The organism is Pseudomonas sp. BYT-1 (assembly GCF_023611805.1).
Taxonomy (GTDB): Bacteria; Pseudomonadota; Gammaproteobacteria; order Pseudomonadales; family Pseudomonadaceae; genus Aquipseudomonas; species Aquipseudomonas guariconensis.
Genome location: NZ_CP072559.1, coordinates 3,994,616 through 4,214,642, shown reverse-complemented (window position 1 = coordinate 4,214,642; position 220,027 = coordinate 3,994,616). Strand labels below are relative to the sequence as shown.

At 60.9% G+C, this 220,027-nt stretch carries 230 protein-coding genes, 6 tRNA genes and 7 pseudogenes (2 of these 243 cut by a window edge); 165 read left to right on the top strand and 78 right to left on the bottom strand.

Going from position 1 to position 220,027, the window contains the following annotated elements; translation table 11 throughout:
- The 4 genes from J5X93_RS19750 to J5X93_RS19735 all read right to left on the bottom strand — a co-directional run.
- Positions 1–707: the 5' portion of an ABC transporter permease gene (locus J5X93_RS19750; RefSeq protein ID WP_043206658.1), read on the bottom strand. Its footprint begins 85 nt before the window's first position; 707 of the gene's 792 nt are visible here — the first part of the coding sequence; its start codon is at positions 705–707; its stop codon lies beyond the left edge, outside the window.
- Complete coding sequence (locus J5X93_RS19745; RefSeq protein WP_043206657.1) at positions 697–1,536, bottom strand: ABC transporter permease; 840 nt, start codon at positions 1,534–1,536, stop codon at positions 697–699. Before J5X93_RS19745 ends, J5X93_RS19750 begins: the two co-directional genes overlap by 11 nt.
- Complete coding sequence (locus tag J5X93_RS19740; RefSeq protein ID WP_043206656.1) at positions 1,533–2,339, bottom strand: alkaline phosphatase family protein; 807 nt, start codon at positions 2,337–2,339, stop codon at positions 1,533–1,535. Before J5X93_RS19740 ends, J5X93_RS19745 begins: the two co-directional genes overlap by 4 nt.
- Positions 2,340–2,447: 108 nt before the next feature.
- Positions 2,448–3,512: an ABC transporter substrate-binding protein gene (locus J5X93_RS19735; protein ID WP_090343631.1), complete on the bottom strand. Its 1,065-nt coding sequence runs from the start codon at positions 3,510–3,512 to the stop codon at positions 2,448–2,450.
- Between the two features lie 323 nt (positions 3,513–3,835).
- Here J5X93_RS19735 and phnR point away from each other — a divergent pair, with 323 nt between their 5' ends.
- Complete coding sequence (gene phnR / locus J5X93_RS19730) at positions 3,836–4,549, top strand: phosphonate utilization transcriptional regulator PhnR (RefSeq protein WP_102082282.1); 714 nt, start codon at positions 3,836–3,838, stop codon at positions 4,547–4,549.
- A gap of 66 nt (positions 4,550–4,615) precedes the next feature.
- Here the strand turns inward: phnR and J5X93_RS19725 are convergent, their stop codons facing one another.
- From J5X93_RS19725 to minC, 8 genes are all read right to left on the bottom strand, one after another.
- On the bottom strand, positions 4,616–7,558 hold the full coding sequence (locus tag J5X93_RS19725; protein WP_250033935.1) for an RHS repeat-associated core domain-containing protein: 2,943 nt from the start codon (positions 7,556–7,558) through the stop codon (positions 4,616–4,618).
- Positions 7,559–7,719: 161 nt separating this feature from the next.
- A complete protein-coding gene (locus J5X93_RS19720; RefSeq protein WP_043206653.1) occupies positions 7,720–9,858 on the bottom strand; it encodes a mechanosensitive ion channel family protein in 2,139 nt (712 codons plus the stop codon).
- A 44-nt stretch (positions 9,859–9,902) separates the two neighbouring features.
- Positions 9,903–10,067 carry a hypothetical protein gene (locus J5X93_RS19715; protein WP_167358066.1) on the bottom strand — a complete coding sequence of 55 codons (165 nt, stop codon included), beginning with the start codon at positions 10,065–10,067 and terminating at the stop codon, positions 9,903–9,905.
- A 156-nt stretch (positions 10,068–10,223) separates the two neighbouring features.
- A complete protein-coding gene (locus J5X93_RS19710) occupies positions 10,224–11,513 on the bottom strand; it encodes a M18 family aminopeptidase (protein ID WP_043206652.1) in 1,290 nt (429 codons plus the stop codon).
- A 123-nt stretch (positions 11,514–11,636) separates the two neighbouring features.
- Positions 11,637–12,272, bottom strand: a complete 636-nt coding sequence (locus J5X93_RS19705; protein WP_043206651.1) for an RluA family pseudouridine synthase — start codon at positions 12,270–12,272, stop codon at positions 11,637–11,639.
- 115 nt (positions 12,273–12,387) lie between these two features.
- On the bottom strand, positions 12,388–12,642 hold the full coding sequence (gene minE, locus J5X93_RS19700; RefSeq protein ID WP_043206650.1) for a cell division topological specificity factor MinE: 255 nt from the start codon (positions 12,640–12,642) through the stop codon (positions 12,388–12,390).
- A 3-nt stretch (positions 12,643–12,645) separates the two neighbouring features.
- On the bottom strand, positions 12,646–13,458 hold the full coding sequence (gene minD / locus J5X93_RS19695; protein ID WP_043206649.1) for a septum site-determining protein MinD: 813 nt from the start codon (positions 13,456–13,458) through the stop codon (positions 12,646–12,648).
- Between the two features lie 96 nt (positions 13,459–13,554).
- The gene (gene minC, locus J5X93_RS19690; RefSeq protein ID WP_043206647.1) at positions 13,555–14,316 is read right to left on the bottom strand and encodes a septum site-determining protein MinC; all 762 of its coding nucleotides are present in this window, start codon (positions 14,314–14,316) and stop codon (positions 13,555–13,557) included.
- 110 nt (positions 14,317–14,426) lie between these two features.
- On the opposite strand from minC, the gene J5X93_RS19685 reads away from it, so the two are divergent.
- Positions 14,427–15,362, top strand: a complete 936-nt coding sequence (locus tag J5X93_RS19685; RefSeq protein ID WP_043206646.1) for a lipid A biosynthesis lauroyl acyltransferase — start codon at positions 14,427–14,429, stop codon at positions 15,360–15,362.
- Between the two features lie 15 nt (positions 15,363–15,377).
- Positions 15,378–16,535 (top strand): patatin-like phospholipase family protein, encoded by a 1,158-nt coding sequence (locus J5X93_RS19680; protein WP_043206644.1) that lies wholly within the window; start codon positions 15,378–15,380, stop codon positions 16,533–16,535.
- A gap of 70 nt (positions 16,536–16,605) precedes the next feature.
- On the opposite strand, the gene J5X93_RS19675 is transcribed toward J5X93_RS19680, so the two are convergent.
- Positions 16,606–17,421 (bottom strand): MlaA family lipoprotein, encoded by an 816-nt coding sequence (locus tag J5X93_RS19675; protein ID WP_090343639.1) that lies wholly within the window; start codon positions 17,419–17,421, stop codon positions 16,606–16,608.
- Complete coding sequence (gene mlaY / locus J5X93_RS19670; protein ID WP_043206642.1) at positions 17,414–18,712, bottom strand: lipid asymmetry maintenance lipase MlaY; 1,299 nt, start codon at positions 18,710–18,712, stop codon at positions 17,414–17,416. Before mlaY ends, J5X93_RS19675 begins: the two co-directional genes overlap by 8 nt.
- Before the next feature lie 224 nt (positions 18,713–18,936).
- Between mlaY and J5X93_RS19665 the strand changes: the two genes are divergently transcribed.
- Positions 18,937–19,302, top strand: coding sequence for a hypothetical protein (locus tag J5X93_RS19665; protein WP_043206640.1), 366 nt, complete (start codon positions 18,937–18,939; stop codon positions 19,300–19,302).
- 67 nt (positions 19,303–19,369) lie between these two features.
- Here J5X93_RS19665 and J5X93_RS19660 read toward each other — a convergent pair whose 3' ends face one another.
- Positions 19,370–20,932: a glycoside hydrolase family 17 protein gene (locus J5X93_RS19660; RefSeq protein WP_102082281.1), complete on the bottom strand. Its 1,563-nt coding sequence runs from the start codon at positions 20,930–20,932 to the stop codon at positions 19,370–19,372.
- Between the two features lie 217 nt (positions 20,933–21,149).
- On the opposite strand from J5X93_RS19660, the gene J5X93_RS19655 reads away from it, so the two are divergent.
- The 13 genes from J5X93_RS19655 to J5X93_RS19595 all read left to right on the top strand — a co-directional run bounded on the left by J5X93_RS19655 (position 21,150) and on the right by J5X93_RS19595 (position 31,878).
- Positions 21,150–22,010 carry a glycine betaine ABC transporter substrate-binding protein gene (locus J5X93_RS19655; protein WP_043206638.1) on the top strand — a complete coding sequence of 287 codons (861 nt, stop codon included), beginning with the start codon at positions 21,150–21,152 and terminating at the stop codon, positions 22,008–22,010.
- Between the two features lie 212 nt (positions 22,011–22,222).
- Positions 22,223–22,534, top strand: a complete 312-nt coding sequence (locus tag J5X93_RS19650; protein WP_043206637.1) for a DUF485 domain-containing protein — start codon at positions 22,223–22,225, stop codon at positions 22,532–22,534.
- Positions 22,531–24,195, top strand: coding sequence for a cation acetate symporter (locus J5X93_RS19645; protein ID WP_043206636.1), 1,665 nt, complete (start codon positions 22,531–22,533; stop codon positions 24,193–24,195). The genes J5X93_RS19650 and J5X93_RS19645 overlap by 4 nt, the downstream gene beginning before the upstream one ends.
- A 280-nt stretch (positions 24,196–24,475) precedes the next feature.
- The gene (locus tag J5X93_RS19640; RefSeq protein WP_180962736.1) at positions 24,476–25,519 is read left to right on the top strand and encodes an AAA family ATPase; all 1,044 of its coding nucleotides are present in this window, start codon (positions 24,476–24,478) and stop codon (positions 25,517–25,519) included.
- A 10-nt stretch (positions 25,520–25,529) separates the two neighbouring features.
- Entirely contained in the window at positions 25,530–26,264 is a 735-nt protein-coding gene (locus J5X93_RS19635; RefSeq protein WP_043206620.1) for a hypothetical protein, read from the top strand.
- A 90-nt stretch (positions 26,265–26,354) separates the two neighbouring features.
- A complete protein-coding gene (locus J5X93_RS19630) occupies positions 26,355–27,056 on the top strand; it encodes a hypothetical protein (protein WP_102082278.1) in 702 nt (233 codons plus the stop codon).
- Between the two features lie 83 nt (positions 27,057–27,139).
- Positions 27,140–27,835, top strand: a complete 696-nt coding sequence (locus tag J5X93_RS19625; RefSeq protein ID WP_102082277.1) for a hypothetical protein — start codon at positions 27,140–27,142, stop codon at positions 27,833–27,835.
- 34 nt (positions 27,836–27,869) lie between these two features.
- Positions 27,870–28,631: a hypothetical protein gene (locus J5X93_RS19620; protein WP_139205737.1), complete on the top strand. Its 762-nt coding sequence runs from the start codon at positions 27,870–27,872 to the stop codon at positions 28,629–28,631.
- 32 nt (positions 28,632–28,663) lie between these two features.
- On the top strand, positions 28,664–29,350 hold the full coding sequence (locus J5X93_RS19615; protein ID WP_145997245.1) for a hypothetical protein: 687 nt from the start codon (positions 28,664–28,666) through the stop codon (positions 29,348–29,350).
- Between the two features lie 124 nt (positions 29,351–29,474).
- Positions 29,475–30,239 (top strand): hypothetical protein, encoded by a 765-nt coding sequence (locus J5X93_RS19610; RefSeq protein ID WP_197853331.1) that lies wholly within the window; start codon positions 29,475–29,477, stop codon positions 30,237–30,239.
- A gap of 463 nt (positions 30,240–30,702) precedes the next feature.
- The gene (locus J5X93_RS19605; protein ID WP_043206616.1) at positions 30,703–31,113 is read left to right on the top strand and encodes a hypothetical protein; all 411 of its coding nucleotides are present in this window, start codon (positions 30,703–30,705) and stop codon (positions 31,111–31,113) included.
- Between the two features lie 103 nt (positions 31,114–31,216).
- The gene (locus tag J5X93_RS19600; RefSeq protein WP_090344022.1) at positions 31,217–31,549 is read left to right on the top strand and encodes a YnfA family protein; all 333 of its coding nucleotides are present in this window, start codon (positions 31,217–31,219) and stop codon (positions 31,547–31,549) included.
- 125 nt (positions 31,550–31,674) lie between these two features.
- Positions 31,675–31,878: a carbon storage regulator gene (locus J5X93_RS19595; RefSeq protein WP_043206614.1), complete on the top strand. Its 204-nt coding sequence runs from the start codon at positions 31,675–31,677 to the stop codon at positions 31,876–31,878.
- Here J5X93_RS19595 and J5X93_RS19590 read toward each other — a convergent pair.
- The 16 genes from J5X93_RS19590 to J5X93_RS19515 form a co-directional block, all read right to left on the bottom strand.
- Complete coding sequence (locus J5X93_RS19590; RefSeq protein ID WP_043206612.1) at positions 31,867–32,094, bottom strand: YheU family protein; 228 nt, start codon at positions 32,092–32,094, stop codon at positions 31,867–31,869. The genes J5X93_RS19595 and J5X93_RS19590 overlap by 12 nt on opposite strands.
- A gap of 87 nt (positions 32,095–32,181) precedes the next feature.
- Positions 32,182–33,366 (bottom strand): osmoprotectant NAGGN system M42 family peptidase, encoded by a 1,185-nt coding sequence (locus J5X93_RS19585; RefSeq protein WP_043206611.1) that lies wholly within the window; start codon positions 33,364–33,366, stop codon positions 32,182–32,184.
- A gap of 98 nt (positions 33,367–33,464) precedes the next feature.
- Entirely contained in the window at positions 33,465–35,207 is a 1,743-nt protein-coding gene (ngg, locus tag J5X93_RS19580; protein ID WP_043206610.1) for an N-acetylglutaminylglutamine synthetase, read from the bottom strand.
- Positions 35,208–35,210: 3 nt separating this feature from the next.
- On the bottom strand, positions 35,211–36,998 hold the full coding sequence (locus J5X93_RS19575; RefSeq protein WP_102082658.1) for an N-acetylglutaminylglutamine amidotransferase: 1,788 nt from the start codon (positions 36,996–36,998) through the stop codon (positions 35,211–35,213).
- 36 nt (positions 36,999–37,034) lie between these two features.
- Complete coding sequence (locus J5X93_RS19570) at positions 37,035–38,225, bottom strand: site-specific integrase (RefSeq protein ID WP_250033933.1); 1,191 nt, start codon at positions 38,223–38,225, stop codon at positions 37,035–37,037.
- Positions 38,226–38,412: 187 nt separating this feature from the next.
- On the bottom strand, positions 38,413–39,189 hold the full coding sequence (locus J5X93_RS19565) for a metallophosphoesterase (RefSeq protein WP_250033930.1): 777 nt from the start codon (positions 39,187–39,189) through the stop codon (positions 38,413–38,415).
- The gene (locus J5X93_RS19560) at positions 39,186–39,389 is read right to left on the bottom strand and encodes a hypothetical protein (RefSeq protein WP_250033927.1); all 204 of its coding nucleotides are present in this window, start codon (positions 39,387–39,389) and stop codon (positions 39,186–39,188) included. Before J5X93_RS19560 ends, J5X93_RS19565 begins: the two co-directional genes overlap by 4 nt.
- Positions 39,386–40,120 (bottom strand): Lcl C-terminal domain-containing protein, encoded by a 735-nt coding sequence (locus tag J5X93_RS19555; protein WP_250033926.1) that lies wholly within the window; start codon positions 40,118–40,120, stop codon positions 39,386–39,388. The genes J5X93_RS19560 and J5X93_RS19555 overlap by 4 nt, the downstream gene beginning before the upstream one ends.
- Positions 40,117–40,431 carry a hypothetical protein gene (locus tag J5X93_RS19550; protein ID WP_250033925.1) on the bottom strand — a complete coding sequence of 105 codons (315 nt, stop codon included), beginning with the start codon at positions 40,429–40,431 and terminating at the stop codon, positions 40,117–40,119. Before J5X93_RS19550 ends, J5X93_RS19555 begins: the two co-directional genes overlap by 4 nt.
- Positions 40,415–40,606 carry a hypothetical protein gene (locus J5X93_RS19545; RefSeq protein ID WP_196167496.1) on the bottom strand — a complete coding sequence of 64 codons (192 nt, stop codon included), beginning with the start codon at positions 40,604–40,606 and terminating at the stop codon, positions 40,415–40,417. Before J5X93_RS19545 ends, J5X93_RS19550 begins: the two co-directional genes overlap by 17 nt.
- Positions 40,603–40,986 carry a hypothetical protein gene (locus J5X93_RS19540; protein WP_250033924.1) on the bottom strand — a complete coding sequence of 128 codons (384 nt, stop codon included), beginning with the start codon at positions 40,984–40,986 and terminating at the stop codon, positions 40,603–40,605. The genes J5X93_RS19545 and J5X93_RS19540 overlap by 4 nt, the downstream gene beginning before the upstream one ends.
- The gene (locus J5X93_RS19535; protein WP_182817779.1) at positions 40,973–41,200 is read right to left on the bottom strand and encodes an Arc family DNA-binding protein; all 228 of its coding nucleotides are present in this window, start codon (positions 41,198–41,200) and stop codon (positions 40,973–40,975) included. The genes J5X93_RS19540 and J5X93_RS19535 overlap by 14 nt, the downstream gene beginning before the upstream one ends.
- Before the next feature lie 84 nt (positions 41,201–41,284).
- Complete coding sequence (locus tag J5X93_RS19530) at positions 41,285–41,764, bottom strand: hypothetical protein (RefSeq protein WP_250033923.1); 480 nt, start codon at positions 41,762–41,764, stop codon at positions 41,285–41,287.
- Complete coding sequence (locus J5X93_RS19525; RefSeq protein ID WP_250033922.1) at positions 41,764–42,330, bottom strand: hypothetical protein; 567 nt, start codon at positions 42,328–42,330, stop codon at positions 41,764–41,766. The genes J5X93_RS19530 and J5X93_RS19525 overlap by 1 nt, the downstream gene beginning before the upstream one ends.
- A 591-nt stretch (positions 42,331–42,921) precedes the next feature.
- Positions 42,922–43,311: a response regulator transcription factor gene (locus J5X93_RS19520; protein WP_250033921.1), complete on the bottom strand. Its 390-nt coding sequence runs from the start codon at positions 43,309–43,311 to the stop codon at positions 42,922–42,924.
- Between the two features lie 157 nt (positions 43,312–43,468).
- Entirely contained in the window at positions 43,469–44,248 is a 780-nt protein-coding gene (locus J5X93_RS19515) for an XRE family transcriptional regulator (RefSeq protein WP_250033920.1), read from the bottom strand.
- Between the two features lie 86 nt (positions 44,249–44,334).
- On the opposite strand from J5X93_RS19515, the gene J5X93_RS19510 reads away from it, so the two are divergent.
- The 15 genes from J5X93_RS19510 (at position 44,335) to J5X93_RS19440 (ending at position 52,209) form a co-directional block, all read left to right on the top strand.
- Positions 44,335–44,640 carry a transcriptional regulator gene (locus tag J5X93_RS19510; RefSeq protein ID WP_349666374.1) on the top strand — a complete coding sequence of 102 codons (306 nt, stop codon included), beginning with the start codon at positions 44,335–44,337 and terminating at the stop codon, positions 44,638–44,640.
- Between the two features lie 134 nt (positions 44,641–44,774).
- A complete protein-coding gene (locus tag J5X93_RS19505; RefSeq protein WP_250033919.1) occupies positions 44,775–45,092 on the top strand; it encodes a hypothetical protein in 318 nt (105 codons plus the stop codon).
- Positions 45,089–45,472 carry a hypothetical protein gene (locus J5X93_RS19500; RefSeq protein ID WP_250033916.1) on the top strand — a complete coding sequence of 128 codons (384 nt, stop codon included), beginning with the start codon at positions 45,089–45,091 and terminating at the stop codon, positions 45,470–45,472. Before J5X93_RS19505 ends, J5X93_RS19500 begins: the two co-directional genes overlap by 4 nt.
- Positions 45,466–45,762, top strand: coding sequence for a hypothetical protein (locus J5X93_RS19495; RefSeq protein WP_250033913.1), 297 nt, complete (start codon positions 45,466–45,468; stop codon positions 45,760–45,762). Before J5X93_RS19500 ends, J5X93_RS19495 begins: the two co-directional genes overlap by 7 nt.
- Entirely contained in the window at positions 45,759–45,983 is a 225-nt protein-coding gene (locus tag J5X93_RS19490) for a hypothetical protein (RefSeq protein ID WP_250033912.1), read from the top strand. Before J5X93_RS19495 ends, J5X93_RS19490 begins: the two co-directional genes overlap by 4 nt.
- Entirely contained in the window at positions 45,980–46,726 is a 747-nt protein-coding gene (locus tag J5X93_RS19485) for a phage antirepressor (RefSeq protein ID WP_250033909.1), read from the top strand. Before J5X93_RS19490 ends, J5X93_RS19485 begins: the two co-directional genes overlap by 4 nt.
- On the top strand, positions 46,723–47,121 hold the full coding sequence (locus tag J5X93_RS19480; protein WP_250033908.1) for a hypothetical protein: 399 nt from the start codon (positions 46,723–46,725) through the stop codon (positions 47,119–47,121). The genes J5X93_RS19485 and J5X93_RS19480 overlap by 4 nt, the downstream gene beginning before the upstream one ends.
- Complete coding sequence (locus J5X93_RS19475; protein WP_250033906.1) at positions 47,118–47,348, top strand: hypothetical protein; 231 nt, start codon at positions 47,118–47,120, stop codon at positions 47,346–47,348. The genes J5X93_RS19480 and J5X93_RS19475 overlap by 4 nt, the downstream gene beginning before the upstream one ends.
- Positions 47,345–48,142 (top strand): helix-turn-helix domain-containing protein, encoded by a 798-nt coding sequence (locus tag J5X93_RS19470; RefSeq protein ID WP_250033904.1) that lies wholly within the window; start codon positions 47,345–47,347, stop codon positions 48,140–48,142. The genes J5X93_RS19475 and J5X93_RS19470 overlap by 4 nt, the downstream gene beginning before the upstream one ends.
- Positions 48,123–48,923, top strand: coding sequence for an ATP-binding protein (locus J5X93_RS19465; protein ID WP_161551443.1), 801 nt, complete (start codon positions 48,123–48,125; stop codon positions 48,921–48,923). Before J5X93_RS19470 ends, J5X93_RS19465 begins: the two co-directional genes overlap by 20 nt.
- Positions 48,920–50,314, top strand: coding sequence for a replicative DNA helicase (locus J5X93_RS19460; RefSeq protein WP_250033902.1), 1,395 nt, complete (start codon positions 48,920–48,922; stop codon positions 50,312–50,314). Before J5X93_RS19465 ends, J5X93_RS19460 begins: the two co-directional genes overlap by 4 nt.
- Entirely contained in the window at positions 50,301–50,804 is a 504-nt protein-coding gene (locus tag J5X93_RS19455; RefSeq protein WP_250033900.1) for a hypothetical protein, read from the top strand. The genes J5X93_RS19460 and J5X93_RS19455 overlap by 14 nt, the downstream gene beginning before the upstream one ends.
- Positions 50,801–51,088 (top strand): hypothetical protein, encoded by a 288-nt coding sequence (locus J5X93_RS19450; RefSeq protein WP_250033897.1) that lies wholly within the window; start codon positions 50,801–50,803, stop codon positions 51,086–51,088. The genes J5X93_RS19455 and J5X93_RS19450 overlap by 4 nt, the downstream gene beginning before the upstream one ends.
- Complete coding sequence (locus J5X93_RS19445; RefSeq protein ID WP_054572660.1) at positions 51,085–51,474, top strand: antiterminator Q family protein; 390 nt, start codon at positions 51,085–51,087, stop codon at positions 51,472–51,474. The genes J5X93_RS19450 and J5X93_RS19445 overlap by 4 nt, the downstream gene beginning before the upstream one ends.
- 225 nt (positions 51,475–51,699) lie before the next feature.
- On the top strand, positions 51,700–52,209 hold the full coding sequence (locus tag J5X93_RS19440) for an acyloxyacyl hydrolase (RefSeq protein WP_016489223.1): 510 nt from the start codon (positions 51,700–51,702) through the stop codon (positions 52,207–52,209).
- A gap of 316 nt (positions 52,210–52,525) precedes the next feature.
- Here J5X93_RS19440 and J5X93_RS19435 read toward each other — a convergent pair whose 3' ends face one another.
- Positions 52,526–52,714: an ECs_2282 family putative zinc-binding protein gene (locus tag J5X93_RS19435; RefSeq protein ID WP_009685283.1), complete on the bottom strand. Its 189-nt coding sequence runs from the start codon at positions 52,712–52,714 to the stop codon at positions 52,526–52,528.
- 117 nt (positions 52,715–52,831) lie between these two features.
- Here J5X93_RS19435 and J5X93_RS19430 point away from each other — a divergent pair, with 117 nt between their 5' ends.
- The 17 genes from J5X93_RS19430 to J5X93_RS19350 all read left to right on the top strand — a co-directional run bounded on the left by J5X93_RS19430 (position 52,832) and on the right by J5X93_RS19350 (position 63,172).
- Entirely contained in the window at positions 52,832–53,653 is an 822-nt protein-coding gene (locus J5X93_RS19430) for a hypothetical protein (RefSeq protein WP_250033894.1), read from the top strand.
- 54 nt (positions 53,654–53,707) lie between these two features.
- Positions 53,708–54,082, top strand: a complete 375-nt coding sequence (locus tag J5X93_RS19425; protein ID WP_250033892.1) for a putative holin — start codon at positions 53,708–53,710, stop codon at positions 54,080–54,082.
- On the top strand, positions 54,083–54,364 hold the full coding sequence (locus J5X93_RS19420) for a phage holin family protein (RefSeq protein ID WP_196187950.1): 282 nt from the start codon (positions 54,083–54,085) through the stop codon (positions 54,362–54,364). It abuts the gene before it with no gap.
- Positions 54,364–54,582: a hypothetical protein gene (locus tag J5X93_RS19415; protein WP_250033890.1), complete on the top strand. Its 219-nt coding sequence runs from the start codon at positions 54,364–54,366 to the stop codon at positions 54,580–54,582. Before J5X93_RS19420 ends, J5X93_RS19415 begins: the two co-directional genes overlap by 1 nt.
- A 60-nt stretch (positions 54,583–54,642) precedes the next feature.
- Complete coding sequence (locus tag J5X93_RS28390) at positions 54,643–54,999, top strand: hypothetical protein (protein WP_349666373.1); 357 nt, start codon at positions 54,643–54,645, stop codon at positions 54,997–54,999.
- Positions 54,990–55,364 (top strand): HNH endonuclease, encoded by a 375-nt coding sequence (locus J5X93_RS19405; protein ID WP_250033885.1) that lies wholly within the window; start codon positions 54,990–54,992, stop codon positions 55,362–55,364. The genes J5X93_RS28390 and J5X93_RS19405 overlap by 10 nt, the downstream gene beginning before the upstream one ends.
- Before the next feature lie 152 nt (positions 55,365–55,516).
- Complete coding sequence (locus J5X93_RS19400) at positions 55,517–55,993, top strand: phage terminase small subunit P27 family (protein ID WP_043206542.1); 477 nt, start codon at positions 55,517–55,519, stop codon at positions 55,991–55,993.
- A 3-nt stretch (positions 55,994–55,996) separates the two neighbouring features.
- Positions 55,997–57,724 carry a terminase large subunit gene (locus tag J5X93_RS19395; RefSeq protein ID WP_250033881.1) on the top strand — a complete coding sequence of 576 codons (1,728 nt, stop codon included), beginning with the start codon at positions 55,997–55,999 and terminating at the stop codon, positions 57,722–57,724.
- A gap of 11 nt (positions 57,725–57,735) precedes the next feature.
- Positions 57,736–57,900: a hypothetical protein gene (locus J5X93_RS19390; RefSeq protein ID WP_178113773.1), complete on the top strand. Its 165-nt coding sequence runs from the start codon at positions 57,736–57,738 to the stop codon at positions 57,898–57,900.
- Positions 57,893–59,227 (top strand): phage portal protein, encoded by a 1,335-nt coding sequence (locus J5X93_RS19385; protein WP_250033663.1) that lies wholly within the window; start codon positions 57,893–57,895, stop codon positions 59,225–59,227. Before J5X93_RS19390 ends, J5X93_RS19385 begins: the two co-directional genes overlap by 8 nt.
- Positions 59,224–59,970: an HK97 family phage prohead protease gene (locus tag J5X93_RS19380; protein ID WP_250033877.1), complete on the top strand. Its 747-nt coding sequence runs from the start codon at positions 59,224–59,226 to the stop codon at positions 59,968–59,970. The genes J5X93_RS19385 and J5X93_RS19380 overlap by 4 nt, the downstream gene beginning before the upstream one ends.
- A 9-nt stretch (positions 59,971–59,979) precedes the next feature.
- Positions 59,980–61,236: a phage major capsid protein gene (locus J5X93_RS19375; RefSeq protein WP_250033874.1), complete on the top strand. Its 1,257-nt coding sequence runs from the start codon at positions 59,980–59,982 to the stop codon at positions 61,234–61,236.
- A gap of 41 nt (positions 61,237–61,277) precedes the next feature.
- Positions 61,278–61,499 (top strand): hypothetical protein, encoded by a 222-nt coding sequence (locus tag J5X93_RS19370; protein ID WP_023381836.1) that lies wholly within the window; start codon positions 61,278–61,280, stop codon positions 61,497–61,499.
- 3 nt (positions 61,500–61,502) lie between these two features.
- The gene (locus tag J5X93_RS19365; RefSeq protein ID WP_250033871.1) at positions 61,503–61,979 is read left to right on the top strand and encodes a head-tail connector protein; all 477 of its coding nucleotides are present in this window, start codon (positions 61,503–61,505) and stop codon (positions 61,977–61,979) included.
- Positions 61,979–62,320, top strand: coding sequence for a phage head closure protein (locus tag J5X93_RS19360; protein ID WP_250033868.1), 342 nt, complete (start codon positions 61,979–61,981; stop codon positions 62,318–62,320). Before J5X93_RS19365 ends, J5X93_RS19360 begins: the two co-directional genes overlap by 1 nt.
- Complete coding sequence (locus J5X93_RS19355; protein ID WP_250033865.1) at positions 62,313–62,807, top strand: HK97-gp10 family putative phage morphogenesis protein; 495 nt, start codon at positions 62,313–62,315, stop codon at positions 62,805–62,807. The genes J5X93_RS19360 and J5X93_RS19355 overlap by 8 nt, the downstream gene beginning before the upstream one ends.
- Complete coding sequence (locus tag J5X93_RS19350; protein WP_250033863.1) at positions 62,804–63,172, top strand: DUF3168 domain-containing protein; 369 nt, start codon at positions 62,804–62,806, stop codon at positions 63,170–63,172. The genes J5X93_RS19355 and J5X93_RS19350 overlap by 4 nt, the downstream gene beginning before the upstream one ends.
- 110 nt (positions 63,173–63,282) lie before the next feature.
- Here J5X93_RS19350 and J5X93_RS19345 read toward each other — a convergent pair whose 3' ends face one another.
- The gene (locus tag J5X93_RS19345; protein ID WP_250033862.1) at positions 63,283–63,531 is read right to left on the bottom strand and encodes a hypothetical protein; all 249 of its coding nucleotides are present in this window, start codon (positions 63,529–63,531) and stop codon (positions 63,283–63,285) included.
- Between the two features lie 189 nt (positions 63,532–63,720).
- On the opposite strand from J5X93_RS19345, the gene J5X93_RS19340 reads away from it, so the two are divergent.
- From J5X93_RS19340 to J5X93_RS19270, 15 genes are all read left to right on the top strand, one after another.
- Positions 63,721–64,236, top strand: coding sequence for a phage tail tube protein (locus J5X93_RS19340; RefSeq protein WP_250033860.1), 516 nt, complete (start codon positions 63,721–63,723; stop codon positions 64,234–64,236).
- A gap of 7 nt (positions 64,237–64,243) precedes the next feature.
- On the top strand, positions 64,244–64,711 hold the full coding sequence (locus J5X93_RS19335) for a phage tail assembly chaperone family protein, TAC (protein ID WP_250033858.1): 468 nt from the start codon (positions 64,244–64,246) through the stop codon (positions 64,709–64,711).
- Positions 64,687–64,932 (top strand): phage tail assembly protein T, encoded by a 246-nt coding sequence (locus J5X93_RS19330; protein WP_502942742.1) that lies wholly within the window; start codon positions 64,687–64,689, stop codon positions 64,930–64,932. Before J5X93_RS19335 ends, J5X93_RS19330 begins: the two co-directional genes overlap by 25 nt.
- Before the next feature lie 48 nt (positions 64,933–64,980).
- Entirely contained in the window at positions 64,981–65,310 is a 330-nt protein-coding gene (locus J5X93_RS19325; protein WP_250033854.1) for a superinfection immunity protein, read from the top strand.
- 49 nt (positions 65,311–65,359) lie between these two features.
- Positions 65,360–67,840: a phage tail tape measure protein gene (locus J5X93_RS19320; RefSeq protein ID WP_250033852.1), complete on the top strand. Its 2,481-nt coding sequence runs from the start codon at positions 65,360–65,362 to the stop codon at positions 67,838–67,840.
- Positions 67,841–67,861: 21 nt separating this feature from the next.
- Positions 67,862–68,446 (top strand): hypothetical protein, encoded by a 585-nt coding sequence (locus J5X93_RS19315; protein ID WP_250033850.1) that lies wholly within the window; start codon positions 67,862–67,864, stop codon positions 68,444–68,446.
- Entirely contained in the window at positions 68,446–69,048 is a 603-nt protein-coding gene (locus J5X93_RS19310; RefSeq protein ID WP_250342646.1) for a hypothetical protein, read from the top strand. Before J5X93_RS19315 ends, J5X93_RS19310 begins: the two co-directional genes overlap by 1 nt.
- A gap of 2 nt (positions 69,049–69,050) precedes the next feature.
- The gene (locus tag J5X93_RS19305) at positions 69,051–69,449 is read left to right on the top strand and encodes a DUF6950 family protein (RefSeq protein ID WP_250033631.1); all 399 of its coding nucleotides are present in this window, start codon (positions 69,051–69,053) and stop codon (positions 69,447–69,449) included.
- Entirely contained in the window at positions 69,446–72,496 is a 3,051-nt protein-coding gene (locus J5X93_RS19300; RefSeq protein WP_250033848.1) for a phage tail protein, read from the top strand. Before J5X93_RS19305 ends, J5X93_RS19300 begins: the two co-directional genes overlap by 4 nt.
- Positions 72,496–73,518 carry a hypothetical protein gene (locus J5X93_RS19295; RefSeq protein WP_250033845.1) on the top strand — a complete coding sequence of 341 codons (1,023 nt, stop codon included), beginning with the start codon at positions 72,496–72,498 and terminating at the stop codon, positions 73,516–73,518. Before J5X93_RS19300 ends, J5X93_RS19295 begins: the two co-directional genes overlap by 1 nt.
- A gap of 16 nt (positions 73,519–73,534) precedes the next feature.
- Positions 73,535–74,623, top strand: a complete 1,089-nt coding sequence (locus tag J5X93_RS19290; RefSeq protein ID WP_250033843.1) for a hypothetical protein — start codon at positions 73,535–73,537, stop codon at positions 74,621–74,623.
- Positions 74,624–75,220: a tail fiber assembly protein gene (locus tag J5X93_RS19285; RefSeq protein WP_250033841.1), complete on the top strand. Its 597-nt coding sequence runs from the start codon at positions 74,624–74,626 to the stop codon at positions 75,218–75,220.
- 70 nt (positions 75,221–75,290) lie between these two features.
- Entirely contained in the window at positions 75,291–75,734 is a 444-nt protein-coding gene (locus J5X93_RS19280) for a structural protein P5 (protein ID WP_102082346.1), read from the top strand.
- Positions 75,731–76,093: a hypothetical protein gene (locus J5X93_RS19275; RefSeq protein WP_102082347.1), complete on the top strand. Its 363-nt coding sequence runs from the start codon at positions 75,731–75,733 to the stop codon at positions 76,091–76,093. The genes J5X93_RS19280 and J5X93_RS19275 overlap by 4 nt, the downstream gene beginning before the upstream one ends.
- Positions 76,090–76,374, top strand: a complete 285-nt coding sequence (locus tag J5X93_RS19270; RefSeq protein WP_102082348.1) for a hypothetical protein — start codon at positions 76,090–76,092, stop codon at positions 76,372–76,374. Before J5X93_RS19275 ends, J5X93_RS19270 begins: the two co-directional genes overlap by 4 nt.
- Before the next feature lie 2 nt (positions 76,375–76,376).
- Here the strand turns inward: J5X93_RS19270 and J5X93_RS19265 are convergent, their stop codons facing one another.
- Together J5X93_RS19265 and mnmC are read right to left on the bottom strand one after the other, a co-directional pair.
- The gene (locus tag J5X93_RS19265) at positions 76,377–76,796 is read right to left on the bottom strand and encodes a hypothetical protein (RefSeq protein WP_250033840.1); all 420 of its coding nucleotides are present in this window, start codon (positions 76,794–76,796) and stop codon (positions 76,377–76,379) included.
- A 492-nt stretch (positions 76,797–77,288) separates the two neighbouring features.
- Positions 77,289–79,271 (bottom strand): bifunctional tRNA (5-methylaminomethyl-2-thiouridine)(34)-methyltransferase MnmC2/FAD-dependent 5-carboxymethylaminomethyl-2-thiouridine(34) oxidoreductase MnmC1, encoded by a 1,983-nt coding sequence (gene mnmC, locus J5X93_RS19260; protein WP_102082350.1) that lies wholly within the window; start codon positions 79,269–79,271, stop codon positions 77,289–77,291.
- A 156-nt stretch (positions 79,272–79,427) separates the two neighbouring features.
- On the opposite strand from mnmC, the gene pap reads away from it, so the two are divergent.
- Together pap and J5X93_RS19250 are read left to right on the top strand one after the other, a co-directional pair.
- Positions 79,428–80,921, top strand: coding sequence for a polyphosphate:AMP phosphotransferase (pap, locus tag J5X93_RS19255; RefSeq protein ID WP_043206607.1), 1,494 nt, complete (start codon positions 79,428–79,430; stop codon positions 80,919–80,921).
- Between the two features lie 231 nt (positions 80,922–81,152).
- Positions 81,153–82,115: a DMT family transporter gene (locus J5X93_RS19250; RefSeq protein ID WP_102082351.1), complete on the top strand. Its 963-nt coding sequence runs from the start codon at positions 81,153–81,155 to the stop codon at positions 82,113–82,115.
- A 65-nt stretch (positions 82,116–82,180) separates the two neighbouring features.
- Here the strand turns inward: J5X93_RS19250 and J5X93_RS19245 are convergent, their stop codons facing one another.
- The gene (locus tag J5X93_RS19245; RefSeq protein WP_070573107.1) at positions 82,181–83,575 is read right to left on the bottom strand and encodes a class II fumarate hydratase; all 1,395 of its coding nucleotides are present in this window, start codon (positions 83,573–83,575) and stop codon (positions 82,181–82,183) included.
- A gap of 157 nt (positions 83,576–83,732) precedes the next feature.
- On the opposite strand from J5X93_RS19245, the gene J5X93_RS19240 reads away from it, so the two are divergent.
- The 7 genes from J5X93_RS19240 (at position 83,733) to J5X93_RS19210 (ending at position 91,566) form a co-directional block, all read left to right on the top strand.
- On the top strand, positions 83,733–84,251 hold the full coding sequence (locus J5X93_RS19240) for a DUF2059 domain-containing protein (protein ID WP_043206604.1): 519 nt from the start codon (positions 83,733–83,735) through the stop codon (positions 84,249–84,251).
- 11 nt (positions 84,252–84,262) lie between these two features.
- Complete coding sequence (locus tag J5X93_RS19235; RefSeq protein ID WP_043206603.1) at positions 84,263–84,559, top strand: BolA family protein; 297 nt, start codon at positions 84,263–84,265, stop codon at positions 84,557–84,559.
- A gap of 116 nt (positions 84,560–84,675) precedes the next feature.
- Entirely contained in the window at positions 84,676–85,608 is a 933-nt protein-coding gene (trhO, locus tag J5X93_RS19230) for an oxygen-dependent tRNA uridine(34) hydroxylase TrhO (protein WP_043206602.1), read from the top strand.
- A gap of 3 nt (positions 85,609–85,611) precedes the next feature.
- A complete protein-coding gene (locus tag J5X93_RS19225) occupies positions 85,612–86,244 on the top strand; it encodes a DsbA family protein (protein ID WP_102082352.1) in 633 nt (210 codons plus the stop codon).
- The gene (locus J5X93_RS19220; RefSeq protein WP_043206600.1) at positions 86,237–88,069 is read left to right on the top strand and encodes an ABC transporter ATP-binding protein; all 1,833 of its coding nucleotides are present in this window, start codon (positions 86,237–86,239) and stop codon (positions 88,067–88,069) included. The genes J5X93_RS19225 and J5X93_RS19220 overlap by 8 nt, the downstream gene beginning before the upstream one ends.
- A gap of 211 nt (positions 88,070–88,280) precedes the next feature.
- Entirely contained in the window at positions 88,281–90,737 is a 2,457-nt protein-coding gene (locus J5X93_RS19215) for an EAL domain-containing protein (RefSeq protein ID WP_043206599.1), read from the top strand.
- A 43-nt stretch (positions 90,738–90,780) separates the two neighbouring features.
- On the top strand, positions 90,781–91,566 hold the full coding sequence (locus J5X93_RS19210) for an iron-containing redox enzyme family protein (protein ID WP_043206598.1): 786 nt from the start codon (positions 90,781–90,783) through the stop codon (positions 91,564–91,566).
- A 108-nt stretch (positions 91,567–91,674) separates the two neighbouring features.
- Here the strand turns inward: J5X93_RS19210 and J5X93_RS19205 are convergent, their stop codons facing one another.
- The 4 genes from J5X93_RS19205 to J5X93_RS19190 form a co-directional block, all read right to left on the bottom strand.
- Positions 91,675–92,415, bottom strand: a complete 741-nt coding sequence (locus J5X93_RS19205) for a YciK family oxidoreductase (protein WP_043206597.1) — start codon at positions 92,413–92,415, stop codon at positions 91,675–91,677.
- A gap of 71 nt (positions 92,416–92,486) precedes the next feature.
- Positions 92,487–93,158 (bottom strand): N-acetylmuramic acid 6-phosphate phosphatase MupP, encoded by a 672-nt coding sequence (gene mupP, locus J5X93_RS19200; RefSeq protein WP_043206596.1) that lies wholly within the window; start codon positions 93,156–93,158, stop codon positions 92,487–92,489.
- Positions 93,159–93,160: 2 nt separating this feature from the next.
- Positions 93,161–93,859 carry a bifunctional 2-polyprenyl-6-hydroxyphenol methylase/3-demethylubiquinol 3-O-methyltransferase UbiG gene (gene ubiG, locus J5X93_RS19195; RefSeq protein WP_043206595.1) on the bottom strand — a complete coding sequence of 233 codons (699 nt, stop codon included), beginning with the start codon at positions 93,857–93,859 and terminating at the stop codon, positions 93,161–93,163.
- A gap of 61 nt (positions 93,860–93,920) precedes the next feature.
- The gene (locus J5X93_RS19190) at positions 93,921–95,243 is read right to left on the bottom strand and encodes a TRZ/ATZ family hydrolase (RefSeq protein ID WP_102082354.1); all 1,323 of its coding nucleotides are present in this window, start codon (positions 95,241–95,243) and stop codon (positions 93,921–93,923) included.
- 109 nt (positions 95,244–95,352) lie between these two features.
- On the opposite strand from J5X93_RS19190, the gene mtnA reads away from it, so the two are divergent.
- From mtnA to J5X93_RS19040, 31 genes and pseudogenes are all read left to right on the top strand, one after another.
- Positions 95,353–96,429 carry an S-methyl-5-thioribose-1-phosphate isomerase gene (gene mtnA, locus J5X93_RS19185; protein WP_043206593.1) on the top strand — a complete coding sequence of 359 codons (1,077 nt, stop codon included), beginning with the start codon at positions 95,353–95,355 and terminating at the stop codon, positions 96,427–96,429.
- A 277-nt stretch (positions 96,430–96,706) separates the two neighbouring features.
- Positions 96,707–99,481 carry a DNA gyrase subunit A gene (gene gyrA, locus J5X93_RS19180; RefSeq protein WP_043206592.1) on the top strand — a complete coding sequence of 925 codons (2,775 nt, stop codon included), beginning with the start codon at positions 96,707–96,709 and terminating at the stop codon, positions 99,479–99,481.
- A 174-nt stretch (positions 99,482–99,655) separates the two neighbouring features.
- On the top strand, positions 99,656–100,741 hold the full coding sequence (gene serC, locus J5X93_RS19175; protein WP_180962739.1) for a 3-phosphoserine/phosphohydroxythreonine transaminase: 1,086 nt from the start codon (positions 99,656–99,658) through the stop codon (positions 100,739–100,741).
- Positions 100,741–101,835 carry a prephenate dehydratase gene (pheA, locus tag J5X93_RS19170; protein ID WP_023379266.1) on the top strand — a complete coding sequence of 365 codons (1,095 nt, stop codon included), beginning with the start codon at positions 100,741–100,743 and terminating at the stop codon, positions 101,833–101,835. Before serC ends, pheA begins: the two co-directional genes overlap by 1 nt.
- Before the next feature lie 151 nt (positions 101,836–101,986).
- A complete protein-coding gene (locus J5X93_RS19165) occupies positions 101,987–104,194 on the top strand; it encodes a bifunctional prephenate dehydrogenase/3-phosphoshikimate 1-carboxyvinyltransferase (RefSeq protein WP_241502469.1) in 2,208 nt (735 codons plus the stop codon).
- Complete coding sequence (gene cmk / locus J5X93_RS19160) at positions 104,191–104,877, top strand: (d)CMP kinase (protein WP_043206590.1); 687 nt, start codon at positions 104,191–104,193, stop codon at positions 104,875–104,877. The genes J5X93_RS19165 and cmk overlap by 4 nt, the downstream gene beginning before the upstream one ends.
- 124 nt (positions 104,878–105,001) lie before the next feature.
- Positions 105,002–106,681 carry a 30S ribosomal protein S1 gene (rpsA, locus tag J5X93_RS19155; protein WP_043206589.1) on the top strand — a complete coding sequence of 560 codons (1,680 nt, stop codon included), beginning with the start codon at positions 105,002–105,004 and terminating at the stop codon, positions 106,679–106,681.
- Positions 106,682–107,000: 319 nt separating this feature from the next.
- The gene (gene ihfB, locus J5X93_RS19150; protein WP_043206588.1) at positions 107,001–107,297 is read left to right on the top strand and encodes an integration host factor subunit beta; all 297 of its coding nucleotides are present in this window, start codon (positions 107,001–107,003) and stop codon (positions 107,295–107,297) included.
- 15 nt (positions 107,298–107,312) lie between these two features.
- A complete protein-coding gene (locus J5X93_RS19145) occupies positions 107,313–107,576 on the top strand; it encodes a LapA family protein (protein ID WP_043206587.1) in 264 nt (87 codons plus the stop codon).
- Positions 107,577–107,676: 100 nt separating this feature from the next.
- Positions 107,677–109,110 carry an MBL fold metallo-hydrolase RNA specificity domain-containing protein gene (locus J5X93_RS19140; protein ID WP_102082357.1) on the top strand — a complete coding sequence of 478 codons (1,434 nt, stop codon included), beginning with the start codon at positions 107,677–107,679 and terminating at the stop codon, positions 109,108–109,110.
- A 748-nt stretch (positions 109,111–109,858) separates the two neighbouring features.
- Positions 109,859–110,032, top strand: a pseudogene (locus J5X93_RS19135) (NAD(P)-binding domain-containing protein); the annotation flags it as partial.
- A 60-nt stretch (positions 110,033–110,092) separates the two neighbouring features.
- Positions 110,093–111,121 carry an IS30-like element ISPsp8 family transposase gene (locus J5X93_RS19130; RefSeq protein WP_050161940.1) on the top strand — a complete coding sequence of 343 codons (1,029 nt, stop codon included), beginning with the start codon at positions 110,093–110,095 and terminating at the stop codon, positions 111,119–111,121.
- Between the two features lie 30 nt (positions 111,122–111,151).
- Positions 111,152–112,285, top strand: a pseudogene (gene wbpA / locus J5X93_RS19125) (UDP-N-acetyl-D-glucosamine 6-dehydrogenase); the annotation flags it as partial.
- Positions 112,286–112,358: 73 nt separating this feature from the next.
- A pseudogene (locus J5X93_RS19120) lies at positions 112,359–112,529 on the top strand (oxidoreductase); the annotation flags it as partial.
- Between the two features lie 106 nt (positions 112,530–112,635).
- Complete coding sequence (locus tag J5X93_RS19115) at positions 112,636–113,937, top strand: ISL3-like element IS1411 family transposase (RefSeq protein ID WP_011920678.1); 1,302 nt, start codon at positions 112,636–112,638, stop codon at positions 113,935–113,937.
- A 4-nt stretch (positions 113,938–113,941) separates the two neighbouring features.
- Positions 113,942–114,736, top strand: a pseudogene (gene wbpB / locus J5X93_RS19110) (UDP-N-acetyl-2-amino-2-deoxy-D-glucuronate oxidase); the annotation flags it as partial.
- A gap of 68 nt (positions 114,737–114,804) precedes the next feature.
- Positions 114,805–116,697: an acyltransferase family protein gene (locus J5X93_RS19105; RefSeq protein WP_479559292.1), complete on the top strand. Its 1,893-nt coding sequence runs from the start codon at positions 114,805–114,807 to the stop codon at positions 116,695–116,697.
- The gene (gene wbpD, locus J5X93_RS19100; RefSeq protein WP_102082361.1) at positions 116,694–117,269 is read left to right on the top strand and encodes a UDP-2-acetamido-3-amino-2,3-dideoxy-D-glucuronate N-acetyltransferase; all 576 of its coding nucleotides are present in this window, start codon (positions 116,694–116,696) and stop codon (positions 117,267–117,269) included. Before J5X93_RS19105 ends, wbpD begins: the two co-directional genes overlap by 4 nt.
- A gap of 2 nt (positions 117,270–117,271) precedes the next feature.
- A complete protein-coding gene (locus J5X93_RS19095) occupies positions 117,272–118,360 on the top strand; it encodes a DegT/DnrJ/EryC1/StrS family aminotransferase (protein WP_102082362.1) in 1,089 nt (362 codons plus the stop codon).
- Positions 118,361–118,438: 78 nt separating this feature from the next.
- The gene (locus J5X93_RS19090) at positions 118,439–120,013 is read left to right on the top strand and encodes a glycosyltransferase (RefSeq protein ID WP_250033838.1); all 1,575 of its coding nucleotides are present in this window, start codon (positions 118,439–118,441) and stop codon (positions 120,011–120,013) included.
- A 17-nt stretch (positions 120,014–120,030) separates the two neighbouring features.
- On the top strand, positions 120,031–120,666 hold the full coding sequence (locus tag J5X93_RS19085) for a PIG-L deacetylase family protein (RefSeq protein WP_102082364.1): 636 nt from the start codon (positions 120,031–120,033) through the stop codon (positions 120,664–120,666).
- Between the two features lie 21 nt (positions 120,667–120,687).
- Positions 120,688–121,833: a WbqC family protein gene (locus J5X93_RS19080; protein WP_102082365.1), complete on the top strand. Its 1,146-nt coding sequence runs from the start codon at positions 120,688–120,690 to the stop codon at positions 121,831–121,833.
- A gap of 4 nt (positions 121,834–121,837) precedes the next feature.
- Positions 121,838–122,773, top strand: a complete 936-nt coding sequence (locus J5X93_RS19075) for a hypothetical protein (RefSeq protein ID WP_102082366.1) — start codon at positions 121,838–121,840, stop codon at positions 122,771–122,773.
- Positions 122,773–124,059 carry a glycosyltransferase family protein gene (locus J5X93_RS19070; protein WP_102082367.1) on the top strand — a complete coding sequence of 429 codons (1,287 nt, stop codon included), beginning with the start codon at positions 122,773–122,775 and terminating at the stop codon, positions 124,057–124,059. The genes J5X93_RS19075 and J5X93_RS19070 overlap by 1 nt, the downstream gene beginning before the upstream one ends.
- A gap of 171 nt (positions 124,060–124,230) precedes the next feature.
- Complete coding sequence (gene wecB, locus J5X93_RS19065; RefSeq protein WP_102082368.1) at positions 124,231–125,295, top strand: non-hydrolyzing UDP-N-acetylglucosamine 2-epimerase; 1,065 nt, start codon at positions 124,231–124,233, stop codon at positions 125,293–125,295.
- A gap of 35 nt (positions 125,296–125,330) precedes the next feature.
- On the top strand, positions 125,331–126,572 hold the full coding sequence (locus J5X93_RS19060) for a glycosyltransferase family 4 protein (RefSeq protein WP_102082369.1): 1,242 nt from the start codon (positions 125,331–125,333) through the stop codon (positions 126,570–126,572).
- Positions 126,569–127,540, top strand: a complete 972-nt coding sequence (locus J5X93_RS19055; protein ID WP_102082370.1) for an NAD-dependent epimerase/dehydratase family protein — start codon at positions 126,569–126,571, stop codon at positions 127,538–127,540. The genes J5X93_RS19060 and J5X93_RS19055 overlap by 4 nt, the downstream gene beginning before the upstream one ends.
- Before the next feature lie 24 nt (positions 127,541–127,564).
- The gene (locus tag J5X93_RS19050) at positions 127,565–128,584 is read left to right on the top strand and encodes an MraY family glycosyltransferase (protein WP_102082371.1); all 1,020 of its coding nucleotides are present in this window, start codon (positions 127,565–127,567) and stop codon (positions 128,582–128,584) included.
- A 95-nt stretch (positions 128,585–128,679) separates the two neighbouring features.
- Entirely contained in the window at positions 128,680–130,671 is a 1,992-nt protein-coding gene (locus J5X93_RS19045; protein WP_102082372.1) for a polysaccharide biosynthesis protein, read from the top strand.
- A gap of 318 nt (positions 130,672–130,989) precedes the next feature.
- Positions 130,990–131,124: a hypothetical protein gene (locus J5X93_RS28325; RefSeq protein WP_275094153.1), complete on the top strand. Its 135-nt coding sequence runs from the start codon at positions 130,990–130,992 to the stop codon at positions 131,122–131,124.
- A 251-nt stretch (positions 131,125–131,375) separates the two neighbouring features.
- Positions 131,376–131,723 (top strand): ComEA family DNA-binding protein, encoded by a 348-nt coding sequence (locus J5X93_RS19040; protein ID WP_102082373.1) that lies wholly within the window; start codon positions 131,376–131,378, stop codon positions 131,721–131,723.
- Positions 131,724–131,766: 43 nt separating this feature from the next.
- Here the strand turns inward: J5X93_RS19040 and J5X93_RS19035 are convergent, their stop codons facing one another.
- Complete coding sequence (locus tag J5X93_RS19035; RefSeq protein WP_070573170.1) at positions 131,767–131,934, bottom strand: DUF2897 family protein; 168 nt, start codon at positions 131,932–131,934, stop codon at positions 131,767–131,769.
- A 182-nt stretch (positions 131,935–132,116) separates the two neighbouring features.
- Here J5X93_RS19035 and pyrF point away from each other — a divergent pair, with 182 nt between their 5' ends.
- A complete protein-coding gene (pyrF, locus tag J5X93_RS19030; RefSeq protein ID WP_102082374.1) occupies positions 132,117–132,818 on the top strand; it encodes an orotidine-5'-phosphate decarboxylase in 702 nt (233 codons plus the stop codon).
- 128 nt (positions 132,819–132,946) lie between these two features.
- On the opposite strand, the gene J5X93_RS19025 is transcribed toward pyrF, so the two are convergent.
- Complete coding sequence (locus J5X93_RS19025; protein WP_102082375.1) at positions 132,947–133,948, bottom strand: NADP-dependent oxidoreductase; 1,002 nt, start codon at positions 133,946–133,948, stop codon at positions 132,947–132,949.
- Positions 133,949–134,145: 197 nt separating this feature from the next.
- Here J5X93_RS19025 and J5X93_RS19020 point away from each other — a divergent pair, with 197 nt between their 5' ends.
- Positions 134,146–134,907 (top strand): SDR family oxidoreductase, encoded by a 762-nt coding sequence (locus J5X93_RS19020; RefSeq protein WP_070573175.1) that lies wholly within the window; start codon positions 134,146–134,148, stop codon positions 134,905–134,907.
- A gap of 126 nt (positions 134,908–135,033) precedes the next feature.
- On the opposite strand, the gene J5X93_RS19015 is transcribed toward J5X93_RS19020, so the two are convergent.
- Positions 135,034–136,209 carry an MFS transporter gene (locus J5X93_RS19015; protein ID WP_102082376.1) on the bottom strand — a complete coding sequence of 392 codons (1,176 nt, stop codon included), beginning with the start codon at positions 136,207–136,209 and terminating at the stop codon, positions 135,034–135,036.
- 153 nt (positions 136,210–136,362) lie between these two features.
- Here J5X93_RS19015 and J5X93_RS19010 point away from each other — a divergent pair, with 153 nt between their 5' ends.
- From J5X93_RS19010 to J5X93_RS28625, 3 genes and pseudogenes are all read left to right on the top strand, one after another.
- Positions 136,363–137,760, top strand: a complete 1,398-nt coding sequence (locus J5X93_RS19010; protein ID WP_090343731.1) for an aminotransferase-like domain-containing protein — start codon at positions 136,363–136,365, stop codon at positions 137,758–137,760.
- Positions 137,761–137,874: 114 nt separating this feature from the next.
- Positions 137,875–138,930, top strand: a pseudogene (locus tag J5X93_RS28630) (methyl-accepting chemotaxis protein); the annotation flags it as partial.
- A gap of 36 nt (positions 138,931–138,966) precedes the next feature.
- Positions 138,967–139,839, top strand: coding sequence for a methyl-accepting chemotaxis protein (locus J5X93_RS28625; RefSeq protein WP_372240735.1), 873 nt, complete (start codon positions 138,967–138,969; stop codon positions 139,837–139,839).
- A 63-nt stretch (positions 139,840–139,902) separates the two neighbouring features.
- Here the strand turns inward: J5X93_RS28625 and J5X93_RS19000 are convergent, their stop codons facing one another.
- Positions 139,903–141,093: a benzoate/H(+) symporter BenE family transporter gene (locus tag J5X93_RS19000; protein WP_043209751.1), complete on the bottom strand. Its 1,191-nt coding sequence runs from the start codon at positions 141,091–141,093 to the stop codon at positions 139,903–139,905.
- A gap of 144 nt (positions 141,094–141,237) precedes the next feature.
- Between J5X93_RS19000 and J5X93_RS18995 the strand changes: the two genes are divergently transcribed.
- Positions 141,238–141,840 carry a glutathione S-transferase family protein gene (locus tag J5X93_RS18995; protein ID WP_182942574.1) on the top strand — a complete coding sequence of 201 codons (603 nt, stop codon included), beginning with the start codon at positions 141,238–141,240 and terminating at the stop codon, positions 141,838–141,840.
- Positions 141,841–141,953: 113 nt separating this feature from the next.
- Here J5X93_RS18995 and J5X93_RS18990 read toward each other — a convergent pair whose 3' ends face one another.
- The 5 genes from J5X93_RS18990 to J5X93_RS18970 all read right to left on the bottom strand — a co-directional run bounded on the left by J5X93_RS18990 (position 141,954) and on the right by J5X93_RS18970 (position 144,706).
- The gene (locus J5X93_RS18990; RefSeq protein WP_043209755.1) at positions 141,954–142,325 is read right to left on the bottom strand and encodes a glutaredoxin family protein; all 372 of its coding nucleotides are present in this window, start codon (positions 142,323–142,325) and stop codon (positions 141,954–141,956) included.
- A gap of 62 nt (positions 142,326–142,387) precedes the next feature.
- On the bottom strand, positions 142,388–142,933 hold the full coding sequence (folE, locus tag J5X93_RS18985) for a GTP cyclohydrolase I FolE (RefSeq protein ID WP_043209757.1): 546 nt from the start codon (positions 142,931–142,933) through the stop codon (positions 142,388–142,390).
- A 71-nt stretch (positions 142,934–143,004) separates the two neighbouring features.
- Positions 143,005–143,565 (bottom strand): Smr/MutS family protein, encoded by a 561-nt coding sequence (locus J5X93_RS18980; protein ID WP_043209758.1) that lies wholly within the window; start codon positions 143,563–143,565, stop codon positions 143,005–143,007.
- A 150-nt stretch (positions 143,566–143,715) separates the two neighbouring features.
- Positions 143,716–144,036, bottom strand: a complete 321-nt coding sequence (locus tag J5X93_RS18975) for a hypothetical protein (protein WP_043209760.1) — start codon at positions 144,034–144,036, stop codon at positions 143,716–143,718.
- 79 nt (positions 144,037–144,115) lie between these two features.
- Entirely contained in the window at positions 144,116–144,706 is a 591-nt protein-coding gene (locus tag J5X93_RS18970; protein WP_043209762.1) for a cysteine hydrolase family protein, read from the bottom strand.
- 178 nt (positions 144,707–144,884) lie between these two features.
- On the opposite strand from J5X93_RS18970, the gene prmB reads away from it, so the two are divergent.
- Positions 144,885–145,793 carry a 50S ribosomal protein L3 N(5)-glutamine methyltransferase gene (gene prmB / locus J5X93_RS18965; protein ID WP_090343736.1) on the top strand — a complete coding sequence of 303 codons (909 nt, stop codon included), beginning with the start codon at positions 144,885–144,887 and terminating at the stop codon, positions 145,791–145,793.
- Positions 145,794–145,857: 64 nt separating this feature from the next.
- Here the strand turns inward: prmB and J5X93_RS18960 are convergent, their stop codons facing one another.
- Positions 145,858–146,646, bottom strand: a complete 789-nt coding sequence (locus J5X93_RS18960) for a hypothetical protein (protein WP_043209769.1) — start codon at positions 146,644–146,646, stop codon at positions 145,858–145,860.
- Between the two features lie 198 nt (positions 146,647–146,844).
- Positions 146,845–147,807 carry an alpha/beta hydrolase gene (locus J5X93_RS18955; protein WP_250033836.1) on the bottom strand — a complete coding sequence of 321 codons (963 nt, stop codon included), beginning with the start codon at positions 147,805–147,807 and terminating at the stop codon, positions 146,845–146,847.
- Positions 147,808–147,996: 189 nt separating this feature from the next.
- On the opposite strand from J5X93_RS18955, the gene aroC reads away from it, so the two are divergent.
- The 3 genes from aroC to J5X93_RS18940 all read left to right on the top strand — a co-directional run bounded on the left by aroC (position 147,997) and on the right by J5X93_RS18940 (position 150,891).
- Entirely contained in the window at positions 147,997–149,088 is a 1,092-nt protein-coding gene (aroC, locus tag J5X93_RS18950) for a chorismate synthase (RefSeq protein WP_043209772.1), read from the top strand.
- A 112-nt stretch (positions 149,089–149,200) separates the two neighbouring features.
- Positions 149,201–150,355: an MFS transporter gene (locus tag J5X93_RS18945; protein ID WP_250033834.1), complete on the top strand. Its 1,155-nt coding sequence runs from the start codon at positions 149,201–149,203 to the stop codon at positions 150,353–150,355.
- Positions 150,355–150,891 carry an oxidase gene (locus J5X93_RS18940; RefSeq protein WP_102082380.1) on the top strand — a complete coding sequence of 179 codons (537 nt, stop codon included), beginning with the start codon at positions 150,355–150,357 and terminating at the stop codon, positions 150,889–150,891. Before J5X93_RS18945 ends, J5X93_RS18940 begins: the two co-directional genes overlap by 1 nt.
- A 101-nt stretch (positions 150,892–150,992) precedes the next feature.
- Here the strand turns inward: J5X93_RS18940 and J5X93_RS18935 are convergent, their stop codons facing one another.
- Positions 150,993–151,265, bottom strand: a complete 273-nt coding sequence (locus J5X93_RS18935) for a DUF3509 domain-containing protein (RefSeq protein ID WP_043209779.1) — start codon at positions 151,263–151,265, stop codon at positions 150,993–150,995.
- 270 nt (positions 151,266–151,535) lie between these two features.
- Between J5X93_RS18935 and J5X93_RS18930 the strand changes: the two genes are divergently transcribed.
- Positions 151,536–152,057 carry an ankyrin repeat domain-containing protein gene (locus J5X93_RS18930; RefSeq protein ID WP_090343742.1) on the top strand — a complete coding sequence of 174 codons (522 nt, stop codon included), beginning with the start codon at positions 151,536–151,538 and terminating at the stop codon, positions 152,055–152,057.
- A gap of 59 nt (positions 152,058–152,116) precedes the next feature.
- The gene (locus J5X93_RS18925) at positions 152,117–152,647 is read left to right on the top strand and encodes a hypothetical protein (RefSeq protein ID WP_250033833.1); all 531 of its coding nucleotides are present in this window, start codon (positions 152,117–152,119) and stop codon (positions 152,645–152,647) included.
- Positions 152,648–152,735: 88 nt separating this feature from the next.
- On the opposite strand, the gene J5X93_RS18920 is transcribed toward J5X93_RS18925, so the two are convergent.
- The gene (locus J5X93_RS18920) at positions 152,736–153,677 is read right to left on the bottom strand and encodes a ZIP family metal transporter (RefSeq protein ID WP_043209787.1); all 942 of its coding nucleotides are present in this window, start codon (positions 153,675–153,677) and stop codon (positions 152,736–152,738) included.
- A gap of 125 nt (positions 153,678–153,802) precedes the next feature.
- Here J5X93_RS18920 and J5X93_RS18915 point away from each other — a divergent pair, with 125 nt between their 5' ends.
- The 4 genes from J5X93_RS18915 to J5X93_RS18900 all read left to right on the top strand — a co-directional run bounded on the left by J5X93_RS18915 (position 153,803) and on the right by J5X93_RS18900 (position 157,202).
- Positions 153,803–153,994, top strand: a complete 192-nt coding sequence (locus J5X93_RS18915; RefSeq protein ID WP_070573200.1) for a PLDc N-terminal domain-containing protein — start codon at positions 153,803–153,805, stop codon at positions 153,992–153,994.
- Positions 153,995–154,216: 222 nt separating this feature from the next.
- Positions 154,217–156,295, top strand: coding sequence for an LTA synthase family protein (locus tag J5X93_RS18910; RefSeq protein ID WP_182942580.1), 2,079 nt, complete (start codon positions 154,217–154,219; stop codon positions 156,293–156,295).
- 154 nt (positions 156,296–156,449) lie between these two features.
- The gene (locus tag J5X93_RS18905; protein WP_043209794.1) at positions 156,450–156,686 is read left to right on the top strand and encodes a hypothetical protein; all 237 of its coding nucleotides are present in this window, start codon (positions 156,450–156,452) and stop codon (positions 156,684–156,686) included.
- Positions 156,687–156,869: 183 nt separating this feature from the next.
- Complete coding sequence (locus tag J5X93_RS18900; protein ID WP_043209796.1) at positions 156,870–157,202, top strand: ribonuclease E inhibitor RraB; 333 nt, start codon at positions 156,870–156,872, stop codon at positions 157,200–157,202.
- Positions 157,203–157,262: 60 nt separating this feature from the next.
- On the opposite strand, the gene J5X93_RS18895 is transcribed toward J5X93_RS18900, so the two are convergent.
- Entirely contained in the window at positions 157,263–158,063 is an 801-nt protein-coding gene (locus J5X93_RS18895) for a cytochrome c (RefSeq protein ID WP_043209799.1), read from the bottom strand.
- 529 nt (positions 158,064–158,592) lie between these two features.
- Here J5X93_RS18895 and J5X93_RS18890 point away from each other — a divergent pair.
- Positions 158,593–159,327, top strand: a complete 735-nt coding sequence (locus tag J5X93_RS18890) for an amidotransferase (protein WP_043209801.1) — start codon at positions 158,593–158,595, stop codon at positions 159,325–159,327.
- Positions 159,328–159,403: 76 nt separating this feature from the next.
- On the opposite strand, the gene J5X93_RS18885 is transcribed toward J5X93_RS18890, so the two are convergent.
- From J5X93_RS18885 to J5X93_RS18875, 3 genes are all read right to left on the bottom strand, one after another.
- A complete protein-coding gene (locus J5X93_RS18885) occupies positions 159,404–160,375 on the bottom strand; it encodes a magnesium and cobalt transport protein CorA (protein WP_043209804.1) in 972 nt (323 codons plus the stop codon).
- Positions 160,376–160,482: 107 nt separating this feature from the next.
- A complete protein-coding gene (locus J5X93_RS18880; RefSeq protein ID WP_043209806.1) occupies positions 160,483–161,202 on the bottom strand; it encodes a lysophospholipid acyltransferase family protein in 720 nt (239 codons plus the stop codon).
- A 137-nt stretch (positions 161,203–161,339) separates the two neighbouring features.
- Positions 161,340–162,029, bottom strand: a complete 690-nt coding sequence (locus tag J5X93_RS18875) for a crotonase/enoyl-CoA hydratase family protein (protein WP_043209808.1) — start codon at positions 162,027–162,029, stop codon at positions 161,340–161,342.
- 289 nt (positions 162,030–162,318) lie between these two features.
- Between J5X93_RS18875 and J5X93_RS18870 the strand changes: the two genes are divergently transcribed.
- Positions 162,319–162,408, top strand: a tRNA-Ser gene (locus J5X93_RS18870).
- A 122-nt stretch (positions 162,409–162,530) separates the two neighbouring features.
- Here J5X93_RS18870 and J5X93_RS18865 read toward each other — a convergent pair.
- The 3 genes from J5X93_RS18865 to J5X93_RS18855 all read right to left on the bottom strand — a co-directional run bounded on the left by J5X93_RS18865 (position 162,531) and on the right by J5X93_RS18855 (position 166,662).
- On the bottom strand, positions 162,531–164,687 hold the full coding sequence (locus tag J5X93_RS18865; protein WP_250033831.1) for a TonB-dependent siderophore receptor: 2,157 nt from the start codon (positions 164,685–164,687) through the stop codon (positions 162,531–162,533).
- Positions 164,688–164,865: 178 nt separating this feature from the next.
- Positions 164,866–165,243, bottom strand: coding sequence for a hypothetical protein (locus J5X93_RS18860; protein ID WP_043209812.1), 378 nt, complete (start codon positions 165,241–165,243; stop codon positions 164,866–164,868).
- A 231-nt stretch (positions 165,244–165,474) separates the two neighbouring features.
- On the bottom strand, positions 165,475–166,662 hold the full coding sequence (locus J5X93_RS18855) for an MFS transporter (RefSeq protein WP_090343751.1): 1,188 nt from the start codon (positions 166,660–166,662) through the stop codon (positions 165,475–165,477).
- A gap of 107 nt (positions 166,663–166,769) precedes the next feature.
- On the opposite strand from J5X93_RS18855, the gene J5X93_RS18850 reads away from it, so the two are divergent.
- Positions 166,770–167,648: a LysR family transcriptional regulator gene (locus J5X93_RS18850; protein WP_250033830.1), complete on the top strand. Its 879-nt coding sequence runs from the start codon at positions 166,770–166,772 to the stop codon at positions 167,646–167,648.
- A 44-nt stretch (positions 167,649–167,692) separates the two neighbouring features.
- Here J5X93_RS18850 and J5X93_RS18845 read toward each other — a convergent pair whose 3' ends face one another.
- Positions 167,693–168,442, bottom strand: coding sequence for a 3-oxoacyl-ACP reductase family protein (locus tag J5X93_RS18845; protein WP_250033827.1), 750 nt, complete (start codon positions 168,440–168,442; stop codon positions 167,693–167,695).
- Between the two features lie 118 nt (positions 168,443–168,560).
- Here J5X93_RS18845 and J5X93_RS18840 point away from each other — a divergent pair, with 118 nt between their 5' ends.
- Complete coding sequence (locus J5X93_RS18840) at positions 168,561–169,499, top strand: LysR family transcriptional regulator (protein ID WP_250033824.1); 939 nt, start codon at positions 168,561–168,563, stop codon at positions 169,497–169,499.
- A 46-nt stretch (positions 169,500–169,545) separates the two neighbouring features.
- On the opposite strand, the gene J5X93_RS18835 is transcribed toward J5X93_RS18840, so the two are convergent.
- Both J5X93_RS18835 and J5X93_RS18830 read right to left on the bottom strand, forming a co-directional pair.
- Complete coding sequence (locus J5X93_RS18835; protein WP_182942590.1) at positions 169,546–170,028, bottom strand: GreA/GreB family elongation factor; 483 nt, start codon at positions 170,026–170,028, stop codon at positions 169,546–169,548.
- A gap of 2 nt (positions 170,029–170,030) precedes the next feature.
- Positions 170,031–170,423 carry a hypothetical protein gene (locus J5X93_RS18830; protein ID WP_182942592.1) on the bottom strand — a complete coding sequence of 131 codons (393 nt, stop codon included), beginning with the start codon at positions 170,421–170,423 and terminating at the stop codon, positions 170,031–170,033.
- A 133-nt stretch (positions 170,424–170,556) separates the two neighbouring features.
- Between J5X93_RS18830 and earP the strand changes: the two genes are divergently transcribed.
- Positions 170,557–171,690 carry an elongation factor P maturation arginine rhamnosyltransferase EarP gene (gene earP, locus J5X93_RS18825; protein WP_182815997.1) on the top strand — a complete coding sequence of 378 codons (1,134 nt, stop codon included), beginning with the start codon at positions 170,557–170,559 and terminating at the stop codon, positions 171,688–171,690.
- Between the two features lie 48 nt (positions 171,691–171,738).
- Entirely contained in the window at positions 171,739–172,308 is a 570-nt protein-coding gene (efp, locus tag J5X93_RS18820; protein ID WP_043209827.1) for an elongation factor P, read from the top strand.
- A gap of 154 nt (positions 172,309–172,462) precedes the next feature.
- Here efp and J5X93_RS18815 read toward each other — a convergent pair whose 3' ends face one another.
- The 3 genes from J5X93_RS18815 to J5X93_RS18805 form a co-directional block, all read right to left on the bottom strand.
- Positions 172,463–172,891: an organic hydroperoxide resistance protein gene (locus tag J5X93_RS18815; protein ID WP_043209829.1), complete on the bottom strand. Its 429-nt coding sequence runs from the start codon at positions 172,889–172,891 to the stop codon at positions 172,463–172,465.
- Positions 172,892–173,019: 128 nt separating this feature from the next.
- Positions 173,020–173,475 (bottom strand): MarR family winged helix-turn-helix transcriptional regulator, encoded by a 456-nt coding sequence (locus tag J5X93_RS18810; RefSeq protein WP_043209831.1) that lies wholly within the window; start codon positions 173,473–173,475, stop codon positions 173,020–173,022.
- A gap of 58 nt (positions 173,476–173,533) precedes the next feature.
- Entirely contained in the window at positions 173,534–174,487 is a 954-nt protein-coding gene (locus tag J5X93_RS18805; RefSeq protein ID WP_102082390.1) for a LysR family transcriptional regulator, read from the bottom strand.
- A 110-nt stretch (positions 174,488–174,597) separates the two neighbouring features.
- Between J5X93_RS18805 and J5X93_RS18800 the strand changes: the two genes are divergently transcribed.
- Positions 174,598–175,347 carry a sulfite exporter TauE/SafE family protein gene (locus J5X93_RS18800; protein WP_090343761.1) on the top strand — a complete coding sequence of 250 codons (750 nt, stop codon included), beginning with the start codon at positions 174,598–174,600 and terminating at the stop codon, positions 175,345–175,347.
- 9 nt (positions 175,348–175,356) lie between these two features.
- Here the strand turns inward: J5X93_RS18800 and J5X93_RS18795 are convergent, their stop codons facing one another.
- Positions 175,357–176,208, bottom strand: a complete 852-nt coding sequence (locus J5X93_RS18795) for a LysR substrate-binding domain-containing protein (protein WP_250033822.1) — start codon at positions 176,206–176,208, stop codon at positions 175,357–175,359.
- Between the two features lie 96 nt (positions 176,209–176,304).
- On the opposite strand from J5X93_RS18795, the gene J5X93_RS18790 reads away from it, so the two are divergent.
- Positions 176,305–176,526, top strand: a complete 222-nt coding sequence (locus tag J5X93_RS18790) for a DUF1127 domain-containing protein (protein WP_043209839.1) — start codon at positions 176,305–176,307, stop codon at positions 176,524–176,526.
- Between the two features lie 102 nt (positions 176,527–176,628).
- Here the strand turns inward: J5X93_RS18790 and J5X93_RS18785 are convergent, their stop codons facing one another.
- Positions 176,629–177,975: a class II 3-deoxy-7-phosphoheptulonate synthase gene (locus J5X93_RS18785; RefSeq protein WP_043209841.1), complete on the bottom strand. Its 1,347-nt coding sequence runs from the start codon at positions 177,973–177,975 to the stop codon at positions 176,629–176,631.
- Positions 177,976–178,092: 117 nt separating this feature from the next.
- Between J5X93_RS18785 and J5X93_RS18780 the strand changes: the two genes are divergently transcribed.
- Positions 178,093–178,848 carry a spermidine synthase gene (locus tag J5X93_RS18780; protein WP_043209843.1) on the top strand — a complete coding sequence of 252 codons (756 nt, stop codon included), beginning with the start codon at positions 178,093–178,095 and terminating at the stop codon, positions 178,846–178,848.
- A gap of 353 nt (positions 178,849–179,201) precedes the next feature.
- Positions 179,202–180,878, top strand: a complete 1,677-nt coding sequence (locus J5X93_RS18775) for a DEAD/DEAH box helicase (RefSeq protein WP_043209845.1) — start codon at positions 179,202–179,204, stop codon at positions 180,876–180,878.
- 108 nt (positions 180,879–180,986) lie between these two features.
- Here J5X93_RS18775 and J5X93_RS18770 read toward each other — a convergent pair whose 3' ends face one another.
- Positions 180,987–181,754 (bottom strand): DODA-type extradiol aromatic ring-opening family dioxygenase, encoded by a 768-nt coding sequence (locus J5X93_RS18770; RefSeq protein ID WP_250033818.1) that lies wholly within the window; start codon positions 181,752–181,754, stop codon positions 180,987–180,989.
- Positions 181,755–181,855: 101 nt separating this feature from the next.
- Between J5X93_RS18770 and J5X93_RS18765 the strand changes: the two genes are divergently transcribed.
- On the top strand, positions 181,856–182,506 hold the full coding sequence (locus tag J5X93_RS18765) for a thiopurine S-methyltransferase (RefSeq protein WP_043209850.1): 651 nt from the start codon (positions 181,856–181,858) through the stop codon (positions 182,504–182,506).
- A gap of 60 nt (positions 182,507–182,566) precedes the next feature.
- Here the strand turns inward: J5X93_RS18765 and htpX are convergent, their stop codons facing one another.
- Together htpX and J5X93_RS18755 are read right to left on the bottom strand one after the other, a co-directional pair.
- Positions 182,567–183,454 carry a protease HtpX gene (gene htpX, locus J5X93_RS18760; protein WP_043209852.1) on the bottom strand — a complete coding sequence of 296 codons (888 nt, stop codon included), beginning with the start codon at positions 183,452–183,454 and terminating at the stop codon, positions 182,567–182,569.
- A 280-nt stretch (positions 183,455–183,734) separates the two neighbouring features.
- On the bottom strand, positions 183,735–184,946 hold the full coding sequence (locus tag J5X93_RS18755) for a pyridoxal phosphate-dependent aminotransferase (RefSeq protein ID WP_043209854.1): 1,212 nt from the start codon (positions 184,944–184,946) through the stop codon (positions 183,735–183,737).
- Between the two features lie 163 nt (positions 184,947–185,109).
- Between J5X93_RS18755 and msrB the strand changes: the two genes are divergently transcribed.
- Together msrB and J5X93_RS18745 are read left to right on the top strand one after the other, a co-directional pair.
- Positions 185,110–185,505, top strand: coding sequence for a peptide-methionine (R)-S-oxide reductase MsrB (gene msrB, locus J5X93_RS18750; RefSeq protein ID WP_043209856.1), 396 nt, complete (start codon positions 185,110–185,112; stop codon positions 185,503–185,505).
- A gap of 13 nt (positions 185,506–185,518) precedes the next feature.
- Positions 185,519–186,007 carry a glutathione peroxidase gene (locus J5X93_RS18745; RefSeq protein ID WP_250033817.1) on the top strand — a complete coding sequence of 163 codons (489 nt, stop codon included), beginning with the start codon at positions 185,519–185,521 and terminating at the stop codon, positions 186,005–186,007.
- On the opposite strand, the pseudogene J5X93_RS18740 reads toward J5X93_RS18745, so the two are convergent.
- Positions 185,997–188,353, bottom strand: a pseudogene (locus tag J5X93_RS18740) (response regulator). The gene J5X93_RS18745 and the pseudogene J5X93_RS18740 overlap by 11 nt on opposite strands.
- A 95-nt stretch (positions 188,354–188,448) precedes the next feature.
- On the opposite strand from J5X93_RS18740, the pseudogene J5X93_RS18735 reads away from it, so the two are divergent.
- Together J5X93_RS18735 and msrC are read left to right on the top strand one after the other, a co-directional pair.
- Positions 188,449–188,568 (top strand): annotated as a pseudogene (locus J5X93_RS18735) (AAA family ATPase); the annotation flags it as partial.
- Positions 188,565–189,047, top strand: a complete 483-nt coding sequence (gene msrC, locus J5X93_RS18730) for a free L-methionine (R)-S-oxide reductase MsrC (protein WP_090343767.1) — start codon at positions 188,565–188,567, stop codon at positions 189,045–189,047. The pseudogene J5X93_RS18735 and the gene msrC, both read left to right, overlap by 4 nt.
- A gap of 139 nt (positions 189,048–189,186) precedes the next feature.
- On the opposite strand, the gene J5X93_RS18725 is transcribed toward msrC, so the two are convergent.
- Positions 189,187–189,954 (bottom strand): hypothetical protein, encoded by a 768-nt coding sequence (locus tag J5X93_RS18725; RefSeq protein ID WP_090343769.1) that lies wholly within the window; start codon positions 189,952–189,954, stop codon positions 189,187–189,189.
- 314 nt (positions 189,955–190,268) lie between these two features.
- Here J5X93_RS18725 and J5X93_RS18720 point away from each other — a divergent pair.
- The 5 genes from J5X93_RS18720 to J5X93_RS18700 all read left to right on the top strand — a co-directional run bounded on the left by J5X93_RS18720 (position 190,269) and on the right by J5X93_RS18700 (position 190,827).
- Positions 190,269–190,344 (top strand) — tRNA-Glu (locus J5X93_RS18720).
- 2 nt (positions 190,345–190,346) lie between these two features.
- Positions 190,347–190,422, top strand: a tRNA-Gly gene (locus J5X93_RS18715).
- An 88-nt stretch (positions 190,423–190,510) separates the two neighbouring features.
- Positions 190,511–190,586, top strand: a tRNA-Glu gene (locus tag J5X93_RS18710).
- Positions 190,587–190,589: 3 nt separating this feature from the next.
- Positions 190,590–190,665, top strand: a tRNA-Gly gene (locus J5X93_RS18705).
- 86 nt (positions 190,666–190,751) lie between these two features.
- Positions 190,752–190,827: transfer RNA gene (locus tag J5X93_RS18700), tRNA-Gly, on the top strand.
- A gap of 115 nt (positions 190,828–190,942) precedes the next feature.
- Here the strand turns inward: J5X93_RS18700 and J5X93_RS18695 are convergent.
- Both J5X93_RS18695 and J5X93_RS18690 read right to left on the bottom strand, forming a co-directional pair.
- The gene (locus J5X93_RS18695) at positions 190,943–191,353 is read right to left on the bottom strand and encodes a PA2817 family protein (RefSeq protein WP_043209867.1); all 411 of its coding nucleotides are present in this window, start codon (positions 191,351–191,353) and stop codon (positions 190,943–190,945) included.
- Positions 191,354–191,446: 93 nt separating this feature from the next.
- The gene (locus tag J5X93_RS18690) at positions 191,447–193,894 is read right to left on the bottom strand and encodes an acyl-CoA dehydrogenase (RefSeq protein WP_148921498.1); all 2,448 of its coding nucleotides are present in this window, start codon (positions 193,892–193,894) and stop codon (positions 191,447–191,449) included.
- Positions 193,895–194,079: 185 nt separating this feature from the next.
- Between J5X93_RS18690 and J5X93_RS18685 the strand changes: the two genes are divergently transcribed.
- The 3 genes from J5X93_RS18685 to J5X93_RS18675 all read left to right on the top strand — a co-directional run bounded on the left by J5X93_RS18685 (position 194,080) and on the right by J5X93_RS18675 (position 196,552).
- Positions 194,080–194,703, top strand: a complete 624-nt coding sequence (locus tag J5X93_RS18685) for a glutathione S-transferase (RefSeq protein ID WP_043214375.1) — start codon at positions 194,080–194,082, stop codon at positions 194,701–194,703.
- A 140-nt stretch (positions 194,704–194,843) separates the two neighbouring features.
- Entirely contained in the window at positions 194,844–195,776 is a 933-nt protein-coding gene (locus J5X93_RS18680) for an ABC transporter ATP-binding protein (RefSeq protein ID WP_070573244.1), read from the top strand.
- A complete protein-coding gene (locus J5X93_RS18675; protein ID WP_043214381.1) occupies positions 195,773–196,552 on the top strand; it encodes an ABC transporter permease in 780 nt (259 codons plus the stop codon). Before J5X93_RS18680 ends, J5X93_RS18675 begins: the two co-directional genes overlap by 4 nt.
- On the opposite strand, the gene J5X93_RS18670 is transcribed toward J5X93_RS18675, so the two are convergent.
- Entirely contained in the window at positions 196,436–197,077 is a 642-nt protein-coding gene (locus J5X93_RS18670; protein ID WP_139205743.1) for a DUF2062 domain-containing protein, read from the bottom strand. The two genes, J5X93_RS18675 and J5X93_RS18670, sit on opposite strands and share 117 nt — an antisense overlap.
- Positions 197,078–197,219: 142 nt before the next feature.
- On the opposite strand from J5X93_RS18670, the gene J5X93_RS18665 reads away from it, so the two are divergent.
- The 8 genes from J5X93_RS18665 (at position 197,220) to murB (ending at position 204,091) form a co-directional block, all read left to right on the top strand.
- Complete coding sequence (locus J5X93_RS18665) at positions 197,220–199,439, top strand: DNA internalization-related competence protein ComEC/Rec2 (protein WP_250033815.1); 2,220 nt, start codon at positions 197,220–197,222, stop codon at positions 199,437–199,439.
- Positions 199,440–199,549: 110 nt separating this feature from the next.
- Entirely contained in the window at positions 199,550–200,185 is a 636-nt protein-coding gene (gene pocA / locus J5X93_RS18660; protein WP_043214385.1) for a flagellar polar localization protein PocA, read from the top strand.
- Entirely contained in the window at positions 200,182–200,616 is a 435-nt protein-coding gene (pocB, locus tag J5X93_RS18655; protein WP_043214387.1) for a flagellar polar localization protein PocB, read from the top strand. The genes pocA and pocB overlap by 4 nt, the downstream gene beginning before the upstream one ends.
- Complete coding sequence (gene lpxK / locus J5X93_RS18650) at positions 200,616–201,626, top strand: tetraacyldisaccharide 4'-kinase (RefSeq protein ID WP_250033813.1); 1,011 nt, start codon at positions 200,616–200,618, stop codon at positions 201,624–201,626. Before pocB ends, lpxK begins: the two co-directional genes overlap by 1 nt.
- A 41-nt stretch (positions 201,627–201,667) precedes the next feature.
- Complete coding sequence (locus J5X93_RS18645; protein ID WP_003247142.1) at positions 201,668–201,853, top strand: Trm112 family protein; 186 nt, start codon at positions 201,668–201,670, stop codon at positions 201,851–201,853.
- Complete coding sequence (gene kdsB, locus J5X93_RS18640) at positions 201,850–202,614, top strand: 3-deoxy-manno-octulosonate cytidylyltransferase (protein ID WP_070573253.1); 765 nt, start codon at positions 201,850–201,852, stop codon at positions 202,612–202,614. The genes J5X93_RS18645 and kdsB overlap by 4 nt, the downstream gene beginning before the upstream one ends.
- A complete protein-coding gene (locus J5X93_RS18635) occupies positions 202,614–203,078 on the top strand; it encodes a low molecular weight protein-tyrosine-phosphatase (protein WP_043214393.1) in 465 nt (154 codons plus the stop codon). The genes kdsB and J5X93_RS18635 overlap by 1 nt, the downstream gene beginning before the upstream one ends.
- Positions 203,075–204,091 carry a UDP-N-acetylmuramate dehydrogenase gene (gene murB / locus J5X93_RS18630; RefSeq protein ID WP_250033811.1) on the top strand — a complete coding sequence of 339 codons (1,017 nt, stop codon included), beginning with the start codon at positions 203,075–203,077 and terminating at the stop codon, positions 204,089–204,091. Before J5X93_RS18635 ends, murB begins: the two co-directional genes overlap by 4 nt.
- 115 nt (positions 204,092–204,206) lie before the next feature.
- Here murB and rne read toward each other — a convergent pair whose 3' ends face one another.
- Positions 204,207–207,395 (bottom strand): ribonuclease E, encoded by a 3,189-nt coding sequence (gene rne / locus J5X93_RS18625; protein WP_250033809.1) that lies wholly within the window; start codon positions 207,393–207,395, stop codon positions 204,207–204,209.
- 907 nt (positions 207,396–208,302) lie between these two features.
- Here rne and rluC point away from each other — a divergent pair.
- Genes rluC through J5X93_RS18610 form a run of 3 tightly spaced genes read left to right on the top strand, consistent with a single transcriptional unit; the run spans position 208,303 to position 210,940 of the window.
- Positions 208,303–209,259, top strand: coding sequence for a 23S rRNA pseudouridine(955/2504/2580) synthase RluC (rluC, locus tag J5X93_RS18620; RefSeq protein WP_043214399.1), 957 nt, complete (start codon positions 208,303–208,305; stop codon positions 209,257–209,259).
- A gap of 6 nt (positions 209,260–209,265) precedes the next feature.
- Positions 209,266–209,955, top strand: a complete 690-nt coding sequence (locus J5X93_RS18615; RefSeq protein ID WP_182815985.1) for an HAD family hydrolase — start codon at positions 209,266–209,268, stop codon at positions 209,953–209,955.
- Complete coding sequence (locus tag J5X93_RS18610; RefSeq protein WP_090343782.1) at positions 209,948–210,940, top strand: S49 family peptidase; 993 nt, start codon at positions 209,948–209,950, stop codon at positions 210,938–210,940. The genes J5X93_RS18615 and J5X93_RS18610 overlap by 8 nt, the downstream gene beginning before the upstream one ends.
- An 82-nt stretch (positions 210,941–211,022) precedes the next feature.
- Here J5X93_RS18610 and J5X93_RS18605 read toward each other — a convergent pair whose 3' ends face one another.
- Positions 211,023–211,601 carry a Maf family protein gene (locus tag J5X93_RS18605; protein WP_070573263.1) on the bottom strand — a complete coding sequence of 193 codons (579 nt, stop codon included), beginning with the start codon at positions 211,599–211,601 and terminating at the stop codon, positions 211,023–211,025.
- A gap of 96 nt (positions 211,602–211,697) precedes the next feature.
- Between J5X93_RS18605 and J5X93_RS18600 the strand changes: the two genes are divergently transcribed.
- From J5X93_RS18600 to J5X93_RS18550, 11 genes are all read left to right on the top strand, one after another.
- A complete protein-coding gene (locus J5X93_RS18600; protein ID WP_043214407.1) occupies positions 211,698–212,225 on the top strand; it encodes a YceD family protein in 528 nt (175 codons plus the stop codon).
- A gap of 13 nt (positions 212,226–212,238) precedes the next feature.
- Positions 212,239–212,421, top strand: a complete 183-nt coding sequence (gene rpmF / locus J5X93_RS18595; RefSeq protein ID WP_008096416.1) for a 50S ribosomal protein L32 — start codon at positions 212,239–212,241, stop codon at positions 212,419–212,421.
- Positions 212,422–212,424: 3 nt separating this feature from the next.
- On the top strand, positions 212,425–213,435 hold the full coding sequence (gene plsX, locus J5X93_RS18590; protein ID WP_090343783.1) for a phosphate acyltransferase PlsX: 1,011 nt from the start codon (positions 212,425–212,427) through the stop codon (positions 213,433–213,435).
- Between the two features lie 124 nt (positions 213,436–213,559).
- On the top strand, positions 213,560–214,498 hold the full coding sequence (gene fabD, locus J5X93_RS18585; RefSeq protein ID WP_043214410.1) for an ACP S-malonyltransferase: 939 nt from the start codon (positions 213,560–213,562) through the stop codon (positions 214,496–214,498).
- Between the two features lie 16 nt (positions 214,499–214,514).
- Positions 214,515–215,255: a 3-oxoacyl-ACP reductase FabG gene (fabG, locus tag J5X93_RS18580; RefSeq protein ID WP_043214411.1), complete on the top strand. Its 741-nt coding sequence runs from the start codon at positions 214,515–214,517 to the stop codon at positions 215,253–215,255.
- A gap of 206 nt (positions 215,256–215,461) precedes the next feature.
- Positions 215,462–215,698, top strand: a complete 237-nt coding sequence (acpP, locus tag J5X93_RS18575; protein ID WP_043214413.1) for an acyl carrier protein — start codon at positions 215,462–215,464, stop codon at positions 215,696–215,698.
- Positions 215,699–215,850: 152 nt separating this feature from the next.
- Positions 215,851–217,095 (top strand): beta-ketoacyl-ACP synthase II, encoded by a 1,245-nt coding sequence (gene fabF / locus J5X93_RS18570; protein WP_043214415.1) that lies wholly within the window; start codon positions 215,851–215,853, stop codon positions 217,093–217,095.
- Positions 217,095–217,916: an aminodeoxychorismate lyase gene (pabC, locus tag J5X93_RS18565; RefSeq protein ID WP_090343785.1), complete on the top strand. Its 822-nt coding sequence runs from the start codon at positions 217,095–217,097 to the stop codon at positions 217,914–217,916. The genes fabF and pabC overlap by 1 nt, the downstream gene beginning before the upstream one ends.
- Before the next feature lie 3 nt (positions 217,917–217,919).
- Positions 217,920–219,077: an endolytic transglycosylase MltG gene (gene mltG, locus J5X93_RS18560; protein ID WP_043214419.1), complete on the top strand. Its 1,158-nt coding sequence runs from the start codon at positions 217,920–217,922 to the stop codon at positions 219,075–219,077.
- Positions 219,078–219,086: 9 nt separating this feature from the next.
- Positions 219,087–219,719 carry a dTMP kinase gene (tmk, locus tag J5X93_RS18555; protein ID WP_090343787.1) on the top strand — a complete coding sequence of 211 codons (633 nt, stop codon included), beginning with the start codon at positions 219,087–219,089 and terminating at the stop codon, positions 219,717–219,719.
- A protein-coding gene (locus J5X93_RS18550) for a DNA polymerase III subunit delta' (protein ID WP_090343789.1) crosses the window boundary here: on the top strand, positions 219,712–220,027 show its start. It continues 671 nt past the right edge of the window; the window shows 316 of its 987 coding nt (coding positions 1–316); it begins with the start codon at positions 219,712–219,714; its stop codon lies off the right edge, out of view. The genes tmk and J5X93_RS18550 overlap by 8 nt, the downstream gene beginning before the upstream one ends.

Genomic DNA, 220,027 nt, shown 5'->3' with positions numbered 1-220,027 from the left:
AAATGGCCGCTGCTGTTGCGCATGTTGTTCAGGTACACCTGCAAGGTCTCGTAGCGTGTACCCACCAGCAGGTTGGCGAAGACGAACTCGCCGAACAGGAAGGAGAACGACAGCAGCAGTGCCACCATCAGGCCCTTGCGCAAGTTCGGCAGCACCACCAGGAACGCTGCCTGCCAGGTGCTGGCACCGAGCAGTTGGGCGGCGTCCATCAGGTCGCGCAGGTTGATCGCCTGCAGGTTGTTGGTGATCGCCCGGTACATGAAGGGCAGGGCGATGGTGAAGTAGCAGCCGATCAGGATCCAAGGCGTACCGACCATGGCCATCGGGCCGCTGCCATACAGCTGCAGCAGGCCCACCGAAGACACCACCGGTGGCACGGCGAACGGCAGGAGGATGAGGATATTCATCAGCGCGTCCAGCCGCGGAAAGTGGTAATGCACCACGAACAGCAAAGGCAGGATCAGCACCACCGATAGCACCAGCGCACCTACGCACACCAGCAGCGACTGGCCGAAGGCCGCGAGAAAGCGCGGCTCGCTCCACAACGCCAGGTACCACTTGAAGGTCAGGCCGCTGGGCAGCAGGCTCGCCGACCAACTGGTGGCCAAGGAGTAGAGCAGGGTGCCGGCCAGCGGCAACAGCAGGATGATGAACAACAGGTACACCACGACCCGGTGATAGAGGCTGGTTCGAGGTTCAGCGCGCATGGTAGCTCCTCTTGAGCAGCCATTGATGGACCACGGTGACCAATGTCATCAGCCCCACCAGCACCATGGCCAGGGCGCTGGCCAGGTTCGGATCCAGGGTGATGTCACCGGCCACCAGGGCGGCGATGCGGATCGGCAGTACGTTGAAGTTGCCGGTGGTCAGGGCGTAGACGGTGGCGTAGGCGCCCAGAGCGTTGGCCAGCAGGATCACGAACGTGCCCAGCAACGCCGGAGCCAGCACCGGCAGGCCGATGTGCCGCCAGAACTGCCAATGACTGGCACCCAGCAGGGCTGCCGACTCGCGCCAGTCTTCCCGCAGGGCGTCGAAAGCCGGGTAGAGCAGCAGCACGCCGAGGGGAATCTGGAAGTAGGTGTACACCAGGATCAGGCCGCTCTTGGAATAGATACTGAAATCCTCGAGCAGGCCCACCTGCTTGAGCAGCAGGGTCAGGGCGCCGTTGAAGCCGAGCAGGATGATGAAGGCGAAGGCCAGCGGTACGCCAGCGAAGTTACTGGTCATGTTGGCGAAGGCACTGACGAAATCACGCAAGCGTGAATCCACCTGGCGCAGGGAGTAGGCGCCGAGGGTCGCGATGACGATGCCGAACAGGCTCGACCAGAAGCTGATTTCCAGACTGCGTTGCAGCGCCTGCAAGTAGAACTTCGAGGCGAAGACCTTGCTGAAATTGGCAAGTCCCCAGCCGCTTTCACTCTGCAGGCTGTTGATGGCCACCCAGGCCAAGGGCGCGATCTGGAAAACAATGAAGAACACGGCAAACGGGAGCAGGCAGAGCAGGGCCAGGTAGCGGCCACGTTGGCTGGCATTCACTTGAGCAGCTCCCGGCAGACTGGCTTGTCATGCGGCGCGCCGAGCAGCTCGCAGATCGTGCCGCACAATTCGGTCTGCAGGGGCGTGGCCGCAGGGTCCAGGCTGAATGCCTCGCCGAACACGAACAACGGCACTTCGCGCTCCTCGGCCAGCAAACCATTGTGCGAGCGGTCGTTGTTCATGCCATGGTCGGCGGTCACCAGCACCTGATAGCCCTCCTGCAGCCACAGCGGTAGGTAGTCGGCCAGCAGGATGTCGGCGCTGCGAGCGGCATTGCGGTACTGGCTGCTGTCCAGGCCATGGCGGTGCCCGGCGTCATCGATGTTCATCGGATGGACCAGCAGGAAGTTCGGCGCATGGCGCCGACGCAGGTATTCGGCATCGGCCAGCAAATGCGAGTCAGGGTAGTGGTCGGCGTAGTAGAACAGGCCGTGTTGGATCGGCAGCTTCGGCGCGTGGGTGTGACGGTCGCGCAACGGGTCGAAGGGCGAGCGGTTGTACAGCTCGCTAAACCAGTGATATGCCGCCGCCGCGGTCCCTAGGCCCGCTTCTCGGGCATAGTGGAAGACACTGCGCTGGGTGGACAGACGATTGATGTTGTTGTGCACGATGCCGCTGTCGATGGGCGGGACACCGGTGAGAATGCATTCGTACAGCGGGCGTGACAGCGATGGCAGCTCGCACTCTACGCGGTACAGGGCGGCACGGTCGGCCTCGACATAGGCATGCAGATGACCCATGGCGTGGTGGGCCACCTGATGGTTGAGGCCGTCGAGCAGGACCAGGATGACGTTGTGTTGCATGGTGGCTCCCAGTGGAGCTGCAAGCTGCAAGCTACAAGCGACAAGAAGAAGCAGGCATGTCGATCACCTGCTTTGACTTGAAGCTTGCAGCTTGGCACTTGAAGCTTTTTATTCCATCTCGATGATCACTTGCTCTTGCCACATCTGCGGCAGCTTTTTGGAAGTGGCCTCCCAGGCCTCGGCATTCTTGATCGGTTGGGCGGCGCTGTACTGCTCGTTCGGCAGCAGCTTGGCCTGCACCTCGGCCGGCAGCTTCAGGTGCTCGGCGCGAATCGGACGGGCGTGCCCGATGGCCAGGTTGGTCTGGCCGGCGTCACTGAAAATGTACTCACGCGTCAACTTGGCCGCGTTGGGGTGCTTGGCGTACTTGTTGATGATAGTGGTGTAGCCGGAGATCACTGAGCCATCGGACGGGATCAGCACCTCGAAACGCTTGGGATCGATCTGCTCCCGGTAGCTCAGACCGTTGAAGTCCCATACCACGCCGACTTCCACTTCACCTTTTTCCAGAGTCTGGATGGTCGGGTTGGCCAGCGACAGGCGCTTTTGCTGGGCGAGTTTGGTGAACAGTTGCAGGCCGGGTTGCAGGTTGCTCTCGTCGCCCTTGTAGGCGATGGCTGCGGCGAGCACGCCATTGGCGGCCTGGGCGGCGGTGCCTACGTCGCCGATGGCGACCTTGTACTTGCCTTTTTCCAGGTCGTGCCAGGTTTTCGGGCGTTCACTTTCCTTGACCAGGTCCTTGTTGATGATGAACGCGATGGTACCGGTATAGGCCAAGGCCCAGTGGCCATCCTTGTCTTTGGCCCATTCTGGAACTTGATCCCACGTACTGGGTTTGTACGGTTGGGTCACACCTTTGGTGGCGGCGATGGGGCCGAAGGCGGCGCCCACGTCACCGATGTCGGCACTGGCGTTGTCCTTCTCGGCATCGAACTTGGCGATCTCCTGGGCCGAGCTCATGTCCGTGTCGCTGTGCTTGAGCCCGTATTTGCTGGCAAGGTCCGCCCAGGTGCCTTTCCAGTTAGCCCAGGCATCGGGCATGCCCACGCTATTGACGGTGCCTTCCTTGCGAGCGGCCTCTTCCAGGGCCTTGAGATCGGTATCGGCGGCCATGGCCGAGGTGCACAGGGCGATGGCCGAGCCCAGCAGTGACGCCATGAAGAACTTTTTCATCCGAAGCTCCTTTGGTGGGGCCTTGCAGTGTTGTTGTAGGAAAACCGTTCGTTTGCGAACCTTTGGTCTAGGTCAGCAATCCTCGAGCCAAGGTAGGCCGGTTGCGTGACAGTTTGATGTACGAGCAGGCCCGCAACCCTGCGATGCAGGCCCTGGCACTACAGCGTAGACCAGATCGCAGGCCTTTATTCGCAAGGCCTTGCTCGTTTCCCAGGCCAGCACTGGTAGTCTTTGTCACAGGATGTTCATCAGCCCTCCCTAGGCTTGCACTATTCTCCAATTGCCCAACATTGGGGCTGGACTAGTCCATACAGGTAACCTTGATGCACTCGACGCCACCGCGCGCGGTAACAGCCATCTGCCATGCCCTGCAGGAGCAGATCGAACACGGTCTGCTGGCGCCGGGCGGCAAGCTGCCGGCCGAACGCAAGCTCAGTGAGGTGTTCGACACCACACGTATCACCCTGCGCGAGGCCTTGGTGCAGCTGGAGGCACAGGGGCTGATTTATCGCGAGGAGCGGCGGGGTTGGTTCGTGGCGCCGGAGCGGCTGACTTATGACCTGATCGAGCGCAGCCACTTCCATGCCATGGTCCGAGAGCAGGGGAGGGTGCCCAGTACCGAGCTGCTGTCTGCTCGGTTGCAACCGGCCTCGGCGGCGATCTGTGCGCGGTTGCGCTTGCCGGCGTTGTCCAGCGTGGTGCAGATCTGCCGCTTGCGGCGTATCGACGGGCGCGCGGTGCTGTATGCCGAGCATTACCTGAACCCTAGGTATTTTCCTGGGATCCTGGAGTTGGATCTTGGTCAGTCGCTGACCGAGATCTATGCCAGAGCCTATGGGATCGCTTATGGCCGGGTATGCTTCGAGATCCTGCCGACCGCGTTGCCGGCTCCGGCTGCCGCAGCCCTCAAGGTCTCGGCGGGTAGTCCGGGGTTACATGTCACCCGGGTCAACAGCGACCAGCATGGGCATCTGATCGACTGTGACCTGGAATATTGGCGTCATGATGCGATACGGATTCGGGCTGAGGCGGGGTGAGTTCAGGCATTGGGGTACCGCCGGTCTTGCATGCAGCAGACCGGCGGGGCCGGTTGTTGAGATCGCTTAAGTACGAAATTTTTTTTCGTACTTAACGTACAGTTCGTTAAGTTTATCCAGTTCGGCCAAGGCTGCCTGGTAAGGCTTCTCGACCTCCGATCTTCCCACCCATGCATCAGGGTTGAACGGGTCATTATTCAATGTAATGGAAAGCTCTCGTGGGCCATCGGGTATGAACGGCCTCAACAGGCTTTTACGGCTGCGCATGCTGCTGAGCTTACCGAATTGCGCGTCTATCTTTGAGTAAATGGCATGAAGGGCACCTTTTGCATTCTCTACTTGAGCAGGTATTGCCCCGGCTACTGCATGTTTTGTGGTAACGGTTATTGATTTTTCCACTTCTGTGGCGACTTTTATCGCTTTTGATACGGGAAGGGTAAGAGGGCATTGTGGTAAACCCACGCCTGTCGCCACTTTGTTTGCATCGTTGGTCATTTGATCATCGGTTATTTTTTCACGGAGCTTTTCCATGGTTATTTCTTTTTCTAGGAAATGTTTGATTTTATGCCCAAGGCCGCCTTCGGCCGTTTCGTTTATTTTTTTTGTCATGTCGAGGTCTGGCGTCAACTCAGCCTGCGGGAGTATTTTCTCTGCCGCTTTCTTTACAACGGTTTTCCCGACGAGCCCTCCTACGCTAGCCCCCCAGGTTGCGCCTACAGCGGCTCCTGGAACGTTGGCGATAACCCCTCCTACAGCGCCTCCTATAGCCCCTCCCGCCGCACCGCCCAGGAGGCCGCCGGCCATGCCAATGGTCGTAGCGAGCGCTTCCAAAACGATCGACATCAACACGTAAATAATCCGGCTTTCGGTTTGGCTTCGCATATAATCTTGAATTTGAAGCCTGGTGTTACGGATCATACTGGGTGCGCTCTTCAGCGCTTGGAACTCATGGTAATACCCTTCGGCATTCAATCCGTTGTTGTCTTTTAAGGCAATGGGGTTGTTTCGTACCATTCGATAAAGATTAAGTCCATCGACCGTACCGGCAGGGTCTGCACTGAGCCAGCGCCCGACCCAGGGTTGGTAATACCGGTGACCGTAATAATAGAGCCCCGTGCCATCGCGTTCTTTCCCTGAATAACGCACGGTCTTGTAATCGGCTTCTGTCTGGCTGCGAGCGGCCCATACCGCAGAGCCGCCGTAGGGGTAGTACTCTTCATAGCTGATGATTTGACCGTCGCTATCGAGTTCGAGCCCGACGCTGTCTATGAGATTGGAATAGCCGTAGCGCAGCGAGTCATTGCTGACACTTGGCGGTGTGCCGGTTTCCCAGTGCAGTAATCGCACTTGAGCATTACCGGCTTCGCCGATGGTGATCACGTGAAGCAGTTCTTTTATCGCATCGTCCCTGAAACGGGCGCGCACCTCCAACCCTGGCAAATAAAGTACGTATCCCGTTTGGGCGCCTGCCTGTTGGGAGTTGTATTTGGCGATCCGTTGGCCGTCTGCACCGTAGCGATAGCTTTCCTGGTCAACAGCGCTGTCATCACCTGCCTGTGACACGAACTTGCCGAGCTGCCCGCGCGGTGTCCAATGAAGGGATTGGCCAGGTTGCAGTTGTAACTGATTGCCCGCTGCATCGAAGAGGGCATCGACCTTGGCAGGATCGTCGGCGAGAGTATGCAATACCGCCCGATTGCTGCGGTTGGACACTGTCATGTCCAGGGTATAGCTGTTGTTGGAGGCGGGTGCGCTGTGTGAGATACGCGTCAGGTTGCCAGCGCGATCGTATTGGTAACGACGTGTGTAGTTGGTGTAGGCCCCGTCGTTGGTCGGGAGTGGAATGGTGGGGGAGGGAGGCTTAGGGCCTTGGCGGGGCATATCGGCCATTTCACGGCCGCTGGCTGAGATCAGTTGATAGAGGCTGTCATATGCATAGCGATTGACCGGTACGATCTTCTGATTACGCCAGAACCGCGTCGCCTCCGCATCATTGTGCACACTCAGGATATTACCGACTGGGTCATATTCGTACCGTATGTCTTGCAGGACTTTCGCCTCGCTGCGCCCGGCACGTCGTTCGATCTTGCTGCCTAGGAGGCGCTGAGTCCGCTGTTCGTAGGTGTAGGTGGTAATGACGCCGTTGCCCTGTTCTTCCCGCAGCTTTTGTCCGAACGCGGAGTATTCCACAGCCTTCAAGATAACCCGCGTCGTTCCACCTTTCATGATCAGCCGAGTGCTACGCAGCATGCCCGCTATGTCATAGGCCTGGCATTGGGTATGGCCGAGCGCATCGCGTTGCTCGATGGAAGCTCCCGTCGCGTCGATACGATATGAGGTCGTGAACGCATCCGGTGCTAGTAGCTTGTCCCAGACTGCCGCGTCTTCTCCCTGCCAATCGGCTTCGGTGCCTTCCGCCAGCAACTTTTGGGTGGCGGAAAGTACGCTTGCGGCCAAGCCGGCGCTGTCCATCTGCCAACAACCTGCCGTGTCATAGTGGCGCACGCATCGGCCTGCAAGATTCTGATCCTTCGCAGTCTGGGTGTTGTCGCCCCAGACCAAGCGTTCTGTGATGCGCGGATTTGCTTCGGCGATATGCTCACTCACGTGTAGCAATCGCCCTGCAAGCGGTGGGGTTTCATAGTGCCAGCGATGGAGCACGCCTGTGGCGCCAATGCTCAGGCACTGGCGGCCGTGAACATCGTTGAGCGAGAGCGTGACGCCCGCGTCGGCACTGTCGCTACGCAGGACATCGCCCGTCAGCGAATTATGAAATTTGTAATTGGGTTGGGTCGTCGCGTCCACGGCTTGGCGTTCATGGAGGCGAGGATCGATGCTTTGCTCAAGCTGCGCAAGGGCGTTAAACCGGTGGCGGGTGATGCGTTCGTCGAGTTGTTCGGGTGTATCGGGATGGCGATGATAAGCGATATCGCGGATGCCTAATCCTCGGTTGTCTCGGACGGTGACCGTAGGCGTTCCGTTATGAAGTGAAAAGTCTATGTGTCCCAACTTGCAGTTACCTTGATCATGTTGATTTTTCGCCACCCCCAGAGGGGAGTGAAGAATCAGCTTGATTTGGCTGTATGGCTGACTGCTAGTCGGAAAGCGCTGTTTGACGTATCGGAAAAGCCGCCAGGCATGGCGGCATCCCTGTCGTACTCAGATGAGTATCAATCGGCGGTCGTGCCTCCACCCGCCGTCACCACCTGCACCGACAACCGTGGCGTCGCCAGATCCAGCCCGGCTTCATCGAGCTGGCGCTTCAAGGCCAGATTGAATGCCCGCGACACCTCCCATTGCTTGATAGGCGCCGTCTTGAACCGCGCCCGCAAGATAGCCGACCCTGATTCGAAGCTCTCTACCCCCTGCAGCTCCAGAGGGGACCAGATGTTGCGCCGCATCAGCGGGTCGTTGCGCAGCTTCTGCCCGACCTCGCGAATCAAGGTGATCGCTTGGTCGATCGCCATGCTGTGGGGAATGGCCACCCTGAAGATCGCATAGCCGAATTCGCGCGAGTAGTTCTTGATGCTCTTGATCTCGCTGAACGGAATCGTATGCACGATGCCGTCAATGTCTCGCAGCCGCACGGTGCGTATGGTCAGGCCTTCGACCGTGCCCAGGTGACCACCGACATCCACATAGTCATCGATGGCCAAGGAGTCCTCGATGATGATGAACAGGCCGGTGATCAGATCGGCTACCAGCGACTGGGCGCCGAAACCGATCGCCAGGCCGATGACACCGGCACCGGCGAGCAGCGGAGTGACATTCATGCCCATGTTCGCCAGGGCGACGATCACTGCGATGATGAAGATCGCCACGAACATCACGTTGCGGATCAGCGGCATCATGGTTTGTGCGCGAGCGTTGGCCAGGCCCCGGCGTGAGCGCACCAGAGCGTGGTGTACCGCCGTGTCGGCCAGGATCCACACCAGCCAGGCTGCGATCATGGTTCCTGCCAGACCCACCAGGCGCATGCTCACTTCATGGCCATCGCCCTCGGCGAAATTGATCATCGACAGCCCCCAGACCCGCAGGCCCAGTTCGATGAACACCAACCAGATGAACAGGTGCACCAGAGCGTAGCCAAAGTTGCGCAGGCGCTCGGCGTATACCTCCTGGCGTCGGTTGGCGCGCTTGGGGTTGGCCGCGTGACGACGCACCAGGCCGTTGAGCACCATGCACACCACCACCAGCACGGTGCACATCAGCGACTGGCGCAGGGCCGTGCTGGTGTCACCGGCCGAGACGAACGTGGCGAACAACGAGACAGCTACCAAGAGCAGCGCCGGTACGAACCAGAAGCTGCCGAGGATCTCGATGGTGTCGCTCAGGGTTCGCCGGGTCAGGCGTCGGGACAACGGCTGGTTGCGAATCAAGTGAGCGATGGGGCGGCGAAAGCGCAGGATGAACAGGCCGGTGCACATCGCCGCCACCACATTGGCCAGTGTTGCCAGGGCATGGGCCAAGTGGCTGCCCAGGGCGGTCGTCATGCGCGGGTCGCTCATCGCCTCGCCGAACGCAGCGAAGCTGCCGATCAGCCACAGCGGGCGGAACGCCTGATGGCGCAGGATGTACAGGGCGCGATGACGGTGTGGGCCGTCGAGCAGTGAGAAGGCGATCACGCAGATCGCCGAGAACAGGGTGCCGACCACCAAGGCGTAGGCCAGGACCATGGCCAGTGATTTGCCCAGGGAAGAGGGCAGGGCGAAGCTCAGGTAGACCGTGAACACCAGTGCAACCATCCAAGGCCCCAGCTTGCGCAAGGCAAAGCGGACCAAGTCCCAGGTGCGCGGGTGTTGGGGCAGTTCTTCGGTCAGGCCGAAGCGCAGGCGCACGCGATGGCCGATCCAGTTGAAGGCATACGCCAGCAGGCTCCAGACCGCGATGATCGCCGCGAAGCCGAACAGGATCGCCGGCCATTGATGCACGGGAACGATCAGGGCCGCCAGCTCCTGCTGGGCCTGGTCGATTTCCAGGGACCAGCGCCGGAATGGGCTGGCGTCGCCGCTGAATTGCTTTTCCAGGTCGTGCAACGCGCCGCCGATCAGCCCGAGCACGCCCTGTTCGACGGTCGGTTGCGACTGTTTGGTGGCATCGCGCAGTTTTTTCAGGTCGGCCAGCAGCTTGGCGCGTTGCTGGTCGTTTTCCAGGTTCTTGATCACCTCATCGAGCGACTTGCCCAAAGGCTCGGTCGCCTCCGGCTGCGCTGGCGCGCTCGATCCGAGCAGACTTGGCAGGCCCGCGGCCTGGACCGGGGTGATGAACAGGAACAACAGCAGGAACAGGCAACGCAGGAGTGCAGGCACCGGGAAATCTACCTCAGGTCAAACGATTGACCGAGTGTAGAGGTTTATGAGGGCAGTTGCTCCAGGATCTTCCAGCAAGTGAGGCCGAAGATACCCAGGGTTCCGATCCACATCATCAGCACGCCGATATTGCGTTCGCGCAGGCTGAAACCAATGGTTAGCAGCAGCAGGAACAGGAAGACCGGCAGGAACAGCGACAGGAACGTCATGGACAGGAATCCTTCTGAAAGATAGGGCCATGCTTTAAGCATAGCGGCTCGGGACGCAGGCGAGATTGATCAAGGACAGGCATCGAGCATGCCGACAGGGCATCGGTGGGTGCTGGCGATGCCGGGAAAAGGGCCGCAAAGCGGCCCTTGGGCCACTCAGGGCAGTTCGCGGCTACGGTAGAACGCGGTGAGCACCTTCACCAGGTGCGCCAGGTCATGGCTGCCGCATAGCTCGCGGATCGAGTGCATGGCGAAGGTCGGCAGGCCGATGTCCACCGTGCGCACGCCCAGATGGCTGGCGGCGATCGGGCCGATGGTCGAGCCACACCCCATGTCGCTGCGTACCACGAAGCTCTGCACCGGCACTTCCTCGGCCATGCACAGGTGGCGGAAGAAGCCTGCGGTTTCGCTGTTGGTGGCGTAGCGCTGGTTGTTGTTGACCTTGATGACGGGGCCCGCGTTGAGCTTCGGCCCATGGTTGCCGTCGTGCTTGTCGGCATAGTTGGGGTGCACGCCGTGGGCGTTGTCGGCCGAGACCATCAGCGAGCGCTGGATGGTTCGCACATAGTCGTCGCCATCGGGTAGCAGGCGCTGCAGGGTCTGTTCGAGCATTGGACCGTCGGCGCCGCAGGCTGAGCAGGAACCGACTTCCTCGTGGTCGTTGCATACCAGCACGCAGGTTTCGTCGCTGTCCGCCGCCAACAGGGCCTGCAGACCGGCATAGCAGGAAAGCAGGTTGTCCAGGCGGGCAGCAGCGATGAAGTCGCCATTGAGGCCGATCAGCGCAGCATCCTGTGTGTCGTAGAAGCTCAGCTCGTAATCCAGCACCACGTCGGCATTGAGGTCGTGCTCGCGGGCCAATTGCTCGGTGAGCAGGGCCCGGAAGTCCACGCGCTCGTCACCGGCCACCTGGGCCAGGATGGGGGGCAGTTCGAGCTGAGGGTTGATCGCCCAGCCTTCGTTGGCGGTGCGGTTGAGGTGGATAGCCAGGTTCGGGATCACCGCGATCGGCAGCTTGAAGTCCACCAGTTGGCTCTCGACCTTGCCGTCGCGACGGAAGGTGACCCGGCCGGCCAACGACAGGTCGCGGTCGAACCAAGGCGCGAGCAGCGCGCCGCCGTAGACCTCGACGCCCAGTTGCAGAAAACCGTGGCGCTGCAGTTCAGGCTGCGGCTTGACGCGCAGGCACGGGCTGTCGGTATGGGCGCCGACCATGCGGATACCGCCGAGCAATGGCGATTGCTTGCCCAGCTTGATAGCGATGATCGAGGAGTCGTTGCGGGTCACGTAATAGCGGCCACCCGGCACCGTCGCCCAGCTGTCGCGCTCGTCCAGGCGCTGATAGCCGGCGGCCTCCAGGCGTTGGGCGAGGCTCGCGGTCGCATGAAAAGGCGTTGGGGAGGCCTTGAGGAAATCGATCAGGCCAGCATTCAGGGAATCGCGCATAACTCACTCCGGTTCGAGCTTCAAGCTTTAAGCTGCAAGCTTCAAGCAAGAGCGGCAGCTTGGGCAAGTTCCACGCCATCCGCTTTGGCTATTTCTTGCAACTTGTCGCTTGAAGCTTGTAGCTCAAAAAGGTGCCGGGCACTCGAACTTCAACCGCTCGCCCGTCACCGGGTGGGTGAAGCTCAGCATGCTCGCATGCAGGCACAGTCGATCGTGGGCGGCCAGGGCTTGGGGGTTGGCGTACAGGCGGTCGCCCAGCAGTGGGTGGCCGATCGAGAGCATGTGCACGCGCAATTGGTGCGAGCGCCCGGTGATTGGGGTCAGCTCCACCCGGCAGTGATCGCCGCAACGCTCGAGGATGCGCCAGAAGGTCAGGGCATGCTTGCCCTGTTCGTGGTCCACCACATGACGGGGTTTGGTCGGTGGGTCGTAGCGCAGGGGAAGATCGATGCTGCCGCTGTCCAGCGCCGGTTGACCCCAGCACAACGCGGTGTAGGCCTTTTCGGTCTCGCGGTCATGGAACTGTCGCGAAAGCTCGCGGTGGCTGTCGGCATCGCGGGCCAGCAGGATGATCCCGGAAGTTTCCCAGTCCAGTCGATGAACGATCAGCGCATCAGGATAGCCGTTGTGCTGCAGGCGGGTGATCAGGCAGTCCTTGTTGTCCTCGGCGCGACCTGGCACCGACAGCAACAGTGTCGGCTTGTTGACCACCAGGATGGCAGCGTCTTCATGGAGGATCTGGACGTTCGACAGCGGCATTGCAAAGTCTCTTTGGAAAGCACTGTGGGAGCGGCTTGTCCAATGGTTGCGTCAGCCTGGGCTGGCACGATCATCGGACAAGCCGCTCCCACAGGGGCGACCCGAAATAGCTGGATCAGCGATCGGGCAGGGTGATGTTCAGCTCCAGGATCGAGCAGCTACCCTGGTTCTCAAGCTCGATATGCACGTCGTCGCTGCCGATGTTCACGTACTTGCGGATCACTTCCAGCAGTTCTTTCTGCAGGGCTGGGAGGTAGTCCGGCTCGCTACGCTGGCCGCGTTCGTGCGCCACGATGATCTGTAGACGCTCTTTCGCTACCGACGCGCTGCTTTGTTTCTGTCTGCCACGAAAGAAGTCAAAAAGGTTCATGGTTTACTTGCCTCCAAACAGGCGCGCGAAGAATCCTTGCTTCTGCACATCGATGAACCGCAGTGGCTTCTCTTTGCCCAGCAGGCGGTCGACAGTGTCGCTGTATGCCTGACCGGCATCGCTCTGGTCATCCAGGATCACTGGAATACCTTGGTTGGAGGCCTTGAGCACGGCTTGGGATTCAGGGATCACACCCTTGAGCTTGATCGCCAGGATCTCTTCGACGTCGGCGATGCTGAGCATTTCGCCCTTTTCGACGCGCTCAGGATGGTAACGGGTGATCAGCAGGTGTTCCTTGATCGGCTCTTCGCCGTTCTCGGAGCGGCGCGACTTGCTCGACAGGATGCCCAGCATGCGGTCGGAGTCACGAACCGAGGAAACTTCCGGGTTGGTCACCACGATGGCTTCGTCGGCGAAGTACATCGCCAAGTGAGCGCCCTTCTCGATGCCGGCCGGGGAGTCGCAGATAACGAAGTCGAAGGACTCCTTGAGCTCCATCAGGACCTTCTCGACGCCTTCCTGGGTCAGGGCGTCCTTGTCGCGGGTCTGGCTGGCAGCCAGCACGAACAGGTTTTCCAGGCGCTTGTCCTTGATCAGGGCTTGCTGCAGGTTGGCTTCGCCGTTGACCACGTTGACGAAGTCATACACTACGCGGCGCTCGCAGCCCATGATCAGGTCGAGGTTACGCAGGCCCACGTCGAAGTCGACGATGACAGTCTTGTAGCCACGCAGTGCGAGGCCGGTACCGATAGCGGCGCTGGTGGTGGTCTTGCCCACACCCCCCTTGCCGGAAGTAACCACGAGAATCTTGGCCAAGGTGTTTCACCCCTAAATAAACGGGACGCGTGTCCCTGCAAATACAAAAAACGGCAACGGGAAAAAAGTTGCGCTAAAAATGCCGGCAAGTATCCGTTAAAGACGGGTGATGTTCAACACATCGCCGGACAGGCTGATCTGCACGCCAGCCCCCCACAGCGGGTCGCGACGCAGGTCTTCGCACACCTTGTACTGACCGGCGATGGAGACCATCTCCGCCGTCATCTGCTGGCAGAAGATACGGGCCCGGGTGTTGCCCTTGATGCCTGCAAGCGCGCGACCGCGCATGGCGCCGTACACATGGATGTTGCCATCGGCGAGAAGTTCCGCGCCGGGGCTGACCGAGGCAGTGACGATCAGGTCGCCGCCTTGGGCGTAGATCTGCTGGCCGCCGCGTACCGGCGTCGTGATGATGCGGGTGGGGCGCACTTCCGGTTCGGCCGGTGGTGGTGGCGGAGCTGGTGCGGGTTCGGGTTTCTTCACCTCGGGCTCCGGCTCCAATGGCCGCTCACGCGCACCGGAGGGCGGCAACACGGGCAGATCGATGGCGATCGCCGCGGCGATGTCCTCGATTCGGCTGGCGCGCACGGCCAGGGTACGCAGGCCATGGTGGCGACAGACGCGCATCAAGCCGGGCAGGTCGATCGTCCCACAGTCGGCCGGCAGCTTGTCCAGGGCCAGTACCAAGGGGGTATTGCTGAAGAAATTGGGGGCCTGGGCCACTTTCGCCGCCAGTTGCCGGTCGAGGGCTTCGAGGTCGTTGCGCGCCAGTTCCAGCACAGTGATGGCAAGCATGCTGCCTTTGAGCTGGAAGACGGGTGCGGTATCGGAGGTCGGGTTGAGGCTCATGGTCTGCATAGACGGCTTGTTGCGAAAAAAGTGCCCTGACTTATAACGATAAGACCCGTTGGCCGCAACCGCAGCCGAACCGATGTAGAATGGCCACCTTTGTCTTGCCGGAAGCTTCAATGGAACGCCCGCGTTTTCGTCCGTATTTTCTTCACCCACGATTTTGGGGCCTTTGGTTGGGCCTTGGCCTGCTGTGGCTGGTCGCCCAGTTGCCATACCGTGCCCTGTTGGCCTTGGGCCGTGCCTTGGGCGCGCTGATGTACCGGGTCGCCGGTGAGCGCCGGCGTATTGCCGCGCGCAACCTGGAGCTGTGTTTTCCGGAGCTGTCGCGCGACGAACGGCAACATCTGCTCAAGGAAAACTTCGCTTCGACCGGCATCGCCTTCTTCGAGATGGCCATGAGCTGGTGGTGGCCCAAGCCGCGTTTGGCACGCCTGGCCCATATCGAGGGCCTTGAGCACCTGCAGGCCGCCCAGCGGGAGGGGCAGGGTGCCATCCTGATGGCTGTGCATTTCACCACTTTGGAGATCGGCGCCGCCCTGCTGGGCCAGGCCCATACCATCGATGGCATGTACCGAGAGCACGGTAACCCGCTGTTCGACTACATCCAGCGCCGTGGTCGCGAGCGCCACAACCTCGATTCGCTGGCGGTGGAGCGCGACGATGTGCGCGGCATGCTCAAGCTGCTGCGCGGCGGCCGCGCCATCTGGTACGCGCCGGACCAGGACTACGGCGCCAAGCAGAGCATCTTCGTGCCGTTGTTCGGCATTCAGGCCGCAACCGTCACGGCGACCACCAAGTTCGCCCGCCTGGGCAAGGCCCGGGTGATCCCTTTCACCCAGAAGCGCCTGGAGGATGGCAGCGGCTATCGTTTGGTCGTTCACCCACCACTGGAGGACTTCCCCGGCGAGACCGAAGAGGCCGATTGCCTGCGTATCAACCAATGGGTCGAAGGTGTGCTGCGGGAATGTCCGGAGCAGTACCTGTGGGCCCACCGGCGTTTCAAGTCGCGTCCGCCGGGAGAGCCGCGGCTTTATGACAAGAAAAAGCGCTGATCGCGAGTGACAACGATGGCGCCACTCCCCACCACAGGCCTGATTCTCTCCGGCGGCGGCGCCCGTGCTGCCTACCAGGTGGGGGTGCTGGCTGGTATCGCCGAGTTGCTGCCGCCGGGCGCGGCCAACCCGTTCCCCGTGATCGTCGGGACCTCGGCTGGCGCCATCAACGCCGTCACCCTGGCCAGCGGGGCTACGCGCTTCACCGAGGCGGTACAGCGGCTGACGACCTTCTGGCAGAACTTTCGCAGCCACCTTGTGCTGCGCAGCGACTGGCCCGGTGTCATCCGCCAGGCCAGCCGCTTCGTCAGCCACAATTTGTTGGGGGTCGGCGGTCAGGTCCCGGTGGCGCTGCTCGACAGCAGCCCCTTGCGGGGCCTGCTGCAATCACATCTGGATCTTGATGGAATCGGCCATTCCCTGGCTGCCGAGCAACTCAGGGCGGTGGCCATCACTGCCTTCGGCTATGAGTCCGGCCAGGCGGTGACGTTCTATCAGGGGCGCGGCACCATCGAGCCCTGGTTGCGCCATCGGCGCATTGGCGTCCCGACTTCCCTGACCATCGAGCACCTGTTGGCGAGCTCGGCGATTCCGTTGCTGTTCGCCCCGGTCAAGCTCGACGAGGAGTACTTCGGCGATGGCGCGGTGCGCCAGTCGGCGCCGATCAGCCCAGCGCTGCATCTTGGCGCCAGCCGGGTGCTGGTGGTAGGGGTCAGTGGCAACCCGCAGCGGCCTTCGGCACCGATGCCAAACCAGCGGGTATTCAGTGGCCAGCAGCCCAGCCTTGCGCAAATCGGCGCGCACATGCTCAACAGCACGTTCATCGACAGCCTCGAGGATGACATCGAGCTGCTCCAACGCCTGAACCACCTCAGCCACCTGCTGCCGGCACACCTCAATGCCCGGCGCCTGGGTCTGGCACCGATCGATGTGTTGGTGGTAGCGCCCAGTCAGCCGCTGGACGAAATCGCAGCGCGCCATCGCCGCGAACTGCCGGCGGCGCTGCGTCTGTTCCTGCGTGGGCCGGGGGCGACCCGTACCAGTGGCGCGGGAGTGTTGAGCTACTTGTTGTTCGAGGCCAGCTATTGCAGTGAACTGATCGAGCTTGGGCGTAAAGATGCTTTGGCCAAGCGGCGGGAACTGTGTCAATTCCTGGGGTTGAATCCGCCTTGATGCCGACGAGGGCCGCGCCCACCAGTTTCCTACGTGTGGGCGCGGGTTTGCCCGCGAAGGGGTGAAGGATCTACTCGGCGATCTGCAGCTTGCGTGCCTGGGTGTATACGTAGCGCACCTTCTCGTACTCGAAAGGTGAGTTCAGCTGCCCGTAGCGGAAGTTGGTGGTGTAGCGCTTGTCCACTGCCCGCAGCACAGTGATTTCCGGGTGATCGCTGCTGGCATCGGCAACATTGAGGAAGTTCGCCTCCCGTTCACCCACATAGTCCACCGCCAGCCCGGCAGTGTCGCGCAGGTTCGACGGCCCCAGGATCGGCAGCATGATGTAAGGCCCGTCAGGCACCCCATAGAACCCAAGGGTCTGGCCGAAGTCTTCGCTCTGGCGCGGCAGGCCCATCTTGGTCGCCGGATCCCACAACCCACCTACGCCTATGAGGGTGTTGAACATCAGACGTGCGGTGATCTCGGCCGAGCGCTTGGCCTTGAGTTGCAACAGACTGTTGAACAGGTTGGGCACATCGCCCAGGTTGTTGAAGAAGTTGCTTACCCCGGTGCGTACGAAGCGTGGAGTGACGTAGCGATAGCCGTCGACCACCGGCAGCATCACCCACTGGTCGAAGCGGTAGTTGAAGTGATACACGCGCCGGTTCATCGACTCCAGCGGGTCATAGACATTCAGCGCGGTCAGGGTGGAGCGTTCGAACTCGCGCTGGTCGAGCCCTGGGTTGAATTTCAGTTCGCGCAGCGGGTCGAGGAAGCCGTCGGGCTCGACCGTCGGGGAGTCGGCCTTGTCGGCTTCCACCACGCTGGTGCGGGGCGCTGTCTCGGCTGCCAGGGCGTTGCCGGCGACGAGCAGGGCGGTGACGAGCAGCAATTTGTTAACCACGGAAGAACTCCAGCATCGCATCGCTGTTGACGCGGTAGTTGAGGTTGCCGCAATGGCCGCCATGAGGGTAGAGCGTCAGGCGATCACCGAACACCTTGCGCAGGAAGCCGATATCGCCAGGGCCGAGGATGACGTCGTCGGCGTTGTGCATCACGGCGATCTTGGGGCTCTCCCGCAGGTAGTCGGCCAGTGCGTAGAGGCTCACCTGGTCGATCAGTTGCAGCACGCTGCCGCCATCGGTGCGGGCTCGCCACATCGGGATCACCTGCTCGGTGATGTAGCACTCGAAATCGCACTGCAGCGCACGCTTGAAGAACGGCGTGAGGCTGCTGCCTTCGGTGATCGGGAATTTCGGCGGAGTGATCAGACCACGGCGGTTGACCAAGTCGGAGGTGAAGGCGATGTCGGCCGCCGAGAAGCGGAACGAGGTGCCGATCAGCATGGCCATCTGCTCGTTGGACAAGTGTTGGCGCGACTTCTGGAAGTCGTAGAGTAGCGCCTCGTTGAGGTCGATGTAGCCCTTCTGCTGGAAGTACAGGGTGAGCTTTTCGAGCATCAGCTCATAGAACGTGGTGCTGCGATCGATGCCTTTGACCCGGGTTTGCACCAGCTTGTCCAGGTTGCTGACCGAGGTGTAGAGGTTGACCGGGGGGTTGAGCAGCAGCACCCGCTTGAAGTTGAAGCTGCGCCGGGTCTCGTCCAGGTGGCTGACGAAGGCTGCGTCGAGGGCTCCGAGGCTGTACCCGGTGAGGTAGAACTCGCTCACCGGCAGGCGCGGGTGTTGGGCACGCACGGCCTGCATGACGCGATACAGATCCTCGGCATCGTCCTTGCTCACGCCCGGCGTGGCAAAGCGCGAGGCAGCGCTCATGAAGTCCCAACTGGTGGGCGAGGACAGTTGCACCACATGGAAGCCCGCCTGGTAGAAGAGCTTTTTGAGGTATTCGTTGATGCTGCTGGAATAGGGCGCGCCGGTGCCGGCGATGAGGAAGATCAGCGGTGCTTCGTGATCCTGGCGGGCCAGACGGTACTTGAGCTTGCGCACGGGCCAGAAGTTGTCCGGCAGCGTGAAGGCTCGCTCCGGTCGCAGGTTGAGGCTGTAGTCGGATTGGCTGATGTCCTCGTCGTTGGGCAGCGTCGGGCGCTGCTCTGGCGGCGTGGTGGCGATGGTGGCCTCGAACGGATTGGTCAGCGGATAGCCATAGCTCGCGGCGTCGATATCCCGCGCCGAGGCGGCTGTGGCCAGGAGCAGGCCGCAGAGCGAGGCGACGAGGCACAAGGGTCGAAGCATGGGATCCCCCAAGAAAGTACGTAAGGCAAATCGCTACCTAGGACCATGATAGGCAGGGCAAAGTTGCCTGCCGCAGTGTTCTTTGTCGTGCCAGATGTTGCCGCGACAGTCTACGGCGCGGCAAACGGTCATCCTTGGAACATAGCCGTCATGCGCGGATTTTGCCTTGCAAGGTAGGCACGGGCGTTTATGCTGGCGTTTGTTTTCAACCCGTTGGAGTTCCCATGGCCCGCTCGTTGCCCATCGCCCTGTTCCTGCTGTTGCTGTCGGCGTGGCTGGCGGCCAGCTATGGAGTGCGTTACGGGCTGATGGAGGATGCCCGCTGGGTCGGGCTGTGCAGCGCGGCGCAGGGGTACTGGCAATGCCAGGCCCGCTCGTTGCTGGGATTGGGCATCCATCATCAGGTGCTGGCCTGGGGCGCGCTGGGTATTTCGCTGCTGGCGCAGTGGGTGCCGGGGCGGGGCGGGTGGGGGCTGGCGGTGCTGGGGCTGTTGTTCGGGATTCCTGCTTTGGTGTTGTATACCGCGAGCATTGCAGTATTCGCGGTGGTGCTGGCGGGGTTGCGGTTGGTTCGGCAGCCTGCGAACTAGACCCGGGATTTTGTTCGTGGGTAAACCCGCTCCCGTACGAATCACCGCGGGCGTTGCGGGAGCGGGTTTACCGTGAAGGCACCTCTTGGTTTTTGCGCAGACTGCGCCACAACGCTGCGACCATCGCCGCGCTGACAACCGCCCAGCCCCACGCCTGGACATTGTTCACTCCTTCTATGAACAACTGCGGTGCGATCCCGGCCCCTACAATGAGCGCCAGCAACGCGATCTCAGCCCTGGGCGCCGCCACGGGGCGCGCCAGGTAGACCACTGCCGGCAGCACCAGTGCCGCCGTTGGGAAGCTGCGATAACGCGGGTCGAACACCATCGCCAGCATGCTCACCGCCGCCGCGAAACCCGCCGCCAGCAGCCACCATCGGGCGTGACGTTCCAGCCAGGCGAACAGACGCTCGCGCCAGCCGCCGCGAGCGGCCAGTGCCAGCGCGCCATGGGCCAGCACTACCAGGTTGAGCCCGGCCAGCCATCCTGCCCACACCCACTCGCCGGTGAAGCGTGCGTTCGTGCGCACCAGCTCGCCCCACAACCCCAGGCTTGCCGCGCCCAGCGCGGCCAGCAGCGGCAGCAGCGTGGCCGCGTGCCGATTGCCAGGTCGTCCAGCCAGCAGCAAGGTGGCCGCAAACAGCAGCACACCTGCCAGCCACCACTGCGGCCAGTACGGCAGGTTGCTCACCGGTCCTTCGAGCACGCCCTTATCCTGACGGTCGGCGTCGTACAGCCCCCAGTAACCGCCAACTGCTCCCTCGCTGGCGCGCTTCCAGGGCTGGTCAAAGGCTTCGATCAGGTTGTAGCGCCAACCGTTGGCTTCGGCCAATGCAACGAAACCACGGATGAAGCGTGCTTCGTTGGCTCGGCTTGGTGTGGCGGTTTCACGCTGGCGCCCTTCGCTGGGCCAGCCGGTCTCGCCGATGAGAATGTCCTTGGGGGCAAAGCGTGCGCCGAACTGTCGGCGCACATCGGCCACATGGGCCAAGGCATCGTCGATGCCGCGGGGGTCGTCCTCCCAGTAGGGCAGCAGGTGGATGGTGAGAAAATCCACCTCCGGTGCTATCTGCGGATGCTGCAGCCAGAATTCCCAGACGTCGGCATAGGTCACCGGTACCTTCACCTGGCTTTTGACCCGAGCGATCAAGCCAGCCAGGCGGTCGCCGGTCACTTCCTTGCGCAGTAATGCCTCGTTACCAACGATCACGGCGCTGACCACATCCGGATTGGCGTTGGCCGAGGCAATCAGCGCGTCGACTTCCTTATCGGTGTCCACCGGGTTGGCATTGACCCAGGCGCCAAGCATCACCTTCAGCCCATGTTTGCGCGCCAGGCCCGGAATCGCCTCGAGACCGGTCATCGAGTAGGTGCGGATGCACTCAAATCGCTCGGCCAGCAGCGCAAGGTCCGCGTCCATGCGGGCCGGACGCAAGCGGAAGGGGTGGTCAAACGGCGACTGGTCCTTGTCGAACGGCGTATAGGAGGCGCACTGCAATTTGTGTGTAGGGCTGGCCGCATCGGGCAGGTGCACAGGCTTGCCAAGCCCGTACCAGAGCGACCCGAGCCCGATCAGGGCGAACAAGCAGGCGATCAGATAGAGGGGCAGAAGGCGTGTGCTGCTGGGCATCGGGCGGTCCGTCGTCAGGTGCAAAGGGCTAGATGATAGCCGCAAACGCTCTAGATCAAGCATTCACCATGCAAGGATCACGCAGGGCGCATGATGGCTCAGTGATTGATGGCGATTTGCTGTCGTTTATCGGTCGGTAAAGGTCGTGCTCAGAGCAGGTCGGCTATGGTGTGAGGATGATGATGCAACTTCCGAGACCTGACGAGGGGATGCTTTGATGGCTACGTTTACAAAAATGCGACGTTTCCTGGGTGTGGGGACAGCCCTGGTTTTGGCCGTGAGCGCTGCACAGGCAATGGCCAAAGAAGTAAGCATAGGTTACGTGGATGGTTGGTCCGACAGTGTGGCAACCACCTATGTGGCCGCCGAAGTGATCAAGCAGAAACTCGGTTATGACGTGGACCTCAAGCCCGTCGCCACCGGCATCATGTGGCAGGGTGTGGCCACCGGTAAGCTCGACGCCATGCTGTCGGCCTGGCTGCCGGTCACCCATGGGGAATACTGGGGCAAGAACAAGGACAAGGTGGTCGACTACGGCCCTAATTTCAAGGATGCCAAGATCGGCCTGATCGTGCCGGAGTACGTCAAGGCTGCCAGCATTGCCGACCTCAAGACCGATGAAAGCTTCAAGCACAAGATCGTTGGCATCGACGCCGGTTCCGGCGTGATGCTCAAGACCGACCAGGCCATCAAGGACTACGCCCTGGACGGTTACAAACTGCAGGCCAGCTCCGGCGCGGCGATGACTGCCGAACTGGGCCGCGCCTACGCCAAGCAGCAATCCATCGCCGTGACCGGCTGGGTGCCGCACTGGATGTTCGCCAAATGGAAACTCAAGTTCCTTGAAGATCCGAAAGGTGTGTACGGTGCCGCCGAAACCGTCAACAGCATCGGCAGCAAGGAACTGGCGACCAAGGCGCCAGAAGTGGCCGAGTTCCTGAAGAACTTCCACTGGCAGTCCAAGGATGAGATCGGCGAGGTCATGCTGGCCATCCAGGAAGGTGCCAAGCCCGATGCCGCGGCCAAGGATTGGGTTGCCAAGCACCCAGAGCGCGTGAAGGAGTGGACCGGCAAGTAATCAGACTCTGTAGTCGACTCTGCTGTTTTCGCGGGTAAACCCGCTCCTACAGGTATTGCACAGGCCTGTATGAGCGGGTTTACCCGCGAATTTGTTACGCAATCTGTAAAACACCGTTGCATCTAAGACTAAGGTCGTCTGGTTGGTGTCCATCGGCAGAATAAAGTAAGGGCGGGTTCTCCCTTATTTGCGTTGCTGCTAGGACAAAAACAATGAACGACAGCATCTACCAATCGATACAGAACAGTCCGCGCTTCAAGGAACTGGTCACCAAGCGCGAGCGTTTCGCCTGGATTCTTTCGGCGATCATGCTCGGTCTCTACTGCGGCTTCATCCTCCTCATCGCCTATGGCCCGCAGATCCTGGGCTCCAAACTCAGCCCTGACTCGTCGATCACCTGGGGCATTCCCTTGGGCGTCGGCCTGATCGTTGCGGCATTTGTCCTGACCGCTATCTACGTGCGTCGCGCCAATGGCGAATTCGATGAGCTGAACAAAGAGATCCTCAAGGAGGCGCAACAATGATCCGCCAAGCCAAAGCCCTGGCCGTCCTGGCCTGCGGCGCTTTCGCACCCGCCGTGTGGGCCGCCGATGCCCTGACCGGCGAGGTGCACAAGCAGCCGCTCAACGTCTCGGCGATCGCGATGTTCGTCGCCTTCGTCGCCTTTACCCTGGGTATTACCTACTGGGCCTCCAAGCGCAACAAGTCGGCCTCGGACTACTATGCCGCGGGCGGTCGCATCACGGGCTTCCAGAACGGCCTGGCGATTGCCGGTGACTACATGTCGGCAGCCTCCTTCCTGGGGATTTCCGCGCTGGTGTTCACCTCCGGCTATGACGGCCTGATCTACTCGATCGGCTTTTTGGTCGGCTGGCCGATCATCCTGTTCCTGATTGCCGAACGCCTGCGCAACCTGGGCAAGTACACCTTCGCCGACGTGGCTTCCTATCGCCTCGGGCAGAAGGAAATCCGCACGCTGTCGGCTTCCGGTTCTCTGGTGGTCGTGGCGTTCTACCTGATCGCCCAGATGGTCGGTGCCGGTAAGCTGATCCAGCTACTGTTCGGCCTGGACTACCACGTCGCGGTGATTCTGGTGGGTATCCTGATGTGCCTGTATGTGCTGTTCGGCGGCATGCTGGCCACTACCTGGGTACAGATCATCAAGGCCGTGCTGCTGCTCTCCGGCGCAAGCTTCATGGCGCTGATGGTGATGAAGCACGTAGGCTTTGACTTCAATACCCTGTTCTCCGAGGCGATCAAGGTCCACGCCAAGGGCGAGGCGATCATGAGCCCGGGCGGACTGGTCAAGGACCCGATTTCGGCGTTCTCCCTGGGTCTGGCGCTGATGTTCGGCACTGCCGGCCTGCCGCACATCCTGATGCGCTTCTTCACCGTCAGCGACGCCAAGGAAGCGCGCAAGAGCGTGCTCTACGCCACCGGTTTCATCGGTTACTTCTACATCCTGACCTTCATCATCGGCTTCGGCGCGATCCTGCTGGTGAGCACCAACCCGGACTTCAAGGACGCTGCTGGCGCCCTGATCGGCGGCAACAACATGGCGGCGGTGCACCTGGCCAATGCCGTAGGCGGCAGCGTGTTCCTGGGCTTCATCTCCGCAGTGGCCTTCGCCACCATCCTGGCGGTAGTGGCGGGTCTGACCTTGGCCGGCGCCTCGGCGGTGTCCCATGACCTGTACGCCAGCGTATGGCGCAAGGGCAAGGCCAACGACAAGGACGAGATCCGTGTGTCGAAGATCACCACCATCGCCCTGGGCGTACTGGCGATCGGCCTGGGCATCCTGTTCGAGAACCAGAACATCGCCTTCATGGTGGGCCTGGCCTTCTCCATCGCCGCCAGCTGCAACTTCCCTGTGTTGCTGCTCTCGATGTACTGGAAGAAGCTGACCACCCGCGGCGCCATGATCGGTGGTTGGATGGGCCTGGTCAGCGCGGTCGGCTTGATGATCCTTGGCCCAACCATCTGGGTGCAAATCCTCGGCCATGAAAAAGCCATCTACCCGTACGAGTACCCGGCGCTGTTCTCCATGCTCATCGCCTTTGCCGGTATCTGGTTCTTCTCGGTGACCGACAAGTCCAAGGCTGCCGAAGACGAGCGCGCGCTGTTCTTCCCGCAGTTCGTCCGTTCGCAGACCGGTTTGGGGGCCAGTGGCGCGGTTTCCCACTAAGGTCTTGCTTCTGCCAATGACGCCCCGCCAGTCGGGGCGTTTTTATTGGCTATGAGAAATTTCACAATCCCATAGGACGTTTCGCAGTTTCATTGGGACCAGTCTCGTTAAAAAGGTAAGCCAGATTGCCCACACTTCCCGCTTCGACCCCGTACTTCCGGCAAGGCCGATTGACGACCTCATGGGGCGCTTTTACACGTTGAAGCCCGTTGCATGACTGATGCTTGGATGTAGGTTTCGTCTGACACGCCAAGCGGATGTTTCCTATTACGTTTGGGAGGTGGCCGAGGCGCATGAACAGCAGGTGATGGTCCATGCCCACGTCGATGCGATGTGCGTGGCGCATGTGCTTTCGGGCTGGACCGGAATCCCACTTGGCAAGCTCAAGGAACGCACGCAAGCCAGCGAAACGACGTTGCTCGGCCAGCTGCAAACCTACGTGGCCGGTCAGGAACCGGCATTGAAGGCGCTGGCCCGCAAACTGTTCATCACCCGAGCGGGGCTGCAGGCACCGGACAAGCCGGCTGGAGTGTTCATGCTGGCCGGCCCCTCGGGGGTGGGCAAGACAGAAACGGCATTGGCATTGGCACAGGTGTATGGCTCAGGGCCAGAGAGCCTGATCACGCTGAACATGTCCGAATTTCAAGAGGCGCATACGGTCTCTGCACTCAAAGGGGCACCGGCCGGCTACGTAGGCTATGGCAAAGGCGGAAGATTGACCGAAGCGGTCAGGAAGAGACCGCACTGCGTGCTGTTGCTGGACGAATTCGAAAAAGCTCACCCCGACGTACGCGAGATGTTCTACCAGGTCCTGGATAAGGGCTGGATGGAAGACGCCGAAGGGCAACGCGTGAGTTTCCATGATGCCTGGGTGGTGATGACCACTAATGTGGGATCGGAACTGCTGACTGAATGTCGTGCGGACGATGAGGTGATGTCGCATGTTCGCCAAGCCTGTGCCCAGGTGTTCAAGCCGGCCTTCATGGGGCGTGTGAATCTACAGGTCTATCAACCGCTGTGCCTCGAACAGTTAATGGCAATTGCCCGGCTCAAACTGGACAAGATCGTTGATCGCGTCGGTGAAGCCTCCCGAGGGCATATGCAGCTGGTCGTTAAACCGGCCATTGTCAAAGCGATTGCAACGGCGTGCCGTGTGAGCCAAAGCGGGGCGCGAGAAATCGATGAACTGATCGATGAACACGTGCTTCCCGAGCTGGCAAGGGTCGTAGCGGCCGAACAGGGGAAGACAGGGGTGCTGACTCTGTCGTTTTCGAAAAACCGCTATCAGTGTCAGTGGAAAAACCTTTCGGCGGTCGAAGCGTAGGGGGCAAGAAATGAGCATCTTCAGTTCCAAGGCAGCGTATAAACACGCCATGCCGTCGGTTTCCAACTTTGAAATGCGTGGCGTCCTACCTGGCCCGCGGTACTCGACGAATCCAGCGACAGAGTCCAAGTTGGGTGAATGGGCGAATCTTTCTGCTAAGGGCCTTTGCCTGGTGCACGCGATCAGGACTGACCATGGCCTCTCGAGTGAATTGACGAGAAGGCCCGCTGAGGAGGTATTCCAGCGGTGGGACGTGTTCTCGACCTCCTTGATAGCCTGTCCGAGCGGTAAAGCTGGAAGGCAACAGGCGCCACTCGGAACGTTTGCCGCGATTGGACTGATATTGGAGGTCCCGCCTGAAAATATCTTAGGTACTTTCAGGGGGGATGTGTACTTTCCCACCCATGAAACGGGTGAGAAGAATAAGTTTGCCCGATCCGTATTGTCTGGGCGTTCGGCCTATAAAGACAAGCCGTTGGGGCGGCGCGTTTATATAAAAGGCGGCTACAATCGTATCGAGACGCCTGAGTGGGTGGCGTCGAAGATTTATATATACAGTGAAGTTCTCGTCGTGGGCAGGCCGGGATTCAAGTTGCACTACGCAATGACCAAGCCCATCAAGGTCGTCGGTATTCTCCACCATCAGAATTGCGAGTTGTCTTTGCGTGACCTGCCTTGGGAAAGGGTTGCGTTACTGCGAAGGTTGTGTGAGTTAAATCCGACGTTGCCGCTTAGTGTTGTTTAAGACTGTCGAGACGTGATCAATCGCCGATCAATCGAAGTGGCGAATGGTCGAATATTATCTGTTTGAACAAAATCTGAAAGTGAGAGACTCATGACTGATTTGAAGTCCAAGTTGGCAACTGCTACGTCGTCTTTGCTGCGGCGGCGCCCCGCCAATACCAAGGTCAATATGCATGGCAAGGCATGCACGCCAAAATATTCCCTCGACCCCAAATTGGAACAGCGATTGACAACGTGGGAAGACCTGGATGATCGCGACCTTTTCTTGGCACATCCCGTGACGCTGGAGTGTTTCTTGAGCAGTGATCTGAGTCGGCGAACAGCGGAGGATGTTATCGGGGAGTGCGATGTGTTTTCCACCTCATTGGCTTCGTATGGCAACCCTGCCTCGGTACCGTGGACTCGCGGGGTTGGCCTGATTCTGGACATAAATCCTCAAAATATTCTCGGGACGTTTACTCGGCCTGTCGGGCTGCCGTTTCATGGACGGACCTCTAAGTATCAGTTGGCCCACAGCATAGAGGCGGGTATTAGCCAGAGCGGAAAGATAATCAAAGGCGGGTATCGCAAAATTATGACGCCGGAGGAGCTGCTCAAGTACAAAAATGTTGGCAATGAAGTACTGGTCATTGGTCGGCCCAACACGCATGTGCATTTTGCCCAGACGCGCAAAATCAACGTAAAGGGTGTGGTAATTGTCAATCGGAACGATAGTGAAAAACTGCGTGAAGATTTTAATTTGATTAGGCTGCTGCGAGTGCAGAATCCAGGCCTTGAAGTCTATTCCATGTAAGACCTTGTTGAGGAATTGTAGAGGTGCGGTGCGTTCATACATGCTGACGTGCCATCATATACGAACGGGCACTTGAACTATCGATGGGCAGGTTGAGCGACGTGGGGCGGCTGCACCCCAAATACTCTTATGATAAAAGTGTCGAGCACGCCCTGGGTCAATGGGAGCGACTGGCGGAGCAGAACAGATTTCTCGTGCATGCTTTCGACCTGGATAAGTTCGAAAGAGGCGACCTTTCAAAGAGACGGGCCGAAGACGTTTTCAAGTCGTGGGATGTCTTCTCCACCAGTCTGGTGGACTCCCTGCGGGTCTTCAGGTACAGACGCCGCTATAACAATACAGGATCAGCCATTCCAACCCAGGTGTTCGGCGAGCTGGGTTTCATTCTGGAAGTGCCGCCGCAAAATATTCTGGGAACCTTCCCGGAAGATGTCATGTTTCCGACGCACCTTCCCAGTAAGGATTTTAAGTTTGCCGATGCAATACTCAATGGTGTCTCCAAGCTATTTTCGCAAAGGCTGGTGGAGAAATATAATAAGGTCGTTCCGCCAAGCGACATCATTGGGCGAACGGCGTTTCATAATGAAGTGCTGGTCGTCGGCAAACCTAATGTGAATATATATTGCACGATGACGCAACCGATCAGGGTGCGCGGTATTCTTTATGCGCCTAAATTCGAGGTTGCGGAAAATAATCGGGACCGATCGAGTTTCGAACGGTTGGATTTTATAAGTCGCCTTCGTCAGTTGAATCCAGGGCTTGGTGTTGTACAGGTCTAAGGCGTGGGCTAATACGAGGTGTCATGTGGGGTGGTTGAATAAAATACGCGTCAGTTCGAGATTCGAAGCGCTATCGGGAAAGGATTCCAAAGCTGCTTTTACCTTCAAACCGGCGACTGCCTATCCAGCATATTCTTTTGACAAGAAAGTCGAAAAAAATTTGCAAAAATGGGGGCGTATTTCCGAGATGGGGCTGTGCTTGGTGCATGCCGTGGGCGAGCACGCGCTGGACGACAGTGAGCTGTTCCAAGGGCGCGCACAGCACGTCTTGAGCGGGTGGGATGTCATTTCAACGTCGTTGATCAGTCGCAGACGGCCATGGGCGCAAGTGCAGATCCGCAATCGGGATCCAAAGATCGCCCGGCTGCTAAGGAAGCCTCCGACGATGTATGCAAATGTCGCGTTGATTCTACAGGTACCGCCAGAAAATATTCTGGGAACCTTCCCAACGGACGTCTTCTTCCCAACGCATGAACCGGCAAAAGACTACAGGTTTGCGAGTGCAGTTTTAGGCGACAGAAGTACAGCGCGTCCGGTATTAGGAGGGGCATATACTCAGATTGAGTCGCCGCGCAGGATAATGGAAAGGACCGGGAAAGAGATGCCGGGTACTAAGTATAACGAGATTCTCGTGGTGACCCGCCCTCATGTCAGGTTGCACTTTTCGGAAACGAAGAACGTTGAAGTGAAGGGTATTATTTACACTCAAGGAAGTTGTGGTCTCAGTCCGTCGGAAGCCGAGGTGCTTCAGCGCTTGCGCGAATTGAATCCCGATCTTCCAGTCGAGGAAGGGTAAGCCTGACTTGGCGAGCAGTGTGAATCTGAGCGATGGTTTCAAAAGCGAAAGAGCGAAAACTATATTCCAATCACACCGCGATGCAGCAGGTTTTATCGCAGTGGGAGAATCTCGACCGCCAAGGCATGATGCTGGTGTGCCCCTTCACCTCCATCACGGCTTTATGTGGCTATGAATTGCCAGTCATCCAACAGTGGATTGATCGTCATTGGGTACTGTCCACGTCATTGGTCAATCCGAGCGACATCGAAAAGCAACGGAAAAGCTATCGGCGAATGAATAGGGACGGGCATTTATTTTCCGGTATGCCGGAGGAACTTGGTATTGTGCTCGACGTGCCGCCGCAAAATATCCTACGTGCTGCGGCGGCACCGATGATGACTCGTACCCGAATCAATCAGCAAAAATTCATATTGGCAAACAATGGGTTATTCAGTGTTGAAGGTCCAGATATCACGTCTCAGACGGATGCCTCCTTCAACGTTGTTACACCCAAAACGCTAATGAAATCGACCCGTTGGCAGCATAATGAAGTTTTGATCATGGGCAAACCCAACCAACATGTACATGGTGTTGTCACGCAGAGAGTCATCGCCAAAGATATCGTGGTGCTTTCGAAGGACACGCAGTCCGAGTTTTCCCATGAAAATCGGAAGTTGTGGTTGGGTTTTCATACGGCGAATTACTTCAGGGGGCCCTATGCGCCAGCGAGGCGTTAAAGGTCGGAAGAAAGCTAATGATGGTGCGGGGCGCCGTACTGCCGCCTGAAACTCCGGTGTGGACATTGTGTGTTTGAAGTTTGGGCACGTTTGATGCCTTTGCATAGTATTCTTGAGAGGTTGGATGAAAGTATCCCAGGTTATACGAAGACTGAATTGCCTTTCGGTTGCAGAGCCCAAGACGGCTTTCAGTTCAACGCGAGCATCCTTTACGCCTAGATTCTCTTTCGACGAAAAAGTGGAAAGTGATTTGGAGGCGTGGGGGGATATTTCGAAATATGGGCTGTGTCTGGTGCATGCTTTGGGCATTAGCTCTTTTGGGGGCGAGTTATTCCAAAGAAGAGCGCAGGATGTGTTGAGGGGGTGGGACGTAATTTCCACGTCCATGATTGCACGTAATCGTATCCGGCGACAGGCCCAAGCACACAATCTCCCAAACCGGATTCTTCGACAGATCGATAGCTGCAATTGTCTGTACGCCAACCTGGGGCTGATTTTAAAAGTACCTCCCCAAAATATATTAGGTACTCACGAGTATGATGTTTTCTTTCCGACTCATGCGCCGGCGGCACACTACGAATTTGCATCTCGAATACTGGCAAGGCGAACGGCAAAAGGAAAACTTTTCAATGAAGACCTGTTTACCAAGATTGAGTCACCTGCCGAGATCCTGAAGAAAACCATCACGCCAAGTGCCGTGTACAACGAGATATTGGTCGTTACCCGACCCAATGTCAGGGTGCACTTTTCGGCGACGGAAGAGGTTAGGGTGCAAGGCATTATTTACTCGCAGCATGGAAACGCTTTCATCCGAGACAAAAGGCGGGATCAGTTTATGCTAGACAGGTTGTGTCAGGTTAATCCGGATTTAGCTGTCGAATACATATGAGTCTGGTTGTCGGCCTCGATTTTCCTCGCCGCTGGTTGTTTTCATACACCGCCATACTCGATCTGTCAGTGTACATACCATTTGCGCAAAATCTTGCTAGTAGGCTCTTCGCATGGGATGTTTCAGATTTCGATCGCGCGCAGAGTCTCTCTCTGCGGGCTTGGCGAAGGCGGCATTCAAGCCACGGTCGTCGTGTTCATCGCCGTTGTATTCCTTCGACGAGCAGGTCGAGCGCGATTTACGTGAGTGGGGACGGCTTTCAGAATATGGCCTATGCCTGGTTCATACGCTCTGTTTGAATGGATTTCAGGCAGGCGCGCTGTCAGCGGGCAGGGCACAGGATGTCTTTAGATCCTGGGATGTGATTTCAACGTCTTTGGTCATACGCAGGCGTCTGTGGGCACACAGTATGATGCGCAGGAACCGTGCAGGCTTTGTGCAGATTTCGTCTCAGGTGACACCCATGTGTCATTCGGTGGGTTTTATATTGGATGTGCCGCCTGAAAATATCCTCGGCACGTTCTCGCGGGATGTACTTTTTCCTACCCATGCATCAGCCGATGGATACGAGTTTTCCGATGCAGTGCTTAATGGGTTCGAACAAAACATGATGTGGGCGGGTGGCTTCAGACACATCGAGCCGCCGTTCGAGATATTGCACCATACCCGAGGTCACGGTGTTTTTTCGGATTATAACGAAATCCTTGTGGTGACCCGACCGTGCGCCAAAATACATTTTACGATGACGAAAGAAGTTGGCGTCACCGGGATCTTGTATTCCCCAGACAATAGAGGCGCTGATGCCACTGATGACATCAGACTATTACATGCAATGCTTGCATTGAATCCTGAATTACAAATCGAGCTGGCCTGAGAACTTCTGCGGTTGCGATGGAACGGTAACCCCTGAGAGCCCTCCATGCTTTGCTTCCGCCTCCGTTATGCTATGCGTCGTTCAAATGGGCTGGATGACCGGTGTGATCAATTACCTATGGTTTTTCTTGGCGGCGCTGTTCGAGATTGGCGGCTGCTATGCATTTTATCTCTGGCTGCGCCTGGGCAAGAGCGCTTGGTGGGTAGCGCCTGCGCTGGCCAGCCTGACGGTGTTCGGGCTGATTCTCACCCGTGTCGAAGCGGCGTATGCCGGCCGTGCCTATGCCGCCTATGGCGGTATCTATATCGTTGCCTCATTGCTATGGCTGGCGCTGGTGGAGCGGGCTCGGCCGATGGCCAGCGACTGGCTAGGGGCACTGCTCTGCGTGGCCGGTGCAACCCTCATTGTGTTCGGGCCGCGGTTGCAGCAAGGGTGATGCAGACAAGGCTGTAGGTGGAATCGCGTGTTTGTGTGGGATGCGTCTATTTCACCTGCGTAACGTTGTGCGGTTGAAGGCGCCACAGGCAGTCTCTGGTTTTCCGTTGGATTGGAGGGTCAGACATGTTGGTGATAGGGCGTCAGGTGGGGCAGGCGATCAAGATCCGGGACGACATCACGATTCGGGTGTTGTCCGTGCAAGGGAGTGAACAGGTGCGTCTGGGCATCAAGGCACCTGCTGATATCACGGTAAACCGGGAAGAGATCAGCGACAGCGTCAAACAAGCCCTGGCGCAGCGGCGCCAGGGCAAGCAGTCAGTCGAATAGCTCCCTGGGCACTTCGTGCTTGGCCAGCAATTGGCATTGCTGACTTTCAAGATCGAACAAAATGAACGCCTGACCTTTGGCCAGTGCCTGGCGGACCCGCAGTACGCGGGTTTCCAAGGGCGTGTCGTCGCCGTTATCGGTGCCGTCGCGGGTTACGAAGTCCTCGATCAAACGGGTGAGGGTTTCGGCTTCGAGTTGGTCGTAGGGGATCAGCATGGTCACAAAGTCTTGGCTGGGATGGGGGCATGCTACGCCAATCGCGCAGGGCTTGCCTCAGGTGCTGTGCCTCCTCGCGCCAAGCGCTCAAGGCTTGTTGCCAACCAGGCTGTCCACCGCCGGCACCCTTGTCTCGCTTTCCATCTGGGCATCATGCTCCAGCTGATGGCTGAAGCGCTCGAGCGATGCATTTGCAGGGTGCGAATCGCTGGCGAATACCGGTGGACTGAGCAGATAAGCCGCCAACAAGCGGCTCAGGGCAGCCAGGCTATCGATGTGGGTCCGCTCATACCCGTGGGTGGCATCGCAACCAAACGCCACCAGCGCGGTGCGGATATCGTGGCCGGCCGTGACGGCCGAATGGGCATCGCTGAAGTAATAGCGGAAGAGGTCACGACGCACCGGTAGGTCGTGGTCGCCAGCCAGTTTCAGAAGGTGCCGTGAGAGGTGGTAATCATAAGGGCCTGAGGAGTCCTGCATGGCCACGCTCACGGCATGTTCGCTTGAGGCCTGCCCGGGTGCCACCGGAGCGATGTCGATGCCGACGAACTCGCTCACGTCCCAAGGCAGCGCTGCCGCGGCACCAGAGCCTGTTTCTTCGGTGATGGTGAACAGCGGGTGGCAGTCGATCAACGGTTGCTGGCCGCACTCCACCACGGCCTTGAGTGCTGCCAGCAGTGCTGCCACGCCAGCCTTGTCGTCCAGGTGACGCGCGCTGATATGACCGCTTTCAGTGAACTCCGGTAGCGGATCGAAGGCGACGAAGTCGCCGATGGCTATCCCCAGTGCCTCGCAGTCGGCGCGGGTAGCGCAGTAAGCGTCCAGACGCACTTCCACATGCTCCCAACTGATCGGCATCTGATCGATGGCCGTGTTGAAGGCATGCCCGCTCGCCATCAGCGGCAGCACACTGCCGCGGTACACGCCTGTATCGGTGAACACGCTGACGCGACTGCCTTCGGCGAATCGACTGGACCAGCAGCCCACCGGGGCCAGGGCCAGACGGCCGTTATCGAGCAGTTGGCGCACGCTGGCGCCGATGGTGTCCAGATGCGCCGAGACGGCGCGGTCGGGCGTGTTCTGACGGCCTTTTAGCGTCGCGCGGATGGTGCCGCGGCGGGTCAGTTCGAAGGGGATGCCCAATTCGTCCAGGCGTTCGGCCACGTAGCGTACGATGGTGTCGGTAAAACCGGTGGGGCTAGGAATGGCGAGCATTTCCAACAGCACGCGTTTGAGGTACTCGAGATCGGGTTCGGGGTGTCCGTTAGACATCAGGTACTCCTTGGGTTAACGCTGTTCTCTCGCGGGTAAGCCCGCTCCCACAGAGCTGCGCCGAGCCCAATGGGAGCCGGTTTACCTTGTGCACGGTTTCATGTCGGTGCTTGGCTGTGGGGAAAGAGCAGGTCGACGAAGCGCTCGGCGGTCGGTTGCGGTTCGTGGTTGGCCAGGCCCACCCGCTCGTTGGCTTCGATGATCACGTAGTCCGGCTGCTCGGCATCGCGCACCATCAGGTCCAGGCCCACCACAGGAATGTCCAGGGCGCGCGCGGCGCGCACGGCGGCGTCTGCCAGCACCGGATGCAGGCGCTCGGTGACGTCTTCGAGCGTGCCGCCGGTGTGCAGGTTGGCGGTGCGGCGCACGGCAAGGCGTTGTCCAGCCGGCAACACGCTGTCGTAGTCCAGGCCCGACGCACGCAAGGTGCGTTCGGTCTCCTCATCGAGCGGGATACGGCTTTCGCCTCCGGTGGCAGCCTGGCGCCGTCTGCTTTGGGCTTCGATCAAGGCCTGAATGCTGTGTTTGCCGTCTCCAATCACCTGGGCCGGGTGACGGATCGCTGCCGCCACCACTTCGAAGCCGATCACCACGATGCGCAGGTCCAGACCAGGGTGATAGCTTTCGAGCAGTACCCGGCTGTCGAAGCGTTGAGCCTGCTCGACGGCCTGGTTGATCTCCTCCAGAGTGCCCAGGTTGACTGCGACACCTTGGCCTTGTTCGCCATCCACCGGCTTGACCACCACCGCGCCGTGCTCTTCGAGAAAAGCCAGGTTGTCATCGGCATTACCGGCCAACTGTTGAACCGGCACGCGCAGACCGGCGGCGTCCAGAACGTGCTGGGTGAGACGTTTGTCCTGGCACAAGGTCATGCTCACGGCACTGGTCAGATCGCTCAAGGATTCGCGGCAACGGACACGGCGCCCGCCCAGGCTCAGGGTGAACAGGCCTGCGCTGGCGTCGTCGACTTGCACGTCAATGCCGCGCCGGTAGGCCTCGTCGACGATCAGACGGGCGTAGGGGTTGAGCGAAGCCTCTGGGCCAGGGCCGAGGAACAGTGGCTGGTTGATGCCGTTCTTGCGCTTGACTGCAAAGGTCGGGAGGTTGCGAAAGCCCAGCTTCTTGTACAGGCGCTTGGCTTGGCGGTTGTCGTGCAACACCGACAGGTCCAGGTAGGCCAGGCCGCGGCTCATGAAGTGCTCGACCAAATGACGCACCAGGACTTCGCCTACGCCTGGGCGGGTGCATTGCGGGTCGACGGCCAGGCACCACAGGCTGCTGCCGTGTTCAGGGTCATCGAAGGCCTTGCTGTGGTTCAGCCCCATGACGCTGCCGATCACAGCGCCCGTGTCCTCGTCCTCGGCCAGCCAGTACACCGGCCCGCCCAGGTGATGGGGGGTGAGCAGCTCTGGGTTGACCGGCAGCATGCCGCGTCCTTGGTAAAGGGCGTTGATGGCATGCCAGTCAGCGTCGGCCTGGGCCCGGCGGATGCGAAATCCGCGGAACACGCGTTGCGCAGGGCGGTAGTCGGTGAACCACAGGCGCAGGGTGTCCGAAGGATCGAGGAACAACTGTTGCGGGGCCTGGGCCAGCACTTGTTGGGGAGCGGCCACATACAGAGCGATGTCTCGCTCGCCGGGGCGCTCGTCGAGCAATGCCTCGGCGAGCACGGCCGGGTCCGGGTAGGTGTGGCCGATCAGCAGCCGGCCCCAGCCGCAATGTACCGCACGGGGTTGGCCGTGGGGTTCGCTGCCGTCACCGGCCAATTGCGCCTGCAGGCGCTCGTAGGAGGGGGCTTGTCCGCGGAGCAGGCGCTGGCCATAGGCTGTTTGCGCTTTCATCGGTCAGATTCCTTGTTCGCTGAGCCAGAGGTTCAGGGCGGCCAACTGCCAAAGCTTGGAGCCTCGCAGCGGCGTCAGTTGACCCTGAGGATTGCTCAGCAGGCGATCGAGCATGGCCGGTTTGAACAGACCTCGGTCTTGGCTTGGGTCGGTCAGCAGTTCACGAACCCAGTCCAGCGTGGCGCCTTGCAGGTGCTTCAGACCCGGCACCGGGAAGTAGCCCTTCTTGCGGTCGATCACCTCATGTGGGATTACCCGTCTCGCCGCGGCCTTGAGCACGTGTTTGCCACCGTCGGGCAGTTTGAATCGGGCCGGGATGCGCGCCGACAGTTCCGCCAGTCGGTAATCGAGAAACGGTGTGCGGGCTTCCAGGCCCCAGGCCATGGTCATGTTGTCGACGCGTTTGACCGGGTCGTCGACCAGCATCACGGTGCTGTCCAGGCGCAGGGCCTTGTCCACAGCCTCGCTGGCGCCAGGGCGGGCGAAGTGTTCGCGAACGAACTCGCCGGCCGCGTCGCTTTCCAGCAGCCACGGGGCCTGGACCGTGTCGCGATACTCGGCATGGTCGCGGTCGAAGAACGCGGTGCGATAGGCCTCATACGCATCGTCGGCGCCGTCCACCTGCGGGTACCAATGGTAGCCGGCGAACAATTCGTCGGCGCCTTGGCCGCTCTGCACCCCCTTGCAGTGCTTGGCCACTTCCCGCGAGAGCAGGTAGAAGGCGATGCAGTCATGGCTGACCATCGGCTCGCTCATGGCGCGGAACGCCGCCGGCAGCTGTTCGAGGATCTCGCGCTCGTCGATACGCAATTGATGGTGGCGCGTGCCATAGTGGCGGGCGATCAGGTCCGAATACTGGAACTCGTCCCCGCGCTCGCCGCCGGCATCTTCGAAACCGATGGAGAAGGTCGACAGATCGTCCACCCCTACTTCGCGCAGCAGGCCGACCAACAGGCTGGAATCGACGCCGCCGGAGAGCAGCACGCCGACGTCCACCGCCGCCCGTTGGCGGATGGCTACGGCGTCGCGGGTGGCGTCGAGCACGCGTGTGGTCCAGTCTTCCAGGTCCAGGTGCTGTTCATCCGGACGCGGACCGTAGTGCAACTGCCACCAAGTCTCACGCTGCACCTCGCCGTGGCGGTCGATGCGCATCCAGGTCCCGGGTTCGAGCTTCTGCACGTTGGCCAGCAGGGTACGAGGCGCGGGCACTACGGCGTGGAAATTCAGATAGTGGTTGAGCGCCACCGGGTCGATCACCGGATCGATATCGCCGCCCTTGAGCAGCGCCGGGAGTGTGGAGGCGAAGCGCAGACGCTCACCGTTGCGCGACAGGTACAACGGTTTGACGCCGAGACGGTCGCGGGCCAGGAATAGGCGCTGGGCGTCGCGTTCCCAGATGGCCAGGGCGAACATGCCGTTGAGCTTGGGCAGCAAGGCTGCGCCCCAGGCGTGATAGCCCTTGAGCAACACTTCGGTGTCGCCGTCGGAGAAGAAGCGGTAGCCCAGGGCTTTGAGCTCTTCGCGCAGTTCGGGATAGTTGTAGATGGCGCCATTGAAGACCATCGACAGGCCCAAAGTGTTGTCGACCATGGGCTGAGCCGAGGCGTCGGACAGGTCCATGATTTTCAGACGCCGGTGGCCGAGGGCGATCGGGCCCTGGCTGTGGAAGCCCCAGGCGTCGGGGCCGCGAGGCGCCAGGTGATGGGTGATGCGCTCTACCGCGGCGAGGTCCGCCGGGCGAGGGGCTTGGTCGATGGGGGTGAAACGTAACTCTCCTGCTAATCCGCACATGTAACGTAAACCCTTTGAGTTTCGGCACTCTTGGCGTTACTGGCTTTTAGCTCGTACCATTTTTGTACCACTTTCCAACGATTTCAGCTTATCAAGCTCAGCCCAGTCGTTCGGGGAGTTGATCCACTTCGCGTATGTCGAAAGCAGCACCTGCACGCTATGCCCGAGTTGCGCGGCGATGAATGCCGGGTTCATGCCGGCCATCAGGCACATGGTCGCGTACGTGTGGCGCGTGTCGTACATCCTGCGGCGCCTGATACCAAGCTTCCGCAGAGCTGCCAGCCAGTAACGTTTTTGACTCGTCTCGGAGCGGATGAACATCTCCGAACGGTCACCCGTCCCACTGGGTGCGAACACGTAATCTGAACGCGCCTCGGTGAGCGGCCTGGCTTTTTCGAGCGCATGCAGGGCGCGATCGTTCAATAAAACTTTCCGGCCGCGCTTCGTTTTGGTGCGATCCTGGATCACTCCACGGATCTGAATGCGGCAAACGTTGGCAGTCTTTCCACGCCTGTCGATCTCGCTCCAGCGCAGAGCCATCACCTCGCCCGGCCGCATGCCGGTGTAGAAACAGAACTCGAAATAGGCGGCGTAAATTGCCGTCATGCCGCTCGTCGTTTCGTAAATATGAGCAATGATCGAATCCGCTTCCTCTTTGGTGAAAGGGTCGACCTCACGCTTCGGCACTTTGGCGCCTGGGATAGACAGGGCCGGATTTCGAACAATCAACTCGTCCGTCACCGCCTGCTGGAAGATCGACGCCAGTAGGCCGACCACGCCCTTGCGGCGTACCGGGGAAGTCCACTTGATATCGTTCATGATCTTGCGCAGGAGCACTGACGTGATGGTGTCGATCGGCTTCTCGGCCAGGTAAGGAACCCAATACACCTGCAGAGCAGAGCGGTAGTTCTTCCGAGTACCCTCCACGATTTGCAAGCTGTTGAGCCAGTCCTGCGCGTAATCGAAGAAGATCGGCGTAGTTTGCTCATGCACCACCACGCTGCGGGTATTGGGGAAAAGCTCGGCATACTTTTCTGCGGTCAGGGCGCCGAGCTTGTCCAGCCCCTTTACTTGAGCACGTAGACTCGCTGCTGCTGCGATCCCTTTCGGGGTCTGAGGGAGGGGGAGCGTCTCGCAGCACCGCTTCTTGTTCCAGGTGAAGCGAATTCGGATTGAGCGCCCGACAAGCTCGACTCCGGCCGGCAGGTCCACAGGCTTTCGATCCATTCGTCATATCTCCTTTTGCTGTACATGATCCTGCCGTTTATCTTCATCCACACCCAGTTGGGGATGATGCCTTTCTCGCGCTTGCGTTGCAGCGCCTTCGCTGTACACCCCACCAACTCGCCCATCCGCTTCTCGGTGACCTTGTCGTGCACATGGTCGTCGGGCAGATTCTCTGCTGCTGCCATCGCTATTCCTCCTGACGCGTCAGGTTTTGGTTGTCACGCTGATCTGTCACATCATCCCAGTCCCAGCTCAGCTTCGAATCAATCGGCGGGTGCGCCTGCAGGGTGTGCAGGTCCAGCAGCGTGAAGTGCCCGTCCATCCAGCCGGCGGTGTCGATGTGGTAGACGTTGCCAAGCACTGCCGGGCGCCGAACTGGGGTGTGGCCAACCACCACTGCGCGCACGCCGTCGACGCCGGAGCAGTCCTCGGCAGTAATGCGCCTGCGCGACCACTGCGCCATTGCTGAAACGTGCTCGGCCTCTGCCTGTGAGCCGTCCTTTGCCGCCCAGGTGAACTCGCCCCATAAGTGGTAAGGGCAGTCGGCGTGCACGATGCCGATCAGACCCTGCGGCGTCTCTACCTCGATTATCAGCGGCAGGTCGGCCAGCAGTTCGACGTAACACGCCTGCTCAACGGACGATCTCGCGTACAGCCAGGCGCCACCGTTGGCCAGGTGCACGTCACCGATGCGGCTTGACGGATCGAATCGGTACGCCTCGATCGCCATCTGCTCATGGTTGCCGCGCACGGCATGGAACCATGGCTTGGCCAACCAGGCGTCTACCTGGTCCGACTCCGGGCCACGGTCGACCAAGTCGCCTACTGAGAACAGCCGGTCGGCGGCAGGGTTGAACCCGACCAGATCCAGAGCGCGCTGCAGTCGTGTGAAGTGGCCGTGAATGTCGCCCACCGCGAAGTCGCGTCCAGCGGTATTGGCCTGGAAATGCTGGAGAGTCGTCATTCGTCGTCCTCCTCAGCCAGAAAGGCTTTCCCCTCACGCCCGTTGTGAGCGGCTGCCAAGAGAGTGCATCGGTGGCATCGCCCGTGCCCTTGGTGGTCATCAGGGCCGCAGGCTGCGTTGTACAGGTTGTCGTCGTCACAGCTGGTGCGCTCATGCTCTGGAGCAATGGCGTCGACGTAGGCGCTGGCGTACTTGCTCATGGATGACCTCCCGCCAGCGCTGCCAGCTCAGCCGCCAGCGCATCAGTGCGCCCGTAGAACTTGCCGGCGTCCTCGTTCACGAAGCGTTCGAGTACGGTGCTCACGGCCTGCTGGTTGGCCAGCCCCCGCAAATCGGCGGTGGGCATGGCCGCGTCGGTCGATGGAGCATGCGTGAAGGCCTCCTGACTGATTAGCAACGTGCGCACCGGGCGGATGCCCTTGCTCTTGCTGGCCCAGTTGGTGTCAGGCACGCACCAGGGCAGCATGTGCAGGCACCAGGAACTACCGGCGGTGGGCTTCTGCGTGCTGGACCAATACTCACGCAGCGCGAAGGCCTGCGCAGGCCCACCAGCACCGTCCACTGGCCAGTGCTTGCCCCAGTCCGGTAGCTGCAAGAGGTTCACCCTCATCACCTGCAGTTGCTCGATGCTGGGCAGGTGCCAGCCACGATGGCCACGAATGGTCATGCCCAGCACCTTCTTGGCGATCGTGCTTCCCGCTTCGGCCATGGCCAGTGTGTTTGCCAGCCCGTCGTGGTAAGACTTCGCCCCGCGGACGTTCAAGCGCGGGCCTGGAAGGTCCCACCACTGAGCCAGAACTTCAAACTCACGCCCAGCGTCGATGATCGCGTGCTCGGCACCATCGAAGAAAAGACGTCCGGCGTAGAAGCCACCGGCCAGCGGCTGGCCAACGGCGGGCAGGGCGGCCGGGTTGATCGCGCGACGTTTCATTGTGAGCACTCCTTCAGCTCCTTGATCACCGACTCGATCCCGGCTGCGTAGCTGCCAGGTCGATCGACAGCTGCGCCTGCCAGGCGATCGACAACTACGGCAACCGGTGAGGCGCGGAGCGACGTGACCATATCGATTGCCCAGCTGCGCCCCTCCAGAAACATGAAGCGGTTGATGGGGCCGGTCACTACCACTTCGCTGCGGGTCGGACTGACTTCGGCCTTCACAGGCGCTTTGGGGGCAGCCCGAGACTGCACCGAATTCAGGCGGCCGCGAGCACGCCGGAGCGCCATTTCAGCGAGGATTCCCATGACCCATCCCCTCCATGTCGGCTACAGCACGCAGACGCAGCGTGATACCGCACTCACGAGCCAGCTGGTTGAGCCGGCCCACGCTGGTGGTGCTGTCTTGCAGGGCCTTGCCGAAACGCACCAGGCGTTCGCCCAGGTCCTCGAACTCGTTGCGGGCTGGCTTGGCCTGAGTCATGGCTCCTGCTCCTGCACGTCCTGCTGTTGCAAGGCTGCCAGTCGCAGGGCGGTATCGATCTCCTGATCCAGCTCTTCGGCGGAGATCCAGTTGTCGCCGCGCACCACCAGCAGGTCCTCGCCGGGATCTTCAATGCGCTCACGGTCACGCAGCCAGCGGTACCGGCGCGCATCGGCAGCCATACGGACGTGCTCGTCGACCTGGAACTCTTCGCGCTCGAGCGCAGGTGTGACAAGGTCGCCTTGGCTTGCGCCGGCGATCACAGCCAGGCCACGACCGATCGAGACGTGGGCGCCGAGCAGGGCGAACGGCAGCACCTGCTCCAGGGTTAAGCCCTCCGGTGCGCGCAATACCAAGCTGATGCGATCAGGCAGCGTCATGGGTCACCCCCTGCGCTTCTGCTGCCTTGGTGAGCGCATCAATGATCGCGTTGGCGCGGGTGCGGCCTTCCAGTTCGTTCCGGATTGCCGTGATGATCAGCGAGTTCATCGATCGATCATCCGCGCTGGCGGCAGCGGCCACCTGGTCGCGCATGCCGTCAGGGAGGCGAACGACGAATTTGTCAGCGGTGCGGCTATCGTATTCAAAGGCCATGGTGTGGCTCCTTATTAAGGGCGAGCGAATACCCGCCGAGTAACTTGGCTTTCGATGAAAGTTGCGGGTGTTACTGGGCGGAAGTTATGCCTTGAACAGGCTGAACACTTCGCGCTTTCCTTTGCCGACCATTCCGGCAATTGCAGACACTTTCAACTGAGCATCTGTGTGACGCTTGATTTGATCAGCATCAAGTTCGCCAAGGCGGGTATGCTTCATTACCTTTTCGCACTTGCTGAACTCCCGACGAACTCCCTGCATTGCATTGTCGACAGCGATGAATGCTTGGTCGCTCGGCGGAACAATCCGATAACCCTTGCCGCGCACGCTGACAATGTAGATTTGATGCTGAGTCAGCAGGGCCTCTTTGAACTGCTCAACGCGGTCCAGGATCACGAATTGGCAGTTGACCATTTCCTTCGCGGTCTTCGGCTTTGGCAGGTTCAGCGCCCACTCCAGCCAGGCGTGGCTGATGAGCTGGCCATCCTCGAACTTGTCAGCCAGGAACTGCTCGACAGCCTTGTCCAGGCTCCAGCTGTTCGGCTTGAGCGGGACTACAGACATCACAGCACCTCCACGGCGAAGCGGCCGAATTTCGGGCGGTAGTCGCCGACACCGCAGTACTGGCCAGCGTCCTCCAGGCACTTCAACACCTGGTCACGGTCGATGGATTCCTGATCGTAGGCGATCTCGCAGGCCACGGCCCAAGAGCGGAAGAGGGGGCGATATCGCGTGATCCGCGCAGTGCCGACCTTGACCGAGCGAGCATCATAGAACTGCTCATCCCACAGGCCTTCGACGGTGCGCGGGCCTTCATAGATGATCGGGCAGCGGGTATCCATGATCTCGACGGAGCGCTTGAGCTGAGTGCCCATTTTCGAAAGTTTGCCGCCTGCAACCAGCGCGGATTCAATGTTGATCCCTGGCAAGTACGGGCCGATATCCTCGGAGAAGTACAAGCCACCACGCCACTCGCTACGGGCGATAAGTTCGTGATCCTCGTCGGTTTTTTTGCGCTTCGAAGTAAGCTGCTTATGCGCTTTGGTCAACTTGTTCAAAGGGTCAGCGAACACGTCACTATGAACCAAAAGCGGACGGGTGCCAGTGAGCTTAACTTTCAAAGTTTGCATGGAGTTCTCCAATAGATAGCTGCGTGTGCCTTTTCGCCAATTGCGATGCACGGTGCTTTGCGTGTTGGAACTTCAAAACAACCTCGCGAGAAGTTGCTTTGAAGTTGCCACCAGAAACGCTGGTGACCTCGTGCGGATTACCACCCATGCCTCGCCTTGCCTGGCCTTACCCGACCTGACCCGGCCATGCCTCGCCTCAGATGCTTTCGCACCGCTCAACCGCCTCTGTGAAGCGGCTGAACGCTGAATCAGCCCTTGCCGCGCCTTGCCTTGCCACGGCGTACCTTGCATCGCCCAGCCATATGGTGTTTTCACACCGCACAACACACCCGCAGATGCGCTGTACGCTGGGAAACCAGCCCTTGCCATGGAGCGCCATGCCTAGCCAAACCGCGCCGAACAGAGCCTGGCCAAGTGATGACTATCGCCACCGGAAAGCTCACTTCAAAAATGAGCTGACCGCTGTAAACAGCCCTTGCCTTGCCAGGCCCAGGCATACCTGACCCAGCCCAGCAATACCCAGCCGAACCTCATGATGCTTTCGCACCGGACAGGGTTCTCCGATCTGAAATCGGGAAACCCTCGCCGCTGCTACGCCAGCGCAACTGCTTCTTCAGCACGCTTCGCCGATGCCCGAAGCTCGACACGGCGCTCACCGCCATTGCCACAACGGCGGATGCGCATGGCTTGGTCTTCGCCGAGAACAGCATGGCCTAGGATTGCTGCACACATGAGTACGGAAAGCTTCCTTGCGATGCCTCGACAGAAAAGCTCTGTAGGAACTGCAGATCGACTACGGATGCCAAGCTTGAAAAAGACCCGCTCTACCGATTTCTTGATCGTTGAAGGAGAGCAGTCAAGCTCTCTGGCAATCTCTTTGTTGCCGAGGCCGCAGCAAATGCCGAGTGCCGCTTTGAGTTCCTGGGCGGCGAGAATACCTACACTGCCTTCCATTCCTCTGAAGCTGATCACGTCCTGCATTGTCGACCTCCTTGAGTAAGCTGATGCCAAGAAATATAAGCAGATTGATATTTCTCTGCAAGCGTTCTGCTTATATTTTTTAACAGCAGGTTGATTTTCTGATCAACGGGCACAAAAAAGCCCGGCGTACCGGGCTTAGGGAGGAGGCGGGAAGGGTCTAGAAGAAGGAAGCACCCCAGAAGACTCGTCCGATGATCTTGATCTTGAAACGATCAAGATCCTCTGGGCTGTAAGTTTCGTCTGGGTGCTCCGCAAGGTTGTAGCTTCTGACTCGCACTCCTCCGCCAGGGAGCCTGTAGAGAGTTTTCACGCGAATCTGGCCATCGTGATCGACGGCATACATTTTTCCGTCATTGATCACCGTGTCTTTCATGTTCACCAGGACCGAGCTGCCATCTTGAAGGACTGGGACCATGGAGTTTCCTTTTATGGCAACGGCGACGGCACCTTCAGGGCTGACAGTCTGGCGCCTAAAAACTTCGTAGTTGACCATAAGCGCAGCAGATACGCTCACTTCGATCGTGGTTTTCCCAGGCTTTTGGGGGTCATCCATTTCGATCAGATAAGGAATGCGGATGGCTGAAAGGGAGTCTGATGGACTTATTTCGCTAGCGTCCCGCAGCGCGGAGAGCCGCTCGCGAAGCTCCAGGTTTAGCCTTGCATCTTCCTCGTGCTCACCATTAAAAATCTCGTTTAACGAAGCTGTGCTTAGATACATTGGGTCTTCTGGCTGGAGCATCTCTCCTTCACCGGAGGCGAGCCAAACGCTGTTGACCGAGCACGCTTGTGCGATCTGCACCAGGTATGAAGACCTGAGAGTTTTGCCGGATTCGAGCTGACTGATTGCGGTTTGTGCGATGCCAACAAGCTCGGCCAGCTCGGCCTGTGTCAGGCGCGCTTTCTTGCGGGCCGCTTTGATTCGTTCAGATAGATTCATCCATTGATCCTAAAAGGCTGCTTCTGAGCTTGCAAAGAAGTGTGCTTCTGGCCATGATATAAATTGACTTATCAAGGGCCTGGGTTATGGCGCCGTCTATCAACATGCTGGTAAAGCATTTCGGTACGCAAGCGCGGACCGCCAAGGCTATGGGCGTTTCCCAAGCCACCATTTCGTACTGGCTAGCCGGGGCGGTGAAAATCTCGGCAGAGAAAGCGCTGCTTGCGGAGATCGTGACCGATGGCGCTGTAACTGCTGCTTCGCTGTGCCCGCTTGTGGCTCAGACAGAAGCTCGCCGCAAGGTAGACAAATCATCTACTGAAACTTCACCCAGTGCACCTGGGCCTGTTGGCTCTGTATGCCTATCCAGTAATGCGCGGAGCCAAACATGAAAGTCTTCATTTCCCAGTTTTTGCTGTCCGGCTGACTTTCTTCCGGGCAACAAAAAACCCGCCGTAGGAAGCGGGTTTCTCTAAGCAGTCCACGCCAATGGACTTTTTGAATCTTCGTTCTGTAGGAGGACGAGATGCACCCAGAAAATACCACTGCGCCATCAGTGGCGCAACTGCCAACCCTCAAGAAGATGGAGTTCGGCGACCCTGATCTCCAGGGGGCACGCTTGTTTGTCATCCAGGAAGGTGTCGACCTGGTTGATGGTTTGCGCTTCGCAGCGGACCTCGGCGACGGTGTTCATCAGTTGGCCAATCGGCTGGCTGCATCCATCAACGATGGTGAGCTGGCATACCTCAGCGAGGTTCGCGCTCTGGCATTCCTGGGAGAGGTGGCGAGCACATTGACTCGCGCCAGTCAGTACGCGCTGCAGAAGATGGGAGAACAGCCATGAGTAAGACGATCCCGAGCTTCAGCGACCTTCTGTTGAGCGTTGAAAACCAGTTTCCTTCCGAATGGCAAAAAGACGCCTGCCTGACTGAAGTGCAGGTCGAGCAATTGGAGCGCATCAGCAGCGCCGCCTCGGAAAGCGCCGGAATGATCACGTCCGGACTTGCGGCGCTTGGCGAGCTTCTAGCCTGGGTCGGCACCACTGGTGAATTTAGCAATGAATCGCTCACCAGTACCGGCTGGTTGATTCAGCATCTTGCCGACACAGCTGGCCAGCTTCACCACGAGAGCCAGTGCGCCGACTACAAGCTGCACACCTTGCCACGATCGGCGCCACAAAAGACGACCACCGTAAAACGTGGCGCGGGAGGTGCGGCATGCTGACCGTGCGACGCGAACTGATGCCATTGCCGGTTTACGGTGAGATTGTGCAGGACGTAATCCTCTCTGCCGAGGAGATCGCCCGGTTCAATGAAGCCCGCGAGGCGTTCCGAGCCATCAAAGCCTTGTACTGGGCGCATGTTGTGCCGGGCCTCGGCGGTTTCGAAAACCCTGTCGTAGGAGAGCTGGAGCGCCAGTTGGAGGTCGTTGTCTTTTCGACGAGCAACTTCTTGTTCCCGCACCGCAGCGCGTCCGCCTTCCATGAAGCAAAGCATGTGGGAGGTGCGGCATGATCCCGGAAACCACTCTGCCCGATCAGGTCGAGAACGCGGTTCTGGTCGTGAACCGCTTGGCCAAGATCGCCCTCAACAACGAGGCCCTGCGCGGAAGCGATCCGGCACCGCAACTTGATGAGGCGGACATCGAGGCGATCTTGCATGGGATCGTGCTGATCAGCGACCAGTTACACAAAGGCTTCTGCGAGGTCATGAACTCGCTGGAGAGACAGTCATGAGCCTGCCTTCTACCACCTTCACCACCATGGACACCACCGAGCTGCTGGCGCTAGTCAACGAGGCTCGGGCTGCGTTCGGCGAAGGTTCGGTCCGTCACAACGATTTCGTTGGGCGCTGCAAGGACGAGCTCGACGGCGATTACTACGAAACTTTCGTAGTGCAAAATTTGAACAATACCCAGTCCGAGGGGCTTCGGCTTACCGCCGACCAATGCAAGTTGGTCGCCATGCGCGAGTCGAAGGGCGTGCGCCGTCGTGTGCTCTCCCGCCTGAATGAACTGGAAGGTCAGCAATCGCGCCCGATGACCCAGGCCGAGCTCATCGCTGCCAGCGCAAACCAGCTGGTGGCGATCGAGCGTCAGCAGGCCGCCCATCAGGTGGCGCTGGAGCGAGTTGAGGACCGCACGACCAAGCTCGAGCAAGTGCGCTACCTCGACTCGGTGCCCAGTGGCTTCGAGACCATCACCACGATCCGTGACCGAATCAACAATCGTCACGGTCTTCCGGCCTGGGTGGTGAACGCCGTCATGCGTGAGGTGACCGGCGCGCCGCTGCCGTTCGCAATGGTGCGCAGTCGGCATTCCGACGAAGGAGGGCAGCCATTCGCTATTTGGCCAAAGCCAGCGATCACCCGTCGATTCGACCAATTTGTCGAGCAGTGCACCTACGTCACGGCGGAGCGCGCCACCCATCCAGAAATTCCCCAGGGACGGTTCAAGATTCGCGCGAGGCAGACCCCATGAAGAAACCCACCAAGAAGCAGCTTGAGGCGCTGGTCATCGAGCTATCGATCCAGCACCACCAGGCGGACCTGGCCGTGAAACGTCGTCGCTACGACCTGAACGAGGAGTACGCCTGCTATTTCCGTGTGTGCGGGGAGATCGAGCCGGGCTTTCGCGGCATACGTCCCGATGATCCTCGCTACGCGGGTGTTGTGGCGTACACGGCGGACGCCTACGAACGCCTTCTGCAGGCCAAGCAGGCCCGCCGCAGTGCCAAGCGCCGTCTGGATACGGCAGTGCGCCGCCTGATGATTCTGACCGGTGCCAGCTTCGCTGTGCCGGATGCTGCGCCTGCCAAGCGTCCACCGCCGCGAACGGTACGTCGCACCACGATCCACGGGGAGACCCTGCAATGAACAACCCGTCTACCCCCCCCCAGGCGCTCCAGCAGGGCGCTGGCGCAACGATCATCAGCGGCCCATGGCCGACCTACGCCCAGTTCAAAGGCCTTCCGGATCGCGATCGCTGGGTGCTGTATGGCTCGGCCAAGGCATATCGGGCAGCCCTGGAAGACCAAGGCCTGGTGATGAGCGAGAGCTACGACCAGTTCGTGCGCCGGGTTACAGAGGAGCTTGAGCTGTGAGCGTCCAAGCTATGACCTGGGCTTTGCAGCAGCAGGAGGTGGTGGAGTCGCACGCACGCCACGTCCTGCTGTGCCTGGCCAACTATGCCGACCAAGACGGACGGGCGGCGTTTCCATCGGTGTCGCGTCTGGCGACCGATACCGGACTGAGCACGCGGACGGTGCAGTATCGCCTCCGCGAGCTGGAGCAAACGGGTGTGATTCGCCGTGGCAACCAGGCAATTCCCGTCGCTTACATAAACCAGCGCGACCGCATTCCTGTTTGCTATGACCTCGCCATGGAACGGGGTGCACAGCATGCACCCGGTGCACGCCACGACGGAACGGGGTGCACGCCAGAACACAACGGGGTGCACGCCACGACGGAACGGGGTGCACAGCATGCACCCGAACCACCAATTAACCACCAATTAACCACCCATAACCATAAAGAAGGCGATGGCGCCTCAGCTGGCGGGAAAAGTAAGCGCAAGACCAAGGAGAGCTTCGACCCGCTGACGGCCAAGCCGGAGAACTGTTCCGATCGCGCCTGGGCCGACTTCTGCGAAATGCGCAAAGCAAAGCGTGCGCCGCTCACCAAGCGCGCATGTGACCTGATTGCCAAAAAACTGGAGGGGCACCAGAACGCTGACGCGGTGCTCGACAAGTCCACCCTCAGCTGCTGGACCGATGTTTACCCAGAGTCGACAGCGAACGCTGCCGCCAGGTCAGGCAGGCCGAACTCTTACAGCAACCTCCCTCAGCACACCGATGACATGTACCAGGAGAGCCACGATGGCCGAGCGAATTTCTGATCTGTTCCACCGCCGCCCAGCCATGCGGATCTACTCAGGCGAGTGTGCCGTACATGGCCAGGTCGACATGAGCGAGATTGAGCAACTGGACGGCTCCATGCTGGCGCGTGGCTGCAAGCGCTGTCACTGGGAGGCCCTGCACACGGCCCCGCGCGATTCTGAGGTGCACACCCAGGCCAACGCCCAGCGTAAGGCGGAAAACGTCATGGCGGCGCTGATAGGGGCTGGAATCACCCCGCGCTTTGCTGGCGCCACGTTCGACAGTTACCAAGCCGAGACTGATCCCCAGCGCAAGGCGCTGGCCAAGTGCCGGACCTATGCCGAGCAATTCCCCGAAAACTTCCGGGCCGGTCGCTCGCTGTTGCTGACCGGCAACGTCGGCTGCGGCAAGACGCACCTGGCTAGCGCGATTGTGCGCACCGTGGTGGCTGACGGCGCTGCCGCCCTGATCGTCCCGGCCGGGGAAATTGTGAGCATCGCCCGCGCCTCGATGGTTCCAGGCTCTGGTTACACCGACCGCGACGTGGTGGTTCACCTGGGAGGCCTGAACCTGCTGGTGATCGATGAGGTTGGTTGCCAGAAGGGCAGCGAGTACGAGCTGGGCCTGCTGCACAGCATCATCGACCGCCGGTACCAGGCGGTACTGCCCACCGTGCTGATCAGCAACCTGAGCGCCGAAAGCCTGAAGTCCTACATCGGCGACCGCGCCCTTGATCGCTTGCGGCAGAACGGCGGGCAACAGGTTGGCTTTACCTGGTCCTCGATGAGGGCAGCGGCATGACCGAGTTCTTCAGCATTCCCGCCGAGCAGGGCGTACTGGGCTCGATCATGCTGGCCAGCCTGCAGCAGGATGCCGGTCTGGTCGAGGACATCATGGGCCAGCTCTCTTCGGTTGACTTCCACCATCCCGACCATGCTGCGCTCTTTGAGGCAATGAACGACTGCAAGGAACGCAGCATGCCCATCGACCCGGTTACCGTTGATGCAGTGCAGCGCCGTCTGCCAAGCGGCAACAACACATTGGCCTATGCCGCTGACCTGACCAAGAACACCCCGTCGCTGGCCAGCTGGAAGACCTACGTCAAGCACGTCAAGGACTGGAGTGTGCTGCGGCGCATTCTGGCCGTGCACGACGTTGCGGTTGAGATGATAAGCGCCGGTGAGCCGACCGCCGATGTGATCGCCGCCGCCCAGCAGGCCATGGCCGACCTGCGGAACCTCGATGGCGAGCACAAGGAGTTCAAGCGCCTGGATCAGTGGATGGGTGATGCCGCTGACCTGATTGACCAGAAGCACCAAGGCGTGGCACCGAAGTGGCCCTCCACAGGCCTCGAAAGCCTGGACAAGCTAGTACGTGGCATTCGTCCGAAGAAGGTGACTGTGATTGCCGGCCTGCCAGGGAGCGGCAAGACCACCCTGGCCCTGCAGGTCGCCCAGTACAACGCTGTGAAGGAGCGGAAGCCCTGGCTGGTGTTCTCCATCGAAATGCCTGGTGAAGAACTGGGGCTGCGTGCCATCGCATCGCTGGGTGGCATCGACTTGGCCAAGCTGGACGAGCCGGATCGCATGCGAGAAGAGGATTGGGCGAAGTTGTCTGGCTCTGTAGCCATCGCTCTGGATGCGCCGCTGTTTGTCTGCGATGACCCAGTGCAAACCCCGGCGACCATTCGGGCCACAGCCAGGCGCTGCCAGCGTGAGCACGGCCTGGCCGGGATCGTGGTCGATTACCTGACCTTGGTGCGTAGCGAGCGTGGCGGCCGATCTCGCACCGAGGAGGTGGGCAAGATCAGCAAGGCCCTGCTGCAGCTAGCCAAGGAAATGGGTATCCCGGTCATCGAGTTGGCCCAGCTGAACCGAGACTCGACCAAGCGCCCCGGGAAGAAGCCCCAGTCCAGCGACCTGCGCGACTCGGGCGAGATCGAGGCCGACGCCAGCTGCATTCTGATGGTCCACCGCGACATGGATACCGAGCACGGCAAGAACGGCCTGACCGAGATCCTGATGACCAAGTGCCGCCATGCGAAGGTCGGCAGCTGCGTTCTGCAGCAGGAGGGCCAGTACAGCCGATTCGCAAACTTCGAAGGCTCTATGCCGACTGACGATGATGTCGAAATGGGGCGAGAGAGCTATGCCCAGCGCCATAAGGGGAGCAAACGCCATGAAACTTTCTGATCTGTGGCCAGGCCGCAAGCCGCCAGCCCGTACGCCTGCAAAGCCGGTCGTCTCGGTGATCGTGACCAAGCGTGCTGGCGCCGAGCAGCCTGTTGCCACTGGCAATACCCCTGCGCCAGCTGCTGCCCAGCGCGGCCCTATCGAGCTGCCCGCCACCCTGGCCGAGTGCGAAGCCCTGCATGAGCAGTTGGTTACCGACGCCATCCGGCTGGAGCTGGCGCTGGCTCAGGCTCAGGAGGGCGCTGCTCAGGGAATCCCCTACAACCGTAGCTGGTACAACCGGGCCAAGGCAGCGCTCAAGCACATCAACCATGACCGCGCCCGCGCCCTGTACCGCTGTGGACAGTTGCGTAAGGAGGCCAAGCAGCAATCCCAGCAGGGCCTGGACCGGATGATCCTTGACGTGATCAAGGAGTCGATGCCGGCTGACCAATTTCTGGGGTATGTGCGAATTGCCGAGGCCCGTGCGGCCCAAGGGGTTTCTCAATGAGCAACGTAACTGTGGCATTGCCGCGCAAAAGCCTGACCGCCGTGGAGTGCAAGTTCCTCAAGGTGGGCAACCGTATGCTGCTGGAGCAGAACAATGGCCGGATCGCCTCAGCGGCCCTGATGGACATCGTGGCTGACTGGCACGCCGCGCGCGCCAATGTGGGCTTCGAGCAATTCGCCAAGGGCTGGATCACCGAAGGGAACGCCAAGAACAAACACGCTGACAAGCTGCTGCGAGAGCTGTTCGGCCTGGAAACCGACCCAACGCCCCGGAGGGCTGCATGAAGAAAAGAACCTACGTGGACAAGATGCTGGGCGATACCGAGTACTTGCTCGAGCAGTGGGGCTGGTGGCGGATGTGCGAGATGGGCGTGCCACGGTACGTCTCACCCCTGTATGCGCTCATGCGGGACAACGTCCCATCCGAGGGTGGTGCGCGCCAGCATGTGATCACGGACGATCTGGCGCTGGTCGTGGATGGTGCTGTTGCAAGGCTTGTGAAGCGCAACCAGCAGATGGGGGACTTCGTGTGGGCGTACTACGGCTACAAGCAACCGGCTATGCGGGTAGGTCGGGAGGCTGGAATGTCCGAGCGCAAGGCCCGAGAGATCATCAAGGCTGGCGTTGCATGGATCGACTGCGCCCTCGAAGAAATTCGAGAAGCTGCGTAAAAAGTTCTATGCGGGCGGATAAACACCTGTTTTCATAGCAGCGTGTCCAGCTTGCAAGCAACGCGACACAGAGGAACCCCGGCCATTGTGTCGGGGTTTTGTGTTTTTGAGGGGGCTTCGATTCAGGTAGCCCTCCAGAAAAAGCATTTTTCTTGTATGAGGGAACGATTTGATAGCGCTATGATTCTGATAGGTTGCTACTCAATAATATGGAAGACCGTGAGTATGAAAAACGTTCTCGCCGTTGTGGCGCTTTCCCTTTTCGCTGCGTCCGCCGGGGCGGCTGAGTTATCCGGAGCGCTTGGCGCGACAGGCCAAGGTGGTCTTACAGCGCGCGTCGGCATTGGCTTTAACTGGGACAAAAGCTGGTTTGAATCCAGTACTGGCCGTCTAACCGGTTATTGGGATGCTGGGTATACCTATTGGGAAGCAGGAGATGCTTCCGGTGGCGCTCACTCGCTGTCCTTTGCGCCAGTTTTCGTTTACGAGTTCGGCAGCGGTAACGTGAAGCCATTCGTTGAGGCTGGCATCGGCCTGGCGGTCTTCTCTGGTACATCCGCAGGTGACCAGGACTTTGGTTCGGCCTTCAACTTCGAAGACCGCATCGGTGCGGGCTTGAAGATCGGCGAGACGCAGAAGGTTGGTATCCGAGCGATTCACTACTCCAACGCTGGCATTAAGCAGCCCAACGACGGTATCGAGTCGTACTCGCTGTTCTACAGCCACCAGATTTAAAAAAGCACGATCCCTCTTTGCCCGCCCTGTGCGGGCTTTTTTATGCGGATGACACGCTCAGGCAGCTGGGCTAAGTCGGTAGTGGCGTCGATCAAAGCCGTGCGCTCCCTGATCGGCTACGCGATGAGAGTCTGGGGTATGTGACCCAGCGATCCAGGCCACCAAGCCGGGTATGCACCGGCCCTCCGCACCCATTCCAAGCCTCGGTATCTGCCGGGGCTTTTTCGTATCTGGAGGCTGTATGGAAAAGCTACAGCTCGACGTTGAGGTTGAGGGCGCCGCTGACTTCCTGCGCCCTCTGGGCGAAACGCTCAAGTCACTTGAACAGTTTCCCGAGCTGCCGCTCCAGGTCTTTCGTGACCTTGTCACCCACAGCCTTCATGAGCTTTCCGTAAGTCTCGACAGCGCCGCATTTGCCGCAGGTGACCTTCGAGTTGTTGTTCGGCCTAGCCGGAACCTCGAACTTGTCACTGCCGCACTTGGCGCACTTGAGGGTTACCTTCATCGTTTTTCGCTCCGTGAAACGTCTTGTGTGGAAACTCGACGATAGCACGGAGCCACCTTTCTACCCATTCCAAGGGCTCGCCATTTCGGCGGGCCTTTTTCGTTTCAGGAGCCTGCCTTGGACGTCAACGTTATTCAGAGTGCCGATTATGTTCCCGGCATGTCCGGCTACCGCCTGGATCTCAAGGCGGGCGTCATGGAGATCAATAGCGGTCATATGGCTGTCGGATCTTTGCCCAGCGACCCGCAGATGATCACCGTCACCGCCAGCGAGTGGCCAGAAAGCGAAGTCCCGGCAGGGGCTAAGGCCCGCCTGGCGTTCTTGCAGGAGCAGATCGGCAAGGTGCCGGTCGAGTTCCGCGCTGATGCCGAGTTCTCGACCGAGGATATTTCGTTCGATCACGACGGATCGGACATCCGCACCACGCTGACCTACCGGCGCCTTGAGACTGATCAGGAAGCAGCAGAACGGGTTGCCCGTCAGGCCGGGCCTGGCATGACCATCAATGCTGACGGCGTGTGCATCACGGCCAACGGCAAGGTCGTCGTCAGGCTGGGCCGCTGCATGGATGATGAGCGGCCTGCCGAACAGCCATGTCGTGACGATGACAGCGAGGGCGAACTGCGTGATGCGCTGGCTGACTGGAAGCCAGGCGAAGGATTGCTGGCAGGAAAGCTCCTGACGACTGCTGATCGGTTCGCAGTGAGCATGGCGAAGAACTCCCAAGGTGATTACATCTGCACTGGCATTGGCCTTGGCGTCGATCCTGCCCGGAGCGAAACCAAGGATGGCTTGGCGGATCGACTGCATGAGATCTCCAGCCAGATCGCCGAAAGCGAGCTTGGTCAGGAGCTCCGTTCCAAGATCGATGCGGTTGATACCGTCCGTGAAGTCATCCGCAAAGAGCTCCGCCCTGGCGGCATGCTGTTCCGCCGCTGATCTGCTGTGTTTAGCCCGCCATGAGCGGGTTCATTTTTCTATGGAGCATCACCTATGGCCGAGCCAAGTACCGGCGCCCTTGCAGTGACCGGCGTACTTGCCAGCGTCGGCCTGGGTGCTTTCTTCCCTGAGTTGGACCTGGCCACCCTGGTGGGCGCGTTCGGCGGGGCTTTCTTCTACGTGGTGTACGCCCGAGACATCGGCATGCTTCGCCGCATTGGCTACCTGCTGGCCGGCTGGATTGGCGGCTACCTCGGTGCTGCTGAGATGCTTGGCCGGGCTTGGACCCAGACAGCAGGCTTCAGCGCCTTCGTCTGTGGCGTTCTCTGTGTGGTCACGTTCTCCGGCTTGTTGGAGTGGATGCAGACAGGGCAGATGCCACGCTGGCTGCAATGGGTCTTCCGCCTGCGGGCCAGGAAGGAGGGTTGAATGGTTGCCGTTATCCAGGCCGCATTGTGCGCCGTCATCTTCGTGATGATCGGCCTGCGCTATCGGCCGTATCCAGATGCCCGCTACAAGCTTGGCATATCGCTGATGGCGTGGGCGGCCTGCGCTGTGACGGGCATGCAATGCGTCAGCCTCGTTGGCCGCATGGTGATGCATGACGATTTCGCCGATGCCTCCTGGTTCAACACTGCGTTCTACCTGCTGGCCGCCATCTTGGTGTGCCGGGCCAAGGGGAATGTCGCCAAGATCGTGAGGGTTGATTAATGAAGAGCGCCGAGCAATCCCGCCTCAAGTATCTGTTGTCATCGCGCCCGTTGATCGTGAAGCGCGAGGGCATGCATGTGTGCCTTCACGACGCTTTCAGTGGAGAGGTGCTGGCAGGCCAGACCAAGGTCCAGCTCATCCAAGAGCCTGGCGAGGTGACGCGCTTGGTGGTCGAGTTCAACTGCGACGGCGAGTATGTTCGCCTGCAGGGTGAGTGATGTCCTGCAGCGGATGCGCCGCCCGGCGCGAATGGATCAACAAATGGACAAAGGTGGCATATGAGCGAGCAAGAAACCTTTTCACACCAGATCGAGAAGCTGAGCCCGAAGAAGGGCGACCTGTTGGTGGTCAGCGTTCCGTTCCCGATCAAGACGGAGGTGCGCGAGCGACTGACTCAGCACCTGGCAGCGACAGCTGATCGACTCAAGTGTGAGCTGATCGTGCTTGAGGCGGGCATCACCGCCCAGCTGCAGCCAAGCGTCAGCGACTTACTGGACGAACAGCGCAAACAGACCGCACTGCTCGAGCAGATCGCCACCCAGAACCTTGCGCTGATCGAAGCGCTGGCAGACGGTGAGGGTGCTGACCCTGATGCTGAACCGCGGTCCTACCTGGATGGCACGCCATGCCGTTAAGGCCGCAACGCCCGTGCAGAGCCCAAGGTTGTCGATCGTTACACCGCAATGCCAATGGTTACTGTGACGGCCACGCAGGCCTGGCTGCCGAGCAGGCCAAAGCCTGGGCTACACGCAAGGGCTCAGGTCGTGGCGGCCGCCCATGGCGCCGGCTGCGTGATCGCATTCTCAAGCGTGACCAGTACCTGTGCCGGTGCGACGACTGCACCAGGCTGGGAAGGATTCGCGAGGCTGATGAAGTTGACCACATCGTCGCGCTGGCCCACGGCGGCACAGACGATGACTGCAACCTCAGAGCCATCAATCACGACTGCCACAGGGCGAAGACGCAGCGGGAGTCAAGAGGGCGCGCACGGGGCGGCTGAAGCACGTCAAAACCCCGATTTCTGCACGTTTTTGGGGCAAAACACGCCCTGATGGGGTGGGGTACCCTCAAAGTCTGGAGCTTTTAGCTCGGACACCGCGCCCTCAGTCGTTTTTTTACACCCGCGAAATATAAAGTTTAGTGGAGGCGCCGATGCCAGGGGTTGCCGGGCGCTCCGGCCGTCGCCCAAAACCCACGGCCCAGAAGGCGCTGGCCGGTAATCCCGGCAAGCGCAAGCTCAACATGGACGAGCCTGACTTTGCTCTGGTGACCAATGTCGACCCGCCCGAATGGCTGTGCGAACACGCCACTCGGGTTTGGGAAATGCTGGTGCCGGAATTGCTGCGAGCCAAGGTTCTGGCTCTGACCGATATGCACAATGTCGAGGCGTTCTGCACTGCGTACGGTAACTGGCGGCTTGCTCAAGACTCTGTCCGGGAACATGGCGTCGTAGTCGCGGGAGCCACAGGCGGGCCGGTGAAAAACCCGGCGCTCACCGCCGCCAACGAGGCCATGCGCCAGATGGTCACTTTCGGCTCGATGCTTGGGCTCGATCCCGCGAGCCGCACGCGCATCATCGGCGGCAACAAGCAGAAGACAACGAACCCATTCGCAGGCTTGCTCGAGTGACCAATGGCCAGGACCAAGTACACCAACGTCGACAAGGCGATGGCGTGGGCAAGGTCCGTCCTGAAAGGCAAGTTCCCGGCCTGCCGCTATATACACCAGGCGATCGAGCGGCACTTTGACGACGTAGCGGCCAGCCGCTCCAAGAGCTACCCATACAAGTTCGACCCGGCCAAGGCCGAGAAGAAGCTGCGCCTGATGCAGCTGCTGCCCCACACTAAGGGCGAATGGGCGTTCAAGCGGCAGTTGATCACGCTTGAGCCATGGCAGCTCTTCGGCCTGGCCTGCACTTTCGGCTGGATCCGGAAGAAGGGCGGGTACCGGCGTTTCCGCGAAAGCTACTGGGAAGTGCCGCGCAAGAACGGCAAATCAGTGATTGCCGCCGGCGTCGGCATCAGCATGTTCACCGCCGACAACGAATTTGGCGCCGAGGTGTACTCCGGTGCGACCACCGAGAAGCAGGCATGGGAGGTATTCCGTCCTGCAAGGCTGATGGTCAGCCGTTCGCCCATGTTGATCGAGGCGGCGGGCATCGAGGTCAACGCCTCGAACTTGAACATCCCGTCCAACGGCAGCCGCTTCGAGCCGCTGATTGGTAACCCGGGTGATGGTGCTTCGCCGTCCTGCGCGATCATCGACGAATACCATGAGCACGACAGCGCGGCGCAGTACGACACGATGCTTACCGGCATGGGCGCACGCCGCCAGCCGCTGATGTTCATCATTACCACCGCCGGAGCGAACATCGAGGGGCCTTGTTACGACAAGAGGCGCCAGGTCGTCGAGATGCTCAATGGCACCGTCCCAGACGACGAACTGTTCGGCTACATCTGGACCCTTGACGAGGGTGATGACTGGACTGATCCGAAGAACCTGGCCAAGGCGAACCCCTGCATGGGCGTGTCCGTGTTTCAGGAGTACCTGGAGAGCCAGCTGGCGAGGGCGATCCGCTCGGCGCGTTTTACCAACACGTTCAAGACCAAGCATCTGAACCTGTGGGTGAGTGCCAAATCCGGCTTCTTCAATATGGAGAGCTGGAAGGCCTGCGAGGACAAGACGCTCACCCTTGAACAGTTCGAGGGCCAAGAATGGGTTGCCGGCTTCGACCTGGCGCGCAAGCTGGACATGAACTCTAGGGCCAGACTGTTCTGGCGTGAAGTCGATGGGAAAATCCACTACTACAGCGTCGGACCTGCGTTCTGGGTGCCGGAGGATACGGCCAACGACGTAGACAACAAGCGCATGTCCGAGCGCTTCCAGGCCTGGGTCAACACTGGCCACCTGGTCGCAACGCCCGGTGCCGAGGTCGATTACCGCGAGATCCTCGAGGACACCAAGGAAGCCAACAAGCTGGCACCGATCAGGGAGAGCCCGATCGACCCGCACGGCGCCACTGGTCTGAGCCATGACCTGGACGACGAGGGTTTCAACCCGATCACCATCACCCAGAACTACACCAACATGTCCGACGGCATGAAGGAGCTGGAGGCAGCCATCGAGGCGGGCCGCTTCCACCACGACGGTAATCCGATCATGACTTGGTGTATCGGGAATGTGATCGGAAAGCACCTGCCCGGCAACGACGACGTGGTGCGACCAATCAAGCAGGGTGACGACAACAAGATCGACGGCGCCGTGGCACTGATCATGGCTGTTGGATCGGTGCTGCGCCTCGCTGCCGAAGGCTCTGGCGGCTTCGACAACTTCTTCGCCAACCCTATCGTGGTTGGCTAACGGGACAACCTATGAAAACTGGCCTGATCATCTTTCTGGTGCTTGCCGCTGGCGGCTTGCTGCTGGGCGTTGCTGGCGTATATGTACTTGCCGGCCTTGGTTACGCGCTGTTGGCCGCTGCCGGTGCGCTTCTGGCTTCCGCAGGCTTCATTCGCAAGGGGCTGATCGGTGGCTAAATCTCTCTCTCAGGTTCTTGGCCAGGCGCTGGTCAAGTCCGCCGAGCCGGGCTTTGCCTCCAGTCTGGCGGGATGGGCAGGGCGCAAGATTGGCCTCGGCGACGCGGCGTTCTGGAACACCTACTACGGTACCGATTCGGCCTCTGGCAAGGTGGTCAGCCAGCAAACGGCCCTCCAGCTTTCCACGGTCTGGGCATGCGTTAGGTTGATCGCCGAGACCATCGCCACGCTGCCGATCGCCTTGTACGAGAACCAGAACGGCGCTCCGGTGGTGGCAGCCTCTCACCCGGTCAACTTCGTGATCAGCCAGCAGCCCAACGCCGACCAGACCCCGGTCGAGTTCTGGGAGAACGTCATGGCGAGCCTGTTGCTCCAGGGGAACTCATTCTGCGAGCCGCACATGAGCGGTCGGACGCTGACGAGTCTGGAGTTTCTGCTGCCACAGAACATGTCGCCACCGCGGCGCCTGGCGGACGGCTCCATCGAGTACCGCTACACGGACAACTTCGGCAAGCCTCACACGCTGACCGAGGATCAGATGGTGCACGTGCGAGCCTTCGGCGTTGACCCGCTTTGCGGCCTGTCGCCGCTGGCCTATGGGCGGCAGGTGCTGGGCTCGGCCATGGCGGCTGATGAGTCGGCGGCCAAGATGTTCGCCAACGGCATGAAGCTGGGCGGCGTGCTGTCCACCGACCAGATCCTCAAGCCGGAACAGCGCAAGGACATCCGCGAGGACATGATCAAGCAGTTCTCCGGCGCGACGAATCACGGCAAGACGATGGTTCTAGAAGCGGGCATGAAGTACCAGCAGGTCTCCATGACGCCAGAAGACGCCCAAATGCTGCAGACCAGGGCGTTCAACGTCGAGGAGATTTGCCGCTGGTTCCGGGTGCCGCCGTGGATGGTCGGGCACACGCAGAACTCCACCAGCTGGGGCACAGGCATGGAGCAGCAGATGATCGGCTTCCTGTCGTTCACCCTGCTTCCCTGGATCAAGCGCATCGAGATGTGCGCCAACCGACGCCTGTTGCGTCCTGATGAGCGCCGCCGCTTCTACGTGAAGTTCAATCCGGAAGGGCTGCTGCGCATGGATAGCGCGGCGCGGGCGGCCTTCTACAGCTCGATGACGCAGAACGGGATCTACACGCGGGACGACTGCCGCCGCAAAGAAAACCTGCCTCCGCAGGGCGGGAACGCCGCGAAGCTCACTGTGCAATCCAACATGCTGCCGATCGACAAGCTGGGTGAAGACCCCGGCGGCGCCAATCAGGCCAAGGCGGCGCTGCTCGACTGGCTCAACGACCAGCCAAGAGGTAAATCCGAATGAAATCCGCCCCCACCAGCTGGTGGTCTGGGTCCGGCGTAAAGGCGGGCCACAAGGACCGAGCAGCAGCGGTCAAATATCGCTCTTTCGACTATGACGTGAAGGCTGTCGGTGACGACGGCCTTTTTTCTGGCTACGGCTCGGTGTTCGGCGTGGTCGACAGCTACAACGAGGTTGTCGCACCAGGTGCATTTTTGGAGTCGATTGCCGAGGCTAAGGCAAAGAACCGCACCTTCCCCGTGCTCTGGCAGCACCGAACCGGCGAGCCGATTGGCAGTTGGAGCATCGACAGCCTGAAGGAAGACAACCGAGGTCTGTTCGGCGAGGGTGAGCTCTGGCTGGCTGACGCACCCTACGCCCGCATTGCCCACCGAGGTATGCAAACCCGGTCCATCACCGGCTTGTCCATCGGCTACTACGTGCGTGAGTCTAGCTTCGACGAGAAGACGCGAATCCGGACGTTGACGAAGCTGGACTTGATCGAGATCTCCATCGTCACCGTGCCTGCCAATGACGAGGCTCGGACCGACACCATCAAGTCGAAGTTGGCCCATGGCGGCCTGCCTTCGATGCCCGAATTTGAGTTGCTCCTGCGCGAGGCAGGCTTCTCGAAATCTCAGTCCACGGTGATTGCCAACCGCGGGCTGCAGCATCTGCTCCGGAGCGAGTCCGAGGGCGACCTGGCAGCAATCGAAATCGTCGAGGCGTTGAAGTCGCGCCCGGCACTTTCTCTCCCATCGCTTTGAGGATTCATCATGCACAACGCCATGAGCAACAACGCTCGCGCGGAGTACCGCCAGTTCCAGCGCAAGGAGCATGCCGACGACAAGATCCAGCTGAAGGCGGTCAATGACCTGCTCGACCAGCGCGATCAGGAGATCAAGGCATTCGCCACCAAGGCTGCCGAAGAGATCAAGGAGCACGGCACCATTCTGGCCGAGACCAAGACCATCCTCGATGGTCTGGTGAAGGACGGCTTGGGCCTGCAGGATCGCCTGCAGGAAATCGAGCAGAAGATGGCCCGCCGTTTCTCTGCCAACGACCCTGTCGACTTCAAGTCGGCTGGCGAGGAGCTGACCGAATGTGACGATTTCAAGTCGCTGCAAACTCGCGGTCGGGGCATCGTTCGAGTGGGCCGGAAAGCCGTCACCAACATCACCAGCGCTACCACCGGCACCGGTGGCGTCGGCGCGGCTATCCAGCCGACCCGCGTGCCAGGCATCGTGGTTGGGCCGGAGCGTGAGTTCACCATTCGCGACCTGATCATGCCAGGCCGCACCGGCTCGAACGCGGTCGAGTTCGTGCAGGAAACCGGCTTCCAGAACATGGCCGCGCCCCAGGCGGGTGAGGGTGCCGCGAAAGCCCAGTCTGATCTGTCCTTCGGCCTGAAGACCACCAACGTCATCACCATTGCCCACTGGTTCCGCGCCTCCAAGCAGGTGCTGTCGGACATTCCGCTCCTTCAGAGCTACATCAACGGCCGCGCGATCTACGGCCTGAAGTACAAGGAAGAAGAGCAGCTGCTCGCTGGCGACGGTACCGGCCAGAACCTGCTGGGCTTGATTCCTCAGGCTACCGCCTTCAACAACGCTTTGCGCAAGGCGGGCGACACCAAGATCGACACCCTGCGCCGCGCCATTCTGCAGGTTCGCATTGCCGAGTACCGTGCTTCGGCCATCGCCCTGAACCCGGTTGACTGGGCCGACATCGAGCTGACCAAAGACGCCAACGGCTCCTACATCTGGGTGAACGTCCAGGAAGGCGGCGTACAGCGCCTGTGGAAGCTGCCTGTGGTGGACAGCAACGCTGTGCCGGAAGGTGAGTTCCTGGTAGGCGCGATGAACATCGCCGCCCAGGTGTTCGACCGTGAGGAAGCGGCCGTCGAGGTTTCCACCGAAGACGGTGACAACTTCCGCACCAACATGGTCACCATCCGCGCCGAGGAGCGCCTGGCACTGGCGGTCTACCGCCCAGAGTCGTTCGTTCATGGCGAATTCGAAGCCACCCCGTAACCTGCCCAGGAGCGCGCCCGGGAAACCGGGCGTGACTGCATATGTCGGAAGTGAAAGTCAAAACTATCAAGGGGTTCATCAACGGCGGTGTCTATGCCAAGCGCGGTACGGAAATCACCGTTGAGGAGTTGCGCGCCCGCGATCTGCTCCGCAATGGCCTGATCGAGGAGTACGACGTGAAGAAAGCCGAGGAGCCTGAAAACAAGAAGGCCCCAGAGCCGGCCAACAAGGGCGGGAAGGGTGCAGCAACCAAGAAGGAGTGATCCATGTCCGTGATCGCCATCGACATCGCCATGCACCACCTGCTTGCCGAGCCTGAGGACCAGATCCTGGTCCAGGCTCAGCTTGATGCGGCGGAGGAGGCGGCGATGCAGTTTCTCAATCGGCGCTTCTACTTGGATCAGGTGGCTCTCGACGAAGCCCGCGCCGGAGTGCCAGCGGCCATGCAGCAAGCCAAGGAGGCGAATGCTGAGGCGGCCGCCGCCGCCGAGGCCGAGCAGGATCACACCCTGCGCTGTCGCCTGCTCGAACACGCCCGCAAGGTGCTAGCCGACGCCTATGACCAGGCCGACGCCATTGCCTACGGCATGGTGCTCAACCCTGCGATCCAGGCTGCCTGCCTGCTCAAGTTGGGCCACCTGTTCGCCAACCGTGAGGAGGTGGTCACCGGGTCGACCGCCGTCGAGCTGCCGCTGGCGTCCCAGCACCTGCTGATGCCATATCGCATCCGGATGGGTGTGTGATGCAGGCCGGCAAGCTCCGGCACCGCATCGACATTCAGGAGCTGGTGCCGGTGCGTGACCCAGTAACCTTGGAGTTCGGCGAACCGGAATGGGTGACACACTGGGAGAAATGTCCGGCACGTGTTGAGCCGTTGTCAGCTCGGGATCTCGTCGCGGCTCAGGCAGCTCAGTCCGAGGCGACCGCCCGTATGGTGATCCGCTACCGCCCAGGCGTGCTGTCCACCATGCGCATCGTCTACCGCGGCGAGGTGTACAGCATCGAAGGCCCACCCCTGGAGGACGACAAGTCCGGCCTGGAGTACCTGACGCTTCTGGTGTCGAAGGGGGTGAAGGATGGCTGATGGCGTTGAGTTCAGCATCACCGGCCTGGAAAGCCTGCTGGGGAAGTTGGACGCCGTCAGCTACGACGTTCGCCGCAAGGGCGGCCGGGCCGCATTGCGTAAGGCTGCGCAGGTTGTGATGCAGAAGGCCAAGGAAGGCGCCGAGCGTATCGACGACAAGGAAACCGGTCGCTCGATCGCCGACAACATCGCGCTGCGCTGGAATGGCCGCCTGTTCAAGCAGACCGGTGACCTGGGCTTCCGCATCGGCGTGCTGCACGGCGCGGTGCTGGCCAAGAAGGGGGAAACGGCCGACCTCTCGACCAATGCGCCGACCCCTCACTGGCGCCTGATTGAGTTCGGTACCGAGAAGATGGCCGCTGCCCCATTCATGCGTCCGGCCCTTGCCAACAGCATCGCGGAGGTGACAAACACCTTCGTCTCCGAATATGAAAAGTCGATCGATCGCGCCATCCGGCGCGCTGCGAAGAAGGCTGCATTCTCATGACACCACCGATTGTTCAGGCCTGTTTGGCTTCTCCAACGGTTACGGCTTTGCTGGGGGCTGGCGCGGATATGCGGCTCTATTCCTTTGGCGAGGCGCCGGATGCCGTGGCCAAGCCCTATGCCGTGTGGCAACTCGTCAACGGAACGCCGGAGAATTTCCTCGCCGGACGTCCGGATGTCGACGGCTTCACGCTGCAGATCGACGTGTACGGCACCACCGGCACCTCTGTGCGCCAAGTGCGCGATGCCGTCCGTGATGCCATCGAGCTGCGCGCCAATGTCACCCGCTGGGGCGGCGAAGGCCGTGACCCAACCACCAAGAACTACCGAACCAGCCTCGACGTGGACTGGATAGTCCGCCGATAAATCATGCGGCGAAGCCGCGGGAGAATGATATGCAAACAGTATTTGAAGTGGGGAAAGACGGAAGAGTGCGCATTGTCGGTGTGGTTATCACCGGCAATGCGCCAGGCTGATTAGCGCGGAGCTACACCTACGCCGCGCTTGATCGCCTCTTGAACATTGCTGAGATCTCCTCCGACGGCGTCAAGGGGTAGATTGAATGCATTCGAATCTGCGTCAGGCTGGCGAGTGTTCTTGAAGAAATCTACGTACTTGCGCAGTTCTGCCTCATCGTAGTCTGGGCGAGAACGAAGGTAGAGCGATATGGCGCCGAGTGCAGACATAACGCCAGCTTCGAATGAAGAAAGACCGGTTTTGCTCATAGGACCTCCAAGGTCATTTTGCCCCAGTCCATGGGTTATCAGGCAATGGACCGGGGCGGCTCATTGGAGGCACAACGCTACTACGGCTATCGACCGGCCAGTTACTGGATTTCCATCCACTCTGGATAACTGAACAGTTCACCGAAGCCCGCCTCGAGCGGGCTTTTCTTTGCCCGACAGGAGATCACCATGTCGATTTTGACCCAAGGCACCCAGGTCTTTGCCCTGGTCCCGCCTGCCTCTGGCACTGGCCCGCTCACCGTAATGGAGGTGGAATGCGCCACCGCGTTCAACCCTGGTGGGTCTCCGAAGGAGCAGATCGAGGACACCTGCCTCAGCTCCAAGGAGCGGACCTACAAGCCGGGCCTGCGCACGCCGGGCCAGGCATCTCTGACCATCAACGCCGACCCAAACAGTCCCAGCCACATCCGGCTGCATCAGCTTTCTGAGGCCGATGGTGACACCACCATTCGCTGGGCGGTGGGCTGGTCCGATGGCCCGCTTGATGCGGACGGCAACCCGACCGCGCTGCCAACCCTCAACACCGAGGGAGATGATTTCGAACTGCCGACGACCCGCACCTGGTTTGTCTTCCAGGGGTATGTCGCCGACTTCCCGTTCGACTTCGCCGCCAACTCCGTGGTCAGCACTGCGGTTTCCATCCAACGTTCGGGCGGCTCCGCCTGGATCAAGAAAGCCCCGTGAGGCACTGATGAAGCTCACTATCGACTCGCTGCAACAGGTCGGCTCCTTCACCGGCCGGCCTGTGGAGAAGGAAATCAGCTGGCGCCAAGGCGAAGACACCCTGAAGGCGACCGTCTACGTTCGCCCGCTGGGCTACCAGTCAGCCGTCAGCGATGTCCTCGCCGCGGCTGGCCACCAAGACAGCATTGCCGGCCGCATCGCCGCCGCGATCTGCAACGAAGAAGGGCAGCCCGTCTTCACGGTCCTGGACATCACCCATGGACCTCTCGACAAGGTCGAGTTGGCCAAGGACCCTAAGAGCACCAAACGCCTGGGCGCGCTGGATGGAAACCTGACCGTTGCACTGCTCGCGGTTATCCATGAGGTGAACAACCTGGGAAAGACGACGAGCTCACCGACCTCGACGAGCTCTGGCACGAACTCGTCCTCGCCGGAGTCGGCGGCACCACCATCGCGCAGGCGCAAGAAAACCTGAGCCTGCGCGAGTTCCACTCCTGGGTGAAGTACTGGCGTAAGCGCGGCTCGTTCCATTTGGGCATGCGCATCGAGAGTGGCTTCGCCCTGATTGCTTCCATCCTGGCCAACCAGACTCGAGACCAGAAGAAGCGGCCGGAGCCTTACACGCCGGCGGACTTCTCGCCTCATGTCGACCAAGTAGCGACCAGTCTCGGGGTGGCGATGGAGACGTGGACTTAGCAGAAGTGTTAGATTGGCCCATTTGCGATTCGCAGTGGGGGAAGAAGCATGGAGCTATTACAGGGACTGTATTTTGGTTATCTGGTCGTATATTTAGCTATATATATTCTGCCAATGATTATTGCTTTTCATCGGCATCATGAGAAATATACGACCATATTTCTTCTCAACCTTTTGCTTGGCTGGACTATTGTAGGGTGGGTTGTAGCACTAGTGTGGGCAGTAATCGGAAAGCGTCGAGTGCCGTCTGTTGATACACTGTCAGTAGATGTTGAGCCTGATCGTTACGTTATGCTTGAGAAAATAACCGCCCTCAGAAATAGCGGCTCTCTTAGCGAGGAAGAATTCCAGAGAGAGAAGACCAGAATATTAGGTTGATCAAATAAACAGCCCGCACTTGCGGGCTTTTTTGTGCCTGGAGTAAATAATGGCGGCCAAATCCCTTGGAACGTTGACCCTTGATCTAATTGCAAAGGTCGGCGGGTTTGTTGCCGGCATGGACAAGGCCGAGCGCAGCTCCGATAAATGGCGTAAACAGGTAGAAGCCAACGCCAAGATTGTTGGCGCCGCTATCGGTGGCGCCGTAGCGACCGGAGTAGCAACGCTCACAGCACTCACTGTTTCGGCTATCAACACTGCGTCAGAAATTAGCAAGCTGGCCTCCGTAGCAAACGTCAGCACCAACGACTTCCAAAAACTTGCAGCTGGCGCGAAAACAGTAGGGATCGAGCAGGATAAGCTCGCTGATATATTCAAGGATGTGAACGACAAGGTTGGCGACTACTTAAACACCGGCGGCGGCGAGATGCTCGACTTCTTCGAGCAAATTGCCCCTAAGGTTGGCGTCACTGCAGATCAGTTTCGGAACTTAAGCGGAAGCCAAGCGCTCGGTCTTTACGTTTCCAGCTTGGAGAAAGCCAAGGTCAGTCAGTCTGACATGACGTTCTATCTTGAGGCGATTGCCAACGATGCAACTTTGCTTCTGCCGCTCCTGCGCAACAATTCAGAGGGATTCAAGCGTTTCGGTGATGCAGCGGAAGCAGCTGGCGCAATCATGGATGATAAGACCATCCGTGCCGCCCAGGAGTTAAAGGCAGCGACCTGGCTTGTAGATCAGTCCGTGAGTGGCCTGTCCAACCAGATCACATCCGCGATGCTTCCAACGCTTGCTAATTTCGCTACTGGGCTCAATGACACTTCCATCAACGGAGTGCTTGCAAAGCGCGTCTCTGACGACCTGGCCACCAGCCTGCGGGCACTGGGAAAACTGGCAGTTGGTAGCGTTGCAGGTATCCACCTGCTTGGCATTTCGCTAAAGACATTGTCCGATGTCGACAACGCGATGGTTGGGGGGGCCGAGGCCAAATGGTGGGATCGGTACTTACCACCAGTGAGGGTCTACAACGCATTCAAAAACGTCGATGCAATGAGCGCAACGATCAGCGGCGCAAAGGCCGAGATGGGCAGCCTCGCCGGTGAATACGGCAAGCTCATGGCGTCCTTCGACGAAAAGCCTGACGGTGGATCTTCCAACCAGGTGAAAGAGTTGGCAGATCTACTGGAGCAGATGCGCAAGGGGGGCGCAGGCACATTTACAGCGATCACGAAAGCCCAGCAGGATGTAGCGAAATCGGCTGAGGCGGCTCGGAAGAAGCTGCAGCAGCAGTTCGAGTCAGCTGAAGAGGGCTATGAGCGACAAATTGCCCTCATCAACACGGAAGTCGACAAGCGCCAGGATGCCACCGAGGCGACCAAGCTTCAGTTCGAAGTCGAATCAGGAAAGCTCAAGGGCTTGAGCGCTCAGCAGCAAACCCGCTTGAAGGACCTGGCCGCCGAGCTGGATAAGCTGAAGCAGCTGAAGGTGGCCAACGAGGAGAATGCGAAGGCTGCCTCCTACGCGGCCACTTTGGCGGCGGCCAACGCTACGGCCAAATCCGGCCTCGACATGGAATTTGTTGGCGCTGGCATGGGCAGTCAAACCCGCGAACGCCTGCAAGGCATTCTGGAGATCCGCCAGGAGTTCGACCAGAAGTTCGCCGACCTGCAGGCCCAGCGTAACGCCGGCGACATCAGCGAAAGCCTGTTCAAGCGCGAGGCTGAATTGCTGCAGTCGTCGTTGAGCGAGCGGCTGTCCATGCAGATGGACTACTACGACCAGCTCGACGAGGCCCAGACCAACTGGTTGGATGGCTCCAAGGACGCCTGGCAGGACTATGCCGACCACGCGCGGGACCTGTCGTCGCAGATGTATGACGTTACCAGCAATGCCCTGGGCAGCCTGGAGGATGAGCTGGTCAGCTTCGTGAAAACTGGCGAGTTCAACTTCAGCAGTTTCGTTGAGGGTATCGCCGATGACCTGCTGCACATGCTCGTTAAGGTCGGCCTGCAGATGCTGGTCAACGCGGCGATTGGCGACAGCGCCGCGGCCTCGTCGGCTGCGCTGGCTGCTGCAACCGGTACCGCAATGGCCGCCGCCTATGCGCCTGCTGCCGCCATGGCGTCTCTGGCATCGTTCGGTGCCAACGCCGCGCCGGCCTCTGCTGCGATCACCAGCACCACCGGCCTGGCCAGCAGCCTGGCACTGGTGGGTATGGCTCATGACGGTATCGACAGCGTGCCGCGCGAGGGCACCTGGTTGCTGCAGAAGGGTGAGCGCGTCACCACTGCCGGAACCAGCGCCAAGCTGGACCGGACACTGAGCGACATCCAGGCCCAAGGCGGTAGCAGGAGCCTTCCCGGCAACCTGCCGCCCATTCAGCAGCATTTCCAAATCCAGGGTAGTGCCGACGATGCAACGCTGGCGCGGATCAGGGAGGCGGCCAGCCAGGGCGCCCAGGCCGGCTACCAGATGGTGCTGAAGGACTTCAAGAACAACGGCCCAGCCCGGCAACTGCTGCGTAAGGGCTGATCGACCACCAGGAGTGACTACATGGCAATCGCATGGCCGGATGGCCTGTGCCCGACAGAAATGACCTGGGGCGTCGTCTACAACAACCGGGCGTTCACCTCGACGCTGTCGAACGCTCAGCAGATCGTCGGCTACCCGGGGGCCTACTGGCAGTGCCAGATGACCTTCGGCGCGTTGTCGCGGGAAGAAGAGCGGATTCTGACGGCGTTCATCGGGCGCCTGCAGGGCATGTTCGGTACGTTCAATCTGCCAGCGTTCACCCGGACGCGATCCGACTCGATCGGCGCGCCCAAGGTGGTCACCGCCAACGCCCAGGCCTCTGTGATGCGCCTGAGCGGGGTGACGGCCAACAAGAAGGTTTTCTCCATGGGGGACTACATCACCATCGGCGGGGTGATGTTCGAGGTCGTCGACGATGCGTCTTCTGATGCATCCGGGCAGGTGTTGATCAACGTGAACAAGCCGATCCGCAAGACGATCGCCGCCGGCACTGCAGTTGAGTACCAGGCGCCCTATGCCGAGATGCGGCGCGTCAGTGACAACCACGCCCTGACGCTTCGGCCTTTGGTGGCCAACGGTTCGCTCGAGTTCAGGGAGGCCTTCTGATGGCTGGCGCATTCCCATTCAGTCAGCGGGTGGTGGACATCATCGCCCAGGGCCGTTTCATGGCCGTGTACGCCTGCCAGCTCGATTTCCCTGACGGCATGGTCTTCGCCCATACCGGCACGGGTGAGCTGGTGCTGGGCGGCATCACTTACCAGGGCGTGGGCACCTTCGGTGAGGTTGGCCAGGCCCAGGAGAGCAGCAACTCCAGTTCGCCCATGAGCGTCGAGCTCACCCTCAACGGCCTGGACACCACGATCATCACCGAGACCAGCCTGAAGGGCTGCCGAGGGCGCAATGCGAAACTGATGTTCGTGGTCATCGACCAGGCCGGCGATTACGCCGCTGACATTCTGTTCAGCGGGCGGATGGATGCGGCCCAGTTCGCGTACAGCGGCAATGGCAGCGATGGCAATGCCATCAAGGTGCCGATCATCGACCGCATGGCCGAGTGGAGCCGTACTTCCACCGAGCGCTGGACCGACGAGAACCACCGGGCCCGGCACCAAGACGACCGCTTCTTCTATGCAGTGGCCCAGATGGCCGACTGGCCCATTTACTGGGGCGCCTCCAAGGACGCCCCGAAGTTCACCTACGAGAAGTGACTATGCGAACCCGCGATTGGACAACTCAACTCGCCAACACGATCAAGGCCGCCACTGAGCGGCCTTTTTCATGGGGCGAATTTGACTGCTGCCTGTTTGCCGCGGACTGCGCGGTGGCGGTGTGCGGGACTGATCCGGCGGCGCTGTATCGGGGGCGGTACACCACGGAGACGGGGGCCAAGCGCCTGCTGAAGAAGATCCACGGTTCGCTCGATGCGGCCTGGGATGCCTGCTTCGCTCGGGTCAACCCGGCGTTCATTCAGCGCGGTGATGTGGCGATGTACGACGGCCCCAACGGGCGCGGAGTGGCGGTGTACTGGGCCGGTGAGTTCTGGTCTGTGGCGGAGGATGGGGCAGGGCGGATCGCCTGCGAGCCTCTGGTGGTGTGGAGGGTTGAATGAGCAAGGCAGTCAAAAAGGTTGCCCTGGTCGCTGCTGGCGCCGCCCTGGGCTTTGTCACCGGCGGTGTGGGCTTCGCGATCATCGGCGGCGCCGTTGGCTTGTTCGTTGGCTCGCAGCAGGACGCAGCGCTCAAGGGCGGTCGAGGCGGTACCGGCGAGCCGTCCGCCCAGACCGTGCGCTCGTCGAAGGCGCCGGCGCGCTTCATTCTTGGCCGGGTCAGCACTGGCGGTGTCCTGGTATGGGCGCAGGAGCAGACCGGCAACCAAGGCAATGGCGAGTGGGTGCACCTGGTCTATGTGCTGAGCGAAGGCGCGGTCGATGGGCTGGAGAAAATCTACCTCGGCGAGGAGGAGATCGGCACCTACGGAGAGTACGCCTCGTATGAGCTGATCGTGAATCCCACCCAGGTCAACGCCTTTTTGAAGGCAAACTGCCGGGACTGGAAGGATTCGCAGATTGGCCGCGGCCTGTCCTTCGTTCGGCTGTCGCTCAAGCACAATGCGGAGAAGTTTCCTTCGGGCATTCCCAATGTACGCTTTGTCGTCCGTGGCCGGCGGGATTTGTACGACCCTCGCACCGGCATGACCGGATACAGCGAGAACACCGCCCTTCACCTGTTGTGGTTCCTGCGCGCGCGCTGCAAGGTCCCCGATGACGAGATTGTCTTCGAATCGTTCGCCAGCGCTGCGAACGTGTGCGACGAGGCTGTCGGAAACGCCGACGGCACGACCGGCGTACGCTATCGCACGGGCTGCGTGATCGGCGCCGATGAGCAGCGCACCTCTGTTCTCCAGAAGCTGGAAGAGTCATGCGCTGGGCAATTGATCCGCGTGGGCGGCAAGTGGATGCTGCAGGCTGGCGCCTACTATGGCCCGTACGACTTCGAGATCACCGAGGACATGGTGATCGGCACTGTGTCCGGCTCCACCGAGGTGGGCAATGACGCAGCGATCAACATCGTTACCGGGACCTTCATCGACCCGTCCCAGTCCTGGGCGGAGACCGACTTCCCTGAGGTGCGGGTCCAACAGTGGGTTGACCAGGATGGCGGAGAAGCGTCTGAATCGATGTCGCTTGGCTACGTGACCGATGCCTACCAGGCCCAGCGCCTGGCTAACATCAAGCTGCGTCGCGCCCGCGCTGGCGGCTCTCTGCAAATCCCGATGAACTTCGCTGGCTACAACTGCCGGCCTGGCCGCGTCGTGCGGGTGAACCTGCCGTCGCTGAACATCGTGGGCGAGTGCATCGTCACCGACTGGAACATGGCGTCGGATGACGGCTGCACCGTCACTGTCTCGCAGTACGAGGCAGCGATCTTCGACGATGCGGTGGGCAAGCCTTACAACCCGATTGGCTTCATCAACCTTCCAGCCGGCGGCCTTGGCTCGCCCACGGGCCTCACCTGGACGCAGGACGAGACGGCGGAGATCACTCAGGGGGTGTTGAGCTGGGTGCCGCCGTTCGGTGTCGTCACCGGCTATGCCGTGACGGTTCGACGGGGCGGGGTAGCGGTGCAGGCCCGCCAGGTCCCGGAAACCACCATGCAGCTGCCGTTCTCGGGGCTGCCCTCCGGCAACTACACGATGAGCGTGGCCGCTCTGGGGCCGCTGGCGCGGTCGGGCGAGGCCAGCATCACGGTTAACATCGACGGCCCGCCCGTGCCCGAGGCCTGCGTTGTGCAGTCAACCATCGAGAGCATCTCGCTGTTCCCGAGTAACGTGCAGCATGGCTTAAACGGGGGAACCTATGAGTATTTCTACACCATGGACCCGCAGGCCGCTGCAGATCAGGCCGAGTACCTGGGGCAGGGGCTCAGCCTGACGCACACCGGCCTGGCGTTCTTCACCAACTACTACTACTTCATCCGCTCGCGCAACGCATACGGGGTGAGTGGATTCCTGAAGATTGCTGCATCCACGTCCAACGACGTTACGGCAATGTTGGCAGCGCTCGCGGGGAAGATCACGGAAACACAACTCGGTCAGGACCTGCTCGAGGAGATCCAGAAGATCCCAGGCCTTCAGGACCAGATCGATGCGTTGGGCGGCCTGACGGCCTACGACAAGGATTCGGCCTACACCAAGGACCAGATGGTTGTCGCCGACGGAAAGATCTACCAGGCCAAGCAGGCTGTGCCGGCGAACTCGTCCGGGGCGAATGCGCCGCCGAACACCACCTACTGGATCGATGTGGGTCAATCCTTGGTCACGGCCAATGGCTTGGCCCAGCAAGTGGCCACTAACACCGTGGACATCAGCACTGTCGACGGAAAGGTCACGGCCCAGGCGGCGTCCTTTGAAGCGCTGCGCGCTTCGACCCGGGATGACGACGGTTCGGGTGCCATGGCGGATGCGCTCAAGGGTTGGGAGAGCACCTCGGCGATCGCCACAGAGAAGCGGGTCCGGACCACCGAAAACATGGCCATGGCCGAGCGGCTGACCACCTTCGATGCCAAGGTGGCGACGAATGAGGCAAACATTACGTCGCTCGAGCGCGTGGTGGCGACCAACGAATCTGCAACTGCGCAGAAGATCGACCAGTTAAGCGTTAGCGTTGGACAGAACACTGCAGCTGTCCAGACCATCACTCAAGCCCAAGCCAAAACTGACGGGGACCTGAGCGTGATGTGGCGAGTCAAGATGGAACTCAATGCCAATGGTCAAATCGTGCCTGCCGGTGTTGCGCTGGGAATTGAGTCAAATGGTGGGGTAGTTCAGAGCCAATTCTTGGTCTCTGCCGACCGATTTGCAGTGGTCAACGGCATCAACGGCACGCTGTCTTCGCCGTTCGTTGTCCAGGGTGGGCAGGTCTTCATCAACCAGGCGTTCATCAACACCGCGTTCATCCAGCAAATCATCCTCGGCATGACGCTGCGCTCGCAGGCGGTGGACTCGCAAGGACGTCCGCTTGTCGAGATCAACATGGTTACTGGTGCTGTCACGATCCGCGGTCAATCTGCTGATGGCTCAACCTTGCTGAACAACAACGGCCTGTATGTCTATGACAAGAACGGGGTCGAGCGTACGGCAGTAGGGGGGCTGACCTGATGGCGGCGCAATATGGATTCAGGACGCGGGATGCGTCCGGTGCGATCACGCTGGATACATCGGTGACGCCACTGCGGTCGATCTACACGACCCAGGTGCAGGGGAATGGCGCCTGGGACCAGTACTTCTCGATCCCGCAGATAAAGGCGGGTTCGTTTGTTGTGGTGCAGTCGCCAATAGTAAACATGTCCAGCGGTGTTGAGGCGTGGTGGAGCCCGGGGACCCTTCATTTGAGGCGGGCGCAGAGTTTGAAGTGGACCGTCAAAGTCCTTTCATACGGCGATGCGCCAGACGCAACGACCAAGTATGGGATCAGGGCGCGAAACGACAACAACCTGGTGCAGATCGACAACGTCAACAAGGTCATGAGCGTTGCCGGATCTGGATCGTTCCAGATTGGTCGGCGCGGCCCGGGCGACTACATCACTACCGGGCGCGGGAATTTCCCGGCGCCGATAACCACCATTGAAGAGCCATACGTCTTCCTGCGTTCCGATACCGGAATGATGGTCTGCAAGTATCGCGTGCTCGGTTCTCCAGGTGCTTGGACAGGCTTCACCGTGGATGGCTGGTTTGGTGGGTCATTCGCCAACCTCCTCTACACCGTCCACTGGATGGTTGGCTCGGCCACACCCAGCGGGGCCGAAGGCGATTACGGCATCAGGATTCGAAACGGCTCAGGGGAACGGACCTTCAACAGCAATGACAACCTCATCCTGTTGAGCGGTGGAGCTCCATCCTCAGATCGCTTCAGCGTCGCCGGATCGGATGTGGTGATTGGGTCGGTGTTGTGGTCGAGCTTCCAGATGCCCTGGACCGGCAGTGCCAATGACTACTTCCTGGCCTCAACGCTGCTTTCAACCTTCGATGACGGCGCCAATGTTTATGACAACCCTGCCGGGTTTCTCGTCGGCAACCGAAACGTCCTTCAAGCCTACTCAGGCTCATACACCTCAAGCACGAATGCCTCTGGCGTGAACGGACGGACCTTATTCGCCGGGCGCCCAATGCGTCCTCTTTGATTTTCAGGAGCAATCCATGCCTTGGTACAGAACAGGCCAGGTGGCGATCACGGCTGGCCAAACGACGGTGACCGGTACCGGTACCAGCTTTTCAGCGAATGGCAGGGTAGGTGATGGTTTTCTCGGCCCGGACGGTCGTTGGTATGAGATCACCAACATCGCCAGCAATACCGTGCTGAGCATTCTTCCGGCCTATCAGGGCGCCACGGTAAGCGGCGGTAGCTACGCCATTGCTCCGCTGCAGGGCTACCCCAAGACCTTGGCCGACAAGTTCAACGATATCGCCAACCAGTGGGGCTCAACGCTGGCTGGCCTGGGCACTGTTTCGACTGAGAACGTGGTACCGGTGGCGAAGGGTGGCACCGGGGGAACGACCCAGGCAGATGCTCGTCTTGGCCTGGGTTTGGGTACAGCCTCAACGACAGACTCAACGACATCGACTGAAGATTCCACGCTTGGGCGATCTTTGAGGGTTGGCGACCATGGTGTCGGCCGTACCAATAACGCGACGGGCAACCTGCCGGCGGGCGCCCTGATTGGAGCCATTGCAGCAAACAGCTTCTTTGCGGCAGCTGATTCTGCGCCAAGTGACTGGCCCGGCGGAGCCGGCAACTTACCGATGGGTTTCAACATTTCGCGCTCGGCAAACGTGGGCGCGCAGTTCGCTATGTCTTCCGGTGCTGCGGCCGGCGCCTATCGCCGCGCCCGAATCTCGTCTGCCTCATGGGGTGCATGGGCGAAACTGCTTGAGGCGACCGATTTCGTGACGGTAACGAACGCCAACGGCACAGCCATCCGACTCCCAGACGGAACGCAGATCTGCTTGTTGAACATCAGCGTTACTGACCAAGCCATTGATTCGTCGTACTCATCGGGTTCCATGCAGCTTTACCAGGGCGTCCGGTCTTGGACTTTTCCGGCGGTATTCACAGCTCCGCCGACAGTGATCCCTGGTGCATTCCGGCACGGAAGCGGGGCATCTTGGTCCGCTCTGGGTGGCACTGTCACAACCAACGCCGCACCTCTGCGCGGTATTGACATCATTTCCCGCGCCGCTGGCCCCACGGTGGTGATCAGCGCCGCCGCTATCGGAAGGTATATGTAGATGATCATCAAGCTATCCCCTGGCCTCTCTGACAATACGCTCTCCGTATCCCGGCTGGGCGACATGCTCACCCTGAACAACGTTGCGCTGGATTTTGCGCAGCTGCCGGAGGGGGCGACATTGCCAGCTGAGGCCGTCTCGAGCGAATGGGTGCTCGACCCGATAAAGCGGGAGGGCGGGAAACTCATCGTGTCCTTGCGATTGCCGCATGCGCTCGACGCTCCTCAATCGGCGCTGTTCCCGGACGACATCATCGATCCTCCGGATGGGCCAGTGACTTTGCCGGGTCTTGAAGTAACAGCGCCGCAGCCTTCGGCCACGGGCGTCATCGATTGGTCGCAGCTGATCACCGCGGAGGACAAGGCGCAGGCTGCCGCTGAACAGCTGCTGTCCCATGTGGCGGTAGAGGTGGCGCGGCTTCGTGCTGTGGCGGATTCGGCGATTGCTCCGCTGCAGGACGCTGTTGATCTGGATGAAGCCACTGAGGCTGAGGCCGCGCTGTTGAAGGAGTGGAAGCGCTATCGCGTGGCACTGAACCGCCTGCCAGATCAGCCTGGCTACCCAGGCGAGATCACCTGGCCAGCGCCCCCGGCCTAATCAACTGAACGACACCCTGCCAACGAAGACAACCGCCTGATGGCGGTATTTTTTTGCCCGGAGAAAACCTATGACTGCACGCGGCATCCGCAACAACAATCCAGGGAACATCGATTTCAACCCACGCAACGATTGGGTGGGTCAGCTGGGTTTGGAGCTCGGTGCCAGCAACCCGCGCTTTGCCCGCTTTGACTCGCCCGAGAACGGCATCCGTGCCTTGGGCAAGCTGCTTATTGTCTACCGCGGCAAGGACGGCATGCCCGGTGTGGGCGGGAAGGGCATCGACACGGTGCTGGAGACCATCAACCGCTGGGCGCCGTCGAACGAGAACGACACCAAGGCCTACGCCCTGGCTGTGGCCAAGCGTTTGGGCGTGCGCACCACGGACCCGATCAACATCAAGGACCCGGCCACGCTGCGGGTGTTCGTGGAGAGCATCATCATCCATGAGAACGGCGGCAACCCGTACCCGGCGGCGATCATCGATGAGGGTGTGCGGAGGGCGCTGGCATGAAGGCCTGGCTGGCGCGCACTGCAGGAGCCGGCCTGCTGATCCTGCTGGGCATGGTGGTTGGCTCCTGGGCCACCACCAACCATTTCCGCCCGACGCTGGATGCCGTACAGGACGAGGCGATCACCTGTAAGGCGGCCCGGGACAACCTCGCCGGCCTGGCCACAGAGCAGGGGAAGGCCCTGGGCGACCTAACCCTGGCCGCGAACGAGCGACAGGCCAGGGCCGAGGTGGCCGTGAAAGAGGCGGGGAAGCAGGCCCAGGCGGACTATGCCGCGGCGAACCGTCTGCAACAGGAGCGTACTGGTGGCGACCAATGCGCGGCTGCCACATCGATCATCGACAAGGAGCTTGGCCTATGAACTTCGCTGACCAATTCCTGCGAGGGGTGGGGTTGCTCGCAGGCACCGCTCTGCTCGCCGCCTGCGCAGGGAAGGTCGGGCCAGACGTCCAGTACGTTCGTGTAGAGGTCCCTGTGCAGGTGCCTTGCCGGGCGCCTGACGTGGCGGTACCACTCTGGGCGGCCGCCGGCCTGCGAAAGACCGACAGCCTGGAGGTGAAGGTGAGGGCATTGCTGGCGGAAAGACGGCAGCGAATTGGGTACGAGCGGCAACTCGTCGCAGCTATCGATGGTTGTAGATGATTTTAACCGGCCGGGAAGATGGATAGTTGGAGTTCGGCCCTCTGTTTTGTGAGGGCCTGGAGGTTAGTATCCGCCTCGATGGCATCAGTGAACCGTCGCATCGCCTCGATCCACTGCTCGGTAAAGTCAATGCACTGCACCACCACGACGTTGCTCGGCGCAAGGCCCAGCTTAGGAAGCGTCAAATGCACCTCTGCCTCAACTTCCGCTTGAGGCCTTCGAGGGCCTGTAGGGTTGATAATTTGCTTCGCTTTGCTGTCTCGGTAGAGCTTCGACTCGGCCGTACCAGCATGAAGAAAGCCGCAGCGTGCTGCGTAAATGTCGACAGCAGCAAGCGGCGAGGCGAACCCCGGCAAAAAATAATCATCGACCCTGCCATGAATTCCTTGCGACCGTGGTCGATACTGGCGCTTGAAAGCCAAGCCATCTTGTCTATTGAGCTGTACATCAGCGATAGGGCATGTATGTCGCAGCCGTTGTAGGTAAGGACTGCGACGGCATGTAAATCAGCTTCAATCGTTCTCATCACAGCTCTTGGAACGGACATAACACCCTCAGTGGTTGTTGCTTGGCCTACCTTGGCAAGCTTGATTTACATCGAATCTATCACAAGACTTGGGGGAGTTTGTTCGGAAGGGCGGGGAACTAGTTGGTGCGGATTGCGCGTACCACTTTTTGTACCAAAACAGGTTTTTTATGGGGGAATCAGGGGGTTTTATGGCCCCTGAAAGCCTTTAAACGCCCCTTTCCCAATACTCCTGCTAATCCGCACATAGGTCCTTACCGGTTTTGCCGTTGGGGAATATGCGCCCCGAAATGGGGCACATAAGGAACTGACCCATGGGGGTTGTGAGAGTTTTAGATCAATCCGTTATATAGGTTGAGCGGCCCCGTTGCCGGTGAACCCGGCCTATCTATTTGCCGCGAATCAACCGACGCAACGCAAACCGGTTCGGATGACACGCCTGCGCCACCGTGCGCGGCAGCGGCAGCGGTTCACCGCACACCCAGGCTGCGACCAGCTCGCCGCTCAAGGGCGCGGTGATCAACCCTCGCGAACCATGGCCGCTGTTCACGTACAACCCGTCGAGCCAAGGACAGGGCGTGTCCGGGACTTGTCGAGCGTCTTTAGCGAGCACCGCATAGGCGTCGGTGAACGCTTGCGCATCCGCCACGGGCCCTACGATCGGCAGGTAGTCTGGACTTGTGCAGCGGAACGCCGCTCGGCCTCGCAACCGGGCGGGGTCCAGCACGCTGGTATTGAGCCGCTCGGCCAGGTCCGTGGAGATTTCATCGAGCAGGGACAAGTTGCCCTGGTGTTCGGCGACAGTCGGTGCTAAGTCGTCGTTATGGAAGTCGAAGCTTGCGCCCAAGGTGTGCTCATCGCCACGCGGCGGCGCGACGTAGCCTTCGGCACACACCACGGTGCGCAAGGCGCGGCTGGCCTCGGTGGCTGGCAGGCGGGTGATCTGCCCGCGGATGCGCTTGAGCGGCAGCTCGGCGCAGGCCTCGAAGCGGCGGATCTCGGCGGCACCGGCGAGCACCACCACTGGCGCGCTCGCCAGCAGGCGCTCACCGTCCCACGCTTGCCAACGGCCATCGACTTTGCGCAGTTCGATTACCTCCTGGTGGGTCAGCAACTCGATGTGCGGATGTTGCAGCTGCGCCTGGCACAGCGCTGGCGGATGCACCCAGCCGCCTTCGGGATAGAACAACCCACCGGCAGGCAGTGCCACACCTGCGACCGACTCGGCCTGGGCCTGATCGAGCACGTGCAGCAATGTGCTGTCGAAGGCCTCGGCCAGCTTGGCCTGGCGCTGTGCTTCCTTGTCGTCGAAGGCCAATTGCAGCACACCGCAGTCGTCCCAGTCCTGTCCGCGTTGCAGCTGTTGCAGCCAACGGCGGGTGTAGCCGAAGCCCGAGAGGATCATCTGCGACAGCGTCGTGCCGTGGGCCGAGAGTTTCAGGTAGAGCACGCCCTGGGGGTTGCCCGAGGCTTCCTGGGCCGGGGCGTCGTGGCGCTCCAGCACGCTGACCTGCCAGCCACGGGCCGCGAGGCTGGCAGCCGTGGCGCTACCGGCAAGGCCGGCACCGATGACCACGGCATGCCGCGGGCCTTGCACAGGGGCAGGGCGGGCATACCAAGGTTCGGGTTCGGCTGGGGCGGGTTGCTCAGCGGGCCAGCCCTGGAACTGGCCGTGCATGACCTCCCATTTTTTACCGATACCCGGCACCTTGCGCATGGCAAAGCCTGCAGCGATCAGGCCACGACGCACCCAGCCGGTGGTAGTGAAGGTGCCCAGTGTGGTGCCGGGCCGGGACAGCCGGGCCAGTTGCGCGAACAGCTCCGGCGTCCACATGTCGGGGTTCTTCGCCGGGGCGAAGCCGTCGAGGAACCACACATCGACCTGCGCATCGAGCGTAGGCAATTGCGCCAGGGCATCGCCCACCATCAGGGTCAGGGTCACCCGCCCATGGTCGAAGCTGAACTGCTGGAAGCCGCCATGCACCGCCACGTACTGTGCCAGCAGCGGCTGCCAGTAAGGTTCGAGTTGCGGCCACAGCTGTACCGCGCGGGCGAGGTCTTCGCGGGTGAGCGGGTACTTTTCGACGCTGACAAAATGCAGGCGCGCACCCCGCGGGGCGTGTTCGGCGAACAACTGCCAGGCACAGTAGAAATTCATGCCCGTGCCGAAGCCGGTCTCGCCGATCACCAGGCAGTCCTGGGGCGTCAGGGCGGTGCAGCGTTCACGCAGGCGGTTCTGTTCGAGGAAGACATGCTGGGTTTCCTCGATGCCTTCGTTCTTGGAAAAGTAGATGTCGTCGTACTGCCGCGAGTGAGGGCGGCCCTGGTCGTCCCAGTCGATCTGGGCGTGCTGTAAGAAGGTGTCAGGCATGGTTGGCTCAGCATGTCGCGGGAGGACGATTTTAAGCCATTTACGCACCTGTCGCTGCGCCAACCGAACAGAACCGAACGTGGCCAGCGATTGGACCTGAAGCCTGGCGCACAATCCGCTAGTCTTGGTTATCCATTGAAGGAGCCAAGGCAACTCATGTTCGAATCCGCCGAAATTGGTCACAGCATCGACAAGGAGGCTTTCGAGGCCGAAGTACCCGCCCTGCGCGAGGCGCTGCTCGAAGCCCAGTACGAACTCAAGCAGCAGGCGCGCTTTCCGGTGATCGTGTTGATCAACGGCATCGAGGGCGCCGGCAAGGGCGAGACGGTCAAACTGCTTAACGAGTGGATGGACCCGCGTCTGATCGAGGTACGCACCTTCGACCAGCAGACCGATGAGGAACTGGCCCGTCCGCCGGCCTGGCGCTACTGGCGGGCGTTGCCGCCCAAAGGGCGCATGGGTGTGTTCTTCGGCAACTGGTACAGCCAGATGCTGCAGGGACGGGTCCATGGTCTGTTCAAGGATGCGGTGCTCGACCAGGCCATCACCGGGGCCGAGCGTCTGGAGCAGATGCTTTGCGACGAGGGCGCGCTAATCATCAAGTTCTGGTTCCATCTGTCCAAGAAACAGATGAAGGCGCGTCTTAAGGCGCTCAAGGACGACCCTTTGCACAGCTGGCGCATTAGCCCGCTGGACTGGCAGCAATCGCAAACCTATGACCGCTTCGTGCGTTTCGGCGAGCGTGTGTTGCGTCGCACCAGCCGCGACTACGCGCCCTGGCATGTGATCGAGGGGGTCGATCCGTACTACCGCAGCCTGGCGGTGGGGCGCATTCTCCTGGAGAGCCTGCAAGCGGCGCTGGCCAACGATCCGAGTAGCAAGCACAAAGGCAACGTGGCGCCATTGGGGCGCAGCATCGACCAGAAGAGCCTGCTCGGCGCGTTGGACCTGAGCCGGCGCCTGGACAAACACGATTACCAAGAGCAACTGGTCACCGAACAAGCCCGCCTTGCAGGGCTGCTGCGCAACAAGCAGATGCGCCGCCATGCATTGGTGGCGGTGTTCGAAGGCAATGACGCGGCAGGCAAGGGCGGCGCTATCCGCCGGGTGGCCGCGGCGCTCGACCCCCGTCAGTACCGCATCGTACCGGTCGCCGCGCCCACCGAGGAGGAGCGGGCCCAGCCTTACCTGTGGCGTTTCTGGCGGCATATTCCGGCGCGAGGCAAGTTCACCATCTTCGACCGTTCTTGGTATGGCCGGGTGCTGGTGGAGCGGGTGGAGGGCTTTTGCACCCCGGCCGACTGGATGCGTGCCTATGGCGAGATCAACGATTTCGAGGAGCAACTGACCAACGCGGGCGTCGTGGTGGTGAAGTTCTGGCTGGCGATCGACCAGCAAACGCAGCTGGAGCGCTTCGAGGAACGCGAGCAGATCCCGTTCAAGCGCTACAAGATCACCGAGGACGATTGGCGCAACCGCGACAAGTGGGACCTATACGTAGAGGCGGTGGGGGACATGGTCGACCGCACCAGTACCGAGATCGCGCCCTGGACCTTGGTCGAGGCCAACGACAAGCGTTGGGCACGGGTGAAGGTGCTCAAGACCATCAACGAGGCGCTGGAAGCGGCATTTCATAAATCCCGCAAGTAAGTGCTTGGCTGTCACCTATTTTGGCGAGCGAACCCGCTTCCACAGACTAGCGGTGCACTTGTGGCAGCGGGTTTGCCGGCGAAAAGGCCAGCGTAGGCGACAGGGGAAATCCTGGCATGCCCGCAAGGAATGACCCGATGAATTCTTTTCCCGCGACTTTTCCCCAGCCCTGTACTCCAAGCCCTTAGAATTTCCAGTACCCCCACCCGCAGGGCCTGATTCGAGGACGCTATGCACATTTCTTCCGGACGCTGGGGCTACGGCCTGTTCCTGGCACTGCTGACCGCGTTTCTCTGGGGCATTCTGCCGATCAAGCTCAAGCAAGTCCTGCAGGTGATGGACCCGATCACCGTCACCTGGTATCGCCTCACGGTTTCTGGCTGCCTGCTGTTCGCCTGGCTGGCGGTCAATCGGCGCTTGCCGGCTGTCGGCAAGCTTGGACGCAAGGGCGCAGGCCTGATCGCCGTGGCGGTGTTCGGCCTGATGGGCAATTACGTGCTGTACCTGATCGGGCTCAACCTGCTCAGCCCTGGCACCGCACAATTGGTGGTGCAGATTGGCCCGGTGTTGTTGCTGGTGGCCAGCGTGTTCGTCTTCAAGGAGCGCTTCAGCCTTGGACAGGGGCTTGGGTTGTTGGTGCTGCTGGCTGGATTCGGGCTGTTCTTCAACCAGCGGCTCGAAGAGCTGCTGACCTCGTTGGGCGTTTATACCACCGGCGTGTTGACCATTCTGCTGGCCACGAGCATCTGGGTGTTCTATGCCCTGAGCCAGAAGCAACTGCTCACGGTGTGGCATTCACAGCAGGTGATGATGGTGATGTACCTGAGCTGTGCGCTGTTGCTGATGCCCTGGGCGCATCCATTGGAGGCATTGCAGTTGAGCCCGCTGCAAGGCTGGCTGTTGCTGGCGTGTTGCCTCAATACCCTGGTGGCGTACGGAGCGTTCGCCGAGGCGCTGGCCCATTGGGAGGCCTCGCGAGTGAGCGCGACCTTGGCGCTCACACCTTTGGTGACTTTCCTCGCCGTGGCCGCGGCGGCCGTGCTGTGGCCGGATCATGTCCAGGCCGAAGACATCAACGCCCTGGGATACGTCGGGGCGGTGACGGTGGTGGTGGGGTCGGCCCTCGTGGCGTTGGGACCTTCATTGATGGCCGGCTGGCGTGCGCGGCGTGCGCGATTGGCACAGGTTCAGTGAACCAGACGTGGCTGCGCCAGCTCCCGTAAAAGAGCTGGCGCAAACGGGGCTGCATGGACTGACGGTCAGCCTTTTGCACCGGGCGCCAGCATGTTCTCTGGCCGCACCCATTGGTCGAACTGCTCGTTGGTCAGGTACTTGAGCTCAAGCGCCGCCTCACGCAGTGTCTTGCCCTCGCTGTAGGCCTTCTTGGCGATCTCGGCAGCCTTGTCGTAACCGATGTGCGGGTTGAGCGCGGTGACCAGCATCAGCCCTCGCTCCAGATGCGCCGCCATCTGCTCTGCATCCGGCTCGATCCCGGCCACGCAGTGCTGCTGGAAGTTGCGGCAGCCGTCGGCCAGCAACTCGATCGATTGCAGCAGGTTGTGGATGATCACCGGCTTGAACACGTTCAACTGCAGATGCCCTTGGCTGGCGGCAAAGCCGATCGCCGCGTCGTTGCCCAGCACCTGGCAGGCAAGCATCGACAAGGCCTCGCATTGGGTCGGGTTGACCTTGCCGGGCATGATCGAACTGCCCGGTTCGTTGGCCGGCAGGCGTACTTCGGCGAGCCCCGCCCGTGGGCCGGAGCCGAGCAGGCGCAGGTCGTTGGCGATTTTCATCAAGGCCACGGCCAGGGTCTTGAGGGCGCCGGCCAGGGTGGTCAGCGGCTCATGGCCGGCCAGGGCGGCGAACTTGTTCGGTGCGGTGACGAAGGGCAGGCCCGAAAGCGCCGCCAGCTCTGCGGCGATGGCTTCGGCGAAGCCGTGCGGAGCATTGAGCCCGGTACCGACCGCAGTCCCGCCCTGGGCCAGCTCGCACACTGCCGGCAGGCTGGCACGAATGGCGCGCTGGGCATAGTCAAGCTGGGCGACGAACGCCGAGACTTCCTGGCCGAAGGTGATGGGTGTGGCGTCCATCATGTGGGTACGGCCGGTCTTGACCAGGTGCTGGTGACGCGCCGACAGCTCGGCCAGTCCCGCCGAGAGTTCGGCGATCGCTGGCAGCAGTTTGTCGTGCACGGCCTGTGCAGCGGCGATGTGCATGGCGGTGGGGAAGCAGTCGTTGGAGCTCTGCGAGCGGTTGACGTGGTCGTTGGGGTGTACCGGCGCCTTGCCGCCTCGACCCTTGCCGGCCAGCTCGTTGGCGCGCCCGGCGATGACTTCGTTGACGTTCATGTTGCTCTGGGTGCCGCTGCCGGTCTGCCAGACGACGAGCGGGAACTGGTCGTCATGTTCGCCTTGGAGCACTTCATCGGCGGCCTGTTCGATAAGACGGGCGATGTCGGCCGGCAGGTCGCCATTGCGGTCGTTGACCCGCGCTGCAGCTTTCTTGATCAGCGCCAGGGCGTGCAGTACAGCCAGGGGCATGCGCTCCTTGCCGATGGCGAAGTTGATCAGCGAACGCTGGGTCTGCGCGCCCCAGTAGGCGTCCTCTGGAACTTCGACCGGGCCCAGGCTGTCTGTCTCGATACGGCTCATGCTGCGTTCACTCCTTTGTCAGTCCGAAACCGCAGTTTAGGCCCTGATTCGCTCGAGCGGTTCCGTCGCTCGTCATGCCACTTGAGCACTATGGCGCCACGGCGCAGAATGCTCTCCCCGAGGTACCCGCCTCCCTTTCTTTCATGAAGGAAATGCAATGACTCGTCTTCGCGTCCTCTGTGCCGCCGTCGTCCTGGCTTGCGCCAGCGGCCAGGTACTCGCCGCCACTGCCAGCCACAACGCTGCCGCCGAGAAATTCCTGACTCTGGTCAATGCCGACAAGCTGGGCACCCCGGTGTACATGCAAGTCCAGCAGATGTTCGCCCAGCGTTTCGCCCAGACCAAAGCGCCTGAGTCCAAGAAAAACGTGCTCGACAGCTACCAGGCCAAGGCCAATGCCGCCCTGGACAACGCCATCGGCTGGAAGAAGATCAAGCCGAAGATGGTCGACCTGTATACCCAGACCTTCACCGAGCAGGAGCTCAAGGACCTGGTCAAATTCTACGAATCGTCGCTGGGCAAGAAGGTCCTGCGCGAGATGCCCCGCGTGACCCAGCAGTCGGCCCAGCTGACCCAGCAGAGCCTGGAGCCGGCGGTGCCAGTGGTCAACAAGCTGCTTGACGACATGACCAAGGAACTGGACCCGAACGCCGGCAAGGCCCCAGCCAAGAAGTGAGTGACGCCCCGATGAACATGCAGCAACGCATCGAACAGCAGTTGGCCGCCCTGGCCCCGGCGCACCTTGAGGTGCTCAACGAGAGCCACATGCATAGCCGTGGCCAGGAGACCCACTACAAGGCGGTGATCGTCAGCGAGCAGTTCGCCGGACTCAATAGCGTCAAGCGCCACCAGAAGGTCTACGCCACCATGGGTGAGCTGATGGGCCAGATCCACGCCCTGGCGATCCATACCTATACATCCGAGGAATGGGCCAAAGTCGGTGCGGCGCCGGCCTCCCCGGTCTGTGCCGGCGGGGGGCACTGAATCCCTTCCGTCGTTCTGGTACAATCCGCGTCATCCGGGGGCCGCTACAGCGGCCCCCTGCTTTTTGTCAAACCCGGTCCGCCCCTTACGAGGGTGACCACCTGGAGAGTTGTTTCATGTCCCAAGCTATCGTCGTGGCGGCCTTGTACAAGTTCGTCACTCTGGAAGACTACGTCGAGCTGCGCGAGCCGCTGCTCCAGACCATGGTCGACAACGGCGTCAAAGGCACCTTGCTGTTGGCCCTGGAAGGCATCAACGGTACTGTCTCGGGCACCCGTGAAGGTATCGACGGGCTGCTCACCTGGCTGCGCAACGACCCGCGCCTGGTCGATATCGACCACAAGGAATCCTACTGCGACGAGCAGCCGTTCTACCGCACCAAGGTCAAGCTCAAGAAAGAGATCGTCACCCTGGGCGTGCCGGGCGTGGACCCGAACCACAAGGTCGGTACCTACGTCGAGCCCAAGGACTGGAACGCCCTGATCAGCGACCCGGAAGTGCTGCTGATCGACACCCGCAACGACTATGAAGTGGCCATCGGCACGTTCAAGGGCGCCATCGACCCGAAGACCGAGACCTTCCGCCAGTTTCCCGACTACATCAAGGCCAACTTCGATCCGAGCAAGCACAAAAAGGTTGCGATGTTCTGCACCGGCGGCATCCGTTGCGAAAAAGCCTCCAGCTACATGCTCGGTGAAGGCTTCGAGGAGGTCTATCATCTTAAGGGTGGGATCCTGAAGTACTTCGAGGAAGTGCCTCAGGAGCAGAGCCTGTGGGATGGCGACTGCTTCGTCTTCGACAATCGCGTCACGGTGCGTCATGACCTGACCGAGGGCGAATACGACCAGTGCCATGCCTGCCGCCACCCGATCAGCGTGGAGGACCGTGCGTCCGAGCACTATTCGCCAGGCGTGAGCTGCCCGCATTGCTGGGACAGCCTGAGCGAGAAGACCCGGCGCAGCGCCATCGACCGGCAGAAGCAGATCGAACTGGCCAAGGCGCGCAACCAGCCCCACCCGATCGGTTACAACTACAAAGCCGAGGCTTGATGCATGTCCGCACGCCTGCTGTATGTGATGGACCCGATGTGTTCCTGGTGCTGGGGCTTCGCCCCGGTGGCCGAGGCGTTGATCGCCCAGGCGCGTGAGGCTGGCGTGCCGACGCGCCTAGTGCTGGGTGGCCTGCGCTCGGGCAGCAGCGCCCTGGATGCCTCGACCCGTCGCTACATCCTCGAACATTGGCAGGCGGTGGCCGAAGCCACCGGCCAGGCGTTTCGCTTCGAAGGTGCCATGCCGGACGGCTTCGTCTACGACACCGAGCCCGCTTGCCGCGCCCTGGTGGCAGCGCGCGAGCTGGACGCCGAGCGGGTCTGGCCTCTGCTGGGATTGATTCAGCGGGCGTTCTACGAGCAGGGGGTGGACGTTACCCGCGCTCCGCAACTGGTGGAGCTTGCCGAGCAGGCAGGTTTTGACCGAGGTCATTTCGCCGAGGCGTTTTCCCGGGCCGATACCCGTGCCGCCACCGCGGCCGATTTCAGTTGGGTGCAGGACCTGGGCATTGCCGGCTTTCCGACGCTGCTGGCCGAGCGCAACGGCCAGCTGGCCTTGCTGACCAACGGCTACCAGCCGCTGGACCGGCTGCAACCCTTGCTCGGCCGCTGGCTGCAGCAGGCCGCCTGTGCTTGACCTGCCAGGGTCATCCGACCCTGTGCCGGGGAAGGCCCCCGCCGTGGCCGATCGTCTGAGCTGGGCGGAGATCCGCCGCCTGGCGTTGCATCACAAGAAGGCCCTGTGGTCCGCCAACCTTGTGGCCGTGCTCGCGGCTTTGTGCAGCGTGCCGATCCCTTTGCTGCTGCCATTGCTGGTGGACGAAGTGTTGCTCGGCCATGGCGATGCGGCGCTCAAGTGGATGAACCGCTTCCTGCCGGACAACTGGCAGGTGGCGGCCGGCTACATCGGCCTGATGCTGATCGCGACCCTTGGCCTGCGCCTGGCTGCACTGGCCTTCAACGTGTTGCAGGCCAAGTTGTTCGCGGGCCTTGCCAAGGACATCGTCTACCGCCTGCGCATTCGCCTGATCGAACGGCTCAAGCGGATCTCCCTCAAGGAATACGAAAGCCTGGGCAGCGGCACCGTGACCACGCATCTGGTGACTGACCTGGACACCCTGGACAAGTTCGTCGGCGAGACCTTGAGCCGCTTCCTGGTGGCCGTCCTGACCTTGACCGGTACGGCCGCCATCCTGATCTGGATGCACTGGCAGCTGGCACTGTTGATCCTGCTGTTCAACCCACTGGTGATCTACTTCACCGTGCAACTGGGCAAGCGGGTCAAGCACCTGAAGAAGCTCGAAAACGACAGCACCGCACGCTTTACCCAGGCTTTGGCCGAGACCCTGGACGCCATTCAGGAGATCCGCGCCGGCAACCGTCAGGGTTATTTTCTCGGTCGCCTCGGGCTGCGTGCCCGGGAAGTGCGCGACTATGCCGTGGCCTCGCAGTGGAAGAGCGACGCCAGCGGTCGTGCCAGCGGGCTGTTGTTCCAGTTCGGTATCGATATCTTCCGCGCCGCGGCCATGCTCACGGTGCTGTTCTCCGACCTGTCCATTGGCCAGATGCTGGCTGTATTCAGCTACTTGTGGTTCATGATCGGGCCGGTGGAGCAACTGCTCAATCTGCAATACGCCTACTATGCCGCCGGCGGCGCCCTGAGCCGGCTCAATGAGCTGCTGGCGCGGGCCGACGAGCCGCAGTATCCGGCGGCGGTCGACCCCTTCGCCGGGCGCGACACGGTCGGCATCGAAGTGCGCGACCTGCGCTTTGCCTATGCCGACGAGCCTGTGCTCGAGCATCTGGATCTTTCCATCGCCCCGGGCGAGAAAGTGGCTATCGTCGGGGCCAGCGGTGGCGGCAAGAGCACCTTGGTACAGCTGCTGCTGGGCCTGTACAGCGCCCAGGCCGGGACCATCCGCTTCGGTGGGGCGAGCCTTCAGGAGATCGGCCTTGAGGCGCTGCGCGAGAATGTCGCGGTGGTGCTACAGCACCCATCGCTGTTCAACGATAGCGTGCGCGCCAACCTGACGCTGGGCCGTGACTGCACCGACGAGGCCTGCTGGCAGGCTCTGCGCATCGCCCAGCTCGATGCCACCATCGCCGCGCTGCCCCAGGGCCTGGACAGCGTGGTGGGGCGCTCCGGCGTCCGTCTGTCCGGTGGCCAGCGCCAGCGCCTGGCCATTGCCCGAATGATCCTCGCCGAGCCCAAGGTGGTGATTCTCGACGAGGCCACCTCGGCCCTGGACGCTGCCACCGAATACAACCTGCATCAGGCCATGGCGCGGTTTCTCAATGGCCGTACCACATTGATCATCGCCCACCGGCTGTCGGCGGTGAAACAGGCAGACCGGGTGCTGGTGTTCGATGGCGGGCATGTGGCCGAGGATGGCGGTCACCAGCAGTTGATTGCCGAGGGCGGGTTGTACGCCAAGCTGTATGGGCATTTGCAGCAGAGCTGAACGTGCCTGGGGGCGCTGCGGGAAAGCGCGCCTCGTCGCGAGCACTGCCACGGCCGGTGCCATTGCCCAGCAACGCTTGATCCAGGCCAGTACCGGTAACGCGGTAATCCACTTCAATTCCCATCAAAAACCCCGTCGTCCCGCTGGCAAATGACCTACGCTGTGCTTGTCTGGGTCGACATGCGCCTTTCTGCTCAGTGACAGGGATTACATGAAGGGAAATCGGACTCTCGAAGCGCCAAGGCTGCTGGGCATCATCTGGCCCTTCATCGCCGTTGTGATTTTCCAGATGCTGTTGGGCAGCATGAGTCTCTACGCATTGTCTGCCGTACGCGCCTATGTGGCAGGCGAAAGCCTGTGGTCCAAGGCCCAGAAGGACGCCATCTACTACCTGAGCCTGTACGCCGATACCCGTGACGAACGTTCTTACCAGCGTTACCTGCAGGCAATCGACGTGCCCAAAGGTGACTACCAGCTGCGTCTGGCGCTGGACCGACCCGATCCTGACATTGAGGCGGCGCGCAAAGGTGTCCTGCAAGGCGGCAACCACCCGGACGATGCCTCCCGGATCATCTGGTTCTACCGCAATTTTCGCCACGTCAGCTATATGGAAACCGCCATCGCCTATTGGGACATCGGCGATAACTATCTGCGCTTGCTCGATGACGTGGCTCGGGAGATGCGCGAGGGGTTTGTCACTGGAGAGGTCACTGCCGGCGACGTGGACCGCTGGCGTGCGCGCATCGTCTCCATCAACGAGGGTGTGACCCCGGCGGCCAAGGCCTTCAGCGATGCACTGGGCGAAGGGTCGCGGATGTTGCTCAGGATGCTGATGATCACCAACCTGGCGACGGCGCTGTTTCTCATCAGTATCGCCTGGCGTCGTTCGAGCAAGCTGCTGGCCCAGCGCCAAGCGTTTGCCCAGGCCCTGCAGGCCGAACGGGAGCGGGCGCAGATCACCTTGCAGTCCATTGGCGATGCGGTGATTACCACTGACGTCGAAGGCTGCATCGTCTACATGAACCCGGCCGCCGAGCTGCTCACCCACTGGCAGGCCAGCCAGGCCCAGGGCATGCCGCTGGCGGCGTTGTTCAGCCTGGTGGACGAGCATGCCGAGCACGACAACCGCACCCTGGTCGAGCAGGTGCTCAGCGGCAGTCTCAAGGGTGGCTCCGAGCATGCCCGGCTGATACAGCGGCTTGATGGCAGCACGGTGTCGATCAACCTAGTCGGCTCGCCGATCGTCAGCGATGGCCAGGTCAGTGGCCTGGTGCTGGCGTTGCATGACATGACCCAGGAGCGCCAGTACATCGCCAGCCTTTCCTGGCAGGCGACTCACGACGCTTTGACGGGCCTGGCCAACCGCCGCGAGTTCGAGTATCGCCTCGAGCAGGCCCTCAACAGCCTGGCACGCCAGCCCGGGCGGCATTCGCTGATGTTCCTGGACCTGGACCAGTTCAAGCTGGTCAACGACACCAGCGGCCATGCCGCTGGCGATGAGTTGTTGCGCCACATTTGCGCGGTATTGCAGGCTGGCCTGCGTGAGGGGGACACCTTGGCGCGGCTGGGGGGCGACGAGTTCGGCGTGCTGCTGGAGAACTGCCCGCCCGAACAGGCCGAGCGTATTGCCGAGCAACTGCGCCAGACCGTGCAGAGCCTACATTTTGTGTGGAAAGGCCGGCCGTTCGTCACCACCGTGAGTGTGGGCCTTGTGCATATCGCCCAACCGGCCGGCACCCTGGAAGCCTCGCTGCGTGCGGCCGACATGGCCTGCTACATGGCCAAGGAGAAAGGCCGCAACCGGGTCCAGGTGTACCACGCCGACGACACTGAACTGTCCCTGCGCTTTGGCGAAATGGCGTGGATCCAGCGTCTGCACGTAGCCTTGGAGGAGAATCGCTTCTGCCTCTATGCCCAGGAAATCGCGCCGCTTTCGTCTATGGAAGGGCCTGGCCATCTGGAGATCCTGCTGCGCCTGCACGATGAAAGCGGCCGCACCATCCTGCCCAGCACCTTTATTCCGGCCGCCGAACGCTACGGCTTGATGACTGCCCTGGATCGCTGGGTGGTGCGCAACGTGTTCCAGGTCATTCGCCAATGCCTGGACGAAGGCAGGGAAGGGCCGCTGGCCATGTGCGCGATCAACTTATCCGGATCGAGCATTGGCGACGACAAGTTCCTGGAGTACCTGCGCTCATTGTTTGGCGAGTATTCGATTCCACCGCGGCTGGTCTGTTTCGAGATCACCGAAACCAGCGCCATCGCCAACCTGGGCAGTGCGATTCGTTTTATCAACGAGTTGAAGGGGCTGGGCTGCAAGTTCTCGTTGGATGACTTCTGCGCGGGTATGTCGTCATTCGCGTATTTAAAACATTTGCCTGTAGACTTCCTGAAGATCGACGGAAGTTTCGTAAAAGACATGCTCGACGATCCGATCAACCGCGCCATGGTCGAGGTGATCAATCATATCGGGCATGTGATGGGCAAACGGACCATTGCCGAATTCGTCGAAACGCCGTTGATTGAACAGGCGTTGCAGGAGATCGGCGTGGATTATGCCCAGGGTTACCTCATCGAGCGGCCGCAGGTGTTCACCTGCGACAGCCTGCAACGCCAACGAATAGCCGCAAGGCCCCTGTTGCACCGGGCGCCTGGGACCTTTCGTTGAAGAAGGTGTCGTCCGGAAATCACATGGATTCAAGGAGCAGAAAGTGATTGATACCTTCGTACGAATCGGCCCATTGATGGATGCCGCCAGTTACCCCGATTGGGCTCAGCAATTGATCGAAGAGTGCCGCGAAAGCAAGCGGCGGGTGGTGGAGCATGAGTTCTACCAGCGCTTGCGAGACGGCCAGCTCAAGCAGGCCACTATCCGCCAGTACCTGATCGGTGGCTGGCCGGTGGTCGAGCAGTTCTCCCTCTATATGGCCCACAACCTGACCAAGACCCGCTTTGCCCGGCACCCAGGCGAAGACATGGCGAGGCGCTGGCTGATGCGCAACATCCGCGTCGAGCTCAACCACGCCGACTACTGGCTGCACTGGTGCCAGGCCCACGGGATCACCTTGGCTGACCTGCAGGCCCAGGAGGTCCCGCCGGAGCTCAATGGCCTCAATGACTGGTGCTGGCGGGTTTGTGCCACCGAGTCGCTGGCGCTGTCGATGGCCGCGACCAACTATGCGATCGAAGGCGCGACAGGTGAGTGGGCGGCGCTGGTGTGTTCCACCGACACCTATGCCTTGAGCTTCCCCGAGGACATCCGCAAGCGCGCGATGAAATGGCTGAAGATGCATGCTCAATACGATGATGCGCATCCGTGGGAGGCGCTGGAGATCATCTGTACGCTGGCTGGCGAGCACCCGACTCCGGGCTTGCGGGCCGAGCTGCGCAGGACGATCTGCAAAAGCTATGACTGCATGTTCCTGTTCCTGGAGCGATGCATGCAGCTGGAGCATCGTCAGCCAGGGCGTCTGCGGCCGGCGCTGGCGATAGGGTAAGGTCTGGGGCCTTGCGCCCCATCGCAGGCTGCGCCAGCTCTTACAGGGGCAACACGTTACCTGTAGGAGCTGGCCTGGCCTCTGATCGTGTCAGGCTGGACGGCCCTGTTACTGGGCGTCGAACGCCTGCCCGTTCACCCCGGCACTGTCCGGACCCATCAGATACAAGTACAGCGGCATGATCTCTTCGGGCAGCGGATTGTTCTGCGGGTTCTCGCTCGGGTAGGCCTGGGCACGCATCGCGGTGCGGGTGGCGCCAGGGTTGATGCTGTTGGCGCGCACCGGCGCTACGCCGTCCAGTTCGTCGGCCAGGGTCTGCATCAGCCCTTCGGTGGCAAACTTCGAGACACCATAGGCGCCCCAGTATGCGCGGCCCTTGCGCCCGACGCTGCTGGAGGTGAACACCACCGACGCGTCCTCCGACAGTTTGAGCAGCGGCAACAGCGTGCTGGTCAGCATGAAGGTGGCATTGACGTTTATGTGCATCACGCGCATGAAGTTTTCGCCCGAAAGCTGCTCCAGCGGCGTGCGCGGGCCAATGATCGAGGCATTGTTGAGCAGGCCGTCGAGGCGGCCGAACTGCTCTTCGATCATCACGGCCAGTTCGTTGTACTGGTGGGGCAGGGCGGTCTCGAGGTTGAACGGGATCACTACCGGTTGCGGATGGCCGGCCGCCTCGATCTGGTCGTAGACCTCGTTGAGGTTGGCCTCGGTCTTGCCCAGCAACAGCACGGTCGCCCCCAGGGCGGCATAGGCCTTGGCGGCGGCAGCACCGATACCACGGCCAGCGCCTGTGACCAGAATGATCCGGCCTTTGAGCAGGTCGGGGCGGGCGGTGTAGTCGTACATCGGTCGGTCCTTTGAAGTCAGTTGCGATCAACGGGGAGCGCTATGCCCTCCCCAAACCCGGTTGTATCAGGTCAGCAGCCGCACAGCGCGCTGTCGATCACCTTGCGCAGTTCCAGGGGGTGGTCCACCACCACGTCTGCTCCCCAGTTGTTGGGATTGTCCTGAGGATGAATATAGCCATAGCGCACCGCCGCCGTGCGGGTACCGGCATCACGGCCGGACTCGATGTCGCGCAGGTCATCGCCGACGAACAGGACACTGGCCGGGTCCAGGTTCAGGGTCTTGCAGGCGAGAATCAGCGGCTCGGGGTCGGGCTTGCTGTTTTTCACGTGGTCCGGGCAGATGAGCAAGGCCGAGCGCTCGGCCAGGCCCAGGCGCTGCATGATCGGCTCGGCGAAGCGCACGGGCTTGTTGGTGACCACGCCCCACAGCAGGTTGCCTTTCTCGATGTCCTCGAGCAGCTCGGCCATGCCGTCGAACAGCTTGCTGTGCACCGCGCAGTCGCGCTGGTAGCGCTCGAGGAATTCCAGGCGCAGGGCTTCGAAGCCTTCTGCGTCCGGGTCCATGGCGAAGGTGGCCGCGACCATGGCCCGGGCGCCGCCGGAAATCACGTCGCGAATGCGCTGGTCATCGATGGCCGGCAGGCCACGGTCGGCCAGCATGGCCTGGCAGATGGCAATGAAATCCGGCGCCGTGTCCAGCAGGGTGCCGTCCATGTCGAAGAGTACTGCTCGCAAACGCATGCTCATTCCTCGCGCAGGGTCTGGATCATGTAGTTGACGTCGACGTCGCTGCTGAGCTTGTAGTGCTTGGTCAGCGGGTTGTAGGTCAGGCCGATGATGTCTTTCACCTCGAGGCCCGCGACGCGGCTCCAGGCGCCCAGCTCCGACGGGCGGATGAACTTCTTGAAGTCGTGGGTGCCGCGCGGCAGCATCTTGAGCACGTACTCGGCACCGATGATCGCCAGCAGGTAGGCCTTGGGGTTGCGGTTGATGGTCGAGAAGAAGACCTGGCCGCCCGGCTTGACCAGGCGATGGCAGGCGCGAATCACCGAGGAGGGGTCAGGCACGTGTTCGAGCATTTCAAGGCAGGTGACCACGTCGAACTGCCCGGCCATTTCCTCGGCCATCTCTTCGGCGGTGATGCGGCGGTATTCGACCTCGACGCCGGACTCCAGCTGGTGCAGTTGGGCCACGGCCAATGGTGCCTCGCCCATGTCGATGCCGGTGACGCTGGCGCCACGCAGGGCCATGGCTTCGCTGAGGATGCCGCCGCCGCAGCCGACGTCCAGCACCTTCTTGCCGGCCAGGCCCACGCGCTCGTCGATCCAGTTGACCCGCAGCGGGTTGATGTCGTGCAGCGGCTTGAACTCGCTCTCGCGGTCCCACCAGCGGTGAGCCAGGGCTTCGAACTTGGCGATTTCGGCGTGGTCGACGTTGCTCATGGAACAATCCTCTGAATCTTCGATAAAAGTGTTACAGGCGCAAACCCAAGGCTTGCGGCCGTCATTCGTGGCCTGCGATGCGCGCGCCCCAGGCGCGGGCCGTGGTCGTCAAAGCTTGTTCGTCCATCTGCGTCAGGCGTCGGTCGTCGAGCAGTTGGTGGCCGGCGACCCAGACATGCCGTGCGCAGTCGCGGCCTGTGGCGTAAATCAGTTGCGAAACCGGGTCGTGCACGGGCTGCTGGGCCAGCCCCGAGAGGTCGAAAGCCACCAGGTCAGCGGCCTTGCCCAGCTCCAGCGAGCCGGTGACCGCCTCAAGACCCAGGGCGCGGGCACCATTCAAGGTGGCCATGCGCAGGGCTCGGTGGGCATCCAGGGCTGTGGCGGAGCCGGCGACCGCCTTGGCCAGCAGGGCCGCGGTGCGGGTTTCGCCGAGCAGATCCAGGTCGTTGTTGCTGGCCGCCCCGTCGGTGCCCACCGCCACGTTGACCCCGGCCTGCCATAGCCGTTCCACCGGGCAGAAGCCACTGGCCAGCTTGAGGTTGGATTCGGGGCAATGGACAACGCTGGTGTCGCTTTCTACCAACAGAGTGAGGTCATCGTCGCTGATCTGGGTCATGTGCACCGCCTGCAGCCTTGGGCCCAGCAGGCCGATACGGGCCAGGCGCGCCAGCGGGCGCTCGCCGTTCTCGGCCAGGGCTTGTTCGACTTCGCCGGCGGTCTCGTGGATATGCATGTGCAGCGGGGCGTCGAGCTGGTCGGCGATGACGCGGATCTTCTCAAGGCTCTGATCGCTGACCGTATAGGGCGCGTGAGGCCCCAGGGCGACACTGATGCGTGGGTGGTGGCGCAGGTCATCGAACAGCTCGATGGCCAGGTGCAGGCCTTCGTCGGGCGTGCGGGCGCCAGGGACGGGGAAATCCAGCAAAGGCACGGCGATCTGGGCGCGAATACCGCTGCGGTGCACTCGGTCGCAGGCCTCCCGCGGGAAGAAATACATATCGGCAAAGCAGGTGATGCCGCCCTTGAGCTGCTCGGCGATGGCCAGGTCCGTGCCATCGCGCACGAAGGCTTCATCCACCCGGCGGCCTTCGGCCGGCCAGATGTGCTCTTTGAGCCAGGTCATCAACGGCAGGTCGTCGGCCAGCCCGCGCAGCAGGGTCATGGCGGCGTGGCCATGGGCGTTGATCAGGCCGGGGCACAGCAGACAGTCGGGCAGCTCGCGTATTTCCCGTGCAGCCGGTGCCCGTTCACGCGGGCCGAGCCAGGCGATCAGCCCGTCACGGATGCCCAGGGCGTGCTCCTTGAGTACCACGCCGGCCGGCTCCACGGGGACCAGCCAGCCCGGTACGAGCAGCAGGTCGAGGGGGGAGGGGGCTGTGGGCATGCGAAGGGCACCTGGTTCGGTTGAGTCAAGCGCGCAGTATACCCGAGCGTCCAGGGCTGAGGCTCGCTATAATCGGCCGCTTTTGATCAGCGAACGACGGGGAGAGGCGATGCGCGAGCGACTTTTGGCGGCGGAGAAGGTGACCGGCATCCAGTGGCGTAATGGCACCTTGCATCTGCTCGACCAGCGCCTGCTGCCTGTTCGTGAGCATTGGTTGGCCTGCACCGACGTGACGGCGGTGGTCGACGCGATCCGCCAGATGGCGGTGCGCGGTGCGCCGGCCATCGGTATCAGCGCCGCCTATGGCCTGGTGCTTGCCCTGCGCCAGCGCCTGGCCGAGGGAGAGGACTGGGAGCACGCGCTGGAGGAAGATTTCCTTGCCCTTGCCGAAGCCCGGCCTACGGCGGCCAACCTGTTCTGGTCGCTCAACCGCATGCGCGAGCGTCTGCAGCGTCTGCGTGCGGATGAAGACGTGCTGGCGGTCATGGAGGCCGAAGCGGTGGCAATCCATGAAAGCGACCGCGAAGCCAACCTGACCATGGCCCAGCACGGCCTGGAGCTGATTCGCCGCCAGCAGGGCAACGCGCAGACCATCCTCACCTACGGCAACGCTGGTGCCTTGGCCAGTGGCGGCTTCGGCACTGCGCTGGGGGTGATCCGCGCGGCCTACCTCGAAGGCATGGTGGAGCGGGTCTACGCCGGCGAAACCCGGCCCTGGCTGCACGGCTCGCGCATCACCGCCTGGGAGCTGGCCCACGAAGGCATCCCGGCGACCCTGTGCGCGGATTCGGCGATGGCCCACCTGATGAAGACCAAGGGCATCACCTGGGTGGTGGTGGGCGCTGACTGCATCGCCGCCAATGGCGATGTGGCTGGCAAGATCGGGACTTACCAACTGGCGGTCGCGGCCATGCACCATGGCGTGCGCTTCATGGTGGTGGCGCCGAGCACCACCATCGACCTGAACCTGGCTACCGGCGAGGACATTCCCCTCGAGGAGCGCGAGGCCGACGAGCTGCTGGATGTGGCGGGTAACCGTGTGGCAGCCGAGGTGGAGGTGTTCAATCCGGTATTCGATGTGACGCCAGCGGACCTGGTCGATGTGATCGTGACCGAGCGAGGCGTGGTAGAACGGCCTGATACCGCCAAGATTGCCCAGTTGATTTGTCGCAAGCGTTTGCACTGATCGTTCAGGATTTTACGATGGCCTCATCGTGGGGCAGGAAAAACGGCGTTTTTACAGGCGCAGCGGCAACCTGCCATATCTCCCACGCCCCACGCCTTTGTGATACCATCCGGCAGTTTCCAGGGCCGCTCGTTGAAGCGGCCTTCATTGCGCAGATCCATGGCTCAACTCATTGATTTGTCGTAAGTCGTCGCACCCCTTTGCGTGCGGCGGCGAGCTTCGTTCGTCCTACGAGGGAAACGACGAAGTTTCACCAGAAAAAGGAATCAGGCTTCTCATGGGCGAACTGGCCAAAGAAATCCTCCCGGTCAATATCGAAGACGAACTGAGACAGTCTTACCTCGACTACGCGATGAGCGTGATTGTCGGGCGTGCGCTGCCCGATGCGCGTGACGGCTTGAAGCCCGTGCATCGCCGCGTTCTCTACGCGATGAGCGAACTGGGCAACGACTGGAACAAGCCGTACAAGAAGTCCGCGCGTGTGGTCGGTGACGTCATCGGTAAGTACCACCCCCACGGCGACACTGCGGTCTACGACACCATCGTGCGTATGGCCCAGCCCTTCTCGCTGCGTTATCTGCTGGTCGATGGCCAGGGCAACTTCGGTTCGGTCGACGGCGACAACGCCGCAGCCATGCGATACACTGAAGTGCGCATGGCCAAGCTGGCCCACGAGCTGCTGGCCGACCTGCACAAGGAAACCGTCGACTGGGTGCCCAACTATGACGGCACCGAGCAAATCCCGGCGGTCATGCCGACCAAGATCCCCAACCTGCTGGTCAATGGTTCCAGCGGTATCGCCGTGGGCATGGCAACCAACATCCCGCCGCACAACCTGGGCGAGGTCATCGACGGCTGCCTGGCGCTGATCGACAATCCCGAGGTGTCGATCGATGAACTGATGCAGTTCATCCCCGGTCCCGACTTCCCCACTGCCGGCCTTATCAACGGCCGCCAGGGCATCATCGAGGCCTACCGCACCGGCCGTGGCCGCATCTACATGCGCGCCCGCTCCGAGATCGAGGACATCGACAAGGACAAGACCGGCGGTCGCCAGCAGATCGTCGTCACCGAGCTGCCGTACCAGCTGAACAAGGCGCGGTTGATCGAAAAAATCGCCGAGCTGGTCAAAGAGAAGAAGATCGAAGGCATCACCGAGCTGCGTGATGAGTCCGACAAGGACGGCATGCGCATCGTCATCGAGCTGCGTCGCGGCGAGGTGCCGGAAGTGGTGCTCAACAACCTCTATTCGCAGACCCAGCTGCAGAGCGTGTTCGGCATCAACATGGTCGCGCTGATCGACGGCCGTCCGCGTCTGCTCAACCTCAAGGACCTGCTCGAGGCGTTCGTCCGTCACCGTCGTGAAGTGGTGACCCGCCGTACCGTGTTCGAGCTGCGCAAGGCGCGCGAGCGTGGTCACATTCTTGAAGGCCAGGCCGTTGCGCTGTCCAACATCGACCCGGTGATCGCCCTGATCAAGGCCTCGCCGACCCCTTCCGAGGCGAAGGAAGCCCTGATCAGCACGGCCTGGGAGTCCAGCGCCGTACAGGTCATGGTCGAGCGTGCCGGTGCCGACTCCTGCCGTCCGGAAGACCTGCCGGAGCAGTACGGCCTGCGTGATGGTAAGTACTACCTCTCGCCGGAACAGGCCCAGGCCATCCTCGACCTGCGCCTGCACCGCCTGACCGGCCTTGAGCACGAGAAGCTGCTGGCCGAGTACCAGGAGATCCTCGAGCAGATCGGTGAGCTGATCCGCATCCTGAGCAGCGCTGAGCGCCTGATGGAAGTGATCCGCGAAGAACTCGAAGCGATCCGCGCCGAGTACGGCGATGCCCGTCGCACCGAAATCCTCAACGCCACCCACGACCTCAGCTACGGCGACATGATCCCGGAAGAAGAGCGCGTGGTGACCATTTCCCACGGTGGCTATGCCAAGACCCAGCCGCTGTCCGCCTATCAGGCACAGCGCCGTGGCGGCAAAGGCAAGTCGGCCACTGGCGTGAAGGACGAGGACTACATCGAACACCTGCTGGTCGCCAACAGCCACGCCACGCTGCTGCTGTTCTCCAGCAAGGGCAAGGTTTACTGGCTCAAGACCTACGAGATTCCCGAAGCGTCCCGCGCCGCCCGTGGCCGTCCGCTGGTCAACCTGCTGCCATTGGAAGAAGGTGAGCGCATCACCGCCATGCTGCAGATTGACCTCGAAGCCCTTCAGCAGAACGCCGATGGCGACGAAGAACTGGAGGATGCCGACGACACCGTGCTCGAAGGGGAAGTGATCGAGGCCGAGGAAGTCGACGAAGAAGACGGCGACACCCCGGAATGGGTGGCAGAGCCGACCGGCGCGTACATCTTCATGGCGACCGCCTCCGGTACCGTTAAGAAGACCCCGCTGGCCCAGTTCGCCCGTCCGCGTTCCAGCGGTCTGATCGCCCTGAAGCTCAAGGAAGGTGACACCCTGATTGCCGCGGCCATCACCGACGGCGCCAAGGAAGTCATGATGTTCTCCGACGCCGGCAAGGTGATCCGCTTCGCCGAGAGCGTGGTGCGCGAAATGGGCCGTACCGCCCGTGGTGTTCGCGGCATGAAACTGGGCAAAGGGCAGCAGGTGATCTCCATGCTGATTCCTGAGTCCGGCGCGCAGATCCTCACGGCTTCCGAGCGTGGCTTCGGCAAGCGTACCCCGCTGTCCAAGTTCCCTCGTCGCGGCCGTGGCGGCCAGGGCGTCATCGCCATGGGTACCAAGGGGCGTAACGGTCTGTTGATCGGTGCGATCCAGGTGCAGGAAGGCGAAGAGATCATGTTGATCTCTGACCAGGGCACCTTGGTGCGTACCCGTGTGGGTGAGGTCTCCAGCCTGGGCCGTAACACCCAGGGTGTGACCCTCATCAAGCTGGCGACCGACGAGACGCTGGTGGGGCTGGAGCGGATTCAGGAGCCGTCCGAAGATCCCGACGAACTGATCGACGGGGACGAGGAGGGCGTCGAGGTCGATGCGCTGGACGCAGTCGACGACGACGGTGGTGTCGCCGAAGAGGCGCCACAGGAGTAACTCAGCGCAACACCCCCGAACGGGGCGACCATGGTCGCCCCGTTTGACTGATTACGGCAGGCAGCGTCCTCAAGGACGGTGCACTACCTGTGGAAGCGGGTAAACCCGCTTCCCAGGGTGCTCGGCAGTATCGAAGATTGTAGATTTGTACTATTTGGCAGAGCGAGAGTGGATGTGAGCAAACGAGCCTTTAACTTCTGCGCAGGCCCTGCCGCGCTTCCTGACGCTGTCCTGCAGCGTGCCCAGGCCGAAATGCTGGATTGGCGTGGCAAGGGCTTGTCCGTGATGGAGATGAGCCATCGCAGCGATGACTACGTGGCCATCGCCGAAAAGGCCGAGCAGGACCTGCGCGACCTGCTGTCCGTCCCCTCCAACTACAAAGTCCTGTTCCTGCAGGGTGGTGCCAGCCAGCAGTTTGCTGAGATCCCGCTGAACCTGCTGCCGGAAAACGCTACGGCCGACTACATCGAGACTGGCATCTGGTCGAAGAAGGCCATCGAAGAGGCGCGCCGCTTCGGTCATGTCAACGTCGCCGCTAGTGCCAAGCCCTACGATTATTTGGCTATTCCGGGACAGAACGAGTGGAACCTGACCAAGAACGCTGCCTATGTCCATTATGCCTCCAACGAGACCATTGGTGGCCTGCAGTTCGACTGGGTTCCGCAGACCGGTGACGTTCCTCTGGTGGTCGACATGTCGTCCGACATCCTGTCGCGCCCGATCGACGTCTCCCAGTACGGCCTGATCTATGCCGGTGCGCAGAAGAACATCGGTCCGAGCGGCCTGGTGGTGGTGATCGTGCGCGAAGACCTGCTCGGTCGCGCCCGTAGCCATTGCCCAACCATGCTCGACTACAAGGTCGCGGCCGACAACGGCTCGATGTACAACACTCCTGCCACCTATTCCTGGTACCTCTCGGGCCTGGTGTTCGAATGGCTCAAGGAGCAGGGCGGCGTCGAGGCCATGGAGCAGCGCAACCGCGTCAAGAAGGACCGCCTGTACGGTTTCATCGATGGTAGCGAGTTCTACACCAACCCGATCAGTCACAATGCCCGCTCGTGGATGAACGTGCCGTTCCGCCTGGCCGACGAGCGCCTGGACAAGGCCTTCCTGGCCGGCGCCGATGCCCGTGGTCTGCTCAACCTCAAGGGCCATCGTTCGGTCGGCGGCATGCGCGCCTCGATCTACAACGCCCTGGGCCTGGAAGCGGTCGATGCCTTGGTGGCCTACATGGCCGAGTTCGAGAAGGAGCACGCTTGATGTCCGATCAGGAACTCAAGGCGCTGCGCGTACGCATCGACAGTCTCGACGAGAAGATCCTCGAGCTGATAAGCGAGCGCGCCCGTTGCGCCCAGGAGGTGGCGAAGGTCAAGACCGCCTCCCTGGCCGAAGGCGAGAAGCCGGTATTCTACCGGCCCGAGCGTGAGGCTGCTGTGCTCAAGCGCGTCATGGAGCGCAACAAGGGCCCGCTGGACAACGAAGAGATGGCGCGGTTGTTCCGCGAAATCATGTCCTCCTGCCTGGCCCTGGAAGAGCCGCTCAAGGTTGCCTACCTCGGCCCTGAAGGCACCTTCACCCAGGCCGCGGCCATGAAGCACTTCGGTCATGCCGTGGTCAGCCGTCCGATGGCTGCCATCGATGAAGTGTTCCGTGAAGTGGCGGCAGGTGCCGTCAACTTCGGTGTGGTGCCGGTGGAAAACTCCACCGAAGGCGCGGTGAGCCACACTCTGGACAGCTTCCTCGAGCATGACATGGTGATTTGCGGCGAAGTCGAGCTGCGCATCCACCATCATCTGCTGGTGGGCGAGAACACCAAGACCGACAGCATCACGCGCATCTATTCCCACGCTCAGTCCCTGGCCCAATGCCGCAAGTGGCTGGACGCGCACTACCCGAATGTCGAGCGCGTGGCGGTGTCCAGCAACGCCGAGGCCGCCAAACGGGTCAAGGGCGAGTGGAATTCGGCGGCCATCGCCGGCGATATGGCGGCCAATCTGTACGGCCTGACCCGCCTGGCCGAGAAGATCGAGGACCGCCCGGATAACTCCACGCGCTTCCTCATGATCGGCAACCAGGAAGTGCCGCCGACCGGCGATGACAAGACCTCGATCATCGTCTCGATGAGCAACAAGCCAGGTGCCCTGCACGAGCTGCTGGTGCCTTTCCATGAAAACGGCATCGACCTGACCCGTATCGAGACCCGCCCGTCGCGCAGCGGCAAATGGACCTACGTGTTCTTCATCGATTTCGTCGGCCATCACCGCGACCCGCTGATTAAGGCGGTGCTGGAGAAGATCAGCCAGGAGGCTGTGGCGCTCAAGGTGCTGGGGTCCTATCCGAAGGCGGTCCTTTGATCGAAAACCTTTGGTTTTCGCGCGGTACCTGTGGGAGCGGCCTCGTGTCGCGATGGGCTGCCCGGCAGCCCCCTGCGGTCTCACTGACTGGCATAGTTTCTAAACAGGGTTCGCACTCGTGCTAGATGCAGTTACAACCAAACCCGCGCCGATCATCGGCCGCCTGGTCGTCGTAGGCCTAGGCCTGATCGGCGGGTCATTCGCCAAGGGCCTGCGCGAAAGCGGCCTGTGCCGGGAAGTGGTCGGCGTCGATCTGGATGCCCAGTCGCGCAAGCTGGCCGTTTCGCTCGGCGTGGTCGATCGCTGCGAGCAAGACCTCGACGTGGCCTGCGTCGGCGCCGACGTGATCCAGTTGGCCGTGCCCATCCTGGCGATGGAAAAGGTCCTGGCCCATCTCGCGCGCCTGGACCTGGGCGATGCAGTGATCACCGATGTGGGCAGCGCCAAGGGCAATGTGGTGCGTGCCGCACGTGAGGCCTTTGCCGGACGTCTGTCGCGTTTCGTCCCGGGCCACCCGATCGCAGGCTCCGAGCAGAGCGGCGTGGAGGCCTCCAACGCCGCACTGTTCCGCCGCCACAAGGTCATCCTCACGCCACTGCCGGAAACCGATCCGGCCGCCGCGGCCGTGGTCGACCGCCTGTGGCGCGCGCTGGGTGCCGATGTGGAGCACATGCCGGTGGAGCGCCATGACGAAGTCCTGGCCGCCACCAGCCACCTGCCGCACCTGCTGGCGTTCGGTCTGGTCGATTCCCTGGCCAAGCGCAATGAAAACCTGGAGATCTTCCGGTACGCTGCGGGAGGCTTCCGCGATTTCACGAGAATCGCCGGCAGCGACCCGATCATGTGGCACGACATCTTCCTCGCCAACCGCGAGGCTGTCCTGCGCACCCTGGATACATTTCGCAGCGATCTCGACGCCTTGCGCGACGCGGTCGATGCAGGGGACGGGCACCAGCTGCTGGGTGTATTCACCCGCGCCCGGGCTGCCCGCGAGCATTTCAGTAAAATCCTGGCCCGCCGGGCCTATGTGGACGCTATGAACGCCAACGATCTGATTTTCCTGGCCCAACCTGGTGGCCGCCTGTCCGGACGGATCCGCGTTCCGGGCGACAAATCGATTTCCCATCGCTCGATCATGCTTGGCTCGCTGGCCGAAGGTACCACCGAGGTCGAAGGTTTCCTCGAAGGCGAGGACGCCTTGGCGACCTTGCAGGCCTTCCGGGACATGGGTGTGGTCATCGAAGGCCCGCACCATGGTCGTGTGACCATCCATGGCGTCGGCTTGCACGGCCTCAAACCGCCACCTGGCCCGATCTACCTGGGTAACTCCGGTACCTCGATGCGCCTGCTGTCGGGCCTGCTGGCCGGCCAGCCGTTCGATGTCACCATGACCGGCGATGCCTCGCTGTCCAAGCGCCCAATGAACCGTGTGGCCAACCCGCTGCGCGAGATGGGTGCAGTGGTCGAGACCGGTCCTGAAGGCCGTCCGCCGCTGACCATCCGTGGCGGCCACAAGCTCAAGGCGCTCAACTACACGCTGCCGATGGCCAGTGCCCAGGTCAAATCCTGCCTGCTGCTGGCTGGCCTGTATGCTGAAGGCACCACTACCGTCACCGAGCCTGCGCCGACCCGCGACCATACCGAGCGCATGCTGCGCGGCTTTGGTTATGCGGTCGAGACCAACGGCCCGGTCGCTTCGCTCAAGTCGGGTGGCAAGCTCAGTGCAACCCGCATCGAGGTGCCGGCGGATATCTCCTCGGCGGCGTTCTTCTTGGTCGCGGCTTCGATCGCCGAGGGTTCGGAGCTGGTGCTCGAGCATGTCGGCATCAACCCGACCCGTACCGGCGTCATTGATATCCTGCGCCTGATGGGCGGCGACATTACCCTGGAAAACCAGCGTGAAGTTGGCGGTGAGCCGGTCGCGGACCTGCGCGTGCGCGGTGCCAAGCTCAAGGGGATCGAGATCCCCGAGCACCTCGTGCCGCTGGCTATCGATGAATTCCCGGTGCTGTTCGTGGCTGCCGCCTGCGCCGAAGGGCGTACCGTGCTGCGCGGCGCCGAGGAACTGCGCGTCAAAGAATCCGATCGCATCCAGGTCATGGCTGACGGCCTGCTGACCCTGGGCGTGAAGTGCGAGCCGACCCCCGATGGCATCATCATCGATGGCGGCCAGATCGGCGGCGGCGAAGTGCACGGTCACGGTGACCACCGGATCGCCATGGCCTTCAGCGTTGCCTCGCTGCGTGCTAGCGCGCCGATTCGCATCCATGACTGCGCCAACGTCGCCACGTCCTTCCCGAACTTCCTGGCGCTGTGCGCCGAGGTTGGCATTCGGGTCGCAGAAGAGGGCAAATCGTGAGTTCGCAAGCGCCAGTCATCACCATCGATGGGCCAAGCGGTTCGGGCAAGGGTACGGTCGCGGGCATTCTGGCCCGCGAGTTGGGCTGGAAGCTGCTTGATTCCGGCGCCCTGTACCGCCTGCTGGCGTTCAATGCCGTCAACCACGGCGTCGACCTGACCAACGAAGAGTTGCTCAAGGCCTTGGCCGCCCATCTGGATGTGCAATTCGTCGCCGCGGAACCGGGTAAGCTGCAACAGATCATCCTCGAGGGTGAGGATGTCAGCAACGTGATCCGCACCGAAACCGTCGGCGCCGGCGCCTCCATGGTCGCTTCGCTGCCCGCAGTGCGCGAAGCGTTGCTGCAGCGTCAGCGCGCCTTCCGCGAAGCGCCTGGCCTGATCGCTGACGGTCGCGACATGGGCACCGTGGTCTTCCCGGACGCGCCCTTGAAAGTGTTCCTCACCGCCAGCGCGGAGGAGCGGGCACGGCGTCGCTATTTGCAGTTGAAGGGCAAGGGCGATGATGTTAGTCTGGCGAGTCTGCTAGATGAGATTCGTGCGCGCGATGAGCGCGACACCCAGCGCGCGGTGGCCCCGCTGAAACCAGCGGCCGATGCCATCCAACTGGACTCCACCGAGTTGTCCATCGAGCAGGTGTTGCAACGTATCAGGAGCGAGCTCGCCCAGCGCGATCTGCTCTGATAGCCAGGAGAACAGGCAGGGGCACCAGTCAACGTCCTGCCGGTTTTCCTTTATATGAACGAAACCCACATTGTCTGGAATGTGGCTATGGGCGTCTGTTTCGCCCGAATCTACAGGAATTAAAATGAGCGAAAGCTTTGCAGAACTCTTTGAAGAAAGCCTGAAAACCCTCAATCTGCAGCCGGGCGCGATCATCACCGGTATCGTTGTCGACATCGACGGCGACTGGGTTACCGTTCACGCTGGTCTGAAGTCCGAGGGCGTCATCCCGCTCGAGCAGTTCATCAACGAAGCTGGCGAGCTGACCATCAAGGTCGGTGACGAAGTTCACGTTGCGCTGGACGCGGTCGAAGACGGCTTTGGCGAAACCAAGCTGTCCCGTGAAAAAGCCAAGCGCGCCGAGTGCTGGATTGTTCTGGAAGCAGCTTTCGCCGCCGAAGAAGTGGTCAAGGGCGTTATCAACGGTAAGGTTAAGGGCGGCTTCACTGTCGACGTTAACGGCATCCGTGCGTTCCTGCCGGGCTCCCTGGTTGATGTCCGCCCAGTGCGCGACACCACCCACCTGGAAGGCAAAGAGCTGGAATTCAAGGTCATCAAGCTGGACCAGAAGCGCAACAACGTTGTTGTTTCCCGTCGCAGCGTGCTGGAAGCCGAGAACAGCGCCGAGCGCGAAGCCCTGTTGGAAACCCTGCAGGAAGGCCAACAGGTCAAGGGTATCGTCAAGAACCTCACCGACTACGGCGCCTTCGTGGACCTGGGCGGTATCGACGGCCTGCTGCACATCACCGACATGGCTTGGAAGCGCATCAAGCACCCGTCGGAAATCGTCAACGTTGGTGACGAAGTCGACGTTCGCGTCCTGAAGTTCGACCGTGAGCGCAACCGCGTTTCCCTGGGTCTGAAGCAAATGGGCGAAGATCCGTGGGTTGCCATCACCTCGCGCTACCCAGAAGGTACTCGCGTACAGGCTCGCGTTACCAACCTGACCGACTACGGCTGCTTCGCTGAGCTGGAAGAAGGCGTTGAAGGTCTGGTACACGTTTCCGAAATGGACTGGACCAACAAGAACATCCACCCGTCGAAAGTCGTTCAGGTTGGCGACGAAGTGGAAGTCATGGTTCTGGACATCGACGAAGAGCGTCGTCGTATCTCCCTGGGCATCAAGCAGTGCAAGTCCAACCCATGGGAAGACTTCTCCAGCCAGTTCAACAAAGGTGACAAGATCACCGGTACCATCAAGTCGATCACCGACTTCGGTATCTTCATTGGCCTGGACGGCGGCATCGACGGTCTGGTTCACCTGTCCGACATCTCCTGGAACGAGTCCGGCGAAGAAGCCGTACGTCGCTTCAAGAAGGGCGACGAGCTGGAAACCGTCATCCTGTCGGTTGACCCAGAGCGCGAGCGCATCTCCCTGGGTATCAAGCAACTGGAAGACGATCCGTTCTCCAACTTCGTTGCTCTGAACGACAAGGGTGCAATCGTCAAGGGTATCGTCAAGGAAGTTGACGCCAAAGGCGCCATCGTTACCTTGGCCGACGACATCGAAGCTACTCTGAAAGCTTCCGAAATCAGCCGTGACCGCGTTGAAGACGCGCGTAACGTCCTGAAGGAAGGCGAAGAGATCGAAGCCAAGATCATCAGCGTCGATCGCAAGTCCCGCGTTATCAGCCTGTCCATCAAGTCGAAGGACGACGCTGAAGAGCGCGAAGCTATCCAGAGCCTGAAAAACGCCGCTCCGGAAGCTGCTGCCGACACCACCATGGCTGCGCTGCTGCGCGAAGCGATGGCCAAGCAGAACTAAGTTCTGTTTGATCGGTAAAAAAGGGCGACTTCGGTCGCCCTTTTTTGTGCCTGTTTGAAAACAAGCAGATACCGCCCTCGCGTCGCGTGCCGCTTCTGTAGGCGCTGACGAAGCCTGCAAAGCGGCGCTAGCTCCCCCTGAATCAATTCACTGCGTCTCGCCTGGTTATTCGGCCATTCCCTACTGCTCATCTCGCTTCCCAGTCTCCTGCAATCTTGAATTTTTTTATTAAGTCAAGATCCACCCTGTTCAAATCCGTCGGGGCGTGCTACAAACTGGTTAAGCAATGATCTAGCTGCTTGATAACGAAGGGAAAAATATGACGAAGTCGGAGCTGATCGAACGTATTGTCACCCATCAAGGGCTGCTCTCGTCCAAGGACGTGGAGTTGGCCATCAAGACCATGCTTGAACAGATGTCACAATGCCTAGCCACCGGTGATCGCATCGAAATCCGTGGTTTTGGCAGCTTTTCCTTGCACTACCGCTCACCACGGGTAGGGCGTAACCCCAAGACCGGCCAGTCGGTGAATCTTGAAGGCAAGTACGTACCGCACTTCAAGCCCGGCAAGGAACTGCGCGATCGCGTCAACGAAGAAGACCAGGTCCCGCACTGATAAAGGAACAGCCTGATGCGTAACCTCAAGCGTGCCTTGGCGGCACTCTTCGTGCTGCTGCTGGCGGCGGTGGTCCTGTTCTTCGTTCTGGAGAATCAGCAAGCCGTCTCCTTGGTCTTGTTCGGTTGGACTGCACCGGCGGTCCCTGTAGCGATACTGGTGATCGCCGCATTGGTCGTTGGCCTGGCTGTCGGTCCGCTGCTCGGCGCTTACGGCGTGCTGCGCAGCAAGCGCAAGATCCGTGCTTCTGCCCGCCAGGCGGCCCTCTCTGGCAACTGAGGATTTTTCCTTCCAGGGGCGGCGAATCCTGCCCTGTATCCTCCAGCTGAATGAATGAAGTAATAGCGCGCTTCAATTCAGACTTTGGAGGTTCAGCAGCATGCAATTCCCTACGCTTTCACACCACGGTGCTATCCGTGGTGTGACCGGCTCATGCCATCAACTTCACCTCGACAGCGCGACCAGCCTGTTGATCGACTGCGGCCTCGAGCAGGGCGGTGATGCCGCTCTGAAAGGTGAGAGCGCTTCGCTCGGTTTCGCCATCGATGGAATCCAGGCGCTGATCGTTACCCATGTGCACCTGGACCACGTCGGGCGTATTCCCGCCTTGCTCGCCGCCGGCTACCGCGGCCCGATCATTTGCAGCGAGCCCTCTGCGCGCTTGTTACCTTTGGTGCTGGAAGATGCCTATAAGCTCAGCGTCACTGCCGAGCCTACCCAGGTCGAGCGATACCTGGAATTCCTCGAGAAATTGATAACCCCCGTACCCTTCGAACAATGGCACACCATCGTAGATCGAGAAGGACTCGTATGCCGCATCCGGCTGCAGCGCGCCGGGCATCTGCTCGGTTCTGCCTATGTCGAGTGCGATGTATGTAAAGCGGATTCGCCCAGCAGCACGCGTGTCGTATTTTCCGGAGACCTGGGTGCTGCGCATAATCCATTGCTCAAGCCCGTACAGCCACCAGAGCGAGCGGACGTGTTGGTGCTCGCAAGCACCTACGGCGATCGCCTGCACGCGGACCGCAGCGAACGCCAGCAACGACTGGAAGCGGCCATCGATCGCGCGTTGTCCGATCACGGCACCCTCATGATCCCCGCCTTCAGCCTCGGGCGTACCCAAGAGTTGCTCTACGAGCTCGAAGACATCCTGCACCGCAAAGCCCTGCTCGCGCCCCGCAGCGAGAATACCGGGAGTGATCCCCTTGATTGGTCGCAACTCCCCATCATCCTCGATTCGCCCCTGGCCCAGCGCATTACCCGCGCGTACCAAGACCTGCATCAGTTCTGGAACGCCGAAGCCCGGCAACGTTTATATGAAGGCCGCAACCCCTTGAGCTTTGAACAACTGATATGCGTGGATACACACGCTAAACATCAGCAAGTGGTCAATTACCTTAAAAGTACGGGACGTCCCGCTATTGTGATCGCCGGTAATGGCATGTGCTCCGCCGGGCGCATCGTCAATTACCTCAAGGCTATGGTGGGCGATCCCAGACATGAAGTGATGTTTGTCGGTTATCAGGCAAAAGGTACACCCGGTGCCGTCATCCAAGCGAGTCAGGGGGCGGAAGGTTTTGTGCAAATTGACCTAGACGGCAGAATGTATGAAGTGCGGGCGAAAGTGATGAGTTTGGAGGGTTATTCGGCTCATGCGGATCAGGTGGGGTTGATCAGGTTTGCGTTGGGGTGCAAGGCGCGGAGGGTAGTGTTGGTGCATGGGGAGAGGCGCTCGAAGCAGCTGTTGGCTCAAGTCTTGGCCAGTCTTTTCAAGCAAGCTGATTATGATGCTGAGGTGGAGGTTGCGGGGTAATCGGTGCGCGCCGTGAGCGCATTAGTCGAGGTTGCCAGGTCCGCCTGGCACCCTGGCTGATGGGCGGGTATGGCTGGGCGTTGTTGTCAGCTACGTTAGGTGTAACAATGTATGCCCGTCGCCTAGGTAACAACATGGGTTTTTCATCTCCCTCCGAGGCTTTTCTCGGCTATCGTCAGGGATCCGAATTTCCCCGTGGCTCGCTTCTGCTTGCTATCAAATGCCAAAAAATTGAGGTCAGTGCGGATGTATCGTTCCGTGCGAACAAATGTCTGTCGGTTGTTTGGCGCTCCCGTCTGTCTATCGGGTGATGTTCCGAGTCGTATCGTTACCGATAGTTGAACGAGCGATTTATGATAGCTCACTCGTCCGGAGTCAGTACCTAGAGAGGAAAAATTGATATTTTTAGCCGTCTTCAGGGCTTGGTGTTGGTGTCAGCTGCAGAGCTTTTGGTTAGGGATTGCATGGCTCTTGGGGCGGTGCGTTGAGTGAGCGCAGAGCATCTTGGGTGTATCTCTCGGGTTGAAAACTTCGATGGATCCGTGAGGCCTAACCGCCTATGATTGGTCGGCCTTTCCACATCGGCAGCTGGCTGCTCTCCAGATGGGGTGGGTGAGCGCTTTTCGACAGAGTGGGAGCTTCCACGTTGTTATTAATGGATTCACTCGTTGGCGAATGAATCGTGAAGGATCAATAACCCGTTGTGCCGTCATGGAACGGGCATGTACATCAAGGTGAGTTGGAAAGCATGACAGATATAAACACGGTGGTAGAAAAGTATAAAAGCCGGCAGGCCTTGATTGGTATCGTAGGGCTCGGATATGTCGGGTTACCACTGATGCTGCGTTATAATGCGATTGGCTTTAATGTTTTAGGTATTGATATTGATCAATCCAAGGTCGATAAACTTAACGCTGGCCAAAGCTAGGCGGCGGCAAAAACTGAGTGCAACACCTGACCTTTCCGGTACGGTGCTGCCCCTATGTCATATACCGAACTCAGCGTTGAAGAACGCGCCACCATCCAAATCGGCCACGCCCAGGGCTTCAGCCTGCGCAGGATTGCTCGCCTGATCAATAGGTCTCCTTCGACCATCAGTCGAGAGCTGCGCCGCAATCGAGATGTCTGTGGCAGCTACTCGGCCCGCGCGGCCCAGGAGCAGATGAAGGCCCGCCGCCAAGTCTGTCGACCGAGCCGAAAGCTGCTGCCGGGGAGCGAGCGCTTCGAACTGGTGGTTCATATGCTGCGTGAGCGTTTGTCTCCCGAACAGATTGCCGGCAAGCTGCGCCACATGAACATACCTAGCCTCAGAGATGCCTACGTCTGTCGCGAGACGATCTACAACGCGATCTATGCCCTGCCAGTGGGTGAGCTGCGTAAGGAGCTGATCATCTGTCTGCGCCAAGGCAAGACGACGCGCCGGCCGCGCTCTGGTGGCGTGGATCGGCGCGGCCAGATCCCCGAGATGGTCAGTATTCATGTGCGCCCGCCGGAGATTGAAGACAGGCTGATGCCGGGGCATTGGGAAGGCGACCTCATCAAGGGTAAGGCCAACGCCTCGTCCGTCGGTACGCTGGTGGAACGCACCAGTGGGTACCTGATGTTGGTGAAGATGAACGACGCGACGGCGACTTCGGCGCTGGAAGGCTTCAGCGCCGCGCTCAATAGCATGCCGCTGGAGATGCGCAAGAGCATGACTTACGACCAGGGCCGGGAGATGGCACGACACGCCGAGATCACCCAAAGAACCGGCGTGGCGATCTACTTTTGCGACCCGCACAGCCCCTGGCAGCGCGGCAGCAACGAAAACATCAACGGCCTGATTCGCCAGTACTTGCCCAAGGGCACAGACCTGTCGGTACATAGCCAGGAGGAGCTGGACGCCATTGCGCTGCAACTGAATATGCGACCGCGTAAGCGCTTCGACTTCAAATGCCCAATCGAAGTTATGGGCGAGGTGATGCAGAAGGCCATGGCTATGCGGCATGATGCTCCAGTTTCAATTCAATGACCGTGTTGCACTCAGCTCCTGCAACCGCCCTATATCGAGCATATCCCGGCTGCCAATATCGCCAAGGCTCGTCAGTCGGGCTTCGAGGCAACCATTGATTTTGAGCGTGCCAGTGAGTGCGACGCGCTGATTCTGTGCGTGCCTACGCCGCTGAATAAGTATCGCGAGCCGGACCTGAGCTTCGTGATCAACACCACCGATGCGCTCAAACCTTACTTGCGCGCTGGCCAAGTGGTTTCCCTCGAAAGCACCACTTACCCAGGTACTACCGAAGAAGAGCTGCTGCCTCGCGTGCAGGAAGGCGGTTTGGTTGTCGGCGAGAATATCTTCCTCGTTTACTCGCCGGAGCGTGAAGATCCGGGTAATCCGAACTTCGAAACCCGCACCATCCCGAAAGTGATCGGCGGACATACACCGAAATGCCTTGATGTGGGTATCGCACTTTACGAGCAGGCCATTGATCAGGTTGTTCCGGTAAGCTCCACCAAGGCTGCTGAGATGACCAAGCTGCTGGAGAACATCCACCGAGCGGTCAACATTGGCCTCGTCAACGAGATGAAGATCGTCGCAGATCGCATGGGTATCGACATCTTCGAAGTGGTTGATGCCGCCGCCACCAAGCCGTTCGGCTTCACGCCCTATTACCCAGGTCCCGGTCTGGGCGGTCACTGCATTCCAATCGACCCCTTCTACCTCACCTGGAAGGCACGTGAGTACGGTCTCCATACTCGGTTCATCGAATTGTCTGGAGAGGTCAACCAAGCGATGCCCGAATACGTGCTGGGCAAGCTTATGGACGGCCTGAACGAATCGGGGAAAGCGCTCAAGGGAAGCCGGGTGCTGGTCCTCGGTATCGCCTATAAGAAGAACGTCGACGACATGCGTGAGTCGCCTTCCGTGGAAATCATGGAACTCATTGAAGCCAAAGGCGGTATGGTTGCCTACAGCGACCCGCATGTACCGGTGTTCCCGAAGATGCGTGAACACCACTTCGAGATGAGCAGCGAACCGCTTACCGCTTCGAACCTGGCTGGTTTCGATGCCGTGGTGCTTGCCACTGATCACGACGATTTCGACTATGCCCTCATCAAATCCAACGCCAAGTTGATCGTCGATAGCCGCGGTAAATACCGCACGCCTGCTGCGCATATCATCAGGGCCTGATTGGCGTACTAGCAAATTGATCCGCCTGTGCCCTCCGGCCAGGCGGATTCATTCGTTTTTCAAAGGAAGCTTCATGAAAAATTTTGCTCTCATCGGTGCTGCAGGCTACATCGCCCCTCGTCATATGCGCGCCATCAAGGATACCGGCAACCGCCTGGTTTCTGCGTATGACATCAATGACTCGGTAGGCGTCATCGACAGTATTTCGCCGCAGAGCGAATTCTTCACCGAGTTCGAGTTTTTCCGGCTCTTCGCATTTAAGGGTGTAGAAAAAATCTGACCGGCTGGAAAAGGAGTCGAGGATCTTAGAAAATGTAAGCTCTCACACCAACAAAAACTAAGCCCCCGACGTGAACAATCTTACCTTTTCTAGCCCTGATCTTTCCAGCTTTTGCCAACTGAATAACCTCGGCCTGACTGCCACTGGACAACATCTTTGTGCAGAGCGCGCCGTCATCGAATGTCGTTTAACCAAAGCACCCGAGCCATGCCCCAAGTGCGGGGCTGCTGGTGTTTCACGCGGTACTGTCGATAGGCATCTTGCTCACACACCTTACGGACAACGACCAACCAGATTGCTGCTGCGTATCCGTCGCTGGCGTTGTGCTTGCGGCTGTTTCTGGCATGAAGATACAAACAGTGCAGCACCTCCACGTTCAAAGCTTTCATATGGGGCGATACGCTGGGCATTAGCTGCCATCGTGCTGGATCATCTGTCGGTATCTCGTGTTGCGAGCCAGCTTGATGTTGCATGGCACACCGCTAATAATGCCATTATCAACGAAGGACGGCGCCTGCTTTTTAATGACTCGACACGTTTTGACGGTGTGACCGTGCTGGGCGTGGATGAGCATGTTTGGCGACATACACGCTGTGGTGACAAGTACGTCACCATCGTGGTTGACCTTACGCCCGTGCGTAACAAAAACGGGCCGGCCCGCTTGCTCGATGTGCTGGAAGGCCGCTCCAAACAAGCCTTTAAGCAATGGCTACAGAGTCGCCCCAAATCGTGGCGTGACCAGATCGAAAGCATTGCCATGGACGGTTTTACGGGGTTTAAATCTGCAGCGCAAGAAGCCCTGCCTCAAGCCCAAACCGTGCTGGATCCTTTCCATGTCGTGCGCTGGGCAAGCAACATGCTGGATGAATGCCGCCGGCGTGTGCAACACGACATCCTGGGCCGCAGAGGGCGTAAAAATGACCCGCTCTACAAAAGCCGTCGAACGCTACTGACTCGGATCAGCTACCTGTCTGACGCCAACAAAAAGCAACTGTTCCAGCTGTTTGCAGATGAGCACCACCTCGAAGTGGATTGCACCTGGAGCATGTACCAACGGGTGGTCAGCGCCTACAACGAGCCGGATCGAAAACGTGGTAAAAAACTCATGGAAGAGGTCATAAATATCATTACAGCCAGCGACTTGCCCAAAGCGCTCATCGAGGTGAAAGGCTTGGGGGAAACGCTGAAAAAATACGCTGAGAGCATCCTTGCCTACTTCGACCGGCCAGGAACCAGCAACGGTCCAACAGAAGCTATCAACGGGCGACTTGAGCACTTACGAGGTACCGCCTTGGGCTTTAGAAATTTAACCAATTACATAGCCAGGTGCTTGCTGAAGTCAGGAGGGTTTAGAAATCAGCTACACCCTTAAATGCGAAGAGCCGTTTTTCCTCGACCATGCCCATGGTCTCAAGCGTGACCCAGCCACGGCTCTGGATTACGTGGCAATCTGCTCGCCGAACTACCTGCACCACCCGCACATCGCGGCAGGCTTGCGTCTGGGGTGCGACGTGATCTGCGAAAAACCGCTGGTTCCAACCCCCCAGCAGTTGGATGAACTGGCCTTGATCGAGCAGGAAACCGGCAAGCGCCTATTCAACATCCTGCAGCTTCGCCATCACCAAGCGATCATTGCCCTGAAGGACAAGGTTGCCCGTGAAAACAACCCGCACAAATACGAAGTCGATCTGACGTACATCACCTCCCGCGGCAAGTGGTACCTGCAAAGCTGGAAAGGCGATCCACGCAAGTCGTTCGGTGTGGCGACGAACATTGGCGTGCATTTCTACGACATGTTGCACTTCATCTTCGGCAAGCTGCAGCGTAACGTCGTGCACTTCACGTCCGAACACAAGGCGGCTGGCTATCTTGAGTATGAAAAAGCGCGTGTGCGCTGGTTCCTGTCCGTAGATGCCAACGACTTGCCAGAGTCTGTGAAGGGCAAGAAACCCACCTATCGCTCGATTACGGTCAACGGGGACGAAATGGAGTTCTCCGAAGGCTTCACCGACCTGCACACCACCAGCTACGAAGAAATTCTGGCTGGCCGGGGTTACGGTATCGAGGACGCACGCCATTGCGTGGAAACGGTAAACACGATTCGTAGCGCGGCCATCGTTACAGCGGCCGACAACGAAGCGCACCCGTTTGTGCAGGCTCTTTATCGCTGAACAGTTGGATGTGACTTGGGTGGCATTGGGCCACCCATTTTTGTGTTTTTGCAGGATCGTGAGCCAGCGTGTCGACTGATAATTACAGCAAGCCAAACGATACCGATGCGATGACTTCAGCCCGTGGTATCCGCCTCGATGTACAAGGCTTGCGCGCCATCGCTGTGTTCGCGGTCATGCTCTACCACGCGGATGAACGCTTTCTGAAAGCAGGCTTCATCGGGGTCGACGTCTTTTTTGTCATTTCCGGTTTTATTATCACTGCGTTGCTGACAGAATGGACCGAGAAGTTCAGTCTGCCCGGGTTCTACATCAGTCGAGCCAAGCGAATCCTTCCTGCTTATTTCGTCATGTTAGTGGTGGTGTGCTTACTCTCGGCCGTCCTCTTCCTGCCGTATGACTTCAATGTCTTCCAGAAGAGCTTGAGCTCGGCAGCCACGTTCACCAGTAATCATTATTTCTCAAGTTTTGGCAGTTACTTCGCACCACGGGTCGACGAGTTGCCGCTTTTGCATACATGGTCACTGGCCATTGAAATGCAGTTTTATCTGTTTTTCCCAGTATTGGTCATATGTGTGCCTACACGCTGGCGGTGCTGCGTGTTCGCTTCCCTCGCGGTCGGCTTCTTTATGCTGAGCGGCTACCAAGCGTTGGCTGCAACCCCGGATAAACTCTATTTTTCTTTGATAGCCAGGATCCCGGAGTTCATGCTGGGTGCCGTGGTAGCGTTGCTGATCCGTCAACGTGAACTGCCCATGGCGCTTGCAACCGCGCTGGGAGCGCTGGGCGCGTCGATGCTGGTCGTGTCACTGGTAACGATAGACAAACGGTATTTCCCAGGCTTTTGGTCTGCCGTGCCTTGCGTGGGGGCGGCGCTGCTGATCGCTGCTCGAAGAGGTCCAGTCAACGCGGCCCTTGCCACCCGGCCGATGGTCTGGTTTGGGGGGCTGTCCTACTCGCTCTATCTCTGGCATTGGCCGGTCCTGGCGTTTCTGCGCTATTACTCCGGGCACTACACACTCCCCACCCTCTGGCTGGTTGCATATGGGGCCAGCTCGTTGGTGCTGGCGTGGCTTTCTTACCGTTTCGTGGAGACACCGGCAAGAAACGCTACCGGTATGTGGCGCCAAGCGACGGCGTGGACTGCAGCGGCTGCTGTGGTCGGCCTGGCGATGTGGGGCGGGCAACGGCTTAACGCGTCTCTGGTTGCGCCTCTACCCGTTGAGATGACCCGCTATGCCAACCCGAAGTTGATTTGCCATGGCGTTCAAGTTGGGGGCTGCAAGCGCGGTAATCCGGATGCCGAGCCATCCGTGCTGGTCATTGGTGACAGCCATGCGGCCCAGTTGAACTACTTCTTCGATGAAGTCGGTAAACGTCAGGGAACTGCTTATCGAGTGCTGACCGCCAGCAGCTGCGTACCGATACCGGGTTTTGACGTGGAGCGACTACCCGCTTGGGCGCATGCGCCTTGCCGGGCACAAATCGAAGCAGTATCCCGTGAGCTGCCCAATGTCGACCAAATAATTATTGCCGGTATGTGGCAATATCAAATGCAAAGCCAGGCGTTCGCCAAAGCATTTGCCGAGTTTCTTTCTGACAGCATCAAGGCCCATAAGCGGGTGCTCGTCCTTGCGCAGGTGCCCATGTTCGAAACGGATGTGCAGCGAGTCAGACGTTTCACCGAGATCGGCCTGGCGGCACCTTTGGAATTCAACCGTGAGTGGCAGGCCACCAATCAGCAAGTCAGAGAAATAACCCAGCGCATGCCTGGAGTGCAGTTTCTCGATTTTTCCGACAGCGAATTCTTCGGCTCTGCTCCTTATCAGCAGGGCACGCTCATCTACCGTGACAGGCATCACCTCAACGAGGTGGGTGCCATTCGTTACGGGCAATACGCTGCGAACGAGCTGCTGCGTACTTTCGATCAACCTCAGTCCAATGTGAGTCTGAAGCCATGAATTACTATCAACATCCAAGTGCGATTGTCGATGAGGGTGCGCAAATAGGTGCGAACTCCCGTGTGTGGCATTTCGTTCATATTTGCGGTGGCGCGCGAATCGGAGCGGGCGTTTCGCTCGGCCAGAATGTGTTCGTTGGCAACCGGGTGTTGATAGGCGACCACTGCAAAATTCAGAACAATGTGTCGGTCTACGATAACGTGACCCTCGAAGAGGGCGTGTTTTGTGGGCCAAGTATGGTTTTCACCAATGTCTATAACCCACGTTCGCTTATCGAACGCAAAGATCAATACCGTGACACGTTGGTGAAAAAGGGCGCGACCTTGGGTGCCAACTGCACGATCGTCTGCGGCGTCACCGTAGGTGAGTATGCGTTTGTCGGCGCAGGTGCGGTAATTAACAAGGACGTGCCGGCCTATGCGCTCATGGTCGGTGTGCCGGCGCGTCAGATCGGTTGGATGAGTGAATTCGGTGAGCAACTGCAGCTTGACGAACAGGGCCAAGCTGTCTGCACGCATACTGGGGCGCGCTATGTGTTGCGCGAAAATACTTTGATCAAAGAGGCTGTTTGACCATGATTGAATTCATTGACCTAAAGAGCCAGCAGTCTCGCATCAAGGACAAGATTGATGCCGGCATCCAGCGTGTGCTTTCTCACGGCCAGTACATCCTTGGTCCTGAAGTACAGGAGCTGGAGGATCGGTTGGCCGAGTTCGTCGGCGCCAAGTACTGCATCACCTGTGCGAATGGCACCGATGCCTTGCAAATTGCGCAAATGGCCTTGGGCATTGGGCCAGGTGATGAGGTCATCACCCCTGGCTTCACTTACATTGCAACTGCCGAAACCGTTGCGCTGTTGGGTGCAAAGCCGGTCTATGTGGATGTTGACCCGCGTACCTACAATATTGATCCCGCACTGCTCGAGCAAGCGATCACTGACCGTACCAAGGCGATCATCCCTGTATCGCTTTATGGGCAGTGCGCCGATTTTGATGCAATTAATGCCATTGCTGCCAAGCACGGTATTCCAGTGATCGAAGATGCTGCGCAGAGCTTCGGCGCCTCGTATAAAGGCAAGCGTTCCTGCAACCTGACAACCATCGCCTGTACTAGCTTCTTCCCGAGCAAACCTCTTGGATGCTACGGCGATGGCGGTGCCATCTTCACCAACGACGAAGAGCTGGCGAAAGTGATTCGCCAGATTGCTCGTCATGGTCAGGATCGCCGCTATCACCACGTTCGCGTAGGTGTGAACAGCCGGTTGGATACGCTGCAGGCAGCCATTCTTCTACCAAAGCTTGAAATTTTCGCTGAAGAATTGAGGTTGCGTCAGGGAGTTGCCCAGCGTTATTCCGATATGTTAGCCGACGCGGGTATTACGCCACCGTTCATCGAAGCGCACAATCAAAGCGCTTGGGCGCAGTTCACTGTGCAAGTTGATGACCGCGACCTGGTTCAAGAAAAACTCAAAATCGCCGGCGTACCGACCGCCGTGCATTATCCAATCCCCCTGAACAAGCAGCCAGCGGTGGCGGATGGGTCGGTTGACTTGCCGGTAGGTGATGCTGTGGCGCAGCGTGTGATGAGTCTGCCGATGCACCCGTATCTGGGCGAGGCGGACAGCGAGAAAGTGGTTAGCGCATTGAGGGACATGTGGGTTTAAAACCCACTTGCATCTCGGTCAGCGACACAAAATTATAGAGCGGCCGAGATGAATTAGGAGCGTTGTAAGGATCAACAGATGAAAAATATTGGGTATCGTTACAGAAAAAAGTTGGGGCTCACCCGCACCGATTTGGTGAAGCTTTTCCAAGGGATCGTCCGCGGCGATGCTCGATTAGTTGCTATTAAGGCTAAGCTTGAAGCCTTGGAAGCTTATTCGACCAAAAAAAACCATAAAATCGAAAGTCTTCAGGAGTATGTCGAACGGAACCGTTCAAAAATTGAGCGGCTTAAACAGGCGGCCAAAGAGCGCCACGGAAAGTTAACAGCACTTCAGACTTCGCATAAGCTAAAAGTCGAGGCGTTGAGAAAGATGGCGCAGGAGCATCGTGGGAAGTATGAAGCACTACAGTCACTGTATCGAACTAAAATTGACGCACTGAAAGAGAGTGCTGTTCAACGTCATCAGAAACTTCAGCAGATTCAAAGATTCTATCGGGCAGCGCGCACCTATTTCGCGCTGTACTTCCAAGGGTTTTTGGCAGAAGCTGTTGCCCGGCGTTCGGAAGAGCTCAAGTCGGAATGTTATATCGCGTTGTTGCCGAACAGTTTGCCCGCGGCTTATGAACTGAGAAGGCTGAACGGCGAAGGTACCGTTTTCTGTGATAACGTCGAAAATGTTGACGTTCACAGACGGTCCGCTGCTCCTCGCTGGTCACCCGTTACATTGGGGATGGTGAACCACGCAGCCTATGGGGCAATGATGGATGCCGATGGCTTGCTGACCATTGGGGACGCACTTGCTAAAACCTTGACCCGTTTTGGGCCTCCTGTGCATGTTGTAAAAAATTTCCGTGAGTACGCGACGACAGAGCGCAACTCGGAACTTAGGGAAATGTGCAGTATTTCAGATGATGCTACACTGCTGTTTGCCAGTGGTAACGTCGTCATTGGATTTGAGCCTGTGATGCAGGCGTTGGCAGCGCTTCCTGAGAGTTATCACCTCGCAGCGTTTGTAAGGCTGAAGCCAGTCGAGTACCACCAGCGAATCCTCACGTTGATTGAGGAGTTGGGTATCGCTGATCGAGTACATCTTTTCGAATTTGTAAACTACGAACGTCTTGCCCATCTCGCGGCGGGAGCCGATATCGGTCTGATTACCAGCGATATTGCCAATCCAAACGGTGCAGTTGGTCTGCCAAACAGATGCTTTGATTACATAGCCGCCGGTTTGCCTGTTGTTGCGCCTGCGATGCCGGATGTCAAAGCATTGGTCGATACCTACGGGTTCGGCCGGATTCTTGACAGCACTACGGCTGAGTCGTGGATCGAATGCATCTTGGATGTTAATGCAAAAATTAACGAATACCGTTCGAAGTCAGACTACGCTCGCAGTGCATTAACGTGGGAGAGCCAGGAGGATGCGCTCTATAAATTCCTGGGTGAACCGAAGTCCGTGACGTTGATCGCATTCCGTGACTTGACGCGATATCAGCGTTACAAGCGGCTCTCTAGGACGTTGATCAGCCGTGGGTGTCGCGTAAAGGCGGCATTTGTTTCTATCGATCCTGATCTCGATCATCTGGTGAGCGGAGTAGAGTACTACGTTACCGGTGAGCGGCACTTTGTGGACGTCGGTTTGCAGAAGCTCTGAGTCGAAAAGGATAAACAATGTTTTTGAATGATCAGCCTGTTCTAGTTCTCGCTCCCCATACGGATGATGGTGAGTTGGGATGTGGTGCCACTATCTCCAAGCTCGCCAGGCTAGGATATAAGATTAATTACGTCGCTTTCTGTAGCTGTGACGAGAGTCTCCCGAGGAATTTTGAACCCGGCTCGTTGCGGCGAGAGCTTTTTGAAGCTACCGGCGTCTTAGGTATCCCGCCTGAGAATGTTACAGTGCATGACTTTGCTGTAAGAAAGTTGTCTTATAGTCGTCAGGATGTGCTTGAGGAATTGGTTAGATTAAACAGAAGTTTGCAGCCTCAAATGGTGTTCTGCCCGACTTTAGGTGATCTGCACCAAGATCATTCGGTGGTGGCTCAAGAAGCCCTTCGTGCATTCAAAACCAAAACGATTTTGGGCTATGAGGTACCTTGGAATACGATCGAGTTTCATGCGAATTATCTGATCACAGTTGAAGAAAGCGACATCGACTTGAAGATTGAAGCTTTACGTAAATATACCTCTCAGACAAGTAGGCCTTATTTTAGCGAGAGGTTCATACGGGCGCATGCGCACTCACGCGGCGTAACCGTCGGCGCTGAGTACGCTGAAGCATTCACTCTCTATCGTGCAGTTTATTGAGTACACTTTCGGTCCTGGAAGATGACGACGAACATTCTGGAATTTCAGTTACTCACCGCCGACAGGACAGGATCAATATGGCCTGAATTGGAAGCCTTGTCTGCTGATCAGGCATGGATGGCCTGGGGGCGAGATAGTTACCTAAAGGAGTTACCACGTAAGTGGGATGTATCGCGCTCAGCCCGACTGGATGGTCATCTAGTGGGATACTGCCTCGGATCGGTACGCGGTGGCATGCTCTGGATTCACCGTTTTGTGGTGAGCGATCAAGCTCGAGGTCGTGGAGTAGGTGCAGCAATCCTTGGCGAAATGATCAGGGTGGCAGAGCGCGCCGAACTTAACGGCCTTATCTTGAAGACACCACTCGAAAACACTGGTGCCGTCAACTTCTACACAACTCACGGGTTTCGCCAGATCTGTCACAAAAACAAATATCTGACCTTGATCAAAAACTTTAATCGAGAGCTCGTAGTAGGTATTCATCAGCCTAATTACCTGCCTTGGCTTGGCTATTTCTATAAAATGGCAATTTCTAATGTTTTCATTTTTCTTGACGATGCAGAATTTCCTAAGGGTAGTTACGTCAATCGTAACAAGATCGCCATCAATGGCGAAAGCAAATGGTTGACTGTTCCTACTGGGCGAAGCTATCAGGCCGCGATTATGGACTCATCCCCCTCCGGAGATGACTGGGTGGCCAAGCACTTACGCTCAATGGAGTCGTCGTATAAACGCTCGCCCTATTTTTCAAGATATTTTGATGAAATAGCCAAATTGCTGGTCGAGAAAAGTACTTGTAACTTTGCTGATCTCAATATTGCTTTGATCGAATACGTAGCGTCACAAATCGGCATCGACTGTGTCTGCCTACGTTCATCACAGATGAATATTACGGGGAAAAGTGATGCCAGGTTGGCTGACTTGATAACTTCCGTGGGCGGAGGCACGTATGTTTCAGGTGGGGGCGGCGCCAATTATCAGTCTGAGGAGACCTTCGCAAAGAAAAATATCCAGCTCGTATATACAAATTTTGTGCCTGAAGCCTATCCTCAAAAAAATAGCACTGAGTTCATACCTGGGCTAGGTGTGTTTGATGCGTTGTTTAACATTGGTGCGGATCAGATTGGCGAAATGTTCAAGGCTCTGGGGGGCCGTCGATCAGGCTGAAAATATGAATAAAAAAGATTGGGCTATCTTTCTTGATAGTGCTTCAGATAACAAACGGATGGTAGCGCTACATGCGCTATCAGGTGTGGTGGTGATAGGGGCGACTGTTACCTTCAGTGCCTTGATAGCGCTGTATTTTGGGATGGATGTCTTCCAACTGCACGAACGAGCAGCTGGCTTGGTTTTCTTGAAAAGCAAAGGAATGTTGATTCTTTCTGCGCTGGCGGTTTCGCTGGCACTTCTCTGTACCCGTGTTTTTCAGATAGTTTTAGAAGCGCGGGTTGTCACGCACAGGGAAAAGTGGTTTGCAGAAAAAATCAGGCGAAAGGGGTCAGTAGTCGGCGCGAATATCAGTAGGGCTTCGAATTATTACGGCCGCTTATCATCTGCTAGCATGAAAGCTGCAAGTACGACGCTTTTGCTCATCATTAGCTTTGTAGTCATGATTGTGCTCCTGCCGTTTATTTACCTAGCGGTTGTAATCGGCCTGCTGGCAGTCAGTTCAGTTGGGTTGTATCTCGCGATGCAAAGCCTTTCATTGTTCATGTCAAACGCCTCTCATGGGCTGGCAGAGCACGGAAAGAAAATGGCGCAATGGAAGCTAGATAATTCTATTCCCTATGGTGATGAAGTTGAGAAGTATTACAAATCTTACTTCAATCGGATTTTAATTTCCTCCATATTCGGATTGACTCCAGCTGTTTTCTCTTTTTTATTTTGTATTGTGATGGTTTTTATTCAGGAGTTTGGGCTTCTGGATATTGGATTCAAGGAGGTTTTCTTAGCCCTGATACTGCTGCAATCCTATGTGGGTATCATGGGCAAGTTCTTTGGTTCATTTGTACAGGCTTCGGCGTTTTTGCCGGCCATTCGGGCGTGTATAGAAGGTAGCCAAGTTCCTTCCAAGGTAGAGCCGTATGATGAACCCGAAAGTTTCTGATGCGTGTAGGCGCAATTAAACAGGATGATGAGGTAGCAATGGGTACATTTTCTTATAAAGTGCTTCACGGCTTTGGCCCCTCGGCGGGCCAGCCAGCAATGATGGCATCCGCATTGCGAAGCATCGGCATCGATGCATCCAATGTGGTGATGGGATACAACAAGTTTGCCTATCCTTCGGACCACACCATACCTAGCGCAGGCATAGTTGATAAATGCAGGGTTTTGGGTGGGCTCGGCGCCGAGGCTGATGTGGTCCACATCCATGCGATCACGCCGTTTTTTAACAAGGGCATGCCTAAGTTTCCAATGGGGGTGGACCTGCTGGCGCTGAAGGCTGCGGGCAAGCGCGTAGTGGTGCATTTCCGCGGCAGCGAAATCCGCATGGCCAGTTTGTTCGCTGCGAACAATCCCTATCACTACGTCGATGATGATCCGGAGCGCTTGATTGCCAAGTTTTCCGAAGAAAGTCAGGTGGCGTACCTGGCGATGTGTCGAGCGCTGGCTGATGAGTTGGTTGTTTCCGACCCGGAACTGGCGACCTATGTTCCAGATGCCAGTGTCATTCCTCGTATCATCGATTTCAATACTTGGAAATATGTCGGCCCTACCAACACCACCCGCCCGCTGATAGTCCATGCGCCCAGCCGCCGTGGCGTGAAAGGCACCGAGCACGTCATCAATGCGGTTGAGGCATTGAAAGAGGAAGGGCTCGATTTCGACTTTATGTTGGTCGAGAACCTGTCGCAGGCAGAGGCGCGGGCAATCTTCGAAAAGTGTGATGTGATTGTCGATCAGCTTCGCATTGGCTGGTATGGCGTTCTGGCAGTTGAAGCCATGGCACTGGGTAAAACGGTCGTTTCCTATGTTCGTGATGACATCGTCCACACGCTGGGAGATGAGCCGCCAATCGCGGTGGCCAGTCCCGATACGATCAAGGATGTGCTGCGCGATCTGATCAAATCTCCAGCATTGCGTCAGAAGATTGCAGCGAACGGCTATAAGTATTGCTGCGCGACGCATGATCCTAAGGTCGTCGCGAAAAAGTGTGAAGCTATGTATCAGCGCGTACTTGCCAAGCCACAGTCCATTGACTTGCCTGCCTACATGGCTTTTTGCGAGCAACAATTGTCTTCGCAGCATAAAATTAAAGTGGCTAAGGTGATTATCGATAACTCCAAGGACGCTATGCGTAGATCGTACTGGCGCGAGGTCTATTTTTTCTACAAACGGGTGGGGTTCCGGCGCTTCGTTCGGCGGGTACTTGAAAAAGTGGGGGCGGTTTGACGCTTGCGTCCGTCAAGGTCTTACGTTTTCAAATAATATGGGCGCTGTTCAAGGTGCCTTTTTGAGCGACTAAGGAAGTTGATACATTGGTTGGCACGCCAAACGGTAACAAAGTAGCATCCGATGATTAGAGCATAGACGGTAGTTTTACCTCTTTAAATGAGAATCTAAATGAGAATCCTCACGTTAGTCGGCGCCCGTCCCCAGTTCATCAAAGCGGGTATGGTATCCAAGGCTTTCGGAAAATATCCGTCGCTCAGCGAGGTTATCGTACATACCGGCCAGCATTACGATGAGAATATGTCGGCTGTTTTTTTTGAACAGCTCGCTATACCCAAGCCTGACTACCAGTTCGACATCCACGGCGGCACCCACGGACAGATGACGGGCCGCATGTTGATGGAGATCGAGAATGTAATCCTCGCCGAAAAGCCTGATCGCGTCCTGGTCTACGGAGATACCAACTCAACACTCGCCGGCGCGCTTGCCGCCTCCAAGGTGAATGTGCCGGTCGCCCACGTCGAGGCAGGGCTGCGTAGCTTCAATATGCGCATGCCCGAGGAGATCAACCGGATTTTGACTGACCAACTCAGTGACATTTTGTTTTGCCCTACCAAGGCCGCAGTGTGCAATCTGGAGAAGGAGGGCTTCAACGGGAAGCCGGTCCAAATCCTCGATGTTGGGGACGTGATGCAGGACAGTGCTAAGTACTTCGCACCGTTCAGTACACCACCGGCCGGGGTGAGTGAGAAGCAATGCTTTGTCCTCGCAACCGTACACCGTGCCGAGAACACCGATGACCCGCTTAGACTGGCAAATATTGTCGAGGCGCTGAACGAGATCCACCGCAACGTGTGCCCCGTGCTGCTGCCGTTGCATCCGCGTACCCGTGCGGCCTTGAAGCGCATCGGGTTGAAACTTCACGGTCAGATCGTGGAGCCGGTTGGATACCTGCAAATGGTGTGGTTGCTGAAGAACTGCTCCATGGTGATGACGGATAGCGGGGGCCTGCAGAAAGAAGCGTTTTTCTTCGGTAAACCGTGCGTCACGTTGCGTGACCAAACCGAGTGGGTAGAGCTTCTGGCATGCGGGGCGAATGTCTTGGCAGGGGCGCAGCGGGACAAGATCGTGAGCTGCGTGCGGCAGAGTATGGGTAGGGTGGTGGAAGATGATCAGCAGCTCTACGGCGGTGGACAGGCAGCGTTGAAGATTGCTGAGTATCTGGCGATGGTATGATGCGGCCCTGCCCGCTAAAAGGTTCGTTTAGCTAAATGAATGTCTGGTATGTACACCCCTACGCTGGCGGACCTGGGATCGGTCGATACTGGCGACCGTTCTATTTTTCATATTACTGGAACCGATCAGGGCATCGATCAACTGTCTTGTCTGCGAGCTACCATCACCTGATGGAGCCTGATGAACAGCGCCGAAGGGGCACGACCGTAGACGGCGTGAACTATGCGTATGTTCCTACGCTCGCCTACCATGGCAATGGTCTGGGGCGGATGTTTTCCATGTTGCTGTTCGCTGTGCTGCTGACCCCCAGTTGCCTGGTGCTCGCTATGCGCCGCGGTTGCCCGGATGCAATCATCTATTCGTCACCGCATCCCTTTGCAGCTATCAGCTGCTGGTTCGCCGCGCGAATGTTGCGAGCCAAATTCGTATTCGAAGTGCGTGATATATGGCCGCTGAGCCTGGTCGAGCTGGGGGGGTGGAAGGCCACTGGCTTGATGACTCGTCTTACTGGCTGGATAGAACGCTTCACCTATGCACGTTCCGACAAGGTGATCTCGTTGCTGCCTTGCGCCGAACCTCATATGCGCAGCAAAGGGCTCGAGCCGGGAAAGTTTTTGTGGATACCCAACGGCGTCGATGTCAACGGCCCGGAACCAGCCAGGGAGGCGAGCAAGAGTTCGTTTGCCCGGCATATTCAAAGCCTCAGGAGACAGGGCTTTTTTGTGGTGATTTATGCTGGGGCCCACGGTGAGCCGAACGCTTTGGAAGGGCTGGTTCGGTCCGGGGCCCTTCTAAAAACGCGTGGGACAAAGGTAAAAATTGTCCTGGTGGGGAAAGGCGAACGCAAAGCATACCTTCAAGGCATCGCCGAGCAGTTCGGTGGTGGCGTTGTCGAATTTCATGAGCAGCAGCCCAAGGAAGACATCATGGCTGCCTTGTCGCTGGCCTCTGCTGGCTATATTTCGCTCAAGTTTCAACCACTTTTCCGATTCGGCATCAGTCCCAACAAGCTTTGGGACTATATGCTGGCGGGCCTGCCGGTTATTTTTGCTTGCAAAGCTGGAAATGACCCAGTGGGTGACTATGGCTGTGGCATATCCGTTGATCCTGAGTGCCCAGAGCAAATTGCAGACGCGGTAAAGCGGCTGTCCCTCATGAGAGAGGACGAGCGGCGCAGACTTGGGCGCAAGGGATATGAAGCGGTGATAGCCCATTACACCTATGAGGTACTGGCCAACAAGGTTCTTCAGGGGATTGATCACGAGCAGTTAACATGAAGCGTGTCTTAGTGACGGGGGCCTCTGGATTCGTGGGGGCGGCACTCACCACTCGACTCGTTAAGTCCGGCTACAGTGTCGTTGGGATGGCCCGGCACAGACGTGAGGGTTGTACTGCCCAAACGTTTATCGAAACCGACCTGACGTGCTCAGGCGCTTTTGATGATCGCATTGTGCAAGTTGATTGCATCGTGCACCTGGCTGGACGTGCCCATGTTCTGGGTCACTCTAATGAGAGCCAGCTGGCCGTGTTTCGCGAAGTCAATCGGGATGCGACGATCTGCCTGGCGCGCGCTGCTTTGATCGCGGGTGTGAAGCGGTTTGTATTTGTGAGCTCAATTGGTGTGAATGGAAGTTCCACTACCTATGAACCCTTTCGGGAGAGTAGCCAGGCTGCCCCACAGGCGGATTACGCCGTTTCGAAATGGGAAGCGGAAACCGAATTGAAGGCGTTGCTAAGCGGCACCTCAATGGAGTTGGTCATTGTCAGGCCGCCTCTGATCTACGCTGCTGATGCACCCGGTAACTTCCGCCGTTTGCTCAAACTGGTCGACAGCGGGGTTCCGCTGCCGCTGCAAAGCGTCACCAACTTGCGCAGTGTGATTTCGCGAGACAACGTCGTCGCATTCCTTGAATTATGCATGCACCACCCAGCCGCCGCAGGTGAGCTGTTCTTGATTGCAGACGCACAGGCTGTTTCGACGCCAGACATGATCAGGGCCATCAGTTCAGGTTTGGGCAAACCCCCAAGGCTGTTTCCTTTTCCGCTTGCATGCCTGAGGGTAGCCCTGCGGTGCCTGGGGAGGAGGGCGATGTACGGGCAGCTATGTGGCTCTCTTCAAATCGATGACTCCAGAGCTCGAACTGTGCTTGGCTGGGCACCCCAGGGCACGACGGTAGAAGGGCTGCGCAGGGCGGGACTCGAATACCGAGCGCTGGACAATCAAGCCCGTGACAACGTCGATTGATATAACCCACGAGGATACTAACCAATGTTGATCTGGTGTTTGGCGTGCGTCCTGGTTTTCATCGCTTCATACGCCGGTACCTCAGGATTGAGGCGATACGCACTGGCCAGGCAATTGCTCGATGTGCCCAACGCACGCAGTTCTCATAGTCAGCCGACCCCCCGTGGCGGTGGTGTGGCGATCGTTTTGGCTTACCTGCTTGCGCTGGTGGGGTTACTGGTTACAGGCACTCTGAACAGTGGTTGGGCCTGGGCGATGCTCGGAGCGGGTTGTGCAGTGGCGGCGCTTGGCTTCCTGGACGACCACGGACATATTCCTGCTCGTTGGCGTTTGTTGGGGCACTTCCTGGCCGCAGGGTGGTTGATGAGTTGGGTGGGGGGACTGCCTGGTCTCGAGGTTTTTGGCCACGTGCTGAACTTGGGTTGGGTAGGTTACTTGCTCGGTGGGCTTTATCTGGTCTGGATGTTGAACCTCTACAACTTTATGGATGGTATTGATGGTATTGCCAGCGCAGAGGCAATAACCACCTGCCTGGGAGGCGCGCTGGCCGCACTGATCGGCGGTCATACAGCATTGATTGCGCCTGCATCGTTGCTCGCTGCTGCGACCAGCGGATTTCTGCTGTGGAATTTTCCTCCTGCGCGGATATTCATGGGTGATGCCGGCAGCGGATTTCTTGGGTTGATGCTGGCGGCCTTGTCGATCCAGGCATCTCAGGCGGCACCGGAACTGTTTTGGAGCTGGCTAATTCTGCTGGGGGTGTTCGTGGTGGATGCCACCTACACGTTGGTGCGGCGGATGGTCAGGGGCGAGAGATTTTACGAAGCTCACCGGAGCCATGCGTACCAGTTCGCTTCGCGCCGGCATGGCCGCCACCTACCTGTCACCGTTGTTATAGTTGCGGTTAATGTCCTATGGCTGTTGCCGCTATCGCTGCTAGTTGCTGGCGGCTGGCTGGATGGTTTTATGGGCATATTGATAGCGTATTTTCCTCTACTACTTCTTGCGATCAAATACAATGCTGGTGGTCAAGAGCATGGGTGAGGGTGTCCCCTTGGCTGCACGGGCTCGAGTAAGAGCTAAAGCACTACGCCTGGAAGAAAGATAGAGCGGGTCGCAAAGAGAGGTTCAGTTGGTATATGAGTCCAATTAAAGCACGGTTGCAGTCCTTGCCTCGGCGCTACAAGCGAGCGATCCAGGTAATGACTGATATCCTACTTGTCTGGGTATCCGTCTGTCTTGCGTTTGTGATCCGTCTAGGCATCGAAAAGGCCCACGTGGTATTTGATCATATATGGCTTTTGGCAGTTGCACCTTTGATTGCTATTCCTATCTTCATCCGTTTCGGCATGTACCGTGCAGTGATGCGCTATTTTGGTAATGATGCGTTAATTACCATATTCAAGGCCGTTAGCCTCTCGGCTCTCATCCTTGCGCTGATTGTTTACTGGTACAGCAATCATAAAGTTGTAGTGCCCCGTTCGATCATCTTCAATTACTGGTGGGTAAGCTTGGTGTTTATTGGTGGTCTGCGTCTGCTGATGCGCCAGTATTTTCTAGGTGATTGGTTCGCCGCTACCCAGCATGTGCCATTTACCAATCGAGACAGCGGATTACCAAAGGTGGCAATTTACGGTGCTGGCGCAGCAGGTAATCAGTTGGCGGTAGCATTGCGAATGGGCCGGATGATGAGGCCGGTAGCATTTATCGATGATGACGCTAGTCTGACCAACAGCGTTATCTCAGGCCTGCAGGTTTATCACGGTTCGGATATCCAACGTATGATCGAAGTGACGGGAGCCGAGGAAATCTTGTTAGCAATTCCCTCTGCAAGTCGATCCAGGCGTAAAGCGATTTTGACGTCCCTAGAGAGTTTTCCGTTGCATGTCCGTAGCGTGCCGGGTTTCATGGATCTTGCGAGTGGGCGCGTCAAAGTTGACGATATTCAAGAGGTTGACATTGCTGACCTATTGGGTCGGGACCCTGTTCCTGCGCAGCAAGAGCTTTTAGCTCGATGCGTCACTGGGCAGGTTGTGATGGTGACAGGGGCTGGAGGGTCAATAGGTGCTGAATTATGCCGGCAGATCTTATCCTTGCAACCTACTATCATTCTGTTATTTGATCATAGTGAATTTAATCTTTACAGTATTCATGCGGAGTTGGAACAGCGCCTGCGCCGTGAAGCGTTGCCGACTAAAATATTACCTTTCCTTGGTACCGTTTGTAATCAGAGTAAACTGTTCAATTTGATGCGGCTGTGGCGCGTTAATACTGTTTATCACGCGGCTGCTTATAAGCATGTGCCAATGGTTGAGCACAATATTGCTGAGGGAATATTGAACAACGTGATGGGGACCATTAGTACAGCACAAGCAGCGTTGCAGGCAAGCGTCGATAGCTTTGTTCTGATTTCTACCGATAAAGCCGTGCGCCCTACTAATGTGATGGGCAGTACCAAGCGACTTTCCGAAATGGTACTGCAGGCATTGAGCAAAGAGATGGCGCCGGTGCTGTACGGTGATGCTGCCAATATCGCAAGTGCCAACAAAACTCGCTTCACAATGGTGCGTTTTGGTAATGTTCTTGGCTCTTCGGGTTCGGTTATCCCGCTTTTTCACAAGCAGATCAAGATGGGGGGGCCACTGACCGTCATGCACCCTAAAATTACTCGGTACTTTATGACCATTCCTGAAGCAGCGCAGCTTGTTATCCAAGCAGGTTCTTTGGGGCTGGGGGGAGACGTTTTCGTGCTTGATATGGGCGAGCCGGTGATGATTGCCAAACTCGCCGAAAAAATGATCAATTTATCTGGCTTAACCGTCAAGTCTGATAAAAATCCGCAAGGTGACATTGCGATCGAGTTCACTGGATTACGTCCAGGTGAGAAGCTTTATGAAGAGCTTCTGATTGGCGACAAAGTTTACGAAACGCCTCATCCGATGATTATGTGTGCAGATGAGTTATTTTTAAGTTGGGGGGAGCTTAAGTCTAAACTTGATTCGTTGTTTGGTGCCCTGTCTGCTAACGATTTTAATCGAGTGAGACAAGTTTTGCGGGAAGTCGTGGTGGGTTATGGTCCGGATGGCGAGATCGTTGACTGGCTGTATCAGAAATATATTTCGGGTCAATAGCGAATAATTGATTTCAACTCGGCGCCGGTTCGCCAAAGAGCGAGTGGTGTTGTTCGCGCGTGGTTTGTCGTCTAGGGTGATATGAGGCTGTGAAAGTTTTTGGAATCGGTTGTCTCGAGCGCCTTGGAGTCAAGTAAGTCGAGTTTTATAATTGGGCTGGCTGGATTCGATTGTAGGTGTAGATTCAAGGTATTAATGCGATTCAAGAATGCTAAGTCGCGGCTGTTTCCGTATTAATGTTTTTTACAAGTTCGTGCTTTCCTGCAGAGGGTGTCAGAAATTTTGTGTTCGGGCATAACATGAGTAAGAGGTGCATGTATGCCAACCAAAAAGAACCCCCTGCGTGACCTGCCCAAAATCCCCAAAGAGCTGCTGGAGCAGTTCGGTGAGGGCCTGATGACCGCAGAAGCTATCGAGGATGCCTCTGCGGCGTTTAAGTCAGGGCCTGCCTGACGGCAGGCCATTACCGGCCCGCACACAAAAAATCTGACACTTCCTTCCTGCAGCACTATACAACGGATCTGATCTGATAGAGTTCTTCCATTCCTACTACGGCTGACGGTAAATAAAACGTTAGTTGACCAATTCAGTAACTATTTTCAAACCTATCACCCCTTCCAACGTCCTCCTGCGACCCTTTAGCCTTATCACGGCAGCACCGGAAACGCTGCCCCCTAAACCCGCATTTCACAGGAGTGCCCAAAATGCGCAACACCATCCTTTCCTACCTCCTCCTCCCCCTGTTCACCGGCCTGTCCTTCTCGCTCAGCGCCGCCCCTAATCCAGCTATTCCCCCAGCCACCGAGCTGGCCGCAACCAAGGTGACCACCAGCGCCACCGCTACCCAACCCGCCAAGCTCGACCTCAACACCGCCGATGCCCTGACCCTGCAAAAGGAACTCAACGGCATCGGCCGGGCCAAGGCCGAGGCGATCGTGGCCTATCGTGAGGCCAACGGGCCGTTCGCGTCGGTGGATGAACTGTTGGAAATCAAGGGCATCGGCAACGCGCTTCTGGAGCGAAACCGGGACAAGCTGGTCGTGACAGAGTAACCAGTAGGGGAGTGGCCGATCCGCCAGGGTCGGCCATCAGGCATCAACGGTCCTGCGCATCCTTGGCATCGGCCTCGGCATTTCGCTCATGGATCTTCTTCAGTTGCTCTTCGGTCAATGGCAGTTTCTTTGCCGTGTCGCGCAACAGCAGCAACCCGCCGACGATCGAGCCAAGGGCTATGATCAGTATCAACCAGGCGTACCAGGGCATGACGTTCTCCTTGTAGACCATGGATGGCAAACGCTCGCTTAGTTTCGAGCCGTTACCGTCTCCGTTGGTTCAATTATAGGAGTGACCGGGTGCCGGGCCAATTCTCCTGATCCGCGGCCCCAAAGCCTGGGCCACATCGTTTACAATGCGCGCCGATTTCGACTTGCCAAGAGACTCTGCCCATGCCCGCCTGCCAGACGCCCCTGATTGTCGCCCTGGATTTCCCTACCCGTGAGGCCGCTCTGAAGCTGGCTGACCAGCTCGATCCGGCGCTGTGCCGGGTGAAGGTCGGCAAGGAGCTGTTCACCAGCAGCGCTTCGGGGATTGTCGAGACCTTGTGCGAGAAGGGTTTCGAAGTGTTTCTCGACCTCAAGTTCCACGATATCCCCAACACCACGGCGATGGCAGTGAAGGCCGCAGCCGAGATGGGGGTGTGGATGGTCAACGTGCATTGCTCCGGTGGCCTGCGCATGATGTCGGCGTGCCGTGAGGAGCTGGCCAAGCGTAGCGGGCCGCAGCCGTTGCTGATCGGTGTGACGGTGCTGACCAGCATGGAGCGTGAGGACTTGGCAGGGATCGGCCTGGATGTGGATCCGCAGGAGCAGGTGCTGCGTCTGGCGGCGTTGGCGGAGAAGGCGGGGATGGACGGGCTGGTGTGCTCGGCGCTCGAGGCGCCTGCACTGAAGGCGGCGCATCCGGCGCTGCAACTGGTGACGCCGGGGATTCGTCCTGCTGGCAGTGCCCAGGATGACCAGCGCCGGATCCTTACTCCACGCCAAGCACTGGACGCGGGTTCGGATTACCTGGTGATCGGGCGTCCGATCAGCCAGGCGGCGGACCCGGCGCAGGCGTTGGCGGCCGTTGTGGCCGAGATTCGCGGCTGATAGTCGCTCGTCTGGGGCTGCTGTGCGGCCCTGCGCGGGTGAACCCGCTCCCACAGGGTTTTCGGGGTGCTCAATAGCACCGCCGTACCTGTTGGAGCGGGCTCAGGGCCGCAGCTTTTAGGCTGGATTCAAACCTTCAACACCAATTTCCCGAAGTTTTCTCCGCTGAACAGCTTGAGCAGCGCCTCCGGGAACGTCTCCAACCCCTCCACCACATCCTCCTTGCTCTTCACCTGGCCACTGGCCAACCACCCGGCGATCTCCTGTGCGGCTTTGCCGTACTCCTTGGCGTAATCCATCACCACGAACCCTTCCATTCGCGCGCGGTTGACCAGCAGCGACAGGTAGTTGGCCGGGCCTTTGACGGCGTCCTTGTTGTTGTACTGGCTGATGGCGCCGCAGATGACCACGCGGGCCTTGAAGTTCAGGCGGCTGAGCACGGCGTCGAGGATGTCGCCGCCGACGTTGTCGAAGTACACGTCCACGCCTTTCGGACATTCGCGTTTGAGGCCAGCCAGGACGTCTTCGGCTTTGTAGTCGATGACGCCGTCAAAGCCGAGCTCGTCCTTGAGGTATTGGCATTTCTCCTGGCCACCGGCGATGCCGATGACGCGGCAGCCTTTGAGTTTGGCGATTTGCCCGGCGATGCTGCCCACGGCACCGGCAGCGCCGGAGAGGACAACGGTTTCACCGGCCTTGGGTTGGCCGACGTCGAGCAGGGCGAAGTAGGCGGTCATGCCGGTCATGCCCAGGGCTGAGAGGTAGCGGGGCAGGGGGGCCAGGCGTGGGTCGATCTTGTACAGGCCTTGGGGCTCGCCAACGAAGTAGTCCTGTACGCCGAGCGGGCCGTTGACGTGGTCGCCGGGCTTGAAGTCAGGGTGCTTTGAGGCGATCACTTCGCCGACGCCCAGGGCGCGCATCACCTGGCCGAGAGCGACGGGGGCGATGTAGGACTTGCCTTCGTTCATCCAGCCGCGCATGGCGGGGTCCAGGGATAGGTAGAGGTTTTTCACCAGCACTTGGCCTTCGGCGGGCTCGGTGACGGGGACCTGCTCGTAGGTGAAGTCGTCGCGGCGCACGGCGCCGACGGGGCGTTTGCTGAGCAGGAAGCGGCGGTTGGTCTGGGGCATGGCGGTTCCCTTTGGGAATGGGGTAGGCAGCTTGAACGTTCAAGATAGACCCCTTTGATAGCCCGAGGGCCGGTGGCGATCAAGTTTCACTGCTTGCGCAAATACACCTCGATACACCTGGATGATCGTGCTGCCCAGCGCGCGGCTGTCATGACTAGACTCAGCCTTCATAACGAATCAGCGTTCAGGAGCCCGTAATGAGCATGACGTTTTCCGGCCAGGTAGCCCTGGTCACCGGTGGTGGGGCGGGGATTGGCCGGTCGACGGCACAGGCGTTCGCTGTCGAGGGTTTGAAGGTGGTGGTGGCCGACCGGGATGTGGAGGGCGGCGAGGCGACGGTGGCGCTGATTCGCCAGGCCGGTGGTGAGGGGCTGTTCGTGGCCTGCGATGTGACCAAGGACGCCGAGGTGCGCCATTTGCACGAGCGCATCATCGAAGCCTACGGTCGCCTGGACTACGCCTTCAACAACGCGGGCATCGAAATCGAGCAGGGCCGTCTGGCAGAGGGCAGCGAGGCGCAGTTCGACGCGATCATGGGCGTGAACGTCAAAGGCGTGTGGCTATGCATGAAGTACCAACTACCGCTGATGCTTGCCGCAGGCGGCGGGGCGATCGTCAACACTGCGTCGGTCGCGGGGTTGGGGGCGGCGCCGAAGATGAGTATCTACAGCGCCTCCAAGCACGCGGTGATCGGCCTGACCAAGTCGGCGGCGATCGAGTACGCCAAGAAGGGCATTCGGGTGAATGCGGTGTGTCCGGCGGTAATCGATACCGACATGTTCCGCCGGGCCTATGAGTCCGACCCGCGCAAAGCGGAGTTCGCTGCCGCGATGCACCCGGTGGGACGCATCGGCAAGGTCGAGGAGATCGCCAGTGCGGTGCTTTATCTGTGCAGCGATGGCGCGGCCTTCACCACCGGTCATAGTCTGGCTGTCGATGGTGGGGCCACGGCTATTTGAGGCCAATTGAAGCTGCGTCGGCCTTTTCGCGGGTTAACCCACTCCCACAGGTTCTCCGGTGTTCTCATCAACATCGCTGTGCCTGTGGGGCTGGTATTTGCACGGCTGAAAAGTGCAGGCAGTCCGCTAACGCGAGCCCTGTGGGAGCGTGTTTACCCGCGAATGGGCCCGTGCTGACAACCATAGTGCCAAGGCAACCACTCCACACCCCGCGAGTAACACGGCGCCAAACACCACCAACGCTGTTCGTGAGCCAAGACGGTCACTGAGCAGCCCCGTGAAGATCACCGGCAGGCTGAACCCCAGGTACGCCAGCAGGAAGAAACCCGCGCTGGCCCGGGTCTTCTCAGGCCCTGCCAACTGGTTCACTGCCGCCAGTCCACCCAAGTAAATGAACCCGTAGCACGCGCTGCTGGCAGCGACCGCGCCCAGCAGCACGGCAGCCAGCCGCCCACTGTCGGCGCCCCAGGCGAGCAGGGCGTAGCTACACGGAAGAATCGCCAATCCGAGCAAGGTTGCACGTACGCTGGACATGCGACGTGCCATGGGCTGGAACAACAGGCCGCAGCTGATCACGCAGAAGGTCGAAAAACCGGACCAGGCGCTCAGCCCGTGTTGACGCAAGACCCCCGGCAACAGGGCTATCACCAGGCCTACGCAGGCCCAGGCGAGCAGGATGGCCAAGCCATAGGCCAGGCTGCCCCTGGGGTAGAAGGGCAGGCGCAGCATGGCGCCGCGCTGCGCAGGACGCGGCTCGGGCAGGCGCCAGACCAACACCAGCGCGACGGCGGCGAGCAGCAGTTGCAGGTGGAAGCTGCCCGGCGTCAGGGTGGGGCCGCGCAGCAGGAAGAGGCTTGTCAGTGCAGCGCCCAGGCCAAAGCCCAGGGATGTGCTGGCGGTCACCCAGGTGGCAGCGCGCCCGCTGTCGTGGCCAGGCATCAGCTCACTCATGTAGGCGGTGGCGGTCGCTGAGGCCAGGCCTGTGCCCAGTCCAAGGAATAGCCGCGCCAGGCCCAGCGTCTGCAGGCTCGGGGCGAGCAGCATCAGTCCCGTGGCGATCATGGACAAGGCGAGGGCCGTGAGAATCAGCGGCCGTCGGCCGACTCGGTCCGCCAGGCCGCCCAACGCCAGCAGCACGGGCAACACGCCCAGCACATAACCGGAGAAGGCCACCGCTGTGGCGGCCGCGCCTTGGCCGGAGAGGTCGGCGTAGGCGATGTACAGGGGCGCCTGCAGGTTCACCGCGAGGGTGATCAGGCACAGGGCGAAGGCCAGGCGGGCCGGGGCTGAGCGGGTGGGCATCTGGGCATCCTTAGGTCATTCGTAGCGGCTGCTCGCGGGTTGCCCGCGAATGAGCCAGTACGACCAACAGTGGTCTGCTCCCCTTGCATCAACAAGGCACACTCCCGGCGCATTTGTGATTAACTGTTCGGCAAAAATCAGCGAACACTTCCCATGCCTATCGTTTTGGATCGTGACTGCGCCACCCCGCTGGTCCAGCAACTGACCGAGCAGTTGCAAGCCTGGATCGAACAGCAACGCCTGCGCCCTGGCGCGCGGCTGCCGTCGATCCGCACTCAGGCGAGCAACCTGGCTGTCAGCCCGGCCTGTGTGATCGAAGCCTATGACCGCCTGGTGGCCAGCGGCTGGCTTCAGGCGCGCCACGGTACGGGCTTTTTCGTCGCCGAACGCAAGCCAGGCCTGCCGCTGGAAGAGGAGCAAGCCTGGGGCGAAGCGGTGGATGGCAGTTGGCGACAGTTTCGTGAAGGCCATGACGAACTGCTCAAGCTCGGCTGCGGCTGGCTGCCCAGCGCATGGCGTGCCAACACCGAGGTGGCCCAGGCCGTGCGCCTGGTCAGCCGTGGCAAAGTGGAGGATCTGTTCGATTATTGCCCGCCCCTGGGCCTGGCCAGCCTGCGCCAGCAACTGCACAAGCGCCTGGCGCGCATCGATATCGCCGCTGGCCCCGAACGCATCCTCACCACCCAAGGTGCCAGCCATGCCCTCGATCTGCTGGTGCGCACCCTCTTGCGCCCAGGCGACGTGGTATTGGTGGAAAGCCCGGGGTACTACAACCTGTTCAACCTGCTACGCCAGCACCAAGTGCGCATGCTGCCGGTGCCGCGTACGGCCAGTGGGCCGGACCTGGACGAGCTCCAACGCTTGCTCGTCGAACACAGCCCGCGCGTGCTGTTCACCAACAGCCTCTATCACAATCCCACCGGCACCAGCCTGACGCCGAAGGTCGCCTATCGCCTGCTGGAGCTGGCCCGCGAGCACGACTTGCGCATCGTCGAGGACGATATCTACGCAGATTTTCAGGATGGCCCGGCCACGCGCCTGGCCACGCTCGACAGCGAGCAGCGGGTGATCTACATGGCCAGTTTCTCCAAGACCCTGAGCAGTTCGCTGCGGGTGGGCTACCTAGTGGCCGATGCGGCGCTGATCGGCCGCTTGGCGGAACTGAAGATGGTCACTGGCATCGGTACGTCGCGCTTTGCCGAACAGGTAGTGGGGCAGATGCTTGCCAATGGCAGTTACCGCAAGAGCGTGCAGCGTCTGCGGGTGCGACTGGGGCAGCACATGGCCAAGCTGCTGGGGCAACTGGAGGCGTTCGGCTGGGAGGTGTTCTGCGAACCCTATGGCGGGATGTTCGTCTGGGTACGCTCGCCCGGGCGCGACTTTGCTGCCCTGGAGCGCGTAGCCCTGGATAACGCGGTGCTGCTGACGCCGGGCAGTGCGTTCGATCATCAGGGCGCGCCGAGTGACTGGCTGCGGATCAATGTCGCGTATGGGCAGGACCAACGGGCTCAGGCGTTCTTTCGGTACGCAGGGCGACCTTCAGCACGCTGAAAGCGACACGCTCATAGCTATTTGACACCATTGTGACGGGTGGGGCTTGTGGGTGGGGTTGCGCAGTTGCCACTCTTGGCTGAAAAAGGGCTGTCGTGCAGCCTGAAAACAGCGATGGACTGGCAGGGGGAATGGGCGATGCGGGCGACCAAGCACGGTGTTCTGGCCAACCTGGGCATGGCCCGCAAGCTGGGGCTGGGCTTTGCCCTGGTGCTGTTGCTGACCCTGGCGGTGGCCGCCATCGGCGTCTTCGCCTTGCAGGGCCTGGGCCAGCGCTTCGATGGCCTGCGCCAGATGAGCCAGTTCAACACCGACCTGCTCACGTTGCGTCAGCACGAACAGGGTTTTGCTTTGCGCTCGGACATCAAGGAAGCCGAAACCTTGCGCAAGGACCTGCAAAGCCTGATCGAGCGTGCCCGCACGCTCCCGGCCTTGGCTGCCACCGAAGGCGACCTGACCGCCTATGGCCAGGCCTTCGATGTCTTCGTCGAAGCGGTGCAGGCCAAGGAACTGGCCTTGGACATGGCCAGCTGGTCGGTCTCCAGTGTCTCCAATAACCTCGATGTGCTGCAGTCAGGTCTTACCGACGATGGCACCTACACCCTCAAACAGTCCCAAGGCCAGCAGGGCAGCGAGTTCCTCGAGCAGGCCGGCCAGGTGGCGCAGGTCTCGCGTCTGATGCTGCAGGCCATGGACGAGGCGCGGGTGCGCCTGGAGCAGGGGCGCAAGGGGGAGGAGGCGGTCAACGAAGGGCGCATCGCCCAGACCGTGGAAGCGGCGAGCCTGGTCGATCAGCTCAAGGCGTCGGTGAGCGACACCGGTTATCAGAGTGTGTTGGGCGAGGTGGCAGGGCACATCGCCAGTTTCTCCGACAAGCTCAACGAATATACCGATCTGCTCGCCAAGGAGCAGGGCATCAAGGCTCAGTTGCAGGCCCAGGCCGAGCGGGTCACCCAGCGGGTCAACCAGGCCTATGCGAACCAGGAGCAGGTCATGCAGGGCGAACTTGCCCGCAGCACGGTCGCCATCGCCCTGGCCACCGCGCTGGCCTTGCTGGTTGGTGTGCTCGCCGCCTGGTTGATCACCCGCGCCGTGGTCGGGCCGCTCAAGCGTGTGATCGCCCGGGCCCAGCGCATCGCTGCGGGCGATCTGGTTGTCGAGGCCGAAACCACGCGGCGCGATGAGGTCGGCCAGCTTACCTTGGCCATGCAGCAGATGGCCGCCGGGCTTGCCGGCATTGTCAGCGGCCTGCAACAGGGCATCGAGCAACTAGCCGGCAACGCTCAGGCGCTGTCGGCCGTCACCGAGCAGACCAACCGTGAGGTGGGCAGCCAGAAGGAAGAAACCGAGCAGGTGGCCACTGCCATGCAGCAGATGACAGCCACCGTGCACGATGTGGCGCGCAACGCCGAGGAGGCTGCCCAGGCGGCCCAGAGCGCCGACGACAAGGTCGAGTCAGGCCAGCAGGTGGTGCGCCAGAGCATGCAGCGCATCGAGCAACTGGCTGCCGCGGCGGAAACCGCCAGCGCTGGCATCGACAGCTTGAGCGCCGAAATCCATACCATTGGCGACGTACTGGAAGTGATCAAGAGCGTCGCCGAGCAGACCAACCTGCTGGCGCTCAACGCGGCGATCGAGGCTGCCCGGGCCGGCGAACAGGGACGCGGTTTTGCCGTGGTGGCCGATGAGGTGCGGGCCCTGGCGCGGCGCACCCGGCAATCCACCGAAGAGATCGAGCGCCTGGTTGCCAGCCTGCGCGGCAACGCCCAGCAGTCGGTGTCGCAGATTCGTGGCAGTACCGAGCTGGTGCGTCTGGCGGTGGCCGATGCGCTGCACACCGAAAGTGCGCTGGGCAGCATCGCGGCTGCGGTGTCGTTGATCCAGCAGATGAACCAGCAGATCGCCGCGGCGGCGGAGCAGCAAAGCTCGGTGGCCGAGGAGATCAGTCGCAGCGTCACGCAGATCCGCGGCAGCGCCGATCAAGCTGCCTTGGCCATGCAGGACAACGCCCGCTCGAGCGTCGAGCTGGCGCAGTTGGGCACGGATCTCAAGGGCATGGTCGGCCATTTCAGATTGTGATCGAGTGTGTCGGCCCTTCGCGGGTTAACCCGCGAACAGGCCGGCACTGGCAACAAGACATCCTCAGCCTTTGCGCGGGCTCAGGATCAGCAAGGTCAACACCCCCGCCACGATCCCCCAGAACGCCGAGCCGATCGAGAACAAAGTGAACCCCGAGGCCGTCACCATGAAGGTGATCAGGGCCGCCTCGCGTTCACGGGCTTCTCCCATGGCCACGCTCAGGCCATTCATGATCGAGCCGAACAGCGCCAGTGCAGCAATGGACAGCACCAGCTCCTTGGGCAGCGCCGCAAACAGGGCCGCTAGCGTGGCGCCGAACACCCCGGCGATGCCGTAGAAAATCCCGCACCACACCGCTGCGGTGTAACGCTTGCTCGGGTCTTCATGGGCATGGGGCCCGGTGCAAATTGCCGCGCTGATTGCCGCCAGGTTCACCCCGTGGGAGCCGAACGGCGCCAGCAGCAGCGAGGCGAAGCCGGTGGCCGAGATCAACGGCGAGGCCGGCACCTGATAGCCATCGGCCCGCAGCACGGCGACGCCTGGCATGTTCTGTGAAGTCATCGCCACCACGAACAGCGGGATGCCGATGCTGATGGTCGCCGCCAGCGAGAAGCTCGGGGTGGTCCACACCGGCTTGGCCACCTCCAGGTTGAAGCCGCTGAAATCCAGCAGGCCCAGGGCGCCCGACAGGGCGGTGCCCACCAGCAACGCGGCCAGTACGCAGTAGCGTGGCGACAGGCGCTTGACCAGCAGGTAGCTGAAGAACATGCCCAGCACCAGCACGGTACGGTGCTGGGCGGCGACGAAGATTTCGCTGCCGATCTTGAACAGGATACCGGCCAGCAGCGCCGAGGCCAGGGACGCAGGAATGCGCCGCACCAGGCGCTCGAAGCTGCCGGTCAAGCCGCAGATGAGCACCAGCACCGCGCAGGTGATATAGGCGCCGATGGCCTCGCCATAGCTGACCCCGCCAAGGCTGGTGATCAGCAGTGCAGCGCCTGGAGTCGACCAGGCAATGGTGATCGGCGTGCGGTAGCGCAGCGACAGGCCGATGCTGCACACCGCCATGCCGATCGACAAGGCCCAGATCCACGAGGAAATCTGCGCGCTGGTCAGCCCAGCAGCCTGGCCCGCCTGGAACATCAGCACCAATGAGCTGGTGTACCCCGTGAGCATGGCGATGAAGCCGGCGACGATCGCCGACGCAGAACTGTCTGCCAGGGGGCGCAGGCGCGCGGAGGTGGCATCGGTCATTGAAAAGTCCTTGTAAAGGTGTAAGCAGTTTTTTCAGACTACCGTGACCTGGCGCAATCGATGCGATACAGCAGCCATTGCATTTAGCCGTACAGTCGCCAACTATTGGGCGCGATTGCGCAACTGCACGAGAGGGGAGGGGCGATGTACAAGGTTTATGGGGATTACCAGTCCGGCAACTGCTACAAGGTCAAATTGATGCTGCACCTGCTGGATCGCCCTTACACGTGGCAGCCGGTGGACATACTCAAGGGCGAAACCGAAACGCCGGAGTTCCTCGCGATGAACCCCAACGGCAAGGTCCCGGTGCTGCAGCTCGAGGATGGCACCTGCCTGTGGGAGTCCAACGCGATCCTGAACTTCCTGGCCGATGGCAGTAAGTTTTTGCCCACCGAGCCACGTCTGCGCACTCAGGTGCTGCAATGGCAGTTCTTCGAGCAGTACAGCCATGAGCCGTACATTGCCGTCGCGCGGTTCATCCAGTTCTACCTGGGGCTGCCTGATGAGCGCGTGGAGGAATACCGCAAGCTGCACAAAGGCGGCTACAAAGCGCTCAAGGTCATGGAGAGGCAACTGCAGATGACGCCGTATCTGGTTGGTGACCAGTATTCGATCGCCGACGTGGCGCTGTATGCCTACACCCATGTGGCGCATCAGGGCGGCTTCGACCTGACCGACTACCCCGGCGTGCGGGCGTGGTTGGCGCGGGTGGCGAGCCATCCGCGGCATGTGCCGATGGTGGACTGATCCAGGCTTTTTGCTAGCTGCTCCGGCTCTTTCGCGGGTAAACCCGCTCTGACAGGGTTCTTGGTACCTGTGGGAGCGGGTTTACCCGCGAAAAGGCCGGAGCAGCCTGGGTTTCAAACTGCCGCGAAGCGTTTGTCCAGGTAGGCGATGATGGCCTTGGATTCGTACATCCAGGTCACCTCGCCGGCTTCCTCGATTCGCAGGCATGGCACCTTCACCCGGCCACCGCCTTCAAGCAAAGCCTGGCGGTGTACCGGGTCGTTCTTGGCGTCGCGCAGGGCCACCGGCACGTTGAGGCGGTGCAAGGTGCGGCGGGTCTTGACGCAGAACGGGCAGGCATGGAACTGGTACAGCGCCAGGTTCTGGGCGTCTTTGGCGACCTGCGCCTGGGCTGCGGCATCACGCTTGCGCTTGGCCGGGCGGCTGATCCAGTCACCGAACACGATAAGCTGGCCGAGGCCGACCCGCAGGGCTTTGACGATCATGGACAACTCCTGAACAAAAGAAAAAGCCGACCCCTAAGGGTCGGCTCGCAGTCCCGCGCCGATCACTTGATCAGGCTGAGGAACTCGCTGCGGGTGGCGGCATTGGAGCGGAACTCGCCAAGCATCACCGAGGTGATCATGGTGGAGTTCTGCTTCTCGACACCGCGCATCATCATGCACATGTGCTTGGCCTCGATGACCACGGCCACGCCAGCGGCGCCGGTCACCTTCTCCACGGCTTCGGCGATCTGGCGGCTGAGGTTTTCCTGGATCTGCAGGCGGCGGGCGAACATGTCGACGATGCGCGCGACCTTGGACAGGCCCAGGACCTTGCCCTTGGGCAGGTAGGCCACGTGGGCCTTGCCAATGAAGGGCAGCATGTGGTGTTCGCACATCGAGTAGAGCTCGATGTCCCGGACCAGCACCATCTCGCTGTTGTCGGAGGTGAACAGCGCGTCGTTGGTGACTTCTTCCAGGGTTTGTTCATAACCGCGGCAAAGGTACTTCATGGCCTTCGCGGCCCGCTTGGGCGTGTCGCGCAGGCCCTCGCGGGAGACGTCCTCGCCGAGCTGGCTGAGGATCGCGGTGTAGTTCTGTTCCAGGGACATGGATCTACCTGTGGGGGATTAATCGCAAAGACGAAGGGTACGGCGGCGAGGGCGAGGCTGCAAGCCTGGCGTCACTCGTCGCGTCCTTCGAGCATGGTGCGCTTGAGCATCACATAGACCGCACCTGTGCCGCCATGGCGGGCCTGGCAGGAGGTGAAGCCGAGCACCTGCGGGTGCTGGCGCAGCCAAGTGTTGACGTGGCTCTTGATCATCGGCCGCTTGCCGTCCAGGCGCGCAGCCTTGCCGTGGGTGACGCGCACGCAGCGCACTTCGAGCTTGGTGGCCTCAGCGATGAAATCCCAAAGGGTCTCGCGGGCTTTTTCCACGGTCATGCCGTGCAGGTCCAGGCTGCCTTCGAAGGCGATCTGGCCGAGTTTGAGCTTGCGGATCTGGCTTTCCTGTACGCCGTCACGGCGCCACATCAGTTCGTCCTCGGCGCCGACGTCGATGACGAACTGGTCGGACATGCCATCGACCACGAGGGGTTGGTCGCTGTGCACGGTCGCGGCCATGCGCAGGCCGGCCAGCTTCTTGCGGTCGGCCTTGGGTTTGCCGACATCGGCGCGGTCGTGCTTGATCGGCTTCACGCCGCGCATCTGGGCGCTGAAGAGGGAAAAATCGTCGTCTTGCATGGTGCCTCCACGTAGGGGGCATATTTTACGTGAGTGGGCGGTGTTGTGTCGCCTGTTGGCCTTTTCGCGCCGAACCGATCCGCCAGGTACAGCGACACCCTTTGAAACGTGAACGCAGATGTCGGAGGAAGCGGCTAGCAGCACACGCTGCTAATCGTGCTTTTTCATCAGGTGCGGCGAGAGGTTCAACCCATGCCCGCGGCGCAGGCGAATCCGGCTGCGGCGCCAGAAGCGCACGCCCAGGTAGAGCAATAGCAAACCGACCACCACCAGGATCACCGACAGTGGGCGGTTGGCATTGAGTTCGGCCAGGGCACTGTAGTTGCCCAGAAGGCCTGCGACGCCGGCCATGGCCAGCAGCACGCCGAGGGTGGCCACCAGGGCGGACAGGCCGGCGGCCAGGCGCGCACCCCAGTTGCGCGGTTCGCGCTGGCGCAGGCGTTTGGCGTCGAAACTGCCTTTGAGCTTCATTCCGATTTCCTCTGTAGGTATCCGGAATTCGACCTAGGGTCGGCCCTGGGGTTCCGCCCGTCTGCCGGGCGGTCGTGGCTCAGATCAGGCTGGCGGTCGGGGCGACGCAGGCGAAGTTGTCGGCCATCACGGCCATTTCACACTGATGAATCTGCGCAGCCGGAATGACCGTGTCCTTGAACGCCAGGTCGCGGGTGGTGGAGGCATCGGCGACCAAGGTGCAACGATAACCATAGTCCTTGGCGCGGCGAACGGTGGTGCTGACGCTCGAATGGCTCATGAAACCGCAGACGATGAGGTCCAGATGGCCCAGCTCCTGCAGCGTTTCGTGCAGCTTGGTGTTCTTGAAGGCGTTGGGCATGCGCTTTTCGATGATGATCTCACCCTCGCGAGGCTCCAGCCCCGGGATGAACTCGCCGCGGCTACCCTGCGGGTCGAACAGGCCACCGACGGTGCCCAGGTGGCGTACATGGATGATCGGACGGCCGGCCTTGCGCGCGGCGTCGAGCAACCGGGCGATGTTGGCCACGGCCTCGTCCATGCCCGACAGCGCCAGGGGACCGCTGAGGTACTCCTTTTGCGCATCGATGACAATCAGGCTGGCTTGGCCCAGCTTGGCCGGCGGATAGTCGCGGCCGCTGAGGCGGAACATCGTGGTTGGAACGGACATCAAGGGCTCCTTGGGTAGGGCTTTTGTATACCTATTCTCCCTTGCCTCGGCGCCAATGTGAATGGTTGACATTGCAGACAGCATGGTTACTGGCCTCTGGCTACCGACCGGGCAATCGAAGGGAACATTTGTGTCGGTGGGCTGTTAGACTTTTGTCCTGTCTTAAAAGGAGTCACCCGTGATCACATCCCGCCTGCGCACCCTGCGCGACCATATCCGCTGGGCGGTCAGCCGCTTCCATGAGCACGACCTGTTCTTCGGCCACGGTGCCGACAACGCTTGGGACGAAGCCCGACTGCTGGTGCTGGGCGCCGTGCACCTGCCGTGGGAGGTGGCCGACAGCTACCTGGACTGCCAGCTGGAAGATGACGAGCGCGTGCGCCTGCAGCACCTGCTCAAGCGCCGAATCGAAGAGCGGGTGCCCACCGCCTACCTACTGGGCGAGGCGTGGTTCTGCGGCATGTCGTTCGTGGTCGATGAGCGTGTGTTGGTGCCGCGCTCGCCCATCGGCGAACTGATCGAAAAACGCTTCGAGCCCTGGCTGGCCACGCCGCCTGCGCGCATCCTTGACTTGTGCACCGGCTCCGGCTGCATCGGCATCGTCGCCGCCGACGTGTTCCCCGAGGCCGAGGTGGTGCTGGCCGACCTGTCCTTCGATGCCTTGGAAGTCGCCAACCACAACATCGAGCGCCATGGCCTGGAAGAGCGTGTATACACCGTGCAGGGTGATGGCTTCGCCGGCCTGCCCGGGCAGCGCTTCGATCTGATTCTGTCCAACCCGCCGTATGTCGACGCCGAAGATTTCGCCGACATGCCGGCCGAGTATCACCACGAGCCCGAGCTGGGCCTGGCCTGTGGCAACGATGGCCTGGACCTGGTGCGGCGCATGCTCGCCGAGGCGGCTGACCACCTGAATGAAAAAGGGCTGCTGATCGTCGAGGTGGGTAACAGCCAGGTGCATGTCCAGGCGCTGTATCCAGAGGTGGACTTCGCTTGGCTGGAGTTCGAGCGGGGTGGGCATGGCGTGTTCATGCTGACTGCCGAGCAGTGCCGTCAGCACCAGGAGCTGTTCCGCTCCCGCGTCTGATCAAGACACAGGGCTGCGCTGCAGCCCTTTTCGTGGGTAAACCCGCGAAAAGGGCGCCACGTCTCTAGCGCGTGGCGATCCAGATCAGCAGCCCCGCCTGGAACACGGCAAACGCCACCAGGCACGTGATGGTAAAGCGCAGGCCGCTGTCTTCGCGGCGGTACTTGGCGACCCGTTCATCCCGCTCGCGCAACTGCGCCTGCTTCTCCAGCAGCTGTTGCTCGGCCTGTTGCAGCATTCCGGCAGCCTCGAGGATGTCGACGCGCTGGACCTTTTCATTGTTCCAGCCGCCCTTGAGCTGGCCTACCGTGGTATCCACGGTGCGCCCCTTGAGCAGTTGTCCGCCTTCGTATTCCACCTCAAGCCCTGCACTGCGCAGTACATGGTCGCGGCGCAGGCGGTTGTCTTCGTTCAGGGCATCCTTGCTGGGCAGGGCTACGCCTTCGACTTGGTAGTTCGACCAACGCTGTTGCAGCCACTGCACCGCCTGTCCCAGGAGGAACCGCCCCAGGCCACGGTTCGCCGGCTCGAGCTGCAAGCCACCGTCACCGCCGATACGCACCTGGCGCTGTTCGTGATCGACACGGATGTCCAGCTGGTTCTGCTCTTTGCGCACTTTCTGACCTGGCAGGCGGATTTCCAGCCGCAGCAGGCTGTGCGTCTTGCTATGCCGCTCGGCATGGCCGAACTCGACGAAACGCAGCGGACGGGCGCCGCTGTTGCGGTCGGTGGGCAGGGCTGCTAGGCGCAGCAGTTGGAAGTGTTCAGGGGCCAGGTCTTCCCATGGCAGCGGAGCGCTTGCTGGGGCTTGTGGCTCTTCGTCCGCCTCAACGGCGGCGGGGGCGTCGGTCATCGGAAGTGTCCTCGAATGCACGGCGGGCAGGACGGTGGAAAGGGGCTGATGCGTTGCCCAATCGCGAGGCAAGGCCACTCCTACATTCAATCAGTGGGAGCGGGTTTGTCCGCAATGGAGCGCAAACGGCCTCAAAAACACCGATCACTGCCTCGATCAACCGGTTATCGGCAGCAACGGAGACTTCCTGAGGACAATCTAGGCCGGCGGCAGCTGGCGAATGAACGCCACGATCCGCTCACCCAGTTCACGGGCCAGCGGCAGCCCCGGGTTGCGGTAGCTGTCGCGCTGCTGGCTCATGTCCCGAGGGGTGATACGCAGCATGTGGTTCATGCCATCGATCAGGGCCAACTGCGCGTCGGGCTTGGCGGCCTTGAGGCGTTCGGCGTCGGCGACGTCCACCTGCACGTCGTTGCGGCCCTGGATGATCAAGGCGGGCATCGGCAGACGAGCGAACGCTGCTGCCGGGTCCTGGCGCAGCAACGAGATCAGGTAAGGCTGCACGCTCGGGCGAAACACATCGCGCAGCGGCCCCGGCACATCCAGAGAGGTCTGTCCGGCCTGCAGGCGGTCGATCAGCGCATTGCCGCGCGCCAGTTCTGCCGGCGGCAGGCGCTGGGCCAATTGTTCGCGCAGCACCTCTGCCACGGGGCGACCGCTGCCGGCCACGGTGATCACCGCGCTGGCGCCGGCCTGTTGAGCGGCCAGCGTCGCAATCAGCGCGCCTTCGCTGTGGCCAAGCAGGATCAGCGGACCGAAGCGTGGGTCAGCCCTGAGTTTGCGGCCCCAGGCCACGGTGTCGGCCACGTAGCGCTCGACGCTCAGGTCCCGCTCATCGGGCGTGGCCGGTTGGCTTGCGGCAACGCCGCGCTTGTCGAAACGCACGCTGGCGATGTGCTCGCCGGCCAGCAGCAGGGCCAGACGCTTGAGGTTGTCCAGGCGACCACTGGCGGGGTTGTTGCCGTCGCGGTCGGTGGGGCCGGAGCCGGCAATGATCAGCACTACCGGCGGCGGGGTGGCTTGTTGCGGCAGCAGCAGGCTGCCATGGAGCACGCCCTGGCCGGTGTCCAGGTCGATGGGGCGTTGCAGTACGGTCGGGGCGGCGGCCTGGGCGAGGCCTGAGCACAGCAGCAGAAGCAGGGCGGCGAGGCGCAACATCATAGGGCTACTACTTGGTGGGATGTCGGTTGGACCGGGTGGCTGACCGAAGGTTCTCTCATGCCCCTTCGCCGATGAACCCACTCCCCTAGGTTTGAGCGTGATCGAAGGGGCTGAACCGACCACCCGAATAAAGGGAATTTCCGTATACTGCCCGCCTCCCTCACATTCAGGCAGATTCGCGGAGCGTCCATGTCCGGCAATACCTACGGCAAGCTGTTCACTGTCACCACCGCAGGCGAAAGCCACGGCCCGGCGTTGGTCGCCATTGTCGATGGATGCCCTCCGGGTCTGGAAATCTCCCTGGCCGATCTGCAGCACGACCTGGATCGCCGCAAGCCGGGCACCAGCCGGCACACTACCCAGCGCCAGGAACCGGATGAGGTCGAAATCCTCTCGGGTGTGTTCGAAGGTCGTACCACCGGCTGTTCCATCGGTCTGCTGATCCGCAACACCGACCAAAAATCCAAGGACTATTCGGCGATCAAGGACCTGTTCCGCCCAGCCCACGCCGACTACACCTACCACCATAAATACGGCATCCGCGACTACCGCGGCGGCGGCCGCAGTTCGGCCCGCGAGACCGCCATGCGCGTGGCTGCCGGCGCCATCGCCAAGAAGTACCTGGCCACCCAAGGCATCCGCGTGCGTGGCTACATGAGCCAGCTGGGCCCGATCGAAATCCCGTTCAAGACCTGGGAGTCGGTCGAGCACAACGCCTTCTTCAGCCCTGATCCTGACAAAGTGCCGGAGCTGGAGGCTTACATGGACCAGTTGCGCCGTGACCAGGACTCGGTCGGCGCGAAGATCACCGTGGTCGCCGAGGGCGTGATGCCTGGCCTGGGCGAGCCGATCTTCGACCGCCTGGACGCGGAGCTTGCCCATGCTTTGATGAGCATCAACGCCGTCAAGGGCGTGGAGATCGGCGCCGGTTTCGCCAGTGTCGCCCAGCGTGGCACCGAGCACCGCGATGAGCTGACGCCTGAGGGCTTCCTGAGCAACAACGCAGGCGGCATCCTGGGCGGGATCTCTTCCGGCCAGCCGATCGTCGCCCACCTGGCGCTCAAACCGACGTCGAGCATTACCACCCCGGGCCGCTCCATCGATGTCGACGGCAACCCGGTCGAGGTCATCACCAAGGGCCGTCACGACCCGTGCGTGGGCATCCGTGCCACGCCGATCGCCGAGGCGATGATGGCTATCGTGCTGATGGATCACCTGCTGCGCCACCGTGCGCAGAACGCCGATGTGAAGGTCAATACCCCGGTGCTGGGCCAGCGCTGATTCGTCCGCACGGGTCACTTCGCGAGTAAACCCGCTCCTAGAGGACTACCGCAGGTCCTGTGGGAGCGGTCCCCCGTGAAGGAGCCGGCACAGGCAACCAAAGGCCCCGCCCATGCCCCCGATTCCCTACTGGCGCCTGTCCAGCTTCTACCTCTTTTACTTCGCCTTGCTCGGCTCCACCGCGCCGTTCCTGGCGTTGTACTTCGACCATTTGGGCTTTTCGCCGGCACGCATCGGCGAACTGGTGGCCATTCCCATGCTGATGCGCTGCATCGCACCCAACCTGTGGGGCTGGCTGGGGGATCGCAGCGGCCAACGGTTGCTGATCGTGCGCCTGGGCGCTTTGTCGACTCTGGCCACCTTCTCGCTGATCTTCATCGACAAAAGCTACGCCTGGCTGGCACTGGTTATGGCGCTCCATGCGTTCTTCTGGCATGCGGTGCTTCCGCAGTTCGAGGTGGTCACCCTGGCGCACCTGCACGGGCAAACCTCGCGCTACAGCCAGGTGCGCCTGTGGGGCTCGATCGGTTTCATCCTCACCGTGGTCGGCCTGGGACGGCTGTTCGAGTGGCTAAGCCTGGATATCTACCCGGTGGCGTTGGTGACCATCATGGCCGGGATTTTCATCGCGAGCCTCTGGGTGCCCAATGCCCAGCCGATGGAGCATGCCGAGCGCAAGGGGGCAGGGGGCTTCCTGCGGCAACTGGCGGCGCCGGGTGTAATGGCGTTCTATGTGTGCGTGGCGCTGATGCAGCTCAGCCACGGCCCTTACTACACCTTCCTCACCCTGCACCTGGAACATCTGGGCTACACCCGTGGCGCCATTGGTTTGCTGTGGGCGCTGGGGGTGGTGGCCGAAGTGCTGGTATTCATGGCCATGAGTCGAATCTTCGCCCGGGTTTCAGTGCGCCATGTGCTATTGGCGAGCTTCCTGCTGGCGGCGCTGCGTTGGCTGTTGCTGGGGAATCTTGCGGATATTCCAGCGGTGCTGGTGTTTGCCCAGCTGCTGCATGCGGCGACCTTCGGCTGTTTCCATGCCGCAGCCATTGCCTTCGTCCAAGGTAGCTTCGGCGCGCGTCAGCAAGGGCAGGGGCAGGCGTTGTATGCGGCCTTGTCTGGCACCGGCGGTGCCCTGGGCGCACTCTATTCGGGTTACAGCTGGAAACTGCTGGGCCCGTCCTTCACCTTTGGTATGGCCAGCGTCGCGGCGCTCGCGGCAGCCGTTATCATTGCCCTTTGTTCGAAACAGACCAGGACCAGCCCCTGATGAGCATTCTCAGCGTTTTCCATCTCTACACCCCCGAGTTGCCGAACAAGGTGCTGACCCACCACGACGATATCGCCGCCACCCTCGCCGAGCAGGGTGTGCGCCTGGAGCGCCGTACCGATGAGCTGCGCATCCGCCCGGGCACAGCCCATGAGCAAGTATTGGCCGAATGTCATGGGCTGTTGGACCAGCTGATGACCACACATGGCAGCGTCGCGTTCGGCCTGCTCAACCGCGATGGCCTTGACCCGAGCCAGGCTGACCTTCGCGATGAGCATGTGCACGAAGCGGTTGAAGTGTTTGCCGTGATTGGCGGACGCGGACAGGTCAGCTTGCGCCTGGGCGACTACGTGTATGCGGTGTTGTGCGAGAAGGGCGACGTGTTGGTGATTCCCGCCGGCGTGCGCCGTTGGGTGGACTTGGGGGACAACCCGTTCTGCCTGGCGTTGCGCCTGTTTGGCAGCGAATCGGGGATGCAGCCGCAGTTCACCGGCGATTCGATGGCCCGGCAGTTTGCCGGCATGGATGAGCTTTGAGGTACGTTTTTCACGGATAAGCCGCCCCCACAGCCACTCCACCGCCTTTGGAACGATGGAACACCTGTGGGAGCGGGTTTACCCGCGAAAGTCGCGCCGCATCAGCGATAGGTCGGCAGGGCAAAACGCTGCTGGCTCTGCAACATCGAGATCACTGGAAGCTCACTGGCCTGTTCGGCCAAGTCGCGGCGGATGGCGCTGATCGCCCAGGACAACTGCTCGGCGCTGTGCAACTGTGCGTAGGTCAATGCACGGCGAGTCACCTTGCCATCGGCTGCCCGCAGGGTCAGCTGGATACCGCCGTCGGGGCGAGGCTGGGTTTCGACTTGATAGGCGCAGAATACCGAGGCGAACTTTTCCTGGATGAGGTCCATATCTCAACTCCTGACTGTTGTATGGGCAGACGTGAGTTGAGTGTTGCAGTGACCGTGCCATCCTCGCCGATTGAAAAAATACCTTTAAAATCAATTAGTTGTGAATAAACTAAATCTGGGCAACCGTGCATTTCGCATGGTCGTGCATTTTGCACAGTGCAATTTGCAAGAGTCATAAGGTTTGTCTTTCGAGCCGATAGAATCTGAACCTTTGACCGCCTGGCAGTGCCTGACGAAGACTTGGGCTCTTTTCTTGCCAGGAGGTTCCAGATGTCCGACCAACAGCCCACCGCCATGACTGACGAAGAGACGGCCGCATTTGCCGAAGAAGTCTTCGAGCGTGCCCGGCGCGGCGATGCGCCGATGCTCGAGCGCCTGCTACAGAGCGGTCTGCCCGCCAACCTGCGCAATCACAAGGGCGACACCTTGCTGATGCTGGCCAGCTACCATGGCCACATCGACGCGGTGCGTGTGCTGCTGGCCCATGGCGCCGACCCGCTGATCGCCAACGACAACGGTCAACTGCCCATCGCGGGAGCCGCATTCAAGGGTGACCTGGCCATGATCCGCTTGCTGATCGAACATGGCGTGCCAGTGGATGCCGCCGCCGAGGACGGTCGTACCGCCCTGATGCTCGCGGCGATGTTCAACCGCAGCGAGATACTCGAGTTCTTGTTGGCTCAAGGTGCCGATCCTGCACGCCAGGATGCCCGTGGCGCCACTGCCTTGGTCGCCGCCCAGACCATGGGCGCACCGGACACTGCCGCGCGCCTGCAGACGCTGGCCGGCTAACCCTCAGGGGGCATTTGCGGCTATCCTTGGCGACTTTTTCGCCAGCGCAAGGGCCCCCCATGAAAAACCAGTTGTCCGAACTCATCAGCCTCATCGGCGCCGGCTGCATGCGCGAGCAAGACATCGAGCGCATCGCGGACGAAGCAGCCCAGGCCTACGCCGATCCCGCCGCCTTCCTGGCCGCCAACCCAGACATCAACTACGACGACAGCTTCCCCATCCCACTGGGTGAATGGGTGGTGGTCGGCAGCCTGCCGGACACCGTGCTGTTCCAGGCCGATAGCTACCAAGAGCTGTTCGAGCGCATCACCGACTCATTCGATAAGAGTGTGCCGTTCAACCTCAAGCCTAAGCAGCTGGCGCGCACCGAGCCGCTGACCGCGCTCAATCGCATCCAGGTCCAGATGGGGGCCCTGAACAAGGAGGCCGGCGGTTATGTGCTGGTCAACTTCAGCCAGTTGCTCGATGACGAGTTGCAGATGGTGATGGTGGGGCAGAACGACCTGGCCCGAGTGCTGGAGTTGGGCGCTGAGATGGGGATCAAGGTCGAGCCGGCGTTGGAAGCATTGAAGGTCGCTGTTCACGTCTGATGGGCTGCTCGTTCGCGGGTGGTCCCGCTTCCGCAGGTATCGATGCGGACCTGCTGGGAGCGGGTTTACCCCTGATGAGGCGGTAGCGTCAGCCCAACGCGGTATCGAGGAACATCATCACCGCGAATCCGCCCATCAGGCCCAGGGTTGCCGACGTTTGGTGTCCATTGCGGTGGGTTTCGGGAATCACTTCATGGGACACCACGAAGATCATCGCACCCGCCGCCAAACCCATGCTCACCGGATACGCCAGTGCGAAGCCGGTAGAGATACCCAGGCCAATCACCGCACCCAGCGGCTCCATCAGGCCGGAGCCGACCGCCACCAGCGCCGCCTTGAGGTTCGACAGGCCTGTCGCGCGCAGAGCCAGGGCCACGGCCAGGCCTTCGGGGATGTCCTGGATGGCAATCGCGCTGGTCAGCGGCAGGCCGATGTTCATGTCGCCATTGGCGAAGCTCACGCCAATGGCCATGCCTTCGGGCAGGTTATGCAGGGTGATCGCCAGCACGAACAACCACACCCGGTTGATGCGCTCCGCCTCTGGGCCGCAAGGACCAGTGCTTTCATGTTCGTGCGGGGTGAAGCGATCAAGGCCAAGCATCAACAGCACACCCAATCCCATACCCAGCACCACGGTGAAGGCCGCTGCCGGGCCATTGCCGGTGATTTCCCGAGCAGCGTCCAGGCCTGGCAGGATCAACGAGAAGGAACTGGCCGCGAGCATCATCCCGGCGGCAAAGCCGAGCATCACGTCCTGGCTGCGCGTGCTGACATCGCGCAGCACCACTGCCAGCACCGCGCCCAAGGCTGTGGCGCCGAACCCTGACAGCCCACCCAGCAGCGCCAAGTGCAGGTTGTCGGCATGGTCGCCATGGATCGCATTCCACAGGCTGGCCGCGAGCAGGCCGAGCACCACCAACAGGCTCAGGCCCAGGCCGGCGCTGAGCCATGGGGTGGTCGCGGCTTGTTGCCGCCAGGCGTTGAACAGCGAGGCGGGAGCAGGACTTTCAGGAGCGTGGGCAGGGGGCATGCGGACCTCGTGACAATGTATGAACGCAGTCTAGCCATTGACCTATTCCAGCGGCCAAGCATTCCATTCTATCGACGCAATAGCCGGCTATGCTTGGCAGCAAATCTTTTGCCAGGAGCAGTCGCATGGGGTCCACCTTCAACAGCCTTGTCGGGCTCATCATTCTTGCCCTGGACATCTGGGCGATTCTTCACGTGCTCAAGAGCGGCGCCGAGGTGGGCATCAAGGTGCTCTGGATTTTGTTGATCGTATTGCTGCCGGTGATCGGGCTGATCATTTGGGCCATCGCCGGGCCCAGGGGCAACCTGAAATTCTGAAGGCAGCGGTACCAATCCGGCCCATTGGCAGGTTTATCCGCCAATGGGCCCGCTAGACACCGCAAACGCCGGCCCGTGACGAAATTTTCACACTGGATTATCGAAAATCCGCGCCGCACAATGCTGCGTTGGCCCAATAGCCGTGCTTTGATGGCCGGGCCCTTCAGGTAGCAGGGCGATTTCGCCTTTCCGCAAACCCGCAATCCTAGGATCCCCTCATTCATGGCTAACACGGATGCCTTGAAGCAACGGGCCGTGCCGGCTCCGTTCGCGCCGACCCTCAAATCGCACCTGGCCTATACGCTGCTCAGCGGCCTGGTGATCATGCTGATGCTGAGCCTGGTTCGCCTGGCGTTGCTGATCTACAACAGCGACATGATCGGCGACACCCCGTCTTCCACCGTCGCCGAAGGTTTCCTCAACGGCCTGCGCTTCGACCTGCGGGTGGTGGTGTACCTGAGCATTCCGCTGTTGCTGGCGTTGCTCAGCCCGTGGGCGATGGCCCGTCGCGGGTTCTTCCGCCTTTGGCTGACCTTGACGTCCAGCGTGGTGATGTTCCTTGGCCTGATGGAAATGGACTTCTACCGCGAGTTCCACCAGCGCCTGAACGGCCTGGTGTTCCAGTACATCAAGGAAGACCCCAAGACCGTCCTGAGCATGCTGTGGTACGGCTTCCCAGTCGTGCGCTACCTGCTGGCCTGGCTGTTCGGGACCTGGCTGCTGAGCCTGCTGTTCAAGGGTATCGACCGCCTGACCCGCAGTGGCGGAGCCTCCCAGAGCCTGGCTCCACGTCGGATCGCCCCTTGGTACCACCGCCTGGCAGTGTTCATGGTGGTACTGCTGGTAGCCGTCGTGGCTGCCCGTGGCACCCTGCGCCAGGGCCCGCCGATGCGTTGGGGGGATGCCTTCACCACCGACTCGAACTTCGTCAACCAGCTTGGCCTGAACGGCACCTTGACCCTGATCGACGCGGCCAAGAGCCGTTTCGGTGAAGACCGTGCCAATATCTGGAAGCCCACCGTCGAGCAGGACGTGGCCACGCAAACCGTGCGTGATCTGTTGCTGACCCCTCACGACACCTTGGTCGATGCCGACGAAGCGGCTGTGCGCCGTGACTTCCAGCCGCCCGCTGACCGCACCCTGCCGGTCAAGAACGTCGTAGTGATCCTCATGGAAAGCTTCGCCGGTCATTCGGTGGGCGCCCTCGGCAGCCCGAATAACATCACGCCGTACTTCGACAAGCTGGCCAAGGAAGGCCTGCTGTTCGACCGTTTCTTCTCAAACGGCACCCACACCCACCAGGGCATGTTCGCTACCATGGCGTGCTTCCCGAACCTGCCTGGCTTCGAATACCTGATGCAGACCCCGGAAGGGGGGCACAAGCTGTCTGGCCTGCCAGCGCTGCTGAGCGCTCGTGACTACGACGATGTCTACGTCTACAACGGGGATTTCGCCTGGGACAACCAGTCCGGTTTCTTCGGCAACCAGGGTATGACCACTTTCATTGGCCGTAACGATTTCGTCGATCCGGTGTTCTCCGACCCGACGTGGGGCGTGTCCGACCAGGACATGTTCGACCGGGGCAACGAGGAATTGGCCAAGCACGATGGCAAAAAGCCGATCTACGCGCTGCTGCAGACGCTCTCCAACCACACCCCGTATGCGCTGCCCAAGGACCTGCCGGTCGAGAAGGTCACAGGCCAGGGCCGCCTGGACGAACACCTCACGGCCATGCGCTATTCCGACTGGGCACTTGGCCAGTTCTTCGAGAAGGCGCGCAAGGAGCCGTACTTCAAGGACACCCTGTTCGTCATCGTCGGCGACCATGGCTTCGGCAACCAGCAACAGGTCACCGAGCTGGACCTGGGCCGCTTCAACGTGCCGTTGCTGTTGATCGCCCCGGGGATCCAGGAGAAGTTCGGTGCGGTCAACCACACCGTGGGTACCCAGGTCGACATCGTGCCGACCATCATGGGCCGCCTGGGTGGCCAGACCCGCCACCAGTGCTGGGGCCGTGACCTGCTGAACCTGCCTGAGGGCGACCCGGGCGTGGGCATCATCAAGCCGTCGGGCAGCGAGCAGATCGTTGGCTTGGTCAAGGGTGACCGCATCCTCATCGAGTCCAAGGACATGACCCCGCGCCTGTATCGCTACCAGCTGGGTCGCGAGTTCAAGGCCGAGCTGATCGAGAGCCCCGACCAGCCTGAGCTGCTGAAGAACCTCGAGTCCTACATCCAGACGGCGACCAAGAGCCTGATGGACAACACCGCCGGTGTCGTCCATGGCGTGCCCAAGGACTGACGCCCTCGCGCGCTCCCTCCCACAGGTGATGGCCAAGCCTTCACTTGTGGGGCGGGCTTTCCCACCACTGCGGTGAACTGAACAAACGCCCTCGTCGACGGTCAAGGATACTGGCAGCACACACCCGGTATTCTTTGATTGAGAGGACAATTCAATGAAAGAGTGGGAAGTCACCTTCGTCGACCAGAATGGCGTACAGAGCTCACTGCTCTACAACGGCGATCAACGCCCAAGCGATGAGCAAGCCGCCCGCCTGATCCGCTCGCATTTGTTCCCGGTCATCGATGAACTTGACCTCAATGACTTCCAGGACCGCAGTCCATTCCCCACCGTGCGCTGGCTCAAGGAGCAGAGCGGCGTCTCCATCACCCGCATCGAAGAAAGACCCTGAACGCGCTGCGCTGGCGTTGTGAGCCAGCAGGCACTACGCTCAGACGAGGCCCGGATCTTTCTGCGGATCCGCGTCGGCTCCATTCGCGTCTCTCATTAGCTCGATCTGCCAGGCACTCGATTGTGCAAAGCAGGTGCGTTGTGCACGGAAAGTCTATCCATTGCGTTTGTAGGAGGACGTTTCATGAGCAGCCAGAACGACGATATCAGCAGCAATGTCCTTCGCCAGATGAAAGCTGGCGGTTTCGACTTCACCCGAATCCATCCCATCGAGTTCTATGCGGTGTTCCCTGACGAGGCTGGTGCCCGGCGTGCGGCCGGACAGTTCCGCGGTGAATCCCTCAATGCCCAGGTACGTGAGCTGGACGACGGCGCTTGGCACCTGGAGCTGAGCAAAATCATGTACGCCACCTACCGAGGGATCGGGGCCTTCGAGGAGGCCTTCGAGCAGGTCGTCTCGCCCTTTGGGGGCGAGGTCGAGGGATGGGGCGTGAAGCAGGAGCGGCCAGTCGCCTGAATACCCTAGGCCAGGGGCCGCTGTGCGGCCCTTTGCAGGCTGCGCCGGCGGCACAACCTTTCAAGGCTTGCGCTTGGCCATGTGCGCCAGGTAAGCGATCAATGCGTCGAGCTCTTGCTCGCTCAGCACGTTTTCGGCAAACCCTGGCATTTTCGCCTGGGGCCACTGCCGTAGGCTTTGCGGATCACGAATGTAGCGGCGCAAAAAGCCCGGCTGGAAGTACTCGGTGGGGTTGTGGGGCACGTTCAAGTCTGGTCCGAACTGGGCATCGCCTGCGCCATTGAGGCGGTGGCACGCCAGGCAGTTCTGCTGGAACAGGGCAAAGCCCTGGCGTACCGGATCGTTCGCTGCGAGCGTGGGGTCGGGCAGTAGGGCAGGGAAGCGCTCCTGCACCGGTGCCAGGCGACGAATCGTGGTGATCTGGAACGGCCATTGCTCTGGGCGGATGTTCCCGGCTTGAGGATCGGTCCACACCAGGTAGAACGGCCCGGCACCCGGTTTGCCGTTGCCCAGCGCCGGCCAGGGTTTGGCCGGGTCTTCCACGGCCAGCCAGGCCCGTGCGGGGCCGGCCTGGAGCAAGGGCGCGGCAGGCATTTCGGCGGCGAAGCCATCCAGCGCGACGGCTTGCAAATGATCGTTGGGGCCCACCCCCTCGAGCAGTGCACTCAATGGCACAGCGCGGTAGTGCATGGGGCGCTTGTAGGAGACATCCTGCTCGATACTGATGTCCTGGGCCTGTGGGTGTGCCAGCAATGCCTCGCTTTGCCACTGGCGCGCGGTATGACCGAATTCCAGATGCAATTGCGCCGCCGATAGCGGCAGACAGAACAGCAAGGTCAATAGGGCAAAGCAATTGCGCATGGGTAATCTCCAACCTTGAGTGGTCGGCAGATTACCTGTGCAATGCCAACAATGGCCACGGCTGCGTTTATCCGAACAAGCGTGTCAGGTTCGGCAGGATGAGCAGCAAGGTCGTGGCGAAGAGAATGAGCCCGGCTTGGCGTACTTTCGATTGTCTGAACATGGCGGACCGCCTTCTTGTTGTTATTCCTGAATAGCCCTTGGCTTCCTTGTCTTGCTTCGGGTCGATCGCAACGGCGCTCGGTGACGCCGGTCGTGCATGCCTCGTGTGTCTGGATATACAACCAACAGTAGGGTGTGCGTTATCCATGTTTGAGAACCCTTTGTTCTATTGGCAGATTCGTTGATTTCTTTCGTTTATGAGGCCAAGGGCTATCACGCTGGCATCCTCTGGCTAGACAGGTGCGGCATGAACGAGCGCCCCGGTGAAATTAGTGACCGTTCGTCAGTGCATCCTACTTGCTTGTAGGTAGGTTTCGCGTCAGTCTCTACAGCAAAAATCCCACACACGTCGTTCAGGACTATCCCTATGTCGTTACGCATCTGCATCCTGGAAACCGATGTCCTGCGACCGGAGTTGACCGCGCAGTATCAGGGCTACGGAAGGATGTTCGAGCAGCTGTTCTCGCGTCAGCCGATCGCAGCGCAGTTTCACGTCTATAACGTGATGAACGGCGAGTACCCTCCCGAGGGCGAAACCTTCGATGCGTACCTGGTGACCGGCAGCAAGGCGGACTCGTTCGGCTCCGATCCGTGGATCCAGACGCTCAAGGCCTACCTGCTCAAGCTCTACGAGCGTGGCGAGAAGCTACTGGGTGTGTGTTTCGGCCATCAGGTGCTGGCGCTGGTGCTCGGCGGCAAGACCGCGCGGGCCGATCAGGGCTGGGGCCTGGGTATCCACCGTTATTCCTTGGCGGCCCATGCGCCGTGGATGGATCCTGAAGTGTCCGAACTGACCCTGCTGATCAGTCACCAGGATCAGGTGACCGAGCTGCCTGAGGGCGCTACGGTCATCGCCTCCAGCGATTTCTGCCCCAATGCGGCCTACCACATCCGCGACCAGGTGCTGTGCTTCCAAGGGCATCCGGAGTTCGTCCATGACTACTCACGCGCCTTGCTCGACGCGCGCCAGGATGTGTTGGGCGAAGAGGTCTACCGGCGAGCGATCGCCAGCCTGGAGCAAGACCACCAGGGCGATCTGGTCGGCAAGTGGATGCTGCGGTTCATCGGGCACTCGGACAAGGCCAAGGAAAACGCGGCATAAAGAGCCCTGTGGGGGCCGCTTTGCGGCCTCTCACAGGCTTCAAAGCAGCTCGAAGATCGGCCCGTGCGGCAAACGGCTACAGCCAGCCCGAGCGCTTGAAGCTTGCGTACAGCGCACTGCATCCCACGCCAATCACGCCTAGAACCCCAAAGTACCCGTAATGCCAGCCAAGCTCCGGCATGTTCTGGAAGTTCATCCCGTAGATGCCTGCAATGGCGGTGGGGAACGCCAGGATCGCCGCCCAGGCAGCGAACTTTCGCTGCACGATGCTCTGGCGTGACGACTCCAGCAGCATGCCGATCTCGATAGTCTGACTGGCGATGTCGCGGATACTGGCCAGATCTTCCATCTGCCGAGTGACGTGGATCTGCACGTCCCTAAAGTACGGGCGCATGTTCTTGTCGATGAAGGGGAAGTTCAGGCGCTGCAGCTCCTCGCTGACCTCGACCATCGGCGCCACGTAGCGGCGCAGGCGCAGGATGTCCCGGCGCAGGCTGTGCAGGCGCTGGATGTCCTCTTCTTGGAGCGAATTGCTCAGCACGCTCTGTTCCAGCTCCTCGATCTCGCCGTGGATGGCCTCGCTGACCGGCTGGTAGTTCTCGGTGACGAAGTCGAGCAAGGCGTAGAGCACGAAATCTTCGCCATGCTCGAGCAACAGCGGGCGCGCCTCGCAGCGTTGGCGCACCAAGGCATAGGATTTGGAATGGCCGTTGCGGCAGGTAATGATGTAGCCGTTGCCGGCGAAGATGTGCGTCTCGATGAACTCCAGCTTGCCTTCATGGCGCACCGGGGAATAGGTGACGATGAACAGGGCGTCGCCAAAGGTCTCGAGCTTGGGGCGGCTGTGCTTTTCCAGGGCGTCTTCGATGGCCAGTTCATGCAGGCCGAACTGGCGCTGCAGGTTGGCCAGCTCTTCGGCATTGGGCTCTTCCAGGCCGATCCAGACGAAGTGCCCGGGCTTGCGGGCCCACTCGCTGCCCTCGTCGATACTGATATTGGTGACCTTCCTGCCGGCGCTGTACACCGCCGATGCCACGACTCGCCCCATGGTTGTCCGCTTCTTCGGTTGAACACCCGATACAGCTTGGGCTCAGTCAGGTCATAGAGCAACCATCGCCTGTGCCGCTGAGGGCGTCGAGCGCATTGCCGAGCGAATCAGCTTTGCGCCAGCTCGCCCTCCATGCGGTCGATGCACTGCTGCATCTGCGTGCGGCATTGCTCGATCAGTACCGGCAGATCCTGCTGGCTCAGGCCGGCAGTGGCGATCGGTGGCAGCGAGCGCACGATCACTGTGCGCTGGCGCCAGCTGTTCAGGCCCAGGCGCTTGGAGTAGCGACTGACGCATACCGGCACGATGGGCACACCGGCCTCGACGGCCATGTGGAACGCGCCTTTCTTGAAGGCCAGCAAGTGCTCGCCGGGGTTGCGGGTGCCCTCGGGGAAGATCCAGATCGAGGTGTCGTTACGCAAGATGCGGGTGGTCACCTGCATGGCCTTGCGCGCCTGGTAGGCATTCTTGCGATCCACCAGCACGTTGCCGCCAAGCCAGAACAGCTGGCCGAACAGGGGGATCCAGCCCAGGCTCTTCTTGCCGATGGCCACGGTGCGTTGCGGTACCACCTGGCCGAGGATGAACAGGTCGAAGTTGGACTGATGATTGGCAACGATGACGCAGCCGGGTGGTTGGTCCCACAACGGGCCGACCTCGGCCTTGACCTTGATCCGCATCAGCCAGGCGGCAGGCAGGCTGTAGAGGCGGGCGAACAGGCGGCTGTTATCGGGGTTGAACGGCCGGCACAGGCCGATGACCAGACCCGCCACGCCGACGAACAGAAAATGCAGCGCCAGAAGGAGCATGCGGAGCATATAGAGCATGGGACGACTCACACACCAGACAGTCGCGGCGCAGTGTACGGGTGTGCACTGCCTGGGGCAAACCTTTGGGTGTTGTGTCATGGCAAAGCCCGCGGCTAGAGGCGCGCGGGCTCGCGTTTGTGAAAGGCGCTGTCGACTCAACCCATTTGTTGCTGGTCCAGCAATATGGCGTTGTCCAACGTCTCGAGCAGGTCTTTGCGCACCTTCAGCTTGGTGTTTTTATGCGCCAGCATGTTGATCTTCTTCAACTCGCGGGCGGCAGCCAGGGCAGCCTCCTGCAGTTGTTCAGCGGGCACCACTTTGTCGAGGAAGCCTGCATCCACCGCGGCATGCGGGTCGAACACTTCGGCATTGATCACCGCACGATGGAAGGCCGAACGGCGTAGACGGTCACGGGCCAGCTCGATGCCGGCGTGGTGCATGGTCATGCCGATCTGCACTTCGTTCAGGCAGATCTTGTAGGGGCCTTCGACACCGATACGGTAGTCCCCTGACAACAGCAGGAACGCGCCCTTGGCCACGGCGTTGCCCGGGCAGGCGACCACCACCGGGAAGGGATGGCTGAGCAGGCGACGGCTCAGGGTGGAGCCCAAGGTGACCAGGCCGACGGCTTCCTTCGGGCCGCTGGTCATCACCTTGAGGTCGTAGCCGCCGGAGAGAATGCCCGGCTGGCCGGTGATGATCACCACGGCGCGCTCTTGCACGGCGCGGTCCAAGGCGGCATTGAAGGCGGCGATGAGATCCGGCGAGATGGCATTGACCTTGCCGTTGTTCAGGGTCAGGGTGGCGATGCCGTCTTCGGCATGGTAGGTAATCAGCTCGCTCATGACAGAGTCCTTTGGGTGACGTGGCGACGACGGTACCCAGCGACGCCGGTCAGGTAAAGCGATAAGGCTGACCGGTCGGTCAGCGTCTGGGCCGCGCCCCTTGCCGCGACGGGGCAGGGGCAACATGGGCTGTAAAAGCACTGGCCAGATTGGCAGCATTGCCCTGGCAGGCCCGTTGTTTTGGCCAATTGGCTTAAGCGCATGAAAATTCTGAAAAAAATACTTGCCAAAGGAAAAGGCTTCTACTAAATTAGCGCGCCTCGACAGGCTGAACTGCTTGAAGAGATCCGGTGAAGTGTCCGAGTGGTCGAAGGAGCACGCCTGGAAAGTGTGTATACGAGAAATCGTATCAAGGGTTCAAATCCCTTCTTCACCGCCACATTCCACAAGAAGCCCCCGCGCAGAAATGCCGGGGGCTTTTTGTTTGTTCGTCTTTTGGCTCAGGGCTGCTGTGCAACCCGTCTTGTCCCGCAATGGGGCTGCCAGGCAGCCCCTGATCTCTCAGAAGCTGACCGAAGCCGACAGTCGCGCTGTGCGTGGTGCGCCCTGGAATAGGTAGTTGTCGCCCAGGTAGTTCCCCACATCCCGCCAGTAGCGTTTGTCGAAGACGTTATCCACCGTCAGGCGCAGCACAGTCTCATAGCCGCCGATGCGGGTGCGATAGCGGCTGCCGAGATCGAACACCGTATAGCCACCCACCTCCACGTTCCCCGCCTGGCTTGCATACTTGCTGGCGCTGTAGCGGGCGCCGCCGAGCAGGGCCAGGCCTGGGACCGGCAGGCTGTAATCGGCCTGCAGTGCGGCGCGCAGACGCGGGACGTTGATCGCCTGGTGCCCTTCGTAGTCATCGGTGCCACTGTTCTGCACCCGGGCATGAATCGCCGCAGCGCTGGCCTGGATTTGCAGGCGCGAGGTCACCCAGCCGCTGGCACCCAGTTCCAGGCCGGTATTCTTCTGCTGGCCTTGCTGCACATAGGTGAAGCCGCCGTTTTCCGGGCGTGCGTATTGATAGGCCTGGCGGATCTGGAACAGCGCGGCGCTGAAGCTCATGCCCTGCCAGTCATGCTTGATGCCCAGCTCCGTCTGGTGCGACAGGGTGGGGGCGAGGATTTCAGAGGCATTGCTGGCGAACCAGGGCGCGGTACCGCCGGCGGACAGGCCTTTCGAGTAGCTCGCGTAGAGCGTGGTGTCCGGCTGCGGCTTGTAGATGAGCGCGGCGTTGGGCAGCAGCTGGTATTGCTGGGTATGGCGACCAGCATCGCCGTTCTCGTTCCAGGTTTTTTCGTCCAGACGCACTTCGCGGGCACCGATGACGCTTTGCCACCGTTCGTTGAAGGTGATCGTGTCGTTGATGAATAAACCGTATTGGCGGCTGTCCAGGCGGCGTTCGCTGGAACCGACGGGAGCGGTGGCCGGAGGGACTGCAGGTACATCTTCGTTGATGTTGCCGCTTCCGACGCCAATGTTGTAGTAAGGGCGTTGATCCAAGGTGCGACGCTGTGCACTCGTTCCCACCGTCAGCTCATGACCCACGCCCAGGGCGTCGAAGCGGCCATTGAGCATGGCCTGCGCTTCGTCGATGCGACGGGTGTCGTCCGGGCTTCGGAAGTCATAGATGTCGTAGTCGCCTTCGGGGCTGAAATAATTGGGTACCGCGGCACTTGCACAACTGGCTGCGCCGTAGCAACCCCAGGCGAATGCACTGTAATCATCGATCACTACCTTGCTGCGCGAGGCGCTCAGGGTGCCGCTCCAGGCATCGCTGAATCGGTACTCGAACCGCCCACCCACGTTCAGCGAGTCGTTCTGCACAGGCTTGGCCCAACGCTGATAGGCCAGATGGTCGTCAGGGTCCACGCCATGGGGCACTTCGGTACCGCCCAGCAGTTGATACCCTGGAACCGACAGTTGCTCGCGATGTTGGTACTCGGCATCGAGTTGCAAGATGGCATCGGGGTTGATCTGCCAGTCGAACGCCAGGGAGGCGAAATCGCGCTTGCCGTCGGCATGCTCCACGTAGGAGCGGATGTCTTCGTGGGCCAGGTTGGCGCGCAGGCCAAACTGGCGCTCGCTGCCGAACCAGCCCCCGAGGTCGGTGGCCAGGTAGCGCTCGCCTTGCTCGTTGGTCGATACGCTGACGCTGCGCACGTCCTCCGGGCGCTTGGTCACGTAGTTGATAAGGCCGCCAGGCGCCGACACACCGCTCTGCAGGCCCGACAACCCCTTGAGCAGTTCCACTTGCTGCTTGTTCTCCAGAGCCACGTTCTGCTCGCCAGCGATGGTCTGACCGTTGATGCGGTAGCTGCTGGCGGCGTTGAGCTCGAAACCCCGCACATTGAAGTTCTCGTAATAGCCGACCGGGGCGTAGCTTTCACCGACCGAAGCATCGCTTTGCAGCATTTCGCTGAGCGTGCGGACCTGGCGATCATCCAACAACTGGCGACTGAACACGCTGACCGAGGCTGGTGTGTCGAGCAGCGGGCCTGGTTGCAAGCCGCCGACCTGGGCTTCGCGAGCCTGATAACCCTCGTCGCCGTAAACCTCCGATACACGCAGCGGCGCCAAGGTCACGCTGTCATCGGCTAGCCCCTGGGCGCTGTGCAGGGCAAGGCCCAGGCCAAGCAGGCTGAGGGGCAGACGAGGGCGAAGCGGGGTCATGCAGGGCTCCTTGAAGGCTGGGCGCGGGGGGCGCAGATGCCGGGATGTCAGACAGGATGGGCGCCGTCGGCGTTGCGTCGGACGGGCAAAAGGGCGCCATGGTAGCAGGCGCGAACGCCCCAGGCGCCAGCATTTCGCAGGCACCTGGAGACTGAAACGATTGGGTGAAGAAAAAAGATCAGCGAGCGGCGGAGCGCTGGTGTTTTCGCCAGTTGTCGTCGATCTTCGACCAGGTCTTGCCGTCGGTAATGGCCATCAGTTTGCGGCCGTCCTTGAAGGTGGCCAGGAAAGTAGCCTCTTCATCCTTGCCGCCTAGCCAGAGCCCGGCAAGCAGGCCGACGGGCCCTGCTACCAAGGCACCGGCCACTCCCCAGCCGATGGCGCTGCCCAGGCTGCGACTGGGCTCGAGGCTGGCGAGCCTGAGGTCCTTGATGCGTGTGAGGGAAATCCGCTCGCCTGGGGATGGGCTGCGCGGGGTCTTGAGTGTGAGCGATCCATTGCGATACTCGCCTTCACCTTGCAAGAAATCGCCGGATTGCACCGTGAGTCTTGTCATTGTGTCGTCCTGTCCGGGAAAGGGCTTTGACCAGCGCCTACTGAGCGCTGTGGCGCTCGGCAAGTCAACGGGCAGGCGACGGAGGGTTGGTGGCGCACTGCCGCAGGATTTTTGTTGTAGCCCACGGGCAGGTACAACGATGTTCGTCTGCGCCGGCTGTTTCGCGGTTAACCCCCCACAAGGCTTGCGTAGGCCCGATGGGAGCGGGTTTACCCGCGAAAGATCAGACCGTCACGCCGACTGCATGGCCAGCTTGCGCTTGCGTTCGGCCAGCGCCCATACCACCAGGGCCAGTGTGCCGATGACCAGGCCGGCCACGACGATCCCCATCCAGCCCTGGCGTTGGAACAACTGGGTGCCCAGCAACGAGCCCAGCGCACCACCGATGAAGTAGCAGGTGATGTACCCGGCGTTGAGCCGTGTGCGGGCTTCTGGGCGCAAAGCGATCACCGCGTTCTGGTTGCTGACGTGTATCAGCTGCACCGCAAGGTCCAGTACCAGCACTCCGATCAGCAACGCCATCAGCGAGCTCTGGGCAAAGCCCAGCGGCACCCACGACAGCAGCAGGGCGACCAGCCCGACGGTAGTGCCCAGCGAGCCCTGGCCACGGTCGGCCAGGCGTCCGGCCCAATTGGCCGACAATGCACCGGCCGCCCCCGCCAGACCGAACAGGCCGATCACGGCATCGGAGTACTGGTAAGGCTCACGGGCCAGGAGGAAGGCCAAAGGGGTCCAGAACAAGGCGAACAGACTGAACGCCAGCAGGCCCAGCAGCGAACGCAGGCGCAGTACCGGTTCTTCGACGAACAGGCGGAACACCGATCCGATCAGGGCCGGGTACTTGAGTCCCGCGTGGGAGTGGTGCTGCGGCAGGCTGCGATACAGGGCGATGGCGGTCACCGCCATCAATACCGCGGCCAGTACATAGATGCTGCGCCAGCCGCCGATCTCCGCCATGAACCCTGCGGCAGTACGTGCCAGAAGAATGCCCAGCAGTAACCCGCTCATCAGCGTGCCCACGGCGCGGCCGCGTTGCTCTGGGGCGCTGAGGGTGGCGGCCATTGGCACCAGCACCTGGGCCACCACTGAGAACAGTCCGGTCAGCGCCGTGCCGAGCAACAGCCAGGGCAGGCTCGGCGCGCAGGCGCTGATCACCAGGCCCAAGGTGGCGATGGCGACCATGCACACGATCAAGCGGCGCTGTTCGAACAGGTCGCCGAGCGGCGCCAAAAGCAACAGGCCAGCCCCGTAGCTGAGCTGGGCGGCGATGACGATGGTCCCTGCGCTGGCAGTGTCCAGGCCAAATTGTTCGGCGATGCTGTGTAGCAGCGGTTGGGCGTAGTAGTTGCTGGCCACGGCCAGGCCGGTGGCGGTGGCCATCAGCAGGATCAAGGCGCGGCTCAGGGAGGGGGTGTTCATGGTTGCTCTCATTGCGGGCAATCGGAGGTGAAGGCAAGTATCGGGAAGTGCACGGCATGACGCCAATGTATAGTTTTCAACTTATCTATCTCGAAAACAGATCAATCATGAACCTCAAGCAGCTCGAATATGCCTTGGCCGTGGCCGACACCGGCAGTTTCACCCGCGCGGCCGAACGCTGCCATGTCGTGCAGTCGGCACTCAGCCATCAGGTGGCCCGGCTGGAGGCGCAACTGGGAGTGAACCTGTTCGAGCGAAGTTCGCGGCGGGTGCGGCTCACGCCAGCCGGTGAGGCCTTCGTGCGCAGTGCGCGGCCGGCGGTGGAAGCGGCGCTGCGCATTCCAGAGGACGTCGCGGCGGCCTGCGGCCAGGTGCGAGGACGCTTGGCGATCGGTGAAATCAGTTCGCTCACGGCGCTCGATCTGGTTGATCTGCTGGCGGTGTTTCACCAGCGCTACCCAGACGTGGACATCCGCTGGTTGACCGCCAAGAGCGAATGGCTGGTGGCCGATGTCAATGAGCGGCGCCTGGATGTCGGCTTCATCGGCCTGTGGCAGGGCGAGACGTTGCAGGGCGTGCAGCATCGTTTGCTGGCCCGTGAGGCCTTGGTGGCGGTACTGCATCCGGATCATCCTTTGGCAAATCGTGGGCAACTGGCCCTGGCAGCGCTCTCGGACCAAGTGTTGGTGGACTTTCCCGAAGGGACCGGTGCGCGCCGGCAGACCGATGAGGCGTTCCTGGCAGCGGGTGTGCAGCGTCGGGTGCAGTTTGAGATCGGTCATATCCGCCTGGTGGAAAAATTCGTCCAGCGCGGCATGGCCGTGGGCTTGGTCCCCGAGCGCATCGCCCAGGGTTTTCAAGGCGTGGCCATGGCGTACCTGGACGAGGCGCCTGTGCGTCACTTGTACGCGGTGTGGTCGAGCAGCCCGACGCCGGCGGCGCGGGCATTCCTCGAGTTGCTCCAGGCGCACCTGCAGCCACTGTGAGATGTCGCCTCTTCGCGGGCAAATCCGAGAAGAGGCGACACGACTCAGGCGGCAAAGCCGCCGTCGGCCGTCAGGCTTGCGCCGGTGATATAACCGGCTTCAGGGCCAGCCAGGTAGGCAACGAAGCTGGCGATCTCTTCGACTTTCCCGTAGCGCCCGATGGCCATCAGTGGGATCAGGCTGTCGGCGAACTCGCCCGACGCCGGGTTCATGTCGGTGTCCACCGGCCCGGGCTGCACGTTGTTCACGGTAATGCCCTGTGGGCCCAGGTCGCGAGCCATACCCCGGGTCAAGCCGACCAGTGCCGATTTGCTCATGGCATAGGGCGCGCCGCCTGCGAACGGCATGCGCTCGGCGTTGGTGCTGCCGATGTTGATGATCCGTCCGCCTTGGCCCATATGACGTGCCGCCGCCTGGCTGGCGACGAACACGCTGCGCACGTTGATGGCCAGCATACGGTCGAACTCGGCCAGGTCGAACTCGGTCACCGGCGCCACGGAGAGCACGCCGGCGTTGTTCACCAGGATGTCGAGGCGGCCAAAGGCTTCGACGGTCGCCTGCACGGCCTGCTGCACGGCGGCGGCATCGGCGCTGTCGGCGCGCAGCGCCAGTGCCTGGCCGCCTTCGGCGTGGATGTCGGCAACCAACGTGGCAGCGGTCTCGGTAGCGCTGACATAGGTGAAGGCGACCTTGGCGCCTTCCTTGGCCAGGCGGCGGACGATCGCCGCGCCGATGCCGCGAGAACCGCCCTGGACCAGAGCTACCTTGCCGTTGAGGTTGAATGTGTTGGACATGCTGATCTCCTGCTTCTAAGCAAGGCCCGATGCCTTGGATGGACGCAGTATCGACCCTGGATTACCTGCTGATAAGATGGCAATCACGATTAGCAGAGTAAACCTTAGGTTGATAATCATGGCCATGGAATCGTTCAGCACACTGGAGTGCTTCATTCGCAGTGCCGAGGTGGGCAGTTTCGCCGAGGCGGCCCGACGCCTGTCCCTGACCCCGGCGGCCGTCGGCAAGAACGTCGCCCAACTGGAAGCACGATTGGGCGTGCGGCTGTTTCAGCGCAGCACGCGCAAGCTCACCCTGACCGAAGCAGGGCAGCGGTTTCTGGGCGAGGTCAGCGACAGCTTTCGCACCATCCAGTACGCCATGGCTAACCTGGCCAGCGCCGAAGGCCAGCCGGCCGGGGCCTTGCGGGTGAGCATGGGCACGGTGTTCGGGCGCCTGTACGTATTGCCATTGCTGGGAGAGTTTTTGCAGCGATACCCGGCGATCATCCCGGATTGGCACTTCGACAACCGCCAGGTCGATCTCATAGGCCAAGGTTTCGATGCAGCCATCGGCGGCGGCTTCGAGCTGCCGCCGGGCGTGGTGGCGCGCAAACTGACGCCTGCGCATCGGGTGCTGGTGGCTGCACCTGACTACTTGCAACGCCACGGGCCGATCGAAGCACCTGAGGCGTTGCCGCGCCATACCGGTATTCTCATCCGTTCGCCCCAGACCGGCCGCGTGCGTTCCTGGCCGCTGACCAGCCGCTGGCAGGAACAGCGGCCTTTGCAACTGTACCAGGCGATGACCATGAGCGATTCGGACGCCGCCTGTGTGGTGGCCGAGCAGGGATTGGGCATTGCCTTGGTCAGCCTGCCGTTCGCAGTGCCCTATCTGGTGGCCGGGCGTTTGCGTAGAGTGCTGCCGGATTGGTACGTCGACGATGGGCATATCAGCTTGTACTACGCCGAGCACAAGCTGCTGCCGGGCAAGACCCGGGCGTTCATCGATTTTGTGGTGCAGCGGTTTGCCGAACAGGGGTTGGCGAGGCGGTTCAATGCTCTGGAAACGCTGTAGATTTGCGGGTTTGGCGTGTGTGGATTCACCCCGCCGATGGGCCCGCTCAGACCACCTCGACTACCACCTGAACCTGAGCCACGCCGGCCACCACCAAGCTCACTTCGTCATCGACCTTCTTGCCCAGCAACTGCTGCCCCAAGGGCGAGCGCGGGGTGATGACCGTTACCTGTCCATCCCCTGCATCGATCTTGAGCCCGGCGGCCTCGGGACCTAGGAACAGCAGACGTTGCTCACCGCTTTTGTCTTCCAGAGTGACAAGGTTGCTGATCTGGATACCGCGCGCCGGATCATAGTCGCGTAGCAGCAACTGCTGGTACGCCAGCAGCGACTGGCGGATCTCGGCTGTGCGTCGGGCCTGGCCGGTGGCGAGATACGAGGCCTCGAGACTCAGGGTGTCGTATTTGTTCTCGGCGATGTTCTCCTCAGCGGTAGCCGCTTCGTAGGCGGTCTGGGCCGCGCGACGGAGCACATCCTCATCGCGTGCGAGGGTCTCGACGATACGGGCGAGCAGGGCAGTCTTGTCCATGGTCAGTAGCAGAATTCCAGCACGTTGGCCTGGCTCTTGTCGGTGGGGGCGGTGCGGTTCTGCTGCAGCCAGAACTGGCACTTGGGGTTGTTCAGGTTGCGCGGGTTGCCCTGTGCGGCATCGGCGGCCTGGCGGGCCTGTTGCTCCTGCAGGATCACCTTGTAGCGTTCGAACATCTCGGCCTGGGCATCGGCGGGCTGGGCGGGTGCTGGCGCAGCGGGGTAGAGGGCCGGTGCAACGGTCTGGGCCACCGGTTGCACCGGCTGCGGCCACCACCGCCAGGCCAGCCATAGGCTTAGGGCGATGGCCACGGCGCCGAGCCATAGGCCAAAGGCCACGCAGAGGATCAGCTGCGCAGGCTTGAGGGTAATCTTCAGTTCGCGGTGACGGGGCATGAGGGCCTCCTGGCAGGCAGTTCTTGGCCTGCATTGTCGCATGGCGGCGGTCGATATTTTCAGCTTCGCGCTTTCGTCTGCGACAATTTATCCGCAGAATCCGCGGTTTTTCCGCGCGGTGAGGGGAGTGGGCATGAAAGCCACCTGGGACATCTTCTGCACAGTCGTGGACAACTACGGCGATATCGGCGTGACTTGGCGCCTGGCTCGGCAACTGGTGGCCGAACAGGGCCTGGCCGTACGCCTGTGGGTGGATGATCTGACCGCGTTCGTGCGCTTGTGTCCGCAAGCCGATGCCGGTGCCTCGCAGCAATGGCAGGCAGGTGTCGACGTGCGGCACTGGCCGGCCCTGTGGCAGCCGGTGGAGCCCGCCGATGTGGTGATCGGCGCCTTTGGTTGCCGGCTGCCTGCGGACTACGTCGAGGCCCTGCGGCTGCTTCCCCAGCCTGCGTTGTGGCTGAACCTCGAATACCTCAGCGCCGAAGACTGGGTGGAGGGCTGCCACGGGTTGCCTTCGCCACAGGCCAATGGCCTGCGGACGGTGTTTTTCTTCCCAGGCTTCACCGACAAGACCGGCGGCTTGCTGCGCGAGGGCTCGCTGCTGGCTCGGCGTGAGGCCTTCGAGGCGGATCCAGCGGCACGCCGGGCGTTTCTCCAGCGCCTGGGTGTGCAGGTGGAGGAGGGCACTCGGTTGATCTCGCTGTTCGCCTACGAGAACGCGCAACTGGGGAACTGGCTCGAGGCGCTGGCCGAGGATGCCCAACCCAGCCACCTGCTGGTGCCAGAGGGGCGCATCCTGGCCGATGTGCGTCGTTGGCTCGACGCGCCAACCCTGGGCGTTGGCGATGTGCGGCGCAGAGGCGCGTTGACCGTGCAGATCCTGCCTTTCGTCAGCCAGGATGACTACGACCGGTTGCTCTGGGCTTGCGACTTCAATGCCGTGCGTGGCGAAGATTCGTTCGTGCGCGCCCAGTGGGCCGGCCGACCCATGCTGTGGCACATCTATGTCCAGGAAGAGAATGCCCATTGGGAAAAACTCGAGGCGTTTCTCGCACTTTATCGCCAGGGCCTATCAGAAAAAGCAGGGAATGCGCTGGTCGATCTTTGGCGTGCCTGGAACAAGGATCAGGACATGGGCGCCGCCTGGCGCGGGGCGCTTGGGCACTGGCCGGAGCTCGTGGCCCATGCCCGCCAATGGAGCGCCGCACAGGCCGCTCGGCCGGACCTTGCCACGACGCTGGTACAGTTTTACCGAAATTGGCTATGATACGCGGCCTCGATTTTTATAAATCCATCCAGATTCGGATACTTCGTAATGAAAACTGGTAAAGAACTGAAACCCGGTACCGTACTGCGGATCGACAACGACCCGTGGCTGGTACAGAAAGCCGAATTCACCAAGTCCGGTCGCAACAGCGCGATCATGAAGACCAAGCTCAAGAACCTGCTGACCGGCTACAAGACTGAAACCGTCTACTTCGCCGACGACAAGCTGGACGACGTGATCCTCGATCGCAAGGAAGTCACCCTGTCCTTCATCAGCGGTGATGCCTACACCTTCATGGACACCACCGACTACACCATGTACGAACTGAACGCCGAAGACATCGACGCCGTTCTGCCGTACATCGAAGAAGGCATGCAGGACGTCTGCGCCCTGACCATGTACGAAGAGAAAGTCGTATCGGTCGAACTGCCGACCACTATCAGCCGTCAGGTCACCTACACCGAGAACGCCGCCCGTGGCGACACCTCGGGCAAGGTCATGAAGCCGGCCAAACTGGCCAACGGCACCGAAATTCAGGTTGCCGACTTCATCGAGATCGACGAGTGGATCGACATCGACACTCGCGACGGCAGCTTCAAGGGCCGTTCCAAGAAGTAATCCTTCTTGCGATCGCAAAAAACCCGGCCTCGGCCGGGTTTTTTTATGCCACTGCAAAATCTTCATGTGATGCCTGGCAGTGCCTTTTACGGGGATGAACCCGCTCCCAGGAGGACACCGTGGCCCTGTAGGGGCGGGTTTCGCGCGAAGAGGCTCAGACGGTCACATGCAGCCTGACATCCACATTGTTGCGGGTGGCGTTGGAGTAAGGGCACACGTGGTGCGCCTTCTCGACCAGGTCCTCGGCTTCGGCCTGGGCCAGGCCTGGCAGGTTGATGTGCAGATCGATGTCCAGACCGAACCCGCCGGGGATCTGGCCGATGCCGACCTTGGCCGTGATCGAGCTGTCTGCTGGCAGTTGCTTCTTGGCCTGGCCTGCGACGAACTTCAAGGCGCCGATGAAGCAGGCCGAGTAGCCGGCGGCGAACATCTGCTCAGGGTTGGTGCCTTCGCCGCCTGCGCCGCCCAATTCCTTGGGAGTGCTCAGTTTGACCTCAAGCTTGCCGTCGCTGGAGCGGGATTTACCATCGCGACCGCCGGTGGAGGTTGCTTCAGCGATGTACAGGGGAGTGACCTTTTGCATCTTGAGCCTCGCTTGTGTGCTGTGCGCCATGGCGCTGGGTGGGTACGGGACTTAAATTAGTGCTCAATTATTTTGCGCGCAAGATAAATTTGCCACCGCTCATCGGAACGGCCCTACCAGCATAGCCCTCAGAGGTTTTTTTGCAGGCTGGCGCGCAACTCCAACAGGTCGGCTTGCAGTTGTTGCAGACGTTCGACGCTACGCCCGCTGGCTTGCAGGATGCACGGGGGTACGCGCTTGGCCTCGTTCTGCAGGGCGCGGCCCTTGTCGGTCAGTTCTACCAGTACCACCCGTTCATCCTCACGGCTGCGGGTGCGCTTGAGCAGGCCTTCGCTTTCCAGGCGTTTGAGCAAGGGTGTGAGAGAACCGGGATCGGTGAGCAGGCGTTGGCTGATCTCGCCCACGGTCAGGCCGTCCTGCTCCCAGAGCACGAGCATGGCCAGGTACTGCGGATAAGTCAGGCCCAAGGCTTGCAACAGGGGCTTGTAGACCTTGGTCATCAGCAACGAGGTGGAGTGCAGGGCGAAACAGACCTGGTTGTCCAGCAGCAGCTCGTCGCAGGGGGCTTTGGTGGTGGCGTTCATGCAGGTCCTTCAATGAGTTCAAGGTGAAAATCTAGCACGCTGATGGTTAGCGCGCTTACTACCCGCGCAGTTCGCTGCGCAGGGCCAAGTCCCATGGTGGTATCGGGCTGAATCGGCTCTTGAGGAATTCGAGCAGCAAGCGACTGCGAGAGTTCGTTTCATGTGCCAGGCGCATTGCATAGATGCCGCTGCTTTCTGCTGGCGGCAGGCCGTTGTCGCAGAACAACGGCACCAGTTCACCCCGCAGCAGGTAGTCGCTGATCAACCACGTGGGCAGGTGCGCGATGCCGAGCCCGGCCAGGGCGCCGAACAGCAGGGTTTCGGCATTGTTGGCTGCCATGCGCATGCGCGCGGGGCGGTACAGGCGTGCCTGGCCATCTACCGTGAAGCGCCAGGCGAAGGGGGGAGCCAGTCCGTCCCAGTCCAGGCCGTGGTGCTCCGGCAATTCGCTGGGGCAGGCCGGTACGCCGCGGCTGGCCAGGTAGGCGGGGCTGGCGCAGGCAATGCGCACCATGTACGCCAGGGGTGTGGCCACCAGGCGGGTGTCGGCCAGGGGGCCTGCACGCAGTATCAGGTCGACCTCTCCCAGGTGGCTGCCGTGCAGGTCGACGAAGCTGTCGATCAAGCGCAGTTGCACATCCAGGCCCGGGTAGGCCGCCAGGAAATCGGCAATCGCTGGGGCCAGGTGGCGACGCCCGAAGGCAGCCGGGGCATCGACGCGGATCAGGCCTTCCGGCGCGCTGCTCAAGGACACTGCTTCGGCTCGCGCCAGGCGCAGCTCCTCAATGATGCGCCTGGCACGTTCGGCGAAAGCCTTGCCGGCGGGCGTGGCTCGAACCGCGTGGGTGCTACGGTCGAACAGGCGGCTGCCCACCGCCTGTTCGAGATTGTCGATGCGCCGCGCCACGGCCGAAGGCGTCAGCGGGTGACGCCGGGCGGCGGCGGAAAAACTGCCGGTTTCCAGTACATCGAGGAACAGGCTCAGTTGTTCGGTGAGAATATCGGGGCTCATGGTGGATCTGCTTGTGCGAATAACGCAAAGCCATTGTGCGCTGCTGTGCGTTTCCCTGCCAGGCATCAATCGCTAGCATGCGGACATCGTTGAATGTGGATGAGGCCCTGATGATCGAGTGGTTGATAAACATAGCGTTGGGCGCGGCCCTGGGTACCCTGGGTGGTCTGTTCGGCATCGGTGGCGGTCTGATCGCCATACCGGCCCTTGGAGTGCTGTTCGGCCTCGACCAGCAACTGGCCCAGGGCACGGCCTTGGTCATGGTGGTGCCGAACGTGTTGCTGGCGCTGTGGCGCTATCACCAGCGCAACCGCATCGAACTGCGCCACGCGCTGCCGTTGGCGGCGTGCAGCTTTTTGTTCGCTTGGCTTGGGTCGATCTGGGCGGTGGGCATCGACGCCCATTCCATGCGCCTGGGCTTCGTGGGCTTTCTGGTGGCGCTGGCGGTGTGGAATGTGGCGCGGATGTTCCTACCGGTCGCCCCGCCGAGCACCGAGCTGCGCTACCCCTGGCCGTGGCTGGGCGTGCTGGGCAGTTTCGCCGGTGCCATGGGCGGGTTGTTCGGGGTAGGCGGGGCAGTGGTGGCCACGCCGATCCTGACCAGCGTATTCGGCGCCACACAAGTTGTGGCGCAAGGGTTGTCCCTGGCCTTGGCCGCGCCCAGCACACTGGTGACACTGGTCACTTACGGCGTGCACGGGAGTGTTGACTGGCACGCGGGTATCGCGCTGGCCATCGGGGGCCTGCTCAGCATCAGCTGGGGAGTGAAGCTCGCCCACGCGCTCCCGGAAAAAGTACTGCGTACGCTGTTCTGTGCCTTCCTGGTGGTCTGTGCGGTGATGCTGGCGTACGAGCTGTAGTTGCCGGCCTTACTTGAATCCTTCCACGATGTAATCGGCCATGCAGTCGGTAATGGGCGACTGATGCTGGGAATTTCGCAGCAGCATCACGTTGGCCAAGGGCAGTTGCGGCAGGCCTTCCTGCTCACCGAGGGTGCGCAGATTGCCGCTGATCAGGCTCTGCAGTTGCGCTGTCACCGCCAAGCCAGCGGTGACGATGGCGAAGATCGCCGCGAGGCTGGGGCTTGTGTAGGCGATGCGGTAGTCGATGCCTTGGCTTTCCAGGGCATTGCAGGTCCAGGCGCGGCAGAAGCAATCGGTGTTGAACAAGGCCAGAGGCATGGGCCGCTGCTCTTGCGCGCAAAAGCCCTGGGCTGCGGCCCAGACCAGCCGCTCCTGGCGCAGCAATTGGCCAATCTCGTTGCCAGGCTCGCGGGTGACGATGGTCAGGTCCAGATCCTGGCGCAGCATCAGTTGCTTGGACGAGTCGCAGTGCACCTCCACCTGGATCAGCGGATACGCCTGGGCGAAGCTTGAAAGAATGGTAGGCAGAAAGCGCATGGCGTAGTCGTCCGGCGTGCCGATGCGCACCACGCCGACCATGTGCGGCATGCGCAGGGTGTTGAACACCTCGCCCTGCAGCTTGAGGATGCGCCGGGCATAGCCGAGCAGGACCTGGCCTTCGGCGGTCAGGCGGACTTGGCGGCCGTCGCGCTCGAACAGCTGGCGTTGGAGAATGTCTTCTTCCAAGCGTTTCATCTGCATGCTCACCGCCGACTGGGTGCGGTTGACCACCTCGCCGGCGCGGGTGAAGCCGCCTTGCTCGGCAATTGCAACGAAGGTGCGCAGCACATCCGAATCCAGGTTCTGGTACTGGGACATTGCATCAATCTCCGAGATGCATGGCATCATAAACATTCGTTGGATTGATCTTAAGCCTGGCGAGAGACTGAAGCCATCTTCACGGAGGGCTTCAAGATGAAAGGTCAGATCACTTCCCTGTACGTCAAACCTGCCTTTTCGATCACCCATCTGGGAGAGGCCGCACTGGCGCGGATCCTTCGCTGGTATCAGCTGTACCGTCAGCGCCGCGAGCTGCTGAGCCTGAGCGATGCGACCTTGCATGACCTGGGGTTGAGCCGGGCGGATATCCAGCAGGAGGCCGAGCGGCCATTCTGGGATGACCCACTGCGCAAATGACCGGGTGTTGCGGTGGTTTTTTGCGGGTTAACCCGCTCCTACAAGGGTATTGCCACCCTTGCGGTAGCGGGTTTACCCGCGAAGCCGCGACGCGATGCGCCCTTAGCGACGCACTTGCTTGAGCGTTTCGGCAATCAGGAAGGCCAGTTCCAGCGACTGATCAGCGTTGAGCCGTGGATCGCAATGGGTGTGGTAGCGATCCGACAAGCCATCCTCGGTGATCGGGCGCGCTCCGCCAATGCACTCGGTGACGTTCTGTCCGGTCATCTCGATGTGGATGCCGCCGGCATACGAGCCTTCGGCCTGGTGCACCTGGAAGAACTGGCGTACCTCATCGAGAATCTGCGCGAAATCCCGCGTCTTGTAGCCGCTGCTGGCCTTGATGGTATTGCCGTGCATCGGGTCGGAGCTCCACAGCACTTTGCGACCTTCGCGCTCGACGGTGCGGATCAGCCCGGGCAGGTGATCGCCTACCTTGCCGGCGCCCATCCGCACGATCAGGTTCAGGCGGCCGGGGTCGTTGGCCGGGTTGAGGGTGTCGATCAGGCGAATCAGTTCCTCAGGGTTCATGCTCGGGCCGACCTTGACCCCGATCGGGTTGTGTACCCCGCGCAGGAACTCCACATGTGCGCCATCCAATTGCCGGGTACGGTCGCCGATCCACAGCATGTGCGCCGAGCAGTCGTAGTAGTCGCCGGTCAGGCTGTCGCTGCGCACGAAGGCTTCCTCGTAGTTGAGCAGCAAGGCTTCGTGGGCGGTGAAGAAGCTGGTTTCGCGCAATTGCGGCGCGCTATCCAGGCCGCAGGCACGCATGAAGGCCAGGGTTTCGTCGATCCGTCCGGCCAGTTGGTGGTATTTCTCCGACAGCGCCGAGTTGGCGATGAAGTCCAGATTCCATTTGTGCACCTGGTGCAGGTCGGCAAAGCCGCCCTGGGCGAACGCGCGCAATAGGTTCAGGCTGGCGGTGGCCTGGTGATAGGCCTGCAGTAGGCGCTCGGGGTCCGGAACGCGGCTTTGCTCATCGAAACCGATGCCGTTGACGATGTCGCCCCGGTAGGCCGGCAGTGTCACCTGACCGATGGTCTCGTCGCCTGCGGAGCGCGGCTTGGCGAATTGCCCGGCCATACGCCCGACCTTCACCACCGGGCAGCCGGCGGCGAAGGTCATGACGATCGCCATCTGCAGCAATACCTTGAAGGTGTCACGGATCTTGGCAGCCGAGAATTCGGCGAAGCTTTCGGCGCAGTCGCCACCCTGAAGCAGAAACGCCCGGCCCTCAGTCACCTCGGCGAACTGCCGGCGCAGCTCCCGGGCCTCACCGGCGAACACCAGGGGCGGGTAACTGGCCAGGGTCTGCTCGACCTTGAGCAGGTGCGCAGCATCGGGGTAGGTCGGTTGCTGCTGGATCGGCAGGGCGCGCCAGCTATCGGGACTCCAGGGTCGGTTCATCACAGGCTCGGTGTTGTCGGCTATAGGCATGATCGCCATGGTATCAGTTGGCGACGCGCTTGTTGCACCGGGGGCATTGGCGGAGAATGTCGGCTTTTGCGCGCACAGGTGTCGGTCATGGGGACGGAGCGGGAAGAGCGGTTGTTGGCCCGGGTCGAGGACGCCTTCGGGGTCATCAGCGTCTATGAAGTGGACGACTACCGCTTCCTGGAGTTTGGCGATGCCATCGAGCAAAGCTGCACGTTTACCGCCGACCCCAGCTGGCTGGAGTACGACTACACTCGCGCCATGCTGGTAGGCGCACTGTGCCATGAGCAGCCCGAGAGCGCGTTGTTCCTCGGCTTGGGGGCCGGCACCCTGACCCAGGCGTGTTTGAAGTTCCTGCCCTTGGACGATGTCGAAGCCATCGAGCTGCGGCCGGATGTGCCGCGCCTGGCCATGGAGTACATGGGCCTTGACGATGATCCGCGGCTGTACGTGCGGGTTGGCGATGCCCTGGAACTGCTGCCGACCGCCGAAAAGGCCGATCTGCTGTTCGTCGACCTGTATACCGACCACGGGCCGGGCGTCGGTCATCTGGCATGGGGCTTTTTGGAAAACTGCCAGAAGCAGCTAAACCCTGGCGGCTGGCTGGTGATCAACCAGTGGGCTGGCGATGATGGCAGGCCGCTGGGCGCGGCCTTGCTGCGTGGGCTGTACCATCGCCATTACTGGGAACTGCCGGTGAAGGAGGGCAACGTCATCCTGCTGGTACCGGCCGATCTCGAGCAAGTACTGGACCTGGACGGCGTGGGTGAGCGCGCCGCGGCCCTGGCGCCGCGTCTTGGGTATTCGCTGGAGTATCTGATCAAGGCGATCCGGCCCGCGACCTGACGGTTGACGAGCGTCTGGGAGGCGTCGCTTTCCATCGAGGCTGTAGAAACGATTCAGCGGCGACGACGCGATAGCGGCAAGGTGGCCCTCTCCACTGAAAAAAATCTCACGGTCGGGCACGGATTCGGGTATAGTACGCGCCGGTCTTTTAGCGGACCTCAAAATCAGGTGGTGCAAACCCTCCGAGTCCAGCTTCGGCTGCACGTCCGCTAGGCGGACCTCCCCAAGACGTTCCTTTTTCAATCGTTTTCGCAAATCCCCGCCGCCAAAGCTGCCTGGGTGACCTTTTGGTCTTTCAAGGCATGTGCAGCTTTGGAGCATGGGTCTTTGCGGATGCACATAGAGGCAGACCCATGACCCAGGAAACCGGCGGATTCGCCGCTCTCGATCTTCATCCGAACATCGTTGCCGCCGTGCTGGCCACAGGCTATGAAGAGCCATCGGCCATCCAGCAACAATCGATCCCGATCATCCTCGCCGGTCACGACATGATCGGCCAGGCGCAGACTGGCACCGGCAAGACCGCTGCCTTCGCCCTGCCGATCCTCAACAAGATCGATGTGAGCAAGCGCGAACCGCAAGCCCTGATCCTAGCGCCAACCCGCGAGCTGGCGCTGCAAGTAGCCACCGCCTTCGAAACCTACGCCAAGCAGATGCCTGGCGTGAACGTGGTGGCTGTCTACGGTGGTGCCCCGATGGGCCCACAACTGCGCGCCATTCGTAACGGCGCACAGATCGTCGTCGCCACCCCGGGTCGCCTGTGCGACCATCTGCGCCGCGACGAGAAAGTCCTGTCCACCGTCCAGTACCTGGTACTCGACGAGGCAGACGAAATGCTCAAGCTCGGCTTCATGGACGACCTGGAAGTCATCTTCAAGGCCATCCCGGAGTCGCGCCAGACCGTACTGTTCTCCGCCACCCTGCCGTCTTCGATCCGCTCCATCGCCGAGCGTCACCTGCGTGAACCGAAGCACGTCAAGATCCAGAGCAAGACCCAGACCGTCACCGCGATCGACCAGGCCCACCTGATGGTCCATGCCGACCAGAAGATTCCGGCTGTGCTGCGTCTGCTGGAAGTGGAAGAGTTCGACGCGCTGATCGCCTTCGTACGGACCAAGCAAGCCACCCTGGACCTGGCCGCCGCGCTGGAAGCCAAGGGCTACAAGGCCGCCGCGCTGAACGGCGACATCGCCCAGAACCAGCGTGAACGTGTCATCGACTCGCTCAAGGATGGCCGCCTGGACATCGTCGTCGCGACCGATGTCGCCGCCCGAGGCCTGGACGTACCGCGCATCACCCACGTGTTCAACGTCGACATGCCGTACGACCCGGAGTCCTACGTGCACCGTATCGGCCGTACCGGTCGTGCCGGTCGCGATGGTCGCGCACTGCTGCTGGTCACCCCACGTGAGCGTCGCATGCTGCAGGTCATCGAGCGCGTGACCGGGCAGAAGGTCGCTGAAGCCCGCCTGCCGAACCCGCAGGCCGTGCTCGATGCACGTATCAAGAAGCTGACCGCAAGCCTGGCACCGATGGTTGCCGAGGCAGAAGCCAGCCATGGCGAGCTGTTCGACCGCCTGACCGCAGACCTGGGCTGCAGCCCGCGTGCCCTGGCTTCGGCCCTGCTGCGCAAGGCCACCAACGGCCAAGCCTTGGACCTGGCTTCGGTCGAGCGTGAGCAGCCTCTGGTGCCGACCTTCACCCCGCGTGAGCGCGGCGAGCGTTCCGATCGCGGTGAGCGCAGCGAGCGTGGTGATCGCGAGCGCCGTGCGCCAATGCCGCTGGCCGAAGGCCGCGTGCGTTGCCGTACCGCCCTCGGTGCCCGTGACGGCATCGCCGCCAAGAACCTGCTCGGCGCGATCCTCAACGAAGGTGGCCTGGCGCGTGACGCCATCGGCCGTATCCAGGTACGTGACAGCTTCAGCTTGATCGAGCTGCCTGAAGACGGCCTGGAGCGTCTGCTGTCCAAGCTCAAGGACACCCGTGTGGCTGGCAAGCAGCTGAAGCTGCGCCGCTACCGCGAGGATTGATCCTGGCGCAATGAAAAAATCCCCGGCCTAGGTCGGGGATTTTTTTTGTCGGTGCATTGGCGTGAAGGGCTGTACAGGGCCGCACAGGCCTGGGGACGTGAACGTTCCTCAGTCGAACCGATAGATGTCCATCCCAAGCGCCCCCAAGGTGAATCCTTGATGGACGACACCAAACCGCTCGCCAGCCCCCAGGGCAAAGAACAACGGCAACAGGTGTTCGTCGCTGGGGTGATTGCGCACGGCAAATGGCGCCTGTTGTCGGTAGTCGAGCAGCGCCTGCCGGTCATTCTGCGTCAGCTTTTCCACTACCCAGTCCCGAAACGCCAGCGCCCACGGCTCGATCACGTCCGGCCCGGCGTGCCAGTCCAGCTCGCCCAGGTTGTGAGTAATGCTGCCGGAACCGATCAGCAGTACGCCTTCGGTGCGCAACCCGGCAAGCGCTTCGCCAACTTTGAGCTGCAGGGCTGGGCCAAGTTGGCTGGGCAACGACACCTGGATGACGGGAATGCTGGCATCCGGATACATCAGCGAAAGCGGCACCCAGGCGCCGTGGTCGAAGGGGCGGTGGGTATCCAGGCGGGTGGGCAGGCCTGCTGCCGTCAGGCGGTCGCTCACCTGTCGGGCCAGTTCCGGCTCACCGGGGGCGGGGTATTGCACGGCATACAGCGCGGCAGGAAACCCATGAAAGTCATGCCAGGTTTGTGGCTGTGGATTGCCCGTCACCAGCAACTCGCGGCTCTCCCAGTGCGCCGATACCACGATGATCGCCTTCGCAAGCGCAAGGTCATTGGCCAGCTTGGACAATGCGGGCCCGCTGGCGCCGGGTTGCAAGGCGAGCATGGGCGAACCATGGGAAATGAACAGGCTGGGCAGCATGGCGATGTCCTGGCGGGTAAGATGCGTTCATCTTCGATCAGTTACCGATCGATATCCAATATAAGTTTTCAGCGCATTTCATCGAAAAACCGGGAGGAAGCATGGAGCCGGCGTTCTGGCACAAGCGATGGGCGGACAATCAGATCGGCTTTCATCAGGCGCAGGTCAATCTTTATCTGCAAACCTATTGGCCTGCATTAGGCCTGGCGCAGGCTAGCCGCGTGCTGGTGCCCTTGTGTGGCAAGAGCCTGGACCTGGCCTGGCTGGCGGGGCAGGGGCATCAGGTTCTGGGCGTGGAGCTGTCCCGGCGTGCAGTAGAGGACTTTTTCAACGAACACGGCTTGGCGCCGCAGGTAACCCAGCAGGGCGCCTTCGAAGTATGGCGCAGCGGTGATGTGGAATTGTGGTGCGGGGATTTCTTTGCGCTGACGGCGCAGGATGTGGGCGATTGCGTCGGCCTGTATGACCGTGCGGCGGTCATTGCCTTGCCTCCTGCCATGCGCGAACGTTACCTGGCGTTGCTGTCGCGGCTGTTGCCGGATGCCTGCAAGGGCCTGATGGTGACGCTCGATTACGATCAGGCACGGCTCGACGGGCCGCCGTTTTCGGTAACGGATGACGAGGTACGGACTGGGTTCGCTGGCTGGCGGGTGGAAACGCTCGAAGAGCGGGAGATCATTCAGGAGAGCCCAAAATTCGAACAGGCCGGAATCACGAGCCTGATCGAGCGGGTATATCGACTGGTACGCTGAACGAGCGTCCAGCGTGCACGAAAAAGGGCGACCGAAGTCGCCCTTTTTCGTGCGCTTGGATCAACCGCGGCGGCGCAGCGCCTCGATGCGGTCTTCCAGTGGCGGGTGGCTCATCAGCAGGCCTGCCAGGCCGTGCTTGAGGCCACCATTGATGCCGAACGCCTTCAAGGTGTCGGGCATGTGCACAGGCATACCTTGCTCCACGCGCAGGCGCTGCAGGGCGCCGATCATCGCGCCGGTGCCGGCCAGCTGGGCGCCGGCTTCGTCGGCACGGTATTCGCGGCGGCGCGAGAACCACATGACGATCATGCTGGCCAGGATACCCAGGATCAGCTCGGCGACGATGGTCGCCACATAGTAGGCGATGCCTTGGCCTTCTTCGTTCTTGAAGATCACCTTGTCGACGAAGTTGCCGATGATGCGGGCGAAGAACATCACGAAGGTGTTCACCACGCCTTGCACCAGCGCCAGGGTGACCATGTCACCGTTGGCCACGTGGCCGATTTCATGGGCCAGCACGGCACGCACTTCATCAGGCGAGAAGCGCTCGAGCAAGCCCTGGGATACGGCCACCAGAGCGTCGTTGCGGTTCCAGCCGGTGGCGAAGGCGTTGGCTTCGTAGGCTGGGAAGATACCCACTTCCGGCATCTTGATGCCGGCCTCGCGGGACAGTTCCTCGACCGTCTGCAGCAGCCACTGTTCGTGGCGGGTGCGAGGTTGGCTGATGATCTGGGTGCCGGTGGTCATCTTCGCCATCCACTTGGAGATGAACAGCGAGACCAGCGAGCCGGCGAAGCCGAACACGGCGCAGAAGACCAGCAGTTGGCTGAGATTGAGGTCAACGCCGTTGGCCGCCATGAACCCGTTGAAGCCGAACAGGCTCAGGGTAATGCTTGCAACCAGCACCACCGCGAGGTTGGTGGCTACAAACAACAGAATGCGCATCATGGTTGTTACGTTCTCCTGACGGATGAAAATGTCGCGTACTGCGGGCTATATAAGGGGCGGGTCACACTGATTCAACCGGCCGACTATTTCAAACTGTGTACGGCGGAGTATGGCAGAGGATAGGGCGTGGGCTGTGGGATAGAGCGTTGCAGGATGTAAGAACTCTCCTGCAGAAAACGCTCCATGACGGCGCTGCGAATCATTGAGGACTATCGCCGACACCGAAGGCAGTCGGGCGACGGCGATAGCCTGGGAAGGGACACAGTCCCCCTCCGATAGCTTACTGCTGGTAAGTGCGCAGGAAGTTGCCGATCCGTCCGATGGCCTGCTCCAGATCGTCCACCCGTGGCAAGGTCACCACGCGGAAGTGGTCCGGCCAAGGCCAGTTGAAGGCCGTGCCCTGGACGATCAGCAGTTTTTCCGACAACAGCAGGTCGAGGACGAACTTTTCGTCATTGTGGATCGGACAGACTTTCGGGTCGATCTTGGGGAAGGCGTATAGCGCGCCCATGGGCTTGACGCAGCTCACCCCGGGAATGTCGTTGAGCAACTCGTAGGTGCGGTTGCGCTGCTCGAGCAGGCGGCCTGGCGGCAGCACCAGGTCGTTGATGCTCTGATAGCCGCCCAGAGCAGTCTGGATCGCGTGCTGGGCCGGCACGTTGGCGCACAGACGCATGTTGGCCAGCATGTCGATGCCTTCGATGTAACTCTGGGCGTGCTGCTTGGGCCCGGAGATGATCAGCCAGCCGGAGCGGAAGCCCGCCACCCGGTACGACTTGGACAGGCCGTTGAAGGTCAGGCAAAGCAGGTCCGGGGCCAGCGACGCGGTGCTGATGTGCACGGCTTCGTCGTAGAGGATCTTGTCGTAGATCTCGTCGGAGAACACCACCAGGTTGTGCTGGCGGGCCAGCTCCAGCATGCCCAGCAGCAGTTCCTTGGAGTACACAGCGCCGGTCGGGTTGTTCGGGTTGATGATCACCAGGGCCTTGGTGTTCGGGGTGATCTTGGCCTTGATGTCTTCCAGGTCCGGGAACCAGTCGGCCTGTTCGTCACACAGGTAGTGCACAGGCTTGCCGCCCGCCAGGCTGACGGCGGCGGTCCACAGCGGGTAGTCCGGGGCCGGGATCAGCACTTCATCGCCGTTGTTGAGCAGTGCCTGCATGGACATCACGATCAGCTCGGACACGCCGTTGCCGAGGTAGATGTCCTCGATGCCCACACCCTCGATCTGCTTTTGCTGGCAGTACTGCATGACCGCCTTACGCGCGCTGAACAAGCCTTTGGAGTCGCTGTAGCCCTGGGCGGTGGGCAGGTTGCGGATCACATCCTGGAGGATCTCGTCCGGCGCCTCGAAGCCAAACGGCGCCGGGTTGCCGATGTTCAGCTTGAGGATGCGATGGCCTTCCTCTTCCAGGCGTTTGGCGTGCTTGAGCACTGGGCCGCGAATGTCGTAGCAGACATTGGCGAGCTTGTTCGATTTGCTGAACTGCATGATGTGATCCCGATTGAGAAGTCGCGGCGCGCCGCCGTCAAAAGGTTTGAAAAGGGCGGAGTGCATGCCAGACTGGCTGGCAAAAGAAGCCAACTAATATACGTGTCACCCCCGCCATAAAGAAAGACGGCGCGAGTGAAATTCAGCCTGCCGAGGTTCCCCCATGCAAAAGATCGACAAAACCCTGGAAGAATGGCGCCAGATGCTGGATCCGGCCCAGTATGAGGTGTGCCGTTTGAAGGGCACCGAGCGCCCCTTCAGTGGCAAGTACAACAGCGAGCGTCGCGATGGCATCTACCACTGCATCTGCTGCGACCTGCCATTGTTCGACTCGCGAGCCAAGTTCGACTCCGGCTGCGGTTGGCCCAGTTTCTACGAGCCGATCGAGCAGAGCGCCATGATCGAGATACGCGACACCTCCCACGGCATGATCCGTACCGAAGTCACCTGCGCGCGTTGCGATGCCCACCTGGGCCACGTGTTCCCCGATGGCCCGCCACCGACCGGCCTGCGCTACTGCATCAACTCAGTGTGCCTGGACCTCAAGCCGCGTGACTGACCGGAGACCTGCGATGGCCGATACGCTGAAGAACATCCGCTGCGTCACCTTGAAGGGCGAGCAAAAGGTGCTGGGCGACTTTCCGGGCAAGGCGCTGCTGGTGGTCAACACCGCCAGCCAGTGTGGTTTCACGCCCCAGTACAAGGGCCTGGAGCAGCTGTGGAAGCAATACCGCGAACGCGGGCTGGTGGTCCTCGGGTTCCCCTGCAATCAGTTTGGCAAGCAGGAGCCCGGGGATGCCTTGGACATCGCGCAGTTCTGCGAGCGCAGCTTCGGTGTGAGCTTCCCGTTGTTTCGCAAGATCGAGGTCAATGGCCCGGATGCCCATCCCTTGTTCGTCGAGCTGAAAAAGCGCGCACCCGGCATCCTGGGCACGCAGCGGATCAAGTGGAATTTCACCAAGTTCCTGGTCGACCCTGCCAGCGGCAAGGTTACCCGCTACGCCCCCAACACCAAGCCTGAGGCGCTCAAGGCGTCGATCGAGGCCTTGCTCAGCCGCTGATCGGCACCCAGTGGTCGACCAACGCCAGCAACTCCTCGCGACGAAACGGCTTGGCCAGGTAATCGTTCATACCGGCGGCGCGGCAACGCTCGCGCTCCTCGGGCATGGCGTTGGCGGTCAAGGCAACGATCGGCAGTGCTGGCCATCGCCCGTCCTGGCGGATGCGCCGGGTGGCCTCGTAGCCGTCCATCACCGGCATGTTGCAGTCCATCAGCACCATGTCCACCGTCTCCTGCTCCAATTGCGCCAGGGCCTCGGCGCCCTGGGTGGCGAGCAGCACCTGGCAACCGAGTTTGACCAGCATGCCTTTGGCCACCAGTTGATTGACCGGGTTGTCCTCTACCAGCAGGACGCGAGCCCGTATTGGCTGGTGCTGGGCCTGCAGGTGGCGCCGGGGGACGTCGGCCTCGACACCCTCCAATGCGCGGCGCAGCGTCTGATACAGGGTGTTGCGTGCCAGGGGGCGCGCCAGTTGCAGCAGGGGGGCCAGTTGCGTGGCGTGCTCCTGGGTGAGGAAGTTGCCGTACGCAGTCACCAGCAGAATCGGCGCCTGCAGGCAGGAGCGCAAGGTGTCCAGGTGGGCCACATCGTCGGTGATTACCAAGTCGGGCGCGGCGTCGGCGGCCTGCGCTGCATCATCGAAGCCGTGATAGGACAGTCCCCAGCCAGGCAGCAGCTTGTGCAACAGTTCGGTCAGGCCACTGGCAGCGTTGCTCAGAACGACGACGCGCCCATGCAAAGGGGCGGGCGGGATGGCCTCGGTGTGCGCGAGCAGCGGCAGCTCAGCCGTGAAGCGGCTGCCAAAGCCTGCCTCGGAGTCGATGTGCAAGTGACCTTGCATGGCCTTGCACAGGTTGCGGGTCAGGGCAAGGCCTAGCCCCGTGCCGCCGTACTGGCGGGTGATGCCGGCGCCGGCTTGGGTGAAGGGCTGGAAGATGCGCGCTTGGGCCTGTTCTGGGATGCCGATGCCGGTGTCGCACACTTCCAGGCGTACGCCCCCGACGATCGGCGTCAGGCGCACATCGACCCGGCCAAAGCGGGTGAATTTGAGAGCGTTGGACAGCAAATTACTCACAATCTGCCTTACCCGGGTCGGGTCGCCCAGCACCGTGCTGGGAAAGTCGGGGCTGATCAGGCAGGTCAGTTCGACGTTGGCTGCCGCGTTCTGCGACAGCAGATTGGCGGTGTCCTCGACCATCGCGCCCATGTCGAAGGGGATGCGCTCAAGCTCCAGTTGCCCGGCATCGAATTTGGACAGGTCGAGAATATCGTTGAGCAGTTCTACCAACACCTTGCCCGAGTCGTGTGCGATGGATAGCTGCTGGCGTTGTTCGGCGGCCAGCGGGCTGTCCAAGGCCAGGGAAATCATGCCGAGCATGCCGTTGAGCGGCGTGCGGATTTCATGGCTCATGTTGGCCAGGAATGCGGCTCTGGCCTGGGCCATGTCCAATGCCTGTTGGCGGGCGTGCTCCAGCTCTTGGTTGGACTGGCTGAGGCGGTTGTTGCTGGCCTTGAGCTCGTCGGTACGGGCCGAGACGATATCCTCCAGTTCGTTCAGGTACTCGGTCAGGCGGTTTTCGGCATGGCGGCGTTGCTGGATCTCGGTGGACATGCTGACGAACTGCTGGTTGGCGACTTTGACCAGCACGCCGATCTCATCCTGTTCATGGCCATGGGGGCATGTCAGGCGTCCTTGGTGGGGATGGCGCGGGTCGCTACTGCTCAGAGCGGCGATCACCGTTACCAGCGGCTTGGTCAGCATCATATAGAACAACGCCAGGAGAATGCCGGCCAGCACCAGGCTGCGGGCGAAACCACTGACCAAGGTGACGCCTGCGCGGTCCAGAAAGCGACCGCCAAAGGCATAGGTGTCGATGTCCAGATACAAAGTGCCGAGGTATTCATTGGGCAGGCTGGACAGAAACAAGCGTTCCTGAAACTGGCGCTGTTCGCCAAACAGGAAATCGCTCAGTGGCCGGTAGCGGTCTTCCTGGCGAGGGCGGCTGGCGTCGGCCAGCACGGTGTCGTTGTTGTCGACCAGGCGCGCGCGGATCACCGCCGGCGATTGCAGCAGGCCACCGATCAGCTCTTGGGCAAGCTCTGCGTCGATGTTGTAAGTGATGCGCGACAGCGGATCGTGGCTGATTTGCAGCAGCGCCTGCACCTCGCGGTTGATGGACGCGTCTTCGCTGGCATAATCGATGCCGATCTGCACGAGGCTGAGCAGCGCCCCCAAGATGAAGCCGACCATGACTGTCAACCGGGCTTGCTTGTATGACAGGCGATTGGTGAACTTGATATCCATGGAGTCCGAGCCGGTTTACGTCCCTTGCGCTGCGCAAGCATAGTCGATACAGCCAAGCTGCTCGCGTTGGTGTCAGGTTCTTTACCGCTCGATCATGGGCTTTGGCGGCACCTCTAGCCCGGGGGCGGCATCGTGCGAAGCCTTGGACAAACTCGTCGTGCGCCGGTCGTCCGGCTGCGGCATCCGTAATGGCCGTTGTGCCTATCAGTTCGCCCGGTATTGGTTCGGGCGGCAATTGTTGGAGCAGAAACAATGATCGACCTCAACGCCAGCGGCTCCGGCCTCGATGGCTACGACCTGCTGGCCGCGCAAGTGCAGGCGCTGTTTGCCGACGAACGCGACTTCATCGCCAATGCCGCGCAGTTTTCTGCGTTTCTCTATCATCAGATCGAGGACCTGAACTGGGCTGGCTTCTATCTCAACCGCGACGAGCAATTGGTGCTCGGCCCGTTCCAGGGCCAGGTGGCCTGCGTACGCATCCCCTTCGGCAAGGGTGTGTGCGGAGCGGCCGCGGCATCGCGTCAGACCCAGCGGGTCGAGGATGTGCATGTCTTCCCAGGCCACATCGCCTGTGACAGCGCATCCAATAGCGAGCTGGTGATTCCCCTGGTGAAGGCGGGCAGGCTGATTGGTGTGCTGGACCTGGACAGCCCGAAGCTGGCGCGGTTCAGCGAGGCGGATCAAGCCGGGCTGGAACGCCTGACGGCGATTTTCCTTGAGTTGACAGACTGCTGAAAACGACAAGGGGCCTATGAAAGCCCCTTGTCTTTGCTGCGCTTTTCTGTGGGAGCGGTTTTGTCCGTGCACACTGGCGTAGCGCGTTATCTGCTTCGCGCAACGAGCAGTTTGACGAAGTGGTCGCGAGGATCAGCCCTCAGTCGTAGAGCGCTTTCTTTTTCCAGTTTTCGCTTTCGTCGGTCTTCAGACCTTGGGTCAGCGCATTTTCGTCGTTTTCCGCAGGTTCCATCTTGTCCTTCACCAGTGCGTCGGCACGGGCCAGGAGCTTTTCCAGGTAGATGCGCTGTTCGTCGTATTGCTTGGGGTCCTGCTGTTTGCGCAGGTATTGCACACCCCGGTCGAAAGCCAGCCGCGCCTGACCGGGTTGGTTCTGCTGCAGGGCTTGCTGGCCCAGGTTGTTGAAGAACTCGATGTGCAGCAGGACCAACAGGTGGCGAATCTCCTTGACCCAATACTTGCCTTCATTGGTTTGCAGGAAACCCTCCTGAGTGGCGCGTACGATCTGGTTGTGCAACGACTCCAAGAGAAAACGCACTTCCTTGGCTTTGGCCTCGGTCTGGATCGGACTGGGCGGGTTGTTGATCGCAATGCCGTCGCCTTGGGCAACGAGGCTTTCCAGCTCGCTGATACGTCCCTTGATCTCGGCGTTGTGCTTGTCCAGTGCCAATTGACGTTGATAAAGGTTGAGCTCCAGGCGGGTCAGCAGCACCTTGAGGGCTGGCGTCATGAGTTGCCGGGGGAAGGTTTCGCTGATTTCGCCGCAGCGACGCAGGCGTTCTGCCAGTTCTATTTTCAGGCGAGCGCGCTCAAGCTTGGCGTTTTCCACGACATTATTGAGGTAGCCGATCACGATCAGTAGCGCGATACCTGCCACGATGAGCAAGGTGATCAGAAGTGGTGTCACCGTTAACGCCTCGTCAAATAGATAATTTCCGACTTGAGTGTAGGAGAGTTCGCCTATGGCCGGGTAGGGCTATCCGACAGGATTGCGAATTGCTCTGCTAGCACTTTGCCACGAGCTTGCCGACCTGCTGTCAAAAAATCAACGCCAGCCGTTGGGCGCATCATGCCTGTTGTCTTTCTAAAGCCGGAAGTCATTGATTTAAATAAATTTCCAGAAAGGGGTTGACGCCCCCTCAAGGCATCCATAGAATGCGCGCCACTTGCAGCGTAAAGCTCACAGCAAAGCGCGGCAGGGAGTGAAAAGTTGCAGTGTGTGTCCCCTTCGTCTAGTGGCCTAGGACACCGCCCTTTCACGGCGGTAACAGGGGTTCGAGTCCCCTAGGGGACGCCAATGCGGGAATAGCTCAGTTGGTAGAGCACGACCTTGCCAAGGTCGGGGTCGCGAGTTCGAGTCTCGTTTCCCGCTCCAGTTTTCCTGAGTTCTGCCTCTGGCAGAGCTTGAAAATCCAGTCGCTGTCGAAAGGCATTGAGCTGGTGCGCTGAAAAGCGTTGGGTATGTCCCCTTCGTCTAGTGGCCTAGGACACCGCCCTTTCACGGCGGTAACAGGGGTTCGAGTCCCCTAGGGGACGCCATTTGCGGGAATAGCTCAGTTGGTAGAGCACGACCTTGCCAAGGTCGGGGTCGCGAGTTCGAGTCTCGTTTCCCGCTCCAATTCAAAGCTGTATCGTCCATGGCGATGCAGTGGCGATGAAGGCCAGTACGGCGCTTCATGCCAAATAGCGGTTTGCTTCATATTTGCGGGAATAGCTCAGTTGGTAGAGCACGACCTTGCCAAGGTCGGGGTCGCGAGTTCGAGTCTCGTTTCCCGCTCCAAATCGAAAACGCCCTCTCAGACGAGAGGGCGTTTTTTTTTGCCGTTTCTGGCGTCGGCACCTGCGCTCCCGTTTTTTTGGGGGCAGGGCAAGCCTGTGCTTGCCCTGCTGGGGCATCAATGCTTCGGTGTCTGTTCAGGCAGGCTCAGCAGTTGCTTTTGCTGGTTCCAGTCGAAGGCTTCACCGTTCTGTTCGGCTTCGTAGCGCAGGTCTTCGAGTTGCTGGTACACGGCCAGTTCTTCATCGGGCATGAAGTGCAGGCAGTCGCCGCCGAAGAACCAAAGCAGGTCCCGTGGTACCAGGTGGGCAATCTGCGGGTAGCGCTGGATTACCTGGCAAATCAGGTCTTGGCCCAGGTACTGGCTTTCCAGTGGATCCTGCGGCAGCAGGGTGAGCAGTTCATCGAAGCGTTCGAGGAACAGGGCGTGGCTCTCTTCCGGCACCTGCTCGGCTTCACCCAGGGCGACCAGAATGGTGCGCAGGTGCTGAAGCAGTTGCAGGTGATACTCCAGGTGCGGGTTGGCCATGGAAGGGTCCTCGGTATGGCTGAAACGGGGGCGGAGTATACGCCGGTTGCGCGGGTTGTGCTGAGCGTGTCAGCACAACCCGATCGCCAGGAGTCAGCGTATCGCGTCTTTGATCGGGCGCAGCGCCTCCTTGTCGAATGCGTCCACATCGATCACCCGTCGCCGAGCTGCCTGCGCCTCATGCAAGCGCTGCCCCTCGGCAGCTTGCAGTACGCCAGCCTCGACGGCAGCGTCTATCGCTGACTGCCCGGGTGCGGGATGGACCTTGCCGTGCCTGATCGCCTCGTGCAGCGCCTTGTGCAGAGGGGCACACTCTGCCAATAGGTCGCTGGCCCGTTGCAAGGCTGCCACCGGGTCGGCTTCTGCCTGCGGACGGAAGCAGCCGCTCAGCAGCTCTTCAAGCGCAGGGTCTCCCTTGCGCCGCCCAATCAACTCCGCCACCTCGGCATCCAATTCATCGCTTGGCCCGGTGTGGCGACGTCCCAGAGGGAAGACCAGCACACGCAAGGCGCAACCGACGAAGCGGTTAGGGAAATTGTCGAGCAGGCGATCCAGTGCGGCCTCCGACTGGCCCAGGCTTTCCTCCAGGGCCCAGCGCAGCAATGGTTGCAGGTGCTCCGGTGAGCCCAAGTCGTGGTAGCGCTTGAGAGACGCCGAAGCCAGGTACAGATAGCTCAATACATCGCCGAGGCGCGCACTGAGGCGTTCCCGGCGTTTGAGTGCACCGCCGAGCATCATCATCGACAGGTCCGCCAGCAGTGCAAATGCCGCAGCTTGTCGGTTCAGTGCGCGGAAATAGCCTTGGCTGAGGGCATCACCTGGTACCTGCTCGAAGCGACCCAGGCCGAGCCCCAGTACCAGGGTGCTGGCGGCATTGCCGGCGGCGAAGAGGATATGTTTCATCAACAAGTCATCGAACTCGGCGAGCGCCTGCTCGTGGTCCTCGCGCCCGGCAAGGGCCATTTCCTCGAGCACGAACGGATGGCAGCGGATCGCGCCCTGACCGAAGATCATCAAATTGCGTGAAAGAATGTTGGCCCCTTCGACGGTGATGGAGATCGGTGCGCCCATCCAGTTGCGTGCCAGGTAATTGTTCGGGCCCAGGATGATGCCTTTGCCACCATGTACATCCATGGCGTGCTGGATGCATTCGCGACCTCGCTCGGTAAGGTGGTACTTGAGAATCGCCGACAGCACCGAGGGTTTTTCGCCGAGGTCGACGGCCTGGGCGGTCAGTATCCGGGCGCTGTCGGCCAGCCACGCGTTGCCGCCAATGCGGGCCAGGGAGGCTTGGATGCCTTCGAAGGCGGCCAAGGGAACATTGAACTGTTCGCGAATGCGTGCGTACTGACCGGTCACCAGGCTGCTGTACTTGGCTGCACCTGTGCCTCCCGCGGGCAGGGAAATGGAACGGCCCACGGACAGGCAGTTCATCAGCATCATCCAGCCTTTGCCGAGCATGTCCTTGCCGCCGATCAGGTAATCCAGCGGTATGAAGACATCTTTGCCGCTGTTGGGGCCATTCATGAAGGCCGCGCCCAGCGGGAAGTGGCGCCTGCCGATTTCGACACCCGGTGTATCGGTGGGCACCAGCGCCAGGCTGATGCCCAGATCCTGCGTGTCGCCCAGCAGGTGCTCCGGGTCATAAGCCTTGAAGGCCAGGCCCAGCAGTGTCGCGATCGGACCAAGGGTGATATAGCGCTTCTCCCAGTTCAAGCGCAGGCCGATCACTTCTTCACCTTGCCATTGGCCTTTGCAGATCACGCCGGTGTCTGGCATGGCGCTCGCGTCCGAGCCGGCCAGTGGGCCGGTGAGGGCGAAGCAGGGGATTTCCTCGCCGCGAGCCAGGCGAGGCAGATAATGATTGCGTTGTTCCTCAGTGCCGTAGTGCAACAGCAGCTCGGCCGGGCCCAGGGAGTTGGGCACCATCACCGTCGAGGCCAGGTCGGCGCTACGGGTAGCCAGTTTCATCACGATTTGAGAGTGGGCATAGGCCGAGAAACCTTTGCCGCCGTATGCTTTGGGGATTATCAGAGCGAAGAAGCCATGGGCCTTGATATGCGTCCACGCTTCTGCTGGCAGGTCCAGGTCCTGACTGATCTGCCAGTCGCTGACCATGGCGCAGAGGGCCTCGGTGGGGCCGTCGATGAAGGCCTGTTCTTCGTCGGTCAGCGTGGCTGCCGGATAGTCGAGCAGGACATTCCAGTCGGGGCGGCCGCTGAACAGTTGGCCATCCCACCAGACCGTGCCGGCGTCGATGGCCTCGCGTTCGGTTCGTGACATCGGCGGCAGCGTGCGCCGGAACCATTGGAACACAGGGGTCGTGAACAACTTGCGCCGCCATTGCGGCAATACCAAAAATGCGGTCTTGAAGGCCAATACCAGCCAGATCAATGCCAGCAGCCAGGCAGGGGCGTGCCCCCAGATGCCCATCAGTAACACATATACCGCGACGGCCCCCAGGATCTTCAGGGGGGCCAGGCGCCGATGCGTGAGGTACGCCGCACCGATCACCAACACCACCAACCACAGCAGCAACATAATCCTTCCTCCATGGAACATTGGGTACGAGCTATCCCACAGAGCTTAGACCTGCCTGGCGGGACGGCCTGACCTGAACAGTGACAGGGTATGGCGGCGAGCGTTCAGCGCAGTCCGGTGTTTCACCAACCAGGCCGGCGGATTGGAGTAGACTATCGGGCCTCTGCATACCAAAGGACGCTGTCATGCTGAAGATCTGGGGCCGCAAGAACTCGAGCAATGTGCGCAAGGCACTGTGGATTGCCCATGAACTGGGCCTGGACTTCGAATCGATCGACGCTGGCGGCGCCTTCGGTGTGGTGGACGAGCCGCATTATCGGGCGCGCAACCCTAATGGCTTGGTGCCGATGCTCGAAGATGACGACTTGGTGCTCTGGGAGTCCAACGCCATCGTTCGCTACCTGTGCGCCCAATATGGCCGCGACCAAGGCTGGTATCTGGACGATCCGCGCCAGCGCGCCTTGGCGGACAAATGGATGGATTGGACCACCTCGTCCTTCGCTACGCCATTCCGGCCGTTGTTCTGGGGCCTGCTGCGCACGCCGGAGGACCAGCGCGACTGGGTGGCCATCAATGCTGCCCACAAGCAATGCGCGCAGTTGCTGTCGATCGCCGACCAGGCCCTGGCGGACCAGCCTTACCTGTCCGGCCAGCAGATTGGCATGGGCGATATCCCCCTGGGCTGTTTTATCTACGCCTGGTTCGAAATGCCGATCGAGCGCCCGCAGATGCACCATCTGAGGGCCTGGTATGAGCGCCTGCGCCAACGCCCGGCCTACCAAGCAGCGGTAATGACGGCATTGACCTGAACACCGTGGTCATTTCGATAGTCATTATCGATACACATGACTGTACTTGCGCGGCCAGGGCTTGCACCATTGGCCGCACTCACTGCGCCAGTGATCAGCCCTGGCGTGTCCTGAACCCTTTTCTCGGTACCTGACCCGCTATGAGTTCCGCCCTGTCCATACGACAGCTGACCAAGACCTACGGCAACGGCTTCCAGGCCCTCAAGGGCATCGACCTGGATGTCGCCGAGGGTGACTTCTTCGCTTTGCTTGGCCCCAACGGCGCCGGCAAGTCCACCACCATCGGCATTCTCTCCACCCTGGTCAACAAGACCAGCGGCACGGTGAATGTGTTCGGCCATGACCTGGATCGCGACCCTGCCGCGCTCAAGCGTTGCCTGGGCGTGGTGCCGCAGGAGTTCAACTTCAACCAGTTCGAGAAGACCTTCGATATCGTGGTCACCCAGGCGGGCTACTACGGCATCCCGCCCAAGCTGGCCAAGGAGCGCGCCGAACAGTACCTGACCCAACTGGGCCTGTGGGATAAGCGGGATGTGCAGTCGCGCTCGCTCTCCGGCGGCATGAAGCGCCGCTTGATGATCGCCCGGGCGCTGATTCACGAACCGCGCTTGCTGATTCTCGATGAGCCGACCGCGGGTGTGGACATCGAGCTGCGCCGTTCGATGTGGAGCTTTCTCACCGAGCTGAACCAGAAAGGCATCACCATCATCCTGACCACCCATTACCTGGAAGAAGCTGAGCAGCTGTGCCGCAACATCGGCATCATCGACCATGGCACCATCGTCGAGAACACCAGCATGCGCAAGCTGCTGAGCAAGCTGCACGTGGAAACCTTCGTTCTCGACCTCAAGCAGGATCTTGCCCAGGCGCCGGTGCTTCAGGGCTACCCGTGCCGGCTGATCACGCCGCACACCCTGGAAGTGCAGGTGGACAAAGCGATGGGCATCACCGCGCTGTTTGGCCAACTGGCATTGCAGCAGATCGAAGTGCAGAGCCTGCGCAACAAGACCAACCGACTCGAGGAGCTGTTCGTGTCACTGGTAGAAAAAAACCTGTCGAAGGTGGCCGTATGAGTCTGGACCTGCGCACCAACTGGGTCGCCCTCAACACCATCGTCTACCGTGAAGTCCGGCGCTTTTTGCGCATCTGGCCGCAAACCCTGTTGCCGCCGGCGATCACCATGGTGTTGTATTTCGTGATCTTCGGAAATCTCATCGGTCGACAGATCGGCGACATGGGCGGCTTCACGTACATGGAATACATCGTGCCGGGGTTGATCATGATGTCGGTGATCACCAACTCCTACGGCAACGTGGTTTCGAGCTTCTTTGGCAGCAAGTTCCAGCGTTCGATCGAAGAGCTGATGGTCTCGCCGGTATCGCCGCACACCATTCTCGTCGGCTATGTGCTCGGAGGCGTGTTGCGTGGCCTGGCTGTCGGGGTGATCGTGACCATCCTGTCGATGTTCTTCACCCATCTGCAGGTGCATCACCTGGGTGTCACTGTCGCGGTGGTGCTGCTGACCGCGACCATCTTCTCGCTGCTGGGCTTCGTCAACGCCGTGTTCGCGCGCAATTTCGACGATATCTCGATCATTCCGACGTTCGTGCTGACGCCGTTGACCTACCTCGGCGGGGTGTTCTATTCGATCAGCTTGCTGCCGCCATTCTGGCAGACCGTGTCGTTGGCGAACCCGGTACTGCACATGGTCAACTCGTTCCGCTACGGCATCCTAGGGGTGTCGGATATCCGTATCGGCACTGCGATCACCTTCATGTTGGTGGCCACTGCAGTGCTTTACCTGCTGTGCGTTCGTCTGCTGGTTAGCGGCCGTGGCATGCGTGCCTGAGGCGTGCCTGGCTGCCCCCTGGGCCTTGCGCCGGCGCCATTGCCGGCCTACCCACCAGCGCCAGTACAGCATGGTGGCGAAGTAGGCGAACAGGCCCAGCACCAGCCCACACACCACCGAGCCCAGCAGGAAGGGCTGCCAAATCGTCGACAGTTGATCGGTGACCCACTGGACGGTGATTTCGTCCGGCAGCGTGCGGGGCGGCACCTGCATCAGCCAGGCGCCGGTCATGTAGGTGACGAAGAACACCGGCGGCATGGTCAGTGGATTGGTCAGCCAGACCAGGCTGACCGCGATTGGCAGGTTGCCCCGCAGTGGGATTGCCAGGCTGGCGGCCAGCAACATCTGCATGGGCATGGGAATCAGTGCCGCAAACAGGCCGACGCCCATGGCCCGCGCCACCGAATGGCGGTTCAGGTGCCAGAGGTTGGGATCGTGCAGCAATCTGCCGAAAAAGCGTAAGGACTTGTGTTCGCGGATGCTGGTTGGATCCGGCATGTAGCGTTTGAAGAGACGGCGCGGCATGTACGCTCCCGGCAGGTGAATGAGGGCAGTATGCCTTTTTTGCCTGACGACCTTGTTCAGAGTTTGTGACAATTATTGAGCAAGGTCGGCCGACTTTTCAGCTAAGCCTCAGAGGGCTGTTTCGCTTCTGGAGCTCTATCTCATGCGCACAGGGATGTTCGCGCTCGCACTCGGGCTGTTGAGCCTGCGTATTCTGCCTGCATTGCCATCGGTCGGCGCGACGCTGACGATGCTGTTGCTCGGCGTGGTTTGTCTTCCTGGCAGAGCCAGGGCTGTAGGTTGCTTTCTCCTCGGAATGAGCTGGGCCTGTTGGTCGGCGCAAAACGCCTTGGATGATCGTCTGGAATCCGCGTTGGATGGGCGAACCCTGTGGCTGGAGGGGCGGGTGGTGGGATTGCCCGCACTACGAGGGCAATCCGTGCGCTTCGAGCTTGCGGACCCTACCTCGCGTCGCACCGCCTTGCCGCGTCGGCTTCAGTTGAACTGGTTCGAGGGGCCACAACTGAGCGCCGGCGAGTACTGGCGCCTGGCTGTCACGCTCAAGCGACCCCATGGCCTGCTCAACCCCCATGGTCCCGACTGGGAGGCGCTTTTTCTCGCGCGGCGGATCGGCGCCGTGGGCACCGTCAAGGCTGGGCAGTTATTGGCACCCGCCACGAACAACTGGCGCGACGCGGTGCGCCAACGCTTGCTGGCAGTCGATGCCCAGGGGCGCGAAGGTGCCCTGGCGGCGCTGGTCCTGGGGGATGGCTCGGGGCTTGCACGCTCGGAATGGCAGGCGTTGCAGGCCACCGGTACGGTGCACTTGATGGTGATTTCCGGCCAGCACATCGGCTTGGTGGCCGGGCTGGTCTATGGCTTGGTGGCGTGGCTGGCGCGCCTGGGCCTGTGGCCCCAGCGTCTGCCATGGTTGCCTTGGGCGTGCGCGCTGAGTCTGGTTTCAGCGTTGGGGTACGGCGGGCTCGCAGGGTTCGGTGTGCCGGTGCAGCGAGCTTGCCTGATGCTGGCGATGGTCCTGCTCTGGCGTCTGCACTTCAGTCATCTGGGGGCGCTCCTGCCGTTGCTGGCCGCCCTGTGTGGCGTGCTGCTGATCGAACCGTTGGCGAGCCTGTTGCCCGGGTTCTGGCTATCGTTCGCCGCAGTCGCGGTTCTGGTGTTCTGCTTTGCCGGGCGCCTCGGCGGCTGGCGGCCGTGGCAAGCCTGGAGCAGGGCGCAATGGGTGGTCGCGGTGGGCTTGTTGCCGGCCTTGCTGGCGCTGGGTTTGCCGATCAGCCTGACAGCGCCCCTGGCCAATCTGTTGGCGGTACCCTGGATCAGTTTTGCCGTGTTGCCGTTGGCGCTGCTGGGCAGTGCGCTCTTGCCGCTGGGCCAGCCCGGTGAGCTGTTGCTGTGGTGGGCAGGCGGGTTGCTGGAAATATTGTTTCAGCAGTTGGCGCTGTTGGGGCAATGGCGTCCGGCCTGGGAGCCCCAGGCATTGACGCCGTGGGCGGGACTGCTGGTCGGATTGGGGGCGGCGTTGCTGTTGCTGCCCCGGGGGGTGCCGCTGCGTGGACTGGGGGGCGTGATGCTGATGGCTCTGTGGGCTCCACGGGAGCCAGTGCCGCAGGGGCAGGTTGAAATCCTGCAACTGGATGTGGGGCAGGGCCTGGCCGTGCTGCTGCGAACCCGCACGCACAGCCTGCTTTACGATGCCGGCCCCGCCAAGGGTGACATGGACCTGGGGGACCGGGTGGTGTTGCCGACCTTGCGCAAGCTTGGCGTCAAGCACCTGGATCTGATGCTGATCAGTCATGGCCACGCCGATCATGCCGGCGGCGCAGCGGCCATCGGCCGCGGTCTGCCGCTGGGTAGGGTGCTTGCGGGGGAGCCTGAACAATTACCGGAGGCTTTGCGGGCACGCCGGTGCGTCAGTGGCGAGCGCTGGCACTGGGATGGGGTGGACTTCATGCTTTGGCAGTGGGCAGGGGGGCCGGCCGGTAACGAGCGTTCCTGTGCGCTGCTGGTACAGGCCCAGGGCGAGCGGTTGTTACTGGCCGGCGATATGGAGGCTGGTGCCGAGCGGGCTTGGCTGGCAGCGACCGATGCGCCGCGCATCGACTGGTTGCAGGCGCCGCACCATGGCAGTCGCAGCTCGTCCACCGAGCCGTTCATCCGCGCTACGTCGCCAAGGGGCGTGATGATTTCCCGGGGGCATTACAACAGCTTCGGTCATCCGCATCCGCAGGTCGTGGAGCGTTACCGGCGGTACGGGTTGAGCGTTCATGACACCGCGATCGAAGGCGCTTTGCGCCTACGCCTGGGCACCCATGGCGAGGTCGAGGGACTGCGGGCGCAGCGGCGGTTCTGGCGACAGGGGCAATGAATGGCCCATGCGCAGGACATAATGTGAACGGCCGACTCCCTGACCTTCGGCAGATGAGCCCCCCACGGTCCTATGGTAGAGTGGCGGCCTTTTTCAAGGGGATGCTTACTGTGTGGGAATTGGTCAAGTCCGGTGGTTGGATGATGCTGCCGATCATTCTGAGTTCCATCGCCGCCATGGCTATCGTCGCCGAGCGCCTGTGGACCCTGCGCGCCAGTCGCGTGACCCCACCGCACCTGCTGGGCCAGGTGTGGATGTGGATCAAGGACAAGCAACTGACCAGTGACAAGCTCAAGGCCCTGCGCGCCGATTCGCCGTTGGGCGAAATCCTCGCTGCGGGCCTGGCCAACTCCCGCCATGGTCGCGAGATCATGAAAGAGTGCATCGAGGAGGCCGCCTCCCGGGTCATCCATGAGTTGGAGCGCTATATCGGTACATTGGGCACCATCGCCGCGATGGCCCCCTTGCTCGGCCTTCTGGGTACGGTGCTGGGCATGATCGATATCTTCAGCGCCTTCATGGGCTCGCAGATGACTGCCAACCCGGCCGTTCTCGCGGGTGGTATTTCCAAGGCCCTGGTCACCACGGCCGCCGGCCTGATGGTGGGGATCCCGGCGGTCTTCTTCCACCGGTTCCTGCAGCGACGCATCGATGAGCTGGTCGTCGGCATGGAGCAGGAGGCAATCAAGCTGGTCGAGGTGCTGCAAGGCGATCGCGAAGTGGAAGTGGCCGGAGGCAAGGCGTGAAGTTCCGGCGCAACCGGCAACGGGAGAACGTGGACATCAACCTGGCGTCGTTGATCGACGTGGTGTTCGTTCTGCTCCTGTTCTTCGTGGTCACCACCACCTTTACCCGCGAGACCCAGTTGCGCGTCGAGCTGCCCGAAGCCGCCAGTGCCACCCAGGCACCGGCAGAGGAGGGCAAGGTTGTGGAAATCACCATCAGTGCGGACGGCGTGTATTCGGTCAACAACCACTTGCTGCCCAAGAGCGATCTGGCGACCTTGACCGAGGCGCTCGAGCGCGAATCGGGCGGGGACATCACCCTGCCGCTGGCGATCAGCGCGGACGGCAAGACGCCGCACCAGGCTGTGGTCACCGCAATGGATGCGGCCGGCAAGCTCGGCTTCAGCAAGTTGCGCATGACCACCGTCGAGGCCGCGCAGGGTACTCCTTGATGGCTTTCGCTGACCGTCTGCTCGCGGCCTGGTATGCCGGGCATCCGGCGCTTGCGCTGTTGCGCCCGCTCGAGGCCCTGTACCGGCGGGTGGTGACGCGCAAGCGTGCACGTTTTCTCAGGGGTGACAGCGCCAGCTACCGAGCGCCGGTGCCGGTGATCGTAGTGGGCAACATCACGGTCGGCGGCACCGGAAAGACGCCGATGATTCTCTGGTTGATCGAGCACTGTCGTCTGCTTGGGCTCAAGGTCGGGGTGGTCAGTCGGGGTTATGGCGCAGCGCCGCCCTGCCTGCCTTGGCGTGTCCGGGCAGACCAGAGCGCGCAGCACGCCGGTGACGAACCGCTGTTGATCGTTCAACGTACAGGCGTGCCTCTGATGATCGACCCCGACCGTTCCTGCGCCGTGCAGGCGCTGCTGGCCAGCGAGCCGCTAGACCTGATCCTGTGCGATGACGGCATGCAGCACTACCGCCTGGCGCGTGACTTGGAGCTGGTGCTGATTGACGCCGCCCGCGGCCTGGGCAATCGCCGTTGTCTGCCGGCGGGCCCGTTGCGGGAGCCGGTCGAGCGTCTGGCCGAGGCCGATGCGGTGCTGTACAACGGCGCAAAGGTGGACCTGGACGACGGCTTCGCTTTCGGCCTGCGGCCCTCGGCACTGGTCAATCTGCGCAGCGGCGAGCGTCGCCCACTCGATCACTTTCCGGTTGGCCAGGCGTTGCACGCCGTGGCTGGCATCGGCAATCCACAGCGTTTCTTCAATACATTGCAAGGGCTAAACTGGCAGCCGATACCGCATCCCTTTGCCGATCATGCGCAGTTCAGCGTCGAGAACCTGGCGTTCAGTCCGGCGCTGCCGCTGGTGATGACTGAGAAGGATGCAGTGAAGTGCCGGCCCTTTGCGGCCGACGACTGGTGGTACCTGGCGGTCGACGCCGTGCCATCCCAGGCCTTTGCCAACTGGTTCGACGGGCAGTTGCAGCGTCTGCTGCCTGAACGTCTCCAGCCCTGAGCCTTTTTCTTTTTCCGGCCTTTGGCCTCAAGGAAGCCTCCATGGACACCAAATTGCTCGATATCCTGGCCTGCCCGATCACCAAGGGCCCGCTCAAGCTCAGTGCCGACAAAACCGAGCTGATCAGCAAGGGCGCGGGCCTGGCTTATCCGATTCGTGACGGCATCCCGGTGATGCTGGAAAGTGAAGCGCGCACCCTGACCGACGACGAGCGCCTGGACAAATGAGCTTGAATTTCACCGTGGTGATTCCTGCCCGCCTGCGCTCGACCCGCCTGCCGGGCAAGCCACTGCTGGCGATTGCCGGCAAGCCGATGGTCCAGCATGTCTGGGAACAGGCCCGCAAAAGCGGCGCCAGCCGCGTGGTCATCGCCACCGACGATGCCAGCATCGTCGAGGCTTGCCAGGCATTTGGCGCCGAGGTCCTGCTGACCCGTGCCGACCACGAGTCCGGCACTGACCGACTGGCCGAAGTGGCCTCGCATCTGGGCCTGCCGGCTGACGCCATCGTGGTCAATGTGCAGGGCGACGAGCCTTTGATTCCGCCGGTGATCATCGATCAGGTGGCCGCCAACCTTGCAGCCCATCCGGAAGCGGGCATCGCGACGTTGGCCGAGCCGATCGCCGAGCCTGAAACCGTGTTCAATCCCAATGCGGTCAAGGTGGTCAGCGATAAGCATGGTCTGGCCCTGACCTTCAGCCGTGCACCGCTGCCTTGGGCGCGAGATGCGTTCGCCAAGCGCCGCGACAGCATCCCCGAAGGCGTTCCTTACCGCCGTCATATCGGTATGTATGCCTACCGTGTGGGTTTTCTCCAGGACTTCGTCAGCTGGGGCCCTTGCTGGCTGGAGCAGACCGAAGCGCTGGAGCAACTGCGCGCCCTATGGCATGGCGTGCGCATTCACGTAGCAGACGCCATCGAGGCCCCGGCCGTCGGCGTGGATACTCCTGAAGACCTGGAGCGCGTTCGGCGCTTGCTGGAGGCCTGATGCGCGTTCTGTTCGTCTGCCTGGGCAATATCTGTCGTTCACCGACTGCCGAAGGTGTATTGCGCCACCAATTGCAGGCCGCAGGACTTGCCGAGCTGGTGCACGTGGCCTCGGCCGGCACCGGTGACTGGCACGTCGGCAAGGCGCCCGACAGCCGTACCTGCCGCGCGGCTCTGGCGCGTGGCTATGACTTGTCCCGTCAGCGTGCCCAGCAGGTCAAGGCAGAGCATTTTGCCGAATACGACCTGATCCTGGCGATGGACAAGAGCAACCTGGCTCATCTGCACGCCATGCGTCCCCACGCCGCGCCCGGTGAACTGGATCTCTTTCTGCGCCGCTATGGCGCAGCCTTGGATGAGGTACCGGACCCGTACTATGGCGGCGCCGAAGGTTTCGAGCAGGTCTTGGACCTGATCGAAGCTGCATGCCAGGCGCTGGTCGTTGAAATCAAGGGGCGGCTATGACGAGCTGGCAGGAACGTGTCTCGCTCAAGCCCTACAACACCTTTGGCATTGACGTGAAGGCACGCTATTTCACCCAGGCCCATGACGATGCGCAGGTCCGTCAGGCCCTGGCTGAGGCCATCGAGCGGCAAGTGCGTGTGCTGGTGATCGGTGGCGGCAGCAACCTGCTGCTGACTGGTGACATCGATGCCTTGGTGTTGCATATGGCCAGCCGAGGCCGTCGGGTGTTGCAGGACGATGGTGATCGGGTCGTGGTGGAGGCCGAGGCAGGCGAGCCTTGGCATCCCTTCGTGCAGTGGAGCCTGACACAGGGCTTTTGCGGTCTGGAGAACCTCAGCCTGATCCCGGGCACCGTTGGCGCCGCGCCCATGCAGAACGTCGGTGCCTATGGCGTAGAGATCAAGGACGTATTTGCCGGCCTAACCGCCTTGGATCGTGAAACCGGCGAGTTGCGGGACTTTGCTCTGGAGGAATGTGCCTTCGCTTATCGGGACAGTTTGTTCAAACGCAACCCTGGGCGGTGGCTGATCCTGCGGGTGCGTTTTGCTCTGAGTCGAACCCTGCATGCGCATCTGGATTACGGCCCGGTTCGCCAGCGTCTGCTGGAGCAGGGCGTTCATGCGCCGACCGCCATGGCCATCAGCGAAGCTATCTGCAGCATTCGCAGGGAAAAACTGCCTGACCCGGCCGAGCTTGGCAACGCCGGCAGCTTCTTCAAGAACCCTGTGGTAACGGCGGCGCTGGCCGAGCAGATTCGCGAGCGCTTCCCGGGCGTGATGGCTTATCCGCAGGCAGATGGGCAGGTGAAGCTGGCTGCAGGCTGGCTGATCGAGCAGGCGGGGTGGAAAGGATACCGGGACGGGGATGCCGGGGTGCATCGTCTGCAATCGCTGGTCCTGGTGAACTATGGCCGGGCAAGCGGGGCACAGGTGCATGACTTGGCGCGCAGGATACAAGCCGATATCTACGAGCGCTTCGGGGTCGAGCTGGAGATGGAACCGAACCTGTACTGATCCTTGGGGGCTGCCACACAGACCATCGTTCAAGTCAGTCTCGCGGTAAATGTTCCCGAAATGAAAAAGCCCCGCCAGTCCACACTGGCGGGGCTTTTTCATTCAACCGATGGCATCAACCGTGATTAGGTTTCTGCTCATCGGTGGTCGCCAGCGCTTCGGCAGCCTGTGCCTCGGCGGCAGCCTTGGCAGCGGCTTCGGCTTCGCGCTTGCGGCGACGCACTTCACGTGGGTCGTTCGGTGCGCGGCCGTTTGGCAGCATCACAGTGGCAGGCTCGGCCGGAGCCGGGGCTTGCTCTTGTACGCTGGCCTGGACAGCTACCGGAGCGGGCTCGGCCACTTCCGGCTTGGCCTCGGCAGCCTCGGCAGGCTGCTCGGCAACCGGTGCTGGTGCGGCTTGCTGCTCAAAGGCAGGGGCTTGCTCAGCTTCGCCGGATTCCACGACAGCAGCTTCTGTAACCGCTTCGGTAGTTGGCGCTTCGACGACCGGTTGTGGGACCACTTCGACCACGGGCTCGGCGCTTGGCTCGGTCACCGCGACCGGCTCGCTGAGCGGTTGTTCGACCACGGGTGCGATGGCGAGCTCTTGAGCCTGGTCGATCTGCTCGACGACCTGCTCGGCAGGTTGGGCAGCTTCCTGGGCTTGGGCAACCACGTTGGTAGCCTGTTCGGCCTGCTGGTTGGCCTGGGCTTCGGCTTCGGCACTGATGTTGCTGGAGGCAACGGCAGCGGTGACGGCAAGGCCAGCGGCCAGCTCTGCACCCAGCTCGGTAGCCTGGTGTTGCTGTGCTGGTTGCTCTTCGCCGGTGGCTTCGTCTTCACCACCTTCGATCAGCTCGCCATTGGCATTGCGTTGGCGCTCGCGACGGTTGCTGCGACGACGCTGGCCGCGGGAGCGACGACGTGGGCGTTCGCCATCGGCGCCGTCCTGTTGCTCTTCCTGCAGCAGCTCTTCGTTTGGCAGTTGTTCCTCGGCGGCCTCGGCGACCTCGGTACCTGCGCGAGGCTGACGCTCTTCACGAGGTGCGCGCGGTTGACGCTCTTCGCGTTCGGCGCGCTCTTCGCGTGGTGCGCGTTCTTCGCGCGGGGCACGCTCTTCACGAGGTGCACGCTCTTCACGTGGCTGACGTTCTTCACGAGGCTGACGTTCTTCGCGCGGTTGGCGCTCTTCACGTGGCGCACGTTCCTCGCGGGCTACACGTTCTTCGCGCGGGGCACGTTCTTCACGTGGCTGGCGCTCTTCACGGACGGTAGGGGCGGCATCCAGAGGTTCACGCAGTTCGCGCACGCGCTCTTCACGGTTGCCGCGGCGGTCTTCGCGCGGCTGACGTGCTTGGCGCTCTTCGCGTGGAGCACGCTCCTCACGGGGGGCGCGTTCTTCACGCGGGGCACGCTCTTCACGTGGCTGACGCTCTTCGCGCGGGGCGCGCTCGCTGCGTTCTTCGCGTGGTTTGCGGTCTTCGTCGCGACGGCCGTTGCGATTGCGGCTCTGCTGACGACCGTTGCGGCGCTCTTCGTTGCGCTGTGGGCGCTCGGCAGCCGGTTTCTCGGTGTTGGCGACCGGTGCGGCTACAGGTTCGTCCTTACCGGCGAACAGGCTTACCAGCGATTTGACCAAGCCTTTGAACAGGCTTGGCTCCGGAGCGCTTGGTGCCGGTGCGACTGGTGCGGCCGGTGCCGGCTCGGGTGTGCTGGGTACCGGCGCGTTGGCGCGGGCCGGGGCGGTCTTGACCGCGGCTTCCTGGCGAACCAGGGTACGGGTGGCAGTCGGCTGCGGCGCTTCTTCGGTTTCGGCTGCGGCGATCTCGTAGCTGGACTGGTTGTTCAGCACGTCCGGATTGTCGTCGCGCAGGCGCTGGACTTCGAAGTGCGGCGTTTCCAGGTGATCGTTCGGCAGGATGATGATGCGGGCGCGGGTGCGCAGTTCGATCTTGGTGATCGAGTTGCGTTTTTCGTTGAGCAGGAAAGCTGCAACCGGGATCGGTACCTGGGCGCGTACCTCGGCGGTACGATCTTTCAGGGCTTCTTCCTCGATCAGGCGCAGGATGGCCAGGGACAGCGACTCGACGTCACGGATGATGCCGGTGCCGGAGCAGCGTGGGCAGACGATGCCGCTGCTCTCGCCCAGGGAAGGACGCAGGCGCTGACGGGACATTTCCAGCAGGCCGAAGCGCGAGATGCGGCCAACCTGGACGCGGGCGCGGTCGGCCTCGAGGCATTCACGCACGCGCTCTTCAACGGCGCGCTGGTTCTTGGCCGGGGTCATGTCGATGAAGTCGATGACGATCAGGCCGCCGATGTCACGCAGACGCAGTTGGCGGGCGATTTCCTCGGCCGCTTCCAGGTTGGTCTGCAGGGCGGTTTCTTCGATGTCGCTGCCTTTGGTGGCGCGCGCCGAGTTGATGTCGATGGAGACCAGGGCCTCGGTCGGGTCGATGACGATGGAGCCACCGGAGGGCAGGTCGACCACACGCTGGAAGGCGGTCTCGATCTGGCTTTCGATCTGGAAGCGATTGAACAGCGGGACGCTGTCTTCGTACAGCTTGACCTTGCTGGCGTACTGCGGCATGACTTGGCGGATGAAGGTCAGGGCTTCTTCCTGGGCGTCAATGCTGTCGATCAGCACTTCGCCGATGTCCTGGCGCAGGTAGTCGCGGATGGCGCGGATGATGACATTGCTTTCCTGGTAGATCAGGAAAGGTGCGGCGCGATCTTGGGAGGCCTCCTTGATGGCGGTCCACAGTTGCAGGAGGTAGTCGAGGTCCCACTGCATTTCTTCGCTGCTGCGGCCAAGGCCGGCAGTGCGCACGATCAGGCCCATGTCGCCTGGGACGGTCAGGCCGTTGAGGGCTTCGCGCAGCTCATTGCGCTCTTCGCCTTCGATGCGACGGGAGATGCCGCCGGCACGTGGGTTGTTGGGCATCAGCACCAGGTAGCGACCGGCCAAGCTGATGAAAGTGGTGAGGGCGGCGCCTTTGTTGCCGCGCTCTTCCTTCTCGACCTGGACGATGACTTCCTGGCCTTCGCTCAACACTTCTTTAATGTTGACGCGGCCTTCTGGCGCCTTCTTGAAGTATTCGCGGGAGATTTCCTTGAGCGGCAGGAAGCCGTGACGTTCGGAGCCGAAATCGACGAAAGCGGCTTCGAGGCTGGGTTCGATCCGGGTGATCCGGCCTTTGTAGATGTTGGCCTTCTTCTGCTCGCGCGCCCCGGATTCGATATCCAGGTCGTAGAGACGTTGGCCATCCACCAGGGCTACACGCAACTCTTCGGGTTGAGTTGCGTTAATCAGCATTCTTTTCATGTTGTACCGTCGGTTTCCGGGCTGCCGGAAACGGCGTTCGGCACACACGACTTCTCATGGTCGGTGCCAAGGTGCGCAAAGGGTGGCGGGCCACCCCCGTGTCCAACGACATTCGGCACCAGCCGGTTGCCCAGCCTGCCGTGGTCGCGACGACGCGTCCTGTTTTGCGGTGCCTGGCGGCCGGTGTGGTCGAACCGAGTACTTCATCTCGGTGCCTGGGCTTGCCTCGCTGCATTGCCATTGCTCGGCGTAGCTTGGCTACGACGGGGCGTGGCGCCTTGCCTGGCAAACCCTGGCACTCGAAGGTGAATCCTCGAACAACCGTACAGGCCACTTGCACTCAGTCAGGAGGAGGAATCAGCCGTGGGCCGTGGACACTTTCGGGGGTGTCTGCGAAGCCCGGGTCCGCTTGCCAGGCCAGCCTGGGGCTGGTGGCCGGATGCCGTGCTACACGGTCCGAGGTCTGTGCATCTCCACCCTGCACGTATCCCTGATAGTTCGGGTGCTGCCGCGCGCTGAATCCGCAACGGGTTGCATTTTTCGTCAGTTCCGATTCGGGAACTGGCGCCATTTATGTCCAAGGCAGGTATTTCCGAAGCATTCGCCGGGCGATGCGTGCAAGCGCCAAGGGGCGGGCAGAGGTACGGCGAAAAGAAGCGGGTAAGCAGGTGAAACACCGCACTTGTCGTTTTTTTTCGGTCTTCTCTACACGGCGCTGGTGGCGATTCCAGGCATTTCGGTAAACTGGCGAAAACCCCGTCGGACGGCCTCGCGTCCTCGAGAATTGCGATGGTCAGGGGCGGGCCTGGAGCCTGCTGCCGCTGGCCTGCCGCTTTTGGCGGCGTTCGCGACTATAGCAGCAATGATTAAGTGCTTCAATTCCATAAAAAATTGTTATGATTCCTCCATGACGACCAATACCCCTCCGACTTCCGGCGTTCAGCTGATCGAAGTCGCGCCGGAGCTTGCCGGCCAACGCATCGACAATTTCCTCATCACGGCCCTCAAAGGCGTGCCCAAGACCTTGGTTTACCGCATCCTGCGTAAAGGCGAGGTGCGGGTCAACAAAGGGCGGATCAAGCCTGAGTACAAACTGCAGGCTGGCGACATCGTACGAGTGCCGCCTGTCCGTCTGCCTGAGCGCGACGAGCCGGCGCCGGTGGCCCAAGGCCTTTTGCAGCGTCTGGAGGCGGCTATTGTCTATGAAGACAAGGCGCTGATCGTGCTCAACAAGCCAGCCGGCATTGCCGTGCATGGCGGCAGTGGTCTGAGCTTCGGCGTGATCGAGGCGCTGCGTCAGCTGCGTCCGGATGCCAAGGAGCTGGAGCTGGTGCATCGCCTCGATCGTGACACCTCCGGGCTGCTCATGATCGCCAAGAAGCGCAGCATGCTGCGCCATCTGCATGCCGCGTTGCGTGGCGACGGTGTCGACAAGCGGTACATGGCGTTGGTGCGTGGCCACTGGCCAACGTCCAAGAAGCAGGTCAGCGCGCCGCTGCAAAAGAGCAACCTGCGCTCCGGCGAGCGCATGGTCGAAGTCGATGAGGAGGGCAAGGAAGCGCTGACGCTGTTCCGCGTCCTGCGTCGCTTCGGCGACTTCGCGACCATGGTCGAGGCGCGTCCGGTGACGGGGCGTACCCACCAGATTCGTGTCCATACCTTGCATGCCGGGCATAGCATCGCCGGGGACAGCAAGTATGGTGACGAAGACTTCTCCAAGGAGATTCGCGATCTGGGTGGCAAGCGTCTGTTCCTGCATGCCTATGCCCTGACCGTGCCGCTGCCCGATGGCGGTGAGCTCAAGCTCGAGGCTCCGGTGGATGAGGTCTGGTCCAAGACTGTGGAACGCTTGAGTGCGACTTGATCGTTCATGAATAAACCCTATGAGTTGTTGATCTTCGATTGGGACGGCACCCTGGCCGATTCCATTGGGCGTATCGTCGAGGCCATGAATGCCGCGGCTGAGCGTGCCGGCGAAGCCTCCAGCAGCGATGCTGCGATCAAGGGCATCATCGGTCTGGCGCTGGGGGAGGCGATCTCCACGCTATATCCTCACCTGGATGCCGTTCAGGTCGAGGTTTTCCGGCAGCACTACGCCGATATCTACATGGCCCTGGATCAACAGCCTTCGCCGTTGTTCGATGGCGTGGTCGAGTCGTTGGAGGCTTTTCGTGCCGACGGCTACCGTCTGGCGGTAGCCACCGGCAAGGCGCGTCGTGGTCTGGATCGGGTGCTCAAGGCCAATGGCTGGGAACGTTACTTCGACATTACCCGTGCCGCCGACGAGACGCGCGGCAAGCCACATCCGCTGATGCTCGAGCAGATCCTGGCTCACTGCCAGGTCGAACCCCATCAGGCGCTGATGGTCGGAGACTCTGCATTCGACTTGCAAATGGCCAGCAACGCCGGGATGCATTCGGTTGCGGTGGGATATGGTGCTATGTCATTGCAGGCCTTGAGCGAATTCGGTCCACAGGTGTGCATCGATCATTTTTCACAATTGCGCGAGTGGCTCGCTTGTTCGCGCACGGTCAATTCCAAGGTAGGTAAGCATGGCTGATGAGTGGCGGGCGCCCGAGCCCGAAGAGTCGGAAGGACGTGAGGAGCGCAAGAGCTGGAAGTTGCTGGAAAAAACCCTGCTTGCAGGTGTCCAGGAGCAGCGTCGGGCGCGGCGCTGGGGCATTTTCTTCAAGCTGCTGACCTTCGTTTACCTGTTCGGGCTGTTGGTGCTGTTCACGCCCATGATGGATGTGGACAAGGCTGCGTCGCGCAGTGCCAACCATACAGCGCTGGTAGAGGTGCGTGGCATGATTGCCGACGAGGAGCCAGCCAGTGCCGACAATATCATCAAGAGTCTGCGAGACGCCTTCAAGGATGCCAAGACCAAGGCTGTGATCATGCGCATCAATAGTCCTGGCGGCAGTCCTGTGCAGTCGGGTTACGTTTACGACGAGATCCGCCGACTGCGTGCTGAATACCCTGCGATCAAGCTTTATGCGGTGATTGCCGACCTGGGCGCGTCGGGGGCTTATTACATTGCCAGTGCGGCTGATGAAATTTATGCCGACAAGGCGAGTCTGGTGGGCTCCATCGGTGTGACCGCTGCAGGTTATGGCTTTGTCGGCACCATGGAAAAACTGGGTGTGGAGCGGCGGACCTACACCGCAGGCGAGCACAAGGCGTTCCTGGATCCGTTCTCGCCGCAAAAGCCAGAAGAGACCGCGTTCTGGCAGGGCGTGCTCGATACCACGCATCGTCAGTTCATCGCCATGGTCAAGCAGGGGCGCGGCGATCGCCTGAAGGACAAGGAGCATCCAGAGCTGTTCAGTGGCCTGGTCTGGTCGGGCGAGCAGGCCAAGGAACTGGGGCTGGTGGATGGGTTGGGCAGTGCCAGCTACGTGGCGCGTGAGATCGTGGGCGAGAAGGAGTTGGTGGACTTCACTGTCCAGGAGTCGCCGTTCGATCGCTTCTCCAAGCGCTTGGGTGCCAGCGTGGCTGAGCGCCTGGCTATGTGGATGGGTTTCCAAGGGCCATCGCTGCGCTGACATCAAGCCCGCTCCAGTCATTGGGCATCGCTCGCGCATGTGAGGCGATGCCCCCAGGGGCTGGGTTACTTCGTTCAGACCTTCAGGGAATCTGCACACCTTCTTTCAAAAGCATGTCGACCAGTCGGATCAGCGGTAGCCCGATCAGGCTGGTTGCATCGCAGCCGTGGGTGCTCTGGAACAAGCTTACCCCCAGGCCTTCGGCCTTGAAGCTGCCTGCGCAATCCAGAGGCTGTTCCGCTGCCACATAGCGCTCCACGCTTTCGCGATCGAGTTCGCGCAAATTTACGGTAAAGGGCACGCAATCCACCTGGCATTGGCCTGTGGTGCTGTTGAGTAGCGCCAGGCCGGTGAGAAAGGTGACCTGCTGGCCGCTGGCGGCCAGCAGTTGTTCGCAGGCGCGTTCGAAGGTATGTGGCTTGCCCAGGATCTGCTCGCCGAGCACCGCTACCTGGTCGGAGCCGATGATCAGATGGTCGGGGTGGCTGGCCGCAAGCGCCTCGGCTTTCTGGCGGGCCAGGCGACGAACCAAAGTGGTGGCCGGCTCGTCATCCAGGCGCCGCTCGTCTATATCGGGGCTTGCCCAGCTGAAGGGCAGGTGCAGGCGCTCAAGCAGTTCGCGCCGGTAGGGGGAGCTGGAAGCCAGTAACAGGGGAAGCATGGTAGACTCCTGGGCAGATGAACCAAATTCTAACATGTGAGATGCCGCCGAATTTCCTTTGACAGGGGCGGGGGGCATCCCTAGAATGCTGCGCCTATGTTGAATGACCCGATTCCACCTCACGTTGACCCGCGCAAATTGGCCGATCGTGGCGTAACCATCCAAGGTTCGCTGCAACTCGCTGATTTGGAAAGACTCTGCGACCCGCTGTCCGACGATGTCGGTACGGTGCAGGCGAAGTTCGATTTTGAGCGAGACGAGCAAGGCGCTGTGGTGTTTCACAGCGAACTCGATGTCGAAGTCAAGATGGTTTGCCAGCGTTGTCTTGAGCTGGTCACCCTGCCGATTCACAGTGAATGTACGTACGCTGTGGTGAAGGAGGGTGCGAATACCCAGTCGTTGCCGAAAGGCTATGACGTGCTGGAACTGGGCGAAGATCCTTTGGATCTGCAGGCGTTGATCGAGGAAGAGCTCTTGCTCGCCTTGCCTATCGTGCCTGCTCATCATCCGGAAGAATGCCAGCAGCCGGCGGGCGCAGATGAGCCCGAATCGAGCAAGGACGAGGTATCGCGGTCCAACCCGTTCAGTGTTTTGGCGCAGTTAAAGCGTGACCCAAACGTTTAGGAGTTAATCAATTATGGCTGTTCAGCAGAACAAAAAATCCCGCTCTGCCCGTGACATGCGCCGTTCCCACGACGCCCTGTCGGAAAACGCGCTGTCCGTAGAGAAGAGCACCGGTGAAGTACACCTGCGCCACCACGTTTCGCCAGAAGGCGTATACCGTGGTCGCAAAGTGATCGACAAGGGCGCTGACGAGTAATCCTTGTCCGCTCAGATCATCGCGATCGACGCAATGGGCGGGGACTTCGGTCCCCGCAGCATTGTTCAGGCAAGTATTGCTTGCCTCTCGGCTACCCCCTCGTTACACCTGACCCTCGTCGGTCAACCCTCCCTCCTCGAAGATCTTGTCAGCAGTCTGCCGGCTGCGGATCGCGCGCGCCTGCAAATCGTAGCGGCAAGCGAAGTGGTGGGTATGGACGAGCGGCCATCACAGGCATTGCGGGGTAAACCTGACTCGTCGATGCGCGTCGCCCTGGAACTGGTGCGTGATGGCAAGGCGCAGGCCTGCGTGAGCGCCGGAAATACCGGTGCGCTCATGGCGCTGTCGCGCTTCGTGCTCAAGACGCTGCCGGGCATCGACCGGCCGGCTATGGTGGCGGCGATCCCCACGCAGGCAGGGTATTGCCAGCTGTTGGATCTTGGCGCCAATGTCGATTGCAGCGCCGAGAACCTCTATCAGTTCGCCGTGATGGGATCAGTGGCCGCCCAGGCGCTGGGAATCCATCGTCCGCGGGTAGCGCTGCTCAATGTTGGCACCGAGGACATCAAAGGTAATCAGCAGGTCAAGCTTGCAGCGAGCCTTTTGCAGAATGCTCGCGGGCTCAACTACATTGGTTTCGTCGAGGGCGATGGCCTCTACCGTGGTGAGGCCGATGTGGTGGTGTGCGACGGTTTCGTCGGCAATATCCTGCTCAAGTCCAGCGAAGGTCTGGCCACCATGATCGGTGCGCGCATCGAGGCGCTATTCAAGGGGAGTGTGTTGGCCCGGGCTGCTGGTGCCATGGCCATGCCCCTGCTCAAGCGACTGCAGGCCGACCTGGCCCCGGCGCGGCACAATGGCGCGAGCTTCCTCGGTCTACAAGGTATCGTCATCAAGAGCCATGGTTCTGCCGGAGTGCAGGGCTTCCAGAGCGCCATCCAGCGTGCGCTGATCGAAATCCAGGAGAACCTGCCGCAACGCCTGCATGGTCGCCTGGAAGATCTCTTGCTTTAATTCCCGCCGTGAAATGGTTAAATGTGACCGCTTGGTCTCTTTTCCCATCCAAGTTTTCAGTTTCCGCGTCCAGCCCTGGGCTCGACGCACCCTATCCGACGACAAGATCATAAGGGCTTGTTCAATGTCTGCATCCCTCGCATTCGTCTTTCCCGGTCAAGGTTCCCAGTCGCTGGGCATGCTCGCCGAACTCGGCGCAGAGAAACCGGTAATCGTCGAGACCTTCAAGGAGGCTTCCGAGGCTCTGGGCTATGACCTGTGGCAGCTGGTCCAGCAAGGTCCGGAGGAACAACTCAACCAAACCGACAAAACCCAGCCGGCAATCCTCACTGCATCCATTGCCCTGTGGCGCCTGTGGCTGGAAGAGGGTGGTGCGCAACCAGCCTTCGTTTCCGGCCATAGCCTGGGCGAGTACAGCGCGTTGGTCGCTGCTGGCAGCCTGAGCCTGAAAGATGCCGTTCGCCTGGTCGAGCGTCGTGGCCAGCTCATGCAAGAGGCCGTTCCTGCAGGTCACGGTGCCATGGCGGCAATCTTGGGCCTGGATGATGCCGATGTTGTGGCGATCTGTGCAGAAGCGGCTGAAGATGAAGTGGTCAGCGCGGTCAACTTCAACTCGCCAGGCCAGGTGGTCATCGCCGGCAACAAGGCCGCGGTGGATCGCGCCATGGAACTGTGCAAGGCCAAGGGTGCCAAGCGTGCGCTGCCGCTGGCGGTCAGCGTGCCATCGCACTGTGCATTGATGAAGCCTGCCGCCGAGCGCTTCGCCGAGGCGGTCAACGCCATCGAGTGGAAGGCCCCGCAGATTCCGGTCGTGCAGAATGTCACCGCCGCGATCGCCGCCGACCTGACTGCCCTCAAGCAGGACTTGCTGGCCCAGCTGTACCAGCCTGTGCGTTGGGTCGAGTGCGTGCAGACCCTGGCCGCCAATGGTGCGGTCAACCTGGTCGAGTGTGGCCCTGGTAAAGTCCTGGCTGGTCTGAACAAGCGGTGCGCCGATGGCGTGACCACCTACAACCTCAATACCCCTGACGCCGTCGCCGCCGCCCGTGCGGCGCTGGCCTGAAACTGGAGAAGCTTGCATGAGCCTGCAAGGTAAAGTTGCCCTGGTCACCGGCGCCAGCCGCGGTATCGGCCAGGCTATCGCCCTGGAACTGGGCCGCCAGGGCGCGACCGTGATCGGCACCGCTACCTCGGCCTCGGGTGCCGAACGTATCGCCGCGACCCTGAAGGAACACGGCATCAATGGCACCGGCATGGAGCTGAATGTGACCAGCGACGAGTCGGTCAGTGCCGTGCTCGCGGCCATCGGTGAGCAGTTCGGCGCACCGGCCATCTTGGTCAACAACGCGGGTATCACCCGCGATAACCTGATGCTGCGCATGAAGGATGATGAGTGGTTCGACGTGGTCGACACCAACCTCAACAGCCTCTACCGTCTGTCCAAGGGCGTGCTGCGCGGCATGACCAAGGCACGCTGGGGTCGTATCATCAGCATCGGCTCGGTCGTCGGTGCCATGGGTAACGTCGGTCAGGTCAACTATGCTGCCGCCAAGGCCGGTTTGGAAGGCTTCAGTCGTGCCTTGGCGCGTGAAGTGGGCTCGCGCAACATCACCGTCAACTCGGTGACTCCGGGCTTCATCGATACCGATATGACCCGTGAGCTTCCAGAAGCACAGCGCGAAGCTCTGCAGTCGCAGATTCCGCTGGGTCGTCTGGGTCACGCCGACGAGATCGCCAAGGTGGTTTCCTTCCTGGCATCCGATGGCGCGGCCTACGTGACGGGCGCCACCGTGCCGGTCAACGGCGGGATGTACATGTAAAAACCTGCAGCACCAATGTGACGGATTGCTTCAAAAAAGTGTCATACACGGAGCCTAAAATCCGTTATAAAGCTGCAACCAGATTCCAGGCAGAGGGTCAGGTGTCTTCGAGATCGGCGCGTTCCGCTTGAAAAGCAGGCGTCTTTCTATAAACTTGGTCACCGGCCAGCTGCCTGACATATGTCCATTAGGAGTGAAAACTAGGTATGAGCACCATCGAAGAACGCGTCAAGAAAATCGTCGCCGAGCAACTGGGCGTCAAGGAAGAGGAAGTGACTGCTGAGAAGTCCTTCGTCGATGACCTGGGTGCCGATTCGCTTGACACCGTTGAGCTGGTGATGGCTCTGGAAGAGGAATTCGAGACCGAAATCCCTGACGAAGAAGCCGAGAAGATCACTACCGTTCAAGCTGCTATCGACTACGTCAAAAGCCACCAGGCCTAAGACGCAGTAGTCGACGCTTCTTGTCGGGAAAAACCGCACTGCCTTTGCCGGCGTGCGGTTTTTTCTTTGCGAGTGTCGAGAGCCTGTTGCCATTTCATTCCATTGCCTGAATGCAATGGCAAGAGACTCTGTTATTAGAAGAGGAGAGTACTGTGTCGCGTAGACGCGTCGTGGTCACCGGTATGGGTATGCTGTCGCCACTGGGTACCGATGTACCGAGCACTTGGCAGGGCATTCTGGCTGGCCGCAGTGGCATTGGGCCGATCGAACACACGGACCTGTCTGCCTATACCACCCGTTTTGGCGGCTCGGTGAAGGGCTTTGAGGTTGAGCAGTACCTGTCGGCCAAGGAAGCTCGCAAGCTCGACCTGTTCATCCAGTACGGCCTGGCGGCCGGTTTCCAGGCGGTACGCAATGCCGGCCTGGAAGTCACCGACGCCAACCGCGAGCGTATCGGCGTGGCCATGGGCTCGGGCATCGGCGGCCTGACCAACATCGAAGAAACCAGTCGCACCTTGCATGATCAAGGGCCGCGGCGGATTTCGCCGTTCTTCGTGCCGGGTTCGATCATCAATATGATCTCGGGCTTCCTGTCGATCCACCTGGGTCTGCAGGGACCGAACTACGCTATCGCCACTGCATGCACCACCGGCACCCACTGCATCGGCATGGCCGCGCGCAACATCGCCTACGGTGAAGCCGACGTGATGATCGCCGGCGGTGCCGAAATGGCAGCCTGTGGTCTGGGCATGGGGGGCTTTGGCGCCTCCCGTGCACTGTCGACGCGCAATGATGAGCCGACCCGCGCCAGCCGTCCATGGGACAAAGGCCGTGATGGCTTCGTGCTTTCCGATGGTGCTGGTGCCCTGGTTCTCGAAGAGCTCGAGCATGCCAAGGCCCGAGGCGCGACGATCTATGCCGAGCTGGTTGGCTTTGGCATGAGCGGGGATGCCTACCACATGACTTCGCCGCCCGACACCGGTGATGGCGCTGCGCGCTGCATGACCAATGCCCTGCGTGACGCTGGCATTCAGCCGGAAGAGGTCAGCTACATCAACGCCCATGGTACCTCGACCCCGGCGGGCGACATCGCCGAAGTGGCCGCGATCAAGCGGGTGTTCGGCGAGCACGCCTACAAGCTGGCCGTGAGCTCGACCAAGTCGATGACCGGCCACCTGCTGGGCGCCGCCGGTGCGGTGGAAGCGATCTTCAGCGTACTGGCGATCAACAGCCAGATGGCGCCGCCGACCATCAATCTGGACGAGCCGGACGACGGCTGCGACCTTGACTTCGTGCCTCACGAAGCCCGCAGCATGCCTATCGATGTAGTGTTGTCCAACTCCTTCGGCTTTGGCGGGACCAACGGTTCGCTGGTGTTCCGCCGGTTCGTCGGCTGATGCACAGTTGGATCGACGGCCAGGCCGCGACTGCACTCAATCTGCAGAACCGCGGCTTGGCCTATGGCGATGGCCTGTTCGAGACCATCGCCGTGCGTGCGGGCAGGCCTAGCCTGCTCACGCAGCACCTTGATCGCCTGGCATTGGGTTGCCAGCGACTGGCGATCGAGGCTGACCTGCCACTGATCCGTGGCGAAATCATCGCTTACGCCAGCCAGCTCGGTGAAGGCGTGGCCAAGCTGATCCTCACCCGTGGCGACAGCCTGCGTGGCTATGCACCTGCTGCCGGTGCCGCGCCCCGTCGTATCCTCCAGGGCAGCCCGTTGCCTGCCTATCCTCGGGAAAACGCCGAACACGGCATACGGCTGTTCGACTGCCAGACCCGCCTGGCGGAACAACCGCTGCTGGCCGGGCTCAAACACCTGAACCGCTTGGAGCAGGTATTGGCCCGCAGTGAATGGCAAGGCACCGATCACGCCGAAGGGCTGATGCGCGACATGCAAGGGCGGCTGATCGAGGGGGTGTACAGCAACCTGTTCCTGGTGCGCGACGGTGTGCTGCTGACGGCGGACCTGAGCCGCTGCGGTGTCGCGGGCGTGATGCGTGCGGCGTTGCTCGAGCAGGCCGCAGCACTCGGTGTCCAGACCCAGGTGCGCGACCTCGCGTTGGCGGAGTTGGAGCAGGCTGACGAAGTGTTCCTGTGCAATAGTGTGTATGGCCTCTGGCCGGTGCGCGAATTCGCGGCACTCAAGCTTAACTGGTCGCCAGGCCCGCTCACCCGTAAACTGCAGGCCGTTGCCCGTACGTTACTGGAAACCTGATTCGTGAGACGCAAATTCCTGCTGCTGCTGGAAATGGGGTTGATCCTGGCTGGCCTTGCTGTGGGCTGGTCGGCCTGGAAGGTCAACTCGGTTCTGGAGCAGCCTCTGCACGTGACGCAGGAGCAACTGCTCGACGTGCCCAGCGGCACCACCCCTAATCGTATGTTCTATCGCATGCAGAGCGAAGGACTGCTCGATGATGCCGTCTGGCTGCGCCTGTACTGGCGTTTCAACATGGCCGGCACCCCATTGCACACCGGCGAATATCGTCTGTCTCCGGGCATGACCGTGGCCGAACTGTTCGAGGCCTGGCGCCGGGCCGATGTGGTGCAGTACAACCTGACCCTGGTCGAGGGCTGGACCTTCCGCCAGGTGCGCGCCGCAGTGGCCAAGCACGAAAAGGTCAAACACACCCTTGACGGCCTGTCCGACGCCGAGGTGATGGAAAAGCTGGGGCATACCGGCGTGTTTCCTGAAGGTCGTTTCTTCCCCGACACCTACCGTTTCGTGCGGGGCATGAGCGATGTCGAGCTGCTGCAGCAAGCCTACATGCGCCTGGAGGAAGTCCTGGCCAAGGAATGGGCCGAGCGGGCCACTGATTTGCCTTATCGTGACCCATACCAAGCGCTGATCATGGCATCGCTGGTGGAAAAGGAAACCGGTATTCCCCAAGAGCGCGGGCAGATCGCCGGTGTGTTCGTGCGTCGTCTGCGCCTGGGCATGATGCTGCAGACCGACCCGACCGTGATCTACGGCATGGGTGAGCGCTATAACGGCAAGATCACCCGGGCCGACCTACGTGAGCCGACGCCCTACAACACCTACACCATGACGGGCTTGCCGCCGACACCGATCGCCATGGTCGGTCGCGAGGCGATCCATGCCGCGCTGAACCCCTCCGATGGCACGAGCTTGTATTTCGTCGCCCGCGGCGATGGCAGCCATGTGTTCTCGGATGACTTGGATGATCACAATAGCGCGGTGCGTGAGTTCCAGCTCAAGCGCCGCTCCGATTACCGCTCCAGCCCCGCGCCGCAGACGCAGCCGGATGCGAGCGAGCAGGCGCCGGCCGAGTCGGGTCAGAACCCGATCCCTGAGGGCGATGCACCTGCCAGCGACCCTGCGCCGGGCGATGCGCCGGCACCTGACGAACAACAGTAAGGACTGCCAGTGAGCGGCTTGTTTATTACCCTGGAAGGCCCCGAAGGCGCGGGCAAAAGTACCAATCGCGAATACCTGGCCGAGCGTTTGCGCGAGCAAGGGCTGGACGTGGTCATGACCCGCGAACCCGGTGGTACGCCGCTGGCCGAGCGGATCCGCGAACTGTTGCTGGCGCCCAGTGACGAGATCATGGCGGTCGATACCGAACTGCTGCTGATGTTCGCCGCCCGCGCTCAGCACCTGGATCAGGTCATTCGTCCTGCTCTGGCGCGTGGTGCGGTGGTGCTTTGCGATCGCTTCACCGACGCCACCTATGCCTATCAAGGCGGCGGCCGGGGGCTGCCCCAGGCGCGTATCGCTACCTTGGAAACCTTTGTCCAGGGCTCGTTGCGTCCGGATCTGACTCTGGTGTTCGACCTGCCGGTCGAGGTCGGCCTGGCGCGCGCTGCTGCCCGTGGTCGCCTGGACCGCTTCGAGCAGGAAGGCCAGGCCTTCTTCGAGGCTGTGCGGCAGGCGTATCTGCAGCGAGCCCAAGGCGCCCCTCAGCGCTATAGCGTGCTGGATGCCGCACAACCGCTGGAGGCTGTGCAGCGTGCCATCGACGCACTGTTGCCTGGCATTTTGGAGCGGTGCCGTGGCTGAAGCCTATCCCTGGCAGCAGGGGCTTTGGGAGCAACTGTCTGGACGTGCTCAGCACGCCCATGCCTACCTCCTGCACGGGCCGCAGGGCATCGGTAAACGCGCCTTGGCCGAGCGCCTGATGGCGCGCCTGCTATGTCAACAGCCCCAGGGGCTGGATGCCTGTGGCCAGTGCAAGTCGTGTCTGCTGCTCAAGGCGGGGAGCCATCCGGACAACTTCGTGCTAGAGCCCGAAGAGGCCGACAAGCCGATCAAGATCGACCAGGTGCGTGAGCTGGTGTCCTTCGTGGTGCAGACTGCCCAACAGGGCG

Bases quoted from the DNA above. Each gene is read 5' to 3' on its own strand.
- J5X93_RS19740 (WP_043206656.1), bottom strand. From the start codon at position 2,339: ATGCAACACAACGTCATCCTGGTCCTGCTCGACGGCCTCAACCATCAG.
- J5X93_RS19735 (WP_090343631.1), bottom strand. From the start codon at position 3,512: ATGAAAAAGTTCTTCATGGCGTCACTGCTGGGCTCGGCCATCGCCCTG.
- phnR (WP_102082282.1), top strand. From the start codon at position 3,836: ATGCACTCGACGCCACCGCGCGCGGTAACAGCCATCTGCCATGCCCTG.
- J5X93_RS19715 (WP_167358066.1), bottom strand. From the start codon at position 10,067: ATGACGTTCCTGTCGCTGTTCCTGCCGGTCTTCCTGTTCCTGCTGCTG.
- J5X93_RS19710 (WP_043206652.1), bottom strand. From the start codon at position 11,513: ATGCGCGATTCCCTGAATGCTGGCCTGATCGATTTCCTCAAGGCCTCC.
- J5X93_RS19705 (WP_043206651.1), bottom strand. From the start codon at position 12,272: ATGCCGCTGTCGAACGTCCAGATCCTCCATGAAGACGCTGCCATCCTG.
- minE (WP_043206650.1), bottom strand. From the start codon at position 12,642: ATGAACCTTTTTGACTTCTTTCGTGGCAGACAGAAACAAAGCAGCGCG.
- minC (WP_043206647.1), bottom strand. From the start codon at position 14,316: ATGCAGACCATGAGCCTCAACCCGACCTCCGATACCGCACCCGTCTTC.
- J5X93_RS19685 (WP_043206646.1), top strand. From the start codon at position 14,427: ATGGAACGCCCGCGTTTTCGTCCGTATTTTCTTCACCCACGATTTTGG.
- J5X93_RS19680 (WP_043206644.1), top strand. From the start codon at position 15,378: ATGGCGCCACTCCCCACCACAGGCCTGATTCTCTCCGGCGGCGGCGCC.
- mlaY (WP_043206642.1), bottom strand. From the start codon at position 18,712: ATGCTTCGACCCTTGTGCCTCGTCGCCTCGCTCTGCGGCCTGCTCCTG.
- J5X93_RS19665 (WP_043206640.1), top strand. From the start codon at position 18,937: ATGGCCCGCTCGTTGCCCATCGCCCTGTTCCTGCTGTTGCTGTCGGCG.
- J5X93_RS19660 (WP_102082281.1), bottom strand. From the start codon at position 20,932: ATGCCCAGCAGCACACGCCTTCTGCCCCTCTATCTGATCGCCTGCTTG.
- J5X93_RS19655 (WP_043206638.1), top strand. From the start codon at position 21,150: ATGGCTACGTTTACAAAAATGCGACGTTTCCTGGGTGTGGGGACAGCC.
- J5X93_RS19650 (WP_043206637.1), top strand. From the start codon at position 22,223: ATGAACGACAGCATCTACCAATCGATACAGAACAGTCCGCGCTTCAAG.
- J5X93_RS19645 (WP_043206636.1), top strand. From the start codon at position 22,531: ATGATCCGCCAAGCCAAAGCCCTGGCCGTCCTGGCCTGCGGCGCTTTC.
- J5X93_RS19635 (WP_043206620.1), top strand. From the start codon at position 25,530: ATGAGCATCTTCAGTTCCAAGGCAGCGTATAAACACGCCATGCCGTCG.
- J5X93_RS19630 (WP_102082278.1), top strand. From the start codon at position 26,355: ATGACTGATTTGAAGTCCAAGTTGGCAACTGCTACGTCGTCTTTGCTG.
- J5X93_RS19625 (WP_102082277.1), top strand. From the start codon at position 27,140: ATGGGCAGGTTGAGCGACGTGGGGCGGCTGCACCCCAAATACTCTTAT.
- J5X93_RS19615 (WP_145997245.1), top strand. From the start codon at position 28,664: ATGGTTTCAAAAGCGAAAGAGCGAAAACTATATTCCAATCACACCGCG.
- J5X93_RS19610 (WP_197853331.1), top strand. From the start codon at position 29,475: ATGAAAGTATCCCAGGTTATACGAAGACTGAATTGCCTTTCGGTTGCA.
- J5X93_RS19605 (WP_043206616.1), top strand. From the start codon at position 30,703: ATGTGTCATTCGGTGGGTTTTATATTGGATGTGCCGCCTGAAAATATC.
- J5X93_RS19595 (WP_043206614.1), top strand. From the start codon at position 31,675: ATGTTGGTGATAGGGCGTCAGGTGGGGCAGGCGATCAAGATCCGGGAC.
- J5X93_RS19590 (WP_043206612.1), bottom strand. From the start codon at position 32,094: ATGCTGATCCCCTACGACCAACTCGAAGCCGAAACCCTCACCCGTTTG.
- J5X93_RS19585 (WP_043206611.1), bottom strand. From the start codon at position 33,366: ATGTCTAACGGACACCCCGAACCCGATCTCGAGTACCTCAAACGCGTG.
- ngg (WP_043206610.1), bottom strand. From the start codon at position 35,207: ATGAAAGCGCAAACAGCCTATGGCCAGCGCCTGCTCCGCGGACAAGCC.
- J5X93_RS19575 (WP_102082658.1), bottom strand. From the start codon at position 36,998: ATGTGCGGATTAGCAGGAGAGTTACGTTTCACCCCCATCGACCAAGCC.
- J5X93_RS19570 (WP_250033933.1), bottom strand. From the start codon at position 38,225: ATGGATCGAAAGCCTGTGGACCTGCCGGCCGGAGTCGAGCTTGTCGGG.
- J5X93_RS19565 (WP_250033930.1), bottom strand. From the start codon at position 39,189: ATGACGACTCTCCAGCATTTCCAGGCCAATACCGCTGGACGCGACTTC.
- J5X93_RS19560 (WP_250033927.1), bottom strand. From the start codon at position 39,389: ATGAGCAAGTACGCCAGCGCCTACGTCGACGCCATTGCTCCAGAGCAT.
- J5X93_RS19555 (WP_250033926.1), bottom strand. From the start codon at position 40,120: ATGAAACGTCGCGCGATCAACCCGGCCGCCCTGCCCGCCGTTGGCCAG.
- J5X93_RS19550 (WP_250033925.1), bottom strand. From the start codon at position 40,431: ATGGGAATCCTCGCTGAAATGGCGCTCCGGCGTGCTCGCGGCCGCCTG.
- J5X93_RS19545 (WP_196167496.1), bottom strand. From the start codon at position 40,606: ATGACTCAGGCCAAGCCAGCCCGCAACGAGTTCGAGGACCTGGGCGAA.
- J5X93_RS19540 (WP_250033924.1), bottom strand. From the start codon at position 40,986: ATGACGCTGCCTGATCGCATCAGCTTGGTATTGCGCGCACCGGAGGGC.
- J5X93_RS19535 (WP_182817779.1), bottom strand. From the start codon at position 41,200: ATGGCCTTTGAATACGATAGCCGCACCGCTGACAAATTCGTCGTTCGC.
- J5X93_RS19530 (WP_250033923.1), bottom strand. From the start codon at position 41,764: ATGTCTGTAGTCCCGCTCAAGCCGAACAGCTGGAGCCTGGACAAGGCT.
- J5X93_RS19525 (WP_250033922.1), bottom strand. From the start codon at position 42,330: ATGCAAACTTTGAAAGTTAAGCTCACTGGCACCCGTCCGCTTTTGGTT.
- J5X93_RS19520 (WP_250033921.1), bottom strand. From the start codon at position 43,311: ATGCAGGACGTGATCAGCTTCAGAGGAATGGAAGGCAGTGTAGGTATT.
- J5X93_RS19515 (WP_250033920.1), bottom strand. From the start codon at position 44,248: ATGAATCTATCTGAACGAATCAAAGCGGCCCGCAAGAAAGCGCGCCTG.
- J5X93_RS19510 (WP_349666374.1), top strand. From the start codon at position 44,335: ATGGCGCCGTCTATCAACATGCTGGTAAAGCATTTCGGTACGCAAGCG.
- J5X93_RS19505 (WP_250033919.1), top strand. From the start codon at position 44,775: ATGCACCCAGAAAATACCACTGCGCCATCAGTGGCGCAACTGCCAACC.
- J5X93_RS19500 (WP_250033916.1), top strand. From the start codon at position 45,089: ATGAGTAAGACGATCCCGAGCTTCAGCGACCTTCTGTTGAGCGTTGAA.
- J5X93_RS19495 (WP_250033913.1), top strand. From the start codon at position 45,466: ATGCTGACCGTGCGACGCGAACTGATGCCATTGCCGGTTTACGGTGAG.
- J5X93_RS19490 (WP_250033912.1), top strand. From the start codon at position 45,759: ATGATCCCGGAAACCACTCTGCCCGATCAGGTCGAGAACGCGGTTCTG.
- J5X93_RS19485 (WP_250033909.1), top strand. From the start codon at position 45,980: ATGAGCCTGCCTTCTACCACCTTCACCACCATGGACACCACCGAGCTG.
- J5X93_RS19480 (WP_250033908.1), top strand. From the start codon at position 46,723: ATGAAGAAACCCACCAAGAAGCAGCTTGAGGCGCTGGTCATCGAGCTA.
- J5X93_RS19475 (WP_250033906.1), top strand. From the start codon at position 47,118: ATGAACAACCCGTCTACCCCCCCCCAGGCGCTCCAGCAGGGCGCTGGC.
- J5X93_RS19465 (WP_161551443.1), top strand. From the start codon at position 48,123: ATGGCCGAGCGAATTTCTGATCTGTTCCACCGCCGCCCAGCCATGCGG.
- J5X93_RS19460 (WP_250033902.1), top strand. From the start codon at position 48,920: ATGACCGAGTTCTTCAGCATTCCCGCCGAGCAGGGCGTACTGGGCTCG.
- J5X93_RS19455 (WP_250033900.1), top strand. From the start codon at position 50,301: ATGAAACTTTCTGATCTGTGGCCAGGCCGCAAGCCGCCAGCCCGTACG.
- J5X93_RS19450 (WP_250033897.1), top strand. From the start codon at position 50,801: ATGAGCAACGTAACTGTGGCATTGCCGCGCAAAAGCCTGACCGCCGTG.
- J5X93_RS19445 (WP_054572660.1), top strand. From the start codon at position 51,085: ATGAAGAAAAGAACCTACGTGGACAAGATGCTGGGCGATACCGAGTAC.
- J5X93_RS19440 (WP_016489223.1), top strand. From the start codon at position 51,700: ATGAAAAACGTTCTCGCCGTTGTGGCGCTTTCCCTTTTCGCTGCGTCC.
- J5X93_RS19435 (WP_009685283.1), bottom strand. From the start codon at position 52,714: ATGAAGGTAACCCTCAAGTGCGCCAAGTGCGGCAGTGACAAGTTCGAG.
- J5X93_RS19425 (WP_250033892.1), top strand. From the start codon at position 53,708: ATGGCCGAGCCAAGTACCGGCGCCCTTGCAGTGACCGGCGTACTTGCC.
- J5X93_RS19420 (WP_196187950.1), top strand. From the start codon at position 54,083: ATGGTTGCCGTTATCCAGGCCGCATTGTGCGCCGTCATCTTCGTGATG.
- J5X93_RS19415 (WP_250033890.1), top strand. From the start codon at position 54,364: ATGAAGAGCGCCGAGCAATCCCGCCTCAAGTATCTGTTGTCATCGCGC.
- J5X93_RS28390 (WP_349666373.1), top strand. From the start codon at position 54,643: ATGAGCGAGCAAGAAACCTTTTCACACCAGATCGAGAAGCTGAGCCCG.
- J5X93_RS19405 (WP_250033885.1), top strand. From the start codon at position 54,990: ATGCCGTTAAGGCCGCAACGCCCGTGCAGAGCCCAAGGTTGTCGATCG.
- J5X93_RS19400 (WP_043206542.1), top strand. From the start codon at position 55,517: ATGCCAGGGGTTGCCGGGCGCTCCGGCCGTCGCCCAAAACCCACGGCC.
- J5X93_RS19395 (WP_250033881.1), top strand. From the start codon at position 55,997: ATGGCCAGGACCAAGTACACCAACGTCGACAAGGCGATGGCGTGGGCA.
- J5X93_RS19390 (WP_178113773.1), top strand. From the start codon at position 57,736: ATGAAAACTGGCCTGATCATCTTTCTGGTGCTTGCCGCTGGCGGCTTG.
- J5X93_RS19380 (WP_250033877.1), top strand. From the start codon at position 59,224: ATGAAATCCGCCCCCACCAGCTGGTGGTCTGGGTCCGGCGTAAAGGCG.
- J5X93_RS19375 (WP_250033874.1), top strand. From the start codon at position 59,980: ATGCACAACGCCATGAGCAACAACGCTCGCGCGGAGTACCGCCAGTTC.
- J5X93_RS19370 (WP_023381836.1), top strand. From the start codon at position 61,278: ATGTCGGAAGTGAAAGTCAAAACTATCAAGGGGTTCATCAACGGCGGT.
- J5X93_RS19365 (WP_250033871.1), top strand. From the start codon at position 61,503: ATGTCCGTGATCGCCATCGACATCGCCATGCACCACCTGCTTGCCGAG.
- J5X93_RS19360 (WP_250033868.1), top strand. From the start codon at position 61,979: ATGCAGGCCGGCAAGCTCCGGCACCGCATCGACATTCAGGAGCTGGTG.
- J5X93_RS19355 (WP_250033865.1), top strand. From the start codon at position 62,313: ATGGCTGATGGCGTTGAGTTCAGCATCACCGGCCTGGAAAGCCTGCTG.
- J5X93_RS19350 (WP_250033863.1), top strand. From the start codon at position 62,804: ATGACACCACCGATTGTTCAGGCCTGTTTGGCTTCTCCAACGGTTACG.
- J5X93_RS19345 (WP_250033862.1), bottom strand. From the start codon at position 63,531: ATGAGCAAAACCGGTCTTTCTTCATTCGAAGCTGGCGTTATGTCTGCA.
- J5X93_RS19340 (WP_250033860.1), top strand. From the start codon at position 63,721: ATGTCGATTTTGACCCAAGGCACCCAGGTCTTTGCCCTGGTCCCGCCT.
- J5X93_RS19335 (WP_250033858.1), top strand. From the start codon at position 64,244: ATGAAGCTCACTATCGACTCGCTGCAACAGGTCGGCTCCTTCACCGGC.
- J5X93_RS19325 (WP_250033854.1), top strand. From the start codon at position 64,981: ATGGAGCTATTACAGGGACTGTATTTTGGTTATCTGGTCGTATATTTA.
- J5X93_RS19320 (WP_250033852.1), top strand. From the start codon at position 65,360: ATGGCGGCCAAATCCCTTGGAACGTTGACCCTTGATCTAATTGCAAAG.
- J5X93_RS19315 (WP_250033850.1), top strand. From the start codon at position 67,862: ATGGCAATCGCATGGCCGGATGGCCTGTGCCCGACAGAAATGACCTGG.
- J5X93_RS19310 (WP_250342646.1), top strand. From the start codon at position 68,446: ATGGCTGGCGCATTCCCATTCAGTCAGCGGGTGGTGGACATCATCGCC.
- J5X93_RS19305 (WP_250033631.1), top strand. From the start codon at position 69,051: ATGCGAACCCGCGATTGGACAACTCAACTCGCCAACACGATCAAGGCC.
- J5X93_RS19300 (WP_250033848.1), top strand. From the start codon at position 69,446: ATGAGCAAGGCAGTCAAAAAGGTTGCCCTGGTCGCTGCTGGCGCCGCC.
- J5X93_RS19295 (WP_250033845.1), top strand. From the start codon at position 72,496: ATGGCGGCGCAATATGGATTCAGGACGCGGGATGCGTCCGGTGCGATC.
- J5X93_RS19290 (WP_250033843.1), top strand. From the start codon at position 73,535: ATGCCTTGGTACAGAACAGGCCAGGTGGCGATCACGGCTGGCCAAACG.
- J5X93_RS19285 (WP_250033841.1), top strand. From the start codon at position 74,624: ATGATCATCAAGCTATCCCCTGGCCTCTCTGACAATACGCTCTCCGTA.
- J5X93_RS19280 (WP_102082346.1), top strand. From the start codon at position 75,291: ATGACTGCACGCGGCATCCGCAACAACAATCCAGGGAACATCGATTTC.
- J5X93_RS19275 (WP_102082347.1), top strand. From the start codon at position 75,731: ATGAAGGCCTGGCTGGCGCGCACTGCAGGAGCCGGCCTGCTGATCCTG.
- J5X93_RS19270 (WP_102082348.1), top strand. From the start codon at position 76,090: ATGAACTTCGCTGACCAATTCCTGCGAGGGGTGGGGTTGCTCGCAGGC.
- mnmC (WP_102082350.1), bottom strand. From the start codon at position 79,271: ATGCCTGACACCTTCTTACAGCACGCCCAGATCGACTGGGACGACCAG.
- pap (WP_043206607.1), top strand. From the start codon at position 79,428: ATGTTCGAATCCGCCGAAATTGGTCACAGCATCGACAAGGAGGCTTTC.
- J5X93_RS19250 (WP_102082351.1), top strand. From the start codon at position 81,153: ATGCACATTTCTTCCGGACGCTGGGGCTACGGCCTGTTCCTGGCACTG.
- J5X93_RS19245 (WP_070573107.1), bottom strand. From the start codon at position 83,575: ATGAGCCGTATCGAGACAGACAGCCTGGGCCCGGTCGAAGTTCCAGAG.
- J5X93_RS19240 (WP_043206604.1), top strand. From the start codon at position 83,733: ATGACTCGTCTTCGCGTCCTCTGTGCCGCCGTCGTCCTGGCTTGCGCC.
- J5X93_RS19235 (WP_043206603.1), top strand. From the start codon at position 84,263: ATGAACATGCAGCAACGCATCGAACAGCAGTTGGCCGCCCTGGCCCCG.
- trhO (WP_043206602.1), top strand. From the start codon at position 84,676: ATGTCCCAAGCTATCGTCGTGGCGGCCTTGTACAAGTTCGTCACTCTG.
- J5X93_RS19225 (WP_102082352.1), top strand. From the start codon at position 85,612: ATGTCCGCACGCCTGCTGTATGTGATGGACCCGATGTGTTCCTGGTGC.
- J5X93_RS19215 (WP_043206599.1), top strand. From the start codon at position 88,281: ATGAAGGGAAATCGGACTCTCGAAGCGCCAAGGCTGCTGGGCATCATC.
- J5X93_RS19205 (WP_043206597.1), bottom strand. From the start codon at position 92,415: ATGTACGACTACACCGCCCGCCCCGACCTGCTCAAAGGCCGGATCATT.
- mupP (WP_043206596.1), bottom strand. From the start codon at position 93,158: ATGCGTTTGCGAGCAGTACTCTTCGACATGGACGGCACCCTGCTGGAC.
- ubiG (WP_043206595.1), bottom strand. From the start codon at position 93,859: ATGAGCAACGTCGACCACGCCGAAATCGCCAAGTTCGAAGCCCTGGCT.
- J5X93_RS19190 (WP_102082354.1), bottom strand. From the start codon at position 95,243: ATGCCCACAGCCCCCTCCCCCCTCGACCTGCTGCTCGTACCGGGCTGG.
- mtnA (WP_043206593.1), top strand. From the start codon at position 95,353: ATGCGCGAGCGACTTTTGGCGGCGGAGAAGGTGACCGGCATCCAGTGG.
- gyrA (WP_043206592.1), top strand. From the start codon at position 96,707: ATGGGCGAACTGGCCAAAGAAATCCTCCCGGTCAATATCGAAGACGAA.
- pheA (WP_023379266.1), top strand. From the start codon at position 100,741: ATGTCCGATCAGGAACTCAAGGCGCTGCGCGTACGCATCGACAGTCTC.
- rpsA (WP_043206589.1), top strand. From the start codon at position 105,002: ATGAGCGAAAGCTTTGCAGAACTCTTTGAAGAAAGCCTGAAAACCCTC.
- ihfB (WP_043206588.1), top strand. From the start codon at position 107,001: ATGACGAAGTCGGAGCTGATCGAACGTATTGTCACCCATCAAGGGCTG.
- J5X93_RS19145 (WP_043206587.1), top strand. From the start codon at position 107,313: ATGCGTAACCTCAAGCGTGCCTTGGCGGCACTCTTCGTGCTGCTGCTG.
- J5X93_RS19140 (WP_102082357.1), top strand. From the start codon at position 107,677: ATGCAATTCCCTACGCTTTCACACCACGGTGCTATCCGTGGTGTGACC.
- J5X93_RS19130 (WP_050161940.1), top strand. From the start codon at position 110,093: ATGTCATATACCGAACTCAGCGTTGAAGAACGCGCCACCATCCAAATC.
- wbpD (WP_102082361.1), top strand. From the start codon at position 116,694: ATGAATTACTATCAACATCCAAGTGCGATTGTCGATGAGGGTGCGCAA.
- J5X93_RS19095 (WP_102082362.1), top strand. From the start codon at position 117,272: ATGATTGAATTCATTGACCTAAAGAGCCAGCAGTCTCGCATCAAGGAC.
- J5X93_RS19090 (WP_250033838.1), top strand. From the start codon at position 118,439: ATGAAAAATATTGGGTATCGTTACAGAAAAAAGTTGGGGCTCACCCGC.
- J5X93_RS19085 (WP_102082364.1), top strand. From the start codon at position 120,031: ATGTTTTTGAATGATCAGCCTGTTCTAGTTCTCGCTCCCCATACGGAT.
- J5X93_RS19080 (WP_102082365.1), top strand. From the start codon at position 120,688: ATGACGACGAACATTCTGGAATTTCAGTTACTCACCGCCGACAGGACA.
- J5X93_RS19075 (WP_102082366.1), top strand. From the start codon at position 121,838: ATGAATAAAAAAGATTGGGCTATCTTTCTTGATAGTGCTTCAGATAAC.
- J5X93_RS19070 (WP_102082367.1), top strand. From the start codon at position 122,773: ATGCGTGTAGGCGCAATTAAACAGGATGATGAGGTAGCAATGGGTACA.
- wecB (WP_102082368.1), top strand. From the start codon at position 124,231: ATGAGAATCCTCACGTTAGTCGGCGCCCGTCCCCAGTTCATCAAAGCG.
- J5X93_RS19060 (WP_102082369.1), top strand. From the start codon at position 125,331: ATGAATGTCTGGTATGTACACCCCTACGCTGGCGGACCTGGGATCGGT.
- J5X93_RS19055 (WP_102082370.1), top strand. From the start codon at position 126,569: ATGAAGCGTGTCTTAGTGACGGGGGCCTCTGGATTCGTGGGGGCGGCA.
- J5X93_RS19050 (WP_102082371.1), top strand. From the start codon at position 127,565: ATGTTGATCTGGTGTTTGGCGTGCGTCCTGGTTTTCATCGCTTCATAC.
- J5X93_RS19045 (WP_102082372.1), top strand. From the start codon at position 128,680: ATGAGTCCAATTAAAGCACGGTTGCAGTCCTTGCCTCGGCGCTACAAG.
- J5X93_RS28325 (WP_275094153.1), top strand. From the start codon at position 130,990: ATGCCAACCAAAAAGAACCCCCTGCGTGACCTGCCCAAAATCCCCAAA.
- J5X93_RS19040 (WP_102082373.1), top strand. From the start codon at position 131,376: ATGCGCAACACCATCCTTTCCTACCTCCTCCTCCCCCTGTTCACCGGC.
- J5X93_RS19035 (WP_070573170.1), bottom strand. From the start codon at position 131,934: ATGCCCTGGTACGCCTGGTTGATACTGATCATAGCCCTTGGCTCGATC.
- pyrF (WP_102082374.1), top strand. From the start codon at position 132,117: ATGCCCGCCTGCCAGACGCCCCTGATTGTCGCCCTGGATTTCCCTACC.
- J5X93_RS19025 (WP_102082375.1), bottom strand. From the start codon at position 133,948: ATGCCCCAGACCAACCGCCGCTTCCTGCTCAGCAAACGCCCCGTCGGC.
- J5X93_RS19020 (WP_070573175.1), top strand. From the start codon at position 134,146: ATGAGCATGACGTTTTCCGGCCAGGTAGCCCTGGTCACCGGTGGTGGG.
- J5X93_RS19015 (WP_102082376.1), bottom strand. From the start codon at position 136,209: ATGCCCACCCGCTCAGCCCCGGCCCGCCTGGCCTTCGCCCTGTGCCTG.
- J5X93_RS19010 (WP_090343731.1), top strand. From the start codon at position 136,363: ATGCCTATCGTTTTGGATCGTGACTGCGCCACCCCGCTGGTCCAGCAA.
- J5X93_RS28625 (WP_372240735.1), top strand. From the start codon at position 138,967: ATGCAGCAGATGGCCGCCGGGCTTGCCGGCATTGTCAGCGGCCTGCAA.
- J5X93_RS19000 (WP_043209751.1), bottom strand. From the start codon at position 141,093: ATGACCGATGCCACCTCCGCGCGCCTGCGCCCCCTGGCAGACAGTTCT.
- J5X93_RS18995 (WP_182942574.1), top strand. From the start codon at position 141,238: ATGTACAAGGTTTATGGGGATTACCAGTCCGGCAACTGCTACAAGGTC.
- J5X93_RS18990 (WP_043209755.1), bottom strand. From the start codon at position 142,325: ATGATCGTCAAAGCCCTGCGGGTCGGCCTCGGCCAGCTTATCGTGTTC.
- folE (WP_043209757.1), bottom strand. From the start codon at position 142,933: ATGTCCCTGGAACAGAACTACACCGCGATCCTCAGCCAGCTCGGCGAG.
- J5X93_RS18980 (WP_043209758.1), bottom strand. From the start codon at position 143,565: ATGCAAGACGACGATTTTTCCCTCTTCAGCGCCCAGATGCGCGGCGTG.
- J5X93_RS18975 (WP_043209760.1), bottom strand. From the start codon at position 144,036: ATGAAGCTCAAAGGCAGTTTCGACGCCAAACGCCTGCGCCAGCGCGAA.
- J5X93_RS18970 (WP_043209762.1), bottom strand. From the start codon at position 144,706: ATGTCCGTTCCAACCACGATGTTCCGCCTCAGCGGCCGCGACTATCCG.
- J5X93_RS18960 (WP_043209769.1), bottom strand. From the start codon at position 146,646: ATGACCGACGCCCCCGCCGCCGTTGAGGCGGACGAAGAGCCACAAGCC.
- J5X93_RS18955 (WP_250033836.1), bottom strand. From the start codon at position 147,807: ATGATGTTGCGCCTCGCCGCCCTGCTTCTGCTGCTGTGCTCAGGCCTC.
- aroC (WP_043209772.1), top strand. From the start codon at position 147,997: ATGTCCGGCAATACCTACGGCAAGCTGTTCACTGTCACCACCGCAGGC.
- J5X93_RS18945 (WP_250033834.1), top strand. From the start codon at position 149,201: ATGCCCCCGATTCCCTACTGGCGCCTGTCCAGCTTCTACCTCTTTTAC.
- J5X93_RS18940 (WP_102082380.1), top strand. From the start codon at position 150,355: ATGAGCATTCTCAGCGTTTTCCATCTCTACACCCCCGAGTTGCCGAAC.
- J5X93_RS18935 (WP_043209779.1), bottom strand. From the start codon at position 151,265: ATGGACCTCATCCAGGAAAAGTTCGCCTCGGTATTCTGCGCCTATCAA.
- J5X93_RS18930 (WP_090343742.1), top strand. From the start codon at position 151,536: ATGTCCGACCAACAGCCCACCGCCATGACTGACGAAGAGACGGCCGCA.
- J5X93_RS18925 (WP_250033833.1), top strand. From the start codon at position 152,117: ATGAAAAACCAGTTGTCCGAACTCATCAGCCTCATCGGCGCCGGCTGC.
- J5X93_RS18920 (WP_043209787.1), bottom strand. From the start codon at position 153,677: ATGCCCCCTGCCCACGCTCCTGAAAGTCCTGCTCCCGCCTCGCTGTTC.
- J5X93_RS18915 (WP_070573200.1), top strand. From the start codon at position 153,803: ATGGGGTCCACCTTCAACAGCCTTGTCGGGCTCATCATTCTTGCCCTG.
- J5X93_RS18910 (WP_182942580.1), top strand. From the start codon at position 154,217: ATGGCTAACACGGATGCCTTGAAGCAACGGGCCGTGCCGGCTCCGTTC.
- J5X93_RS18905 (WP_043209794.1), top strand. From the start codon at position 156,450: ATGAAAGAGTGGGAAGTCACCTTCGTCGACCAGAATGGCGTACAGAGC.
- J5X93_RS18900 (WP_043209796.1), top strand. From the start codon at position 156,870: ATGAGCAGCCAGAACGACGATATCAGCAGCAATGTCCTTCGCCAGATG.
- J5X93_RS18895 (WP_043209799.1), bottom strand. From the start codon at position 158,063: ATGCGCAATTGCTTTGCCCTATTGACCTTGCTGTTCTGTCTGCCGCTA.
- J5X93_RS18890 (WP_043209801.1), top strand. From the start codon at position 158,593: ATGTCGTTACGCATCTGCATCCTGGAAACCGATGTCCTGCGACCGGAG.
- J5X93_RS18885 (WP_043209804.1), bottom strand. From the start codon at position 160,375: ATGGGGCGAGTCGTGGCATCGGCGGTGTACAGCGCCGGCAGGAAGGTC.
- J5X93_RS18880 (WP_043209806.1), bottom strand. From the start codon at position 161,202: ATGCTCTATATGCTCCGCATGCTCCTTCTGGCGCTGCATTTTCTGTTC.
- J5X93_RS18875 (WP_043209808.1), bottom strand. From the start codon at position 162,029: ATGAGCGAGCTGATTACCTACCATGCCGAAGACGGCATCGCCACCCTG.
- J5X93_RS18865 (WP_250033831.1), bottom strand. From the start codon at position 164,687: ATGACCCCGCTTCGCCCTCGTCTGCCCCTCAGCCTGCTTGGCCTGGGC.
- J5X93_RS18860 (WP_043209812.1), bottom strand. From the start codon at position 165,243: ATGACAAGACTCACGGTGCAATCCGGCGATTTCTTGCAAGGTGAAGGC.
- J5X93_RS18855 (WP_090343751.1), bottom strand. From the start codon at position 166,662: ATGAACACCCCCTCCCTGAGCCGCGCCTTGATCCTGCTGATGGCCACC.
- J5X93_RS18850 (WP_250033830.1), top strand. From the start codon at position 166,770: ATGAACCTCAAGCAGCTCGAATATGCCTTGGCCGTGGCCGACACCGGC.
- J5X93_RS18845 (WP_250033827.1), bottom strand. From the start codon at position 168,442: ATGTCCAACACATTCAACCTCAACGGCAAGGTAGCTCTGGTCCAGGGC.
- J5X93_RS18840 (WP_250033824.1), top strand. From the start codon at position 168,561: ATGGCCATGGAATCGTTCAGCACACTGGAGTGCTTCATTCGCAGTGCC.
- J5X93_RS18835 (WP_182942590.1), bottom strand. From the start codon at position 170,028: ATGGACAAGACTGCCCTGCTCGCCCGTATCGTCGAGACCCTCGCACGC.
- J5X93_RS18830 (WP_182942592.1), bottom strand. From the start codon at position 170,423: ATGCCCCGTCACCGCGAACTGAAGATTACCCTCAAGCCTGCGCAGCTG.
- earP (WP_182815997.1), top strand. From the start codon at position 170,557: ATGAAAGCCACCTGGGACATCTTCTGCACAGTCGTGGACAACTACGGC.
- efp (WP_043209827.1), top strand. From the start codon at position 171,739: ATGAAAACTGGTAAAGAACTGAAACCCGGTACCGTACTGCGGATCGAC.
- J5X93_RS18815 (WP_043209829.1), bottom strand. From the start codon at position 172,891: ATGCAAAAGGTCACTCCCCTGTACATCGCTGAAGCAACCTCCACCGGC.
- J5X93_RS18810 (WP_043209831.1), bottom strand. From the start codon at position 173,475: ATGAACGCCACCACCAAAGCCCCCTGCGACGAGCTGCTGCTGGACAAC.
- J5X93_RS18805 (WP_102082390.1), bottom strand. From the start codon at position 174,487: ATGAGCCCCGATATTCTCACCGAACAACTGAGCCTGTTCCTCGATGTA.
- J5X93_RS18800 (WP_090343761.1), top strand. From the start codon at position 174,598: ATGATCGAGTGGTTGATAAACATAGCGTTGGGCGCGGCCCTGGGTACC.
- J5X93_RS18795 (WP_250033822.1), bottom strand. From the start codon at position 176,208: ATGTCCCAGTACCAGAACCTGGATTCGGATGTGCTGCGCACCTTCGTT.
- J5X93_RS18790 (WP_043209839.1), top strand. From the start codon at position 176,305: ATGAAAGGTCAGATCACTTCCCTGTACGTCAAACCTGCCTTTTCGATC.
- J5X93_RS18785 (WP_043209841.1), bottom strand. From the start codon at position 177,975: ATGAACCGACCCTGGAGTCCCGATAGCTGGCGCGCCCTGCCGATCCAG.
- J5X93_RS18780 (WP_043209843.1), top strand. From the start codon at position 178,093: ATGGGGACGGAGCGGGAAGAGCGGTTGTTGGCCCGGGTCGAGGACGCC.
- J5X93_RS18775 (WP_043209845.1), top strand. From the start codon at position 179,202: ATGACCCAGGAAACCGGCGGATTCGCCGCTCTCGATCTTCATCCGAAC.
- J5X93_RS18770 (WP_250033818.1), bottom strand. From the start codon at position 181,754: ATGCTGCCCAGCCTGTTCATTTCCCATGGTTCGCCCATGCTCGCCTTG.
- J5X93_RS18765 (WP_043209850.1), top strand. From the start codon at position 181,856: ATGGAGCCGGCGTTCTGGCACAAGCGATGGGCGGACAATCAGATCGGC.
- htpX (WP_043209852.1), bottom strand. From the start codon at position 183,454: ATGATGCGCATTCTGTTGTTTGTAGCCACCAACCTCGCGGTGGTGCTG.
- J5X93_RS18755 (WP_043209854.1), bottom strand. From the start codon at position 184,946: ATGCAGTTCAGCAAATCGAACAAGCTCGCCAATGTCTGCTACGACATT.
- msrB (WP_043209856.1), top strand. From the start codon at position 185,110: ATGCAAAAGATCGACAAAACCCTGGAAGAATGGCGCCAGATGCTGGAT.
- J5X93_RS18745 (WP_250033817.1), top strand. From the start codon at position 185,519: ATGGCCGATACGCTGAAGAACATCCGCTGCGTCACCTTGAAGGGCGAG.
- msrC (WP_090343767.1), top strand. From the start codon at position 188,565: ATGATCGACCTCAACGCCAGCGGCTCCGGCCTCGATGGCTACGACCTG.
- J5X93_RS18695 (WP_043209867.1), bottom strand. From the start codon at position 191,353: ATGGCCAACCCGCACCTGGAGTATCACCTGCAACTGCTTCAGCACCTG.
- J5X93_RS18690 (WP_148921498.1), bottom strand. From the start codon at position 193,894: ATGTTGCTGCTGTGGTTGGTGGTGTTGGTGATCGGTGCGGCGTACCTC.
- J5X93_RS18685 (WP_043214375.1), top strand. From the start codon at position 194,080: ATGCTGAAGATCTGGGGCCGCAAGAACTCGAGCAATGTGCGCAAGGCA.
- J5X93_RS18680 (WP_070573244.1), top strand. From the start codon at position 194,844: ATGAGTTCCGCCCTGTCCATACGACAGCTGACCAAGACCTACGGCAAC.
- J5X93_RS18675 (WP_043214381.1), top strand. From the start codon at position 195,773: ATGAGTCTGGACCTGCGCACCAACTGGGTCGCCCTCAACACCATCGTC.
- J5X93_RS18670 (WP_139205743.1), bottom strand. From the start codon at position 197,077: ATGCCGCGCCGTCTCTTCAAACGCTACATGCCGGATCCAACCAGCATC.
- J5X93_RS18665 (WP_250033815.1), top strand. From the start codon at position 197,220: ATGCGCACAGGGATGTTCGCGCTCGCACTCGGGCTGTTGAGCCTGCGT.
- lpxK (WP_250033813.1), top strand. From the start codon at position 200,616: ATGGCTTTCGCTGACCGTCTGCTCGCGGCCTGGTATGCCGGGCATCCG.
- J5X93_RS18645 (WP_003247142.1), top strand. From the start codon at position 201,668: ATGGACACCAAATTGCTCGATATCCTGGCCTGCCCGATCACCAAGGGC.
- kdsB (WP_070573253.1), top strand. From the start codon at position 201,850: ATGAGCTTGAATTTCACCGTGGTGATTCCTGCCCGCCTGCGCTCGACC.
- J5X93_RS18635 (WP_043214393.1), top strand. From the start codon at position 202,614: ATGCGCGTTCTGTTCGTCTGCCTGGGCAATATCTGTCGTTCACCGACT.
- murB (WP_250033811.1), top strand. From the start codon at position 203,075: ATGACGAGCTGGCAGGAACGTGTCTCGCTCAAGCCCTACAACACCTTT.
- rne (WP_250033809.1), bottom strand. From the start codon at position 207,395: ATGAAAAGAATGCTGATTAACGCAACTCAACCCGAAGAGTTGCGTGTA.
- rluC (WP_043214399.1), top strand. From the start codon at position 208,303: ATGACGACCAATACCCCTCCGACTTCCGGCGTTCAGCTGATCGAAGTC.
- J5X93_RS18615 (WP_182815985.1), top strand. From the start codon at position 209,266: ATGAATAAACCCTATGAGTTGTTGATCTTCGATTGGGACGGCACCCTG.
- J5X93_RS18610 (WP_090343782.1), top strand. From the start codon at position 209,948: ATGGCTGATGAGTGGCGGGCGCCCGAGCCCGAAGAGTCGGAAGGACGT.
- J5X93_RS18605 (WP_070573263.1), bottom strand. From the start codon at position 211,601: ATGCTTCCCCTGTTACTGGCTTCCAGCTCCCCCTACCGGCGCGAACTG.
- J5X93_RS18600 (WP_043214407.1), top strand. From the start codon at position 211,698: ATGTTGAATGACCCGATTCCACCTCACGTTGACCCGCGCAAATTGGCC.
- rpmF (WP_008096416.1), top strand. From the start codon at position 212,239: ATGGCTGTTCAGCAGAACAAAAAATCCCGCTCTGCCCGTGACATGCGC.
- fabD (WP_043214410.1), top strand. From the start codon at position 213,560: ATGTCTGCATCCCTCGCATTCGTCTTTCCCGGTCAAGGTTCCCAGTCG.
- fabG (WP_043214411.1), top strand. From the start codon at position 214,515: ATGAGCCTGCAAGGTAAAGTTGCCCTGGTCACCGGCGCCAGCCGCGGT.
- acpP (WP_043214413.1), top strand. From the start codon at position 215,462: ATGAGCACCATCGAAGAACGCGTCAAGAAAATCGTCGCCGAGCAACTG.
- pabC (WP_090343785.1), top strand. From the start codon at position 217,095: ATGCACAGTTGGATCGACGGCCAGGCCGCGACTGCACTCAATCTGCAG.